A 230,686-nucleotide genomic window follows, 5' to 3' on the forward strand; every position below is an offset into this window, starting at 1 on the left:
CCACTTTCCATTTTATCTGTTTAACCGTATAAATCAATTAACATAAAAAGGATGAACAGTACGTTAAATAAGTTAATCAACGTAACAATCCTATAAACATTATCACATAACTTTAAGTAGACTTTAAACTCTATATTAAAGCGCTTTAAGTAACTTCGCAAGATTGCAAAAAACTATGGCGAGACCTCAAGAATTTATTGAAGTAAAAGGTGCAAGAGCACACAATCTTAAGAATATCGATATTGATATACCACGTGAGCAATTAGTGGTGATCACTGGTTTATCTGGTTCAGGTAAATCATCGCTAGCATTTGATACTATATATGCTGAAGGTCAGCGTCGTTATATAGAAACATTCAGTGCTTATGCACGCCAGTTTTTAGGTGGATTAGAACGTCCAGATGTAGATAAAATAGATGGCCTTTCTCCAGTAATCGCTATCGAACAAAAAACGACCAGTAAAAGTCCGCGTAGTACAGTAGGAACGATTACAGAGATTTATGACTTTTTGAGACTTCTTTTTGCAAGAGCCAGTGATGCTTATTCTTATAACACAGGTAAGAAGATGGTAAGCTATAGCGACGAGCAAATAAGGGACCTTATTATTGATGAATATAAAGGAGACCGCATCAACATTCTTGCGCCAGTCATTAACTCAAGAAAAGGACATTATCGCGAGCTGTTTGAATCTATTGCAAAACAAGGTTTTGTAAAAGTACGTGTAGATGGTGTCATTCTAGACATTCAAAAAGGGATGAAACTAGACCGTTATAAAACACACGATATTGAAATAGTTATAGATCGTATTGTACCTGGCGATAGTGAAGAAGATATTAAAAGATTAGATGCTTCCATAAATACAGCAATGTATCACGGGAACGATATTCTTATGCTGGTTAAAGCTGGCGATAAAGAAGGACGTTATTTCTCTAGAACATTAATGTGTCCAGAAACAGGCATCTCTTATCCAGAACCTGAACCTAATAACTTCTCATTTAACTCACCTAAAGGTGCCTGTCCAAAGTGTAATGGTATCGGGAAATTATACCAGGTAAATCCAGATAAAATATTACCAGACCACAGCATTTCAATCTCTAAAGGTGGTCTCGCGCCTTATCCTACCATGAAGAAGGATTGGATTTTTAAGCAGCTGGATCTAATCGCTCAAAAGTTTAATTTTAAACTTACTGATCCCATAAATAAAATTCCAGAAGAGGCTATTCAAATGATTCTTTATGGTGGTAATGAGTCTTTGGAAGTTAATTCTAAAGACCTAGGTGTAAAACGTAAGTACAAAATAGATTTTGAAGGTATTGCAAACTTTATAGATCAGACTTTTACAAATAATGATAGTACCTCTCTACAACGTTGGGCAAAAGAGTTTATGGATCATATAGACTGTCCATCTTGTGAAGGAGCACGATTGCGCAAAGAATCGCTCTATTTCAAGGTTAATGAAATGAACATCGCGCAGTTAGCAAATATGGACATCGCAGAACTGGTAGAATGGTTCGATGGTTTGGGAAGCACGCTTTCGCGAAAGCAAGAACAGATAGCCACAGAGCTCTTAAAAGAAATACGTGTTAGATTGCAGTTTCTGCTAGATGTAGGACTGGACTATCTATCGCTAAATCGTAGTGCCAAATCACTTTCAGGTGGCGAGGCACAAAGAATAAGACTTGCTACTCAAATAGGTTCACAATTAGTAGGTGTTTTATATATACTTGATGAACCTAGTATTGGACTACATCAACGAGATAATGAGAAATTAATTAATTCTCTAGAGTCTTTAAGGAACACTGGTAACAGTGTGGTAGTTGTAGAACATGATAAAGATATGATTGAGCGTGCAGACTATGTTATAGACATAGGTCCACGGGCAGGAAAATATGGTGGAGAAATCATTTCAAAAGGTACACCGGCAGAAATACTTAATCATGATACACTTACCGCTCAGTATATGAATGGTAAGCTAGAAATTGAAGTCCCTAAAACAAGACGTAAAGGAAACGGTGAGAAAATATCGCTTAAAGGTTGCACCGGTAATAACCTTAAGAATGTTTCCATCGATTTGCCACTAGGTAAAATGATTGTCGTGACTGGAGTATCTGGTAGCGGTAAATCAACCATGATTAATGAGACGCTCTACCCTATCATGAATGCTCATTTTTTTAATGGAGTAAAAATACCTAAACCTTATAAAAGCATTAAAAATCTAGATGCAGTAGATAAAGTAATTGACATTAACCAAAGTCCTATAGGAAGAACACCACGTTCCAATCCAGCAACCTATACTAAAACCTTTGACGAGATAAGAAGTCTATTTGCTAAAACTCCAGAAGCATTGATACGTGGTTATAAGCCAGGTAGATTTAGCTTTAATGTAGTGGGTGGACGTTGTGAGACCTGTAAAGGTGGTGGATTGCGTGTGATAGAAATGAATTTTTTACCGGATGTTTATGTCACTTGTGAGACCTGTCAGGGAAAACGATTCAATAGGGAAACACTAGAAATACGTTATAAAGGAAAATCAATAAGTGATGTTCTTAATATGACTATTAATGAAGCAACAGACTTCTTTGAACCTATTCCTAAAATTTATCGCAAATTAAAAACGATAAAAGATGTAGGTCTAGGATATGTCACGCTAGGACAGCAATCCACTACTCTATCTGGTGGAGAAGCGCAACGTATTAAACTTGCCAGTGAATTATCTAAAAGAGATACTGGTAATACTTTTTATATACTAGATGAACCTACTACAGGATTGCATTTTGAAGATATTAGAGTATTATTGCTAGTTCTTAATAAACTAGTCGAGAAAGGTAATACGGTACTAATTATTGAGCATAACATGGATGTGATTAAAATTGCAGATCATATTATAGATGTAGGTCCAGAAGGTGGACGTGGTGGTGGAGAAATTCTCGCTACCGGAACACCAGAAAAGGTCGCAAAACACAAAACAAGTCATACTGCACGATTCTTAAAGAAAGAGTTAGGGATGTAATGAGTTTTAAAAATTTAAAATATATGTCTGTGCTAGTTAGAGACATGATGTAATAACGTAACAATTGTCATGCTGCAAAAGCTAGTATGATATAAGAAATTAAAAATATTATGAGAAAAGAAGCTAGAGAAAAAGGATGGAATGAAAAGAAGACTAACGACAGTTGGGCTACTTTTAAAATATTATCTGAATTTGTAATGGGATTTGAGCGCATGAGTCGTATCGGTCCATGTGTATCTATTTTTGGTAGCGCACGATTAAAACCAGATAATAAATACTATCAACTAGCGACAGAAATTGCTGGTAAAATTGTAGATAATGGCTATGGTGTTATCACCGGTGGTGGACCTGGTATTATGGAAGCAGGTAATAAAGGTGCGCACCTTAATGGTGGTACATCTGTAGGTTTAAATATAGCATTGCCATTTGAACAGCATGATAACCCATATATCGATCACGATAAGAGTTTAGATTTTGACTACTTTTTTGCAAGAAAAGTAATGTTTGTAAAATATTCTCAAGGTTTTGTAGTAATGCCTGGTGGATTCGGCACCTTGGATGAATTGTTTGAAGCAATTACCTTAATTCAAACTAATAAGATTGGTAAGTTCCCTATCATTCTAGTAGGAACTGAATTCTGGAGTGGATTACTAGATTGGATTAAAGGCACACTAGATAAGAAGTTCTTTACTATTAGTCCTGAAGACATCGATTTACTACATGTTGTGGACACATCAGATGAGGCTGTTGCTATTATCAATGAGTTTTATCAGAAGTATGATTTAAGTCCTAACTTCTAAAACTTAAAACTAATCTCGTATTTTATTCGTTAATATTCTGTACACTGCTAACCTACCAAAGCAAATACCATAACGATTTGAGAAAACTTACGTTTGTTTTGCTTTTGATGTTGTCTTGTATTTCACAAGCACAGCACTCACACCATATGATCGCTACCTTAGAATCAGAGTCTGATGTTTTGCATATCAAAGACTCTATGATTGTAAAAAACGACAGTGATGTGAGTTGGGATAAAATAGTAATGCTGGATTGGGCACATGCTTTCAGTTCTAAAGATACACCGCTAGCCAATCGATTTGCTGAGGATTTTAAAAATAAATTTCAATTTGCTCCAGAAGATGATCGTGGTAAAACGGTCTTTAAATCTTCCACAGCAAATTTAGACTTTACAATAAAAAGGCTACCTCATCAAGTTGATATTATCGAGTTAATACTTAATGAGCCTTTATTACCAGGCGCATCTAAAATAATTGTTTGGCAATATGATATAGTAATACCAGAAGATGACTTTACAGGCTATGGTAAAAGTAGTACAGGCAATTATGCATTGCGTTATTGGTACATCACGCCAGCAGTATTTGATCAAGGTGAATGGCAATATTTCTCGCATAAAGGAATTAACGACTACTATCCAGCTTTAGCAAATTACTCTATATCCTTGCACCTGCCTACTTCTCATCAAATAGTGACTAATGCACCTATTATAACTTCTGGATTAACAGATTACAAAAACAGTTACTTATTAAAAGGCAACCACCTAGCCCATGTAGAGCTTTACCTTGAACAAAATCTTCAACGTTATAAAAACTTTGGAGTTCCTGATTTAAATGTTACCACAGATATTGAAGATGGTGATGTACCACCAGAATTAAAAGCTTTATTCATTGATCGTATTTCTGGATTTTTGAATGAAAAATTAGGGTCATATGCATATCCTAATATGCTCATTACAGATCGATATTATAGAGAAGATCCTGTTTATGGTTTAAGTTCACTACCTAGCTTTATCAATCCTTTTCCTGCTGGCTTTACTTATGAAATAAAAGTCATTAAAGCCATGACCAGAAAATGGTTAGAAAGTGGTGCCAGATTACATCCCAGAGATGAAAACTGGCTACAAGATGGTATGATGGTCTATTTATTACAACAATATAACCAGACCTATTATCCAAATTTAAAAATAGCAGGTAAGCTTAGTAATATTTGGGGAATAAGAGGATTCAATATCACACAATTAGATTTTAATGATCAGTATAACTTTTTATACTTAAACACCGCTCGATTGAATCTAGATCAAAGTATCACAACTAGATCAGACTCACTGGTAAAGTACAATCAACAATTAGGAATCATCAATAAAGCTGCTATAGGCTTAAAATATCTTCAAGATTATTCTGGCAATAATTCTGTAGACCAGACGATTAAAGAGTTTTATCAAAAAAATAAGTTGAAATTATCTCACGTCAGTGATTTTAAAACTATTCTAGAAAGTAAGAACACTAAAGACATCGACTGGTTCTTTAAAGATTATATTACAAAATACACTCGCATGGATTGGAAAATCAAGCGAGTAAAAAACATAGGTGATTCCGTAAAAGTATTTCTTAAAAACAAATCAGATCGAGATCTTCCTATAGCTCTCTACAGTCTCGATAAAGATAGTATCGTTGAAAAAATATGGATTGATCATGTTGTAGAAGATACTGTGATTACGCTTTCGCGAAAGCGTGCCAACAGAATTTCTCTCAATTATGAAAAACTCATACCAGAGTTTACCATGCATGATAACTATAAAACTTTAAAAGGATTTGCTCAAAATAGACCTATTGAATTCAGACTTTTTAAAGACATTGAAGATCCAGAAAGAGCACAAGTTTTCTTAATGCCTGACTTAGGTTTTAATGTGTATGATGGAGTCACTGTAGGAGCACGATTTTCAAATGGGACATTATTACCTAAGCCATTCAGATATACTTTAAAACCTATTTATGGTCTGAACTCTAACAAAGTAATTGGATCTGTCGGTTTATCTTATACACATAATTTAGAAAAACATGATGAGAGCATTTATTTTGTGCGCTATGGCGTGTCTGCAAATCGTTTTTCTTATGCAGATGATTTACTGTACCGTCGTGCGAGTGCCTGGCTTAATTTAGGTTTCAGACCTAAAGATTTGCGTAGCAATAAAAGATCATTTCTTACCTTCAGAAACGTATTAGTAGATAGGGATAGAGATCCTGCAAATCCAGTTAATGAGCCCGATTATAACGTTTTCTCAATCAACTATAATAATCAAGATCGTAACTTTAAGAGGTACTTTAGCTATAACGCAGGCGTTGAAGTCTCTAGCAGATTTAGTAAGGCGACTTTCAGAACACAGTGGAGAAAACTGTTTAAAGACAATAGACAATTAAACATCAGATTTTTTAGCGGTGCATTTTTACATAACGAGACTCAAAATGATGGAAACTTTTTCTCATTTGCACTAGACCGACCTACAGATTACCTATTTGATTATAATTATTATGGTCGCTCAGATGAAAGTGGTTTCTTCTCACAACAACTTATCATTGCCGAAGGTGGTTTTAAATCACAACTAGAAACACCATACGCAAACCAATTTATAAGCACGGTTAATACATCATACAGTATCTGGAAATATGTATTTGCATATGCAGATGTAGGTGTGGTTAAAAACCGTAACACTCCACTTGCTGGCGTTTATGATTCTGGTTTAAGGTTAAATTTATTACAAGATTATTTTGAAGTCTACTTACCTATTTATAGTAGTAATGGCTGGGAAGTAGGTCAAGGCGATTATGACCAGCGAGTAAGATTTATACTCACACTCGATTTAAATACTCTTACTGGTTTGTTTACGAGGCGTTGGTATTAGAAAGGCTATTGCATCTCGACTGCTTAATCATTACCTTTGCAATTATAGAAAAAGCGCTATGCAAACAGAAGAAATCCAAGAACAAAAACTAGTAAAATCTGACTTCAAACAAGAAGTGATTAAAGATTACAAGATTGCGGTAACTAGCCGTGAATGTAGCCTTTTAGGACGTCGTGAAGTACTTACCGGTAAAGCAAAATTTGGAATTTTTGGTGACGGAAAAGAAATTCCTCAATTAGCATGGGCACGTGCTTTTGAAAATGGTGATTTCCGTAGTGGATATTATCGTGATCAAACTTTTATGATGGCAATAGGCGAATTAACTATAGAACAGTTTTTTGCCGGTCTTTATGCAAATACAGATATTGAAGAAGAACCTATGAGCGCTGGTCGTCAAATGGGTGGACACTTTGCAACACATAGTTTAAATGAAGATGGAAGCTGGAAAAGGTTGATCGATCAGAAAAACTCAAGTGCAGATATCTCTCCTACTGCTGGACAGATGCCTAGGCTTCTGGGGCTTGCTCAAGCATCTAAGGTTTACAGACATAATGACTTTATTCCTGAGGATAACGGCTTTTCAAATAAAGGTAATGAAGTAGCTTGGGGAACGATAGGTAACGCAAGTACGAGTGAAGGACATTTCTGGGAAAGCTTTAATGCCGCAGGTGTCTTACAAGTACCTATGGTTATAAGTGTATGGGATGATGAATATGGTATCTCTGTACATGCTAGACATCAGACAACAAAAGAAAGCATTTCTAAAATACAAGCTGGTTTCCAGCGTGATCATGAGGATGCTGGTTTTGAAATCATGACCGTTAAAGGTTGGGATTATGTAGAACTGGTAGAAACCTATGAAAAGGCAAGCAAAATTGCTCGCGAAGAACATGTACCAGTACTGATCCATGTTCAAGAATTAACTCAGCCACAAGGGCATAGTACCAGTGGTTCTCACGAACGTTATAAGAACGAAGAACGTCTGGAATGGGAACGTACTTTTGATTGTAATGCACAGTTCCGTAAATGGTTATTAGATAATGAATTTGCGACTGATGACGAGTTATCAGCAATTGAAAAGGATATTAAAAAACAAGTACGCGATGGAAAGAAAGCTGCATGGTCTGCTTTTATCAATCCTATTGTACAAGAGCGTGATGCCGTACTTCCTTTATTAGAAAATGTAGCTAACCAGTCTGCAGATGGTGTTTTTATCAAACCAATGATAGAAAACCTTAAATCTACTAAAGAGCCCATCCGTAAAGAAATTCTTGAAACAGTGCGTAAAACATTGCGCTATACGTTAAAAGAAAATAGTGAAGCTATCACTGCTCTTAACCAATGGTTGAATAGTTATAGTCAAGAAATTCAAAATAAATACAGCAGTCATTTATATAGTGAATCTGCCCAGGCAGCTACTAAAATTGAAGCTGTTGTACCAAAATATAATGATGACTCTGAAGAAGTAGATGCTCGCTTAATCATGAGAGATAACTTTGATGCTATTTTTGCCTCTCGTCCAGATACTATGATTTTTGGTGAAGATGCTGGAGAGATAGGTGATGTAAATCAAGGGCTGGAAGGCATGCAAGAAAAATATGGTGAGCTGCGCGTGTCTGACACAGGCATACGTGAAGCGACGATATTAGGTCAAGGAATAGGTCTCGCAATGCGTGGCTTACGACCTATTGCAGAGATTCAATATTTAGACTACCTACTCTATTGTTTACAAATAATGAGTGATGATCTTGCTACTGTTCAATATAGAACGGCAGGAAGACAAAAAGCTCCACTTATCATAAGAACACGTGGTCACCGACTAGAAGGAATATGGCACAGTGGTTCACCTATGGGAGGAATCATCAACTCTGTAAGAGGTATTCACGTCTTAGTGCCACGTAACATGACGCAAGCCGCTGGTTTTTACAATACTATGTTAGAGAGTGATGAGCCTGCGCTAATTGTAGAGTGTCTTAACGGTTATAGACTTAAAGAAAAACTACCTGTCAATTTAGGTGAGTTTAAAACACCTATTGGGCAAATAGAAATTCTTAAGGAAGGGAAAGATATTACCGTAGTATCTTATGGGTCAACCTTAAGACTTATAGAAGAAGCTGCAGTTGAATTAGAAAGAGCTGGAATTGACATAGAGATTATCGATGTACAATCTTTACTACCTTTTGATATAAATCAAGAAATTAAGGATAGCGTTGCAAAAACAAATCGCCTATTAGTCATCGATGAGGATGTACCTGGCGGCGCTAGTGCATTTATTTTACAAAAAATTGTTGATGAACAAAATGCATGGAGATACCTAGACAGTAAACCTCAAGCTCTAGCTGCAAAAGCACACAGACCAGCATATAGTACAGATGGCGATTATTTCTCCAAACCTAGTGTAGATGATATATTTGATAAAGTATATGCTATCATGAATGAAGCTCAACCTGCAAAATATCCTAAAAATTATTAATGCATAATACGACATCTGCACCTGCCTGGAAACGTAAGATTCATGAAATAATTTATGAAGCAGACACGCCTGCTGGAAAGTGGTTTGATGTTATATTGTTAGTTCTTATTGTCATAAGTCTAATACTGGTAATGCTAGAGAGCATACCTGGATTAGGTGAAAAATATGCTATTACATTTATCACTGCAGAGTGGATAGTAACCATCTTTTTCACTATCGAGTATATTTTGAGAGTCATCTCAATTAATAAACCGACTAAGTATATTTTTAGCTTTTACGGGATTATCGATTTCTTATCGACCATACCTTTGTATCTTACTTTTTTCTTTGGCGGTTTCAGTGCGCTACTGGCTGTAAGATCTTTGAGACTTTTAAGAGTTTTTAGAATTTTAAAAGTAACTAGATATATAGGTGAAGCAGATAAATTAAGTAAAGCCATAAAATCTAGTGGCCCCAAGATTGCGGTCTTTCTATTTGCAGTCATGGTAGTTTCAATCATCTTTGGAACCTTAATGTACCTTGTTGAAGGACCAGAACATGGTTTTGACAGTATCCCTAAATCAATTTATTGGTGTATCGTTACATTGACTACCGTAGGCTTTGGTGATATCGCTCCAGAGACGCCTTTAGGTCAATTTCTAGCTACCTTGATTATGATTATGGGTTACGGAATTATTGCAGTACCCACGGGAATTGTAAGTGCTGAATATGCTCAAGATTTAAAAAGCAAAAGCGACAACCTTGGATCTGAAAGCCCTAATTATAGACATGTGAATACTCAAGTCTGTCAAAATTGTCTAGCCAAAAAGCATCAAGATGCTGCTCAATTCTGTCACAAATGTGGCTATCCACTACATGACTAAAAAAAATCTTATCGTTATTGTAGGGCCTACCGCAGTTGGAAAGACTGCTTTAAGTATTGCTTTCGCGAAAGCGTATAAAACAGAAATTATTTCCTGCGACTCTAGGCAATTTTTTAAAGAAATGACGATAGGTACCGCTGTTCCATCTAAGGAAGAACTCGCAGAAGCTAATCATCATTTTATTCAAAACTTAAGTATTCATGATTCCTATTCAGTTGGAGATTTTGAAAGAGATGCTGTTAAATTGCTAGAAAACTTATTCAAATCACGTGAAACAGTAATCATGGTAGGCGGCAGTGCATTATATGAAAAAGCGGTGACACACGGTCTAGATCAATTACCAGAAGTTCCTGATACAATAAATGATGCGATCGAATCACTTTATAAGGAAGATGGCATTGAAGCTTTACAAGAAGAACTAAAAATGAAAGATCCTGAATACTATAATCAGGTTGATTTACAAAACCCGAGAAGATTAATACGCGCCTTAGGAATTTGTAGAGCTACAGGAAATACATTTACTCAATATCGATCCGGTGTTAAGCAGCAACGAGATTTTAATATCATTAAAATCGGTCTAGAAGCTCCAAGAGATGAATTGTATGATCGTATCAATGCTAGAGTTGATATCATGATCAACAATGGTCTTGTTAGTGAGGCTAAATCACTATTACCCTTTAAAGATCTTACCTCTTTAAAAACTGTTGGTTATCAAGAATTGATGGGTGTTTTTGAAAACAGTTACAATTTAGAAGAAGGAATACGGTTAATTAAAAGAAATTCACGCCGGTTTGCAAAGAGACAAATGACCTGGTATCGTAAGGACCAAGACGTGATGTGGTTTCACTACAAAACTCGCCACACAGATATTGTGCAGCGAGTAAGTGAAAAACTTATGGACTTTAATAATTAAAAATCTACTTGATCTTTTACTAGTAAACGGAATCCTTCACCGTGAATATTCACGATTTCTACGTTCTCGTCAGATCTTAAATACTTACGTAGTTTTGCAATATATACATCCATACTACGAGAGGTAAAGTAATTATCATCTCTCCATATTTTAGTAAGTGCAAGTTCACGAGGCATTAGATCATTAAGATGTAATGCGAGTAAACGCAATAACTCATTCTCTTTAGGAGATAATTTAATAGGCTCTTTATCATTAAGAGTTAAGAATCTAAGTTTTGAATTTAAATGGAAGTTACCAATCTGAAATTCAAATTCTTTAGAATCTGCTAGACTATCTGCTCCTTTACGTTGAATAATTGCTTTGATTTTCATAAGCAATACTTCACTGTCAAATGGCTTATTTAAATAGTCGTCTGCTCCTACCTTATAACCTCTAAGAACATCTTCTTTCATTGCTTTTGCAGTTAAGAAAATGATAGGAACTTCTTCATTTTTTTCTCTTATTTCTTTGGCTAGTGTAAAACCATCTTTATATGGCATCATTACATCTAGGATACAAAGATCATAGTTATCTTTTTTAAATTTTTCAAACCCTTCCATTCCATTCTTTGCGTGCACCACGTCAAAGTCGTTCATCATTAGGTAATCTTTTAATACTGTCCCAAAGTTGGGATCGTCTTCAACAAGAAGAATCTTTTTGTTTACAGTTTCCATAAGTTTAAGTTATTAAAGGTAAATTAATTATAAATGTGCTTCCTTGGCCTTTTTCACTCTCCACATAAATATCGCCATGATGGTCATCAACAATGCGTTGAGCATATGCTAGACCTAAACCATGTCCTTTTACGTTGTGAATATTACCAGTATGTTCTCTAAAGAATTTTTGGAATACTTTGCGTTGAGCTGTCTTACTCATCCCTATTCCTTGATCTCTTACTTTAATGACAATCTTATCTCTGACATTTTCTGTATAAATATCTATGACAGGAGCTTCAGATTCATCAGTATATTTAATTGCGTTTTCTAAAACATTAACAAATACGTTACTCAAATGACTTTCATTTGCAAGCACAGTCGTGCGCAATGCACCAAAGTGACGGTGTAGAGAGCCACCTCTTTGCTCTAGAATTAAGGCTATGTGTGAAATACTATCTTCTAAGACATCGTTGAGATCTAAATTCTCTTTTTGAATATCTAAATCGTTCTTTTCTAATTTAGAAATACGCAAAACATTCTCTACTTGTGAATGCATTCTTTTATTTTCTTCTCTAATCATTCTAAGATAATTAGCAACCTTTTCAGGATCTGAACTTATCTTGGGATGTTTTAAGGAGTCTAATGCCAGGTTAATGGTCGCAATAGGTGTTTTAAACTCATGCGTCATATTATTTATAAAATCCGTTTTAATCTGTGATATCTGACGTTGTTGAAACAATTGGGATATAGCACTAGAGTAAGCAATTACAATAATAAGAGTAAATACTAATGAAAGACCAGCCATACCTAAAACAGATGACAAAATAAACTTTTGTCTTCCTGGTAGATTGATTAATAGTTTATAAGATTGGTTATTTGCGCTATCAGAATTAAAAACCGGAATTCCCCATGTAAAATAATCATCGACATCAAAATTAGCAGATTGAATTCTGGTAGGAAAATTATCCTGATGTATAGCAAATTCAAAACTAGAATTAAGCTGACGTTCTTTCAATTCTTTACTTAGTAATTCCTGGACCTGTTTATTAGTTACACGCTGAGTTATAGGAAGACTAGCAGATTGATCTGCTATGGATTCCATGAACATTTTTTTACTCAACATGTCCCATTGATTTAATTTCTCATAGGACTCTTCAGAATTAACAGGTGCACCGTCTAATGAAGTATTGCGCTTAATAGTTTTTACACGACGATTTAACAACTTAGTAAACATCACGCTATCCATTTCTATATCTAATATAGGAGCATTAAGCTTGTAGCTCTCACCTTGAATACTATTAGAATATGTAATTGCCTCATCAACATTTGCATCCCTTATACGCATCAAAAGAGAACTCATGTTCATTGAGTTGGGAGCTATATCTAAACTATCTATAGCTCGATTTACAGCCCTGTAATAATATTCAACTTCTTGGTCTTCTATTTCTTTAGCTACATTTACTAATGATTGTCTTACCGCAAAGGAGAATTGTTCATTTCTTCCATTGATACTATCGACAATCCAGTAAATCTGGACCGCAATAATACCTGCTAATGAAAGGCTCATCAGAGCAATTAATGTATAAAGTAATTTCTGTTGCACGCACAAATTTAACACTATCGTAAAGTGTTAAAAAGCGTTTAACCAAATGTTAACATCTATAATAAAAATAACAATCCTTAATTATTTAACATAAAATGATGAATTAAATACACTTTACTAGTTAATAAATCGATATTATCATTAATTATTACAAAATCAGCTAATTCTAGTTTTTCTTTTTGGGACCATTGATTTTTCATTCTAGCTAGAACCTCTTCTTTAGTCACAAAATCTCTATCCATCACTCTTTTCAATCGTTCTTGCAATGTTGCAGTTACTAAAATAGTTGCTTCACACCTTTTATCTCCATTAGTTTCAAATAGAATCGCAGCTTCATATAAGATATAAGAAGCATTATTATGTGTCACACAAAATTTATCAAAATCCAGATGTACTGCAGGATGTAATATTTCATTAAGCCCTTCCAACAAACTCTTATTATTGAACACCTTACTAGCAATAAAAGGTCTATTAGCCTCTAGTTTACCATTAAGTTCAACATAAGCATTTTCACCTAGTAAAGATTTAACTTTTTCAATAACCTCAGCATCATTAGATAAAATATACTTTGACCTCTCATCGGCTATATAGATAGGCACATTCAACTTTTCAAATTCTTTAGCAACGGTAGTTTTACCACTACCAATTCCTCCTGTAAGACCTATGACTATCATCGCATCACTAATATTTGAATTTGTTGAGGAGAAAACCTTATAGAAGAAACTTTATCACTAAGTATCTTTACTTCTGTCGTTATTAGATTATAATCTTCACTCAGGTCATTATAATCAACAACCGCTTTAAAATCAGATACATCAATCATTTCATACTCCTGTAACTTACAATTAAAAACAACCTCTACTTCTGAAGGTATAATCTTAACAGCAACATTATCCTTATTATTAATCACGTCTACTGGTACCATAAACGCACCTTCAGTCATTACTGCACTTTTAATTACATAGTCAACATTAGAAGGCTCAACTTTAATATCGGGATACAGTTCAACGAGATCAATATGTTTAATCACCAAAGTATCTTTAATTGCAATATCTGTATGACTCACTTCTAGTATATCTAAATCTTTAATCAACAAATCATTTCCAGTTATCACAACAGAATCTGGGATAAAGTATGGGCTCACAACTGGTAAATAATTATCCTCATAGACCGTTTTAATTTTTGATCTCAACCCCACTTTTTTGGAAATAAACTCATCGACCTTTATAGTTATAAGCTCTTCTGAGACGTACCCAATTTTATAATTATTGGCTAGTTGTGTTTTCAAACTACCCATGACTGATTTAGGATCAAAAAAATAATCTCCATTCTTATAGACATATTTCTGAAAATCAAGTTCAACAATTGGAGCGACATAACTAGCCTTAAGTAAATTAAAACCGTTACCCGTTAATTCAACATCTAACTGGTAAGATAAACCATCTTTAAGCTTCACATTACTAGGTACATTCACCCACAAAACATCCACAGCAACATGCTGTGTATAAACCTCTTTATACTTGAAAAAAAACCACAATAAACCTGCTATTAACACAAACGTAGAAAAAGTCAACCATTTTCTGTACTCAAGGCTCATAGGATGTTATTTAAAAAACAATTGCGGGAATTGATTTTTTTCTTCTTTTTTTAAAAAATTCAAGTAATAGTATGATTTTAAAAAACCAAGACCATAACCGGTGAATTGAACAATTACAGCAAAAACAGAATACAATCCGATTTTAGCACCATTTTTAATAGAACTATCTATAAAGATAAGCAGGAAGTAAAATAAAGCTAAAAATAAAAACCAGATATAACCTAATAAAAAAGAGATGAAAGAAAAAAGCAAACCTATTAAAAATAAACTAGGCAACCAGTAAATAAGCTTTGATGTATCTGGATACCATTTATTTAAAATAACCCTAACCATACCAAATTTATGAACCTGTTTATAAAATAACTTCCATGATATACGTCTTTCATGATACACATATGCCTCTTTAATTAACCTGGTGCGATAACCTGCTTTCCACAACCTTATACTCAGATCAGGATCTTCGCCGGGATGAATTTTCGCAAAACCATCGGTAGCTTGAAAAGCTACTTTACTTAAGCCCATATTAAAACTACGTGGTTGAAACTTATCAAGTTGCTCACCACCACCTCTAATTCCTCCAGTTGTAAAAAAAGAAGTCATACTATAATTGATAGCTTTCTGTAATGATGTAAAGCTATCATGTGCAGCATCTGGACCACCATAACAATCCACATAATCAGATATTAACGCATTTTCAGCGGCTAATAAATAATTTTTAGGAAGAATACAATCACTATCTAAGATAATAAAGTAATTACCTTTTGCTTTTTGCATTCCATAATTACGAGATTCTCCAGGTCCAGAATTAGTTTTAAAGTAATATGAAATGTTTACGCTTTCGCGGAAGCGAGAACACACTGTCTCACAGGTTACAGTAGAGCCATCCTCAACAATAACAACTTCAAAATCTTTGTTGTACTCTAATTGAGAAATACTAAACAGTAATTTCTCAACCTCATCTGGGCGATTATAAACAGGTATTACAAAGGAAAAATTAAGTTCTTTCACGTTGTAAAAATAGGGAATAAAAAAAGGCTGTTCAATTAAGAACAGCCTTTCTAAAAAAGTTATATAAAATTTACTCTTTCACTACTCGAATCGTAGAAGTACGACTGCCAGTAGTTACTTGAACTAGATAAACTCCAGCACTTAGAGTAGTCATATCAATTTGAGCATTAATTACACCAGGTGACACATTCATAACCTGTTGTCCTAACATATTCATAACAGATGCGCTATCTATATTTTGCAATCCACTAATACTCAATACATCTTTAATAGGATTAGGATAGAAAGTAAATCCTAATTCTTCAATGCTTGAAGAACTTGCAGTAGCATCAATAGTAAAGTTATCTACAAAGAACTCTGAATCACCAGCACTAGCAGCAACACCATTGGATCCCCAAAATGCTAATTGAACGATTCCGGTATATGAACTTAAATCTACAATTACGTTTTGTCCTGTATTAGAAACAGTCGTTGTAGAATCCCAAGTCTGTAAAGTCGACCATGTTATACCACCATCATCTGTAATTACTAATTGAACTTGCTGATCACCGGTAAAGACACCTGGAATGGTATCACTAAAGTCAGTGTGAGCAATATCAAAAATCGCTTCGAAATTACCAGTTGAACCTAAATCAAATTCTGGAGTCACTAACCAATCATTTATTGCTGCAGTGGTCCAAATATTAATCTTAGCTGCCTGACCATTAGCACTTGCCGTATCATTAGCAAAGTCATCTGTTGCCCAAGCACCATCTAGACCATTAGGTCCTGCTGCTACAGCGGTATCATCTCCTTCTGACCAGCAAACTCCTGGATATGTAGTAAAGTCATTACCTGGAGCACCAGTAGCTGTACCGTACGGCGCTACAAATGGCGCACAGCTTGTTTGATAAGTAATTGGACCTACCCAATCACTGTAATTACCCATTCCACAATCGGCTCTTACATAAACTTCAAAATTAGTTGAGGAAGCAAGTGCCGATAAAGATTCTGCTGTATTCATTGTCGATGTACCAGCTGCTGTTGGAACACCTGTACCGGCAGGCTGATTTACATATTCCCATACCGTTTCTCCACCACCTGCTGTCCATGCAACATCTGCAGAACTAGAGGTTATATTAGTAACCATTAGATTTGACGGCGGAAGACATCCTGTAAATGAATCTACAACGATATCATCTATTGACATATCACTTTCAAAGCCATTACCACGCTCACCTCTAAATCTTACTTGGATAGTTGCCCCTGCAAATGCTCCTAAACCGACATTAGTAGTTACCCATGGATCTGCCTGAACTGGTTGTTGTTGACCTACAAATGATGCTACATCATTTACCCAACCAGTTCCGTCATTGACATCAACATGTAAAGTACCCATATTAACACCATGCATATGATATGAAAAAGTTAATGCTGGATTTGTCAATGCCGACATATCAATTAATGGGGAAACTAATTCAGTTTCGGCCCCTAAAACACCTGAACTCGCCTCTGTAAAGAAGAAATTAGTTCCTGTTGCCGCAGCAAGAGGACCCGTTCCTGTAGAGCCAGTTCCTGCGCCACTAACATCCCAAGTATAGCCTGTAGTTTGCGGAGTGCTCCAACAGTTTTCTTCAACAAATGTCGTTGATACTGTAAATGTCTCAAAGCTTTCTGTATATGGTGCTACAAAAGCAGCACAAGCAGTTTCAAAAGAAAATGGCCCAACTATATTACTGAAGGCTCCACCTCCACAGTCTGAAGTTACATAAAATTCATAACAAGTTTGAGAACTTAATCCTACAATTGACAATGGATTCATAGTCGTACCTGTTACTTGAACTGCAGCAGGATCCATGGTTCCTGGAGTAAATCCACAAGGTCCATATTCTACATTCCAGATTGTAGACATTCCATTTTCTGTCCAGCCTAAATCTGCCGTAGAATCTGTAATATTAGAAGCAGACAAAATACTAGGGTTTGGACAAGCTGGAAGCTCATCTACTTTAAAGTCATCTAAACTAATATCACCTTCAAAACTACCATTACTAGTTGCTATAAATCTAAATTGAACAGTTGCACCAGCATAGGCAGATAAGTCACTTATTTGTGACAACCATGCATCAGCTTGAGTTGTTTGTATCTGACCAGGTCCTAAGGTTACAACATTAGTCCAACCAGTTCCATCATTTATTTCAAGATCTAAAGAACCTATCTGCCCTCCAAACATGTGATAGAAAAACTCTACTGACGGGTTTGTCAAAGGAGTTAAATCTATCAATGGACTAACTAAAGTAGCTACATCACCAGTTCCCGCTCCAGAGGCTTCTGTATAGAAATAATTAACTCCACTATTTGCCGCTAAAGGACCAGTTCCCGACGAAGGTGTACTACCTGCACCATCAACATTCCAATCAAAACCAGCAGTAGCTGATGCTGACCAACATTCATCTTCAACAAAAGTTGTGCTCGTTGCAAAAATTTCAAAATTCTCGAAATACGGTGCTGTAAATGCTGCACATGCTGTCGTAAATGTAAAAGGACCTATATAAATACTAGTGTCACCAGGTCCACAAACAGCTCTAACATAATACTCATAATCAGTATTAGGTAATAGTCCAGATACTATTGTGTCTGGTGTAGGAGTTACTCCTAATACCGTTACCTCAGCAGTCATAGTATCTGGTGTAAACCCAGGTAATCCTACTTCAACGTCCCATTCTGTTTCTGTTGCGCCGGCTGTCCAAGCTAAATCTGCCGTTGTATCAGTTACGGTAGGAGCAGTTAATGCAGATGGGGCTGCACATGTTGGAGGAGCTGCACATGTCACTGTCGCTGACCATCCTGGTCTTTGAACAGACCCATCAGATTCAAAAACAAATGTCAAACAACCTGAAGTAGACGTTGCTAAAAGCAATTGACCTACTAAATCTCCAGTACCACTATTATTAGCTGGATCCCAACACCATTCAGTACCTCCAGATGGAGTGTTTATAGTTGGGAAAGTGTTATCTGGACCATCATAAATAGTTAAACCGTCAAAACAACCTGTACCACTATCTTCCATATCGTTAAACGTGAAGTTCACATACACTACATCACCAGCATTATCAGGACAAATGTTGTAAGTGATGTTTTCACTATTCTGATAGTCACCAGAAGCCCCACCTGAATCTACAAATGCATCACCAGAACAATAATCAGGAGATGTAGAAGCATTAGTACATACTTGTTGAGATATATCTCCAGGTCCACATACTGCAGACACACATAATTCATAATCCGTTCCACTGCTTAGACCAGTGATTATAGTTGTAGGTGTAGTTGGGTTAGGACTCACAGCTGTAAATGCTGTAGTTCCTACTTCGCGATATTCAACAACCCATTCCACCTCTGTTCCACCAGCTATCCAGTTTAATTCTACACTACTAGAATTCACAACACCAGTAGCAAGCATAGAGATATTAGGACAAGTTGGAATATTATCAATTCTAAAATCATCGATAGAAATATCACCTGCAAATGTTCCATTTGCTTCAGCTCTTAATCTTACCTGTATAATATTACTTGTTAACGATACTGGAGCCAAATCAATAATAGCATCCAACCAATCGTCTGCTTGAGCAACCTGTTGCTGACCTACAATCATATCCACATCGTTGATCCAACCTGCCCCATCATTAACATCAACATGTAATGTTCCTATTTGAGCACCGAACATATGATACTTAAATTGAACCGATGGCGCGGTTAACGCAGTGATATCTACCAAAGGTGAAACTAACCTTGCCTCATCACCAGCCGTACCACTAGACGCTTCTGTATAGAAGTAATTACTTCCACTAAACGCGCCTAAGGGACCGGTTCCAGAAGAAGGAGTTGAACCATTATTATCAACATTCCAATCATAGGCTGAATCAGAATCAGCTGCCCAACAATTTTCTTCTACAAAAGTTGTCGTTGCTGTAAATGCTTCAAAAGTATCTAAGAAAGGTGCCGTAAATGCAGCACATTCAGTAGTAAAAGTACCAGGCCCAGACACAGCACTAAGAGCACCCATACCACAATCGGCAGTTATATAATAATCATAACATGTGAAAGAAGTTAATCCTGATATCGTAAATGGATTAGTGGTAGCAGCAACTGTTGTGGACGTTCCATCCCCAGGCACAAAGCCACATGGTCCATATTCTATACTCCATGCAGTTGCAGATCCGTTTTCGTTCCATAAGATTTCTGAGGTAATATCGGTAATTACGCCTGTAGATAAAGCTGACGGTTGAGGACAAGCAGGGATCTCGTCAAATACAACATCGTCTATAGCAATATCTGAAGTTCCTGTGAATGCGGTTTCTGTTCTTTCTGCTCTAAATCGAACTTGAACCGTTCCAGTACTATTATAAGGTAATAAATCTACCACCTGGATATCCCATGCAGAAGCTTCACTCGTTTGCTGCTGTCCTGTAAGAGTTAATACATCATTAACGAATCCAGAACCGTCATTAACATCAACGTGTAAAACACCAGTTGCAGCACCAAACATATGGGATGCAAATTGCATTGAAGGAGCTGTTAATCCAGAAATATCAACAATAGGAGCTAATAAAACTGCTTCATTACCTGCTACTCCACCATTTCCTTCTATATAAAAATAGTTACTACCACTATTTGCACCAACAGGTCCTGTATTGGTAGTAGGTGTGCTACCAGCTCCATCTATATTCCAATTCCATTCTGTAAATGAAGTGGAATTCCAAGACCCTTCCCAACAATTAGCAGCAACAAAATCTACACCTGCAGTGAACGTTTCAAAATCTTCTATATAAGCAGCTATAATTGGAGAACATTTTGTAGTAAAAGTAAAAGGTCCTACCCAAGCACTAAATCCATCTGTACCACAATTTGATCGTACATAATAGTCATATGTTGTTTCTGCCGTTAATCCAGTGACTGTTTCAGGATTAATAGCATTAAGATTTTCATAAACAGCACCTGCAGTTCCTTGAGCTACTCCAGTAGGCTGCACTTCCACTTCCCATGAAGTTGCTAAACCATTTTCTGACCAAGAAAGAACAGCACTTGTATCAAGAACTCCATTAGTTGATAATAAATTAGGATCAGGACAAGGAGGTAATTCACCTACAAGAATATCGTCTAAAGATATATCTCCTTCAAAAGTTCCTGCAGATATCGCTCTAAATCTAATTTGTATTGTCTGACCAGAATAAGCGCCCAAATTTACGATTTGCAATAACCATGCATCTCCTTGAGCGGTCTGTTGAGCACTAGAAATAGTATTAACAGCTGTCCATCCAGATCCTGTTAAATCATCTACCTCAAGAACCAAATCTCCTATCTGACCACCAAACATATGATAATAAAATTGAACAGATGGATTAGTTAATCCTGAAAGATCAAATTGAGGACCATTAAGTATAGCCTCACTAGTACCTGCGGATCCAGAACTTGCCTCAGTATAAAAGTAATTAACACCTGAAAAAGCTGCTAATGGACCTGTATTAGATGAAGGTGTTGAACCTGCACCATCTACATTCCAATCATATGCATCAACGGAAGTTGCTGACCAACATAACTCTTCTACAAATGCAGTGGTTGTAGCAAATGATTCAAAATCTTGAAGATATGGTGCTGCAGATGTAGGTGTAAACGGTAAGCATAATGTTGTTGCATTCAATAGAGTTGCTGAGCTATAATCAGGAGCTACAGGATCACAAACTGCTCTAACATAAATATCATAAGCAGTTGCATCTGACAATCCCATTAAACTAGTTGCAGGAGTGGTCATAACATTAACCACAGTTCCTTGTGCAGGATTAGAAAAAGGTGCTGATATTATTCCTACTGGAGCGTATTCAACTTCCCATTCTGTTTCTGTAGAACCAGCTGCCCAATCAATATCCATACTATTAAATGATATATTAGTTGCTTGAATCGCCGTAACTATTGGACAAGATATTGATGTTTGTGCAGTATAAGGACCGGCCCATAAACTCAAATCTCCCATTCCACAATCGATTCGCACATAAAAATCATATGACGTATCAGAGGAAAGACCTGTAACATCTGCAAATGGAGCTGTAAACTGTTGAACTACGGTACCGCCGCTACCTTGTGTGTAAGGTGATGGGCCATACTCGACATCAAAAATAGAACTAGGATTTCCGTTAGCATCCCAAACAAAAGAAACACTATTTGCCGTCTGTGTTACTGGTGCAAAATTTGAAGGACTAGGACAAGACTCTGTTGTCGTTAACTGAATTGGGCCTTGACAGGCGCTTTGATCGCCAGGTCCACAAACCGCAATAACATAGACATCGTAAGTAGTCACAGAGCTTAGTCCTGAAATCACAAATGGATTTGACGTAGCTGTAATTTGAGTCCCTCCTGAACCACAAGAATATGGAGCAACACCATATTCTATTATCCATTCCATTTCGGAACCTCCAACGGTCCAAGCAATCTCTGCAGAGTCTGCCACAACATTATTGGATGTAATATTAGAAACAGCGGGACATGTAGGACAGGTTGCAGTCCCGTTAAAAAAGTTTCCAGTTGCAGGTGAAAACCCAGAATTAACTACTACAATTCCTTCAGAATCGAACAAAGTAAATTCATTATCACCAGGCGTTACAGCATCAGCTATATAGTCTAATGATATGGCATCTCCATCATTAACAGTTATCGAGACTGTGTTAATATTCCCGGGAGGATTAGGTACCGTATACACTTGTGGTGTACCACCATTTATGGTGACAGATATCTGCGCACCATTATTCCATCCATCTCCAAAATTATCCAGCAATTCTAACGAATAGTTGCACTGAGCAACCATCATAGAAACAGTGAATAAAGCTAAAAGCGTAGCGTAAAAATGTTTCATAATAATATTTTAGTATTAAATAATAAGAAGATGAATGTAAGCATTAAGATTAAATTAACAACCTAAGACAGGTTGATTATCGTTAAAATCCCTAAAAAAAAGGTTAAATAAATAAGATGAAATACATTTAAAACTATAAATAAAGAAGTATACTACCTTAATAAATGTTAAAACACAGAGTTAAATACAAATAATTAAAATAATATAATTACAACAGCAAAATCATAAGTTATCAATATTCTTACCAAAAACATGGTCTAGATAAATAAGTAACTTCCGCGAAAGCGAGATTCCAAAAATTCCATATAACTATGAATGTAGTAAATATCATGAATAAAAAAAGGCTGTTCTTAGTAAGAACAGCCTTTCTAAAAAAGTTATATAAAATTTACTCTTTCACCACTCGAATCGTAGAAGTACGACTGTCAGTAGTTACTTGTACTAGATAAACACCAGCACTAAGAGTAGACATATCAATTTGAGCATTAGTAACACCAGGTGAAACATTCATAACCTGTTGTCCTAACATATTCATAACAGATGCGCTATCGATAGTTTGCAATCCATTAATATTCAATACATCTTTAACAGGGTTAGGATAAAAAGTAAATCCTAATTCTTCAACACTTGAAGAACTTGCAGTAGCATCAATAGTGAAGTTATCTACAAAGAATTCAGTATCACTAGCACCAGCACCTACACCATTAGATCCCCAGAATGCTAACTGAACAACTCCTGTAAAAGAACTTAAGTCTACAACTACATTTTGTCCAGTATTAGATATAGTAGTGGTAGAATCCCATGTCTGTAACGTTGTCCATGTCATACCACCGTCATCAGTAATTACTAATTGAACTTGCTGATCAGCAGTAAATACTGCAGCTGTAGAGTTAGCAAAGTCAGTATGAGCTATATCAAATATAGCTTCAAAATTACCAGCTGTTCCTAAATCAAATTCCGGTGTTACTAACCAGTCATTGATAGCAGCAGTGGTCCAAATATTAATCTTAGCTGCCTGGCCATTAGCACTTGCCGTATCATTAGCAAAGTCATCTGTTGCCCAAGCTCCATCTAGACCATTAGGTCCTGCTACCGTAGCAGTATCATCACCTTCTGACCAGCAAACTCCTGGATATGTAGTAAAGTCATTACCTGGAGCACCAGTAGCTGTACCGTACGGAGCTACTATAGGAGCACAATCAGTTGCAAAGTTAATAGGACCAACCCATGAACTAAAGTTACCCATACCACAATCTGCTCTTACATAAACTTCAAAGCTAGAAGAAGAAGCTAAACCTGAAACAGATTCCATAGTGTTCATAGTTGAAGTTCCAGCTCCAGTTGGAGCTCCAGAACCACTAGGCAATACGGCATATTCCCATACCGTTTCAGAACCACCAGCAGACCAAGAAATATCAACAGAAGTTGCAGTGATGTTAGCTGCTGCAACATTAGTTGGAGTTAAACAACCATTAAAGTCATCAACAATAACATCATCTAGAGATATATCACCTCCAAAAGAAGTACCACGAGTTCCTCTAAATCTAATCTGAACGGTTGCACCAGTGTAAGCACCTAAACCTACAATTGTAGTTTGCCATGCATCTGCTTGATTGGTTTGTTGTTGACCTACTAGAGTAAACACATCTGGTGTCCATCCCGTACCATCATTAATATCGACATGTAACGTATCAAAGTCTGGACCCCACATATGATAAGAGAATGAAAGTGCTGGATTAGTCAATGCAGACATATCAATTAACGGAGATAAAAGCTCTGCCTCATCACCAACAGCACCTGAAGAAGCTTCAGTAAAGAAATAATTAGAACCTGTTGCTGCTGCTAGAGGCCCAGTATTAGTAGAACCTGTTCCACCAGTACTCACATCCCATGTATAACCAGAAGTTTGAGGTGTACTCCAACAATTCTCATCAGCGAAAGTTGTTGAAACTGTAAATGTTTCAAACCCTTCAGTATAAGGAGCTAAAAGTGCACCACACTCTGTTGTGAATGTTGCTGGACCAGCTGTTCCACTTAATGTACCCATTCCACAATCTGCAGTAACATAAAACTCATAACAAGTCTCTGAAGTTAAACCAGATATCGCAAACCCTATATTAGAAGTAGCCACTACACTAGTACCAGTTCCAGGTGTAAAGCCACAAGGACCATATTCAACATTCCATGAAGTAGCTGAACCATTCTCATTCCAAGAAATTTCTGCGTCCACATCAGAAACATTAGCAGATGTAAGAATTGATGGTTGTGCACAAGCAGGTAATTCATCAAAAACAACATTATCTAGAGCAATATCACTGGTTCCAGTAAAACCGGAATCTGTACGTTCAGCTCTAAACCTAACTTGTACAACAGAACCTGTAAACGTACTTAAGTCAATTACACCTAATTCCCATGGCGCATTACCATCAGCTTGCTGCTGACCTGAAATTAACACCACATCATTAACAAAACCAGAACCATCATTTACATCAACATGTAATATACCAGTAACAGCACCAAACATGTGATAGTTAAACTGCACTGATGGAGCTGTTAATGCAGACACATCTACTAAAGGAGATAATATTGTCGCTTCATTACCAACAGCACCTCCGTTACCTTCTATATAGAAGTAAGATGAGCCATTAAATGCTAAGTTAGGACCTGTATTAGTTGTAGGTGTACCTCCAGCGTCATCAAGATTCCAATCCCAAGCTGTAAAACTAGTAGAATCGAAACTTCCTTTCCAACAATTCTCTTCAGTGAAGTCAAGATTAGCAGTAAAGGTTTCAAAATCCTCAATATAAGGAGCTGTTAATGGCGCACATTCTGTTTTAAATGATAATGGGCCTACAGTATTACTAAACGCACCAGCGCCACAATCTGAAGTTACATAGAAATCATAAAGTGTATCTGGCATAAGACCAGATGCAGTTTCCGAATTTGTAGCTGCAGCATTTAAATACGCCGCTGGCATAGTTCCTTGAGCCACACCTTGAGGCTGTACTTCAACTGTCCAAACGGTTGAACCACCATTCTCAGTCCAAGATAAATCAGCAGTAGTATCAGTCAAGTTAGAAGCACTTAAGAAACTAGGGTTAGGACAAGCTGGCAGCTCATCTACTCTAAAGTCATCTAAACTTATATCTCCTTCAAAAGTACCTGCACTTGTAGCCACAAATCTAAATTGAACTGTTGAACCTGCATAAGCAGATAAGTCACTGATTTGAGATACCCACGGATCAGCCTGCGCTGTTTGTATTTGTCCAGGACCTATTGTAATAACATTAACCCAACCTGTACCATCATTTATTTCAAGATCTAAAGTTCCTATTTGACCACCAAACATATGGTAGAAGAACTCTACAGATGGAGTTGTCAATGGACTAAGATCCACTAATGGAGAGACTAGCGTAGCAACACTAGTACCTGATGTACCAGAACTTGCTTCAGTATAAAAATAATTCACACCACTATTTGCATTTAAAGGACCAGTCCCTGTTGAAGGCGTACTACCTACTCCGTCAACGTTCCAGTCATAAGCATCAACAGAAGTTGCTGTCCAGCAAAGCTCCTCTACGAAATTAACATTAGGGGCAAATGTTTCAAAGTCTTCAAAATATGGAGCTGGTAAAGCATCACATAAAGTTTGGAAAGTAGATGGTCCAACCCATACTGATGTATCAGTTGCACCACAAATTGCTCTCACATAATAATCATATTGTGTACTGCCTTGTAATCCAGTTATAGTATATGGATTAGTAACACCAGTTGCAGATCCACCAAGTGGCGCTGCTGGAGGCATACCTTGCGTATAACCTATTGGTCCCCATTCTACATCATAAGTTGTAGCAGTTCCATTTTCAGTCCAACTAACAGTTGCATCAGTTACCGTGATTGAAGCATCATCCACTAATAGAGCAGATGGTGCTGGACAAGTTGGTATTTCATCAACTCTAAAATCATCAATAGAAATATCACCCGCAAACGTACCATTCGATTCTGCTCTTAATCTTACAGATAGTTCTGTTCCTGTTAAACCAGTTATAGCACTAATATCAACGATTCTCTGAATCCAATCATCAGCTTGAGCTGTTTGTTGTGCACCAACAATCATATCTACATCATTAATCCATCCTGTACCATCATTAACATCAACATGAAGAGTACCTATTTGTGCACCAAACATGTGATAATAAAACTGAATAGAAGGAGCCGTTAAAGCAGAGTAGTCAATAATTGGAGAAACTAATCGAGCCTCTGCACCAGTAGATGAAGCCTCTGTATAGAAATAAGTCGTTCCACTAAAGGCCATTAAAGGACCTGTACCTGTACTTGGTGTTGAACCATTATCATCAACATTCCAATCATATGTTCCATCTGCATCAGCTGACCAGCAATTCTCTTCTAAGAAATTTGTCGAAGCAGTAAACGCCTCAAAGTTATCGGAATAAGGTGCTGTAAAAACAGCACAAGCCGTTTGGAAAGAAATTGGCCCAGACCACACAGAGAATCCTGCAGCACCCATACAATCAGTTCTAACATAAACATCATAATTAGTGAAAGCTGTTAAACCTGTCCAGTTATAAGGATTAGCTGTTGCAGTTTGTTGAATCCCAGTTGTAGTAGCATCTGGAGCAGGATCGCCTGCCGGTTGTACTAAAACCTCATAACTAGTTGCAGCCGTAGCATTCGTATCTGCAAAATCTACATCAACCGTTGTATCTGTAATATTCAAAGCAGCTAGCATACTAGGTGGTGAACAAAAAGAACCACAAGTTTCAATTCTTAATAAATCTATAGCCATATCACCGGCAAACCCATTATTAGCAGCTTCATCACCTGTAATTTGCAGATAAATCACTTGACCTAAATAAGCATCTAGATTAACTCCTACGGGAGCCCATGGATCATTTCCAGCAGTTTGAAGTTGACCTACAGCAGAAAATTCATTAGTCCAAGGTCCAGTAGGTGATGTTCCCACATTCACACGGATTTCCCCTATATCAGTTCCAAAGGCAAAGTAATAAAAACTTAATTCTGCTCCATCCGTCGCAAAACTTAAATCAATAGCAGGAGAAACAATAGCTGCAGGAGTAGTTACTGTTCCTGAAGTTTCAATATAAGCAAATCCACCACCACTAAATGGTGCATCTGGACCTGTATTAGTTGAAGTTGGTGACACAGCTCTATTAAAGTTCCATAAGGCAGCAGTTGTAGTACCTACTCCTATATCTCCAGTCCAACCATTATCATTAGTTTCAAATTCTTCTTGGAATACGAAGACATTATCCATACCTGGACAACTTACACCTGACGGTGGTAAGAATGCTGTAGTAAAAGTATCGGGTCCTGTTTGAGCACTTAATGTACTCATACCACAATCTGCTGTTACATAAAAATCATATGTCGTTGTATCATCTAATCCTGTAATTGTGTATGGATTTGTTGTTACAGAAACCTCAAATACATCAGGATCAGTAGCCGAAGTACCAGGAACAAAACCTGTTGGACCGTATTCAACAATCCAAGTTGTTTCAGAACCTTGACTTTGCCATGTAATTTCGGCATCATTTGCGTTAAGAACACCTGTATTCAACAAAGAAACAGGAGCACAAGCTGGTGCTTCTTCAACACTAAAATCATCAATAGCCATATCACCAGAAGTAAAACTTGCTCTAGTGGAAACAAAACGTACTTGAATATCACCTGTATAACCAGCTAAATTGATAATTGCTTGTTCAAAAGGATCACTACCTGCCGTCTGAACTTGACCAGAACTTGTAAACAAGCCCGTTTGCCATGTTGTACCATCATACACATCAACACTTAAGTCTCCCATGTTAGGACCAAATAAGTGGTAATAGAATTGTACCGAAGGCTCTGTTAAACCATCAACATTAATAATTGGAGAAAACAAAGTTGCTGTATCACCATCATTACCTAATGTCTCTATATACATGTATGCTGTACCAGAATTTGCAGCATCAGGACCTGTACCTCCAGATGGAGTTACACCGGTTGTAGTTACATTCCAGTCATACTCACTGAAGTTATTAGTCCCCATAAATGTTGCAGACCAACAGTTTTCTCTTTCAAAGTCTGTATTTGCAGTAAAAGTCTCAAAATCCTCAGAATAAGGCAAAGCTGTCGTTGCAGCTAGTGGCAGACATTGTGTCGCAATCGAAATATTTTGAACAGAGCTATAATCTGGAGCTACAGGATCACAAACTGCTCTTACATAAATATCATAAGCAGTATCATCTGTTAAACCTGTAAGTTGTGTAGATGGATTAGTCATCACATTTACAACTGTACCTTGAGAAGGCGTGGAGAATGGTGTCGTAATTGTTCCTGCTAACGCCCACTCAAGTTCCCATTCTGTTTCCGTTTGACCTGCTAACCAAGAAATATCAGCTAAATCAGAACCTACAAAATCAGCTTGTAAAGCACTAACTGGAAAACAAGATATAAGAGTTTGAGCCGTATAAGGACCTACCCATAGACTAAAGTCACCCATTCCACAATCTATGCGGATATAAAAATCATAACTAGTATCTGAAGCTAACCCAGTAACATCTGCAAAAGGTGCCGTAAACTGTTGAACTGGAGTCCCACCAGAGCCTTGAGTATAAGGAGAAGGCCCATAGTCTACTTCAAAAGTAGGATTTGGATTTCCATTTGCATCCCATACAAATGAAATACTATTAGCAGTCTGTGTTACTGGCGCAAAATTAGATGGGCTTGGACAAGATTCAGTCGTCGTTAACTGAATTGGACCTTGACAAGCACTTTGATCCATTGCTCCACAAACAGCTATAACATATACATCATATGTAGTTATAGAACTTAAACCTGTAATTGTGAATGGATTTGAACTTGCTGTAACCTGAGTACCACCAGAGCCACAAGTATATGGTGCAACACCATATTCAATGATCCATTGTGTTTCAGTACCACCATTCACCCAAGCAATCTCAGCAGAATCTGCAACGACATTGTTTGAGGTTATATTAGTAACTGCTGGACATGAAGGACATGATGCAGCACCACTAAAAAAGTTACCAGTTGCTGGTGAAAAGCCTGAAGTTACCACAACAATTCCTTCAGAATCATAAAGTGTAAATTCATTATCACCAGGTGTCACTGAGTCAGCAACATAATCTAATGATATCGTATCACCATCGTTTACAGTAATAGATACTGTGTTAATGTTTCCTGGAGGATTAGGAACGGTATACACCTGAGGTGTACCACCATTAATAGTCACAGAAATCTGTGAACCATTACCCCAACCATCACCGAAGTTATCCAGCATTTCTAATGAATAGTTACACTGGGCAACCATCATAGAAACAGTGAATAGAGCTAAAAGAGTAGCATAAAAATGTTTCATAGTAAATTTTAAAGGTTATTTAACGCTCAAAATAACACTTAATAATATCATAAAACAATAGAAAAGCTTTTAATCGATAAACTGATAAATATCTAGACAAAAAAAGAGCTGCCTTTCGGCAGCTCTTTAACATAAATGAATTTATTAATTTACTTTTTAACTACTCTTCTAGTAGCACTAGTCGAACCTGATTGAATTTCAAATAGATACAATCCAGTCGCTAGATCAGAAATATCAATTACAGCATTCTCATTATTAACAAGAATTATTTTCAATTGTTGCCCTAATAAGTTTGTTACTGTGACATTATCGATAATTACAGTTCCATTAATATTCACAATACCTGTTGAAGGGTTAGGGAATAATTTAAGACCTGCTTTCGCGAAAGCGTCTCCATTACTAGCCGTTGCATCAATAGTAAAATTGTCTACAAAGAAATCATTATCCTCTGAATCAGGTGTAACACCGTTAGTTCCCCAGAAAGCTAACCTTACTACACCAGAATATGCCGAAAGATCAATTTCTATATTTTGACCTGTAGGCGATATTACAGAAGAACTGTTCCATACTTGAAGTGCTGTCCAAGTAAGTCCAGCATCATCAGAAATTAAGAACTGTACTTCATCATCAGTTCCTAAACTAGCCTGAATCCCTGTATCGTCACCAAATTCTGTTAAAGCGATATCAAACAACGCACTCATATTATGACCTGTAGCTCCTAAATCAAAATCAGGAGTTACTAACCAATCGTTAATTGCGCCAGTAGCCCATATGTTAATTTTTGCAGAAGCACCATTAGGACCGCCAAAAACATTTGCATAATCATCTGTTTGCCATGCCCCATCACTTCCATTTGGTCCTACAGCTACAGCAGTATCATCACCTTCTTCCCAACATGTTCCTGGGAAAGTAGTAAAGTCATTTCCTGCAGCACCTGATATTGCACCATACGGAGTTGGTAAAACATCACAAGGAGTAGTAAAGTTTAGTGGTCCAACCCAATCACTTAGGTTACCCATTCCACAATCAGCTCTTACATAAACTTCAAACGAAGTTATTGCTGTTAAACCTGCTTCTACTGCACTAGTAACAGTTACAGGCGTTCCTGCTACTGTTGGCACACCAGTACCTGCAGCTTGAACTATATATTCCCACGCTGTTTCTGTGCCACCAGCATTCCATCCAAAATCAACTCCAGTTGCTGTAACTGAATTTAAAACTAATGAATTAGGTGCTAAACATCCATTAAACTCTTCAATAACAAAATTATCAATAGCAATGTCTGATTCAAAACCAGCTCCACGTTCACCTCTAAATCTAATCTGCACTGTTCCTCCACCATAAGGCGTTAATCCTAATGTTGAAGTTAAGTAAGCATCACCTTCTGCTGTTTGCTGTTGTCCATTTATAACAAGCACATCATTAATGAAACCTGTACCATCATTTACATCTACATGTAAATTACCCATATTAATACCAAACATATGATAAGAGAATGTCAATGCCGGATTTGTTAATGCAGAAACATCCACAATAGGTGCGTATAATTCTGCAATATCACCAAGATTACCACTTGATGTTTCTACATACATATAATTACCAGTATTTATTGCTGGAGCAGGACCTGTTCCACCAGAGGCTGTTAAAGTTGATGGCGCAGCAACCCAACCTAAACTAGCTGTATTTACAGCAGACCAGCAGTTCTCTATATTAAAGAAATCTGCAGCACCAGGGAAACCACTGGTAGTCGTTGTAAAAGTTTCAAAGTCTTCTGTATATGGAGCCGTTAAAGGATTACATACCGTCGTAAATGTTCTAACATTAGAGGCTACACTAGCAGCACCAGAACAATCAAAAGTTACATAAACATCATAACAAGTATTATCTGTTAATCCTGTAATAGTATAAGGATTACCAGTTGCTACCACTGTAGTTCCAGATCCTGGTGTAAATCCACAAGGTCCATATTCAATATTTACTGCCGTTGCTAGTGGCTCTGTAGTCCAAGATACAGTAGCAGAATCATTATTAAATGAATCAATAGCAACCATCAAAGGATCTGGACATGTAGGTTGATCTTCAACAATAACATCATCAATATACATTCTCCATCCATCAGTTGTTGATGGCGGAATTCTAAATGCAATATACACCGGTCCAGTATAAGCAGATAGGTCAATAATCTCTTCTACATAAGTCACGTTACTAAATAATGTAACTGGAAGTAAAGTGTTTGTAAAATCTACAGCACTTGAACCTGTTGTAGAAAGTAACACTTCCATATTATTCGGTTCAGTAGCACTTTGTACTCTATACTGATATTTTAAGCGCTGCGCACCTGTTAAGTTTAATTGTGGAGAAATTAAATAATCATCGTCTGCTCCACCATTAAAGTCTGTTGTTATTGCAGCTACTTGATCACCTTCAAATGGATTAAAGCTGTAATCAATATCCCATTGATCACCATCACCATTTGCATCTAATACAGTCCAGCATTGCTCTGTTGTACTCGCTGTATTAAACCCTTCTTGGAATGGCACATTAAACGCGACACATGCTGTACAAAACGTTCCTGTCGTAGACCAAGGACTAAATCCACCCGTTCCACAATCAGATCTTACATAGTAATCATAACATTGATTCGGAACTAAACCTGTCAATGTATATGGATTCGAATTAACAATTACTGCAGTTCCAGCTCCAGTTCCAGGCAAGAAACCTACTGGACCATATTCTAATTCCCAAGTTACAGACGCACCTTGCTCTGTCCAAGTAATATCTGCCGTAGTCGTTGTAATGCTTGTAGCATCTAACATTACTGGCTCATCACAATCTGGTATCGACTCAAAACGTACATTATCTATATACATCCTCCATCCATCAGTTGTTCCTGGCGGTATTCTCCAAGCAATATATACATCACCAGTATAAGCTGATAAGTCGATAGACTCTGTCATGTAGGTAACATTTGCAAAGTTAGTTACTGGTAACAATTGAGTAGTAAAATCTGCTGGGGCATTTGTAGCTGTTGATATTAGAACTTCCATATCATTAGGTTCACCTGCACTTTGAACTCTGTAATCATAACGCACTCTTTCATTACCCGTTAATGTAATCGCTGGAGAGATCAAATAATCATCGTCAGCTCCACCATTAAAGTCAGTAGATATAGCTGCTACTTCATCACCTTCACTAGGGTTTGATGCATAATCCATATCCCACGCATCTCCATCACCATTAGCATCAACTACAGTCCAGCAATCTTGAGTTGAACTTGAAGAGTTGAACCCTTCAGAGAATGGTACCGTAAATGCAAGACAAGTGGTACGACCTGCTAATGGACCAACCTGCGCACTTACATTAGTCGCACTACAATTACCTGTGATATAGAAATCATATTCTGTATTTTCTGTAAGACCAGAAACTGCATATGGATTAGTTGTTACTGTGACCACAGTTCCAGTACCAGGAACGAAACCTACAGGACCATATTCTATATCCCATTCGGTCTCTGTCGATCCTACCGTCCATGATAAGTTAATAGTATCGCTAGTTGAAGAATCAACTGCAAAGGCACTAGGCACTGGACAAGCTGGCGGAGCCGCACAAGTAACAGCTGCTTCCCATCCAGATTCTTGAACAGAACCATCAGATGTAAATACAAACGTAATACATCCAGAAGGAAGAGCACCAATTAACATAACTTGCGTTAAATCACCAGTACCTTGGAACGCCGCTGTACTAGCAGGATCCCAACACCATACATCTCCAACTCCATTAGGAGGGCTGATTACTGGGAAGGTGTCATCCGGACCTGCGTAAATAGTCAATCCATCATAACAATCATTAGAAAACTCACGTTCCTCAGTATCAAATGCTGTAAAATCTACATAAACTACATCTCCAGCGTTATCTGGACAAATTGTATATGTTGTATTCTCGCTAGCATTATAGCCAGCAGTTGTTCCACCAGCATCAGTAAAAGCATCTCCTGCACAATAATCCTTTGTAGTAGAACCAGTTAATGAAACCGGGATAGATTCATCACCAGGCCCGCATAAAGCCGTTATATAAAATTCGTAAGCAGTATCACTCGTTAAACCTGTTATCGACGTACTAGCCATTGTTGGGTTAGGTGTTACTAGTGTTCCAGACCCAATTGCGAATCCAGGCGCACCATATTCAACTCTCCACTCAGTTTCTGTACCACCAGCAGTCCAAGAAAGATCTAAAGACGATGCAGAAGAAAGATCAATCATTTGACCAAACACTACTGGACATGTAGGCGGAGCCGCACAAGTAACTGCAGCTTCAAATCCAGCTCGTTGTCCACCACCATCAGATTCAAAAACAAATGTCAAACAACCAGAAGGTAATTTACCTATTAATAATTCCTGAACTAAATCTCCAGTTCCAGAACCTGCGTCCCAACACCATTCTGTTCCACCACCAGGAGGATTAATGGTAGGAGACAATGTATCTGGTCCGTCGTATACTGTTAAACTATCCCAACAACCAGCAAAGGAAGTTTCCAATTCAAAAGCAGTAAAATCTACATAAACAACATCGCCAGCGTTATCTGGACAAACAGTGTATGTAAAGTTCTCACTTGCGCCATAGTCGCCTGCTACTCCACCAGAATCTACTAGTAAATCACCTGCACAATAATCTGCCGGCGTTAAAACACTTGCGCAAACAGGTGTAGATAAATCCATAGGACCACAAACAGCAGTTACACAAACGTCATAATTCACACCAGATGACAACCCAGTAAGAGTAAATGGATTATTAGTCATTGAAGTAACGGTAGTACCAGTTCCAGCAACAAATCCTGCAGGACCATATTCTATACTCCATTCTGTCTCAGTTCCACCTGTCGTCCAGGCAACATCAACAGATGTTTGACTAACGTTAGAAAATGTAATACCAGAAATATCTGGACATGATTGTGCTGTAGTAGCTGTATAAGGACCAGCCCAAAGACTTAAATCACCCATCCCGCAATCAATACGCACATAAAAATCATAAGTAGTATTTGCCGCAAGACCTGTTACATCTGCAAAAGGCGCTGTGAATTGCTGCACCATTGTACCTGAACCTTGAGTAAAACCAGTAGGCCCGTATTCAATATCTGCAATAGTACTAGGGTTTCCATTTGCGTCCCATATAAATGATACACTCGTAGCTGTTTGAGTTACAGGAGCAAAATTAGAAGGCGTAGGACAAGACTCTGTAGTAGTAAAACTTGCAGGTCCTTGAGAATTACTTAAATCTGTAGCAGAACATTTTGCTCTTACATAAACATCATAATTCGTAATGGCACTTAAACCGTTAACGGTTGCAGGATTCGTAGTTGCTGTAGTAACTACACCTGAACCTACTGTAAAACCAGTTGGCCCTACTTCAATTTCCCATTCAACCTCGGTTCCTACTTGGGTCCAACCGATTTCAGCTGCATCAGCAACCACATTATTTACAGTTATAGTAGTTACCGCAGGACATGTAGGACATGAGGCTGATCCATTGAAATAATTACCTGTTGCCGGTGAAAATCCAGAATCAATTACAATTATTCCTTCAGAATCAAAAAGGGTAAATTCATTATCTCCAGGTGTTACCGCATCTGCGATATAGTCTAGAACTAATGTATCTCCATCATTAACAGTTAGGGAAACAGTATTTTGATTACCAGGAGGATTAGGGACCGTATACACAGCAGGAGTACCATTAATGGTAACTGTAATTTGTGCACCATTTCCCCATCCGTCACCGAATGCGTCTCTCATTTCAAGAGAGTAATTACATTGTGCTGAAGCTAATGCGGCAGCAAAAAACAATGCAATTGAAAGTAGTTTTTTTAACATGAGTTAGTAGTTTGATTTAATAATGTCGAATATAATATTTTACAATCAATTAACACTGTTAAATTTTTAATGTTGTAGGAAAGTGTATCTATATGTATTTAATTGTTTTTACGCTTTCGCGAAAGCATAATAAAAAAGCCTCTGTAAAAACAGAGGCTTATATCAATGATAAATATAAATTTCTAGAACTTCTCGATAACTTCTTGACTTACTCCTGTATTAGAGAAACCACCATCATGGAAGAGGTTTTGCATTGTCACCTTTTTAGTATAGTCTGAAAACAAGGTAATAGAATACTCTGCACATTCTTGTGCTGTAGCATTACCAAGAGGACTCATTTTTTCGGCATAGCTTATAAAACCATCAAACCCTTTAACTCCTTGTCCAGCCGTGGTAGGTGTAGGAGATTGTGAAATGGTGTTAACACGTACCTTTTTATCTTTACCAAAGAAATAACCAAAGCTTCTAGCAATAGATTCTAGATAAGCTTTATTATCTGCCATGTCATTATAATCTGGAAATGTTCTTTGTGCAGCCATATAAGTTAAAGCTAGGATACTACCCCATTCACTCATAGCATCTTGCTTATACAAGGTTTGCATTACCTTATGAAAAGATACAGCACTAACGTCCCAACCTTTTTGAGTCCAATCATAATTTTGATCTGTGTAGGCTTTTCCTTTTCTCACGTTTACAGACATTCCTATAGAGTGTAAAACAAAGTCAAGCTTCCCACCTAGAATCTCTACTGATTGAGATACTAAGTTTTGAAGATCTTCGAGACTAGTAGCATCGGCCGGTATAATTTGACTACCTGTTTTCTCTGCTAGCTCATTAATGGTCCCCATACGCATTGCGATTGGTGCATTGGTAAGCACAAAGGTTGCACCTTCGGCATGAGCAAGCTCAGCTGTTTTCCAGGCAATAGAGTTCTCATCTAGTGCACCAAATATAATTCCTCTTTTTCCTTTTAGTAAGTTGTATGACATATCTTAAATATAAGTGACAAATATAAAATTCTTATTGAAGTAATACACGTGCATTTTCCCTTGCGGCATCAGATATTTTTCCACCGCTTAACATTTGCGCTATTTCTTCTACTCTTTCTTCTATATTTAATCTGTAAATGTTTGAAATTGTTTGTTCGTCTTTAACTGCTTTTTTAACAACTAGATGATCATTACCTGCACTTGCAATTTGAGGTAAATGTGTGATAGTAATCACCTGTAAGCTAGTACTCATTTGTTGCATTATAATCGCCATTTTCTCTGCAATAGCACCACTTACACCTGTGTCTATCTCGTCAAAAATGATCGTTGGTAAATTCTTATAATTAGATAGCAATGCCTTTATAGCCAGCATCAATCTAGACAATTCACCACCAGAGGCTGCTTTATTTAATGGTAACAGCGCAGTTCCCTTGTTTGCGGTAAACCTGAATTCTACTTCATCCATACCGTAAGAATTAAAACTGTCTTTTTTTTCGATGTTGACTTTAAAAGACGCTTCCGGCATCCCTAGCTGCTTGATAATAACAAGAACTTCTTCTTCTAATAAGGTTGATTGTTGATCACGTTGCTGATGTATCTTATCTCCTAGTTGCTCTAAAGATTTATGAGCTGTATCTAGTTGAACTCTTGCCTGTTTAATCTTTTTAGAGATGTTTTGAGTGGTAAAAACCTTATCTGCTAACTCATCTCTCAATACGATAAGTCCATTAACATCCTTTTGATGATGCTTCTTCAGCAGTTGCTCAATTAAGACTAGGCGTTGATTAATGATTTCTAATCTAGCTGGATCAGCCTCGACACTATCCGCTTTACGGGACATTTCTTCACTGAGGTCTTCTAATTCTAAAAAAGTGGTATGAAGCCGTTGATTAGCATTCTCAAAATCAGAATCATATTTTGAAATCTGGGTAAATCTGTTTTTAAGTAATCTTAATTGATCTAACAAACCATTATCATCCTGATCCATCATAGATTGAAATTCCTGTAATACAAGTTGAATCTCCTCTACATTACTTAACTGTTCATTTTCTTGCTCTAGCGCTGTAATATCAAGCTGATCTAGTTGAGCATTATCTAATTCTTCTAATAAAAAATTATTATAATCTGCTTCTTTAGATAACAATTGTTCTTCTTCTACCCATTTATTGAGTTGTGTTTTAAGCGCCTTGTACTGACTCCATTCTATTCTAAAAGAGTCTAATAGAAATGAGGCTGGTTCTTTAGCCTTCTCAGTTAGTTTATTGACAAATGATTGTAAAACATCTATTTGAAAATCATCAGAAGCTAGTTGTAAAGTTTGATGTTGAGAATGAATATCAATTAAACGATTACCAACTTCACTCATTGTAGCAAGTGTAACTGGTGTATCATTAATAAAAGCACGGCTTTTACCTGATGGTAAAATTTCGCGTCTTAAAAAACAAACCGGCTCAACATCTAGGTCATATGATTCTAATAATTCATCTAACGATAAACTAGACATCTCCACCTGAGCCTCCACAACACATTTACGTGTTGTATCTCTCACAGCGCTTAAATCCGCCCTTTTACCTTGAACTAACCCAAGCGCTCCTAATAAAATAGATTTACCAGCACCAGTCTCACCAGTAATCATGGTAAGCCCATTCTTTAAGTCCAAATCGAGGCTATCGATCAGAGCAAAATTCTCAATGTGAATATGTTTAAGCAATTGATTTTAAGACATTAAGCAGTACAAAAGCTGTACTACGTTACAATGTTTAAATCTAGATAATTTAAAACATCTTACCAAAGCTCTAGACCTTAATATTACGCCATTTTGAGGACTGATTAGGCGCTAATTGTTGTAAAGCAGTCTTGAGTTCTCTAATATCGACAGCTGGTCCTCCAGAAAATATACTTAAAATCTCATCTGCCTTAGCATCAAAGAATAACCTCTGTATTAAACTATTGGGCCTTCGGCTGTTAAGAGCTTTTAATTTTAAAATCTCAGCACTGATGAGTAACTTAGCCTTCTTTTGATCATCAGCAAATGAATCCATTCCTTTACTGTGATATCCATACAAAACTTCTCTATATTCTTTAAAAGTTTGAGAAAGCATATCATCATTTAATTGAAAACGCGTTCCCTGACCATCAGTAGCCTTCCATCCTACAGAATTACTTTGTTGTGCTAAACTAACAATACGTTGTGCCTCGATGTGATGCTCTTGACCACCATTAAGAGAAAACGTATCTCCATCTATACCTAACATGGTATAAATATAGAATGAAATCAATGAGGTTAAATTATTTTCATACTGATTTGCATTGTAAAAAAACGGTGCATACTCTAGATATTCAAATTCAATATTTGAATCTTTAAAATTAAATATAGGAGATGAATAAGAAGAGTTAAAAACAGGTCTAGAAAGGGATATTTGAACATTCCCTTTGAACCGATCATTGTCATAATCAGTAATTACAAAAACAATAGAACAATTAATCTTTTCTTCATCTCTATAATCTTGATCAGTCCACTCAGTATTATTAATAAACTCCTGCATAGAAGTCTCTAAGGTTCTAAAAATAGTCTGATTAGGTTGCGCAACATTCTGCGCATTAACCTGTACCACTGCGTTGAACTCTTGCGCATGAGAAGTCCCCATAACTAGCAAGAAGAATAAGGGCAATACTTTAAAGAGTTCTTTTAATAATTTCATTAACGATGTCTTTTGCCACTTCTGTTTTAGGTTTCGTATCAAAAACAGATGTTTTTTGATTCCTATCAATCAGTGTAATTTTATTTGTGTCTTTTCCAAATCCTGCACCTTTATCACGAGTCGAGTTTAATACAAGTAAATCTGTATTTTTCTTTTCCGCTTTCGCGAAAGCGTGCTCCAGCTCATTTTCCGTCTCTAGAGCAAAACCGACTAGATAAGGGCGATTTTTCATAGCACCAACACTAGCTAATATGTCAGGATTTTTAACCAACTGAATTGTTAACGTTTCGGACTTCTTTTTTATTTTCTGATCAGCAGGATTTATAGGTTTATAATCAGCCACTGCAGCACTAAATATAGCATAATCTGCTTTATTGATATTTTCATGCACATGATCGTACATTTCTTGAGCAGTCTTAACGTTAATTCTATGAATTAAATGGTGGTCAGTTAATACGTGGCTAGGTCCCATGATTAGAATGACCTGAGCACCTTTAGAAGCCATCTCCATAGCCAGTGCAGCTCCCATCTTACCACTACTATGATTCCCTATAAATCTTACAGGATCAATTGCTTCATAGGTAGGGCCAGCCGTAATAAGACATATTTTTCCCACTAACGGCAATTGTGATTCGATATCTTTTTCAATAAAAGCTACGATATCTTCTGGTTCAGCCATACGACCTTCACCAGTCAGACCACTAGCAAGCTCTCCAGTGCCCGCAGGCACCATTTTATTGCCATAACTAGATAGCTGCTCAAAATTATATTGTGTAGAAGCATGCTTATACATATCAAGGTCCATCGCCGGAGCGAAGTAAACCGGACATTTTGCACTACAATAAACAGCTAACAGAAAATTATCAATATTTCCCGAAACCATTTTACTCATGGTATTTGCAGTTGCTGGTGCGATGATCATATAATCTGCCCATAAACCTAACTCAACATGATTATTCCATGTATCATTTTCATCATCTTCATTAGTAAAAGATGATAAAACAGGATTTTTAGATAATGTAGAAAGTGTTAATGGCGTGACAAATTCTCTAGAAGATGGAGTCATCACCACCTTAACAGTGGCGCCCGCTTTTATAAGCAGGCGCACAAGGTAAGTTGTTTTATAAGCAGCAATACCACCGGTTATACCTAGCAATATATTTTTACCACTTAGAACCGAAATCATTAGATTACTCTTCTGATTTAGAAGTATCTCTAAAATATATTTTACCGTCTAACCATTCTTGAACAGCAATCTGGTGAGGCTTAGGTAGACGCTCATAAAATTTAGAAACTTCAATTTGCTCTTTGTTCTCAAAAACTTCTTCAAGAGAATCATTATAGGTAGCAAATTCTTCTAACTTTTCAATAAGCTCTTCCTTTACATCGGTATTAATTTGTTCAGCACGCTTTGCTATGATCGAAATAGCCTCATACATATTACCTGTAGGATTAGTTAAATTATCCCTATTATAAGTAATAGTACTTGCTGGCGCTTTTATGTTTTTAGTATCCATAACTGAAATTAGATGTTATTCTTTATTTTATAATCGTTGATGTTTTCCATGATCTCATCTGCATCCTCACGATACTCACTGGTTGGAAAACGAGAGACAAAGGTATTATAATATTTTGTAGCAAGCTCTAATCTTTCTGGAACTAGCTCATTTCTACTCTTTAAAGCATATAAATATTGTGAATCTATCAGATAAAATTGCGCATCATCCATAAATTCAGAACCAGGATGTTGTACAATGAAGTTTTCAAAACTCTTGATCGCTGGTATATATCTATTACGGTGATGATAATTCTTTGCAATCTCATAAGCCTTTCGATCTAATTTAAATCTCAATTCAGATACTAAACCGTTTGCCTGTTCTGCATACTCTCCATCTGGATATAAATTGATATAGTCTTGCAATTTTGCCAAAGCCCGATCCGTATTCACCTGACTTTTTGAATAAACAGCAGACATATGATAATGACTTTTTGCTCCCATAAAAGCGGCGTATTCCCTATTATCACTCGCAGGATGTGATTGCACAAATCGCTCATATTGATATGCACTATTAGGGTAATCTCTAGTTTCATAGAGTGCCTTTGCATATTTAATAGACAACGCTTCAGCTTTATCTGTTCCTCGATACTGCGGTATGATTTGATCAAAAAGATTAACAGCCTTGCTATACTTCTCTCTTTTAAGAAGTGTATCAATCATAGCTAGCTTCACCTCATTATCGGTAGACTTTAAAGCAGTCTGATAAGGTCCACAGCTTACTGCCATAATCGCTAAAAGAAGTAAAACAATATAGTTTTTCATACTCAATTTTAAATGGTTTGCAAAAGTACAATTTTTATACATATTTTCTTAGTTGTCTATGCAACTAACGCATATAATTGAAATGAAGTATAATGCTTAAGATTAATTAATCTACCTTAAGCCTCATACTGCTTTAAGAATGCATCTATTCTAGACTTTAAGTTTTCATTTACAGGCACCAATGGCAACCTAAGATACTCTTCGATCAACCCTAGAGAAGCTAGCAAAGATTTAATTCCACCAGGATTACCTTGCTCAAAAATCATATCGATACTTGCAGCAATTTTATAATGCAATTCAAACGCCTCTTCAACATCACCATTAAGACCATAACGCACCATATCACTAAAACCTTGAGGCAATCCTTGACCTATCACTGATATAACTCCAGCTCCACCTGCAAGCACCATGGACAATGTAATCATATCATCACCAGATATCACTAGAAAATCTTTAGGAGTATATTGAATTAATTTCATGGCTTGTACAATATCTCCAGCTGCTTCCTTGATTCCCACTATATTATCAAAATCATGTGCAAGTCGCACAACTGTTTCAACCGCCATGTTAGACGCCGTTCTACCAGGCACGTTATACAAAATAATTGCTTTTTCTGTAGCTGTTGCCACAGCCTTAAAATGCTGGTAAATACCTTCTTGCGTAGGCTTATTGTAAGCTGGCGAAACAGACAAGATGGCTATATAATCGTTTAAATCTGTGTTTTTAACTTCTTCAACTACAGCAGCCGTATTACTACCACCTATACCCAATACCATAGGCAATCTTCCAGCATTTGCTTTAGTTATCGTTGATTTTACAGCCTCTTTTTCTTCAAGAGTTAAAGTTGCACTCTCTCCGGTAGTACCTAATACTACTAAATAATCAATTCCATTATCAATTTGATAATTCACCACTTGCTCTAATGCGCTGTGATCTACCTCACCAGCGGCAGTAAAAGGTGTAATCAATGCTACACCAGTTCCTATTAAATCTTGCATTTTATTGAGTTAATATTTTTAAATACTTTTTTAATTCTATTATTAATCCTTTATAATCCTTAAGATCAACACTTATGGAAAGATCAAAAAGAGATTCATTATCACTACCATAAGCCACCTTTAAACCAGACGGCAACGCCAGACTCACATAGTCTATCAAATCATTTTCAGTATTAAAATGATTGATCTGTAAATCAAAATTTTTACTTAGTAATTCCTTTGTTTCAGAATCAGTAATACCACCAGACCATTTGATTAATTTTCGATCAATTAAATGAGCGTCGGTTATAGTAGATTTCTTTTTATCATTTACGTAAGCTATACATGTTACCGCATCTTCTTTTATCCCTAACTCTTCTGCCCATTTTAAAAAAGGACTTATGTCAGAAACCTGCTGACCGTCATATATCACCACAAGCGATTGAGGCCATTTAATAGACGGCCTAACTTGCTCCTTTTGCAATTTCTGCAGTTCTTTGCGCAACCAGCGGCGCTTAATTCCGTTAAAAATCATGTACTTTTACTAACTGTACAAATGTAGCACAATAGGACATGAAAACATCTATTTATAAGCGACTGGGAAAGGCTTTTTTCTATCTCGCTTTCGCGAAAGCGTTATTAATCACAACCTCTTGCAAATCAGATCATTTACAACTTACTAAAATATCGAGCTCGCAGACTCATATCGACAGCACGCTACAAAGCGTCGTACAAATAGATGCGTACATCGCTCCGTTCAAAAAATCGTTAGACGCTCAAATGGATGAACAATTAAGCTTCAATCCTGCTTCCATGAATAAAAACGATTATAAGTACAACACTCCTATCGGTAACATGCTCGCAGCAATGGTACGTGAACAAGGAGCTCCTATTTATAAATCTCGTACTGGAAAAGACATAGATGTAGTTTTACTAAATCATGGTGGTATTAGAGCGGGAATGCCTGCCGGACCAGTAACAATGAGAAGGGCTTATGAAATCATGCCATTTGACAATGAAATAACCATCGTTGAACTTACTGGCGAAAAGATGAATGAATTAATCAATTACATCATCGATCGTAAAAAAGCTCATCCATTTGACGGAATGCAAATTATTTTAAACGCAGACAACAGCGTTAATATGGTTACTATACAAAACAAGCCGCTAGATAAAGATAAAATATATACCGTAGCAACTAGCGATTACTTGTATAGCGGTGGTGATGATATGAGCTTTTTTAAAGATGCGCCTATGGTGAAAATAGATTACAAAATACGTAATGCAACTATAGATTACTTCAAGAAAGTGGACACAATTAAATTTGAACGTGACAACCGATTTGAGGTTATCGATTAATAAGCAAGAAAATGGAAAGAAGAAAATTTATACGCAATACAAGTGCTGGAATGGTAGCTGGTGCGGCTTTATGGTCTAACTATGCTCTTGCAAATGGTATTCTTACAGGACCAGAATTAGAACCTGGAACTAAGAAAATCACCATCTTACATACTAATGATACACACTCTCACATTGAACCTATTTCTGGCGGTCGTAACGACGGTCGTGGTGGTGTTGCTCGCAGGGCTGCTGTGATTAATAAAGTACGGACAGAAAACCCCAATACTTTATTGCTGGACTGCGGTGACATATTTCAAGGTACTCCATATTTCAATTTCTATGGCGGTGAGCTTGAGATTAAATTGATGACTATGATGGGATATGATGCTGCCACCATAGGAAATCATGATTTTGATAACAGTATAGAAGGCCTGTATAAGCAATTACCTAATGCAGATTTTGACTTTGTGATCTCGAATTACGACTTCTCAAACACCATCATGGATGGACACACTAAACCCTATAAAGTAATGGTCAAAGATGGTGTGCGCATCGGGCTATTCGGTGTAGGAATAAAACTAGACGGATTAGTAGACCCAAAAATGTATAAGGAAACCGTTTACAATGACCCTATAGAAGTCGCAAAAGACCAAATTAAAACACTGCGTGAAATAGAAAAATGCGATCTAGTAATTTGCATGTCGCATTTAGGTTATTCATATAGAGGTGACAGAGTATCTGACTTATCACTTGCAGCAGCCACATCAGGTATAGATCTTATCATAGGTGGGCACACACATACTTTTCTGGACGCACCAGAAATCGTTAAAAATGCCGCTGGTAAAGATGTTATGGTGAATCAAGTAGGCTGTTATGGGATCAATCTCGGTCGTATTGACTTTTACTTTAAAGAAGGAAAGATCGATAAAGGAGCCGACGTGGTTTATAAGATTTAAAAGCTATTGATCGTGATTAAAACTATTAATGATATAGATTCTTCAGAATTCAAAAAAGTAATTGAACTTGGAGACAATAACTCAAAAACTTTAGGTTTTTTACCTTATTCTGCGTTTAAAAAACATGCAACTGAGAATCAAATAATTGGCTTATTTGACAATAAGACAGATGAGCTGATGGGTTATTTACTGTGGAGAAATTCTTTTAACCGCGTAACAATAGTACATTGTTGTGTCGCTTCTTCTCACAGAAAAAAGAAGGTAGCTAATAAACTTGTTCAACATCTTAAAAGCATTTCTAAAGAATACGAAGGAATAAAATTAAGTTGTAGAAATGATTATGGAATAAATTCAGTTTGGGAAAGTTTTGACTTTATACCTATTAAGGAGAAAAAAGGCCGAAGTAAATTAGGTTTACCTCTAACTATATGGTGGTTTTCTAACAACCATAAAAATCTTTTTTCCATCACCTCAGAATATCAGCAAAACAACAAGGCGATTTCTGTGATTGACATGAATATATTTTTAGATATTAAAGATGAACGAGAAGAAGAAAGCTTATCTCTACAAAGTGATTGGCTATCTAGTGAAGTTGATCTATATGTCACTAATGAAATTTATATCGAAATTAATAGAGGCCAAACTGAAGAGATAAGAAAATCAAGTAGAGCTTTAATCAGTCACTTTAAAGTATTACCAAATTCCTCGCGTGAAATCTTTGAAGAGACTTTAAATCAATTACTTGAGGAATTTCCTACGAAGAAACAAAATGACATTTCAGATATCCGCCATTTAGCATTCGCTATTGCAGGAAATGCATCATATTTCATTACTAGAGACAAAGTTCTACTTTCAAATAAAAATTATTTTAATCAATTTGATCTAACCTTATATCTGCCCAGCGAATTTATAACTCATTTAGATGAGATAACACAATCAACGAAATACAAACCCAAAGATATAATAGGATCTAAGATAATATCCAAACGAGTCCAATCGGAAGATTTTTCAACATATACTAACTTATTTAAACAAGAACAGGAAAGGAAAAACAAATTTGAAAAAACGCTAAGTATTGCTTTATCTAGACCAAATGATTTTGAATTGATAACCATTCAAAAAAATCATTCAGAAATTGCATTAATTTTAATAGATCGCACTAATGAAAACGAATTAATAATTCCAGTCTTTAGGTTTTTAAAAAATAAGCTCAGATCCACCCTTTGTAAACACATGTTAAATCAATTAGTATTGAACGCATCACTGGAAAAAAGAGAGATTATAAGAATAACTGAAACACATTTAGATGAGGACTTAACTCAATCAATTGGTGATAGACGTTTTATTTTAAATAATACAGAATGGGTAAAGCTAAACCTTAAGAGAATAGTCCTGAAAACAGAAAAACTCAGCTTTCCTAAACAATTAATCGAATTAATTAATAATAAAGTTAATCAATTAAGTGAAAATACTGCAATACCGTCCAATTACTTAAAAGAAAGATTCTTATCTCCACTAAAAATTGAAGATTTAGAAATACCATGTTTTATCGTACCGATAAAACCATTCTGGTCGGAACAACTATTTAATGATAATTCAAAAAATAAGCTAGAATTATTTGAACCCAAATTTAATTTACTTTTAAACAGACAGAACGTCTATTACAGATCATCTAAACCAAAAATCATTTCCTCACCATCAAGAATCTTATGGTATAATAGCGAAAACAAAACCACCGGTGAGCCAGGTTATATTTGTGCCTCATCTTACATTGACGATGTTTTTATAGATTCTGGTAAAAATTTATTCAAACAGTTCGAATCTTTAGGCATATTTGAGTGGAGAGATATTTCAGAATTATCAAAAAAGAGATCTAAAATCATGGCTTTTATATTTTCTGATACGGAGTTATTTACTAATAAAATTTATTTAAATGATGTAAAAGAAATGTTTTTAGCAAATGAAGATAAAAACTTTATGGCGGTAACTCCAATTAACATAAAGTCATCCACATTTATTTCATTTTACAAAAAGGGTATGAATTTATGATCTCTCCAATAATTAATAGAGACACTGTATTAATATCTGTGCACCAAAAATATGCTGAAAAGATTATCAATGGAGAGAAAACCATAGAATTAAGAAAATCTCTTCCACAAAAAGTTAAGCCAGGAGATAATTTAATAATCTATGTAACATCTCCTGTAAAAAAATTATATGCGATTTGCACTATAAAACAATTTATCAAATCAACACCTGATAGACTAAAAGCTGATGAATTATCTAATACAGGTATTACCAGTAAAGAATTTGACCAATATTACAAATCTTCAAGTAAAGCGTATGCAATAGTACTTGAAAACATCATTGATATTAAACATAAAAATATAGAATTAAAAACACTGAAAACATTGGTCCCTAAATTCTTACCTCCTCAAACATATTATTATTTTAATGATTCAGTAGTAGGCTTTATTAATTTGAAGAAAATATTGTTTCATTAAATTTGACAGCAAAATAATATGACCAAATCAACCATCACTAAAGGATTTATACTTTCAGGGATCATAAACACCATAGGTATTCTTTTTTTCACAAAGGGTTTCACCAATGATGTTATTCCAGAAACAGATCCAGTAGTGATGTCCTATTTTGGACTACTTATGATTATGGTTTGGGGTCTTGCTTTTATAGCCGTGGCTAAAGTTTTTGATAAAGTGAAATGGCTAGTTGGTGTATTTGCTCTTGAAAAACTATGCTATGTCATTGCTTATGGATATTGGTTTTCAAATAACAGTGTTCAAGAGGTGTATGATAAAGATTTAATTGCTGGAATTTTTTACTCCATCTATGGTTTAAATGACTTTCTCTTCATGGTATTTTTTGGTTATGTTTTCATCAAACTCATGAAATCCAAATAAAACTACTCAAATACTCAAGTGTAATTTTTACCTAAACACCCCAAAAATATTGCCGAGACAACATCATTTATTACATTTTAAAAACCATCAGCCCCTAAATTTATAGGGCCAAACTATAAATTTTATATAATTTTAAAGCACATACCCTATATTTGAAAAATAATTCAAATTTTTTCAAATGGGCAAGAAGGTTAATTTTATAGTTTTAGCTGTTTTAGTACTTATCAGTTTAACGTTTAGTAATCCCTATACAGAAAATGGTGATATGAGCGCCATTGACAGTGGCGATACCGCATGGATGTTAATCGCTTCAGCATTTGTATTATTAATGACTCCAGGACTTGCCTTTTTCTATGGCGGTATGGTCAACAAAAAATCCATGATATCTACCATGTTGCAAAGTTTTGTAGCACTAGGCGTGGTAAGTATACTATGGGTAATTGTAGGTTTCTCACTTGCCTTTGGAGAAAGCTATTATGGCATCATAGGAAATCCGATGACTTATTTTAATTTTAAAGATGTAGGTCTTGCTCCTAACCCAGATTTTGCAGGAACCGTTCCCTTTTTAGTATTTGCTCTTTTCCAGCTGAAGTTTGCCATCATCACACCAGCATTAATCACAGGTAGTTTTGCAGAACGTGTTCGTTTTAGAAGCTATATCTTATTCATGGTATTGTTTACTATATTCATATACACGCCTTTAGCTCACATGACTTGGCATCCTGACGGATTGTTGCGCAATCTAGGAGTACTAGATTTTGCCGGCGGAACAGTAGTTCACATGAGTGCAGGATTTGCAGCTCTTGCAGGAGCAGTTTATTTAGGAAAACGTAAAAAAATCACACACGACCCAGCAAATGTGCCGTACATTATTTTAGGAACTGGACTGCTATGGTTTGGATGGTTCGGTTTTAACGCTGGTAGTGCGTTAGCCGCAAATGCAGATGCCGCCATAGCCTTTGCCAATACGAATATCGCTAGTGCCACCGCCATGATCACCTGGATGTTTTATGAACGTTTCTCAAATCGCAAAATGAGTGCTGTAGGCGCATGTATCGGTGCTATTGTCGGACTGGTTGCCATTACTCCAGCAGCTGGGTTTGTTACTATTTCACAAAGTATATTTATAGGATTTGCTACTGCGATTACTAGTAATATCGCTATTTCATTATTTTCTAAAACCGGTATTGACGATACACTAGACGTTTTCCCTAGTCATGGAGTTGGCGGAATAGTAGGTATGATTTTGACTGCTGTTTTTGCCAAAGATGTTGGACTTGTCCATGGCGAGACAGAAACCTTTATGTGGCATATCATAGCACTTATAGGTGTTTCTGTATTTACCTTCGGTGGTAGTTTGTTATTCTATAAACTGGTTGATATATTGATACCTATAAGAGTAAGAGACGATCAAGAAGAGCGCGGACTAGATGCTAGTCAACACGGTGAAGAAGTTAGTTAGATCTAGTGATACCTTTTTCGGGAAAAGCTGCGTCATAGATGAATGCAGATTCATCTATTTCTGTAAAGCAACTTATTACCTTGGCTTGATCACTATAAATCAACTTATCATTCTCATCAAGTCTGATGTATAAAATGTAAATTTCCTCGCCACCACCGCACATTCCTCGGCCATTACCACCAGATTTAGACGGTACCGAAATATCTATTAGTAGATGATTGACATCGTCTACTATTTTATGGCCTATAACATCAACAGCATAAGCATAGGAGAAATCTAACGCTCCTAGATCTAAAATAATTTGTTCATCTCTAATTAGATAAACTTCTTGACTACCTAGTTCCCAAAATTGTTCTTGTGGATTACCTTCAAACCAAGTTTTTAATATCGTATTAGAATTGCTTTTATGCCATTTTAAATCATTGAAAATACCATTCACTGCAGTAGTTTCAAAGACCTCATCATAATTTAATACTTGACAAGCATACTCTTCATCAACTTCAGTTTCAAAATCACCATCATATTTGGCATAAATTTTAAAGGAATCTTCTTCAGGATATGCTGAGTAATAAAAAAGGATAGGAATAGACTCTGTACTATTATCATATTTATACCAGCCTGAGAATTCTTGCTCATATTCACAATAACCGTTGCTTTCCACATACATAGTAATGGGATATTCATCGATGAATCCATGTAATAACATCGTATTGTTAGGGATGATTTTTGAAGAATAGGTTTGCGCTTTCGCGAAAGCGAAACTTAACAACACCACAAACACCAATACCTTTTTCATATTTTAAATCATTGCAAGAAACTCTTGCTCGCTAATCATCGTTATACCCAATTTCTCTGCTTTTTCAAGTTTAGACGGTCCCATTTTATCACCACGGATCAAATAGTCAGTCTTACTAGAAATAGAACTAGAGTTCTTACCACCGTTATCCTCTACCAGCTTCTTTAAATCATTTCTAGACATTTCGAAAACACCTGAAATCACAAAACTTTTACCAGATAACTTGTCAGTCTGGCCTTCTAATTGCTCTTCACTCAATGCAAATTGTAGACCAGCATTTTTTAAGCGTTCTACTATCGCCATTTGATCCTCATTCTGGATGAACTCCACTAGAGATTGAGCAATACTTTCTCCTATTTCTGGAACAGCGGTTAATTCTTCTATTTTCTTATCTGCGGCGCTCGAAACATCAGCAAACAAATCGATAGAAGTCTTTTCTGGTTCTGCTGGCATATTAAATAACGAGTCAATATTTTTATAATGTTTAGCTAGTTTTTTAGCTATTGTTTCGCCTACATATCTAATCCCTAGCCCGAACAGCACACGCTCAAAAGGCACTTGCTTACTAGCCTCTATTCCATTAATCATATTCTCGGCACTTTTTTGTGCCATGCGTTCTAGCGGTAAAACCTGCTCCACCGTTAGATCGTACAAATCTGCATAGTTGTTGATGAAACCTGCGTCGACTAACTGACCTACAGTCTCTGCTCCTATCCCATCAATATCCATCGCTTTGCGAGAAATAAAATGCTCAATCCTACCTTTCACTTGTGGTGGACAGGCCATGTCGTTAGGACAGTAATGCTTTGCATCTCCTTCGTTACGAACTAACTCTGTATTACATTCTGGGCAGTGCGTAGCATAAACCGTAGGAGTGGAATTTTCTGGTCGTTTAGCTAAATCTACAGCAACTATTTTAGGAATGATCTCACCACCTTTTTCTACATATACCTCATCGCCTACTCTTATATCTAGTTTTTCTATCTGATCTGCATTGTGAAGGCTTGCACGTCTTACCGTAGTTCCAGATATTTCTACAGCTTCTAGATTGGCTACTGGTGTGATAGAGCCAGTACGACCTACTTGATAGGTAATTTCCTCTAGTCTCGTCGATACTTGCTCAGCCGCAAACTTATAAGCCATCGCCCATTTAGGAGCTTTGGCAGTAAAGCCTAACTCATCTTGTTGATCAAGCGAATTCACTTTTATCACAACACCATCGGTTTCATATGGTAGCTCTTTGCGAGCTACATCCCAGTGATTGATGTACTCAAATACTTCTTCTATGGAGTTGACTAATCTACTTTCTTGAGGTGCTTTAAAACCCCATTTTCGCGCAAGCATTAAAGAATCAAACTGACTTTTTACTGGTAGATTTTCACCAGCAAGTTGATATAGCAAACAATCTAATGGTCTTTTTGCCACCTCAGCACTATCCTGTAGTTTCAAGCTACCACTAGCCGTATTACGTGGATTGCGATATAAATCCAGTCCTTGCTCTGCACGTTCTTCATTCATTTTATGAAATCCATCCCAAGGCAATACAATCTCACCACGTATTTCAAACTTCTCAGGAACATCGTTTCCTTTTAATTGTAGCGGCACAGACTTAATCGTACGCACATTTGCCGTGACCTCATCACCTTGATTTCCATCACCACGAGTTACAGCTTGAACAAACTTTCCGTATTCATAATGCAAACTTATGCTAGCACCATCATATTTAAGCTCGCAAGTATACTGAATTTCGCCATCTACTATTTTTTTGATACGCGTTTCCCAATCGCGCAAATCCTCTATGGAATAAGAATTATCTAGCGAGTACATGCGATTGATATGCTTAACGGTATTGAAATTTTTAGTGACCTCACCACCTACACGTACAGATGGACTGGTCGCGTCATAGAACTCTGGATGAGCAGCTTCTAGCGTTTTTAATTGCTCCAGTTTCTTATCAAACTCAAAGTCTGATATGGTAGGATTATCGTTAACGTAGTAATTATAATTGTGCTCGCGCAACTCATCACGCAAGGATTGTATTTGTTCTTTTGGACTCATAGAAAATGTGCTATCTTCTGCTCAAATTTTAAGATTCTAAAATACGATAATGAGCGCTAGATTTCTAATTCTTTGTAGTTTGATATTAACACTGTTTTCATGTGCTGAGCCTCAGGTAAAATTATTAAGTCCGTCCATTATTCCTGCACCTCAATCCTTACAAGTAAATGCTGGACACTTCACTATTAATGAAGAAACTACACTGAGTAATAATGATGACTTTACAGCTTCCTATAACTTCCTGAACAACTTTCTAGAACACGCATCAGGTCGCACTTGGAAAACAAAATACAGCGAGACTAACTCAATAATTCTGGAATACGATGACAGTATTTCATCAAAAGAAGGATATTCGATTGAAAGTAACGAGCATAATATAACTATAAAAGCCAGTACCGATGCAGGTGCATTCTATGCCGTTCAATCCCTCATACAATTAATGCCGGTAGATCTAAATAACACCACCGAAATTCATATTCCAGCAATCACGATAAAAGATGAACCACGTTTTAAATATCGTGGTATGCACCTCGATGTGTCACGACATATGTTTGATGTAGAATTCATCAAAAAATACATAGATGCGATGGCCATGCTCAAAATGAATAACTTTCACTGGCACCTTACAGATGATCAAGGCTGGCGCATTGAGATTAAGAAATATCCGCGATTACAAGAAGTAGCCGCTTATCGTGACAGCACTTTATTGGGTCATTACAACGACACACCACATCAATATGACGGTGCAACATACGGTGGTTTTTATACACAAGAAGAAGTTCGTGAGGTGATCGCTTTCGCGAAAGCGAGACACATCAACATTATCCCAGAAATAGAAATGCCAGGTCATGCACAAGCCGCCATCGCCGCCTATCCAGAATTGGGTTGCACAGGTGATAATATCCAAGTTGCTATGAAATGGGGCGTTTTTGAAGACATCTACTGCCCTAGCGAAGAAACTTTTACATTCCTAGAAAACGTACTGGACGAAGTGATGGAATTATTTCCATCCAAATACATTCACATAGGTGGCGATGAAGCACCGAAAACCCAATGGAAAACAAGCGATGTCGCTCAACAAGTGATTAAAGAAAATGGATTAAAAGACGAGCATGAATTGCAATCCTATTTTATCCAGCGCATGGAAAAATATTTGAACTCAAAAGGTCGACAAATCATAGGATGGGACGAGATTTTAGAAGGTGGACTCGCACCTAATGCTACAGTAATGAGCTGGCGTGGCACCAATGGAGCTGTCGAAGCTGCAAAAGCCAGGCATGACGTGATCATGACGCCGACATCGCACGCTTATTTTGACTATTATCAAAGTGAAAATGATGATGAACCACTAGCGATAGGCGGATTTTTACCGCTTGAGAAAGTGTATCATTTTAACCCAATTCCAGTAGAACTAAACGATGAAGAAGCTATTCATGTTTTAGGAGTTCAAGGAAATGTATGGACAGAATATATGACGACCAGTGAGCAAGTAGAATACATGGCTTTTCCACGCATGCTGGCGATGAGCGAAGTTGCATGGAGTGCAGACGAAAATAAAAACTATGACAGTTTTATAAATCGCGTGGAATATTTTCATAAACGATTAGATGAGATGGATATCAACTATGCCAACCATTTATATGAAATTGAAGGAACCTTAAATGAAAATCAAGCATATGAGTTAAGCACCAAAACTATCGGAAAAGAAATAAGATTTACAACTGATGGATCTGAACCTGACTCATCTTCTACGGTTTATGAATCTCCTATTCCTTTTACTGCAGATATGACTTTAAAAGCTCAAGTTTTTGATGATGATGAACCACTCGGTCATTTATTTACTCAAGAACTCCATTACCATAAAGGTGTAGACGCGACAATTAGTATCAATAAAGCGCCACATAAATCTTATCCCGGAAGTGGTGCTAATGGATTGATCAACGGAATTAAAGGAAGTGACTCTCGATATGGCGATAGTGAATGGTTAGGATTTTGGGGAGAAGACATTGAGATTGACCTTAGTCTTGATGCTGTATGTCATTGCAAAACAATTACTCTGAGATTTAATAATTCAAACGGACAATGGATATACTCGCCAAGAGAAGTGTTTTTAAAATTAAGTGAAACTGAAGAACCTATCAAACACGAAATTATTGAATTAAATAGTTCATTAATTGAATATACTTTCAATTTTCCAATTCATAGGAAATTTAGAGATTTTAAACTTATCATACCCAACTACGGCACCATTCCAGACGGCCATCAAGGCGCTGGAAATAAAGCTTGGACATTCATCGACGAAATCATCATCAAATAGTATGTTACTAGAAATCTGCGCATCCAATTATCAAAGTGCTCTCAACGCTCAAAAAGCTGGTGCACATCGCATAGAATTATGCAGTGAGTTAGGTACTGGTGGCATTACACCTAGTTATGGATTGCTTAAAAAAGTAATGGAAGAATTGAATATTCCAGTCATGGTATTGATACGTCCACGTTCTGGGAACTTTGTTTACAGCAATGCCGATTTTGATATCATGAAACGTGATATAGAGCTATGTAAAGAACTAGGTTGTGCTGGAATAGTTTGTGGTGTATTGACTGCAGATTTCAAAATAGACATCAGACGTACGAGTGAATTGATAGAACTCGCCAGACCATTACCTTTTACCTTTCATAGAGCTTTTGATCATATCACAAATCCAGAACAAGCTGTTGTGGATTTAGTGAATTTAGGTGCAAAACGTATCCTTACTTCTGGACAGCATTCTAAAGCTATTGACGGAATAGAAAACTTAAAGCGTTATCAAGAAATCTCAAGTAATGAGTTAATCATCATGCCTGGTGGTGGGATTAATGCTGGTAATTGTTCCGTTTTCGCGAAAGCAAATTTCAAAGAAATTCACGCTAGTGCAACAGAAATCATCCAACAAACTAACGAAGAAAAAGTTCCTATGAATTCGCCTAAATTTCTTCAAGAAAACATAGAAGTGATTTCTAATTCAGAGAATATAATGACCATCCTTAAAAACCTTGAAAATGAGGATTAGTTTATTATTAGTTTTAGTGATATTCATAAGCTCTTGTAAAGAAGAACGTCCTAATGTAGAACGCCAGTATTTAGAGAGCAACTGGTCGCTATTAAAAGAAGCCGACTATAGTTTGATATCAGATTCGGCTCAAATTCCATCTACAGTTCATAAAGAATTGTTGCCTTTTATAAAACATCCTTTTCGAGGAAATAATGAAGACCGTTTGCAATGGATTACAGAAGAAGACTGGATTTACGAAACGGTTTTCACAGTTGATAAAGCAACACTTGCCAAAGAACATATTACCTTAAATTTTGAAGGAATAGACACCTATTCCAGTATTGAACTTAATGGCCATGATATTCTAAAAACAGATAATGCTTTTCTTAATTGGTCAATAGATGTAAAACTATTTGTTGAAGAAGAAAATGAGCTTTATGTTACAATCAAGTCACCACTAGAAATAGAAGCACAAAAAGCAACATTAAATCCATACACCTTACCAGAAGGAAACCGAATTTATACACGTAAAGCTCAATATCAATATGGTTGGGATTGGGGACCTGAATTGAACACTATGGGAATTTGGAAACCAGTTTATCTTGAGGCTTATGATAATTTTAAAATCGATGATGTTTACATCAAACAGAATTTTGTACAAGATTCTACAGCAAATCTAACGGCACAAATCAAGCTCTCTGATAAGCGCACAGAATTACTACATTATAAAATCAAAGTCAACGATAGCCTTTACTGGGAACAAGATTATCAGCCCAAGGCTCAAGAAGATGAGTTTGAAATCCATTTTGAAATTCCGCAAGTGCAACTATGGTGGCCACACAACATCGGTGAACCTTATTTGTATGATATCGAAGTTTTGGTTTCTAAAGAAGGTAAGCTTATTGATTCTCAAAAGTTGAAAACCGGAATACGCACCATAGAGCTTGTCAACGAGCCAGACGAGCACGGTGAAAGCTTTTATTTTAAAGTCAACGATGTGCCCGTTTACATGAAAGGTGCTAATTACATTCCGCAAAACTCGATGCAGGATCTGGTTACTGATGATCATTATGAAAAATTGCTGAGTGATGTCAAGGAAGCTAACATGAACATGCTACGCGTTTGGGGCGGCGGCATTTATGAGAACGATATTTTTTATGAAAAATGTGACGAAAAAGGCATCCTTGTTTGGCAAGACTTTATGTTTGCTTGTGCGATGTATCCTGGTGATGCACGCTTTCGCGAAAGCGTAACCAATGAAATTACTCAACAAATCACTAGGTTGAGAAATCACAGTAGTATTGCGCTGTGGTGTGGTAATAATGAGACTAGTGAGGCGTGGCACAATTGGGGCTGGCAAGAAGGAAGATCTCAAGCCGAACGCGATAGTATCTGGGAAGATTATCGAGCCGTATTTCAAATTGCAATGCCTAAATATGTGAGCGAACTTACCAAAGAGCCTTACTGGGAAAGCTCGCCAGAATACGGTCGTGGGAATCCTAAATATGAATTTGAAGGCGATGCACATGACTGGCGCGTGTGGCATGACGCATACCCATTTGAGCATTTTGAAGAGCACGTGCCTCGATTTATGAGTGAGTTTGGTTTTCAGTCTCATCCATCTTATGAGGCGATACGATATATTAATAAAAATGGAACGGTTAATATCCAATCAGAGGACTATGCCTCGCATCAAAAACACGCTCGTGGAAATGAATTGATAAGAGAATATATGGAACGTGATTTCCCAGTTCCTACAAACGATAGAGATTATGTGTATGTAAGTCAGCTATTACAAGCTTATGGAATGTCCAAAGGTATCCAAGCGCACCGTCGAGCTAGACCTTATAACATGGGAACGCTATACTGGCAACTCAACGATTGCTGGCCTGCAGTAAGCTGGTCCAGTATCGATTATTTCAGTAATTGGAAAGCCTTACATTATCAAGTGAAGCGTGATTTTGAGAATGTGTTGATTAGTAATGTAGTGGAAAATGATACATTGAAAACTTATGTGGTAAATGATAATATGGAAACTGAGGTTGGAGACTTTGAAATACTCTTTAAAGACTTTTATGGGAAGGTCTTGTATAGAAAATTTGAAGATAGCAGCACCGCATTTGTTGATGCTGGTTCTAGTGAATTAGTAAACTCAGTAGATTTAAATAATGTCAATATAGATTTTAGTGAGGTTTATGTGGTTACTAAATATGGTAATAAGGAAGTGATTTCTTTTTTGGAAAAGCCGAAGGATTTGAAGTTATCACATGCTGAAATATCAATCGATTATAGAAAAGAAAAAGATAAATTCATAATCAACGTAGAGTCTAATGTCTTTGCAAAAGATGTTTTCCTTTACACTAAAACTAAAGGCCATTTCAGTGATAACTTTTTCAACTTAGAACCTAATAGCAAAAAGACCATCAGCTTTGAGACTGATAGTGATGAAGAGCCTGATTTTAGGTATAAGACTTTGAATGGGTTGATGAAGAATTAAGCCAATGCTAAGTTCCGTCTTGCGCAACTGACATTACCAAAAACTTGTCATTCTGAACTTGTTTCAGAATCTGACGGTAATGAAAACCTAAGACTTGTATGAACTAATAGCCTTATACCGCTGTAATTAGGAGACGCTGAAATAAATTCAGCGTGACAACTTTTAATTAAGGTCCATTTTCAAATTCAAGTTGAAGTTCATTCTCTCCAACACTTCATCATTCTATAATTCCCATTCAAATCTTTATAAACTTCAGATTCAAAACCTAGCTCTGTAGCTAGCGCTTTCATTTCTTTTGGTAAGTATTGATTAATTTCAAAGTATAGAATTCCGTTAGGTTGTAAAGCGTTTTTAGAAAGTTCCATAATTTTACGATAGAAAATTAATGCCTTATCATCTTCTACAAAAAGCGCTAGATGTGGTTCATTTTCTAATACGTTATCATGTATCTCCTTCTTCTCTAAATCCCTCACATACGGTGGATTGCTCACGATGACATCATATTTCTCAGGCAATTCATCTAAAGCCAAGACATCTTGCAGAATCGTTTTTACTGGAGTTTTTATATGATTTGCATTTAATTGAGCAATAACGAGTGCTTCTTCAGAAACATCCATCAATGTGATTATACAATCAGGCTTTGCTGCTTTAAGTGATAATCCTATACATCCAGTTCCTGTTCCTATGTCTATAATATTCAAATAAGTTTCTGCTTTATGATCCTTGATGATCATATCAACCAGTTCTTCTGTTTCCTGACGCGGAATCAACGTATGTTCATTAACCATAAACTCATGACCATAAAAATGAGCTTTTCCGGTGATGTATTGAACAGGTTTTGAAGTACGCAGTTCTCTTAAAGACTTTTGCAATATTTCTTCTTGAAGATGACTCAGTTCTTCTCGATCCTTGATCATAAAATCAGAGCGTGACCAGTTCAATAAGTCTTCACAAACGATTTGAAGAATGCTGTGGATCTCATTTTCTGGATATATTGGAGCCAGTTGTTCTTGATAAAGGGATTTTACTTGATTCAATGTCATTTTGTAAAGGTAAATATGATATCTGGTATTAAAACATTAATTCAATAATAACAGCTTTGTTCATTTTTGCCATTGCCGCAAAAACGAACCAAAAAAGTCTAGGCTGTGGAACACCTGTCTAAAAATTTCAATGTGCTCACTAAGGAAAACACCAAGATCTATGAATTACAAAATCTTGGACTAGAAAACATATCTGGCAATTAATTATTATTGAGAGATTCTTTTCCTTTTAACGTTTCACACATTATCATTTTTTACAACAGACTTTCCAATGCCTTTTTAAAAACTATCATTTTATTATTAAAAATCAGTTTTTACTTTTTTGGCTGTCCATCTTTCCCATGGGGAGCATTATTTTGATCGATTCCTTCTTTAACAGATCCACCTATATCAATGAGGCTCCAGATAAAGGAACCAATTTTTATGAGTGGCCAAAATAAAATTCGTAAAAGTATTTCTGCCATATCAGAATTTTAAAAGCATTTGCACCGGACAAGAGAAATGACCTGTATCACCTAATGGACCATCAAGTAATTTAAAACCAACGTGTTTGTACAATCCTTGAGCGTCATACATATTATCCATAGTCTCTAAGTAAACACTTTCAAATTGTAATTCTTTGGCGCGCTCTAGGCAAGTCATCATCATTTTCTTTCCGTATCCTTTACCACGTACTTCTGGTTTAAAATACATTTTTTGAAGTTCGCTCACATTACCATTATAATTATCTAATGGTGCAATTCCAGCGCCACCTACCACTACTCCATCAACTTCTATCACATAGTAAGTTCTGCGAGGTTTTTGATATTGTTCATACATCGTTTGTGTTGCCGCATCGCTGTAAGCGGTTCCTATTTTAGGAGCGCCATGTTCTAAAATAGAGGCTTGGATAATCTCTTTGATAGCTTGGTTATCTTCAGGAAGAATTTTGCGAATTTTCATAAAGCGAAGTTAGAAATATGAGCTTCAATTTTATTTAATAAATTCTAAAAGATTTCAGCCCTAGAAATTAATTAGACAAGTTTGCGCTGAATTTATGGAAGTGCTAGGTGTAATTAATCGTATTTATTTAAATTTTCAAAACTGAACTTTGATTACGATTGGACATGCTCAATGTGACAACACTCTACTCAATCTTAAAGTTTAATACTGAGCTTTAAATTTAAGTTTAAGTATAAGTTTAAATTTTTATTAGTCACTTACCTTTGCTATAGATGACTACAGAAGAAAAATACATGCAACGCTGCTTGCAACTGGCGCAAAATGGATTGGGAACGACGTATCCTAATCCGCTAGTAGGAAGCGTGATTGTTTCTGAAAATGATGAGATTATAGGTGAAGGATGGCATCTCAAATCTGGAGAACCGCATGCTGAGGTAAACGCTGTACGCGATGCAGAAAAAAAGGGTTATGATGAAGACGCTTTCGCGAAAGCGACAATATACGTCAATCTAGAACCATGCTCACATACTGGTAAAACACCACCATGTGCATCAATGATCGTCCAAAAAGGCTTTAAAAAAGTAGTCGTAGGAACGCTAGATCCGCACGATAAGGTAGCGGGAAAAGGTATTGCGACTATAGAAAAAGCTGGAATTGAAGTCGTAGTAGGCGTCTTAGAAAATGAATGTAACGAACTCAATAAGCGATTCTTCACGTTTCACAGAAAACAACGTCCCTACATCATCTTAAAATGGGCCGAAACCTCTGATGGATTTATTACACCAGAAACTAAGAACGAACAAAAACCAGTATGGATTACTAATCCATATTCTAGACAACTATCGCATCAACTGAGAGCCCAAGAAAATGCGATTTTAGTAGGCGCTAAAACAGTTATCGATGACAACCCATCGCTTACCTGTCGCGACTGGTCGGGCAATAACCCGACTAGAGTCATACCAGACTCAAGAAACAGCATCACATCTGACTATCAAGTTATGGATGATGCTGCGGTCACTTTAAAACTTGAACTCAGTTCTTCTGACACGCTAGAGATTCTCAATAGTCTTTATCAAAATGACATTCAATCTGTTATTATAGAAGGAGGAACTACTACCATTCAATCATTTATTGATGCTGGTTTATGGGATGAAGCTTATCAATTTATGGGAACTGATGTTCTTTTTCATCAAGGTTTACAAGCTCCTGTTTTAAGTGGTGATTACTCAATGCTTTCTAGAAAAATGATAGCAAACGATGTGCTTAAAATATATAGAAAAAAATGATTTGGCTCGTTTTAAGTATTACGGTTTCAAGCTTTTTATATGTGATTTTTAAATACTTTGAAGTATTTAAAATCAACACACTACATGCTATAATCATTAATTATATAGTGGCTTGTATTACTGGTTTTGTTGCTTATGGTAGTATACCAAATTTTGAGCAAATTATAAATGCAGACTGGTTGTATTATGCCCTATTTTTAGGAGCTCTGTTTATCTTCATCTTCAATATTATGGCACTTACCAGTCAAAAGAATGGACTGTCGGTAGCTGCCGTCGCAGGTAAAATGTCACTGGTTATACCGGTTATTGCAGGCATATGGCTCTATGACGAGTCCATAGGCTGGATGAAAATAATCGGAATCTTACTTGCTCTAATCTCTGTTTATTTGACCTCTGTTAAAACAAAAGATGGCATACAGCTAGATAAACGATTACTTATATTTCCAATCATATTATTCCTAGGTAGCGGTATAATAGACACCACACTTAAGTATGCCGAAAAGATGCATGTGCCAGATGGCGAAGAACCTCTTTTTAGTTCGATGTGTTTTGCAATGGCTTTTATAATAGGAATTATAGTTCTTATTTATGAAGCTTCTCAAAAACGTTTATTGACTATGCGCAGTATAATTGGCGGAATTGCTTTAGGAATACCTAACTATTTTTCTATTTATTTCATCATTAAAACTCTTAAAAACGGAATGGAAAGTAGTGTGGTTTATCCTATAAATCACGTGGGAACAGTACTCTTCACATCTTTGTTAGGTATTGTCATTTTTAAGGAAAAACTGATTCCTAAAAATTATATAGGAATAGTGGTAGCCATTGTAGCTATTGTGATGATTGCTTTCGCGAAAGCGTAAAAAAAAAGCTTCCCTGTTAAGAAAAGCTTTTAATATAATAAAGTTGGTATTGCTTATTGTCTTTCAAAATCTGCAAACCCATCAATTAAAATCTCTATGGATGCACCACCAGTAGTTTGCGTAGATAACCCATTGATATCAATTGATAAATCTGTGGTATTTAAAGTGGTAATAGTTAGTGTTGTAGTATCATCAAAAGGAGTCACATTACTAGGTGATGCGCTATTGAATCTTAATATGTCACCTGTAACGGTATAGGTCCCTAAGTCGTTAAAAGTATTAGTTTGATTACCTTGAGAAACACCTTGATTAATCACTTCAAACTCTAGATCACCCGTTATAGCGTATGTTCCGTCTGCATTAAAGGTCATTATAGCATTGGAACTTACATATTCAACAGAAGCTGTTATTGATACTGGTGTACCGGAAACAGTAGTTGTCGTTGTAGTATTAGTTTCTACATCTGTATATAACCAGTTACCGACGATTAATGTAGCATCTACACTACCGCCGCCTGTTCCACCTGCAACAGGATTTAACCCTGGATCAAGAGCCTCAGTATCACAACTTGTTAAGGCTATAATTGAAATTAAGATGGCAAATAACTTTTTCATTTTTTGATTTTTGGGTTACATTGCAAATGAAATAGATTATCACGTTAAAACTAACATTCAACTATTCTTTACCATAACTTTAACATTGGCAGATTCTTACAAAACCATTATCAAACCAACTGACGAAATCCTTTTTAAGGAAAGAGGCAGCAAATTTTACGGATATGCATTTCCTTTAAAAAGTGACGAAGAAGTGAATGATCTTATCGCGACATTGCGCAATAGACATCCTAAAGCTGGACATCATTGTTATGCATGGAAACTAGGAGCTGACCATCATAACTATAGAGCAAATGATGATGGTGAGCCCAGTCATAGTGCTGGCGACCCTATATTAGGTCAGATAAATTCTTTTGAGTTAAGTGACCTGTTAGTAGTCGTTTCAAGGATTTTTGGAGGTACTAAACTAGGTGTAGGTGGTTTAATAAGTGCATACCGAGAAACAGCAAAATTAGCTCTAGAATCTGCAGATGTAAGATTACGTACCATTACAGCGGCTATAGAAATTAGTTTTGAATATCCACAAATGAGTCAAGTCATGCGATTTATAGACGATGGTAAATACAGCATAATCTCTCAAGATCTAACGGCAAGTTGTATCATAACTATTGCGGCACCTATGTCACAACAAGAACATATAACTGCTGTAATCAATAAAATGTATCCTATTAAAGCAAAAGCAATGGATTAAGGCACCATCCATTGACCATCCCAATTATTTTCTCTTTTAAATAATGCTCTTAAATGATTAGGTCGTTTAAGTTGTAGCACTTCCCATTGATCGGGAACAAATTGTAAAGGAAGAAAATGATTTTCCTTGCGCACTGTGTAATCGACATTATCGAGATTAGATATAGAAGTTCCAGGTATGGAACAAGTCGTGTAATCTTTAATAGCTTTTTCACCTACCTTTTGAAATAATCTTTTAATTTCACTGGGATCGTCTATAGGATATAAATTACCATTAAGTTTAAGTTGCAACATTTTTTTAGGATGATAAGCAAGTAAGCAGGCTTGAGAGTTATTTGCTAATTGATGTACTTTACTAGTACGGGAATCTGTGAAAATGATACAATCGAGATTATCGTGAATTTCCCTAAGGACAATAGTGCGCGATTGAGGCATATCCTTTTCATCGACTGTTGATAAGGTTAAGTATTTAAATGGATGATTGCGTTTTATAAGCGCGTTTTTAAATTCGGCTTTCACTTCTTTAAAAAAATTATCTAACATATCAATAGCATATATTGTAACGATTAATGAATCTTCTTTTTTTAATACTAATCTAAATCATTAAACAATAAATTACACGCTTCAAGAAAATCTGAAAGAGGTTTCATAGGTCTAAAATTAGCGGCATTTGTGAATACTAAAGTTAAATCTGCGGTAGCACAAATCACACCGTGTTGATTAACAATTTCATACTCAAACTCCACTCTAGTTGTAGGAGGTTTCTTAAGGGTGGTTTTGACGGTAATTTCCTCTCCAAACTTCATCGGACTTTTATACTTAATATCGATTTGATACACCGGTAAAAGAACTTTATTTTCTTCCATTAGTTTATAAGAGAACCCTAGAGTATCTAGCCAATCAAGTCTTGCTTGCTCCATGTAAATCAAATAGTTAGAATGATGAATAATTCCCATTTGATCTGATTCTGCATATCTGGTAGTAATTTTTGTAAGTGTACTCTTCATTCTACTAATTAATTTTTTTGTATATTAAGTGAGTTGAAAAAATGAAGATTTACTTGCAACAATATTTTAGATAAATCAAACACTTTTCTAGTTTTTTTTAAGGTTTTTTATTCACATATTTGTCATCGATTAGAAAGAAGCATTTTGTCCTCATTTTCCACTTTTTTAATCCCACAATCTTAATCTTTAAAAGTAATTTATTTTATGGCATCGACGGCAGCATCGGTATGGGAAAATTGCCTACTATTTATAAAAGATAATATAAATCCTCAAGCCTACAAAACCTGGTTTGAACCTATTAAACCTGTAAAATTAACAGAGACTGCATTAAGTATACAGGTTCCTAGTCGTTTTTTTTATGAATGGTTAGAAGAACATTATATTAAGTTATTAAAAACAGCTCTTACACGTGAGCTAGGTGAAGGCGCTAAATTAATTTATGCGATTAAAATGGAAAATACCTTAAAAGGTATGGAACCATTTACTGAAAAGATACCAAGTAGTAATCGCTCTATACAGTCTTCCCAATCTGTAGATGCGCCAGTAAGAAGTAAAAGCCCTGAATTAAAGAATCCATTTATTATTCCTGGAATAAGAAATGTAAAAATAGAATCTCAATTAAATCCATCTTATAATTTCGATAGTTTCCTAGAAGGTGATTCTAACAGGCTTGCACGTAGTGCTGGTATGGCGGTTGCAAATAAACCTGGAGGAACCTCTTTTAACCCTTTACTTATTTTTGGTGGTGTAGGATTAGGTAAAACTCACCTTGCCCATGCAATAGGTGTAGGAATTAAAGAAAATTATCCGGACAAAACAGCGCTTTATATCAGTGCCGAAAAGTTCACACAACAATACATTGAATCCGTACGTAAGAATAATAGAAACGATTTCATACACTTCTATCAGATTGTAGATGTGCTTATCGTTGACGACATACAGTTCTTTGCTGGTAAAGCAAGTACACAAGATGTATTCTTCCATATTTTCAACCATTTACATCAAAATGGTAAACAGGTCATTCTTACTAGTGATAAGAAGCCTGTAGACATGCAGGATATTGAGCAACGTTTACTCTCTCGTTTTAAATGGGGACTTAGCGCAGAGCTTAATCATCCGGATTATGAAACTAGGGTTTCTATCATTAAGAATAAACTATATCGCGATGGTGTAGAAATGGATGATGATATTATACATTATCTAGCTGACAATATTAAAACTAACATACGTGAATTAGAAGGTGCTATTATTTCATTAATTGCTCATTCTTCTTTTAACCGTAAGGATATTACTATTGATCTTGCCCGTAAGATTGTAGAAAACTATGTTAAGAATACTAAACGTGAGATTTCTATAGATCAAATCCAGCAAGTTGTAAGTGATTATTTCCAGATGGATGTTGAAACTTTACAGTCTAAAACCCGTAAACGCCATATCGTTCAAGCTAGACAGTTGGCTATGTACTTCTCTAAGAAAATGACTAAAGCTTCACTAGCTAGCATAGGCTCTCAAATAGGGAAACGTGATCACGCTACAGTACTTCACGCTTGTAAAACCGTAGATAATCTTGCTTCAACAGATAAGCAATTCAACAAATATGTTGAAGATTTGAGTAAAAAACTAACTAATTAAAAACTAGTGATGAGTAAGACGTCCATTTTAATGGTCTGCTTAGGTAACATTTGCAGGTCTCCACTTGCCGAAGGTATCATGCGTTCAAAACTTAACTTTACTAAGTTTGATATTGATAGCGCTGGAACTAGTGGCAGTCATCGTGGACAAGCTCCAGATAAAAGATCCATAGCCGTTGCAAAAAAGAATGGACTAGACATTTCTAGCCAGGCCAGTCGTAAATTAGTGGTAGAAGATTTAGAAAATTTTGACTACATATTTGTAATGGATAATTCTAATTACAGAGATGTTATAGCACTTGCACAAAACGATGAGCAACGTGCTAAAGTTCACAAAATTCTAGATTGGGCCTTTCCTAATGAAGATCTTGATGTACCTGATCCATACTATGGTGGCGATAGTGGTTTTGAAAATGTATATCGCATGCTTGATCACGTAGGTGATGTAGTCGCTAAAAAGCTGCAATCCTAAAACATAAAAATTAAACCTATTTCCTAAACAAACGCTCTAATGTCGATCGCTTATCTACTTTCTTAGTATGCGTTTCTTCAAAAGAGTTGATGAAATAGACCTCTTTAGGTATTTCATATTTATCTAATACCGTAAAAGCCTTTTGTACATCAGACTCCTTACCTTCTACTATCAAGATGACTTTTTCACCTAGATCTTCATCATTCATTCCAGTGATAAAAAAGCGTTGAGCGATGTGCGCTGCCATCTTTTGCTCCACCATATCTGGATGAATTTTTATTCCGCCAGTATTGATGACATCATCAATACGGCCTAGTATTTTAAATCTATAATCGTCAATCAATTCAACAATATCGTTAGTACCCAAATTATTAGATCCTAACGACGGTGCATTAATTACTAAACAATCCCTTTTATCTTTTGAAAAACTAATATCACCTACTGCGGTATATTCGCTTTCAAACTTTGGATACAACTGTTTAATCGCTACATGAGAAGCTGTCTCTGTCATTCCATAAGAGTGAAATGCTTTAGTATGTTTGTGTTGTAAGTCATCAATAAGTTGAGACCTTATTGCAGCTCCACCTATTAATACCATTTTAGTTTTATGGATATTCTTTAATGATTTTTTCACCTGCATAGGTGTCATTGCTGTAAAATCATAACGTTTTTCTGCCTTTTTCAGTGGATTTGAATTAGGTTTCACTAAGTCTATTTCCCATCCCAACATTAACGCACGTACCATCATCATTTTACCAGCGATATAACTTAATGGTAGACAACATAAAGCCTCTGTTCCTGGACCTAGATAAAAATGTTCACCAGTCATTATTGCACTATTAATCATGTGCTGTTTGTTCAACTTATATTGTCTAGGTGAACCTGTAGAACCACTTGTAAAAACAGTCATCACATCAAAATCATCCAACCAGTTTAATAGAAAATCGCCTACTTCTTTCTCCCATTCTGTGCCTTCTTTTACATAAGAATAAGCGACAATCATAACTCCTTGATGATCAAGATGACGACCATTAAGCTTAAACGTTGGATGTATTTTAGGAATCATTTATGATGCGTTTAAATTATCAAATTCTTCTTTAGAAAGCACTTTGCCAAAAAGCTTTTCTTTCCAATTAGACCATTTATAAATCTTAGCTAAAATCCACAAAATTATTGGATAACCTATAACGATAGGTAACATATCTGCAAGACCAAAACTAGGTTGTGAAACATCTAAGAAAACAGAGTCTGTTTGTATAGCTGTCCAAGTTGATGTTACCATAAGTGCCGCAGTAATGTTATTTGCCGCATGAAAACCTAAAGCAAGCTCAAGACCTTCATCCATTAAGGTCATGGCACCTAGCAATAAACCTGTACCTATATAAAACACCATTACCTCCATACCTAGTTTTTCTACCTCTGGATTTGCAGCATGCATAACACCAAATAATACAGAAGTAAGTATAAATGGAACCCATCTCGTTTTAGTTAGTATCCCTAGGCCTTGTAAAAGCTGACCACGAAATAAATATTCTTCAAAACTAGTTTGAAATGGAAACAATAAAAACGACACTACAACTAGTGGTATAAACTTTGACCAATTTAAATTATATTCAAAATTTTCTGGCGCACTATAAACGCTCAATAACATGGTTGCGACAGAAATGGTTGCCCAAAAGAGAAACATAAAGCCAATACGCTTCCAATCTATTTTTTTTCTGCTCGTTGTTAACGATGTTATTGATTGTTGATGTATATACTTAACCCAAACAAATATGGAGACTAAACCAACTACAAAAGTCAATAGGTTCACAATAAGAAAAGGCATTTTCCCCATCATTTCAATCATTTGCGCCATAATCTCTTCTACAGATTGACCTTGCTCTTCCACAAGCATTTGAGTAGAAAAATAATTAAACACCATAAACAGCATGAAGCCTACCGGAATTAAAAAGAAATTCCACACTCCTAGATTACCTTTATATCCTTGTTCTATATACATTCTTATAAATTTAAACTCTTAGTATCCCATATTGAGATATCGTTACATTTTAAAGTGCCATTTTTTATTTCTAATGGCGCCTCAATATTATTAGTATATAAACCACCGGTCCCTAATCCTTGTGGCATCAAATTACCTAAAGTATAAGTAAATTGAGCGATGGCATTAAGCCCTACATTAGATTCTAGTGCACTGGTCATCCACCAGCCAGCATTATTATTTCCAGCTATGTTAATCCATTCTCTACAACTTTGAAATCCACCTACTAGCGCTGGTTTTAAAATGATATACTGTGGTTTTATGGTTTCTAAACAACGTTGTTTTTCTTCGGTATGATATAAACCTATAAGCTCTTCGTCTAGGGCAATATCTATAGGTGATTGTTGACAAAGTGACGCCATCTCTTGCCATTGACCTTGCTTTATAGGCTGTTCAATACTATGCACTTGATACTTAGCAAGTGCATCTAATTTCCCCATGGCATTTTCAGGTGTAAAAGCTCCATTTGCATCTACTCTTATAGTTATCTCGCTTTCGCGAAAGCGAGACCGCACAGCATCTAGCAATTCTAATTCTTTATTAAAATCTATGGCTCCTATCTTAAATTTTATACAGTTAAAACCACTAGCTAACTTTTCTTCAAGCTGTCGCATCATAAAATCTTGATCACCCATCCATACTAATCCATTAATATTAATGGTATCCATACCTTCCGTAAATAGCGATGGAAAAAGTGTAAATACATCTGATGATTGCAGGGATTTGAGCGCCATTTCATAGCCAAATAAAATAGATGGCCATTCCATTAAGCTATGATATAAATCTGCCGGCTTTAGATGAATGTTATCACACAACCATTGCAACTTACCTTCATAGCCAGGTCGATCATCTATAGATAATCCTTTAAATAAATTACATTCTCCGATGCCATATTTATCGCCATTTGATAGATACAAGAAATAGGTTTCTTTAATGCGTAAAACACCTCGAGAGGTACCAGCCGGACGCTTAAATTCTAAAGTATACTTTTTAAATTGAGCTTGCATTCCTGCAATATAAACATCATAATATGGAGTTACCTATTGCTTTAATAAAATTTAATACTGTGATTTAAAATTTTCATCACGCAACCTATCGAGTAGTTATGCATCTATTTGATAACCAATCAAAAAAGCCATGATCAAAAAAATACTCGTCATTTTAATAGGATGTATTGCTACCGTTGCGATGGCTCAATGTCCACCTGGCAATATCATATTAGAAACCCAAGCAGATGTAGATGCATTTCAATCTAACTATCCCAATTGCACTCAAATATTAGGTGATTTATACATAGGTAGTTATTCTACATCCTCATTTAGCAACATTAATAATTTAAATACTCTTAACGGGATTACCTCTATAGCAGGTAGACTACAAATTTCTCAAGTAGATCAACTTATTGATTTAAGTGATTTAATTAACTTAAACAGTTTAGATTCATTATGGATCTCACAGAGTTACTTATCGAGTTTAAATGGCTTACAAAACCTAACCGCATTAGAAAATTTAAGGCTTTTCAATAATCATACGAGTGATTTTAGTGCTTTAAATCATCTGACGTCTCTTAATCAATTAAGAATTGCATTTGATGAAGTATTAGTTGATCTCAGTGGTTTTGATCATTTTACAAACATCAATTTTATTGATATAAACAATAACCGTCAACTCACAAGTATTAACGCTTTTCAAAATTTAACAGGTGTCCCACCATTTACGACACCTAGTATACAAATAGATGATAATCTCGTATTAACCAGCTTAAATGCATTTCAAAATGTGCAAGTACTCTCAAATTTAGAAATCAATGGCAATCCCATGCTATCTTCTATAAATGACTTTAGTAATTTAATACAGGTCAATAGAATTAGAATATACGATAATGGCTTGATAAGCATGAATAATGCGTTCTCTAGTCTGACTACCATCAATAGCCTACTTACAATAGGTAATAATTTTAGCATGACTTCTTTTGATGATTTTAATGCACTAACGAGCATTCAAAGCATCACATTCACTAACAATAATAGTCTTCAAAATTTCACTGGGTTTAATAATCTAATCAACGTAAATTCAGTAAACGTTTCGTCAAACCTAGCTTTAACGCAATTCAATACATTTCAAAACATACTACCACTTCAATATGTAAACATCTCTAACCATCCCGTTTTAAGTAATATCAACGCTATAACAAATGCTGACTTTACATTACTAAATAGCTTGAGAGTCGCAGATAATGATCTTCTCTCAACTTGTAACGTAACTAGTATATGTCAATATCTCAATTCTAATAATGCAAATGCTGAGATAAGGGATAATGCTCCAGGTTGTAATTCTACTCTTGAAGTCGCTGCTGGATGTAATTTAAATGTAATAAGTGGTAGCGCATATTATGATTTAAATGGCAATAACATCTTTGACTCAAGCGATCTTCCTGTTCAGAACATTAAAATTACTAGCGATAATGGAACAGAAACTTTTACTACTTACACACGTCAAAATGGCTCTTATGATAATTTCACTGATGATGGCTCTATAAACACCACTATAGACGCTGTTTCCAACTTTACTTTTGCGCCAGCCAGTCACAGTTCAACATTTAGTGGTGTAGGAAATCAAGATATAAATAGAAATTTTGAAGGCTCTGTTATAAATGCTTTTAATGATGTGTCTGTTCAAATTATTCCTACTAATGCAGCAAGACCTGGATTTGAAGCTCGCTATAGATTAATTTTAAAAAATGAAGGAACACAAAGTTCATCTGGAGTAGTAACCGTTAACTATGACGCTACTAAATTAACTTTTAACAGCAGTAGTGTGACTGCGATTAATCAAACTACTGGGTTAATAACCTTTAACTATAACAACCTCAACTTATTTGAAACTAGAATCATACAGCTACAATATGATGTGGCTTTACCACCTACTTTAATAGGTGGCGAAATTCTAGATTTCAATGCTCAAATAACACCTTCAATTGCAGATATTGATACTACTGATAACAATAATGTCCTTTCTCAAACTGTAGTAAATTCTTATGATCCAAATGACAAAACAGTTTTTGAAGGCAATGAGATACTACCTAATCAGATAAATGAATACCTACATTACCTCATTCGATTTCAAAATACTGGAACAGCAAGTGCTATTCATGTAAAAGTTACCGATACACTTTCTAACAACTTGGACTGGGACACTTTTGAACCTATAAATATGAGTCACGATGTAGGTGAGGTTCATATTAGAAACAAAAGATTTATAGACTTTGACTTTCCTAATATCAACTTACCAGATAGTACTGCAAATGAAGCGTTAAGTCATGGATACATTTATTACCGCATTAAACCAAAGCAAAACATAGTGATAGGCGACCAAATGGAAAATACGGCTCACATATTTTTTGACTTTAATGAAGCTATTGTTACAAACACTACTGTTACCACATTAGTACAAACTCTTTCTGGAAATGATGAAGAACCTTTAGGAATAAGCATTTATCCTAATCCAGTTAAAGAAACCCTAGTTTTAAAAACTGATAAAGAGATTGATTCAATTTCAATTTATAATCTTCAAGGACAGGAATTGATAAAGACCAATTCCAAAAACATTAATGTTAACAATTTAAATTCCGGTATTTACCTTATAATCATTCATTCCAATAGTCAATCTCAGTCACTAAAGTTCATAAAAAACTAACCAAAGAAACTACTTAAGTCATGAAATACATTTACTCCATATTACTATTTTTTACCATTTCTTTATGCAGCCATGCACAATGTCCTACCAGTATTATCGTACTAGAAACACAAGCAGATGTGGATGCCTTTCAATCAACATATCCTAACTGTACTCAAATATTAAATGGGTTACAAATAGGTCCTGCTACTGGAAGTTCAGATATTAGTAATCTTAATAATTTACAAGGATTAGTGCAACTAGATGGTGGATTAAACATCCTTAACAATCCGCTACTGAATGATCTCACCGCTTTTTCAACACTTACACAATTAGAAGATATCTATCTATTTAATAATCCGGGCATCACCAATTTCAATGGATTTCAAGGGATAACTAGTATTAATGATATTAAACTAGAACAATCTTTTGTAACAGATTTTAGTGGTTTATCAAATATTGATGACGTTCATAAACTATGGATTGTAGATGATACAGTTCTCAATGATTTATCAGGATTAAATCAATTAGTCATTCTTAATTTTTTAGAATTAGACAATACTCGTTTAACAAGTATCAACTCCTTTGACCTTGTGGATCAAGTAGAATGGATGATTATTAAAGATAATGACTTCCTGACTTCTATAGACGGTTTTGGTACGATGACAATGATTGATAATCTATCTATTTTACGTAATTCGCAACTATCAACGATATCGCAATCTTTTCAATCATTGAGATTCATACAAAATAACCTTATTATAAAAGGAAACATCAACTTGAGTGACATTAGTGGCTTTAGTTCTATACAAACTGTTGACACAATTCAATTAGATCAAATGATAGGATCTCAAGATTTATCTTTTTTCAACACTATCTTACAGTTAAGAATATTGCGTGTAACACGAGTAGATTCTATAACTAGTTTAAATGGATTGCAAAATGCTCTCACTTTAACTTATATCAGTATTGAAAACAATCCATTATTAACAGATATTAATGCCATAGGTGGAAGTAATGCTAATTTTTTAACAGGCATGCGTATTGTAGGAAATCCATTGCTAGCCATTTGTGATGTGCCAGTTGTTTGTAATTACTTGAGTGGTACTACTTCTACAGCTACTATTAATGGAAATGCAACCGGATGTGCTTCAGAACAAGAAATAGCAAATGAATGTGAACTTAATGTAATAAGTGGTACTATCTACTATGACACTAATGGTAGTGGTGATTATTCACCAGCTACAGATGCAGTAGTTCCATACTATAAAGTATTTAGTACACACAGTACGGGAACTAGTACAACCTTTTCTAAAGCTTATGGCGATTATTCAAATTATGTAGGAACTGGTAATATCAATACAGATGTAGAAGACTTATCCATGTTTGCATTTACACCAGCAAATGGTTTTAATAACAACTTTACAGGATACGGTAATGTGGCTAGTGGTGATTTTGAAGCACAGACTACCAATACGGTTCAAGATGTCTCTATAGATCTTATAGCAACTATTGCTACCAGACCTGGATTTACAGCAGGCTATAAACTCATAGCCATTAACAAAGGATCTGTACCGGTATCTGGAACCATTGAATTACCATATAACAGTAATCTTTTCACTTATCAAACTAGTGTACCAGCAGCCAGTACAGTATCCACGGGTATGTTGAACTGGTCGTATAATTTAGGCCCGTTTGAAAGATTACGTATTGATGTAGAATTCCTAGTAGCTCAACCACCTGTTTTAATAGGTGGAGAAACAGAAGCATGGACAGCGACGATTAACCCAATACCTGGTGACGCAAATCCACAAGACAATGTTTTCTATTATAATAACAATATTGTTAACTCTTATGACCCTAATGATAAAACCGTTTTTGAAGGCGCAGAAATACTACCTACAGAGTTAGATGAATACTTACATTACAGAATACGGTTTCAAAACACAGGTAATGCTAGTGCGATAAATGTTACCGTTAAAGATACCTTGTCTGATAATCTAGACTGGGATACCTTTGAACCTATAGACATGAGTCATGATGTAGGAGAGATTCATATTGAGAACAAAAGATTCATCGACTTTGATTTTCCTAATATCAACTTACCAGATAGTACTACTAATGAGCCATTAAGTCATGGATATATTTATTACCGCATTAAACCTAAACAAAATTTAGTCATTGGTGATTTTATAGATAACACTGCTCATATATATTTTGATTTTAATGAAGCTATTATAACCAATACCGCTACAACTACTATTGTACAAACACTTTCTAATAGCGATCAAGAATTTCTAAATATAAGTCTCTACCCTAATCCTGTAGCAGACATAGTACAATTACAAACGTCAGAAAAAATTGATTTTGCTGTAATTATGAATCTTCAAGGACAGTTGTTAATAGAAACAACTGATAAAGATATTAACGTAAGCAACTTAGATACTGGAGTATATTTTATTAGAGTTACTTCTGGTAATAAATCTCAAGTTTTAAAATTCATTAAAAAGTAATTACTCTTTTAATTTAACTATTTTAAACCTGTCTTACCATTTAATAAGATTAGAATATCTAACTTAAATAATGTGAGACAGGTTTAATTATGCCTTCTTTTTAACCGTCCATTCAAATCTGAACTGGCTTACCTCTACTCCATCCTGGTTCACACCACGAGATTCCATCCATACGGTTTGACCTTCACCAGTGGCTACCGTTTTTTCTATGGCTTGTTGAATAGCTTTACCATCATTACAAGTAAATGTGATGATGCCCGTTGCTTTTTTAGTAAAAGTAGCCTCATTGCGGGCTACTAACATAGAAACTCTTGCATCGCTTTTTTGAATAAATGACATCACTAATGCTCCTGTAGAAAGTTCAGCAGCCATTGCTTGAGTAGCAAAATACATACTCTTGAATGGATTCTGGTTGAACCACTTGTGACGCACTTTTACCGTACAAGATTCCTCACTTATGGTCTTACATCGTACACCTGCCCACCATGCACTAGGTAGTTTTAAGAAGGTAAATGCATTTATTTTCTTAGGAGTTATCATTTTTAACATTTTGTACAAATGTAATCAAAAGGCGCGTTGTTGTTACGCTTTCGCGAAAGCGAAATAAAAAATATCTCACAAAAATAAAAATATATGGTACTTTGTATTGCATAATACTATCTTTTAGATATATATTTGCATAAGAAAATAATATGCCATGGAGAATACTTTACAAAATAATCATCGAAACTTAGCGACATGTTTGCACTTGTTGAGCTTTGGGAAATGGTTATTTCCTTTAGGGAATTTCATTTTACCCATTTTATTATGGATGGTGAATTCAAAAAAATCTGACTTTGTAGATCATCACGGAAAACAGGTCATCAACTTTCAATTAAGCATGACGCTTTACTCAATAGCTCTAGCTGTTATCGCAGCGATTATTCTGGTAGTTGCATTTGCATCTGGTGGAATTGAATTTTTAGAAGGGCTAGATAGAATGGATGGCGATGAATGGATGCATGGTGAACATATGGGAATTTTTGCTACCATGATAGGTGTAGGGATTCTTTTTGGCGGTGCGCTTTTACTCATCGGTATTGTAGATTTAGTCTATACTATTAGAGGAGCGATGCAAGCAAATGATGGGGTGCTTTTTAAATACCCTTTAACGATCCCGTTTTTAAGCACAAAAACAGAATCTAATAACACAACAACATGAAGATAGAAAACACAAAAGCGCAAATGCGTAAAGGAGTACTCGAGTACTGCATTCTATCCATCCTCAAAGAAGAAGATGCTTATGTAGCAGAGATTCTCGATACTCTTAAGGATGCAAAGTTACTAGTGGTAGAAGGAACAATCTATCCATTATTAACCCGATTAAAAAATGCAGGTTTACTTAATTATAGATGGGAAGAAAGCACCAGTGGTCCACCACGTAAATATTATGGACTGACAGAAACTGGAAAGATTTTCCTTAAAGAATTATCCAGTACCTGGGATGATCTTAAAAACGCCGTTAACCTGGTAACCACAACAAAAACTAAGAAATCATGAACAAGACCATAAATATAAACCTCGCAGGGCTGTTCTTCCACATCGATGAAGATGCCTATAATAAATTACAAAAATATCTAGCCGCTGTGCGCCGCTCATTTAGCGGTATGCAAGGATCTGAAGAGATCATGGCAGATATAGAATCTCGTGTTGCTGAACTTTTTCTAGAAAAAAGAGCTAATGAACAACAAGTCATTTCCATCACTCATGTCGAAGATGTGATTTCCATAATGGGACAGCCAGAAGACTATGAGGTAGATGAAGAAATCTTTGAAGGTGAGAGAAGATCAACTGCTCAAGAGATGAAATCACGTTTCAGCAGACCGTTGTTTAGAGATACCTTGAACGGTTATATAGGTGGTGTTTGTGCTGGTCTAGGTCATTTTCTAGGTATAGATGCCATATGGGTACGAATCTTTTTTGTAGTCATATCATTTATATCATTCCCGTTTAATGTACTGACTTACATCATCTTCTGGATCGTTGCTAAAGATGCTGTCACTACAAACCAGCGTCTAGCGATGATGGGTAAAGAAGTAAATATCTCAAACATAGGTGAAAACTTTAAGTCGGGTTTTGATGATGTAGTCGATGGGCAGACCGACGCCGACTACCGAATTGTAGGTCAAAAGGGAAAGCGTGGAACAGTACGTTTCTTTAGTTTTTTAGGACGTTTTATTAAAGGTATTTTTAAAGCTATAGCTAAGATCATAGGGCTGTTTATGTTCCTACTAGGTGCTACAGGTTTAATTGCATTATTCTTTAGCTTGATAGGTATAGGTACAGCACAATTACAAAGTGATGATTTTATGTTACTTATGAATATGAGCATACCTTCTAACCTATCAACATGGTGGATTTATTTAACAGCCTTTTTCTTAATAGGGATTCCATTCTTTATTATCGCTGTTTTAGGTTTGCGATTGTTAGTATCTAATCTAGCCTCCATAGGTCGTACGGCTAAAGTTATTATAGGATTACTTTGGGTAGCATCTGTAATTGGACTGTGTGTGATTATCGCAACTATAGGAACATCACAAGCTTTTGATGGGAACATAAACAGTTTAGAAAAATTCCCTGTGAATAAAGAGAAAGTGTTTCAACTTAACATGGAAGATAGCACTCTAGAAGGCTATGATAATATCTATGTAAATGGTTCTCATTTTAGTATAGGAGAATTTGATGGTGCTAAAGAAATACGATTAATGGGAATTAAAACAGCGATTGCTGCTACTACTGATAGCGTTGCATCTATAAACGTTAAGTTCAAGGCAAAAGGATCATCTATTCAAGAGGCTAAAGAAAAAGCTTCTCAAATAGAATATAATTATGTGATTACAGATTCTATCATTACATTAGATGATTTCTTTAAAATTAATAGTGGTAGTCTTAATAACCACAAAATTGAGATCATTGTAAATCTTCCCGAAGGAACTAAAGCTAGAATGAATGATGAGTTTGCAAACCATTATAGAGATTACATTAGTAATGATGCATTCTCTCTAGGTAGCAATGACTCTTATACTTATCAAGTAAAAGATGGCAAAGCAGTATGCCTAGACTGTCCTGTTGTAGAAGAAAGTAAAGATGACATTGAAAAAGATGAAATCAATTCACCTTCTAGATCAACAGATGATAATGAGTGGAAATATGAAGATGACGAAGACGAGGAAAATGAAACATCTGAAACTACTACTATTAAAACATCGATAGACTTAGGACCTATAGAAATAGAAACAGAAGAAAGTTTCTAGAATAAAGATTCATGTGATGTCAACTGTATTTTAAGAGATTCTTGTTGACTAGAAAACCGCTTCATTCATTTGGAGCGGTTTTTGTTTTACCTTTGTTAAACAAATTATCTCTCAAATGAAAAAATTATTACTAGCAATCTTGATTCTTACCGCTGCTGTTTCTCAAGCACAAGAAAAGGTAAAAGGAAATCGCGAACCTAGCACCGTTATTACAGATGTTGATCCATTTACGGTTATTGAAATAGGTGGTGATTATGAAGTAGCAATCGTAGAAGGTGCGGTTCCTCAAGTTGAAATCACCACAGATTCAAATCTACATCAGTTTTTAGAAGTTGCTGTAGTTGATGGCAATTTAAGTATTAGCTCTACCGCAAACATACGTTCTAAAAAAGAGATGACGATACGCTTAATTTATCCTGCTGGACTAACTAAAATCGTTGCTAAAGAAAAGGCAGAGATAAGCGCTATCACTGAACTAAAAATAGACAAGTTAGAAATTGAAGTACGTGATGATGCAAAATTATTTCTAACCGCAAACATTAGTAATTTAACTCTCAATCTAAAAGGAGACTCTAGATCTGAGTTGAATTTAAGAGGTAATGATGCTAAGATTAATTTTGACGATAAGGCTAATGTAAAGGCATTGCTAAAATTTCAAGATTTAAACCTAACGATGAAAGGTCGTACAGTTGCAAAATTAGAAGGTGATGTAAAATCAGGTACTTTATTACTTGAAAATAAAGCCAGCTTTCAAGGCGATAACCTAGTATTTAACAACTTAAATATGAAAGCGTCTCAAAATACCGATTGCGAGGTAAATGTAAAAGATGAATTAACTCTAGCTGCCAGCGATAGTTCTAAAGTAGAACTATTCAATTCACCTAAAGTCATCTTAGAAAAATTTACAGGAAAAACGCAATTGATAAAAAAATAAACGTTGATTGCATTTGTTGATCTGAATAGTCAACATCTCAATTCTAATTAAATAAAAAAAGCCTCGCGATGCGAGGCTTTTTTTATAAACTTAAAAGTAGGTATACTTAATAACTACCATCTATTACTTCTTCTACAATACCTACCTCAGCTAGATAGCGCTCAGCATCAAGAGCCGCCATACAACCTGTTCCTGCAGCGGTAATTGCCTGTCTATATATTTTATCTTGTACATCTCCACTAGCATACACACCTGGCATGTTAGTATAAGTAGATCCAGCTTTAGTTATTAAATAACCAGCATCATCCATATCAAGTTGCCCTTTAAAGATATCAGTATTTGGCTTATGTCCTATCGCAATAAACAATCCAGTGATGGCAATCTCATGCTTTTCATTAGTTTGATTATTTACAATACGTAAACCTTCCACTACCTGATCACCTAGTACTTCATCAACCTCTGAGTTAAATAAAACTTCTATATTTTCTGTTTGCGCTACACGATGTTGCATCGCTTTAGAAGCACGCATTTCTCCTTTACGTACTAACATGGTCACCTTAGAACAAATATTTGCTAGATAAGTAGCCTCTTCAGCAGCTGTATCTCCAGCACCTACAATAGCGACATCTTGACCTCTATAAAAGAATCCATCACAAACGGCGCAGGCACTAACTCCACCACCGCGTAGTCGTTGTTCACTAGGCAAACCTAAATACTTTGCCGTGGCACCAGTAGAAATGATAACGGTATGCGCCTCAATTTTAGTTTTCCCGTCTACAATTGCTGTGTGAATACCGCCTTTTTCACTGGCAAAATTTACTTCAGTAACCATTCCTATACGTACCTCAGTGCCGAAACGCTCTGCTTGTTTCTGCAAATCAACCATCATTGATGGTCCATCAATACCTTCTGGATATCCTGGGAAGTTATCAACCTCAGTAGTGGTCGTTAACTGTCCACCTGGTTCCATACCTGTATAAAGTAATGGTTTCATATCTGCACGTGCAGCATATATCGCTGCAGTATATCCTGCTGGTCCTGATCCTATGATCAAACACTTAACTCTTTCAATTTGTTCTGACATTGTATAAACTTTGGAATGTAAAAATAATCAAACTATAAGCTTTTTTTCAAAAGCATCTATCACTATTTATTATCACTTTATTAAGGAAAACCATATCAACCTGTTCTATTTTTACTCCATGGGCCATACCTATATCAATCCTATTACAAAAGAACGCGCTACTATACTTAAGACTAGCGCACAAACTGATGGAGCATTTACCTATATAGAGGTAGAGTTACAGCCTGGTGGTGGTAATCCTATCCACTATCATCAATATTTCACAGAACAGTTTGAACCTATTGAAGGTACTTTAGGTGTTCATCATTTAGGTAAAGAAATACGCTTAAAACCTGGTCAAATATTTAAAGTACCCGTAATAGATAATCATCGTTTTTATAATCCAGGTGATCGACCTATCGTTTTTAGAGCAAAATTAGAACCCGGCCAGCCTGGATTTGAAAATTTCATGGCTGCACTTTTTGGACTGGTTAGTGATGGTAAAACTTTTGGAAAGAACCAGATTCCGTTCAATCCATTCTATGCTATTATTTTACTTAAATGGGGCGATACTCAGGTAGATAGCTTATTCTTTAAGTTATTTAAATCCGTTTTGATGATGTTATATACGCTTTCGCGAAAGCTGGGATACGAAAAGAAATTGCTACACAAATATATCATAGGTTAAGGCAGTACTTGCAAACGCGTTTTCAAAATCGTAACATTACACTCAATAATCCCGATACATGGAAAGTCAAAATATCAACCACGAGGACGAAAAAATCATCATTAATCAAGAATTAAACATTTGGGAAGCGCTAATTCCAGTAATAGCATTAGTTGGACTACTAGCATATAATGTATTCGTTTTTGGTGATAGCGCTTTAGGTGGTTCTAACCAATTTATATTAATTATAGGTGCAGCTATTGCAGCTATCGTAGGCTTTAAAAACAAAGTTTCTTATAAATCCATGGTTGAGGAAGTTGCTCAAAATTTAAAATCTACTACTGGCGCTATTCTTATCCTTTTAATGGTAGGTGCGCTTGCTGGGACCTGGCTGGTCAGTGGCATTATACCTACCATGATTTATTATGGACTAGATATCTTAAACCCAACTATTTTTCTGGCTGCATGTGTTATTATTTGTGCTGTTATTTCTGTTGCAACAGGTAGTAGCTGGACTACTAGTGCAACAGTAGGTATCGCACTTATAGGTATTGCAGGCGCATTAGGGATAAGTCCTGGAATGACTGCTGGTGCCGTATTGAGTGGTGCCTATTTTGGTGATAAATTAAGTCCTCTAAGTGACACCACTAACCTTGCTCCTGCTATGGCTGGTACTGATTTATTTACTCATATCAGATATATGACTTACACGACAGTGCCTACTATCATTGTAACTCTATTATTCTTTATTATACTAGGATTTACTAACGATACAACCGGTGCTGCCGATGTTTCTCAATATCAAGGTGCGATAGATGCTACCTTCAATACCACACCATGGCTATTTATAGTACCTATTGCTGTAATTGCCATGATAGTTAAAAAGATATCGCCTTTAATCGCTTTACTGGCTGGTACGTTACTAGCAGCGGTTTTTGCATTGATTTTTCAACCCGATCTTGTACTAGCTGTTTCTGGAATGAAAGAATGGAGTTTTGAAGCTGGTTATAAAGGAATCATGAATGCCATCACTGTAAAGACCACTGTTAACCCGATATCTGACAATCCTAAAATTGTTGAAGAACTAGCAGGACTATTTGAAGGAAAAGGAATGGAATCGATGCTAGGTACTATATGGTTGATTATTTGCGCTATGGTCTTTGGTGGTGTCATGGATGCTATAGGTGCATTGAGCAGGATTTCAAAAAGTCTACTGAATCTATTTAGTAGTGTTTTTGGATTATTCTTTAGTACGGTAGCTAGTTGTATAGCGATTAATTTCACTGCAAGTGATCAATATCTAGCACTGGTTGTACCTGGTAAAATGTATGAGAAAGCTTATCGTGAAAAAGGACTCGCACCAGAGAATTTATCGAGAACACTAGAAGACTCAGGAACAGTTACATCTGTTTTAATACCTTGGAATACCTGTGGTGCTTACCACAGTGGTACTTTAGGTGTAAGTGTATTGGATTATGCTATCTATGCTATGTTTAGCTGGTTATCTCCTATCATGACGCTTATTTTTGCAGCGTTTAGTATTAAGATTAAACAATTAGTTACTAAAACACCTACCCTAGATACTATAGGTGAAGAATAATATCAACACATTAACAATGAAAAATTTATTATCTGTATTTGCACTTTTAAGTATTCTTAATGCTGGTGCACAAGACCGATTTGCAAAAGTTCAAATTACATCTACTGAGGTAAGCGAAAACACTTTTATGCTTACTGGAGCTGGCGGTAATATCATGATTGCGATAGACAAAGAGAAAGTGGTAATGATAGATGATCAATTTGCACCACTTAGTGATAAAATTAAAGATGCAATTGAAGGCATTACAGAATATCCAATCACTTACTTAATTAACACTCATCATCATGGAGATCATACAGGTGGCAATGGAAATTTTAATTCTAAAGAAACCACAATCGTTGCTCACGTGAACGTAAAAGAACGCTTAATTGCTGAAGGTAAAGAAGAGAACTTCATACCAGAAATGACTTTAGAGGAAGAGTTAGAATTACAATTACCTACTCAAACCTGTTTATTAATTCATGTGCACAACGCCCATACTGACGGTGATACATTTATCTTTTTTGTTCAGGAAAATGTGGTACATATGGGTGATGTATTTTTTAATGCAAAATATCCATATATCGATCTAAAATCCGGCGGCTCTATCGATGGTTATATCGCTGCTCAAGAAAGAGTCCTGTCTACTATTAATGAGGAGACTAAGATCATACCAGGACATGGCACATTAGCTAGTTATGACGATTTAAGAAATAACATTGAAATGTTAGTGGATATCAAAGAAAACATTGCTTCAAAAATTAAGAAAGGTGTTTCTAAAGAAGATATTATCGCAGACACGACTATAACAGCAGCATATGATGCAAAAGGTTATGGAGATGGCTTTATTAATGCAGAGCGTTTTAGAACTACCGTTTACGAGAGCATCACAGGTCTATAATTAGTTTTATAATTTAAATAATGAGAGCATTAGTCATATCTGGCGGTGGTAGTAAAGGTGCATTTGCCGGTGGCGTTGCTCAATACCTCATTGAAGAAAAAAAACTAGACTATGATATTTATATAGGGACATCTACAGGCAGTCTTCTTATTTCTCATCTAGCACTTCATAAAATAGAAAAGATTAAAGAGGTCTATACTAATGTAAATCAAAAGTCAATATTCAGCAATTGCCCATTCATAATTAAGAGAAGTAAATATGGTGTTGAGGAAATAAAAATCAATCACTGGAATGTTCTGCGCAATTTTTTAAATGGTAATAAAACCTTTGGCGAAAGCAAAAACCTTAGAAAACTAATCAAAAAGATTTTTACCATTGATGAATTTAACGAGTTAAAGGCGACGCAAAAAGAAGTCATCGTTACCGTATCTAATCTTTCACTCAATGAAACCGAATATAAATCGATTCAAGAAGTGAGCTATGAGGACTTTTGTGATTGGATATGGATTTCTTGTAACTATATCCCTTTTATGAGCATGGTTAAGAAAGATAACTGCGAGTATGCAGATGGTGGCTATGGTAGTATGGTACCTATTAAAGAAGCTATAGAACGTGGCGCTACAACAGTCGATGTTATTGTACTAGAAACAGAAGCTACTTACTATAATAGCTTGCCATCGACTAATGTCTTTTCACTACTTACGAGCCTTCATGGTTTTATGATGGATCGTATTGAAAAACAGAATATAGCGATAGGAAAGTTTACAGCAAACCATCACGATGCTATTCTTAATTTCTATTACACACCTACGGTATTAACGACTAATTCGCTCATTTTTAATAAATCAAAAATGACTAACTGGTGGAATAGCGGATTTAAATATGCCGCAAGCACTACAGAAAAAACGAGCGAAATCAAGCCTCAAGAAGAATAAAGCAAATTACTTCCTTACTCTACTACTCCATCTTTTATAAAAGAAAAACGCTGCAATAAAAAGCAATAGTAATGGCCAGATATTTACTAGAATTAAGAGTAAAGTTGTTACTATAGACCATCCATTTTTAAAACCGCTCAAAGCTTTGTCTTTAAAGGTAACCTCATAAACTACAGGATCCTCTCTAAACTGTACTGTTTGATATAATTGTAATTCAATATTACTATAACCTACTTTATGGTTTAGTAATTTTAATCTTCCTTCGGCGCTCTCTATTTCTTCTTGTAGAATCCTTAATTTCTCTTCCGTTTTAAGTACCTCTTCTACTGTTTTTGCTTTACCTCTTAAGATTTCGTCATATCTTAATTTGACTTCTTTTTTAGTTTTAAGCCTGGTTTGTAAATCGACATATTCATCACTCACGTCAGTAGTAGACATATTTTTGAAGTCGATAAAATCGGCTAGCGCAGTAAGTTGTGTGATGGTAGATTCAAAATGTGTTGCAGGAACTTTAAAGATGATACGATTTTCTAATTTGTAATCATTTTGAGTGTATTTCATATCTGCTACATATCCTTTTTGAGCAGTAATTATATTTTGTGCTGCAGTACTTGCACTATCTAAATTAATCACTTTAAAACGACAATTAGCATTTTTAATAATCTTGAGATTTTCTAAAGTTTCGGTATTACTTTCTACTGTTTGGGAAGGAGACTCGATATTTAATTCTTGAGAAGATGCTATAACATCTTCTTTATAACCAGCTCGATTTTCATAAGCCTCTGCACATGATGATAGATTAAGAATTACCGCTATTGCAGTTACATAAATTACATTTTTCATAAGATGATTTTTTAATTCCTAACAAACCTATTGAGCCATGTAAAAATCTATTTGTAATACTCTTGTAAAACTTTTGTAAACTATATTACAAGAGCTATTTTAGTGCTGTATAACCTATGAATAGTATAACAGACCTCTTATTATTTAATCTGCTTTTAGAACAGGTTTCTCTTAAATTCAGAGAGACTTATTCCCCTCAACAGTCTATTATGAAAGATTGGAAAGGTCAAGATATCATCAATTTTCAAGATGATTTGAGGTCTAAAACAGGAAGCAGCGTCAGCGAAAAATGGTTCTACACTTATATAAAAAACGAGCCGAAAAAGTTACCTAGAATAGATATTCTCAATATGCTATCTGTATATGCAGGATGTGATCATTGGTCCGCTTTCGCGAAAGCGAATGAAGACTACCTCATGCCCGATTATAGTACAGCATTAAAGAATGACACAAGCAGCTCCATTGAAAATGTTTTAAAGATTCTATTGAAAGTAATAATCACAATCGCAGGAATGGCTATCACTTATATAGTCCTAAGTAATAAAGAATATGATTACAACTTTTGCTTAAAGGATTTTTATAGAAAAGAAGCTATAAAAAATGTCCCATTTGCGATTTACAGAATTAACACGAATCAAAAAGAACGAATTGAGGTTAATGAGGATGGTTGTTTTTCTGGGAAAAGTGATTCTAAAAACAACACATTTATTATTGAATCTCCATATTATAAAAATGATACATTAAGCCTTAATCTAGAACGTCTGGTAAGTAGAGATATTTATTTAAAACCCGATGATTATGCTTTAATGCTTGATTATTATTCTAATGGCGACATCAGAAGTTTAAAAAACCGAAGAAGACAACTTAACCAACTATTACATAATGATGTTATTGTTATGGAATTATTACCTTATGAAATAGGTGTAACTATTTATGACAAACAACAATTTATTGATAAACTCACCACTCCTACACAAAGCTTGAAAAAGCTATTAATAGTCGATACTGAATATGCTGGGGAACAAATCAAGAAAATAAAATACCGCATTAAGTCATGAGAAATTGGACCTTAATATTTATTTTAATATTATTTTCTTCCTGTAAGAATAACAATAATTCATCAGAAGGTGAAATTGATGATTCTGATTTTATTAATGAAGTAAAAACAAACGCTCCTATAACCGAAGCAGATTTAACAATGCGAAAAGTATTATTTTATGAGGAAATGATACGTACCGAATTTAAAGATGTTATTGAGGCTCATAAAATCAGGTCTAAAGCCAATAGCATTAATATGATTTTCAAGGAAAATGCTCCTTTTAAAATCCCTCATGGTTCAGTGTTCAAATACATAGAACTACACTCCATTGAAAAACCTGATCAAGAATATCCAGCAGATCAAATGAATTATGAATTTTATTACCATTATACTAAAGTTTTTAGGGATACAGTAAATCTGAAAGATATTAAAACTAATGGGTTTATCGCTATTGATGAACAACCACAAGTAATTGATAATGACACGATCAACTCTGTAAAAATCATTTGGTAAAATAACCTTAGACTATTACAAGTTCTACCTACTATAACCATAACCTATAACACTATTATGTTATAAGATTGTAAAACACATTAAAAAACCGTCGCTCTGAACTACTTTTGCAGCCTGAAAAACAACACAATTTAAAACTAACAACAATGGCAATAGTAGGAAGACAGTTTCCAAGTATCGATGTAGATGCAATGAACGAAATGGGAGATACGTTTAAATTAAACGTTCTTGAAGAAGCAAAAAATAAGAATAAGAAAGTATTACTTTTTTGGTATCCTAAAGATTTCACTTTCGTATGCCCTACTGAATTACATGCTTTTCAAACTGCATTAGGTGAATTTGAAAAAAGAAACACTATCGTAATTGGTGCTTCATGTGATACTCCAGAAGTACACTTTGCATGGTTGAATACTGCAAAAGATGATGGTGGAATTGAAGGTGTAACTTACCCAATTCTTGCAGACTCTAACCGTAACCTTGCAAACATGCTAGATATCCTAGATGTAGAAGAAGAGTACAATGATGACTTAGAAGGTTATATCCTTAAAGGAGATAACGTAACTTTCCGTGCGACATACCTTATTGATGAAGAAGGTACCGTATTTCATGAAGGTGTTAACCACATGCCAGTAGGTCGTAACGTAAATGAATTCTTAAGAATGATTGATGCTTACACTCACGTTCAAAAGAATGGTGAAGTATGTCCTGCAAATTGGGAAGAAGGAAAAGACGCAATGAGCGCAGATCGTAAAGGAACTGCCGCTTACCTTTCTCAAAACTAATTATTAAATTAATTAAGAAACACAACAGGTCGTTTCTTTAAAAGAGATCTGTTGTGTTTTTATAATATAGTATCATATGCAAACTTTAGATCAAGATAACCTACAGGAAATCGTTGCAAACAACGATACTGTAGTTGTACAATATATGGCTAGCTGGTGTGGTAACTGCCGCTTAATGAAGCCTAAATTTAAAAAACTAGCTGCCGAAAATGAGAATACTACATTCTTATTAGTAGATGCAGAAAAATTCCCAGAATCACGTAAAATGGCAACTGTAGATAACCTACCTACGTTTGCAACTTTCAAAGGCGGTTCTTTTGTAAATCAAGTACAAACTAACAAATTTGAAAATCTTAAAGACTTAGTACATGAAGTTACCAATAATTAGACATATACAAAAAGGTACTACTCCAGAACAATTAGAAGCAACTCTAGAGGTTCTAGAACATTTTTCAGAACACAGGTCTGTAACTGAAGAGGAAATGGATGTAGTAGGTGAATTAATTACCAATATATGTGGTGCTCTAGAAGTACACGCTAATGTTGCACAAGGTATGAGCGGAATAGAAGCCGCAAATGCTTTCGCACAAAAAGTTATGGGATCTATAGATCAATAACGTTTAATATTATTATTAAAAAACCTCAAAACCCTTAACGTTTTGAGGTTTTTTTATTTATAAAATTATTAATTAAGCAAAAAATTGATAATAAAAATGAGTTTTTCGTTATTTCTAGTTACTGTTTTAATATTTTTGATTTTAACATATCCCTATTTATATGAAAAATCAATTAACTATTATTATTGCTCTTCTAGGATTAAGCATTGCAACGGCACAGAACTATTTGGACATTGCACGTATTAATATCTCTAATACTACCCTAGAAGATTTAGAACAAACTCACGAGACTAACATTACTAATGTCAATCTTGAATTTCTTCTTCCGACTCCGATTAATGATAAGACTATTTTAATTACAGGTCTTACAGCCGAGAATTCGAGCCTTGTTTTAAGCAATGGACTATCAAGAGAAAATTTAATAATGACTCGAATTAATTTAGGAGCAAAAGTTTATCATTCTAAAAAATGGACTGGAACCTATTTGTTATTACCTAAAATAGCTTCTAATCTTAATGAAGTTGCAAGTCAAGATTTTCAAATAGGCGCTATCGCATTACTGGAATACAGGCATAAAAATAGATTCAGAACAAAGTATGGTTTGTATAGCTCTTCAGAAGAGTTTGGTACAATCATTACTCCATTACTTGGAGTGTATTATAGAACGCCTAATAATAAATTTTACATAGATGCTGCCTTCCCTATACGTATGGAGGCAAACTATAACGTGACTAAAAAATTCAGCTTAGGAGCTGATTTACGTACATCTGTTAAATCATACAATCTAGGATTAACTGATCGCTATGTACAAGAAGAATCCATACGCGGTGGTTTATATGCCTCTTACTCTTTAATGGATGATAAACTCATATTAAGAGCCAAGGCAGGTCTAGATACTACAGATTATGGTCTTTATAATTCTGGTGACAGGATAGGTGCACAAATCTTAACGATTCAAGTTAATGGAGATGATCGAGCACGACTAAATAATGAATTTGATAGCAGTGTATATTTTGGTTTTGATGCGATATATAGACTTAATCTATAAATTGACATATACCATATGATTTAAACACCATAAACTTAAAAATTTAAGGTGTTTTTATTTTAATACCTTTCTATCAGGTCTTTGATCACTTCTTCTTAAGTAAACTGCTGTGACAATCTCTGCGTCATCTATGGCTTCATCTTCCATCAGCATGGTTTTGTGTGAATAACCTTGCGCTACTAATAAATCTGCATTTGCATCATTACCTAAAATCGTTTTTTTACTTTGAATTGAAGTCAAAAAAATCAAAGAAAAGAAATGGCTTCCTTTTCTTATAGTAAAAAATTTATCCTTGGGCTTACCTGGTAATGTCATGGTGTCTATTAAAAATTCCCCTTGGTACAGCTCGGCTGTGATTTCATTTCCTTTAGTATAAGATAGAAAGACTTGATTTCCTTCAGCTATATTTTGCTTTTTATCTTTATTATGAAGACATAAGTCATTCCATAGACTATTCTCATCATCTCCTTCAATTCTATTCTCATACAATCCAGTTAGTGTAGTAGGTGTAAGCACCATTGGATTTTCATTAATTCTTTTAGCTAGACTATTTGAGGTATAACAACTAGATATAAAAAAAGTCATTAATAAAAGTGTGAAAAATTGTTTCATAACATTAATTTTTGGTTGTTCATCTGTTATCAAAAAGCATGCTAAACTAATAACGATTAAAAAACATGATACTGAACATATATTTTATCTTTGTAAAAAATATTATAAATGAAAAAGATCATAATCCTTTTAACCATCGCTATTAGTTTTAACAGTTGCGGTAGTCTCAATGAAATTGTTAATAGTATACCATCAGGTAGTGGCGGTGTTTTATCTCAAGCAGATATAGGTAATGGACTTAGACAAGCTCTTGATCAAGGAATTGACAAGGAAGTTTCTAAACTTATGGCTACAGATGGTTTCTATAGAAATGAACTGGTTAAAATTCTATTACCAGAAGAATTACAAAAAGTAGATGATGGTTTACGTAAAATAGGTTTATCTAGTGTTGCAGATGATGGTCTCAAACTTCTTAATCGTGCTGCCGAGGATGCTACAAAAGAAGCTCTTCCTATATTTGTTGATGCTGTAAAGGGAATATCTTTTAATGATGCAAAACAGATTTTATTAGGTGATCAGCGTGCTGCGACCTCTTATCTTGAAAATGCAACGCAACAGGCCTTGTATGCAAAATTCAGCCCTATTATTAATAATAAACTGGGTGAAGTAGGCGCTACAGAACTATGGTCTGGTGCTATTAATAAATACAACGCTTTGCCATTAACTAGTGATGTAAATCCAGACTTAACTGATTATGTTACTCAAAAGGCACTTGAAGGTGTTTATAAAATGATTGCTCAAGAAGAAATTCAAATACGTAGTCAAGTATCTTCTAGAGGTACAGATTTATTACAACGTGTATTTGCATTACAAGACTAAATGTAACAGACTTTTTACAATCAGATAACCTGTGTAGAAAGAATATTATAGAATTTTGCCCTGCTGTTGAAGCGTTATAATGGGTTAGTTAATAAAGGAAACCGTTTATATTAATGGTTTCCTTTTTTTTATTTAAAATCTCACGCAACCTTTTAAGAAGAATAACGTCTAGTAAATGTATGTTTCGACATCATTAAGGGGATTTTAAGAAGGCTGTTTCTACTGAAGCAGCCTTTTTTTTTATGAAATATTATTTGTGAACAAACTCACAATTGATATTTTGTTAACCGTTATTAACTTTAAATGGGGAAATAAATAGACAGACTACATTTAATTTTGCTTTCTAAATTAAAAAATAAAATGAGTGACCGCACTTTAGATTTGTACAAGAAAGAGCGTTTGTATTGTTCTATGATAAGAAAATCGTTTCAAGTAGCCTTAAAAGATAGAGATCGCAGCCAGGCTATTCTTAAAAAAGCAGAACAGCTTAAAGCAGAAATTATTCAGCTCAAACAAACACTATTTAATTAGAATTCAATTGTTTGAAATAGTTAGGTGTGTCTTTTAAACGGCTGCCATACCATGAGAAATACGTCCCATCTACGGTTAACAATCTGGGACTTTTTAATTCCGCTTTCGCGAAAGCGTCTTCAATTTCCTTCTTATCTAAATCATTAAAAGCATAAGGTTCTGATGAGAACAGAATCACTTCAGGATTTAAATTAATTATGTTTTGTAACGTCAATTCTGGATAACGACTAGCTCCATCCATGATGTTTTTATAACCACCACGCTCCATGATATCATGAATAAAGGTATCGCTACCAACTGTCATGTAAGGATTTTTCCATATTAAATATAGTGCGTTGACTGCACTGTGTGATTCTTTATCAAAATGATTGAAGTTGATTTTGATTCTATTCACTAACGATTTAGCTTTAAAACTAGTCCCAGTCATTTTTCCTATGTCTGCAATCATTTCAATAGCATCATCTAGATGAGCTATATCTGACACGTATGTAGGTGCGATTTCTTGACAAGCTAGAACAATCTCTTGTGTGTTCTCTTCTTTATTACAAATGATAAGATCTGGTTGCACTTCCCAAATACGTGAAGCAATCACCTTTTTTGTACCACCTACCACTTTTATTTTATCAATTAATCCAGCTGGATATTCACAAAATCTAGTAATACCTACTAGGTATTCTTCAAGTCCTAATTCTACAAGAAGCTCTGTTTGTGAAGGTACTAAGGAAACAATACGCAAAGGGCGCTGTGGTAAATCAACAGTACGGTAACATTGGTCAGTGATTGATATAAACATTAGTCAAGTGCGTTTTTAGTTACCCATAATTTATAACCGAAGATCATCATTTGCCATTTACTGGCCTTGCTTAAATCTAATCGACGTTTTGTAAAGCTGGGTAAAACGGCTTTATTAACTCGGGCTAATATTTTAAAGAGCTTTTTTCTCATGATGCAAAGGTATCTTATTATCGATAAGTTCAATTCTCTAAATATAAAAAAGCCTGTCTTAATTAAAGACAGGCTTTTTAGGGCTAATTAATTTTTAAATCTAGTTAGTTACTTACGGATGTCATTTTAGGACTTAACCCATCCTTGAAATAGTCAAAAGTGAGTTTATTTATTCCTTTATTAGTAGCAATGGCATAATCAGTGCCTGCAAATTCTATTTTTAATTTTACAACTTTACCATTGCGTTCTTTAAAGGTTTTGATATTGAAAGAGTATCCTTTGGCTCTTACTTTTTCTCCATACTTTTCCAGCATCCCTTCACTAAAGTTCATAAGTGTATCTGAGGTTATAATTTCACTAAGTGTAGATTCACCATTACGAGAATTAGCAATAATATGTTCTCTCCTTTTATTTATTTCATCCTTTTTCCTTTCTCTTTCTTGTAGTATAGCTGTATGTCTTTCTTCTATCCTCATGTTTCTATCTATTCTTATAGAATCTATAGAAACTCTTCTTTTTAAGCTATCTCTTTCAATGAGAGCTTGTTGTCTCTTTTCATCTCTGCGTTGTATTAGTTCTTGCCTTCTAGATTCCATTTGATCTCTTCTAATCGCTCTTAAAGAATCCATTTCAAATCGTCTTTGATCCATCAGTGCTCTTCTATCAACACTACTTGGCAATTCTTTAAGTCCTTCACCATCTTTAGTAACAATAATCACAACTCCATCTTTTCCTTTCTCACCATATAAATCAGTTGCATCTTCACCTTTTAAGATATTCATTGAAGCAACATTACTCATGTCCATATTCCCGCTAAAAACAGAGTCATTAGATTCTTTACCATCCACTATAACTAACTGTTTCTCACTATCAGAGTTATTCATAACGATGTAGTTACCAGAGCTTAAATTACTATTAGGCATTTCAAACCGCGAGTAATCAATATCATCTAAGTCATTTAAATCTGGTAACTCTTGATAATAATTACCTATTGAATCTGAATTGATATAAATTAAGGATTTTTGAATGTGTGATTCAATAGAGTCAAAATTGATATTCATAAGCTGCAAATCAATTTGATTCTGTAATGAGTCCATATTTATAGTACTCAATTTTATTGTTTGCATAATACTATCTACATTCATTTGCGTCAGTTGATGATATTCATCAGGTGATAAGTTCATATACTTAACATCACCTAATTGATAGGTAGTTTGAGGTGCATCCTCGCAATTGTTGAGCTTCCAGTTTTTGTGATCTCCTTTTATAGAACCGTTAATACATATATTAGGTATTGCGGTGTCATTCTTATAGGTCTGTGCTATTTTTGCTCCATCATTATCATCCAGTTCTATTTTAATAGACACCAGCTTTCCTTCTTTATATCTAAGCTTACTGTATTTGAAATCAACGTTATAAGATTCTTTTAAAAACTTTTTATGTTCTTCTAAAGACTCTTTAGTAGATGTAGGTGTGATTTTAATGTAAATCTTCACATCTTTAGAGTTTACCTCACTCCATTGAAAATTTTCATCTTGCTCTATATTTAAATCTCCATAGGTCCAATCGTCTCCCATTTCTACATGAACTCCATCTTTAGTGATGTATAATGTCTCACTTGAATTATCATCATTCACCCATAGCTTTTCTTTACTAGCTTTAATAAGTAATAACTTAAAAGGCTCAGTCCCAATAGTCATGTTCTTGTCCCATTTTGATTCAGGAAACTTTGTAGAGATACTAAGACGTTTTAATCTATTTCTTTCATCACGTTCTTGATCACTAAATTTCACTTGATAATTTGCATGGTCATTGATTTGTGATGCATACCTATCTAAATCTTCATCAGTTGTCTGTGCTGTGATATCATAGATAAGCTCTTCAGAGGTTTTAAGAATAGAATCTGCTTTAGAAACCTTAACAGCATTGATCATATTTAGATCATTGCTCTCTTTTAATGAATTTTGAATCTCTAGAGTTGGATCATTTTCTAATTCTAGATACTCAACTTCAGTAACAACATTAAAACTGTAGAGAAAAACAACAATTACTGGTAATATCAATGCATACTTATATGCGTTCCAGCGTGCACTGGCTTCTTTTTGTAACATCATAATACGTTTTTTAATAAATGGCGTGAAAAAATTATTAGCTAGTGAAGGTTGTAGATGAAATGCAGCGCTACTCAATAAAGTACGCTCGTAACTTACACCAGATTTAGTTTGCGTTTTTGCTTCGGCATCTGCGATAAACTCTAGGTTCTCTCCTATTTGCTTTTTTAACCACCACGTCAGCGGATTGATCCAGAAGATGGCTCTATATAAATGACTCAGCAATACATCAATGCTATGCCATTGTCTGGCGTGTACCTTCTCATGATCTAATATGACATCTAGCGCAGCACTGGGCTCTTCTGATTCACTAATACATATATAATTAAAGAAACTGAAAGGAGTCAGCTTTCGCGAAAGCGTAACCGTAACAAAATTCCCGCTCTTAACGGTCTTACCTGAACGTATTAAACGATACAGTGAGCTAAGCTCTACTATCATTTTACCTATAAAGAAAACCATAACAGTTACATATAAAAAGCCGAAAAGCTGCCAGTAATCAAAAGGTGTATCTACTGGAATTGCAGGCTGTTCTAGCATTATTGCCATGGGCGTTGCTACTTGCTGTGGTAAATACGTATATTGTTGAATGGGTTGTTCTACATAAACAGTCTGTGTAATTTCTATCAGTGGGAAGGCAATGGATGCAATAATACCTAAAAATAGAAACCACCGATTTGCTTGAAAAAAAGTCAACCGTCGCAATAAAAAATGATATGTAAAGACAAAGATGCTTAGTACACCAGCACTTTTAAGTAAATATTCTATAACTGCTTCCATCTTATTTTTCTTTAGATTCTATCATTTCTAAAATTTCTCTCAAATCTGCTGCGCTTATTTTTTCTTCTTTTGCAAAAAACGAAACCATATTTTTATAACTATCGTTAAAATATCTGGTCATCGCATTATTAACAAAGGTGTTGCGGTAAACTTCTTTATCTACTATAGGATAATAGCGGTGTGTTTTACCAAAAGCCTCATAAGCCACATATCCTTTCTCTTCTAACTTGCGTACAATAGTAGAAACGGTATTGTAATGATTAGTACCTGATAATTGTGGTACAATCTCTTTTACAAATGCTTTCTCTAATTGCCAAAGCACTTGCATGATTTCTTCTTCCTTTTGTGTGAGCTTCTCCATACTTAATATTTTTTACTACCATCACTAATCGATGTTCAAACATATAACTATTTTTATAGTTATCAAACTAAAAACGTAGTTGATTAACTATTATTATAGTTTTTGTATAAAAAAAATCCCGTACTTGTAATAAGTACGGGATTTATAAGAGATTAATTTTAAGACTAATAAGCGGTTTGAACTCTTGCCCTATGATGAATTTCATCTAATTGAATTAATAAAACAGGTATTCCATCTTCACCTTCAAAGCTGTAAATCTTATCATCAATTTTAAAAGATATATTAGTAATGACATTCTTAGTATTACTTATGTTTTCAAGAATACTACAATTGAATTTCTTTTTCTCTATCTCAGAAACAAGTTTTTGAACATCCAGAGATTTTGAGTTTTTTGTAATCACAAACTCTTCAGTCAATTGAAAGGTCATTATGGCAACTTCATTATCAAATGATGCCGATGGGTTGAGTAGATTTCCTTCTTTATTAATGAGCATTCCATTACTATTTTTCAAAACCAGTGATAAGCCATCAAATTCAAAACTATAAGTGTCACCTTTAAGCATTGTGGTTCCATTCTCAGGTTCATTTGCTAACGATTTATCTAAGATCATAATGGTCTTATCTGACGAATCATAGATGAAAGTCTTATCAGAATAAACCTTGTAAGTACACTGTTCGCCTGCAAAGAATACTGTATTAGACTCTATTGCAGCATCTACACCTGCCGCATTTTGCTTCATTGCATTTAGTACATCAGCAGTGTTTTGTTCATCTTCAATTCTATTCCTTTCTTGAATAGTTGAGATAGACTGAACTTCTGATCCGGCATTATCAACTTGATTCTCTACAGATTCTGATACAATGATGACATCAGGCTTTTTAACACTATCTCTAGGCATAAATCGATTCTGACGACTGGCACGAGCCTTTTTGAGAGAATCTTTTCTGAGTTTGGTTTGCAGGACTATTTCTTCTGCTTTTAATCTTTCTAATTCAAGTTTTGCTACTTTAACTTTCTTTAAGGAGTCTTTGCGTGCATTGTAATCTTTATTGACCGCTTGTGAAAGTGTTGAATAGCCACCTGATGATTGATTGTGCCTTGAATTTTCACGAGCCTTCTGGGCTGCTTGTTTTTGATCATCAGCTATTTCATCATACTCTACTGTTATATCTTCCTTTACAAAAATATCTTTTATACGTTGCTTATATTGCTTGAGCTTTTCTACTCTAGCATTATATATTTTTCTTTCTTTTGCTTCTTGTACAGGATCACGATGCAGTATGGACGGACCATCTTCATCACAAGAACCTGCATAACTTACAATGTTTGTCACATTATTAATTACAATACACAAGTCATCTATTTCAGAGTTAGACTTAATAATGAATTTTGTGGAACGTTGTGTCTTTTCTTGAAAAGCAATTCCTAGAACCATCACCTTTCCATTGCGTGCCTTATAGGAAATCAGTTGTGCATTAATTTCAAAAGACTCTTTTAACGTATCAAAAAACAAAAAGAGATCATCTTTACTGCTATTGCTGTCTAACTTAAATATAGTCTGATTCACACCTTCAATATCTTTGGTAGATAAAGAACTTGCTTGCGTGTAATTACTTAAAAATAAAACAACTGTAAAGACAGTCATTAATAATCTAGAGAACATTTTTATCTTTGTTTATTCAGTTTGCAAAAATACACCGTTATAAATTTTAATAATCATTAGAACAATATAGTTATGGTTGAATCCACTAAATACATAACTTATAAGGTAAACAACATCTAGTTCTTCTTCTCACTTACATTTACTCGATTATTTCTCTCATCTATATCTATTAATATAAATGAATTTGAGTCTAATACATTGAAAACAAATGACTCCTCATCTATTCTAAATACCAAATTAGTCAGACCACCAGTTTGATTAAATGTGGATTCTAGCAACTCTGTATCAAACTGATATTGCTCGATTTGATTAAGAACATTTTTTATTTCATCATCAGAAAAATGAATTTGTATTTTAAAACTATGTGTTGTTTTAAAATCTTGAATTTGTGAATTGGTATTATTAACTCCTGCACCTACCACTTTACCTTCTTCATCAATAAGTTGACCTTGTGAATTTTTAATTATGAGTAGATTCTCAGTAAATTCATAATTAGCCTCTACTTGATTAACGATAACTTTACCACTTTGTGGTGCATCTATCAATTCATCGTCGATAGTTAATATTTTAGCACCAAAGGCGTCATAAATAAAAGTACGCCCCATGTATACTTTAAAGCTACACTGCTCTGCATTGAACATTAAATAGCCTTGCTCTATAATTCGATCCTCTATAGCAATATAGCCTTGTTCATTTGCATTAACCATCAATTGCTTACGAGAGTCTGTCTGGTCCAGATCTTCTCTATACCTTTCACGTTCATCGATTAGCTCCTGTTCTGCTTTTAGCAGCGCCGCTCTTTTCTTTTCCTCTTCAATAAGACGTTCTTTCTCTAATTGTGCATTAAGTTCATCTTGTAAAGCTTGTCGCTCTAGAGCGAGTCTATCTAATTCCAGCTGTCTTTCTAACCGTTTTAATTCTAGAGCCTCTTTTTCTTTCTTTACTCGTTCATTTTCTGCCTTAACTTGCTCCAATCGTTCAGCTTCTAGTCTTTTACGCACGCGTATTACTTCTCGAGCACGTTCTTTTTCTTCCTCTTTTAATCGCAGCACTTCTTTTTTATCTAGCTCTTCCTGTAATCGTCGTTGTTCTTGTCGTTGTTGAGCAGCAAGCCGTTCCTTTTCTAGCGCTTCTAACTGAAAACGTTCTTCTTGCGCAAGAGTTTCTAATCTAGCCGTTTCAATAGCTATTTGCCTCTTTTCTTGTTCTAACTTTGCTCTACGTGCCGCTTCTGCTTCTTGCCTTCTCGCAAGTTGTCGTTCACTTACCTCTCTTAATTGCTGTTCTCGTTTCAAAGTTCGATCTGCAATTAATTGCTCATTTTGAATACGCTTTTCCGCTTGTTGTGCCTTTAGTTTTGCTTTTCTAGCAAGCACATCTATACGTCGTTGCTCTTGTTGCTGTTTCACTCTCAATCTGGCCGCTTCTATTTCCGATTCTGTCTTTGCCTTGCGTGCAGCTATCACATCTTGAGCTGTCTGTCGAGAATCTACCTTTTCTTTCTCAATTTCTTCTGCTTTCTGAACCGTTTCTTTTTCATCAACTTCTGTAGAGTCCACAAAAGTTGCCTCATAAAACTGACCATATTGAGAGGCACTTATTGGCGTAACAGCCTTTAAGGCAAAATCACATGGTGCAAATTCAACAATATTATTGAGTGCAGGATTAAGCGTTAAGCAAACAGTATCGATACCCTTATCATTTTGCAGATTTAAGGGGAAAATGGTTCCATTTTGATCAGTTAACGTCAGGTCTAATAAGGTTATGACGCCACCATGACGTTTATATCTATTTAATTTGGCTTTGACGCTATGATTGATAAAAAGCTCTTTGAAAAGTTCAAAAATCTCGGTTCGTGTAGAACTTTTATCTATACTAAAGGTTGCAATTTCTGTATTGGAGTAGATAGTATGTGCAATGGTTGCTGGTGTTTCCGCTTTCGCGAAAGCATAATACCCAACAAAGAACACGATCACTAACAACTTCCATTTCCCTACAAATGAAGTCATCGTCGTTTAATTTATGACTCCTAAAGTAAACAAATAATCAAAAGCAGCCTTAATACTGTTTTTAAATTAGAAGAATCTACAAAAATAGGCGCTAAATGGCATCAAAATAATATTGTCATTCCTATAAAGCGATTAACTTTGCAAGTTCATATTTTGTAGTTATGATTAAAATTACTTTACCAGACGGTAGTATAAAAGAAATGGAAAACGGCACCACACCTATGGATGTCGCGATGAGCATATCACAAGGACTTGCTCGCAATGTAATAAGCGCTAGCTTTAACGGAATTAAAGTAGAGACTAAAACACCACTTACAGAAGATGGTAGTTTAGTGCTCTTTACCTTCAATAATCCAGAAGGAAAAGAAGCTTTCTGGCACTCAACATCTCATATCATGGCTCAAGCTATTGAAGAGTTGTTTCCAGGTGTAAGTTTAACAATAGGACCTGCGATAGATAATGGGTTTTATTATGACATAGACTTTAAAGAGCATTCCATATCTGAAAGTGATATCCCAAAGATAGAAGCGCGAATGCTTGAAATAGCACGTGGCAAACATGAGTTTACCATGCGCAGTGTTAGTAAGGCAGATGCTCTTCAATTTTATAAGGATCAAAACAATCCTTATAAGGTAGAGCTTATTGAAAACTTAACAGATGGTGAGATTACCTTCTGTGATCATGACACTTTCACGGATTTATGTCGTGGTGGTCATATTCCTAATACAGGGATTATAAAAGCTGTGAAAATTATGAGTATTGCTGGTGCATACTGGCGTGGTGATGAAAAAAACCCACAACTTACTCGTATGTATGGTACCTCTTTCCCTAAGCAGAAAGACCTTAAGGAATACCTAGAATTACTAGAAGAGGCTAAAAAAAGAGACCATAGAAAATTAGGTAAAGAGTTACAACTTTTTACTTTTTCTCAACGTGTAGGTCAAGGGTTGCCATTGTGGTTACCAAAAGGTGCTGCATTACGTGAGCGATTAGAAGACTTCTTAAAGAAAGCTCAGAAAAAAGCTGGTTATGAAATGGTAATCAGTCCTCACATAGGTTCTAAAGAACTATATGTCACTTCTGGTCACTATGAAAAGTATGGTGCAGACTCTTTTCAACCTATAAAAACTCCTAATGATGATGAAGAGTTTTTATTAAAACCTATGAACTGTCCACATCACTGTGAGATCTATAAAAGTTCACAATGGTCTTATAGAGATTTACCAAAACGTTTTGCAGAATTCGGTACCGTATATCGTTATGAGCAAAGTGGTGAACTACACGGACTAACACGCGTGAGAGGTTTTACACAAGATGACGCACATATTTTTTGTATGCCAGAACAGCTAGATAAGGAGTTTAAAGCCGTTATCGATTTAGTTCTCTATGTATTTGGTTCACTAGGATTTGAAAATTTTACCGCACAAGTAAGTGTTCGTGATCCTAAAAAACCAGAAAAATATATAGGCGATACTAAAAATTGGGAAATTGCAGAAAATGCAATTATCAGTGCTGCAAAAGATAAAGGTCTAAACTATGTGATAGAAGAAGGCGAAGCTGCCTTTTACGGTCCTAAACTAGACTTTATGGTTAAGGATGCTCTAGGTCGCAGCTGGCAATTAGGAACTATTCAAGTAGATTATAATTTACCAGAACGCTTTGACCTATGGTACAAAGGTGCTGATAATGAATCACATAGACCTGTAATGATCCATAGAGCTCCATTTGGTAGTATGGAACGTTTTATAGCAATTTTATTAGAACATACTGGCGGTAACTTCCCATTGTGGCTGATGCCAGAGCAGTGTACTATTCTGTCTCTCAGCGAGAAATATGAAAATTATGCTAAACAGGTGGCTAATTTGCTAGAAATTAACGAAATTCGCACAACGATTGATAATCGTGCCGAGACCATGGGTAAAAAAATACGTGAGGCAGAGATGAATAAATTGCCTTATATGCTCATAGTAGGAGAACAAGAAGAAAAAGACGGCACAATTTCTGTACGTAAACATGGAGGAGATGATTTAGGAAGTATGACGGTTGAAGCGTTTAGCCAGTATATTAAAGATGAAATCGCCTCGACAATAAAAACATTTGAAGTTTAATTAAAATTATATAGCCATAGCAATAAGAAGACGCAGAAGCCGCGGACCGGCTCGTATTATCAAAGAAGACAAGCACGCGATTAATGAAAAAATACGCGCTAGAAAAGTACGCCTTGTAGGTGAAGGAGTTGAACCACAAGTTTTGGACACTAGAGACGCGCTTGCAAAAGCTCGTGAAATGGAGTTAGATCTTGTAGAAATTTCACCTAAAGCAGATCCGCCGGTAGCAAAAATCATGGACTACAAAAAGTTTGTCTATGAGCAGAAGAAACGTGAAAAAGTGATGAAGGCAAATGCCTCTAAAGTAGTCATCAAAGAAATCCGTTTTGGACCTAATACGGATGATCACGATTACGAGTTTAAAAGAAAACACGCTGAAAAATTCCTTAAAGAAGGAGCAAAATTAAAAGCATATGTATTCTTTAAAGGTCGTTCTATTATCTACAAAGATCAAGGAGAAATTCTATTATTAAGACTTGCTCGTGACCTAGAAGAACTAGGTAAAGTTGAGCAAATGCCGAAACTAGAAGGAAAACGCATGAATATGTTTCTTGCGCCTAAGAAAAAGTAGGTAGATATCAATAAAAATACTATTTTTGCATTCCTCAAAATGAGGGCTGTTTTATTTAAACAGCTTTCGGGCTGAGAATGCGAGAATTAAAAAAGGAAATTATGCCTAAAATGAAAACTAAATCTAGTGCTAAGAAGCGTTTCAAGCTTACTGGTACTGGTAAGATCAAAAGAAAACACGCTTTTAAGAGTCACATCCTTACTAAGAAAAGTAAGAAGCGTAAACTAGCTTTAACGCACGATGGACTTGTGCACAAAGCAGATGAAAACAATATCAAGTTACAATTACGTCTTAAGTAAGACCTTATTGTAAACCTTGATGGTTTATTAATTAATAACAAACCCAGTAGAAAGGCTTATCAAGAATTCTTTATGAATCGCCTCCTACTAAAAAATTAAAATTATGCCTAGAGCTAAAAACAGAGTAGCGAGCAGAGCTCGCAGAAAAAGAGTGCTTAAACAAGCAAAAGGTTACTTCGGACGTCGTAAAAACGTATGGACAGTAGCAAAAAACGCAGTAGAGAAGGCAATGTCTTACTCTTACCGTGATAGAAGAAATAAGAAAAGAACTTTCCGTGCCTTATGGATCACGCGTATCAACGCCGGTGCACGTATGCATGGAATGAGCTACTCACAGTTTATGGGAGCTGTTAAGAAGAATGATATCGAGTTAAATCGTAAAGTTCTTGCTGACTTAGCAATGAATCACCCAGAAGCTTTTGAAGCTGTTGTAAACAAAGTAAAATAAATTAGGTTTAACAACCTCTCGCAAATAAAAAATCCCATCAGTAATGATGGGATTTTTTTTATTTAAAACTCTAGTATCTATATCTCTATTTATTTTCAGAAATATTATTTAATTCCTGAATTTCTTTCTGATATTCTTCTAAGAGATACATATGATTAGATAAGGTATTGAAACTTGACCAACTTCCTACTCCTACAATACCTTCATTTTTCAAATCATCTGCGATACCGTTAACATTAGTAATTGTTCCTTTATTAACGCCCGGCAATGGCTCGTAGGTTTGAGCATTTACCGCGTTTAATGATAATAATCCTGCTACAGCTATTGTACTTAAAACTCTCTTCTTCATTGGTCTAAATCTTTATATTAGTTATACTTAATTTTTATAACACAAAGATAAATTTGACTATGAAACCAATGAAAACTATTAAATTAAGATTTATACAAAAAATACGTTTATTTTAACAAAAAAGGCTACAATATTAACGCAATCAACTTCTTTTACTACAAAAATCTTAAAACAAGCTGCTCTTTTTAAAAAATTCGTTTATTGAATATGATAAACACCACCTATATTTAAATTGATGAAATTACCAGCACTTAATTGAGAACTCAAATCCCAATTATTAAAATGATAGGTAGCACCTAAATCCACTTTATAGCTATGCTGCGTTTCACTTAGTACACTGAGAACATCGTTCAAGGTCTGTAGAAAAAAACCGTCATCTCCACTTAACTCATAATCTATCCAGCTACGATTATAAGCAACACCAGAACTAAAGGTCCAATCGTTATAATCTTTACTAGCTATTAATTGAAACAATATAGCATGAGCATCAACTAAAGATCCATCAATTACTGCTAACGGTGGAGAATTATCATCAGATCGTAATTCATATGGATTGAATGATAGATTTAAATCAAATAAAGAATAACTGGTTAAAAACGCCAGCTCAACAGGACGATCACCCTTGAATAAATATTGTGATAAATTATGTTTTACTCCAATTCCATAAATTGCATAATCAGATTTATCTATTTTTATATTAGGTGAATATCTTAACAGCAGCTCTGTTTCTTGCCACAACCCTACTCCTACCTGTAAGAATGGATATGCTAGAAATCCCGTATCGATACCTTCAAAAGCCTGAAATTCGTACTCTTCACCATCTATAGTAAAATCAAAGAATGTGCGTTGTTCACCACCTAATGTAGTAGGTATAGTCGTGGACTCGTCACCTCGTATCGTTAAATTCAATAATTCATCATTGTTGATATCAAAACTTTTCTTACTTGATGGAAAAACTAATGCATTGGCATGTAACGCAACAGTAATCTTATATTTATTTAAAGTATTAGCGCTATAATACCAACCAGCACTAGATTGCATCACAGATGCCTCTGCTGCTGGTTGCACATATCTATCAGATATGAGTAACATATCGGTAAGCACTTCTCCCAGTTCGTTATTTTGAGAATTGGAAAATTCCGCTTTCGCGAAAGCGAAAACACAACAAAGAATAGTAACTTTAAATTTCATAAGGCTGATAATAAGCCCGTGAAAATAAATAAAAACAAATTATGATAGTTTCAACAACTGATTTTATACCTGGAAAAGAAATAGAAGCGATACTAGGAGTCGCTAGAGGCAGCACTGTTAGAGCCAGAAATGTAGGAAGTGATATTTTTGCAGGTCTAAAAAATCTAGTAGGCGGAGAAATTGATGAGTACACAAAATTACAAGCACATAGTAGAGATCAGGCCATGCAGCGAATGGTAGATGACGCTAGAAGACTGGGCGCAGATGCAATTATCAACGTGCGACTCACATCATCGATGGTGATGCAAGGTGCGAGTGAAATTCTTGCTTATGGCACTGCAGTTAAACTAAAATAAGATGGCGGCTCTATTTATAATTTTACTTTATTTAATAGGAATCGCAGCCTGTATTGGGATTATAATCTACTTAATCGTTAAAAGAATTGAAAAGAAGGGAAATGAAGGTTTTGAAGAACGTGACTGGTAATATTAATTAGTATAGAGAGCAATCACTTAATAAACCTATTTTTGCATTTTAAAACTTGCTACTGTGCGCATAGATATTATTACCGTTTTACCAGAATTAATTAAAAGTCCATTTGAAGCTTCTATTCTCAAGAGAGCCATTGAAAAAGGTCTTGTAGAAGTGCATATGCACGATTTAAGAAAATATGGCCTCAACAAATATAATCAGGTTGATGACTATCAATATGGTGGTGGCGCTGGTATGGTGATGATGATTGAGCCATTAGATAAAATAATTACAGATCTTAAAAGTGAACGTGACTATGATGAAGTCATATATATGACACCTGATGGTGAGACTTTAAATCAAGGAATTGCAAATCACATTTCTCTCAAAGAAAATCTAATGATTATTTGTGGGCACTATAAAGGTATAGACCAGAGAGTGCGGGATATGTTTATTACAAAAGAGGTTTCAATAGGTGATTATGTATTAAGCGGCGGTGAATTAGGAGCTGCTGTTTTATGTGATTCTATCATAAGATTAATTCCTGGCGTGATTAGTGATGAGACTAGTGCATTGACTGATAGTTTTCAAGATGGCCTTCTTGCTCCACCGGTTTATACTAGACCTGCAGAATATAAAGGCCACAAAGTTCCTGAAATTCTATTGAGTGGTAATTTACCAGCAATAGATCAATGGAGAGAAGACCAAGCCATACAACGAACTAAGGATAGACGACCGGATCTTTTAAGCGATATTTAACGTTTAATATTTGATAAAATGTCGTAGATTTACTCTAATATGTAGACAAACATGAAACAATTTTTACTTTTTTTATTCTTAATAGCTTTTACTAGTCCTGTATTTACAGCAGCGACTCCTGTAAACGATATTAATGTTTCCAATTCATCTCGTATAGATATAGAGGATGAGTTTACACTTTTAACTAATCCTGTAAAAAATGGAGTACTCAAGTTAAGAGTAAACCAAACAGATACTAAAAGTATAGGCATTACAATTATTAATTCCTTAGGAGAGCAAGTTTATAATGCAAAAAGTGGTTTAAATAAACAGGTTATCGATTTTGATGTGTCTAAATTAGCAGCTGGAATCTACTTCCTACGTATACAAAGTGACACACAGAGTACCGTAAAAAAACTGATCATACAGTAACCAGAAGTATTCGATAATTTTCTTCAATTTTTTTTGTAACAGTAAAAGAAGTTTGTATTTTTGCAGCTCGTAAAAATTAACCTCTGACGATCTTCGTGAATGTTACTCTTTACTTAAACAAATTAATTCCCATTCAACATGGAACATTTAGTAAAATTCGTACAAGACGAATTCATTGAAAAGAAAGATTTCCCTAAATTTAGTGCTGGTGATACAATCACGGTGTACTATGAAATTAAAGAAGGTGAAAAAAGCCGTACACAGTTTTTCCGTGGAGTTGTAATCCAAGTAAGAGGAACAGGTGCTACAAAAACTTTTACAATTAGAAAAATGAGTGGTAACATAGGTGTAGAACGTATCTTCCCTATCAACCTTCCAGCGATTCAGAAAATTGAATTAAACAAAGCCGGAGCTGTACGTAGAAAACGTATCTATTACTTCCGTGAGCTTACTGGTAAAAAAGCACGTATCAAAGAAGCTCGTAGAAAATAATCTACTAGATCTTAATTATATTAGAGAAAAGCTGTCCTATGGACAGCTTTTTTTATATCATATTTTTAAATCTCACAATAAGCTTTCAACCCTTTTCATCTACAATTGCAAAATCAATCATTCAATACATCCATAAGCTCTATTTAAACTACTAAGCTTATGATAATTTAGGTTTTAAATAAGCCTGTTAAATATTATATTTGCTAGACTACTCAAATAAGATAATTTGAGATTATAATACTAATTAAAATTCATAATAAATGTCCAAGACTCCTACTATAATTTACACTAAAACTGATGAGGCACCAGCACTTGCTACAGCTTCTTTTTTACCTATTGTAAAAAAATTCATTGCGCCAGCAGGAATTAACATAGAGACTAAGGACATTTCTCTAGCTGCGCGTATCCTTGCTGTTTTTGCAGATCGTTTAGAAACAAGTCAGCAAGAAGAAAATGCACTTTCAGAACTGGGAGAACTGGTAAAACAACCAGAAGCAAATGTTATTAAACTTCCTAACATTAGTGCATCCGTACCTCAGCTCAACGATGCCATTGCAGAATTACAAGCAAAAGGATACAATCTTCCAGATTACCCAGAAGATCCACAAACAGATGAAGAAAAAGATTTTAAGCAACGTTACGATAAAATAAAAGGTAGTGCTGTTAATCCAGTATTAAGAGAAGGAAACTCTGATCGTAGAGCTCCTAAACCTGTAAAGATGTATGCTCGTAACAATCCACATAGCATGGGTGCATGGAGTAAAGATTCAAAATCTCATGTATCAACGATGCAACATGGTGACTTTGCCCATAATGAGAAAAGTTTTACAGCAAGTAAAGATACTTCTGTAACTATTCAACTTATTGATAAAGCTGACAGAACTCACATACTTAAAAAAGACCTTGCCTTATTGAAAGGTGAAATTCTAGATGCAACTTACATGAGTAAGGCTGGATTATTAGAATTTTTAGAAGAACAAATTGATGACGCTTTAGAGAAAGATGTACTTTTCTCCTTGCACATGAAGGCCACTATGATGAAGGTTTCTGACCCAATCATTTTTGGTCATGCAGTAGAAGTGTTCTTTAAACCATTATTTGATAAGTACTCAACTGTTTTCAATAAACTAGGTGTGGATGTAAATAATGGTTTTGGGGATTTATTAAGCAAACTGCATGAATTGCCAGAACTAGAAAGAGAAGAAATTCAAGATGAAATCCGTAAAGTATTAGAATACAGACCATCTCTAGCTATGGTGAATAGTGATCATGGTATTACTAACCTTCATGTACCTAGTGATGTTATTATTGATGCTTCTATGCCTGCGATGATTAGAAATTCTGGTCAGATGTGGAATAAAGACGGAGAATCTCAAGACACAAAAGCAGTTATCCCAGACAGTTCTTATGCTGGAATATATGCAGCTACCATAGATTTCTGTAAGGAAAATGGAGCCTTTGACCCTAAAACTATGGGAACTGTACCTAATGTAGGTCTTATGGCTCAAAAGGCAGAGGAATATGGTTCACATGATAAAACTTTTGAAATTGGATTTGGTGGAACAGTACAAGTTGTAGATGCAGACGGAACTGTTTATCTAGAACATGAAGTAGAGGCTGGAGATATTTGGAGAGCATGTCAGACTAAAGATGCTCCTATCCAAGATTGGGTAAAACTAGCGGTAACTCGTGCTCGTGCAAGCCAAACGCCAGCAATATTCTGGTTAGATGAAAATCGTGCCCATGACGCACAGATTATAGAAAAGGTGCATCAGTACTTAAAAGATCATGATACTACAGGACTAGACATTTCTATAGCATCACCTATTGAAGCAACAGAGCGCACATTGCGTCGTATGAAAGATGGTGAAGACACTATCTCAGTAACTGGTAATGTTTTACGTGATTATAATACCGACCTCTTCCCTATCCTAGAAGTAGGAACAAGTGCAAAAATGTTATCTATAGTGCCGTTAATGAATGGTGGAGGATTATTTGAAACTGGTGCTGGTGGAAGTGCTCCAAAGCACGTTCAACAATTTGAACAAGAAAACCACTTAAGATGGGATTCTTTAGGTGAGTTTCTTGCTCTTGCCGTATCCTTAGAGCATTTTGCTGTAAAATACGACAATCAAAAGGCTCAAATTATTGCAGATGCTTTAGACGCTGCCACTGAGAAATTCTTATTAAACCGTAAGTCTCCATCTCGTAAGGTAAATGAATTAGATAATCGTGGTTCTCACTATTACCTAGCCTTGTACTGGGCACAGGAACTTGCAGGACAATCTAAAGATGCAGAGTTAGCAACTGAATTTGCAACACTTGCAAAATCACTTTCTGACAATGAGACTAAGATAAATGAAGAATTGATTGCCGTTCAAGGTAAACCTATGGACATAGGAGGATATTACAAAGCAGATCCGGTAAAAGAAGAAAAAGCAATGCGCCCTAGTGCTACACTTAATTCGATTATTGGATAATTTATACTTATCTAAAAAAATAAAAGTCCTGATTGTTACAATCAGGACTTTTTTATTTTCTATAAATACACATTTGAGAGTTAAAAACTAACAGTTGAGTATATTGAAATGTCAGATTTTGATGTTGCTGTTTATCTTTATTAAAATTAATCTCATGTTATTATATAGTAATTCTTATAATTTATTGATGTACCTACATTTGGGTACCGTTGTACCTTGTATATTTTTAGGAGCATACTTACTTTTTTTTAGAAAAGGTAATTCACTTCATAAAGTATTAGGTAAAATTTACATGACCTTAATGATGATTACTGCGATTGCTTCTCTGTTCTTACCAGCATTGGTAGGACCACAGGTTTTGAATCATTTTGGATGGATTCATCTTTTCAGTTTCTTAACGCTTTACTCTATTCCTACAGCTCTTATAGCTATAAAAAAGGGTAACGTACGTAAACACAAAATTAAAATGATCATGCTCTATGTAGGCGCTATAATGATTGCAGGTGGTTTTACATTAGTGCCTGGCAGATACCTACATGGTGTATTTTTTGGATGATTTTTTATCTCGCTTTCGCGAAAGCGTCATTAAAAATACTGACCTATTCCAAAAACGAATCCTTGAGTTGATCCTGGTGTAATGCCTACTCCGTAATCAATACGTAGTATCGCATTAAAAATACGCTTATGCATAAAACGCACTCCTAATCCCGGATAGACACGTACATTATTAGAATTAGTAAAATCTCTAAAAGAACCTCCTGGATTGCGCCATGTCCCGGCATCTATAAAGGCGTTTCCTTGCAATACAAACCATTCCTTATCAATTATACTATGTCTGTATTCTGTATTCATGACTACAGATCCTGTACCACGATCGATTAAATTTCCAACACCACGCACATTTAAATTATTATCCACCGCAAATGGTGCAAATGGTGACTCATCATTTGTAGCCAGACCTAGTGTTAATCTAGTAGCCCAATTTCCTCGTTTCTTTATTCTTTTAAAATAAGTTAAATCATTTCTAACGATTAAAAAACTAGGTAGTGTTCTATTGGTACTTTCTACATATTGTGCGTTGAACACATTTCTAAAACCTTCACTGTACTGATAATAAAAATCAACACCATTATATTCGTAGATAAATTTTAATAAATGCTTATCAACATCGAGGTTTAATGGTGCTTGATTACTGATAGTACCAGATTTATAATCATATTTCTCTGTAAATAAACTAAAACCTAATTCTACTCTATTTTTTAGGTTGAATTGGTAAAGACCAGAAAGCTCAATAGAATTATTATTATACCTATATAAAGCAGTTCCTTCATTAAAAAACACAGGCTCTTCAGTTGTCAAGTTTTGATAATTAACAGCTAGACCTATATGCTTATTAAATAGATACGGTGCTCGTATTCCTGCTCCATAAGAATCATAGATATCTCTTAAATAATGACCACCTATAGAGATACCGCGCCCTAAAGCATTAAATTCTGCAATACCGATACGATAAGCCACTTCATCATCATTTGTGGTATAAAAATTAAAAGATGGTATGATGGTGAAATTTTCTTCTACGCCATACACTATTTTATATCCTTGATCAGTTAGATGAACTTGATAATATGCATGGGCAATTCCTGCTTCTCGTTTAAGGCGCAAGACATCACTCTTAAGGGTAAGGCTATCTAACGATTGCCCTACTTTAAGATCAATTAATGATGTAATATAGCCTGTTTTAGTCCTTTTATTATCCTGAATAACAATCTCGCTGATCACTTGTGATAAAGCATAGGGCGCGATAATAAAAAATAAAAAAATGGTGGTTAATTGTGTCCTCATATTTACTTTACAAATCGCAGACCTATATTAAAGGTTTGCCCTAGTCCTGTATCATTACCTCTTATAAAATTGGTGTATAAGGATTCTATATTAAGTTCATCTGTCAGTTGATACTTAACACCAGTCCCTATGGCGGTAAAATCTTGAGTAAAGTTATTCCCTAAATCAATACGCTGTGAATGTTGCGCCAGCGCTAATACGGTAAACTTAGAAGATGGAAAATAACTTAAAAACACACCAGGAGTAAGATTTAAACTATTATTGGCAAAGCTCTTATCTTCATCACCAAAGTTGAGTTCAGAATTAAGTTCACCGAAGATTTGCCATTTGTTACCGTCAAAAGTGTAATCATAGAAAAATCTATTTTGCCAGGTAAAACCATTTTGATCTAGAAAGACACCGTTATTATTATTAATAGCATCAAAATCTTCTGACTCATTATCAACTAAAGGGATAAAAAGTGAACTTTGTATCGAGAAATTATTAATCTTTGAAAAAGGTACAAATTTCACTGAAGGTGCGATAGATGTAAGACCAGAACGAGCGGTAGCATATTCACCATCAAATGAAAAAACATCTAGAGCAGACCTGTCTGCAACCACGTTACTACGTGCTTCTAGAATCAACCCTATATTCCATCTTTTATTTTCACCAATACCGGTATAAGCTTCTAAGGTTGATGTAAAGAAAGTTTGTCTATCTTCTCTTCCATTAGAAAATGTACTTCTAGTTTGAGTATATAAATTATTGAACCACTTAATATCGTATTGCCCTTTACCTATTAATTTTGAAGGTGTTAATGTTTGAATAACCGAACCTTTAGGCTCATCATTCATATTCTCTTGTGCCGAAGTTGATAATCCTAATATTAAGGCTATTAGAACAAAAATTTGATGGATTGATTTCATGGATATAGATACTTTAATGTTTGATTAATTATTGTTTATTTACTTTCCAGTTATAGGTATAAAAAGAAAGTTTGGCGTTTTCTGGAAGAGCTTGCTTCCTGTATTTCGAAATAAATTCTAGTATGCTTTTTCCTGAAGCAGTAAAGTCTTCTTGATACCATTCAAAGATTTGTGATACTGCTACTCTATTTTTCTTAATTTGTATAAAATGATCGTCATTTAAAGCTTTAATAGTTTGTTGTTCTAGTTGCTTTTCTAATGTAGCTGGACGATATGACTGATTGATTAAAGGTGGACAACCTAGGGCACCGCATACTAATACAAAGTGAAAACGTGCATCATGGAATGCGGCTCTAAGCTTTTTATTTTCTATATCATTCAATGTCAAAGACTCTCCTGCTACCTTGTGTTTTATAGAATCGAAAAAACCTTTCTTGTCTAGTGGTGACGATAATTTATCATCTACAATACCTTTTATAACATATAGGTTATAAGCATTAATATAAAAGGCTTGATAATCTAAAGAATTTGATTGCTCAACTTGTGCGTCTTCAATCATACCTATCAATTTATTTAGTTGAGATGGCTCTTTTGATATTGATTCATAATCAACTAAACCATTTTTTACATGAGTGTGCAAAAACATGTTAGCCTCATTATAAAAATTATCATTCCCTTTACTTGTGGCAGATATTGTTAGACTAATGAAGAATAGTATGGTGAGTATTTTTTTCATAACAGATTTATTATTAAATATTTATATGACAAATGTAAATCGCGGTTTAGGCTTGTAATTTTATGATAGTGCCTAATAGGTGTTATATTATTCCCGATAGCAATGTGACATTTATCCCGATTTGAGATGACAAACTTATACGTCTAAGATTTCAATAAAGTTTCAAACTGTTAACTAAAGTATCACGGTATGATTTTTATAGTTGAAGAGCAAAAAAAAAGCGACCCGATTGGGTCGCTCATATCAATTAATGTGAATTTTTATTCTATATCCTTCTCTAAGTGATGATCTTGATAACCATCTTTAAAAGTTAGAGTTGTAGAATAATCATCTCTAAGCACCAAATAAACAGATATTATTAAACATGCCTGACCTAATACAACTAGCGAATCCACTTGAAAGTTACATTATAAGATGATAAAATCGTTACTAGGACTAAAAATGCAGTGGTAAAAATCACCCAACGTATTGCTTTGTTTTTCATGCTATTTAATTTGTTTAAAATTAAATAGTTACCTATAAAACACTTATTAATGTTTAACTAATTTATTAATAAATTAAACAAAATTAGTTTGAATACCACTCCAATTGATTCACTTGTATATCGCTATTTCCTGTATTCACTAATTCTTTAAACTTAATCACATCAGACTTACCTTCAGTTCCTCTATAATGATAAGGATAAACCTCAACTGGGGCAAAGTCAAGTACAGCATCAGCTGCACTTTCTACCGTCATAGTATATGGTAAATTCATACAAACAAAGGCTTTATCAATTCCTTGAAGCGCTCTCATCTCAGGAATATCTTCTGTATCACCAGATATGTACACTTTATAATCATTTTTTTCAATCACATATCCGTTACCTCTTCCTTTTTCATGAAACTTAAGACGTTCTTCTGTGAGGTTATACATAGGTATTGCGGTCACTTTAAAACCGTCGAAACTTGTAGATTGATCATTATGTATCACCTCAGAATCACTTTGATCTTCTTTTATTTTTTCATTAACGGCTTCAGGCACGATTAATAAAGACCCTTCACTTCTTATTCCATTTAATGTTTCTAAATTGAGATGATCACCATGTATATCTGTTATTAGAATGACATCTTCTTCTGGCATGTTTTGAAAAGCTTCTATTCCTCCAACTGGATCAATATAAAATACTTTATCGTCCCATTTCATCGCAAAGGTCGCATGAGAAATCGGCATTATTTCTATTTTAGGTTGATAACTATCAATAGAAGCAACCTCATTTTGCACTGTTGATTTTACTTCTTTGGTGGTTTCGTTTTTACAGCCTGCTAGTAAAGCAATAAGACTGATTGATAGTATAATATTCTTCATAAATACAATTGTTTTAAGATTCAAATTTCGCGAAAGCGATATCTATTACCAACCAATTAAGATGGATTTATCACAATCAATTTAAGACAGATTAAATAAAGCTAGCAAAATTTTAACCTTTAGTTAAAATATAAACACATCTTTTAGCTCATTGGTTATGAATTAATTAAACAGTATAATAAACATTTAATTAAAACTCTTAACCTTTGAGTAACGAGCAGGTCCATATTGATTACAAATGCTTAAAGATTCATTGATTTTGATTTTTAAAAATTGCTGGATGGGACTTTTACTTTTGCCGCAACTAAAAAATCATAACTAATGAAAACAAAATATTTACTCTTATCTGCCTCGTTATTAACCTTACTAGTAAGCTGTAATAATGATGATGACAACGCAACAAATGGTGCTCAAGGAAAGGATATTGTGTTACAATCTCACTCCACAACACCTAACTTTCTTAAGACAACATCTTCTTTTAGTAATGTAGATGTCTATCCTATTCTCTCTAGTGCAGATCAATTACCAGACACTCCTAATTTTATTTATGGATCAATGGCAGACGGAGCTGGATTAATGTACAATCAACAAGATGATAATTTTATGTTGATTAATAACATTGAAGCAGATTATTCAATCGCTCGTATCACTTTAGATAATACGTTTAAGCCTGTTGCAGGAGAATATATTCTTAATTCAGATGCCACTGCTGCTACAGCACAATGTTCAGGTTCTTTAATTACACCAGAAGAGCATGGTTTTGGCCCGTTATATTTATCTGGTGGTGAATGGGGTGGCGCATCAAAAGGTGTTTTTGTGACTGAACCTTTCAAGCCTAGTTCTTCTCGTACTACTCCAGAGATTCTTACAGCAATGGGACAATGGAGTACAGAAAATGCTGTCGCTATAGGAAAGGATGCTTATGATGATAAAACAGTAGTTTTTATAGGTGATGATCACTCAGATAACAGCACTCCATCAGGCCAACTTGGTATGTATGTAGGTGATCGTGGTGATTTATATAGTGGTAAACTTTATGGATTAAAAGTAAATACCGCTGGAATCAACTTTGAAGTAGACATGGTAGAAGGGCAAACTTATGATGCAGAGTTTGTAGAACTGAATCAAAGAAATATCGATTTACTTGACGCTGAAGCTAAACAGAAAGGCGTTATGGGATTCTCTAGATTGGAAGACATCGACTGGAGAAGAGGTAGCGACGACAATCAAAGAGAAATATATTTTGCAGTTACAGGACGCCTTAAAGCTGATCTAGTAGGTAAAGGATCTCTTTATGGTAGAATTTATAAAGTAGAACTTAATGAAAATGACCCTACAGGTCCTGCAAAAATCACTTGTGTATTAGATGGTGATAAGCAAGGCGGAAAAGCATGGGGTTTCCATAGTCCAGACAACATTTTAGTAACAGAAAACTATGCTTATATCCAAGAGGATCCTAATGGATACTTTGATGATGCTGCAAGAACACACTATGCTAGATTATATCAATACAATTTAAATACTGGCGAATTAAAAACAGTGTTAGAATGTGATCAAGTAGCCGCAGCTGCAGCTGGAATAGGTACTGAAAACAGCATTTGGGAAATCACCGGTATGATTGACATATCAGAAACGATAGGTGTAGACAATACTTTTTTAGTGATGACTCAAAATCACGGATGGGAACCTGCAGACGGTAGTGCTTTCACAGATCCAACTGCTGTATCTGATGTAGCTTCTAGTCGTAAAGAAGGTAGTATGATGTATGTAATTTCGGGATTAGAAAGATAATATGAAAGGAATTAAAATGTTTTTAAATAAGGCCTGTATCATAGCAGGTCTTATTTTTTTATTGATCTCTTGTAATCAGAATAAGGATTATAGTATTAGTGAGCCTATTAATCAAAATCAAGCCTTACAGGATCTTTATATCAATGACATTAATGAATGTAAATTCTTTACTGCACAACTGTCCGTATCAAAAAACAGAGATTCGCTAGAATTTTATTTCTTAAAAGCTAGAAACTCCTTTAAAAAAGTTGAGCCCATATTGTCGTTTCATGATATCAACAACTATAATTTTTTAAACGCTCCTAATATTCTTAAAGTAGAAGAAGAAGACCTAACAGATATTAAAATTAATAACCCGCAAAGTTTTCAAACACTTGAAGAGTTAATATTTACAGATCAATTAGATGTAGAATCCATTCACAAAACATCTAATATCATTGCATCCCGATTAGAATTACTGAGTAAAAACTCAGATTTAAGTTATTATCAACCCTACCATATTTTATGGATGGTTCGTAAACAAATTCTACGTACCGCTACAACCGGTGTCACTGGCTTTGACTCTCCAGTCTTAGAAAATAGTTTAGACGATGCTGTTACCGCTTTTGCGAAAACCGAACAAATACTATCGCTATACTCCTCAAAATTTAAGGAGTCACCACTAGAAAATCGTTGGCATACTCATTTTCAAAAGGCCAAAACCTTTCTACAGTCAACAGATTTTAATCATTTTAATAGGTATGTATTCATTACTAATCATATCGATCCATTCTTGAAATTATGGACTGCTACGGCAAAAGATTGGAAAGTGGATTTCCCTATGGAACTTGCCATTAAAAATGAGGCTGCTAGTCTATTTTCTAATGAAACTTTATCTTTAGAGTATTTTGCTAAAACAACTCAATTATCCTCAAGCGATAGTCAAGTTGCACTAGGTAAACAATTATTTAATGATTCAAACCTATCTACTAGTAAATCGATAAGCTGTGCTACCTGTCATATAGAACAATTAGCTTTTACAGATGGCATATCAAAACCGAAAGGACTAACTCGCAATAGCCCTACATTAACATACAGTGCTTATCAGCAAGGCTTTTTTTACGATAAAAGAGCTGGTAGTTTAGAAGGGCAAATTGTATCTGTTATCAATAACAGCAATGAATTTCATTCTGATTTAAAAAGTTTCACAAAAGCCATTGAAACAGACTCTAGCTACGTAAATCAATTTAAGACCGCTTACAATGTAACTATCAATCAACAAACCGTCAGAAAGGCCATTGCAGACTATGTAAGATCACTGAATGAATGGGATTCTAAATGGGATAAAAACATAAGAGGTGAACAAAATGATTTAACAGTGTCAGAGATCAATGGATTCAATCTTTTCAATGGTAAAGCAAAATGTGCTACATGTCATTTTGCACCGGTTTTTAATGGTACCGTGCCACCAGATTATATGGATACAGAAATGGAACATTTAGGTGTCCCAGAGTCTCCTGTGATTTCTAATGGTCGTATCGATCCAGACTTGGGAAGGTATGACGTTTTTAAAACAGAAAATAGAAAACACTTTTTTAAAACTCCTACCATACGTAATATTGAACTAACAGCTCCATATATGCATAATGGTGTGTATCAAACTTTAGAAGAAGTTGTTGATTTTTATAACCGTGGTGGTGGTTATGGAATTGGTATTATTGATCAAGAATATCAAACACTACCTACTGAACCATTAAACTTATCACAAGAAGAGATGGATAACATCATTAATTTTATGAAGACGCTTACTGATGCTCGATTTATCGATTAGTTTATAATTATTTAAGGTAAATCATTGACAAAGTTAGCAAGTGCTTTACCTACTTGATTAGGGTAACCGTAAATAGGAGCTGCCTCGCAAACATGGATATATCGAGGCATCTCATCGCTTACTTCTAGTATTTCTTTAACCGTTTTGCGCAATCTTTCTATTGAAAACCCAATAGGAGATTGTGCACTAGACGGAAAATTAGCAACCACATCCATATCTATTTCAAGACCATAATTAGTAGAATCTATATGATCTATGGCTAGCTGTACATCTTCGGCTATATTAGTGTAATCATACTGGTATGCTGTGTAAGACAGTCTCAAATCATCGTGTAAAATTTCTCGCATCGATTTACTCAAGTAATTCTCTTGTAAACCGATCATAAAATAATTTCGCAAATAACCGTGTTCTAATGCATGAGAAAAGCCATTACCGCTGTGTCTTCCATTAGCAACTCTTAAATCGGTATGTGCATCGATGTTAATGACATCTATACCATTAAAAGCTTTTAATATAGGGTAACAGTTATTGTGTCCACCACCTATTACGATAGGTAATTTCCCTAAGTCTTTTATCTCTTTTACAATAGTTGAGACGCGTTGATCTATGATTTGAACTGCCTCACTTAGTTGAATTCTTTCTGTGTGATTATTTGCATTGAGTGATTGACACTCATCCATTAAATCATTTAAGATCACATGACCTAAAACACAGAAACGATTAGCATCATTATCTGAATGATGTTGCAAATTGAGGAAAGTAGATAAAAAGGCATCCCAAGCCTGTGCGGCTCCTGCCCTACCTAAGTTAGCTCGTACACCTATATCTTCTGGGATTCCTATAATGACATAATCTGATGGAGATTGTTTTAATTCAGCTAGACTAGTACAACAATCTACAGCTTGCGCAAATGTGGTTGAATTATCTTCTAGCTCGACACCCGTAAAATCATTGATAGAAGCTCTTTTACTGTTATAAGATAGAAGTTCTTCTCTGGTTGAAAAATGAAAGTGAGTCATCATAAGTGTTACTATTAATTAATCTTCCATGGTGGATTGAGTCTATTATCGCCAGCGTAATAAAGAATGATTAAATTACCATCCACATCTTTTAATCTAGCTTCTCGCCATAACCATGGTTGGTTTTTAGGTTTCATGTAAAACTCTATTCCTAATTTAATTAGATCTTCAACTTTCTGATCAAGGTCTTCACATTCAAAATAAACATAAATACCTTCACCTTTAGGCAATTCATCTGTTAGATGAATAGAAAAAGTTGACTTACCATCTGGACATTCAAATCTTGCATAATGTGGTAAAGACTTAACAATAAGTTTTAATCCTAACTTTTCATAAAAAGGAATAGATCTTTCTAAATCTAACGACGGAACAGTGACCTGATTTAAATTCATCTTTAATCCTGTATGTGATGTCCATTTACTAATACCCTATCAATAATTGAGTGACCAAAATGATATGGAACCGCTGCAATCGAATCTATATCTTTAAAAAATAATAAATGAGCTTTTTTACCTCTAGAGATACTACCTACCTCATCTTGTAATCCCATTGCGTGTGCTGCATTAACAGTCATTGCATTAAATGCACGTTGAGGCGTCATTTTCATTTTTATACAAGCAAGAGAAAATACAAAATTCATGTTACCAGATGGTGTACTACCTGGGTTATAATCTGTTGCTAATGCTACAGCTATATTTTTTTCAATCATCTCATTAACCGGTGCATAATCCAGTCCTAAGAAAAAAGAACAGCTAGGTAATGCTGTCGCGATTGTATTTGAATCAGCAAGGGATTCATAATCTGCAGTCGTCATTACTTCTAGATGGTCTACACTTACCGCACCAGCTTTAACAGCAGCGTCTATCGCTCCTATCGCATTAAATTGATTCACATGTACCTTGGCCTTCAATCCATATGCACTACCAGCTTCAATGACTCGCAACATTTCATCGACTGTAAAGTAGTTTTTTTCACAAAAGACATCGATATAATCAGCTAGATTTTCTTCACCTATTACAGGCAACATTTCATTAACGATCAAATCTAGATATGCTTTTCTATCATCCTTAAATGCCAGAGGTATGGCGTGAGCTCCTAAAAACGTTGCTTTTATAGGAATATAATTTTCATTTTTCAACCTTTTTACTACACGCAATATTTTAATCTCACTTTCCACACTTAAGCCATATCCACTTTTAATTTCTATGGCTGTTGTTCCCATAGCTATCAATTGCTTGAGACGATCCTGAGCTTGTAAATAAAGTTCATCCTCACTCATATCAGCCAGTTTTGCAGCGCTGTTAAGTATGCCACCACCACGTGCAGCAATTTCCTCATAAGATAGTCCATGAATACGATCTTCAAACTCTTTTTCACGAGTCGCAGCAAATACTAGATGTGTATGAGAATCCACATAACCAGGCGCGATAATTTGATTTTCACAATTGTATACTTCTTCTGCAGGATGAGGATGCAAATCATCCATCGATCCATAGTCTACAATACGACCATCTTCAACATATAAATATGCATTTTTTATAGACGGCAGCTCATCCATGGCAGTACCTCTTAAAGGCTCATTAGTATGCTCTCGCACTTGAACCAATTCTTTGATGTAAGTAAATAATATAGACATAGTGTGAAGATAGTATTTTTAATAAGCTCTTTAAAACCTATGTACAAAGGTGGTAAAACTTGAGAAAATCTTAACACAATTATTCGGTAACTTGGACTGCTTAAAAAAACAGATATGAGCTCAAAAAAAAGACCCGTTAATACTATTTGTGTTCACGCAGGAAATTTAGAAGATGAAAAATATGGTGGCGCTACATCACCTATTTATACTTCAACTGCTTACGATTACCGTAGCGAAGGCACTAATCTATATCCACGATACTTCAACACACCTAATCAAGTTGCCTTAGGTCAGAAGATAGCTGAACTAGAAAACTGTGAGGCTGGACTCATTTTCGGTAGTGGTATGGCAGCCATCAGCGCTGTGTTTATGGCGTTCTTAAAAACGGGCGATCATATTATTTTACAACGTGCGATCTATGGTGGCACCTCTCATTTTGTAGATGCTGAATTTTCAAATTTAGGTATTGAATATTCGTTTGTAGAACAAATTAATAGTGAATCACTTAAAGCTCATCTCAAAGAAAATACTAAGATGATTTACATAGAAACTCCTAGCAATCCACTATTAGAAGTAGTAGATATGACTGTGGTTTCCGCTTTCGCGAAAGCGAACTCTCTAATAAGCGTTATCGATAATACATTTGCCTCTCCTATTAATCAGAATCCTGCAGATTTTGGTATCGATATCATTGTTCATAGTGCGACAAAATATCTAGGTGGTCACAGCGATATTTGTGCTGGTACCGTAAGTAGTTCACAAAAACACATGGATCAAATATGGAAAACTGCAAAAAATTATGGTGGTAGTTTAAGTGATCAAACCGTGTGGCTATTAGAACGCAGTATAAAAACACTAGGTCTAAGAGTTAAGAGACAAACTCGCAACGCAAAAAAACTAGCTCGCTTTCTAGAGAAACATCCATCCATTAAAAAAGTGAATTATCCAGGTCTAAAATCGCATCCGGATTATAAAATTGCCAAAGCGCAAATGCATGGATATGGTGGTATGATGTCATTTGAATTTAAAGAATCGATTAATCACAATCGTTTTCTAGAAGAATTACAAATCGTTAAAGTAGCTTTAAGTCTGGCTGGTGTAGAAAGTACTATTCTCGCTCCTACCGAGACATCACATTCTTTATTAACACCACAACAACGCAAGGATCAAGGAATCACAGATCAGTTATTACGCTTTTCTGTAGGTATTGAAGAAGTAAGTAGTCTTATAGAGGATATTGAGCGCGCCATGGAGAAAAGCCGTAAAATTGCAAAATGATGAATAACTTAAAACTTGACATACTCGCTATAGGCGCACATCCAGATGATGTAGAATTGAGCTGTGCAGGCGTTCTAGCAAAAGAAGCTGCTAATGGTAAGATTACAGGAATACTGGATCTTACACGTGGTGAATTAGGCACGCGTGGAACTGCGGACATACGTGATCAAGAAGCAGCAGCAGCAGCAAAAATATTAGGTGTATCGGTGAGAGAAAACCTAGGTTTCCGAGATGGCTTTTTTATAAATGATGAACAGCACCAGTTAGAGATTATTAAAATCATAAGAAAGTACAAACCCGAAATTGTGTTGTGTAACGCCATTTATGATCGTCATCCAGATCATGGAATGGGATCTGAACTGACAAGTAAGAGCTGTTTTTTATCGGGACTACGTAAAATCGAAACAAAACTAGAAGGACAAATTCAAGAAGCCTGGAGACCTAAACACGTGTATCATTATATACAATGGCAAGATATGGAACCAGATATCCTGATCGATATAACGGGTCATCTAGACACAAAAATAAAATCTGTAGCAGCTTATAGATCACAGTTTTACGACCCTAATTCTAAAGAACCTGAAACACCTATAAGTAATAAAAATTTCTTTGATTCTATAAAATATAGAGCTGCAAATTTAGGTCGTTATCTAGGTACAGAACACGCCGAAGGATTTAAGTCAGAACGCTATCCAGGAGTAAATAGCATATTTGATCTAAAATAATTTTTATAAAGTGTTTTGAATATTCAGAAATGTATTAAATTTGCATCCGCTTAACGGCGCAGTGGTTGAATTCTTGAGATCCACTTTAATAAAACTCACATTGATATGGTGGTTGTAGCTCAGTTGGTTAGAGCGCTGGTTTGTGGTGCCGGAAGTCGCGGGTTCGAATCCCGTCTTCCACCCTTAAAAGGTCTTAGTTATACTAAGACCTTTTTTTATGCCTTAATTTTTAATAGTGAAGTACTGAGGCGATCTTATAATCTTTAATTTTTTCGCGTCCATTAATAAAGTCTAGTTCTATAACAAAGTTAAAACCTTCTACTTTCCCACCAGCTTTTTGAATGATTTGAGCTGCGGCTATTGCGGTTCCTCCTGTTGCTAGCACATCATCGTGTATCAAAACACAATCACCAGGTGAAATTGCATTTTCCTGTAGCTCTAGTGTATCTGTACCATATTCTAGCTCATACTCTTGTGAAATAATTGCACCAGGTAATTTACCAGGTTTACGCAACATCACAAATTTTGCATTTAACGCATCTGCTAGTAGCATTCCAAAAAGAAAACCTCTTGATTCAATACCTACTACCACATCAATAGTTTGACCTCTAAAGTCTCTAACGAGTAATTCTGTGGTGATTGATCTCGCTTTCGCGGAAGCGAGTAATGGAGAAATATCCTTAAAAATGATTCCTTCTTTAGGAAAATCTGGGATGTCGTGTATGTGGGATTCTATAAATTCATTATTCATTTTCTAAAAGTAAGAAGTTCCTTTTATTTTATCTTTAAATTTGAGTCAAACATTTCACTATGAGAATTCTTTTTATCACCATACTGCTTTCCTCATTATTTGTCGATAGTCAAGATTTAAAAACAGCCTCTACTATTAATGAAGTCACCTTATACCTACAAGGTGCTCGTATAGAACGCACTGCTAGTATAGAATTGAAAAAAGGCACCCATGAGATTAAATTAAGTGATTTATCACCTGATATTGATGAGGCCAGTATCAATATTACAGATCTAGATGGAATGAGACTTAACGGACTTTCTTACAGTGCTACTGCATTAGAAAAGAAAGAAACCAGCAATAACATTAAAGCACTAGACGCTCAAATTGCAGAGGTAAAAGATGAGATAGGTAAGTTAAACGCACTTAATAGCGGTCTGGACCAAGAGAGATTATTATTAGAGAGCAATCGCAGTCTTAACAGTAAAGATACCGGATTGAGCCTTGCACAGATTAAAGAATTTGGTACTTATTACCGTACCAGATTTGCTGCTATTATTAATGAGCGCAATGCAAATAATGAGGCTATTACTAAAGCCAGCGAGCAACTGAATAAGTTGAATATCGAAAAGCAGAAGCTTAATCCTGAGGCTAATGAACGTCGAGGAACGATAACGTTAAAAGTCATCACACCATCAACACGTCGCTACTCGATTAACTTTAGTTATAATGTATATAGCGCTGGATGGGTACCTATTTATGATATCACGGCACAAGGTACTGATGACAAAATAAATCTCGCTTTTAAAGCCCAAGCTTATCAAGCTACTGGCACAGACTGGAATAATATAAAATTAAAGATATCAACTGGTGATCCTCAAATGGATAACCAGATGCCACAACTAGAAACAAAACGTCTAGGTTTTGTAAGTAGGAACTACAACGCAAGAGCAACGGGTAGAAGTAACAAAAGATATAATCCATTAGTTAAAACTATCAATGGTAAAGTGACGGATGGTTCTGGCGAACCTGTGTTGGGAGCAACGGTATTAATAAAAGGAACCTCTATAGTAACGACTACCGATTTTGATGGTAATTATAGTATCAATGCAGAGGATGGCGAAGTACTAGTGATTAATTTTGCCGGTTATTCACCTCAAGAAACACCTATATATGCTTCAAACATTAATGTAACTATGGAAGAATCATTAGATGCGGTTGTAGTTACAGGCTATAGTACTGTAAAGAAAAGTAGATTTGATTATGATGCTGAAGAAGTTGAAGTAGATGATTATGTACCAGCTGTAGTTGAAGATATCGAAGAGAATATAGCATCGCGCACCTTTAATTTATCACAGCTTTACTCAATACCTAGTACGGGAGAATCTACAGATATAGAAATATCAAATAATAATGTTGATGCTGCATATGCTTATTATGCTGCTCCTGTAATTAATGAAAATGTATTTCTGACCGCTACTCTTTCTAATTGGGAATCATTGAATTTAATACCTGGAGAGGCAAATGTTTATTTTGAAGAAGCATTTATAGGTAAAATATATTTTGACACCGATACCACAAAAGAAGAATTGGTAGTAGGATTAGGTGTTGATCCACAGATAAGTGTTAAACGAGAAGATAAACGAGATTTCAAAGCAAAATCTTTCTTTGGTAACAATCGCATCGTTTCTAAGAATTATGAAATTACTTTAAAAAATAATCGTAATAAAACAGTGATGGTTAAACTTCAAGATCGTGTACCAATAAGTGGCAATAGTGAGATTAAAGTAGATGAAGTAGAAACGGGAACAGCACAAGTCGATAAAGAAACTCAAATTTTAACTTGGGAAATCAACCTCGGTAGTGGTAGTCAGGTTCAAGAGCGTTTTTCTTATCGAGTTAAGTATCCTAAAAGGAGACGAATAAATCTAGAGTAAAATTTAATTGAATTATTATTGATTCTGCTTTGCTGCAATTGAACAAAAAGTATATATTTGCAGCCGCTAAAGCGTTAAGCTGGACGTGAAACTAGGCCTCGTGGCGCAACTGAATAGCGCACTTGATTACGGCTCAAGAGGTTACAGGTTTGAATCCTGTCGAGGTCACTAGATATAACAAGGGTTTCAAGAAATTGAAACCCTTTTTTATGTTATAAACTTAAATTTTAATGATAAAAAATGGGATTATTACAAATTGTAATAATCCCATTTTTAAAGCTTTTACTGTTATTACTTTAAAAGCATATTTCTATCAAGTTACCTCCATCCACCTCCTAAGGCTTCATATAGATTAACGACTGCTACTAATTGCTGTAATTTACTATCAATAATATTTAACTCTGCTGTTAATGCACTTTCTCTGGCGGTAAGTAAATCAAGATAGTTTGCAAAGCCGTTTTTTAATAATTCTTCAGAATTACTTTCGGCTTTACGCAGCGCCTCTACTTCATTAACTCTAAATTCATATTTTTTAGTTTCTGATTCATAGCTGAACAATGCATTTGACACTTCATTACCAGCAATCAACAATGTTTTTTTAAACTCTAAAAGTGATTGTTCTTGTTGCGCAAGAGCAACTTCTTTTTGCGTCTTAAGCTTTCGCTTATTTAAAATTGGCTGGGTTAATCCACCTACTATATTTGCGAATAGAGAGTTAACACTCAATAATTCATCTAATTGTAAGCTCTGTAAACCTCCAGAAGCCGTAAGCGTTAACGATGGATAGAAACTACTATTAGCAACATTTGTCAACTCAAACGAATTTATTAAACCATATTCTGCTGCCATTACATCTGGTCTATTACGTAATAAAGTAGAAGGAAAACCTAATTTAATATTTTCTTCAATCACCTGGCTTTCTAATGTTGATCTATCAAAATTTTGCGGTCCCTTACCTAACAAAATACTCAAGGTATTTTCAGTTTTAAAAATAGCTGTCTCAATATCCACCTGTAAAGCTCTAGCATTATTAAACTGAGCCACATTTTGATCAACGGCTACTTGAGTTACCTGCCCTGCATCTTTTAACGCCTTTATGGTTTCTACACCACTTTCCCTTGTCTTTATAGTTTGTTTTGTAATTTCTAGTTGCGCATCTAAGGCTAATAAATTATAATATGCACTGGCTATACTAGAAATAAGCTGAGTTTTCACTGCTTGATGACCTGCAACACTTTGCAAATATGCTGCCTGTGTAGCTCGATTATTACTGCTTATTTTACCCCAAATATCTGCTTCCCATGATAAATTTGCTGTAATGTCATAGGTGTTTAGTCCACCACTAAAAATAGAACCAAACTGGCTATTTTCTGAAAATTCCTGACGAGTATAATTGGGTCCTACATTTAAAGTAGGTTGAAATCCTGCTTTTCCTTGTTTTGCATAAGCTTGTACCGCATTCATTTGTTGAATTGCTATTCGAACGTCCATGTTATTTTCTAAACCTTCTTCAATATAACTTTGAAGAACGGAATCTTTAAACATTGTTTTCCAAGATAAGTCTGCCATGGACAAACTATCTACAGGCAAGTTATCTGTTCTATAAAGCTCTTGCGTCACTTCAGGTAAATCTGGTCTCACATAATCTTGAGCTACAAAACAACTTTGTAGTGTTAATGTAACAACTAATATTAATGCGCCTTTACTAAAGTTTCTATGTTTTATTATTGACTTCATTGTTTTAATCTTCAATAGTTTGTACTGCTGGTTTACCCGAAACTTTTTCTTGTAACCATTGGAATAATATAAATAGGATAGGAATAACAAATACTCCTAGAATAGTACCAATAAGCATTCCGCCTGCTGCTCCAGAACCAATAGAGTTGTTTCCTTCTGACCCAACACCTGAAGCTAATGCTAAAGGCATTAATCCCAAGATAAAGGCAAACGATGTCATTAAAATTGGACGTAAACGTGACTTAGCACCATCTATCGCTGCATCTACAATGCTCTCACCATTTTTTCTTCGCTGTAAAGCAAACTCAACAATAAGTATGGCATTTTTAGCCAACAAACCAATAAGCATGATTAAGGCAATCTGGAAGTATATATTGTTTTCTAACCCTAAGAATTTAGTACTTATATAGGCACCAAATACACCAAATGGTAATGATAATACTACAGCAAATGGTAGCAAGTAACTTTCGTATTGTGCACTTAATAAAAAGTATACAAATAAGATACTTAATATAAATATGAACGTCGTTTGGTTTCCTGCGTTTACCTCTTCACGTGTTAAACCTGAGTAAGCCACAGTATAATTACTTGGTAGTTTTGCTACCTCTTCCTCAATAACTCTAATAGCATCACCTGTACTATAACCATCGTTAGTAGCACCAGAAATCATGGTAGAATTAAAAAGGTTAAAACGTGTTACCGATTGTGGACCATACACACGCTCTAAGGTTACAAACTGTGTAACAGGCGTCATCTCGCCAGAATCTGTACGCACAAACATACTGTTTAAGGCATTCTCGTCTGCTCTATCTTCTGGTAATGCTTGAATATATACCCTATATTGTTTTCCAAATCTAGAAAAATCAGATGCATAAATTCCACCTATATAACCTTGTAATGTTGAAAATATACTACTTACAGATACGCCTTTTTCTTTTGCTAACGGTACATTAACTTCCATTTCATATTGTGGATAGTTTGTACTAAAAGAAGATTGTGCATATTTAATTTCTGGGTGACTCATTAAAGCCATAGAAAAGTCTTTATTGGCTTGATCTAAATCTGTAAACTCACCACCAAATTTATCTAATAAATTGATTTCGAAACCTGATGAGTTACCAAAACCACGTATACTTGGAGGTGAAAAGAATATAATATTGGCATCAGGTATTCCTGCTGCTATACCAAATAATTTTCCTGTAATAGCTTGTGCAGATAATGACTCGTCTTCACGTTCATCCCAATTTTTAAGTTTTATAATACCAAAACTATAATTACTACCAGCACCACTTATTAAACTTCTACCTTTAATAAAGTTTACAGCTTCAATACCTTCTACACCTTCAATTTGAGCATATAATTTTCTTGAAACAGCATCTGTTCTATCCAATGATGCTCCTGGAGGTAATTCGATGTTTGCAAAAACAATTCCTCTATCTTCATTAGGTACAAAACCTGTTGGAGTTGTCATTGAAGCCCAATAAATACCAACACCTGCAATAATTAATAGTAATACTGAAACAAATTTTCTTTTATATAAAAACTGTAATGATTTGCCGTATCTATTAATGGTTGCATTAAATCCACGATTGAATAAGGTATAAAAACGTTTTAATGGTCCTTTTCCTTTTAGCTCTTCGTCTTCTTTATGTTCTTTTAATAGTAAAGCACATAATGCAGGGCTTAAGGTTAATGCATTTACTGCCGAAATTAAAATGGCAATAATTAACGTAACACCAAATTGCTCATAAAAAACACCTGTTGGTCCAGTAATAAAGGTAACTGGAATAAATACCGCTGCCATTACCAAAGTAATTGAAATTATGGCTCCAGAAATTTCATTCATTGCAGTTAATGTTGCCTTTTTCGGGTTGTGTTCTCCTTCGTCCATTTTAGCATGAACAGCTTCTACAACAACAATTGCATCATCTACTACAATACCAATAGCAAGTACTAAGGCAAATAATGTAAGTAAGTTAATAGAATAACCGAAAACATTTAAGAAGAAGAAGGTACCTATAATAGAAACCGGTACTGCAATTGCTGGAATTAAAGTGGAACGGAAATCTTGTAAAAAGATAAATACTACTAAGAATACCAGTAAAAAAGCTTCTAATAATGTGCTAATTACTTTTTCTATTGAAGCGTTTAAGAATAAACTGGTATCGTATGGTACAAAAATGTCTAGACCTTCAGGAAGATCTGCTTTTACATCTTCTAAAGTCACTTTAATGTTTTCAATAATTTCTTGTGCATTGGATCCTTTAGTTTGGAAAATTCCCATAAAAACTGCTGGATTCCCCATACTCATGGCATTAGATGAGTATGATTGAGCATCTAACTCTATAGTTGCCACATCTTTTAAGCGTAAAAACTCTCCGTTTCCTAAAGCTTTAATTACAATATCGCTGTATTGCGCTTCGTCTTTAAAACGACCACTATAGGTTAATGTATACGAAAATGATTCACCATTATTTTCACCTAAAGAACCTGCTGCTGCTTCTAAATTTTGCTCTGCCAAAGCTGCAGTAATATCTGAAGGTATTAAATTATAAGACGCTAATTTTTCTGGATTTAACCAAACACGCATAGCGTAATCCTGTTGTGAAAATACACTAACATCACCAACACCACTAATACGTTGCATTGCTGGAATTACATTAATTTTTAAGTAATTCTGAATAAATGTAGCATCGTAGTTATCGTTCTCAGAATACATAGAAATAAACATCAAAGCACTGGTTTCCTGCTTTTGTGTTACAACTCCTGTTTGTGTTACCTCTGATGGTAATAATGGTGTGGCTCTAGCTACACGGTTTTGGACGTTTACAGCTGCAATATCTGCATCTGTTTCTTGATCAAAATATACCGTAATTTCGGCAGTACCATTGTTTGAAGCTGTAGAGGTAATGTAGGTCATACCTTCTACTCCATTAATTTGCTCCTCGATAGGTACAATAACGCTCTCTAAAACGGTCTCTGCATTTGCACCTGTATAATTTGCAGTTACTTTAATAGTTGGTGGTGCAATATCTGGATATTCCTCTATTGGTAAGGTAGTTATACTAATAACACCTAGCATAACTATTATAATAGAGATTACTGTTGAAAGTACTGGTCTTTCAATAAATGTTTTTAACATGATAAATATGTTTGGTGGTTATCTAATTTCTAAATAATGTTGCTACAGGTATTATAGCCTCTTCAAAAGAAGTTTCTTGAGGCGCAATTGCCATACCGCTTCTTAGTTTTCCTATACCAGATACTACAATCTTGTCGTTTGCTGTTGCACCAGACTCTACAACATATAAGTTATCTACAGTACCTTTTATTTTTAAAATAGAAGTCTCTACTTTATTATTTTCTCCTAATTTGAAAATCATAATATTACCTTGTTGCTCAAAAGTTGCCGTTTGTGGTACAACAATAGCGTCTTTATACTCTATTGGGAATTTGATTTTTCCGCTATTTCCGTTAGTCAAAATTTCGTTTGGATTATAAAAAGCTGCTCTAATTTGAATAGTACCTGTACTTTGGTTAATCTGTCCTGTACTGGTTTGAATACGCCCTTTTTCAGAATACTCCTTACCATTTGCTAACACTAAAGTTAGGTCTGGTGAATTTTTAATACGCTCTGCTTTGTGTTGACCTTCTGAGCGTTGTAAGTGATCAATGTATTGCGCTTCGTTAAAACTAAAAAAAGCATAGACTTCGTCTATCTGACTTACTGTTGTGAGTGGTGTTGCATCACTTGGACTAATTAATGCGCCTTCTCTAAAATTAATAGCTCCAACAAAACCATCAATTGGACTTTTAATGGTAGCATAACTAATATTTGCAGTCACACCACTATAATTAGCTTTTGCTTGCGCTAAATTTGCTTTTGCTGTTTCTAACTGTACTGGACTAATAATGTTTTTTGCTACTAAAGGAATTAGTTTATCAACCTCTACCTGTGCGACATTGACGCGTGCTTTTGCTGCTCCTGCATCTTGACTTAACGATTGTGTTTCTAATTTAAAAAGCACTTGTCCTTTACGCACTTTTTGACCTTCGTCTACGTATACTTTTTCTATGTATCCAGATGTTTTTGCTCTTACATCACTATTCACTTTGCCTTCAATAGTTGTTGGATACTCTGTATAACCCGTAACGGTTTTGGTTTGTAATTGAGTAACAGGAAATGGTAAAGCTTGTTGCTCTTTTGCAGCAGCTGCTTGTTCCTTGTTATCTCCACAACTAGTGATAACGAACAATAAAGCCATCATTACTAATTTATAAACTATACTATTATTCATCACTTTTTACCTTTAGATATTGATTTGATTATTTGATATTTTACTTTTTAATTCTAAAATAGACGCTGTAGCATCGTCTATGTATTTTATATAATCTGTGTGAAAATTGAGATCAAATTTTTCTTCTTCATTCTCAATTTTGCTATTATTAATAACCTCTTTATAGTCCTTAATTTCTACATGTATGGCTCTTTCATCATCCCAATGACTCACCATTTTATCCATATGCTGAATTATGATATCTTTTTTTATGATAAAATACTTTTTACGATCTCCAACTTTAGTGAAGTATTGAATCTTATTTAAATCTTGTAAATGATTAAGATGTGTAGATATAGTGCTTTTACTTGCACATAGAATTGTCACTAGATCTTCAAACGTGCTTCCTTTTTTTCCAGTAAGTATGATATATGATAATATCCTAGCTGCAACAGGTGCAAGCTGTTCCCTATTTTCTAAATGAACACCTAACTTTTCAACAAGCGCCATTTTTTCCTTGCAAATCGAATCTTTCATTTCTATTTAAATTAGCCTATTATCATTATTTAATCATGCAAATATATAACTAGTTCGGAACCAACCGAACTAAACGAAGTTAAATATTGTTAAAGAAATTTCTTTTCAATTCACAGATATACAATCTTCAAAATTGAAGATTATAATTATCAAATTAATACTGTTCATATAGCAATACTGACAATATGATATCTTCTTAAGTCAGTAAAACCAGTGAATTGGGATGTTTTTTCCCCTAATACTGTACTATCTATGATTAATTTGAAAATAAAAAATCAACTATTTAAGGTAATTTCATATTCTAAATCACTCATATGAAAAAGCTACTTCTTATTCTACTATTAATTTTAAACTTCAGCTGCAGTGAAGAACAAAATAACCCTTCGGATACAGTTGTAAAGAATATAGAAGATTTACAAAACGCGATTGATAATGCTCAACCTGGTGATGAGATCATTCTATCAAATGGCGTTTGGGAAAATTCTCAAATAAAATTTCATGCTACAGGAACTGAAAAACAACCTATAACCTTGAGAGCAGAAACGCCAGGAGAAGTAACGCTAGAAGGTGAATCTGTTTTAAAAATAAGTGGAGAACACTTAATTGTCAAAGATTTATATTTTAAGAATGGTTACACACCAGATGAAGCTGTTATCATATTCCGCAATAGTCCAGATTCTATAGCATACAACTGCCGCGTTACAGGTACCGTAATAGAGGATTACACTCAACTAGATAGACACAGAAAAGATCATTGGGTAGAGTTTTATGGACAGTATAACGAGCTAGACCATTCTTATATCGCTGGAAAATCAAATGAAGGTCCAACCGTAAAAGTTTATTTAAATGATAATAGACATATTAACAATTATCATAAAATTCATGATAATCATTTCGGACCACGCCCTAGGAAAGGTGGACCTAAGGCAGAGACTATGCAGTTAGGAGCTAGTATGACTTCTATGACTCCATCTTACACTCAGGTAACTAACAACCTTTTTGAAAAATGTAATGGTGAGGTTGAAATCATATCTAGTAAGTCTAATTTCAACAACTTCAGCAACAATGTATTTTTAGAAAGTGAAGGATCTGTAGTCACGCGTCATGGTAATTACGCTACTATCAGTGGTAATTTATTTATTGCAAATGATAATCCATACGTAGGCGGAATTAGAGTCATTAACACTGGTCACTGGATTACTAACAATTATTTTTACGGCTTGAAAGGTCAGGAATTTCGTGCGGCACTTGCAGTGATGAATGGTATCCCTAAATCACCACTAAATAGATACAATCAAGTTACCGATGCTGTAATTGCACACAACAGCTGGATCAACTGCGAGCAACCTATTCACTTTTCTGTAGGTGTAAATCTAGATCAAGCCGAAGTACTACCACCATCAGAAATTAGATCTGCTAGACCTGAAAGAGTCATTTTTGCAAATAATTTTGTTTACAACCAGTCAGCTACCTCTTATCCTATTAAGGCTTACGATAAGATTGACGGTGTTAAGTTTAAAAGTAATCTATGGACCACTGCATATGATAATAATACGACAGATTTGGATTATTTCACTTTCGCGAAAGCGGACTTAAAACCAGCATATGATATCTACTACACTCCTACAACCTATGAAAAGGAATTATACAATGGATTTAACTTTAATGCTATAGAAACAGATGCATTAGGTAAAAACAGAAATCAAGATCAAAATTACATAGGTGCAATTATCCCACCAATTCAAGAAGAACCTGTACAATTAATGACTGATAATTACGGTCCAGAATGGTTTACAGCTGCATCAGGAAATCAAGATGTTAAAACACATAAGGTTTCTAACATTAACGAATTAATAGCCGCGATTGAAAATGCAAATTCTGAGGATGTTATCGTTTTAAGTGAAGGTAATTACTTAATCGATAAAACCATACCTCTATCAAAGGAACTTACTATACGTGGAGCAAATGATAAAGCAACAATTCAATTTGATGCCTTAAAAACTGGTTTCTTAATGCAACCTAAAGGAATATTAAGTTTAGAAAATTTAAATATTTTAGGAACGCCAGAACAAGACCTTTTCAATACGCTAGATGAGAATATGTCCATGGCTTATGGAATCCATTTAAAAAATGTTAGTGTCTCTAATTTTAAATCAGTTATAGATGCCTCAAAAAGTTCCTTTGCAGATCAGATTATAGTTAATAATTCTCAGTTTAAAAATTGTGGAAACGGTTTCTTGCTGGATAAAGAAACTGATGATAAAGGAGATTATAACGTAGAATTCTTAACAGTTACTAATTCTACCTTTGAAAATATATCCAATGAAGTGATTGACTTTTATCGTGGTGGATATGATGAATCAACTATAGGTGGTGTTTTAAATCTGTCTGGTAATACTTTTATGAATTGTGGAAAAACAGATAGCGATGAAATATTAGTGAATACTAGAGGTATCGTTAATGTAACTTTTAAGGACAATACATTTAAAGATAATCACACCAAACTGACAGCGGTCTTATGGGGTGCAAAAGGTCAACAACCTATCAACAACACGATTACCAACTCTGGAGAAATTAAGGTAGTTGAAAACATCGCTCTAAAATTAGTGTACTAACCAGCATATTTTATAAGTAAAAAAAAACCTGATAGATAATCTATCAGGTTTTTTTGTTTTGAATATTTGGCTAATTCAATGACTAACTAAACGCTAGTCCACCATTTATATCAATATTAGTACCAGTAATATAAGCACTCTTATCTGTGGCTAGATAAACAACTAAATCTGCAACATCATCTGCAGAACCTTCACGACGTAATGGTGTCATTCCTGCAACATTAGTACGTACCTCATCTGTTGTGAAATCATCATGAAACTTAGTCGCGATCATTCCTGGCGCTACTGCGTTCACTCTTATTCCTTGAGGACCAAACTCTTTTGCCCAGCCTCTTGTTAGTGTTGTGATCGCGCCTTTAGATGCCGCATAAAGAGCCGCACCGCCACCGCCACCATTACGAGCCGCTAAAGATGATAAGTTAATGATAGAAGCTCCTTTATTCATTAAAGGAACTATGGACTGAGTTACAAAGAATGTAGATTTATAATTCAAATCTATTAAAAGGTCAAAGAATTCCTCATCTACCTCATCTGTATTTTTTCGAGCCACTATTCCACCGGTGTTGTTCACTAATACATGCACTTCATCACCATAAGCCGCTACAGTAGCCTCTTTAAGTTTTTGAACGCCTGCCATTTTAGTTAAATCAGCTTGTACAATGGTACAGGATCCACCAGCGTCGTCAATCATTTTCTTAGTTTCCTCTGCCTGACTAGCACTACTGTTATAGTTGATAACAACATTAGCACCTTCGGCAGCTAGTTGTAAAGAGATAGAACGTCCTATATCGCGCGCGCCACCCGTTACAACAGCAACTTTACCTTTAAGCTTACTCATTTTATTAAGAATATTATATTAAATACCTAAAGCTTGTCCACCACCAATTTGGATAGTCTCTGCAGTGATAAATGAAGCATCTTTACTCGCAAGGAAAGAAACAACTCCAGACACATCTTCTGGTTGACCTAGACGACCTAGTAAGATATTATTTGCCCATGAAGCAAACACCTCTGGCTTAGTAGATTTAATTTGTGCATGAAAAGGTGTATCAATTGTACCAGGAGATACTGCATTTACACGTATTCCATATTCTGCAAGATCCTTTGCAAGAGCTCTAGTAATAGCGTGCACACCAGCTTTAGAAGTACCATAAATTCCAGCACCTGGTCCACCAGCATTCCATGCTGCGTTAGATGTATAGTTTATGATCGATGGGTGCTCACCATTTTTTAAATAAGGAATAGCTGCTCTAGACGCAAAAAACACAGAGTCTAAATTCAATGCCATTACTTTTCTATAAAAGTCAGTAGTCATCTCTTCAAAACGAGATCTTCCACCTAATCCACCTGCATTATTTACAAGTGTATCGATTCTACCATATTTTTCACCTATAGCTTTTATACTTGCATTTACTGCTTCTTCATTAGTAACGTCAAAACCGCTATACTCACAAGTGATTCCTTGTGCAGTTAATTCTTTTACACATGCAGCTCCTTGATCATCTTGTAAACCGTTTAACACTACCGTATAACCGTCAGTTCCTAATCGTTTTGCTACTTCAAACCCTATTCCGCTAGTTGCGCCAGTTACTATGGCTACTTTACCTTTATTACTCATATTATTTATTGTTTATTTATTGTTGTTGTTATTTAAGCTTCTTTATCTCCAAAGTAAGATACACCGCTACCATCGAGAAAATCTTCTCTCACTGGTGCAAACACATCTATTAACATTCCTTCTTCTAGACATACCGCACTGTGCATCAAGTTAGGCTCCATATAAACGCCATCACCAGCACTCACGATTTGTTTTACTCCATCAATCTCAAATTCAAATTTTCCAGCAGCAACATAAGTTGTTTGTGTATGGAAATGTTGATGAGGCGCTCCTTCTGCACCTTTCTCAAATTTCACTTGAACCATCATGATTTGATTGTCATAGCCTAAAAATTTACGAGAGACTCCACCTCCTAAATTCTCCCATTCCATTTGGTCTGTCAAAATGTATTTTTCACTAAATCTTTTCATCATTTATAATTTAATTAATTGATGTGGTCCATCCCAACTATAAGATTTCCCGTTAAATGTTATTGTATGATTGTTTTTGCCATCACGCTTTCGCGAAAGCATGTATAAATAATTTTCTTCTCCAATTTTAAAAGTTACCACATCATAATCGCCTTGTTGCTCATGCGTTAATTCTGAAAAGGCAGATTTAGGGTAAGTCACCGTTTCTTGAATAGGATTAAAGAAGCCATGCGGTTCTATAATATTTACAAAAGTGTGGTTTTTACTTCCTGATGGTTGTCTAATTAAATACTGACGTTGTAGATTAAGATTGAACTCTGGATCGTTTGCACCAGTTTGAGTGATGAATAATTCTGTCGACGGATCTGTAACGCTAGTGATACTATAAAATCGCTGAGCTTGTAAGAAGGTAAATTGAGAGTTTGTGCTGTTAGGTTTAGGTGAACCTTTTGCAAGAACTTCCAGGTGATTGTATCCATTATCAGTTCCTAAAACAGTTTTGTTAACTGGTCTATTATAATCAAATTGCGTGTCGATGATATCACCGAAGAATGGATAATTTAGATCCATTTGATGGCCTGTATTAGAATCCACATGATACAAATCAATTATAAATGGTCTATTTGTGATATCTGCATCATTAACCATGGTGATTGATCTGGACAATTTTGAACCATCATATGCCATGGTATCTGCTGCTATGGTTACTTGTAATCGATCGTTACTCATATCGTTTTTGACAAGTTGAGAAACATGCTCTTCAGAATATTTTACATTTCCTTTATATTGTGATTTTTGGTCCAGCACTACAGCACCATGTGCTATGGTGTGTTGAGCATAGGTTTTATTTTCTGGTAAATATCTTCCACCTCTTTTAGTTTCTATATTCAAAAACCTTGCTGCTCCATAATCTGGTATAATTTCATTGCCATGATCATAAACAGATAAAGTTAATCTATCAAAATGTCCATGTCCCATACCTTGGGTAGAGAATTTAAGAACTGTTTGTAATTGACCTGCTGTATTTTGTGGACTGCGCATTAATGATAGTCCACCGCTGTTACCGTCTACTCCATCTGCAATGAACATACTAGGTCTTTCATAAAAATCCTCAGTGGTATCTGTTATAGCATTTGCAGCTATAGCACCAGCATCTGTTAATGATATTTTATTCATCATCTTAATTACTGGTAATAAAGATGCATCCTTATATTGTTTATAGGCAATATTTGTTGCAAACACAACCTCATCACTTTCCCATGTCTTACTTTTAATGGCATCATTGATAGGATAAAAACGACCTTGTTCATCCGTAAGTTGCAATAAGGTAGTCACAGCTTTTCTTAAAATACCATCACGATGCTCAAATATTTTCACATCTGGACGATTATTCTCAATCGCCTCTGCAAAAGCTATAAATGGTAAAATAGCATAACGATGGTAATAAGGTCCTTCACTATAAAACCCATCACTAGAAAACAAATGATCTAATTGAGCTATAAAACCTGTTTTACTATCTTTATTACTTCCGTAAATAGAACGGTCTATCATATCGTCATCACCCAAAACCATCCCAGTCATTCCTACAGCAGCAACAGACCATGTCCCGTGATTGTGAATCTTATTAAAGACATCATAACTATCGACGCTTAAAAACTTTGCCATAGGGCGTAATAAATCACTTTCAATTTTTGCACGTTCTTCTTCTGTCATAAAATCACGAGTCATATCGTAAGCCTGGATCATGTAAAAAAGCGTTACCGCTTCATTGAGGCCTTGCCAGTATAATTTACCACCTGGATGATTCTCTTTATCTTTAGGATGCATTCCTAACGTAGGATACATATTAGCATATCCATCAAACATTTCTTTCACATAAGTTAGTTTTTCATCACTAGGATTTAGGTTATATGAAATGGCAACTTGATACAACTCTGCATAATTTCTTTTGTGCTTCTCGTGAGAATAACCACCACCAGCATCAACGGGCTGTGGAATAATTACTGGCTCAATTAATATTTCCTGCACTTTATCCTCTAAATTTTCTGTGGCTTGATTAATTATTAAATTATCAGAATTTTTCAAAGTATTTATTCCTGAAGCAGATAAAAGAAGTTGACTACTTGAACTAGAAGATTCTATCGCGGTTTGCTTTTGCTCGCATGCAGTGGCAGTCATTATTAAAAAGGCAAGAATTATAATTCTTTGAAGCATAAATCAGTCAAGTTTAAAAGATAAGGTAATAGAAATCAATCTTATCAAAATTGGTTTACCAATCTGGTTGCCCAAAATAAAGGTATTCATAGTGGAATTGCAAATCCAAGAGGTCTTTTGTTTAAACAATCTGATTAAAAAGGTAGGATTATTGAGAATTTGCTTAAGTGAAAGGTTAACAGAAGTTTTTTATAAGCTTCGTTTAGACTTATAAAGTATATTAAGAACTAACCCAATTATTACCAAAGCAATACCTAATACAGACCATATTGTATAAATTTCCATAAACCAAGTAGCACCTATCAATACCGTAAAAATGACCTCTAAATACTTTAATGGTGCAACTAATGAAGTTGAGGCTATTTGAAAAGAACGCGTCATAAACAACTGTCCTATAAACCCAACAACACCTAAGCTAGCTAATAATAACCATTCAACTCCTACTGGTTGAATCCAGTTATTAATACTAAGTAGACCACCAATTATAACACCTATCGCCATAAAGTAATTAATGATAACCATAGGATGATCTTGTTTACCTATTTTAGAGATAACAACAAATACTAATCCCATACCTAGTGCTGATAATAGTACTAAACCAATACCGATTAGTGAAATATTTTCATCATATCCTTTTAAGATAAATACACCAGAAAAAGCTATCAAAAAAAACAACCACTGTATAGGTTTAATTCTTTCTTTAAGCCATATCACCGCAAAAACGGCTGCAAATATGGGTGATAAATATCTCAAAGTTACCGCTGTACCTACCGGTAAATATTTGAGTGATAAAAAGAACAGTAAGAGCGAAATCGAACCGAAGACGCCACGAGCAATTAACAACCATCTTTTATTACCTAAAATCGAAATTTTCTTGAAATTAAGGTAAATCATGGTGATGATTAAAGATCCAATAGATCTAAAAAACACTAATTGAAATGCGCTAAAATCAGATAGATATTTTACAACACCGTTCATTATCGCAAACGCAAGTGTACTGAAAAGCATGAAAAGTATCGCCTTTTGTAAATCCTTCATCATCAACTATTAATTATGACTGTGCAAGTTTAAGAGTTTATATTGATTAAGTACTACTGTTTTAAGAGGACTTTAAAGACAACAATGGAGATACTAGATTAAGTCTTTACTATCCCTATCAAGGAGCTTTATTCAATAACTAGATAGGTACCTTTAAAACTTTGATTTATCACCATTACTTCTAATTGCTCACTTCCATCGTTGCGTATTAATTCTATCGTTGCTTTACCGTTTGCCATTTTTATAGATTCACTTCCAGTCGGTGTTCCATGACTTTTTATTGTCGTACCGCCAGACAAGGCCTGGAAATAAACACGCTCTTCATAATCTAGACATCTTAGTCCATCTGCATCTACAGCTTGAGCGATTAGTAAAATATTACCATTATCCAACTGCTTTGAATCTAATGTAAGTGCCTTAGGCTTTCCATTTTTAGTAAATCTATAATTCACTAATAACTCGTCATTCACAACGTCACCATCCTTCATTGTGCCTACCGCACGCATCTCGTTATCACCTTCCTTAAAATCTACTAACCAAGTAAGACCGGATGCAGGAAACTTATTAACGTCTTTAATCTTTTTACCTAAAGATTTACCGTTCATAAAGAACTCCACCTCTTCTGCATTAGAATAAACACTTATTTCTCTTTCTAATCCTTTAGGACCTTGACGTTCTGTCCAAGTGTGTGATTCTATCCATACAAATGGTTCATCACTCCAGTAGCTTTTGAACACATAATAGGAATCTTTAGGGTTATTATCTCTATCCACTAATCCCTTTTGATTAATATATGGAATATCATTTTCTGGTCTTAACGGCGTCCCAAAATCTTTAAACGCCCATTGCGCATTACCTATAAAGGTAGAATCCGTTTCTGATATACGTAAATGCCAGTCAAATAAATCGACCATATAGTTTTCACTCCAGTCACCTATTTGAGCAATATTTGCCACATCTGTTTGTACGATTGCCTCTTCCCATCCATCAGCTTGAATAGCTCCTTCACCAGTAATCGGATTTTCTGTATGTCGACCTACATGGCTACTACCTCCGTATTCGGTATGGATAAAATGTTTGTATTGAGCTTTATATTGATTAATTGCTTTTTGATAACTTTTATAACTACCAGAGTACCATCCAGACCATATGGACGGTGAGAAGACGTCTACGATATCTGCTCCTTCATAGTATTTTCTTATGGCCGTAACTCGTGACGGATCCATTTTATGAGCTAGATCATTGAGTGATTGTAAGTACTGGTTCATCTTTTCTGTATTATCACCATCCTCAAAATCTGGTAACCAATACACCTCATTTCCTAGTGACCAGAATACAATACTGGGATGATTGTAATTCTGATTAATAATTCCCTTCAACATGTCGGTAGTATTTTCTTGCCATACATCATTACCCAATCCGCCACGACACCATGGTAGTTCATCCCAAACAATTAATCCTAACTCATCACAAGCCTTGTAAACTTCAGGATCTTGTGGATAATGAGCGAGTCTCACAAAATTAGTCCCCATGCTTTTTATAAGTTCCATATCTGCACGATGTTGCTCGTTGCTCATAGCTGCTCCTACTCCAGCGTGTTCTTCATGTCTGTGAGTTCCCCTTAATAATAATCGTTCTCCATTTAAATAAAAGGCGCCATGATCTTCAAATTCAAACCAGCGTAATCCCACTTTTTTCTCGGTTTGATCAATGATTTTATCGCCGTTTTTAATAATTGTGGTTAAGGTATAAAGGTTAGGAGTTTTGGTACTCCAAAGTTCTGGAGATTCGATGTTTTCAAATGACAGACTCGTGAATTTATCAGTTCCAACGGCTTCAGTCATTTTAAACGATTTACCTGTCGGTGATGTTAGTTCACAATCTACTATAAACTCTTTTGGAAGCGTTGAAGTTTCCACATTAATAAGTACGCTAGCATTTACTGCAGAAACTGTTGGTGTAACTTTTACTCTATCAATATGTGTTTCAGGTAAAGTTACTAGCCATACATCTCTAGTAATACCTCCATAAATAAAGAAATCACTTTTTTGAGAAGGAATCACTTCTGGATCATAGCTGTTATCTGCTCTAACTAATACTTCATTACTTCCTGCTTTTACTACATCTGTAATATCTACTGTAAAACCTATGTAACCACCTATGTGACCACCTACCTTTGTTCCGTTCACATATACTTTAGAAACAATGTTTACTCCTTCAAAATACAATTCGTAAACTGCATTATCAACAATAGTTTCTATCTCCAAATCTTTCTTATACCAGCTAGAACTACGTCTATAACCTGGATTCAAATCAGTTGCATCCAGCGCATTCCATGTATGTGGTAGATTTACAGATTCCCAATCTTGCTTTTCTAGAGCTTCATTTATATCTAATGTTGGATGCTCTAAATATTGCCAGTCTTGGTTAATATTAGTCTTAGACCTTTCAACAGTAGTAGTTGATATCCCTGACATATCTGAGTCACAGCTGGCTGTAATCACAAAAACGAGTACCCAAAGTTTCAAAAAGTGATTCATAAAGTAGTTTTAAAGTGAAAATTATTGATCCAGTTCTTGTAAGCGTAGCATCAATTCAAGGAAATAATAATCTCCATAAATGATAGGTTCATCCATTTCTGATCGTTTGGACCAGTCACCAGAGCTGTGTTGAAGAATAAAAGGAATCTCTAGGTCAGCAGGAAGGATATATTCCTCAGACTTTAAATTATTTAATACTTTCCTGCTATAATTAATGTAATCTTGCTTATCCGTGTAACCATAAAGCTCTACCAAAGCTGATGCTACTATAGCAGCTGCAGACACATCTCTGGGCTCATCTGGAATGTTAGGAGCATCAAAATCCCAATATGGTATACCGTCTGCAGGTAAATTTTTGTGATTAATAAAAAAGTTTGCAGTCGCCTGCGCTTGTTTTAAATAATCTTCGTTTTTAGTATATCTATAAGCCATCGTATATCCATAAATGGCCCAACCTTGTCCACGAGCCCATGCAGACTCATTGCTATAACCTTGATGAGTTACACGTTCTTTTACATTACCATTAATCGTGTCATATACCACCACATGGACAGTACTGTCGTCTGGTCTAAAATGATTTCTTAATGTAGTATTTGCATGTTTTACCGCTAATTTGTGAAAAGTAGAATCTCCGGAAAGTTTAGTCGCTTCAAAAAATAATTCCAGATTCATCATATTATCTATAATCACAGGGAATTCCCACTGATCACTATTAAAATCCCACGATCGTATAGATTGAACATTAGGATTAAAACGAGACGCTAGCGTATGTGCACTTGATATTAATACATCTTTATAATGTTCATTTCCTGTACGATGGTAACCTAATCCAAAACTGTTGTAAACCTTAAAACCCATATCATGAGTTCTATAATTATATTTTTCCTTTTCTATAAAAGCCGTCCATTTGATTGCGCTTTCGCGAAAGCGAGACTCTTTAGTAACATCACTCAACATCCATAAGTTTCCTGCATAGAAGCCACTCGTCCAATCTTTTGATGGTCGCTTGAGTATTTGTTTTGTCTCAGGATTATAACTACGTGGAAAGGCTGTCGAATCTAATGTGTAGTTGAGTACTTTGTTATAACGAGCGATCAAAAGCTGATCAATATCAGCAGTCATTATTTCTTTAGGTTCATGAGGCTTGCAGGAGGCTATAAAAATAATACAGGTCAAGAGCCAACTAATGTTGTAAAAGGTTTTCATGATTTAAATAAAATTAAGATCGAAGCGTTTTACCTCGTTCATTTTAAAAGTAAAACAAAGAGTAGAACCATCAATTCAAAATTGGGTAAACAAAAATCCCAGCAACTTAAAGTTACTGGGATTAAAGCAGTTGGCTATTTCAACTTCTTAATATCCTGGATTCTGAGGCAATAAATTTGGATTTCTATCTAACTCATCTGCCGGTAAGGGCATTAAATAATCAGTAGCAGAAAAGTCTGATTTAGCACCTTCCAATCCCGTAGCTCCAAATGCAGTTGCTCCTAATTGTCTTCTAGCTATATCATACCATCTTTTACCTTCAAAAGCTAGTTCTAATCTACGCTCTTCTAATACATCATTTGCAGTAACCATATAATTCATAGGCAACTCTGCTGGTTCAGCGCTTGGAGCAACTGTAGTGCTTACACCTGCTACTAGTGTTGTTCCACCCATTCTTGCTCTAGCTCTAACACGATTCATGTATGTTAAGGCAGATTCGTTATCGCTTATCTCTACTGCCGCTTCTGCAGCGATTAAAAGTAACTCTGCATATCGTAGCATAGAGTAGTTATGACTTGTCGCTCTGGCGTTACCACGAGCAAATGCTCCTGGAAAACGAGTATATTTTGCGATGTAAGGTCTATTCTTTGCAAACTGATGTCCACTTGTTGTGAAATTAGTATAGAATTCAAGGTTACCATTAATACTAGCACCATCATCCATGCTTACTGCACGTCTATAGTCTAGAGGACCCCATGTATCATATACAGCAAAAGAAGGTACTGCAACAGACCAGCCACCACCAGAATTTCTATCATCTCCTCTAATTCCTGTCATAGGTGCAATTTGATCATACGCGTTATTAGGAGCTTCAAAATTATTATAGTCTAATGCAAATATTGGTTCAACCGACGCATCAATTTCATCTGCATTAAATAAGTTTTGAAAATCTAAATCTAAATCATAACCATAAAGGCCTTCATTCATAATTACTTCTGAAGCCTCATCAAAAGCTTTTTGAAACATAGCAGTATCATTAGTACCAGCCATTGTTAAATAAACTAAAGCGAGGTAAGAACTTGCTGCTCCTTTAGATGGTATAGCACGAGATACTTGTGTATCTGGCAACCATTCTTTTGCATATTCTAAATCAGCAATTATATTTTCGTACACTTGTGCTGCAGGTGTTTTGCTAATTGAAGCAGCAGCATCAGCATCTGTTATAGGTGCATCAATATATGGAACATCACCAAACTGTCTTACTAAATGAAAATAGTAAAATGCTCTTATGAAATAGGCTTGAGCAATAACTGGATTCTTAATTGTCTCATCTGCAGCTACAGACTCTGCTCCTGCAATAGCTTGGTTAGCCGCTGCAATACCTTGGTAGGTTTTAGGCCAGAATTCACTAATCATACCGTTGTTCCCTAGGGTAGTCAAATCATTCATCTCCATTCTTCTTGTTTCATTTGAAGCAAGGTCTACCATATCAGAACGTAACATTAATGCTACCGATAGTTTTCTTCCCCAGAACTTTTCATTTATGGCATGGGTATAAGCACCGTTTACTGCTGTTTGAATATCTTGTGGTGTTTGAAAGAATCCGTCAGGCGATAATCTACCTACAGGATCTTCTTCTAAATCTGAACATCCTATTATTGATACACCTATCAATAACAGTAATAATTTATATGTTTTCATAATTATATATTTACGATTATTATTTGTGATTAAAAAGTTGCGTTAAGACTGAATGTTACTGTTCTAGACGTCGGGTAATTACCAAAATCAAAACCTCTAATAGTATTTTGTTTTGCATTACTAGAACCACCTCCACCAAAATAACTTGCTTCAGGATCTAAACCAGAGTAATCTGTAATAGTCAATAAGTTTTGAGCACTTACTGAGAACCTTAGTCGTTCTAAACGGATTTTACTTAAAAATTCTGATGGTACATTATAACCCAATGCAATATTTTTAAGTCTAATATAGCTTCCATCTTCTACAAAACGAGAAGAAATCTCTCTATTACTGTTGTTTCCAACACGTGGCACATTAGTATTAGTATTAGTTGGAGTCCAAGCATTATTAAAGTTATCTACAGTAGTGTTAGCGTCACCATTAACAAGCTGAACATTAGTCAAGTTAAATATTTCACCACCTTGAGAGCCTTGGAAGAAAATGCTTAGGTCAAAGTCTTTGTAACTGAAATTATTTGTAAATCCGAAAGTGTAATCTGGATTAGGGTTACCAATTGTTGTACGGTCATCTTCTGTAATATCACCACTATTATCAATATCTCTAAATAACGGATCTCCTGCAACACCACCTGCTAAGGTAGCTGTACCAGCAGGCAAAGCACCACCTTGATAAACACCTGCATAATCATAACCCCAGAAAAGACCTACTTCTTCTCCTACTCTTAAGATTGTACTTTGATCATGACTAAAGTAACTAGGTGTACCATCGTCAAATACATCTGCATCATTAATTAATGCTACAACTTTGTTCTTATTGAAGGAAATATTGAAATTAGTAGTCCAAGAGAAATTCTCGTTACTTATATTTCTAGAGGTTAATGCTAATTCAAAACCTTTATTGTTTACTTCTCCTAAATTTGTTAAAATGTCAGAACTTAAATAACCAAAGTATTCCGGAATACCATTATTACTAAGAATGATATCTTTAGTATCGATATTATAATAATCTAATGATAAGGTAAATCTATTTTTAAGTAATCCTAAATCTAGTCCAATATTAGTTTGATATGATGACTCCCATTTCAGATTAGGATTAGCCGGTTGGTCTGAGGTAACTGCACCTACCGTTTCACCGTTACTAGAAGCATACAAAGAAGCAAATCTAGCTAGTGATTGATATGGTCTGATGGCTGGATTACCAGTCACACCATAACTAGCTCTAAGTTTTAAGTTTGATATAGCGTTGATATCCTTAATAAAATCTTCATTAGATATTTTCCATCCTATCGCAGCCGATGGGAATATAGCGTACTTTTCATTTTTTGCAAAATTCGAGGCTCCATCTCTTCTTACCGTTGCGGTAAACAGATATTTATCATCCCAATCAAAGTTTACTCTACCAAATTGAGATTGAATTTCAACAACACTTAACGCAGAAGTTGCCGGCAGTAAAGTTTGTGCACTTCCTAAGTTGTAAAATGAAAATGAATCAGAAAGAAAACCATTTGCAGCTGCTCCAAATACCTCAGTAGTCGTTTTTTGATAAGATAAACCTCCTAATAAAGTTAATTTCCCCTTACCTATATCTCTTTTATAAGTTAAGTAGTTTTCATTTAAGACGTCTCTTTGTCTCGTATTTACTATGGCTGCTCTACCTCCTACAGCACCTGCCGTAACTTCCAAAGATGAAGGACTATAAGTACCTTGCTTACTTGTCTCACTACTTAAACCTAAAGTTGTTTTAAACTCTAACCCTTTAATAATCTCGTAATTAGCATAAAAATTTGATCTAAAATCAGTTTCTCTTGTCTCATCTACACGTTCTGTTGCTATAGCAAATGGATTATCAACTAAATCTCCTACAGTGTTACCAGAATTATAAGATCCATCATCATTAAAAACTGGCTGATCTGGGGCATAACGCATTGCTAGAGAGATAACATCATCTCCACCACCACCAATACCACCTAAACCTGTGGATTGAGTTGACACACCATTCTTTGTACCTAAACTACCGAATAGATTCAGACCTAATTTCAATTTATCATTTACTTGAGCATCAATATTTGATAAAAATGTAATTCTCTCAAAATCAGAGTTAATTATGATCCCTTCTTGATCAAAATAATTAGCAGATGCATAAAAATTAATTTTATCAGAACCACCAGAAAAAGAAAACTGATGTGTTTTAGTACTTCCTGTAGTATAAATTAAATCTTGCCAATCCGTATTAGCAGGACCTTGAGGATAAGCAATAGTGTTTCCGTTATTTGCTCTAATTTGTGTTTGATATGCAGCAAATTGATCAGCATTTAAAAGGTCTAATTCATTTGTGGTATTTTGAATAGAATAGTTTGTATTGTATTCAACAACCATTTTTCCATTTCTACCTTTTTTAGTAGTTACTAACACAACACCATTTGCACCTCTTGAACCATATATAGCAGTTGCAGAAGCATCTTTTAAGATTTCCATTGATTCTATATCATTTGCTTGAGGCATAGAAGCTCCAATAAAACCATCAACTACTATTAACGGAGAGCTACTCGCTCCTATAGAAGTATTTCCTCTAATTTGAATATTGATTGGAGCACCTGGCTCTCCACCATTATTAGATTGTACAACAACACCAGCTGCTCTACCTTGTAAAGCCTGTGCTGCATCTAATACAGGGAATGCATTTAATTCCTTACCTGTTACTGAAGAAACCGAACCAGTGATATCACTTTTCTTTACTCCACCATAACCTACGACTACGATCTGATCAAGTAATGCTAGATCTTCCTTTAAAGTCACATTAATAACAGACTGATTATTTACTGGTACTTCCGTTGTAGCATAACCGACATAACTATATATGATAGTCGCAGTTGCTGCATCTGCAACACTAATCGAATAATTACCATCTATATCGGTAGTGGTGGCACTAGAACTTCCTTTAATAAGTACGGTCACTCCTAAAAGTGGCTCAGTTTGTTCATCAATAACCTTACCTGTAACTGTCGTTTGCGCATATGAAAACATGGCAAATAACATACAGCCTAAAAAGGTGCTGATATTTAAAAACTTGTTGGGGTTAGTTTTTTGCATAAGAGTAAAAAATTAGATAATTAGTTTAAAGTTATTAATCTGAAAAAACAGCTAAATCGTTTTCGAAAAACCAATCACGATTATATCATAAAATTCAGATTGTTAAAATTAGCTTAACGAGCATAACTAAAAATTCAAAAAAGGGTACAAAAAAATCCCGATTTCATTAAAATCGGGAGTTTCTAAGGGTTATTTGTTAAAATCAAATTCTAGACAGAGAATTTTTTAGAATAAACTGATGGAGTCTCACCATACACTTTTTGGAAGCATTTACTAAAGTATTTGGGGTTTCTAAAACCTACTTTATAACTTACTTCAGAAATATTAAGGGTACCCAATTCTAATAATTGAGCAGCCCTTTTCATTCTAAAATGTTGTATAAATTCGTTAGGAGTAAAATTAGTCCAGGCCTTAACCTTAATAAATAACATCGTTCTACTTACTCCTAAATCTGAGCAAAATGTAGGTATATCAAAGTGATCATTAGGTATATTATCTTCTACTATTTGGATTGCCTTTTTCATAAGCTCATCATCTACTGAAGACACACTTACTTCATCGGGCGTGAACAAGTCCCCATTTCCAAATTTCTTTTTCAAACTAGACTTATAAGAAAGTAGATTCTTTACACGCAATTGTAGCTCATTAATATCAAAAGGCTTACTTAGATAATCATCAGCACCACTTTCTAGGCCTTCTAATTTATAAATTAATGATGATCTTGATGTTAATAGAACCACCGGTATGTGACTGGTGCGTACGTCTTCTTTTATTTTAGAACATAATTCAGTACCTGCCATAACAGGCATTACCACATCACTCACAATAATATCTGGGTTGCTATTTACTGCTATTTTGAAAGCTTCTTCTCCATTACCAGCCTCTAGCACATTGTATTTTTGTTTTAACAATTGAGCCATAAACGATCTTAAAGAAACATTATCCTCTACTACGAGAACGGTAGATTTCTCCTCGTCATTAATAAAATCTATACTAGACGGCTCAGTGATTAAATTAGGGTTCTCTAGTTGATTGGTATACTGTGTAACATCGTCACTAAACTTAAAGTCTGAAATTATCTGATCTTCAGTAAAGTGTTCTTTTCCTAGCTTAAGGGATATTAAAAATGTCGAACCTTGATTAACCTTACTCTGCAATTTAATTTGTCCTTTATGTAGTTGGACTATATTTTTTGCGATGTTTAACCCGATACCGGTTCCTTGATTATATATGCTGGCATTTTCTTTATGAGACTCTACCTCATAAAAGCGTTCAAAGACTTTTTCTTGCTTCTCTTGTTCTATTCCTATCCCATTATCTTTGACCTTAATGTGAATATGTTCTTTATCTCTAGATATCTTTATTTTAATTTTCCCTCCTTTAGGTGTAAATTTAAATGCGTTAGAGATGAGATTAAAAAATACACGTTCTAACTTTTGTCTATCATAGTAAACTAGAATCTCTTCATCAATGGTTTTAAAGTCATAATCGTATTCTCCTAATTTTGCATGTTCCTTAAAACTAAAATATATCTCTTTTAAAAACTTGACGATGTTCCCTTCGGCTGCATGAATTTCAAATTGATTTTTTTCCAATTTTCTAAAATCCATTAGAGTATTAATAAGCTGTAGCAATTGTTTACCATTGCTTTCTATCACTAATAATTTTTTATACATTTTATTAGTCCCTTTATAATCAGCCAGCAATTGCTGCAATGGTCCTAATATCAAGGTAAGTGGCGTTCTAAACTCATGAGAAATATTAGTGAAAAACTGAAGTTTAGCCTCATTAATATCTCTATTTCGTTGCAATTGAATCTGTTCAAATTTTAATTCTTCTTGCAATCTAGTTCTAGATTTAAGTATCCTTAATAAAACATAAGCAACTGCTATAAACACTGCTGTATACAAGACAAATGCCCACCAGCTATACCACGGCGCAGGTTTTGCCTTTATGATTAAAGTTGTAATCTCACTTTTGATCCCATCGCCATTAACGCCACGCACTTCAAAATTATAATCACCTGCATTTTGAATTGCATAGGTGGCTTTATTCTCTACCGTTGTATTCCATTCTTTTTCTAATCCACTTAACCTATACTCATAGGTTTTACTGGTTAAATTATGATAACTAGGCATTGTAAACTCAATGGTAAAATTACGTTGATTATGATCTATTTTTAACGCTTTCGCGAAAGCGATATTTTCAACCTCAACATTGTTATCATTAAATTTCAATAAATCATCTCCTGTAGTTCTAAAGTTGGTAATGAGTACATCTGGCGCATAGTTATCTATACGTATTTTAGTAGTATTAAAAGAAGATATCCCTGATACACTACCAAAAACGAGTTGATCTTGTGGCAATCGTAACACCGCATTATCACTAAATTCATTACCTACTAATCCATCTTTTTGCTGGTTAAGAGATAAAATTTGTTCACTATCCTTATTTAATTTTAAAATACCCTGATTACTACTCATCCAAAGCATACCATTACCGTCTTCGATAATAGAATGTATAGTTGTAATTTCTTTATCAGCCCATTGTAATGGAACTTTTAAAAACTGATTATTTACTCTTTTAAAGAGACCTTGGGACTTAGTTCCAGCCCATATTACCTTATTACTATCTTCATAGAGGTGCAACACATCAAAGCCTGCATCCTGATCTTTATCAAATAAATAATTTAAGACTTTATTGTTCTTATCAACACTATTCAGACCATTTTGAGTTCCCACCCATAGTGTCCCATTGTTATCAAATAATAAGGATCTTACCAAATCACTTGTAAGACCATCTTCACGACTTAAAGTGGTAATATTCTTAGTAGCATCTTGCGAGATTACACCTTTTCCAAAAGTTCCATAATAAAAGTGATTTCCAGATTTCAAAATAGAGTATACTCCTACATCTTTAAGTGTGTCATTTAATGGACTTTTTGTAAATTGTTTATTATCTGTATCATATACATCAACACCGTTACTAAATGTCCCTATGTATAACTTATTTTGATCGAGGTAAAGTGCTTTAATATTATTCTCTACTAGGTCACTATTCTCACTAGTTAGATATTTAAAATCTTTGGTGTCGAGATCTAGAATATTTACACCACCTTGTTCCGTACCTATAAACAGCTGATTTATTGAAGATTGCAGAGAGCTAACTACGGGATAGTTAAGACCCTTTTTAGTCCCGTTTTGAACATAATTCTGAAAGTTACTATTTGCTTCATTCCAGATATTTGCTCCACCATAATAAGTACCTACCCATATCGAGCCACTTGCATCCTCATAAAGAGCTTTAACAGAGTTTTTTTCAAGACTATAAGGATCATTTAGATTATTAGTAAGATGACTTACTTGTCCTTTATTATAAATGTAAACACCATTATAACTTCCTATCCATAGCCTATCATCTTTATCTAATCGTAACTTACGTATATCATCAATGTGTAAATCCTCATTGATAACAAAAGACTTAAGCTCTTTAGAAAGACTATCATAGACTAATACACCTGAAGATTTTGTACCTATAAAATATCTATTTTTTCCAGCAGGTACGATGTCTGTAATGTCATCATTTTGATAGGAGTTAAATCTAGAAACAGCATAAGTACCATTTTGATCATCTTTTTCAACTGACCATAAACCTAGATTAGTTCCGATTAAATATGAAATAGGCGAAAGCTCTATAACGCTATAAACGACAACCTCCTGTTGTACTTCCTCAAATATCGCATTATAATAGGAATCTTCACTAGGGTTATATATAGAAAGACCTTTTGAGGTACCTATCCACATGTTACCATCACTGGTAGCATAAACCTCTTGAATGATATTACTAGCTAACGAGTTAGTGTCACTGGTTTTTAAAAAACGAGTAAAAGTATCTGTTTTAGGATTATATCTATTAAGACCATTATAAGTACCTATCCATATCTGACCATTCTGATCTTTTTCAAGTGATAATATATCACTACTACTTAGGGAATTGATATTCTCTCCATCAGATTTAAAAACGGTGATTTTATGACCATCATATACATTAAGGCCATCACGGGTACCAATCCACATCTGACCTAATTCATCTTGCTCAATAGCTATAGCACTACTTTGAGAAAGACCATGAGCTGTGGACAGATGCTGAAATTGAAAACTACTGACTTGCGCAGCTGCAGCATTCAATAATAAGAGAAATATGACCGTTATTCTATACATATATCAAAAACAAAATTTGGGCTTAAATGTAGTTAATATGATTGATTATAGCCACTTTATGAGTTACTAGAAAGAACTCATACCATTATTAATCATAATTTAACCTGCTATTCAACTGATAGTCATATAGTGACGGTACATCGTGTAAAGATTGATTTGTCATTTTAATATAAGCCAGTGATTCATATCAAACTATGTTATTAGTCATTAATAAGATATTATACCTATAAAAATCGTCCATTTAATTGAGCTTTTAAAAAACAGACATCTCTATAAATTATACACTTTTAACTAGTCAAGTAGTTTAATACATGACACCTAAAAGTCACGTTAATCATAAAAACACATCTATACAAAAGAGAACGCTAGTACAGCATATGGGTTGCTATTATTCAGTTTAACCTAATAAATCTACATAAAATCTCACGAGACAACATCACTCTTTAAGATCTTTTCACACTGCTATCACAAGCCCTAATCACGATTAAAACATTGCATCACAATGCTTTGTACACAATTCTCCCTATTCTGAATAATTCCCATTGTATAATTACAAAGTAATAGAAGATAATTTCTCATATTTGGTCAACCAATTTTGAGAAATTCTAAAAAATCAAACCTAATTATGGCAAAAACTATAGTTTTAACAGGAGCCGGCGGTGTTTTATGCAGTACCATGGCAATTGCACTTGCAAAACAAGGACATCAAATTGCTGTATTAGATTTAAGAAAAGAAGCAGCAGATGCGGTAGCTCTTGAAATTAGTGATAATGGTGGTAAAGCCATAGGTGTAGCAGCAAATGTCCTAGAGAAAGATTCTCTAGAAACGGCAAAAAAAGAAATCAATTCCAAATACGGAAAAGTTGACATATTAATTAATGGTGCTGGAGGAAATCACCCATTGGGAACGACGAGCAATCCGTTTTTTCAATTGGAAGATTTAGATAATCAGACAGAAGGTTTTAAAACCTTTTTTGACCTAGATCCTAAAGGAATCGAGTTTACCTTCAACCTTAACTTTTTAGGCACCTTGTTACCTACCCAAGTATTTGCAACAGATATGGTAGGTCGTGATGGCTGTAGTGTGTTGAATATTTCGTCCATGAACGCTTTTACGCCATTGACTAAAATACCTGCTTATAGCGGTGCAAAAGCTGCTGTGTCTAATTTCACACAATGGCTGGCGGTTCATTTTTCAAAAGTCGGCATACGTGTCAATGCGATCGCACCAGGATTTTTCTTGACCGATCAGAATAGAGCGCTTTTGACTAACAGTGATGGTTCTGCGACGCCGCGTGGCGAGCAAATCATCGGCCAGACGCCTATGGGACGTTACGGTACACCAGACGATTTGGTGAGCACCGTGAACTGGTTATGTGATGACGGCGCTGCTTTTATTACAGGAATTGTAGTTCCTATAGATGGCGGATTTAGCGCATATAGTGGCGTGTAAACAACAACTTTTTAGTAAGATTTTTAAGATCTCGCTTTCGCGAAAGCGTGACAATAACAACAAATGAGTTTAGAACAAACATGGAGATGGTACGGTCCTAATGATCCAGTCTCTCTTAACGATATCAAACAAGCTGGTGCCACTGGCATTGTGAATGCATTACACCATATACCTAATGGCGTAGAGTGGCCTGTTGAAGAAATTACCAAACGCAAAAAGGAAATCGAAGCCACTGGACTGACTTGGTCTGTTGTAGAAAGTGTGCCGATTCACGAAAACATCAAAACTAAATCTGGAGATTATCAAACCTATATCCAGAATTATAAAAACACGATCACTAATCTTGGTGAATGTGGAGTCGACATCGTGTGTTATAATTTCATGCCGGTGCTGGATTGGACACGTACTAACCTAGATTATGAAGTAGCTGACGGTTCTACAGCGTTAAGATTTGAAGCAGCAGCATTTGCCGCTTTTGAATTGTACTTATTAAAAAGACCAGGTGCTGAGAATGATTATACCGCAGCTCAACAAGAAGCCGCAGCAAACTACTTAAAAAATTCTAGCACAGCCCAACAAGAAAAACTGGTCCGTAACATCATCGCAGGATTACCAGGTGCTGAGGAAGGTTACACGCTAGAAGAATTTAATAAGATACTCGCTACTTATGATGACATAGGTCCAGCAGAATTAAAAGCAAATCTTTTTCATTTCCTATCTGAGATTATTCCAGCAGCAGAAAAAGCTGGAGTACTCATGTGCATCCATCCAGATGATCCACCTTTTCCTATTCTAGGATTACCACGTGTGGTAAGTACTGAGCAGGATATCGTAGATTTATATACGGCTGTGGATAGTCCTAATAATGGATTAACCTTTTGTACAGGATCCTTTGGCGTGAGAGCAGATAATGATCTTGCGGGAATGGTAGAGCGATTAGGTGATCGTATTCACTTTATCCATTTACGAGCTACTAAAAGAGATGAAGCAGGAAACTTCCATGAAGCAGATCATTTAGAAGGTGATGTAGATATGTATGCCGTAATGAAAGCACTCGTTCTAGAACAAGAAAAACGTAGAAATGCCGGTCGTGTAGATTTGCGCATGCCGTTCCGTCCAGATCATGGACATAAAATGCTGGATGATTTAAAGAAAAAAACGAATCCTGGTTACTCAGGTATAGGTAGACTGCGTGGACTTGCCGAACTGAGAGGTCTAGAACTAGGAATCAAAAAATCACTGGCTTAATAACTAAAAAAATAATAGCTTGATCATTGAGTCAGGTTCAAAAATAATATCATGTCTACAAATTTTGAAACACGTTATGCAAACAGCCCAGAAACGGTAAAGAAATATAATACGACTCAACTTAGAGATGAATTTCTAATCGATAAGCCGATGGTAGCAGGTGAGATCAATCTAGTATACACGCACTATGATCGATATATCGCTGGTGGTGCAGTTCCTACTAAACCATTAAAACTAGAGTCTATTGATCCATTAAAAGCGGAGAACTTTCTAGATCGTCGTGAAATGGGAATTATTAATGTAGGTGCTACTGGAACAGTAGAAGTAGATGAAACTAAGTACGAACTAGCTCATAAAGATGCCTTATACATAGGAATGGGCGGAAAAGACGTCGTTTTCCATAGTGCAAATGCTAGTGATCCTGCAAAGTTTTATATCAATTCAGCTCCAGCACATCAATCGTATCCTACTAAAAAAATAAGCCTTGCCGAAGCTCATAAAATCGAATTAGGTAGTCTAGAAACGGCAAATCACAGAACCGTTTCTCAAATGATTATAGGCGGAATTATTACTACCTGCCAGCTACAAATGGGAATGACTGAATTAAAAGTAGGAAATGTATGGAATACCATGCCAGCTCATGTTCACGATCGTAGAATGGAAGTGTACTTTTATCTAGATGTACCACAAGACCAAGCTGTATGTCACTTCATGGGACAACCACAAGAAACACGTCACATATGGATGCATAATCACCAAGCGGTAATATCGCCGCCATGGTCTATTCATTCTGGTTCAGGAACTTCTAACTATACCTTTATATGGGGAATGGCTGGAGAGAATCTAGATTATAATGATATGGACGTTGCAAAAATCACAGACCTTAAATAAATCTAGATGAATCTTTTTGATATTAAAGGTAAAATTGCTCTAGTGACTGGTAGTACGCACGGACTAGGAATGTCCATGGCTCATGGATTAGGACTTGCAGGTGCCACTATAGTTGTCAATGGAAATTCATCTCAGCAAAAAATAGACGATGCCGTTGCTCAATATAAAGAAGCTGGAATAGATGCTGTAGGATACAAATTTGATGTTTCAGATGAATCAGCTGTTGAAACTAACATTCAACAAATAGAAAGGGAAGTTGGTCCTATAGACGTCCTGATCAACAATGCTGGTATCATAAAAAGAGTTCCGCTAGCAGACATGGATGTGGAAGAGTTCAAACAAGTCGTGAACATCGATTTAGTAAGTCCTTTTATAGTTTCTAAACATGTAGTAAAAGGCATGATGAAACGTAAGGCCGGTAAGATCATTAATATATGTTCTATGATGAGTCAGTTAGGTAGAAATACGGTAGGTGCTTATGCCGCTGCAAAAGGTGGACTGGTCATGCTTACTAAAAATATGGCAACAGAATGGGCAAAGCATAACATACAAGTGAATGGTATAGGTCCTGGATATTTTGCTACTTCACAAACTGCTCCTATACGTGTAGACGGTCATCCATTTAATGATTTTATCGTGAACCGCACACCAGCAGCAAAATGGGGCGATCCAGATGACCTTGCAGGAGCAGCGATATTCTTATCTTCACAAGCTAGCAATTTTGTAAATGGTCATATATTGTATGTTGATGGCGGTATACTAGCGACTATAGGTAAACCTTCAAATGAAGACTAAATGAGATATTGGAACCTCTTACTATTAGCATTTTCTATTCTTTTCATCAATTGTGATCAAAAGAATAAAGATGTTTTTTTTATGCTTCATAATGAAATCGATATCGCTAGAACTGAAGTTATTGTGATTTCAAAGAAGCAAATTAAAGAGAAAATGCCAGCTTTTGATGAAAGTCAAATTTTAATATTTAAAGATTCTTTGGGAACTGAATTCCCTTATCAATTGGATGACATGGATCAGGATGGAATCTGGGATGAAGCAGCTCTAGTTGTGAATTTCGAAGCTCTAGAAACTAAAAGGCTTATGATTTACGCTTTCGCGAAAGCGGAATCACCACAATATGAAAAGATAACAGACGTACATTTTGGTGTAGGAAAAGCTAAGCCAGAAGCAAGTGAAGAGCAACTCTACACTAGAAGTTATGATCCAAGAGATAAAGACTCGTTGTTCTTTCAAATGGAAGGACCAGCTTGGGAAAATGATAAAGTGGGATTCCGTATGTATTTTGATCCTCGAAATGGGATTGATATTTTCGGAAAAACTACTGAAGAACCTACGTTACACAAACAAGGATTGACTACAAATTATCATGAGAAGGCAGATTGGGGAATGGATATTCTCAAAGTTGGCAATTCATTAGGTGCTGGCGCCATAGCTTTCAAACATCAAGACTCCTTGTACAGACTTACTGGCTGGAATGGCACTCGATTTGAAACCATTACTGAAGGTCCTGCAAGAGCTATTTTTAGAATGACTTACTTAGATGAGTTTATTGGAGATAAATCTTACCATATCGTTCATACCATAACTATAGAAAAAAGCGACTGGTTTTACAAAAGCGATGTTGAATTGCACGGCACCAATGATGGAATAAAACTCTATACCGGAATAGTAAATTTAAAAGAGAATAAATTAAAATTTTATAACTCTGATGAAGGCGTTGATGTCTTGTATTCATTTGGTAAACAGTCAGAAAATGATGACCACCTAGGAATGGCTATCATCACGGCACAGTCACTAACTGCATATGTAGATGCGCCATCAGAAGGTACTGGCATTACCAATACTTATCTATTAAACCTTCAAGAAGGAAAAAATCACAGCTTCTATTTTATGAGCGGTTGGGAAGCAAGTGATGCACAATTCAAGACTATTGAAGGTTTTGAAAAACTATTAGAACAATCTACAAAAATGATCAATTCACCTATTACAATTCAATAAACAACTTATATGAAAATTAAACATATCATTTTTTTATTTCTAGCAGCTATCCTTATTAATAGCTGTGCTGAAATACAATCAACAAAAACCCTAAGACTTGCTCATAGCGTAGACACACAACATCCCGTACATAACGGTATGGTGGTATTAGGTGAAAGCTTAGAAAGAATATCTGAAGGAAAATTAAAGGTTCAAATTTACCCTAATGGTCAGCTAGGTGGCGAGCGAGAGAGTATCGAGTTATTACAAATAGGCAGTCTGGATATTGCCAAAGTAAGTGCTGGAGTTCTGGAGAATTTTATTCCAGAATATAAAGTATTCAGTATTCCATATCTATTTAGAGATAAAGATCATATGCATGATATCTATGATGGTAAAGTAGGTAAAGGTATTTTATCACAAGGTAATAAGTTTAACCTAGAAGGATTAACTTTTTATGATGCTGGTAGCCGTAGTTTCTATACAAAATCAACACCCATCAACTCACCAGATGATATTAAAGATATGAAGATACGTGTAATGAAAAGTAACATGGCTATTGCAATGATTAATGATTTGGGTGGTGCTCCTACTCCTATTTCTTATGGAGAACTTTACACAGCACTACAACAAGGTGTGGTAAGCGGTGCCGAAAATAATATCCCTAGTTATTTTACGTCTAAACATTATGAAGTTTGTAAATTCTTAAGCCTCGATGAGCATACCTCTGTACCTGACGTGCTAGTTATAGGAACAGAAACATTAAAACGATTGAGTGATCAAGAAAAAAAATGGTTGAATCAGGCTGTTGAAGAATCTAAAATTGCACAACGTAAATTATGGGAAGAATCCGAAAAGGAATGTCTTGAAAAAGCAGTTGAAAGTGGTGTTCAAGTCTTTTATCCGGATAAAAAACCATTTCAAGAAGCTACAGTAGAACTGGTAAATGAATTTAAAAAAGATCCTTTACTAGGTGCATTAATCCAATCCATCCAAAATAATTAATCATGAGAAAAACGATAGATTCTATTTTAGGTAAATTATGCCTATTACTGCTCAGTATAATGCTATTTGCCGTGGTATGGCAGGTAATTGCTAGGTTCATACTACAATCTCCTAGTACAATAACTGATGAAATTTCTAGCTACTCACTCATTTGGGTAGGTTTATTAGGTGCTGCATATGCCACTGGACAGCATTTACACTTAGCCATTGACCTTATACCTGAAAAGTTAGTTGAAAAAAACTCTAGACTGTTTGATGGTTTTGTTCACTTATGTGTTTTTTCATTTGGCTTTTTTGTGATGATTATAGGTGGTTGGAGATTATGTCAACTTAGTTTTCAATTTGAACAAAAGTCTGCTTCACTAGGTATTCCTCTTGGTTTCGTTTATCTAGTAGTTCCACTAGCTGGTATATTAATTTGTTATTTCAGTATCGATACATTCTTCAAAAAAGTAATCTCTTCTAAAGCCTAAACTATGAACTATACAGAAATTTTAATATTAGTATTGAGCTTTTTAGTGTTTTTATCATTACGAGTTCCTATTGCTTATGCTATAGGTCTTGCCGGTTTTATTACACTGGTTTATTCCATGCCATTTCTTCCATCGGTGACCACTATGGCGCAACGTATGGCGACATCATTAGACAGTTTTACCTTAAGTGCTATACCTTTCTTTATCCTCGCAGGTCAAATTATGAATCGCGGTGGTATTGCTGTGCGACTGATCAACTTTGCCAAAGCCATTGTAGGTCCATTACCGGGCGGACTGGCCTTTGTAAATATTATTTCTTGTATGCTTTTTGGGGCAATCTCAGGAAGTGCCGTTGCAGCAGCTAGCGCCATAGGTGGATTTATGAATCCTATGATGGAAAAAGATGGTTACAGTAAACCTTTTAGCGCCGCTGTAAACATTACTAGCGCAACTACAGGTCTGATTATTCCACCTAGTAATGTATTGATTGTTTATTCTCTTGCAAGTGGTGGAGTTTCTATTGCTGCTTTATTTATCGCAGGCTATGTACCTGGATTACTATTAGGGCTCGCTTTAATGATTGTGGCTGCTGTGTATTCTATTATCAAAAAATACCCAACAGATAAGTTAGTAAGCGTAAAGGTGTTTATTAAAAGATTTTTTGATGCATTACCTAGTTTAATGTTGCTTGTAGTGGTGATAGGTGGTATTGTAGGCGGAATATTCACTGCTACAGAAGCTAGTGGAGTCGCGGTTATTTATACGCTTGTGCTAGGTTTTGTCTATAAAGAGATTAAGTTAAAGGACCTGTCTCCAATCCTATTAGAAACCATTAAAACTAGCTCAATTGTACTACTATTAATTGCTACTTCTATCGCGATGAGTTGGGTAATGTCTTATGAAAATATTCCACAAGAAATTAGTGATGCACTTTTAGGAATCAGTGATAATCCAATTATCATCTTGATCTTAATCAATCTTATTTTATTATTTGTAGGGATCTTTATGGACATGACGCCGGCGGTACTCATCTTCACTCCTATTTTCTTACCTATCGTAACCGCTATGGGAATGGATCCTATCCACTTCGGAGTCATAATGATTATGAACCTGTGTATAGGATTATGTACGCCACCAGTAGGATCTGTACTCTTTGTAGGTTGTAGTGTTGCAGATCTCAAAATACAGAAAGTCATACGTCCTATGCTACCATTATTTGTAGCCATGATAGCTGTTCTTGTAATGGTGACTTATTTTGAAGATATTACCTTATGGTTACCTAGAGCATTTGATTTAATGGACTAATAAATCATCTTTAAAATGAATATAAAAAAAGCTGCTATAAAATATTAGCAGCTTTTTTTATGATGTTATGCTTTCGCGAAAGCGTATTATTTATCAAACTCAAAATAATTCACGGCGTTGTGGTAACATATATCACTAACTATTTCCCCTAGCCACTGTTCATCTGCAGGAAGTTCTCCATTGACAACATCATTGCCTAATAGATTGCACAGGATGCGACGAAAATACTCATGACGTGGAAAGCTTAAGAAGCTGCGTGAGTCTGTCAACATACCTACAAAAGTGCTTAAAACACCGAGACTAGATAGTGTGTTGAGCTGTTTTTCCATGCCATCTTTTTGATCTAAAAACCACCATGCTGCACCATATTGCACCTTACCTCGTATCGTACCATCATTAAAATTGCCGACCATGGTTGCAATCATTTCATTGTCTGCAGGATTGAGATTGTAGATTATGGTTTTAGCCAGTTGATCAGTACTGTCCAGTTCGTTTAAATAACCACTTATAGACACCGCATGAGAAAAATCACCTATGGAATCAAATCCAGTATCTGGACCTAATTGTGATAACAATCTTTTATTGTTGTTTCTAATCGCGCCTACATGAAATTGTTGCGCCCAGCCGAGTTTGTGATACATTTTACTCAACTCCAGCATCACCTTACCTGCAAAGTATTGTACTTGTGCAACTGATAATTGCTTGCCGTTTCTTACTTCTTGAAACAACGTATCAAGATTAAAATCTGCAGTTGTGCTGTGGTAGATTTGTTCCAGACCATAATCTGCAAGACGGCAACCATTCTGGTGGAAATAGTCTACTCGGTTTTCTAGTGCTACTAATAGTGTATCGTAATCATTAACACTGTTACCAGTTACTTCTTCGAGTTGACTTAGATAAGCATTATAACTCACGGCATCTCCTACCCCAAAAGCCTTATCTGGTCTAAATGTAGGCAGGACTTTAGGTGATAATGCTTGAGATTTAATACTGTTATGATATTCTAGACTATCGATAGGATCATCAGTAGTACATAATAACTCTACGTTTTGTTGTTGTAACAAACCTAAAGTGCTGTGAGAAGATTGCTGGAGTAAGTCATTTGTTTTCTCGTAAGTCGATGCAGCATTATTTTCTGTGAGAAGCTCTTTAACACCAAAGTAACGCTCTAATTCTAAATGCGTCCAGTGATATAGTGGATTCCTAAGCGTGTAAGGAACTGCACTTGCCCATTTATGGAATTTCTCTTCGTCAGTTGCATTTCCTGTAATGTACTTTTCATTAATTCCCAGCGCACGCATCGCACGCCATTTATAATGATCACCGGCTAGCCACACTTGAGAACAATTGTCAAATTGTCGATTAGTGGCAATATCTTCTGGAGACAGGTGATTATGATAATCTATAATAGGTAATTCTTTTGCAAAGTTGTGATAGAGACGTTTTGCAAAATCTGTTTGAAGTAGAAAATCATCATGAATAAAGGAGCTCATAGATCTGTAAATTATAGAAACAAATATGACTTTTATAAACACCAATTCCAACCTGTAAGAGGTTGGAATTGTGTTTAAAGATTCCTTTTATGTACGATAATCATGTGCTAATGGGATACTTCTATACTGTACAATTTCACCTTTGAATATCCAGTTGGATCAGTAGTCTGTATATAGTTACCTGCTTTGAAATAATTATCAAAAGGCCATTTTGCTAAACTGATGTCTTGAAAAACATGGGACTGACCATCTACAATGACCTCTAGACGACCTGTCGAGGCTCTTATTTCTAAATCAAACGGTTCAAAACCTACCTGACCAAAATTATACGATATATCACCCCATACTGCATCATCTTTATTAATAATAGCGTCACCAGACATGGACTCGTTTTCAAGAGTTTTTTTATAAGCATATAAGTCACCATCTCTCCATTGCATTTTTAATAATGGTGGGGCTGAATCACTAGAAAGATTAAGTCTAGCCACGTCAGATGGTGTAATGATACCATGAATTTGAGCCATTATAAAACGATCTTTATTAAGACTACCAGTACCTGTATTATCAGATACGTCCAACGCTTGCATGCGTACCTTTAAAACACCTCCATCTTGTAAACTCCAGTTATCTCTTGAGTTAGATGGATTGATAAGCTCTCTGAGTTCAGTTCTAGGATAAGAACTGTTTGCCGTTGTCGCACCATTAGGGTCAAATTGTGTGTAAAAAATAATACCTTCTCCTACTGGATCATCGTACATGTAACCATCTAGGGCACTCAAAGTACGGTAACCGCCATTATCTAATTGCGATGGTGCATATTCATCTGGACTACCATCACTATTTACATCAACTGGTAGGGTCACCTTCCAGTCCGAGAAATCAAAATTAGATGCAACGGGATCTGGCTCGTTAGGTACAACTATTTCAATGCGCTCTGGTGATTCTTCCTCGCTATCACATGATGTAATAAGAATCATAGCGAGTAATAGTAATGCTATATTTTTCATGTTTTTTTCTTTAATATAATTCCTAAATAACTCAAGTTATAAGTATTGTCTACAGTTGTGTCATTTCAAAATCTGCAAAAAGCACCTGCTCATCTCTTAATTCATCTGCGTGTTTTAAGCTGCGATAAATTCCCCATTTAGGTCTTAAAAATTGTGCTTTCGTCTTCCATATTCTTAAATTCCCTTTATACGATAAGAGTTCTTTTTGATCTCGCTTTCGCGAAAGCGTAACCTCTAAGTTCCCTTCTTCTCCATAAGTGATTATTTCTTTTACCATAATCCATTCACCTAAGAATGGTTCTAAATCAGTACTCGCGATTGATTCTTGAGTTAGAAATTTAGAGAACCTTATATCAAAACTCTTTTTATCGTTCTTATCTCTCAAAGTGTAAGTCAATGTAGGCATCTTATCTTCTGGTCCACCAACAGCTTTAATTTGATGAATATGAGTAAATCCCGATGAAGCTTTAAAATTTTTATCTAATTTAAATAACCAAGTATAAACATGAGTTTCTCCTGGCGTTCCCAAAACCTCTTCTGGGGACTTTCCGTAGGTCTTAATTTCAGTACGCGACCGATCAAATTTCTTACATCTATCTGTATCCTTTTCAACATGAGCGTGAAAAACAAACACATCTTTCTCTAGTATATCGTCATATTGTTGAGTAATGTGGTCTCCAAAACTAGGATGACTACAATCACTTACCTCAACTACATTATAACCAGGAGATAGCACACTATTAATAAGTTCATAAGTCTTTTTTGAACTATCAGCTTGTAATTGTGTCACTATATCAACAGCCCTATCTTGCTTAAAAAGCATGGATAGGGCTGCGATTAAAAGAAATATTTGTTTCATATTACTTCACTAGGAACTGGATTGTTTCAGAACCTTGATTTGCATTAACTTTTACAAAATATGTACCAGTATTAAGATTACTTACATCTACTCTAGATGTATATTCTTTAACGGATATCAATTGTTGGCCTGTTAAGCTATAAATCGTTAGTGAGGTCCAGTTTTCGTCTTCTAACTCTATCGATAAGAAATTAGTTGCTGGATTAGGATATAATTTAACCGTACCAAGCTCATTACTAGAAACTGAAAGTGTGTTTTGTGTTCCAGGTGTACCTAATTGACTAGCTGTACCAAAAGTTGCTGTAGCTGCGGTCCATGCGGCTGCAAGATCATTTGCATTTACATCAAAAGTATTAGACTCAATACTACCACCACCAGAAAACATCATCATAGGAAATCCAATAGGTGCTGTACCATAACCATAGTCATATTCTACACGGTCAATTTCAGTACCACTAGCACTTAATAAAGCAATACCATCAATTTCATTATCATTAGGTGCACCATCATCAAAAGAAGATTCATTATTGAATCTAGGGAAGTTAGAACCTACTCCAGGTGTTGCTGTACCACCAGGAGGAGAATCAAATCCATATTCATAAGCAACGGCTGGAATTCCTCCATTAAGTGTAGCATCACCACTAGCAGCAAGAATTGCATAACTATTTGCTAGAACTACAGTGCTAGTTGTAATCTCATGTGCTCTACCACTTGAAGAAGCATCAACAATTGTCCATCCCATTAAATCAATGGCTGCTGCAGTTGTATTGTAAACTTCAAAATATTCTCTTTCATCTTCAGAACCGTTAGGATCTATCATTAATTCAGTTATCACTATATCTCCTGCTCCTAATGCTGGTGTACCACCAGAATTACTATTTGCAGTTCCTGGTGTACCTACCATCATGTCTGTTCCGTAAATTGCAGTACTAGGCAACCAATTTGTGGCAACATCGTTTGATGCACTATCTAATGTGGCAGCATCTAGTTGATAAGAAACATCACTAGCTGCTCCCATCGCTGGCCATGCATTCAATCCGGCATAACCGAACCCATAAAGAATTTGATCAATTACAGTTCCTGTTGCTGTTTCTAAACGGATACCATCATCGTTAGTAGAACCATTTGCATAAGTACTTTCATTATTCCAAGTAGGAAAGTTAGTTCCTGCTCCTGGAGTGGCAGGACCACCTATAGGACTATCATAACCGTACTCATAAATAGAGTTTGTTATTCCGCCGTTTAATAAAGGATCATCATTTGCTACAAGTACAGCATATCCATTTGCTGGAACCATAACTGGCACTGCAGACGTGATTACGTGAGCACGTCCACTACTAGATTCGTCATTAATAATCCACCCATTCATATCTATAGCGGTACTAGTTGTATTATAAACTTCAAACCATTCTTGTTCTCTTTCTGTACCATTAGGGTCTATCATAATCTCAGAAACGATAAGGTCTCCTGGATTTTGAGCAAAAGCAACCATTCCTAGAAACATTGCTATTAAAGGTAATTTTGTTTTCATAATTGTTATTTATACGGTTAAGTTGATTATTATTAGAAATGATTTTAATATGATTATAATCACTTCTGATGATGATATGATTCAATCTTCAAATTGTAAAGATTGAATCATATTATGTTTTCAATATTTTTATCCTGCTGGATTAAAATCATCTGTCACGTCTACTGCACCAAATTCAGTTAGCACACGATCTGTAACTATAAACCAGTCAAAATTGAAATATGCAGGTACTGTAGCACTACTACTTCCTGGTGTAATTCTTAATTCTAGAACATTATTAACACTTGTTTGTCCCGGAATAAAACCATTAAGCCTTACAGCGTGTAATTTCCAATTCCCACCAGTGTTTGCATTTGATCCCTGTAGGCTTCTTCTATTAGAAGAGCTCGTACCACCCATATAGATTTTAAAAGCCATATCTGTATTTTCAGTGTTCATCCAGAAATGTAAAACAGGATTATCACCATAATTACCAGAGTCTAAAATGTTATTTACGGTAGGGCTTGTGGAGGTTTGATGAACTTTTGCTCTAGCAACGGTTGAGCTAGTAGATGTATTCATCTGTAATGCATAATAATCATTACCTGGAAATGGTGGTGGAGATACATTACCATTAATAGAAGCTACTGCATTTGGATCTTTACTAAAATCGATAACAAATACTGAACTAGGATCAGAATCAAATTCATATAACTGCTCAAACTGTCCATTAATATATGGTAAGCCCGATTCAGTTATTGTTCCTCCACCTTGAAAATTAAGGTTAACATCTACATAGCCAGTTACCACTGAAGCTGGCACATCAAATCTAATTTCTGTAGGTGATTGACTATTGATAGTGATCGGTGTTCCTTCTACATCACCGTCAGTTATTAAGTTCATATCTTGTCCAGTAACAATAACTTCATTATCACGAGTCAATACCGCTGGAAAACCACCGATGGTAGGCTGTGGTAAAATTACTTCAAAATTAGTTGCAGCAACTAAAGACGCTTCTCCTGAGGCTGTAAGGTAAGTTAAAACAACATCTACAAATCCAACGTTATTTGGGACTCTTACGACTAAGGCCTGTTCTTCTTGAAATTCAATAGTTCCTGCTGTTCCGCCAAAAGTTATACCTGTAACACCTACAAGATCTGTCCCTATAATATTAATAATAGAATTAACATCTGCAGTTGCTGGTAATGCGGTAGTTACTGTAGGCACAGGATAAGTTACCGTAAGAGATTGAGCACTTACTGCTTCTTTACCTTGCTCAGTCACCACTTTTATAACTCCGGATACTGCATTATTAGGAACCTGAATTTGTAAACGTTGACCTGTAATTCGTGAGGTAATTGTTGCTTCTACATCACCTATGTAAGCCTCTGTAGCAAAGTTTAAAAATGTACCATCGATATCCACTAAAGCATTTACCGCCGCAGTGCCTGGAGAAAAACCAGTTATGGTAGGCTGTTCAGCTTTAATTTCTGCAACAGTTTGATCTATTTCTACATCTGCATCACAGGCTATGAGTACTACAGCCATAACAGATAAAACTGTCAATATTTTATACAAATTTTTCATTATTGAACTTTTTAATCGTTATTAATTAATCCTATATTCTTTTGATCAGTACCTGCATTTATAAGACCTGATCCATCTCTAACTTTAAAGTTTTCTGTGTTTTCCCATTTGGGATTAAAACGCTCTAAATTTATTTCTTGAGCACTATCACTTAATTTTACCTTTCCACTATTATAAACCACACAATTTTCTATGATATGATGATTTCCCTTAAGTTGAACGATACTATTGGTCTCTCTTGAGTTATCTAGAACTGAATTTTTGATGTGGACATTCTTTATTCCATTTACCTTAATAATTCTACCTTTCTCTGAATCATCTACTCTATAAAAAACACAGTGATCAATTAAAAGATTACCACCGCTAGTTCTAGCTTCTATACCTGATCTCGTATAATTCACTGCAAATTGCTCAATGTCTACGAATAGACTATTCTGAATTATGATATGCTCTGCATTATATTTACCAGTTTCATCTTTTTCATACGAAAGATTAAGTCCTCGATAAGAATCTTTAAACGTTGAATTCTTAATTGAAATGGTATCTGCCTTTGTACCTGCATATGCTTTAAAAATGGCACCGCCAGCGGAGTTTTTAAAATTTACAAAAGTGACATCATCTAAATAAAGATTGTATAAGTCACTTGAAGGGCTATTAGAAGAAGTAATACCATATTTAACCGTTTCAGACGAAGCGTATCCGTCAATATGAATTCCTTTAATCTTTACCTCTTTAGCACCATTCAATCTAAAAATATATTGAGGCGTCTTATCTGCCTCTTTACTAATTTTTAAAAAAGTTTTATCATTTCCATGCCCCACGATTGAAAGGTCTTGAGAAACTTTAATTGCTTTAGTAATAAAGTAATCTCCAGCTGTCAATTTAAGTATGGTAGGCCCAGACATATTCTTTATTGCTTTTTCAAGAGTTTTCTCGCCTGGAGCGACATCTACAACTGTAACAGCAATATCTTTTGATAAGTTTCGTAGTTCATCTATTTTAATAAAGCTAACACCTGCTTGTGAGGTTAATGCGATAGCTGGCTTAAAATTACCTGGTACAATGGCGCCAGCTCTAAGTTGAGATCTTAATGCACCTGTCGCATCTACTCTCACCTTGGGATTAGTTTTCACAGCAGTCAGTAACGCATCACTGTCTGCAGAAGGAATATAAATTCCATTTGCAGCTTCTAACTTAAAGTCAACCACATCTACACCATCAAAATCTTCAATTAATGTTGAGCTTACTTTGTTTCCACCTAAAGTAATCCCACTAATATCATCTCCAGCAAAAATGGCTAAACCACGATTTGAATTGTAAATCAAGTTATTTTCAAATTTAGTATTTACGGGTGCGATGGTAGCATTACTTCTAGAGCCTATACTTAATGTGACGGGAGAACAATTAATGATTGTATTGTTTTGAATAATACCATCTACCACAGGATCATATTCATTCAATTTAGAATTTGGAATTCCATTCATGACACAAATAGGAGCACGTAAATCTTTTCCTGTAGTTCCAATAATAATATTATTGCGCACAATATTTCCCTTATTAATCATGCGTATACCACCCGTTTTAGGTAAATTATTACCTATAATGACATTACCTTCTATAATATTATAATCACCATGTCTTAAGGTAATTGTACCTTCACTTTCAAGAATCAAATTATTTCGCACGACATTATGAGCAGATTTGATAGAGATTATTTCGATCTCACCACTACATCTTTCAAAAAAATTGTTTTCCACAATCGTTCTAGAAGATTGCTTTGAATAGGTAGAGGTACCTATTCTAATTGTTTCTCCACCATTAAAACCTAGTGGTAATCGTTCTCCAAAATAATTATGATCGATTCTATGATTGTTATCAATGCTATTCTTTAATCGTACCGCTATGGCTGGTCCTTTATTAAGTTTACCTAAAAGACTACAATGATCTACTCTATTATTTTTACCATGTAAAGCAATGTAATAATTGGTAATTTCTCTAGAATCTGGATTTACATTAATAATAGCACAGTTAGTTAATCTAGAATTAGTTGCTGGGGTATCTCTATCTGCCTCAAAACGTACAACATTATTTTTACCTACGTTACCATTTTCAAACCATAATCCATGTACTTCTAGATAATCACCACCTATTCTTAATGTTGAAGTTCCTGTAAGTTTTACACTTCCAGCTGTTTGAGATTTTAATACAATAGGTCTTTCTGAAGTCCCTATTGCTTTAAACTTAATATCAACATCTTTCCATTCCTTATTTACCATAACGATTGTATCGCCTGGCTGAGCTTTTTTAATTGCTTCAGATAGTTGACTAGCATCATTTACTGGTATAGTCTGCGCTTTCGCGAAAGCAAAGCACAATACAAACCAAATGACTATGTTGACTTTAATTTTCATTAATAACCTACATTTTGTGCTACTGACGGATTCAAATCTATCTCATATTGAGGTATAGGTAACAGTGTTTGAAACTGCTGTATAGGCTGCGTGTTAAATGCAGTCTCATTAGGGTCATTATACTGAAAATCTGTTACAAAGTGATTGTTCATAACAGTAACTGCACGATCTGTACGCAAAAGATCAAACCATCTGTGATTTTCAAAAGCAAATTCTTTACGTCTTTCTTCTTCTAATGCTAGTTTAAAGTCAAAATAAGTACTCGTCTGACTAGAAGTAAGTACTGGTTGTCCCGCTCTTAATTTCACATCATCGACATAGCCTATAGCCTCAGTATTAGGACCACCGTTGTTTTCGTTAATAGCTTCAGCTAATAATAAAATAACATCTGCATATCTAGAAATCACCCAATCATTAGGTGCATCATCAACATTAGAAAACGTACTGTTATACTTGCTTACAAATCTTTCTACGTTTGTATTACCACTGTTATCTACCCATGAAACGGCAAAATTTGTTCTTGCCCTAGGATCGTTTGCCGCATATAAGGCTTCCATACCTTCAGTAGGTACATTTAACTCATCACCACCACCAAAGATGACAGCATTTTCACTTTGTAAGGGTGAAAATAGATTTGCAAAAGGTGAACCTAAGCCTAGTAATCCAGATTGATAACGTACAGCAAATAAAATTTCATCATTGTATTCATTATTAAAATCAAATACATCTTCATAATTATCCAGTAACATTTTACCACTTAAGGTAGCAACATCTCTCAATACAGTTTCTGCTCTTGCAACGCTAGTTGCAGATCCTTCAGTTAGAAGTGCTTTACCTAGTTCAGCACCGGCAGCCCATTTTGTAGCTCGGCCTACTTCACTACTTCCATATGCTTCTGGCAGGTTGTTGTAAGCAAATTCTAAATCTTCAATAATCACTTCATATGCTTCTTCTATACTCTTACGTTCTAAATTTCTCGCATCTGATGCATCAATGGTTTCTGTAATTACAAATACACCACCATATAACCTTACTAAATTGAACAAAGAATGTGCTCTTAAGAAACGTGCTTCTCCTTCATATTGGGCTGCCAGGTCTATATCATCAACAACCGCTAGATTCTCTAGAACATGGTTGCTTAGACCTATAGTCTTATAACTAGCTCTCCAATAACTAGCTGTAAATTCATTCAAAGGATTAGAAACAAAACGATCTAACTGTCTATAAGGGACATTTGCATTTACTGAGTTATCAAAGCTAAGCTGCGTATTATCACTACGTAATTCTGTAACTATCCATTCATCTAATTGTTTAAGATGTAAAGAGTTGTAGATTCCTATCACTCCTAGGTTTACTTCATTAGAATTGGAATAAAAACCATCTGCACCTATATCTGATATGGGCTGTAAATCAATAGGATCATCACAAGATTGAAAACCTACAATAATGGCTAGTACTGCTGTTATTTTAATTATATAATTCTTCATCATTGTTTTTTTTAGAAAGTAATATCGATTCCTGCTGCAAATTGTCTTGTTAATGGGTCAGCACCTCTTTGGTAACCTGAAACTAATGGAGATGCGTATTGACTAGAAGTACGTAATGCTTCTGGATTATTTCCATAGTAATCATCTGCAAAGAAGTAAAGTAAATTTTGAGCTGATGCAAAGATTCTTACTGAATCTAAACCTAAAGTTTCTGTTACCTTATCATTAAAAGTGTAACCAAAAACAGCTTCCCTTAATGCTATATAACTAGCATCCTGGATTAAGTAATCTGTTGCGGTCCATTCACGACCATTTCTACCAGTAGGTAAAGAAGCAGGAATATCTTCATGCACCCATCTATTTTGTAAAAAGTCGCTTTGAAGAGTCCTTGTTTCTAAATAAAAACCATCTCCATAGTACACCTCAGCACCATGGCTACCTTGCCATAAGAAGTAAAGGTCAAAACCTTTATATTTGAATGTATTACTTATTCCCCAAGTAAAGTCTGGAAAAGGACTTCCTAACGTAGTTCTATCTGCAGTAGTAATCACACCATCACCATTAATATCTGCTACTCTTATGCCTCCTGGCGCATCTTCTGCAGAGCTCGCATTTAATGGATCATCAATCTCTGCTTGACTTTGCCATACACCTATAGAACGATATCCATAAAATTGTATCGCTTCTTCTCCAACTCGAGAAATATATTGATCTTCTCTTTCTCCATTATTAATAAATTGCTCTTCACCTCCTAGAGAAATCAATTTATTTTGATTTGTGCTTATGTTAGCAGATGCTACCCAATTCAATTCACCAAAGTCAAAGTTTGTACTTACCACAAACTCAAATCCTTGATTCTGAATCTTACCTACATTATTAATAAAGCTGTCGTGTCCTGTAGCATAAGACACATTTTGGTTAAGTAATAAGTCTTGAGTTAACGCATAATAATAATCTGCGGTAAATGAGATTCTTTTATCTAGTATTGATGCATCTATACCTAGATCATAGGAATCTGTTTGTTCCCAACTGATACTTCTATTTGCTAAAACGTCACCGTTTTCTGCAAGACCAGATATGATAGATCCTGGCCCTTCACCTAATGAATAATTAGTAGGAAATAAAAGATTTGTAAAAGAATAATTATCAATATTGTTGTTACCTACAACACCATAACTAGCTCTAAGCTTAAGCTGATTTAAAAATGAGATGTTTTCATTAAAGAATTTCTCGTTGTGAACGTTCCATCCAGCACTTGCTGATGGAAAAAATCCGTATTTATTATTTGGGCCAAAAAGCGAACTACCGTCTACCCTTGCCGCGAATGATAAAAGATACTTATTATCATATCCATAGTTAACACGCGCTAGTCCAGACAATAGTCCTATCTCTTCCTTAAGAGTAAAGGTATTATCTGCATCTATGATTGTTGCAGCATTAATAGTAGATATATAATCGGTTGGGAAATTAGAACCTAAAATAGAGGATGTTTTTAAGAAAGTATATTCGTAAGTCCCACCCACTAAAGCATTAAAATCATGTTTCCCTCTAGAATAATTATAATCCAAAGTATGTTCTGTGATAACTCTATTACGAATAGAGTTCACATCTTCAGAGAAAGACTGACCATCTCTTCTAGCGATTGAGTTTCTAAACTCCTCATCATTTCTCATTCTTAAGTAGGCTCCTATTCTACCTTTGTAATTTAAGTTTTTTGCTACTTTCCAGTCTAACTTACCATCTGCTACAAATCGATACTCGTATCGCACTCTTTTCTCATTTTCTAAACGTGCGAGTGGATTATTATTATTAGTTCCCCAAATACTAGATTGAGTAAAGTCTTGTTGATCACCATTTTCATCAATATAACTGAAATCAATATTTCTAAAATGTCTAGCATGTGCGTAGCTACCAACTGGCTCTCCAGTTAAATCACTAGAAAATTGATTATGACGTGGAGCAAAGAATCCATAATTACGTGCAAAATCAGAAAACTGTTGAGCGCTACGACGTTGTCTTGAATAAGAAGGTCTAAAATTCAAACCTAGCTTTACTTTATCACTCAATTTAGTATTGAATCTAGCTTGAAGATTTAAAGCTCGATACTCATTATCTTTTACTAATCCTTCATCCTGTACAAACTGACCTGAGAAATAATATTTGGTAAGTCTACTACCACCACCGACATCAAATTGATAATTCTGTATAGTAACATCTTCTCTTTTTGCCTCTTCTAACCAGTCCGTACCATTTCCACTGGCACTTGTATTTTGAGCTAATATACGTCTAGCTATTTCTAAGTTAGAATAACCTATTACCGCTGGATCACGATTCTCGTTAATCGCATTTGCATTTTCTGCCAGTTGACGTTCATTACGTGTAAAGTCTGTAAATTCAGTGGTATTTAATAAATCCGGTAAACGCAATACAGATTTTACACCTGTAAACGCTTTAAAGCTAAAGCTAGGTTCACCATCACCATCCTTTGTAGTTACTAGAATAACTCCATTAGCTCCACGAGACCCATATAGAGCAGCAGAACTAGCGTCTTTAAGAACCTCTATAGATTTAATAGAACTAGGGTTAATAAACTCTAACGCATCTTCAATCGGGAAACCATCTACCACTATTAAAGGACTACTACTAGCTGTAATTGAAGAAAGCCCACGTATACTAATTTGTGGTGCCTCACCTACTTGACCAGATGTATTTGTTATTTGAACACCTGCAAGCTTACCTTTTAAGGCATCTGCAACACCAGAGTATGAGAGATCATCTAAGTTTTCATTTTTAAGTTGAGCAACAGAATTTGTTAAGTTACTCTTTGAAGATTTTCCATAAGCCACAACAATTACTTGATCTAACGTCTCTTGATCTTCTTGCATAATGACTTCAAAAAAGTTCTTATCACCTACAAGAACATTAACTGTTTTAAAACCTAAAGAACTTACAACTAGAACATCATCTGGTTTTGCCTGAATGGTAAACTTACCGTCCAAGTCTGTAACAGATGCTCTATTGGTATTCAAAATTTGAATGGTAGCACCCAGAATAGGTTCTAAGTCTGCACCTGAAGTCACTGTCCCAGTAACCTCTTTTAAGTCTTGAGCTATAGAAATAGCTGGTAAAATAAATAGACAGATGATGAAAAGAATTTTTCTCATAAAAACATTTTGTTTCACAGAAATCCTCACCCATGCAAATAGTGTCAAATTTGACAGATACTTAAGAGCTAAATCCCCTAAGACTATCTATTTTTACAAAGTGAAAGAGTTCTACTCTTTTATTAATTATTATTACTTTATGTAAATAGCACGAGTGGCAGCTCGTGCTATTTTTTTATTACTTTTTTGTGTATTTGCGCAATGCAGCAAAGTGAATATTTAAAGCTTCAAGAGCATCATCACTTTTTTTGTTTTTAATAGCTTCTACGATATCGGTGTGCTCGCTTACTAGTTTAATAGCTTGCGTACGGTCACAGATATCTTCTTTATTAAAGTGTCCTATAATATCTGGCACAATGATTTTCATTAAACCATATAAAACTGTGTTTTCACTTGCTTTTACTATAGCTAAGTGAAACTTCATATCTTCGATTAATGACGGTAATCCATTTGTAATACAGTCGACAAAGTTTTGATGAACCTTTTCTAATTCTCTTAATGATTCATCAGAACACCTAGCAGCTGCTAGTTGAACTGCTTGAGATTCTATAATAACTCGAGTCTCAACTAGTGCACTAAAATCTGGAGTTTCTAAATCTAGAACATCTGTCATCATTGTATTCATGGAAGGAACTCCTATCCCTGTGATCATAGAACCACTTTGTGGAAGTGTTTCTATAATTCCATAAAATTCTAATTTTTGAATTCCAGCTCTAATCTGGTTACGACTTACACCTAGTTTTTCTGATAATTTTCTCTCAGATGGTAATTTATCACCAGCACCTAAATTATGCTTTTTTATCAGTGCACGTATTTCACTAACCACATCGCTTTCAGGAGCTACATCGATTTCGTATTCCTGCTCTGGAATTACTAATTTGAGACCATGTTCTATCATAAAACTATCCTTAAACGAATTGGTTCACCAATCTGGTTGCCCAAATTAAAGTGATATCATAGATATTTCCAAATAATATGATTGTTAAATTTTCATAATGATCAATTTTAACAACTTAAAATGCTAATTTGTTAATAAAGTGGTTAAGATTGAAGCTTTAATGCTGTTTCCACTGCTTTCTCTATATCTAGTTCCAATCCTTTAAAATCACCATTATTGATTTTGAGTTTATCAAATAACTGACTTCCCATTCCCACACAATTAACTCCAGCATTGAACCATTCACTTAAACCATTTTCTGTAGGGTTAATTCCACCTGTAGGCATAATAGCTAGTTGAGGAAGGACTGATTTAACCGCTTTCGCGAAAGCGGAACCTATAACATTTGCAGGGAATATTTTAATCATCTCACAACCTAAATGCATTGCGGTTGTAGCCTCTGTGATCGTAGCAATTCCAGGTATATAAGCTATATTATTTTGAACACAATAGTTGGCTAACTCAGGTACTAAACCTGGTGAAACGATAAATTGAGCACCAGCCTCGACAAATTGAGCAGCTGTTTTTGAGTCATAAATAGTACCTACACCTACAACCAAATCTTCATATTTATTAAAATAAGGTATTATGGTCTTGAAAGTTTCAAGACCATTAAGACCGCGATTGACAAATTCAAATATGCGAACGCCACCTTTATATGAGGCTTCAATTGTATTTATAACTACGGCTGCGTCTTGATGAAAGAAAACCGGTACAATTTTGTGCGATTTTGTTAATTGTATAAATTGAGTAATATCCATTATCTTAATAATCTACCAACGTTATTGCCTTTTACTAGTTCTTCTACTTCTTCTTTACTACTTAAATTGACATCTCCTATTGTACTGTGTTTTAAAACAGATGCCGCTACACCAAATTCTACCGTTTCTTGTGGATCTAAATTTAAAAAACCATAGATTAATCCTGCCATAAAAGCATCTCCACCACCTATGCGATCCACGATGTTTTTCATGTCATAATTCTTAGACGTGTATAACTTACCATCTGTATATAACAATCCAGATAGCTCATTACGAGATGCAGTCATAGCATTACGTACGGTTTTTGAGAAAGCTTTAATATGAGGATATTTTTTGAGCACCTTATCACAGTTAGCTTGCCAGTCTTCATCTTGTATACCTAGACAGTTTTCTAGATCCACTCTTCCACCTATTACCACATCTGTTAACTCTACTAATCCTGGCATGATATCTAGTGGTTGTTTACCATATTGCCATAAATTACGCCTATAGTTAATATCTCCACTTGTAGTAACACCTCTTTTCTTAGCCTCTTTTAATGCTCTAAGTGTAATGTCTGCAGCATTTTGAGAAATTGCTGGTGTGATACCGCTATAATGAAACCATGATGCGTCTTTAAAAACGACTTCCCAATTAACCTCATCTTCTTTAAGATGTACAAAGGTGCTATCAAATCGATCATAGACAATACGCGATGGACGCTGCATCGCTCCTGTTTCTAGATAGTATACACCTAGACGGCCTTCTTTGCGCACGATGCCTTCACCGCTCACGCCATTAAGTTTTAAAAAACGCTCTACACGTTCTCCTAAATTATGATCTGGTAAGGCCGTTATATGTGTACTATTCAAACCAAAATGGGCTAAAGAAACTCCAACATTTGCCTCTGAACCACCAAAAGTGACATCAAAATTAACTGTTTGAAATAATCTTTTATAATCTGGAACGGTAAGTCTCATCAAGACTTCTCCTATAGTAACTACCTTTTGCTTCATAATAATATAATGATAAACTTAATAAGGACAAACTTAAGTCTATACTAGTTATAATCTATACAATAAAACTATCGTTTACCCTTTTCAGAATGATATTGCCACCATAAACATACACAAACAGTGGCATTTTTGAAATTTTCAATAAAATAATACTAATGAATTATATTAGTAAGGTGAATGAAGAACATCCTACTTAATTTATATACTAAGTAAACTATGAGTATTAAAAACAGACTTGAAAGCAGCATCACTAAATTATATAAAGCTTTTCATGATGGAACCTTGCATCCAGAATGTGCATGTCATTGTGCAGTAGGTAATATTTGCGACAATAAGGATTTCTGGAAACATCTATCTGATGATCACGGTTCTGTAAAGCTTAATTATGTAGGCTTAGTCAATGAGAAACTAGGAAAACGTTTTAATGGTTACTTACCTTCGGAACTATTGCGTATTGAACACGCTTTTTTACAAGGTTGCGGCTATCAATTACCATTAAGACATCATCATTTTAAACCTAAGGACCCAAAAAGCCAGGTGATTCAGTTTGAAGGGTTGTGTGCCACCATTACCATATTATGTAAATTAGAAGGTATCGACGATATATCAGATTACTCTAAACTTTTTGAGACTGATAATCATCAACCTGTACACTCAATAGACCTAGTGTTTTAAAAACAAATCAAATAAGTAAAGAGATTAAAAAATCTCAATCTCTTTACTCATTTTGCTAGGTTAAAAATGACTGTATTACATTAAGGTATAATGGCATTCCAAAAGTAATGTTGAAAGGAAACGTTATAGCAAGTGCCATCGGTATATAAAGACTAGGATTAGCTTTAGGTGCAGCTAATTTCATAGCGGCTGGTACCGCAATGTACGATGCGCTAGCCGCTAGAATAGAAAACAATAAACGGTCTCCTGTTTCTGTCACAAAAAGCCCACTTACTACCGCCACGATAATCCCATTAACAATAGGTATAATAATTGCAAAAGCAACCGCAAACCATCCTTTCTTTAAAAAGGTTGACAATTTTCTTCCACTGGTGATTCCCACATCTAATAAGAATACAGCAAGAAATCCTTTAAACAAATCGGTCGTAAAAGGTTTAATTCCTTCGGCTTGAGCCTCACTTGCACAGGCCTATTACTAAACTACCTATTATTAGGATTACACTACCATTAGTGAGTGCATGATGCAACACCGTTTTTGTAGAGACCTTATCTGATTTATCTTTATTAAATAGAGAAATTAATAAAAGGCCTACCATAATGGAAGGAGCTTCCATAAGTGCCATTACAGCAACCATATGCCCACTGAAATCCATTTGTTCCATCTCTAAAAAAGAGATAGCCGTAACAAAAGTAACTGCACTTACAGATCCATATGCTGCTGCAATTGCTCCAGAATTATAGACATTCATCTTACGACGCAAAATGAAATAAGCATAAATAGGAACAACAATAGCAAGTAAAACACCGAATAATAAAGACCAGACAATTTCCATATCAAATTCGCTATGTGACAATTCTTGTCCACCTTTAAATCCTATCGCTAACAGTAGATAAAGAGAAATAAATTTTGAGGAATTCTCAGGAATTTTAAGATCACTCTTAAGTTGAACCGCTATAATCCCTAAAAAGAAAAATAATAAAGCTGGGTTACTTAGGTTATCAAATAATAGATGTAAATCCATAATTATATTCTTAGAGAATTAATTAGTTTTTATTGATTTTAATCTCACTTTTGATTGATAAAGTTTCACTTCCTTTAATCATAGGTCCAAGAAAAGATATCGCCTTATCCTTTTCTGATTGTAAAGCTGCAATACGCTCGTTTTCAAATGTGCATGGATCTGCGTGATCTCTTTCTGTTTTTGCCAGTCGTTGTAATTTGTGAAAATTCATCTTCTTGTCTAGAACTGAAGTAATAATTTCCATAGCGTCTGATGCCTTAAAATTTCCGTCGATTAAGTCAATTTGTAATTCTTGCATTATAAAATATTTAAAGGTTAAATCACTTTTAATAAAAGCTGCTGCAAAGTTGAATTATCTTTTATATAAATTTATATTTATAATTTTTATCATATACATAAGTAATATTTATGCATTATACACTTCACCAACTAGAGATATTCTTTAAAATTTCCCAATTAAAAAGTATTACTAAAGCTGCCGAAGAATTAAACCTTACTCAACCTGCAGTTTCTATACAACTCAAAAAATTTCAAGATCAATTCCCATTACCGCTTACAGAATATTTAGGTCGTAAAATCCACATTACCGAATTTGGAAAAGAAATTGCTGATACCGCAGAGAATATCCTTGAGCAAGTAGCTACGATTACATATAAATCTGCAGCTTATGAAGGTAAAGTCGCTGGCAAACTTAACATATCAGTAGTGTCTACAGGTAAATATGTGACGCCCTATTTTCTCTCAGATTTTTTGAAAAAATATCCAGGAATTGACCTAACAATGAATGTTACTAATAAAAGTGAAGTAATCAAAAGTATTGAGGAAAATACAGTTGATTTTGCCATGGTATCTGTACTTCCTGATCATTTAAAGATTAGCCGTATTGAGCTTATGCGTAATGAACTTTTTTTATTAGGAAAAGACAACCCTAGTAAGTCCGGCATGCAGATGAGTACTCAAGAATTTAAAAAGTTGAAACTTATCTATAGAGAAAAAGGATCTGCCACCAGACAGGCTATGGAAAGCTTCTTAGACCAACAAAAATTCACAAATCATAAAAAAATTGAACTAGTTTCTAACGAAGCTGTAAAACAAGCTGTTATAGCAGGACTAGGTTATTCTATAATGCCTATTATAGGAATTAAAAACGAACTCAAAAACAAAGAAGTACAAATTATACCTATTAAAAACTTACCAATAATAACTAACTGGAATTTGATCTGGTTATCATCAAAAAAACAGTCTCCGGCAGCACTTGCCTTAGCTCAATATGTTAAAGAAAACAAAATAGAAATTATTAAAAAACACTTTAGTTGGATGGAAAGTAAATCATTCCTCCCATAATTATTAGTTGTATTTTTCAATGATACGATCCATACAGTTAATTCCATCGATCGCCGCACTTATAATACCGCCGGCATATCCAGCACCTTCTGCACATGGATATATACCTTTAATTTCAATATGCTCAAGGGAAAAATCATCCCTTGGTATTTTAACTGGTGATGATGTCCTACTTTCAGGCGCATGCAATACAGCTTCGGTAGTTAAATATCCTTTCATCTTATGACCGAAAGCTACAAAAGCTTTTCTTAATCTACTTGCCAGCATATCTGGCAAGACTTCATTTAAATCGACAGCCGTTAAACCTGGTTGATAAGATGTTTTAGGAAAATCAGTAGAAACCTTACCAGCTATAAAATCGGTCATGCGTTGTGCTGGAACCTTTTGTGTTTTACCAGCAGCGACCCAGCAATCATATTCTACCTTCTTTTGAAATTCCAGACAGACAAAAGGATCGTTCTCTTTATAATTAGGTAAATCTTGAGGTGATACACTTACAACAATTCCACTATTAGAATATGGATTATTGCGTTTACTAGGACTCCAACCATTAGTAACAACCTCTTCAATATCAGTAGCACATGGCGCAATAATACCACCAGGACACATACAAAAAGAATACACACCTAATCCATCGACCTGTTCTACTAAACTATAACTGGCTGGCGGCAAATATGGATTTTGATCATCGCCATGATATTGGATCTGATCTATTAAAGATTGTGAGTGCTCAATACGCACACCTATTGCAAACGGCTTTGCTTCTACTTTAATACCACGATTATGTAATAAGTAAAAAATATCTCTAGCACTATGTCCAGTTGCTAATATCACCTGATTATAATCATACCAGACACTATTATTTATCTGAATTGAGGTAACCTGTCCGTTCTCATGTTTTAAATCTGTGAGTTTCTCATTAAACCTCACTTCGCCACCTGCCTCTATAATAGCCTCACGCATTGCGGTAATTATTTGTGGCAACTTATTAGTTCCTATATGTGGATGAGCATCAACTAAAATATCTGGTGTTGCACCAAAATCAACAAACCACTCCATCGCTTTCAATACATTACCACGTTTTTTAGATCGGGTATAAAGCTTTCCATCACTGTAAGTTCCTGCGCCGCCTTCACCAAAACAATAATTAGACTCTGGATTAACGATATGCTCTTTATTTATAGCTGCTAGATCTCGACGTCTAGAACGCACATCTTTACCTCTTTCATAAATAACAGGCTTTAAACCACCTTCTATTGCTCGCAATGCGGCATATAATCCAGCAGGTCCAGCCCCTATGATGGCTACCGAAGGCTTATTACTTATATCACTTATTTTATATGGCTCGCGTACAGGTTTCTCGTCTCCATTCAACCATAATTCAATCTGTAGATTATAAAGGACACGGCGTTGTCTAGCATCAATACTGCGCTTTCTAATGGACCATTGAGAGACATCATTCATAGAAAAATCAACCTTTTGGAAAACCTTTTCCAGTATGTGATCTTCATCCTCTAGATGATGTGGTAAAACTTGAATCTGAACCAGTGTACTCATAGGTGGCAAAGGTAATAGGTCTTTGAATAATATGCTTTAATTATACGTTCTTGTAGGATGATGTGGTTGACGCTTTCGCGAAAGCGAAATTTTAAACATCCTTATGATGTAAAAAGCCTCTTATCTTAACAATAAAAGGCTTTTTAAAAAAATTATAATCTCTATTAAGAGTATCGTTCTAGATTTTTCTTTTGCATCTCTATGGCATCTTTGAATTCAGTCTTCATACGATTAATCAAATCTGTTGCAGGTACGGTATCGTTAATTGTAGCAGACCCTTGTCCGGCACTCCATATAGTTTTCCAGGCTTTTGCCTCTGTATCCATTTCTTTACCAAAATCTATTTTACCAGTGGCTTTAAGTTGCTCTTCAGTAATACCTGCTGCATTTAAACTAGCTCCTAAAAAATTAGCACTTACACCAGATATAGCAGCTGTATAAACAATATCACTTGATCCAGCATCTATGATCATATCTCGATACTCATCTGTTGCTTTAGACTCATCTGTATTAATAAAACGGGTACCCATGTAAGCATAATCTGCACCCATTTGTAAGGCACTAGCCACATCTTGTCCACTACTCATCGCACCAGACAGTAAGATGGTTCCTTTAAAGAAACTGCGCACTTCTCTAATAAATGGCATAGGATTTAAAGTTCCTGCATGACCACCTGCACCAGCACAAACCAATATCAGTCCGTCCACACCAGCCTCTGCAGCTTTTTCTGCATGACGCTTTTTAATAACATCGTGAAACACTAAACCACCATAAGAGTGCACCGCATCTACTAGATCCTTTACAGCACCTAAAGAGGTAATTATTAAAGGTACCTTATGCTTCATGCACACCATTAAATCTGCCTGCACACGAGGATTACTACCATGAACAATGAGGTTAACTCCAAAAGGAGCCGCTTTCTTACCTGTTTCTTTCTCCCATTGATCGAGTTCAGTTTTAATTTGTACTACCCATTCTTCAAAACCTTCTGTCGTACGCTGATTTAGTGCGGGAAAAGTTCCTACGATACCATTTTTACAACAGGCTATTACTAGTTCAGGACCAGAGATTAAGAACATAGGTGCTGCTACTACCGGCAGCTTTATATTTTGAGAAAAGTCAGTGTTATTCATTACTTGGGTTTACCACAAATTTACGATTATAGCACAAAATCACCGCATACGAACTTAAATTAATATTGCAGTTAAGATGTCGTTAATTAAAGTCTTACAAGATGGTTTCCATTTAAATTTGTAACAAATTAATCTATTGTCCGTTACTTAGACAGACTAGAATATTTCTTATGATTAAACGATTATTAAGTGCAATAATTTTATTGAATTTCGCTTTCGCGAAAGCGCAATCAGAAAAATTCACCCTATCAGGTACCATCAGTGAGGTAAGCAACGGCGAGACCATGATAGGTGTCAATATATTAATCCCAGAATTGAGCGCAGGAACCTCGAGTAATGAATATGGGTTTTATTCTATCACGCTACCGGCAGGAACTTATCAAGTCGTTTACAGTTTTATAGGTTATAAAAATATTTTAAAGGAAGTCGTTTTAAATAGTGATACACAAATCAATATTGAGATGGCAGACTCTGACGAGCAGCTAGACGCTATAGTTATTAAGGCTGATGTAGAAAGATTGAGTACTAAATCGCCACAAATGAGTACGAATGCACTTTCTATAGAAACTATTAAAAAAATACCTGTTGTACTGGGCGAGACAGATATTGTAAAGTCATTAGTTCTTTTACCTGGAGTGACTAATGCTGGCGAAGGTGCCTCTGGATTTAATGTACGTGGTGGTGCCGCAGATCAAAATTTAGTTTTACTAGATGAGGCAACATTATATGGTAGTGATCACTTGTTTGGCTTCTTTTCTGTTTTCAATCCAGATGCTATAAAAGACTTAAAATTATATAAAGGAGGAATACCTGCACGCTATGGTGGACGTGTATCTAGTGTACTAGACATCTATCAACGTGATGGTAATAAGAATAAACTGAGTGCTACTGGTGGTGTAGGTCTAGTGGCTAGTAGATTATTGCTTGAAGGTCCTATTGAGAAAGGCAAATCATCGTTTCTTATCGGTGGTCGCAGTAGTTATGCCCATCTATTCTTACCTTTATTTGACATAGATAACGTGGCTTACTTTTATGATTTAAATGCAAAATTAAGCTTTACATTAAACGACAATAATAGACTTTATGTGTCCTCTTACTTTGGTAGAGATGTATTTAAGGTGAACAATCTGTTCGGTAACACCTTTGGAAACTCTTTTGTAAACGCGAGATGGAATCATACCTTTAATAATAAATGGTTTGCAAATACCTCTTTGATTTATTCAGATTATAATTATGGCCTTGAATTAGATTTTGTAGAATTTGAATTCAGTAGTGGAATTACCAATCTTAATGCAAAATATGATTTGACACATTATGTCAATGATAAAACTAAAATGAGGTATGGGATTAATTCTATCTATTATGAATTTGATCCAGGACTTATCACACCTACAACAGCCACAAGCCCTATAAATGAGAGACAACTTACAAAAAAGTATGCTTGGGAAAATGGAGTTTATGTTGATGGAGAGTTTGAAATAACAGACAATATCAATATTAATGCTGGTTTAAGATTAAGCACCTTTAATCGTCTAGGTCAGAACAATATTAATATATATGAAAACAATCAACCTATAGTCTTTAATGAAGAATTACAAATCTATGAATCTGTAGACCCTATAGAAACTACAAACGCTAGTAGAGGCACGACTTTAAAAACATTTGCAAATCTTGAACCTCGATTCTCTATTGCCTACTCTTTAGACAACAATACTAGCTTTAAAGCGAGCTACCAGCGCATTAATCAATATATACATCTTATTTCTAATACTAATGCTCCTACTCCATTTGATCTCTATGCTCCTAGCGGCACTTTTATTGAACCGCAAAAAGGAGATCAAATTGCTGCTGGATTTTTTAAGAACATAGGTAACTATTCTTTAGAGACAGAAGTTTTTTATAAAACAGTTGATAATCGACTGGATTATATAGATGGTGCAAATCTTATAGCTAATGATGCCGTAGAACAAATATTATTAAAAGGTGAGGCTAGAGCTTACGGTCTAGAGCTTCTCTTTAGAAAAAACAAAGGTAAATTACAAGGTTGGATTGCTTATACTTTATCACGTAGTGAACAACGCACACCAGGCCGCACACCTGAAGAAACTGGAATTAATAATGGTGAATGGTACAACGCTGCCTGGGATAAAACACATGATTTAACCATAACGGGTAACTATGAATTAAATAACAAGTGGAGCTTTGGCGCTAATTTTACTCTACAAACAGGACAACCTATCACTTATCCTAACGGGCAATATGAGTTCGATGGCTTATTTATACCTACTTATGAGGCACGTAACAGCAGTCGACTGCCTATCGTGCATCGACTAGATTTAAGTGCTACATACATTCCTAAACCAGACAAAACAAAAGGATGGCAAGGCAGCTGGGTTTTCAGTATTTATAATGCTTATAATAGAAGAAATGCAGCCAGCATAAGCTTTGCACAAAATGAAGATACTAATCGTAATGAAGCAACGAGACTATCAATTTTTGGATTAGTACCTGCTGTTACTTACAATTTCAAATTTTAAGATGATGAAAAAGATATTTACCTTATTAGTAGTTTCCATTTGCATAATTTCTTGTGAAGATGTTATTGAACTAGATCTCAATAATGCTGCGCCTAGATTAGTGATAGATGCAGCTCTTGAATTGCAAGAAGATGGATTTACTGAAGCTACTGTTCTACTAACTCGTAGTAGCGCATTTTATCAAGAAGAAATTCTTTTTGTAGACGATGCTAGTGTGATTGTTACTGATCCTTCTGGAACTGATCATACTTTCATATTGACTAATCCAGGATTATATAAAAATGTAACTTTAAATATACAAGATGGTGAATCTTACGTTTTAACCGTTATTGATGGAGATGACATCTACACGGCAACACAAGAGTTTATTAGCACCGTTCCATATTCTAGAGTAGAGCAGTCAGAAATTACAGGTTTTGGTGATTTTACTGAGATCACAGGCTATTTTAACGATCCACCAGGTGAAGAAAACTATTATTTATTTGAATATATTGATGCGTATAATACTGAAGTTGACATATCAGATGATGAATTCTCTGATGGAAATGAAGCTCTGACGGCGTTTTTCATGGAAGATTTACCAACCGGCACTATAATTACCTTAACCATAAAAGGTATTGACCGCAGAGGTTTTACATTTTACGACACGCTTATTCAACAAACTGCAGATGGTGGCGGTGGCCCATTTGATACACAACCAGCAACCGTAAGAGGAAATATTATTAATACAGTAAACCCTGAAAATTTTCCTTACGGATATTTCAGGGTTTCAGAAAAATTTGAGATAGAATACACTGTTGTTGAGAATCCTTAAATAGATATCTCTTAAAGGCCGAAAAGCCTCTCATTATTATTCATAAATTCCCAATAATATTGTGGATCTGGGAAGCTATAACGTTCCATTCTATTGCGTTCACGTCCGTTATGATCTAAAGCGAGTAATGTTGGGAATTTACTAACTCTCAACTTTTTTTGCATTTCCTTATTTATTTTCTTTTGCTCTAACGAGATTATATCATCACGATAAGGAATATCAAGCATTACAACGATATAATCCTCTGAAGCTTCAGCAAATTGGGGTGTATTAAAAAAATCCTTTTTAAGCTTTACACAAGGTTTGCACCAGTCGCTACCAGTAAAATAAACGAGCATAGGCTTTTTTTGCTTTTTTGCAGCAGCTTTAGCTGTTTTAAAATCTGTAAACCAGTTAATCTCTACTTCTTCAATAGATTCGACATCTTGAACATTTTCTTCAAAAGACTCTTGAGCATTCACTAATCCAGTAAAAAGAAGAATCAATAAAAGGGAATACATTTTCATAGTAACTAGGTTTATAGTATCAAAAATAATAAGATTATTTACACTAGGTCAACAATCTTGCCATAATCTAAACGTATTGTACCATTTCTTGTTGTGGGCGTCTTACTTTTTCCATTTTAGAAAACACGTCATCCTTTGCACGGTAACCTACTGGCAGCAGTAATACAGATTTAAGACCTTGTTTTTGAAGATCTAGTAATTCATCGATTTGCTCTGGTAAAAAACCTTCCATAGGACATGAGTCTATACGTTCTTGCGCACAAACAGTCATTAAATTACCTAATGCTATATAAGCTTGGTTTTTAGACCACTGTTCTACTTCAACCTTTTGTTTTTCTGAAAAAGATTGGGTAAGTTGATTCTTAAACGGTTTTAAAACTTCATCTGGTGTACTGCGTATCTTTTTTACAAGTTCAAAATATTCATTTACATATTCAACATCAACATGTTTAGTACATAAAACTAACACAGCGCTACAATCAGCAACTTGTTTCTGGCCAAAAGCTTTTTCAACCATCGCGTTTTTTATTTTTTGATTCTGTACTACAATCATTCTACAAGGCTGTAAACCATAAGAAGTTGCAGTTAAGTTAAATGCTTGAACTAGTGTATCTATCTGATCAGTAGTTAATGTCTTTTGACAATCAAACTTCTTTGTGGCATAGCGCCATTGTAAATTATCTATACTTTTCATAGGTTGGAAACGTTATCTTTGTAAGGTAGTCGAGTTATTATATATTCGCTTTCGCGAAAGCGAAAAATCAAAGTTCAAAATAACTATAAACAAAGGTAAGACCTTCAATCTCTTAGCTCGTTAATTATTCAATAAAGGAAATTTATGACCGACACAGAAAAACGTATTAATGACTCTGAAACGAGAATTTTCAAAGCCGTTTTTCCAAATACTACAAATCACTACGACACTCTTTTTGGTGGAACTGCTTTACACATGATGGATGAAGCATCATTTATATGTGCTACTCGTTTTTCTAGAAAGAAAGTTGTTACCATAAGTACCGATCAAATTGACTTTAAAAAACCTATTCCTCAAGGCTCCATTGTTGAACTTGTAGCGCGTATAAGCCGCGTGGGTAATACTAGTTGTAATGTTGAGGTAAGCATGTTTATGGAGGATATGTATAGTTATAAACGTGAAAAAGTGGTTACAGGGAACTTTACCTTTGTCGCCATAGATGATGATAAGAATCCAACTCCTATTTGTTAAATGCGTAAATTTCTAAATCTTACCGTTTTTACAATTTTAGGGCTAGTCCTACTTGTAATTATCTTACAGTTTCATGTAAACAGATCTAGTCGTGATTTGATTTTTGAAAACGCAAATGATTTAGAGCCTACTTATGTAGGCTTAGTACTAGGCGCTAGTGTACGACCAGATAAAAGTCTCTCTCCTATTCTACAAGACCGCGTTGACAAGGCATTTGAATTATATCACAATGGTACAATCAAAAAGTTTTTATTAAGCGGTGATCATGGGCAAAAAGAGTACGATGAGGTGAATGCTATGCGACGTTATTTAAACGATAAAGGTGTACCTAATGAGGATATATTTTTGGATCATGCTGGTTTTGACACTTACGACAGCATGTTTAGAGCACGAGAGGTATTTCAAGTAGAAAAAGCAATTGTGATAACTCAAAAATTTCATTTACCACGCGCCATATATGTAGGTAAAAAAATGGGATTAGAACTACAAGGATATATTGCCGACAATCGAGAGTATCCAGGAAACGCGCATTTCACTCGTAGAGAATGGCTAGCAAATATTAAAGCTTGGATTGAATTAAACATTGAAAAAAGCCCTACTTATAGTGGGAAATCTATTCCTATAACAGGAAGTAGCAGCCCTAGTCATGACAAACAATTAAACTAACGGACCATTTTTCTTAAAAATTAAATAAAAGGAAAATGATTCAGTTAAAGCTTGTTAAGTTATTTGTCAACGATTAGAATATTTTTTATCTTAAAATAAAAAATAAAAAATGAAAACATCGAAGACAGCAAAAACAAGCAAAAGAGAACAAGCCATTAATTTAGAAGAAACACATGGCAAGAAAATTAATCATCAAGTAAAAGATAAAAAAGAACATCATCAACCTAGAGATGAGTTAAAAACACAATCTTAACGCACTTATAAAATCTACTTAAAAAAAGTAGATTTTTTTTGTGTCAAATTTTCATTAAACAAAGAATAATTATATATTTGCAACCGCTTAAGCAAAAACATTTTTGTTTATCGACTGGAGAAGTGGCAGAGTGGTCGAATGCACTGGTCTTGAAAACCAGCGAGGGTCACACCTCCAGGGGTTCGAATCCCTTCTTCTCCGCAAAAACCCCAATAATCTTTGATTATTGGGGTTTTATTTTTTAATCAAAGTTCTTATTGTGTTCAACAAAAAACAATTGAGTTCTCGATTAAGATTTTGAATTAGTGATCAACAATTCTTGATTTTCAAGAGACCACATCAACATTTTACAATAATCTTTAATGGCTTTCTTTTTGGAATCAAGTTTTGTAACGTCAATAGATGTTCGCCATATCACTTGTCGCTCTTTTTCTGGACAGATACAATATAGTACACTTTCAGCATGATAAACTACATAACTTTCTAATTGCTCGTTTTGATCAAATAAGCCTTGGTTTGAATAATAATCTTCATTAAAAGTCTCAAACGTTTTATTAAAATTCTGATAAGATTTAATCAACGTAACCTTATCCTCTGCTCCTATAACTTTAGAAACTAATATTGCATCATAACCATCATGTAACAATAAATCTTCCAGAGCCTTTACTTCATTCTCCGTTTGAGGTCTTTGGGTAAAATTATTGTCAAAAAAATTATCGCTATTTATAGCGTTTACTCCTTTATTTATGAGCTGTTGAACCACACGGTTTTCAAAATACTGTCTGTTTTCAACATCATTGGATATGGCAAGTACAAGTACTTTTTGCGCTTGAAAAGTTTCAACTTCAGGATTTTTCCAGTTTTCTACTAATTCAGAGTCAGAACAACTCACAAGTCCAAAGACTAAAATCGCTATAGCATATATTGAATTTCTCATGATAAGTTTTTAAATAAATACAAAAATGCTCTCGCAAATACATTTTATTCCACGATTTAATACTTTGAATCATGCATTACCAATAAAGGCACTTTACTAAACATCCCTAATTCTTCTACCATTGGTGTAGAAAATATAGAATCTAAAAACGAATGTTTTCTATTGATAAAAGACACCATATCACTTCCACGACTTTCTACAAATCGTTTAACACTACTATTAACATCTGAACCGCCGATGTGATGTAGACTAAAAGAAGCATCCTCAAAACAATCTTCTAGCAATTGTTTATTCTCTTGTTGTTCAACGGTTAGTTCTGGATGATCATTAACGTGTAAAACGCAAATATTTGCATCTTGCAACTGTGCTATCTCGACAAGATGAACTAGTTCTCTTCTTTTGTAATGCGTTTTAAAACTAGTCGGAATCACAATTTCTTTAATATGTACTAACCTGGCGTTTAATGGAATTCCAAGAATAGGTGAACTACGCAAATTTTCCATCACATTTATAGTATTACTACCAAAGAGTTTATTCTCATAATTACTAGCACCTTTTGTCCCCATAACAACCAACTCAATATCTTTCTTTTCAATGGTTGATTGAATAGCACTTAATGGATCATCTTTTACAGATACTATATGATATTCATGCATTTCATTAAGACCTCTAAAATCTAACATCTCTAATATATTTGCTAAACCACTAGCTGACTTATTTTTTTCTGTCTCAAAAGAAAGCATTTCTGCTTTATCCTTCATTAAATGTCCTCTACTATGCATTGTAGCATTGTAGGCATTGAGCAAGAAAAAACTGCATTCTTTATTTTTAAACAGGTCTGCAGCATAGGTAATGGCATTCCATGCGTTCTTTGAAAAATCGGTAGGTATTAAGATTTTCTTTTTCATAGCTTATTACTTTATATTACTTCATAAATCTAGATATTTGAGAGAAGAATAACTATGATAATTATCAGACCTCTTCCGGCAGAATAAGTAATGGAAGATCAGTATGGAAACTTATTTTTTCTACCGTTGAGGTTTTTAAAACACTCTTTAAAAAACTATACTTATGAAATAGTAATGTCAATAAATTAATATTTTGTGTTTTACAAAACTGATTGAGATCACTCTCAACAGATTGTTTACTAGAGACCCAGTGCGTTGTAAACTCAACATCATTTAATTGCTCTTTTAAAATATTGAATTGTGGCTCAACTTCTCTTTGTACATCTGACTCATTATGAAAATGAACTAATTGTAATTTTGAGTTATTTGCTTTTATTATCTTTTTTAAAAAATCAATGTTATTTTGTAGAGTATTCTTCTTAAAATCAGTAGCATAGGCTATATTTTTAGGATGAATATAGTTCGAATTTTCAGGAATTAAAAAAAGCGGAATAGGGCTGATATTCTTAATGGTATCTACCGCTTGACTTCCTATAAAAATTTCTTTTAATCCTGATGCTCCTTTAGTGCCCATAACTACTAATTGAACATCTAGATTTTCAATTAAATCATTAATAATCTCATTAAGAGGTAATGCAGCGTACATCAATTCAACCTTTAAGTCGTATCCCGCACAGTCTAGTTGAACTCGATGAGACAATTGCTCTAGTTGACTTTGGACCGTTGATCTTAATTTTGCAGTAATTGCTTCATTTGCCACAGGATCCATTTTACTAATGCTATCATTTAAGGTCGCCTCATAAGAATGTACTAGATATATGGTACAATTTTCATCAGGAAATAATTGTGTCGCATAAAATAACGCATTATACGCATTTTCAGAAAAGTCAGTCGGTACGATAATAGATGCCATGGTCCTTATTTTAGTGGATAAAACTATCCCTTACTTATATATATACCTATGATAAAAATCAGCTCTAGTTAGGTAAAATAAAGAAAGGCACATCTGAATGATGAACTACTTTTTTAACAACAGGTTTGAACAATAAATTCTCAAAAAAGTTGTGTTTATTGTGAACTAGAACTAATAGATCGATACCATGCTTAGATTGAAAATCTTCCATAGCCTCTAATACATCCATATCTTTTGCTATTTGAGTAAGGTGTGCATCACGTTTAAAAAAAACGTCTAACGACTCCATATTTGCAACTTGTTGCTGTGTCAAACTACTACCTTCATAGGCATTTAAAAATATTAATCTGGAGATATTTTTATTGCAAATATCTTCAAGCAATTCGATACCTATGTGGTTTTCATTTGTGTGATAATCCGTGGTAAACAATATCTCCTTGGGCTGTTTAAAACGATAACCTTGCGGTACACCTATTACGGGAACTTTGGCATTTTTTATAACATGCATGGTTTGCGAGCCTATAAATACTTCCTTAAGACCAGTAGCTCCATTTGTCCCCATAATAATGAGTTTGATATCATAATCTTTAATTAGTTGATTAACTTCAATACTCAACATATTAAATGTTGAAATCCCTTTGTAGTGGTGATGTTCATCCTCATATTTTGAACTCACCTCATCGATGACCTTTTGCACCTGTTTTTTAGACTTCTTTTTAAATAGCTCTCCTATTTCTAAATCTAAACCAGGATCATTTCCATAAGTAGTAGAAGTATAAAGCGCTACCGGCTCATAAGTGTTAAGAACATAAAAAGTGCACTTTTCATTTTTAAATAACTGCACAGCATACTCCATGGCGTTGATGGATGCCTTGGAAAAATCTGTGGGTAAAAGAATCTTTTTCATAATTAGTTATATTATCGTGATAGATTTTGAAGAATTAAAAAAGGAATTTTAAGATTTAATCCTAACGCATCGATAGTTGGTGTTTTTAAAAAGGACTCTAGGAAAGAATGTTTAGAATTTACAAGTACTAATAAATCAATCTCATGTTTGCTGATAAAATTATTAATCACTGTGGTTCCATCTCCTAAATCATGACGGGTATATTCTATCTCGCTTTCGCGAAAGCGTGATTCCCATATTTTTTTAATTTCAATCTGCCTTTGAGATAATTGATCAAACTGTGCTATATGTAAAAGATGCACTTTAGAACGATGACATAGTGCCAGCATGCTGATTAAGTCTAGTTCTCTATCTTTAAAAGGTACCTGCAGTCCAGATGGGAAAAGAATACTATCTGGACTCTTAAACTCTAACTCGAGTGGTATGGCTAGAACAGGACAGCTAACATTTTTAATGATCTGTAAGGTATTACTACCGAAATTTCTTTTGCGATCTGCAGTTTTACCTTGCGTTCCCATAACAACTAAGTCTGCATTCAGTAAGTCTACCAGATTATTGAGTTGTGTCATAAAACTACCTGCAATTGCGCGAGTCTCAAAACTGTGATGCGGATTATAGGTTAAATACTCTACTCGCTCTAATAAGTGATCCAGCTTTTCTTCACACGCCAGCTGTACGTCTTGCATAGGCAGATCATAGGTATGTACAATTACAAACTTAGCTTCTTCCTTATCAAAATACTGTATAGCACACTGCAACGCGTTAAAAGCATTTTCTGAAAAATCTGTAGGAACGATTATAACTTTCATAGTATCATAGTGTTTATTTACGTAAACCTATGATTTACAACACTTAAAAACTATGATATTAATCAGTTAACCGTTATTCATGAATGATTAAAAAAGGAACTTTTTTACGATAATTGAGTTCATGGTAATGCTCGGACGAGAAAAGTATATTTTCAAGAAAATTGATGTTTTTAGCAAATAGTATAACTAATTCCACCTGATGTATACTTACAAAAAGTTGTAATGCATCATCCATTGTTTTATTTATCACAGAATGGAAACTACAAGAAAACTGCTCTAAAGCAGTTTTGAGAAATGACTTATTTTCTACCTGACTTTGTGTTAAAATAGCATTACTGGTCTGTAATTGTAATATATTGAGATGAGTCTGTGAACGATCTACAAAATCTGTAATGGTGTTGGTTGCCTTGGACCGATGAGTAAAATTAAAATCGGACAGTAAGACAACTTGTTCTAGAGGTTTACATTTAAAATCATGCGGCACAATCAACACAGGACATTTTATGCGTGTGATAATAGCTTTAGTATGAATGGCATCTATCTGTCCATTGTGAGTTGCATGAAATACATCTGTACACACTATAAGGTCTATATCATTGTCATGCACAGCTTCTTTAACTTGAGTTATGAAACTACCTTCTAATGATAAACCAATAATTTTTTGATGTGGTGCTATTAATAATTCTAAAGCCTCTACTCTTTCTTTAAAATTACAATTGGTAGCTATTAGAGCCTTAGACGCATCATCATCAATAGGCTTTAAAGAGCTAGCTGGCAACAAATAAAAGCAAATTCCAGCATCACGATACATAGATATAGTGCAATGTGCAGCGGTCCATGATGGATCTGTATTATCTACCGGTATAAGAATGTGCTTCATTGCAAACTACTTTGAGCTCACAAATGTATCGGGCTAGAAACTATGAAATAATGATAAAAATCAGTTTTCGGATATTTATTCTACTTTTTCAAGTCCATTAATATCGATAATTCTAATACTGCGTCCTTCTATTTCAATAAGCCCATCTTTTTTAAATCCAGATAAAGTGCGTATTAAACTTTCTGTAGCTATACCTGCAACACTTGCTAGATCGTTACGAGTGATACAAATATCTTCTTGAGCTTGTTTATTGAAAGCACTAGCAAATTGTAGTATCGTCTGAGCTGTTTTTTTACGTACTGAACTATAAGCCATTTGTAAAAGTTGTGTTTTTACATGAGCTACATTATCAGATAACAATTGTAACAACTCCATTGATAAATTATTACTGTGATCTAGTATTTCCTTAAGGACAGATTTAGAGACACCAACTAGAGTCACGTCTTCAAGAGCCTCTGCAGATTCTTCATAAGCAACATTATCTAATATAGAGGTAAACCCTAAAAACTCATCTTCCTTAAATAAGGAAGTAATTAACTCCTTACCACTTTTATCGATTTGATATGTTTTAACCACTCCTTTTGTAATCAAGTAAATTCTAAATGAACGTGAACCTTCTTGATAGATTACATCACCTTTTTTAAAACTAAGCTCTTCTCCATGATCATCAAAAAAATTTTTCAATTCATTTAGATTACGCAATTGATCTTCATCATTTGAAGGTTGTGGTAAATTATTTAATAAAGATTTAAAAACTTCAGCTTTGGCTAATCGAGTTTCTATAGCGTTTAATAATTCTTCTTCTTCAAATGGTTTTGTTAGATAATCATCTGCTCCTAGATCCATTCCTTTACGTACCTCTTTATGGTCTGTGCGAGCTGATAAGAATATAAAAGGGATTTGATTGGTACTCACGTCTAGTGATAAAGCCTCTAAAACACCATAACCATCTACTTCTGGCATCATGATATCACAAACGATAACATCGGGTTTGTTTTTTTGAGCTTGTTCTATTCCTAAACGACCATTTGCCGCAGTAATAACATCAAAGTCTGACAGCTCAAGCAATTCGGCTGTATTCTCCCTTAATGCGGCATCATCTTCTATAATTAAGATCTTTTTCATTATTATGTTATTTACTTGTAGGAATAGTTATAGCAAAGGTAGAACCTTCATTTTCTTTACTTTGAAAAGTGATGTTGCCACCTAAGTTTTTCAAATGATTTTTCACAATATTAAGACCTATACCAGTACCTGGATTAAGCAATACATTTTCTGCTCTGAAATATCTATCAAAAACAAAACGTTGTTCATGTTCTGGTATTCCTATTCCTTGATCTATGATTAATATTTCTATAAAATTTATTTTTTCTACAACTTTTATATCTACTATAGTTCCTTCACCAGAATACTTTACGGCATTATGAATAAGATTACTTAATGATAGTTCTAGTATTTTCTCATCAAATTTTATTGTTATAGCATCTGCATTTTTGGGATAATTGATACTTTGTTCATCTTTTAAATGGACGTTTGCATCATAGATCACCTCATTAAGCACCTTGCTTAAAGGAAATGATGTTATTTTATAATTAGTCTTACCAGTATCTAATCTTTCAATAGATAAAAAGTCATCTATAATTGTATTAAGATATTTCACCTTACTCTTAATAGTATTAAGGTGTTTAACTCTTTTTTCTTGATGTTCTTCTTTAGTATATTTTGATGCAAGTGTTGCCGAAGTTAAAATACCACTAATAGGTGTTTTAAACTCATGAGAAACCAGAGATAAAAATTTAGTTTTCAGTTCATTCAGCTCTTTTTCTTTTTGTAGGGCTTCATTTGCGCTTCTCTCTGCTTCTTTTCTTAAAACAATTTCATCTTGTAACGATTTAACAGCTTGATTTAAAGAATCGGTACGCTCTTCTATCTTCTCTTCTAAATGGTTATTAAGATCTTCAATATGTTTTTCTTGAGCTTTACGTACAGTAATATCAGTGACTAAAGCCATTACGTAGTGATGATCATGTAAAGAAAAAGGATTTAAACCAGCTTCTACTGGGAACTGAGAACCGTCTTTACGCATACCGTAGAGTACACGACCTTTACCCATTTCTCGCTTCTGACTGTGTTTCATAAAACCATTGAAGTGAGAATGATGTTCTTTATGGTATGAAGAAGGAATTAATTTATGAAGATGCTGTCCTTCTAGTTCATTCTTATCATATCCAAAAATTGCTCTTGCAGAAGAATTAGTTGCCACTATAAACTGTTCTGAATTTACTACAACAATACCTTCTGACGCACCTTCAAATAAGATACGAAAAGCCTCTTCTACACTCTCTTCAAAAAACTTCATATCTCAAAAATACAATTAAAAGAAATGTTTTATTTAATAAATTAATAAAGCTTTTACAGCACTAATAAATTGAATGAACTCATCATTATTAACGATATAAAAATCCATCAACTCTCATGATATAAATCATAGTTATCATCCTGAACAACTTTTAAATTTGAGAAAACAATTGATTATGAAACCAAATATTAAAACTACAGAATCATTTTATCATAATCTAGGTAAGCTATTTTATGCCGTGGCATTTTGTGATAAAAAAATAGCCCCAGAAGAATTTAAAACGTTAAAAGTTTATATCGAAAAATTCTGGTTACAATATGATGAATTGACAGATATTTTGGGTGGTGATGCAGCACATCTTATAGAGATTGTTTTTGAAGGTGTTCAATTCTTTAATGAAAGTACAGACGATATGTATCAATCGTTTGTCAGCTATAAAAATGAACAGCCACAATTGTATAATGAGCAAGTGAGTCGTTTAATTCTAGAAACTGCAAAAGCAATTGCATACTCTTATTCAAAACTCAATAAATCTGAACTCATTATACTTCATAAATTAGAAATAGAATTAAACCAGCTATAGACTACCACACATGAAATTTATAGATTACTACAAAATATTAGGTGTAGAAAAAAATGCTAGTGAAAATGATATTAAAAAGGCATACCGTAAAATGGCTCGTAAATATCATCCTGATCTTAACCCAAATGATAAAGAAGCCGAGACTAAATTTAAGCAATTAAATGAGGCTAATGAGGTTTTAAGCAATCCTGAGAATCGTAAAAAATATGATCAATATGGTGAAAACTGGGAAAACGCAGAAGCTTATGAACAAGCAAAAAAACAGCAAAGTAAACATCAACAAGACGCATACTACAGACAACAAAGCTACAACCAAGAGGATTTCTCAGATTACTTTGAATCTATGTTCGACAGTGGCAGACAACAACGACAGTCTTATAGAGGTCAGGACTTAAGAGCAGAGCTTCAACTCAATCTTATGGATATTTACAAAACCCATAAGAGAACGCTGACCATTAATGGTAAAAATATTAGAATCACTATTCCTGCAGGTGTAACAAATGGACAAAGTATTAAGATTAAAAATCATGGTGGCATAAGCCCTAGTAATGGCCCTAATGGAGATTTAATCATTACTTTTTCAATTGTTAACGACACACCATTTAAAAGAGAAAAAGGCGATTTATTTATAACCCAAGACATCCCTTTACTAACCGCGATTTTAGGAGGTTCTCAACTTATTAACACCTTAGATGGCAAGGTGAAATTAACCATAAAAGAAGGTGCTCAAAACGGTACTAAAGTAAAGCTTAAAGGAAAAGGTTTCCCAATCTATAAAAAAGAAGGCTCTTATGGTGATTTGTATGTTACATACTCAGTTGTAATACCTGAAAAACTGTCGCCTAAACAAAAAGAACTATATCAAGAACTTTTAAAATTAGAAGACTAATGGAAGATTATGAACTCATACCTGCGATAGACTTTTGTATTGGTCATCACATTGAACTAGAGATGGTTCAAATATTAGGTAAAGAAGGTCTCATTGAAATTATAGAACTCGAAGAAGCATATTTCATACCCGAGCATCAAATAAAAAAACTTGAAAAAATAATCGTTTTCCACAAAGATTTAAATATCAATCTAGAAGGTGTAGATACGATTATAGACTTACTAGAACGTATGGAGTCTATGCAACAACAGATTATTCAATTAGAAAACAAACTACAAAGATTCTTATAATGGCTACACAAACTGAACACCTTATTTCTTTATGGAAAGAATCTCGCACGAGATTAGAGAATCAATTAAGTTCTATAACCACTTTTGACCTCAAGAAAAAACTAGCGCCATCACCTAATAGTTTAGGTTTTTTGTTGCGCCACATTGTTGAAGTTGAATTATTATTTGCAAAGAATGTTTTTGGCGCAAAAGACACAAAAATAATTGCAAAAACCATTATTGCACAACACGACACTGGTGAATGGACTGATTTAGAAAAATTGATATTAATGCTTGATAACTCTAGAGATGTATTGATGGATATTATTCAAAAACAAGATGCCACCGACTGGGATGTAGAAATAAAAACTAAAGAATTTGGTGTCAAGACTAAAGCACAAGCTCTAGGCCGTATCATCTCACACACAGCCTATCATGCAGGTCAGATAGGTATTATACTTAAATATGGAACCGTATTTAATTAAATGATGGAACTAATCAATCAATTACAATCATGGATCTTGCAAGATCCAATCTCAGCTAGTTAAGATTAAAATACATTCTCAACATGACTTCCATCAATACTTATATAGACCATACACAACTTAAAGCGACGTCTACCTTAGACGATATAGCCATATTATGTAAAGAAGCTATGGAGCACCATTTTTATGCCGTATGCGTTAATGGCTGTTATACCGCTTTCGCGAAAGCGGAATTGAAAAACACCTCAATAAAAATAGCAACCGTTGTGGGATTTCCTTTAGGCGCTGTCAGTACTCAAACTAAAGTTTTTGAAACTAAAGAAGCTATAGCGCACGGTGCTGATGAAATCGACATGGTGCTTCAAATAGGAGCCTTAATAAATAATGATCTTGAAACAGTGAAAAAAGATATTCTTGCGGTACGAGAAGCTTCAAAAGGAAAAGTCCTTAAAGTCATCTTTGAGAACTGTTACCTTAATGATAGTCAAATTAAAAATGCCTGTGACATATGCCTAGAGGCAAATGTAGATTTTATTAAAACATCAACTGGTTTTGGGACTGGAGGCGCAACCATTGAAAATGTAAGATTGATGAAAGAAACAGTAGGAAATCAAATTAAAATTAAAGCTTCTGGAGGCATTAAAGATAAAGAAACTGCTGTAAAGTATATAGCGCTAGGTGTTGATAGAATCGGAACTTCATCTGGTATTAAAATAGTAGAAGCATAATTAAATAAGACCCATATTATGAGTACACATATAGAAGCCAAAAAAGGAGAAATTGCAGACACCGTTCTACTTCCTGGAGATCCTATGCGAGCAAAATGGATAGCTGAAACTTTTCTGGATAACGCAATTTGTTATAATGATGTACGAGGCATGCTGGGCTATACTGGAAACTATAAAGGTAAACCTGTATCTGTACAAGGAACTGGCATGGGAATACCATCTGCACTTATTTACTGTCATGAATTAATTAATGATTATGGAGTAAAGAATTTGATACGTGTAGGATCTGCTGGTTCTTATCAAAAAGATGTAGCGATAAGAGATATTGTGATTGCAATGGCGGCCAGTACGACATCTGGAATTAATAATTCAAGATTTAAGAATGCCGACTACTCGCCTACTGCAAATTTTGATTTGTTTCTAAAAGCGTGTCTTTATGCAAGAGAAAATAACATTGACATTAAAGCTGGTAACATTCTATCTGCAGATGAGTTCTATGAAGATGATTTTGAGAACTATAAACAATGGGCAGACTATGGTGTATTATGTGTAGAAATGGAAACTGCTGGACTATATACTATCGCTGCAAAACACAATGTTAAGGCACTTTCTATACTGACTATATCAGATTCACTAGTTACTGGAGAACACACCACGTCTGAAGAAAGAGAGACCACATTTCAAAAAATGATTGAGATAGCACTAGCCACGTTATAGTAATTTACATTTTAATGTAATCAGAAAAAACACTAGCTATACCTATAATCAATATTAATACGAGTACTAAAGTTCTAAATTGTTCCTGAGAAAAATAAGCCAGTATTCGCTTGCCAATCCATGTACCTACAATAGCAACTATTAACAATAGCCCAGCTATATATAAATGCTCTTGATGCATGTAACCATTGTAATAATAAATAACAGCTCTACTGGCATCTACGCCAAAATCAATAGCTGCAGATGTCGCGATAAAGGTTGCTTTATCCATCTTAAATGCAGCCATAGTAATACCTCTTATCGCACCACCAGTTCCTAATAATCCAGCACTAAGGCCAGACAAAACGCCACCAGCAATAGCATTTTTATTGCTGTCCTTAACCACTAGCTTTTTAAAAATTAAAAAAACAAGACTGAGAACAATCAAAAAAACACCTAATATCAAACCCAGCATACCTGGATTAACGTATTTACTTAAAAAAGCACCAATAGAAACAAATATTATAGCCGGTATACCTAGATATAACAACAGTCTTTTATCTAAACCTTTTCTGAAGAAGGCAATTTTAGTCACATTACTGGATAAATGGAATAATGCTGTAATTCCTAAAACAGATTGAAAGTCAAAATAAAAATTTGCAACTGGCACAAAGAATACAGAAGAACCAAAACCACCGATAGTTCCCAGCACTTCTGCTAATAAAGCTAGTATTAAAAAGACAGGTAGGTATCTGCTAAGCATCTAGGAATTACAATCTCTTAATACTAGAAGCGGTAAAGTAGCTGCATTCACTATCTCAGAAAGATGTGATTCTGATATCATGCGCTCTAGGAAAGATTGAGACTTTACAGATATTGCTTGTAGTTGATAATTTCTAGAGTTCAAAGATTTTTTGATAATCATTAATGGCTCTTGATCTTTATGAAGCTCATAAATCACCGGACTAGGCAAACAAAACTTAATAAAAGCTTCTCGTTCTTCTCTATAATTTATAGGATCTATTTGAAATCCATGATTAAAACGAATGACATTAATAGTAGATCTAAATTTTGAAACTAATTCTAAAAAAACATCTTTGCCGCACTCGTCAAATATATCATCATAATCTAAAATATACTGAACAGCAGTTGGCTTTTCATAGCTATATTCTGTAGGTACAGCTAGAACGGGACAGTCTGTATTTCTTATAATCCTTAAGGTATGTGAGCTAAAGATGTATTCAATGATACCACTTTTACCATCTGTACCACAGATAATTAAATCTATATGATATTTCTTTACGGCATCATTTACAGCACTCGTAAAGACATCATAATCCACCATGGTGTGAAAATTGTAATCTTCATTTTTAGATTTAATTTTTAAAGCTTCACTTACTTTTTTTAAATCACTTTTATTATCATTTAATAACGCAGCTGCGATGTCGTCTTTAGGATTTGCAACCATAAGATCATCCATAGTGTATTCCCAAAACTTTTGCACGCTCAATAGATGGAAACTGCAAGATTGACCTGTAAAAAGCTGAAGTGCATAATCGTGTGCATTTTCAGATTTATCAGTAAAATCCGTAAGTAATAGAATATTTTTCATGACGATTGCTTTTAGTCTAATCAAATGTAATTGTTAGATCAAGAGCAAACTATGATATATGTCAATGCTATCAAACTGTATATACTCTCATATTTTAATAGGCTTTTATTATTGCATTAATTTAATAATCCTTAAAATTGAGAATGGAAAATAAAGACTACGACCTTATATGTGTTGGCGCTGGTATCATGACCGCTACTCTAGCCCTTATTACTAAAATACTTCAACCAGAAATGCGCATTCTAATTTTAGAACGATTAGATAAAGTTGCTCAAGAAAGTAGTGCTGCATGGAATAATGCTGGTACTGGTCATAGTGCTTTATGTGAACTTAATTATTGCCCTCAAAAAAATGATCAAGTTGATATTAGTAAGGCAATAGATATTTGTACACAATTTGAAATGTCTAAACAATTCTGGAGTTACCTGATAGCTCAAAATCTGATCAAAGAACCTAACTCTTTTATAAATCCGGTACCGCATAATAGCTGGGTTTATGGAGCAGATAATGTTGATTATCTAGAGCGACGCTTTCACGCTATGAAAGAACATTTCATGTTTGATTCTATAGAATTCACAAGATCTATAGAGAAAATGAAAGAATGGTTTCCATTAATCATGGAAAACCGTGATGAGAGCGATCATATGGCTGGCTCTAGAATCAATCGTGGTGCCGAAATGAACTTCGGATCTCTAACAGAACAGCTATTTCATATACTAGAAAAAGAATATAACGTCACCGTTTCATTTAATGAAGAGGTTCAAGATGTAGATCCAGATAAAGATATAGAATGGGACGTCATTACAAAAAATAGGATCAGTGGTGATACTAGAACTTTAAGTGCACACCATGTTTTTATAGGTGCCGGTGGCGGTAGTTTGTTACTATTACAAAAGGTAGAAATAGACGAAAAAGAAGGTTATGGCGGATTTCCAGTAAGTGGCGCATGGCTGGTTTGTAAAAACCAAGAGATTATTAACCAGCATTACGGCAAGGTTTATTCTAAAGCTGGACCTAATGATCCACCTATGAGCACGCCACATCTAGACACGAGATTTATTAATGGGAAACGCGAATTACTATTTGGTCCTTTTGCCGGTTTTAGTCCTAAGTTTTTAAAAGAAGGTTCTTATCTGGATCTTTTTAAATCAATTAAGACCGATAATATTAAACCGATGCTGGAGACCTTTTGGGATAATCTACCACTAACTCAATACTTAGTAAACCAAGTCACCATGTCCTTTGATGACCGCATGGATGATTTGCGCAAGTTCTATAAAAATGCCAAAAATGAAGATTGGGAATACCTAGTTGCTGGACAGCGCGTTCAAATCATTAAAAAAGATGAATTTAAAGGCGGACAGTTACAGTTTGGCACTGAAGTCATAGCTAGTAAAGATGGAAGTATTACTTGCCTTTTAGGCGCCTCTCCTGGAGCTTCTACAGCGGTAAAGATTATGCTAGACGTGATAGAAAAAGCTTTTCCTGAACTCATAGAAAATCCTGAAACCTTAAGTAAACTACAAAAAATGATTCCATTTTATAAAACTGAGGTTACTAAAGAGTTATTTGATAAAGAGTTGATGAAGTCTAAGGTATTGTTAGAGTTGTAAAAATTAGGGCATGTGCGCATTTTAAATCTTAGATTAAAACACACGCATTACAGATGTGTACGACGTGCAGCTCGACACGCAGACACTGCAGGTTTTTATTTTCAATTTATTGATGGTATGTAACTATATCGAAGATTAAGTAATCTTTACAAACAAACATGATACAAAAATTAAATATAATATCGTGTTTAATTATTTAAAAGAATTTAATTCGATTAACATTTGTGATATTTTTTTCTCCCATTTTACTTGTACAATTTTATCAATACTAAAATAAGTTTCATTATCATATTTATTATTTAATGAATCACATTCACTCAATTTTTTTTCAAATACACTTTTATATACGTCAAAATCAGTGATTTTATTATTGTTTAAGCTATCAAATTCTTTTCTAATCTTACGAGTATAAACTTCATGAATATTAAAGTGTGACTGTTCATGTTTTAAATGTTGTATATCTTTAGTTATAGTCCAAGATTCATTTTTTAAAAAATAACAGTTAATTTCGAAAATGGGTATTCCATCTCTATAAAATGAGTTTTCAGTTACAATTTCAACAGCAGTTTCAGCAACAGCAACTCGTTTTTTACCAACCTCTTTTTTTCCTTTAAAATCAGACCATTTCAAAGGTCGCGAAGAATGCCATTTAATTTTATCATTTACCGGAAAAGTAGATTTACCAAATGACAGAAAGATTATCAAAATAACTAGAAATGTTTGTTTTATCAATTCTTGAATATTTAATTCGCGCTTATTTAATAAGTTTACTTATCCGATTGATACCCATCAAGTCTTCTGCTTCTTCTTTCTAGCTGCTGGGAATAATACGTTGTTTAATATCAAACGATATCCTGGCGAGTTGGGATGCAGGCTCAACTCTGTAGGTGGATCTCCTACTCTATGCTGGTAATCTTCTGGATCGTGACCACCGTAAAAGGTGAAGAATCCTTTACCACGTATACCATGAATGTATTTTGCTTCTTTGTTAGATCTATTTTCCCCTAGTACCAATACGTTTTTCTTCACTTCATCACGATCGTAACTGGTCGTTTGTCCCATAAATCCTTTTACGAGACTGGTGTGATTTTGATTCAACATCGTTGGGATAGGATCCCATTTTGCGCTGAAATCCATTAAAGAAAAGTAATCCAATTCTTTTTTAATACCACGCTTCTGCGTCATGTCTATAGAGCTGAATTCATACACATTAGGTGATCGTTCTAAGGTAAAATCTGTAAAGGCAAAGGTCTTAGTGTAATCAATTTTAGTTTGATAGGCAGCTTCACTAGCATCACCGTCAAACATAGGCTCAGCGATATCAACACCTTCGGCGGCAAGGGCAATGTCAAAGCTGTCTGTAGCGCTACACATCGCAAACATAAAGCCACCACCGACTACATAATCACGTATTTTAAGTGCTACGTCACGTTTTGCCTCACTTACTTTATCGTATCCTAGTTTAGCAGCACGTTCTTCGGCTTCCTTTTTTTCTTGAATGTACCAGGCTGCTGTTTTAAAGCTTCTGTAAAATTTACCATATTGACCTGTAAAATCTTCATGGTGCAAGTGCAGCCAGTCATAGAGTAATAACTCGTCTGCAAGAACTTCTTCATCATAGACCTTAGTATAAGGAATCTCTGCATAGGTAAGTACCATCGTTACCGCATCATCCCATGGCAACTTTCCTGTAGGAGTATACACGGCTATTTTAGGTGCTTTTTCTAGCAATACTTCTTGCATGTTTTGAGATGGACTAGCAATAAGAGCAAGTATATCGCTCACTTCACTTTCTGTCATTTCCTCATAACTCACGCCACGTACGATTAATTCCTTCTTTATTTCATCGACATCGGGCATTAAAAAAGAGCCACCACGATAGTTCAATAACCATTTTACTTTGGTCCCTTTACTGAGTACCCAATAGGAAACTCCATAGGCTTTTAAGTGATCGTTTTGAGTGTCGGCATCCATAGGAACAAATAAATATTGTCCCATTGCCATAGGTGCCCATAGTGCTAGAAAGGCGTATAATAGAAATTTCTTAAACATAAACATGTGTACTTTTGAGCTGTGAGATGGTTCATTACGCTTTCGCGAAAGCGTAAACCCAATCATCTACATCATAAAAAATGCCATACTATGGCTCGATGGCTAAGATAGCAAAGAACGCAGTAGTTATAGAAAAAAGTATATGCTTTTTAAAGATGACCTAGAAAGGTACCTCATCATCTGGACTCGCAGGGAAATCACCAAATGCGTCTTGAGCGCTAGGTAAACTTCTAGGATCAAGTCCATCTGGCCTGTTAGTATCATCGTTTGCCGCATTCATTTTTGAACCAAATTCATATGGCGTCGAGAAATCATCAAGGTTATCAAACTTACCAAACTGCCCAAGGAACTTAAGACGTATCGCATCTGTCGCACCATTACGGTGTTTGGCAACGATAAATTCGGCTTGATTTGCAGTTGGGCTGCGATCATCATCATCCCATTCTTCAAGGTTATAATACTCTGGTCTATAGATAAAGGATACAATATCTGCATCTTGCTCGATTGCTCCAGATTCACGCAGGTCAGATAGTAATGGTCTTTTACTACCACCTCGAGTCTCTACCGCACGCGATAGCTGTGATAGTGCTATTACAGGAACACTAAGTTCTTTTGCCAGTGCTTTAAGATTACGAGAAATGGTTGATATTTCTTGTTCACGGTTACCACCTTTTGCACCTGTTTGTGCGGTCATTAACTGTAAGTAATCAATCATGATTAACTTAATACCATGTTGTGAAGCTAGACGTCTACACTTTGCACGCAAGTCAAAAATGGATAATGATGGTGTATCATCAATGAAAATAGGTGCTCGCTCTAGATCTTTTACTTTAACGTTAAGCTGCTCCCATTCAAATGGCTCAAGCTTACCGGTTCTTAACTTTTCACTGCTCAATCCAGTTTCTGAGGATATCAAACGAGTGATCAATTGTACAGAACTCATCTCTAGTGAGAAGAATGCTACTGGTATATTAGATCCTACCGCCACGTTACGTGCCATAGAAAGTGTAAAGGCCGTTTTCCCCATACCAGGACGTGCCGCGATAATAATTAAATCACTAGGCTGCCATCCAGATGTTAATCGATCTAGATCTGTAAATCCAGTAGGGATACCACTTAATCCATCACGGTTTGCGATATCTTCAATACGCTGCTTTGCCTGTTTTACCAGATCCATTGCAGACTCTGTACTTTTTCTAATATTACCTTGAGTTACCTCATACAGTTTAGATTCTGCCTTATCTAGTAGGTCAAAAACGTCTGTAGACTCTTCATAAGAGTCTGAAATAATCTCTGTAGATAATTTAATCAAACTACGCTGAATAAACTTTTGCTGTATAATTCTAGCGTGAAATTCAATGTGTGCCGTTGAACTTACTAGCTGTGACAATTGCACAAGATAATGGTCACCACCAGCGGCTTCACTTTTCTCATCTTTACGCAATTGAGCACTAACGGTTAATAAGTCGACCGGACTACCGCTTTTAAACAGTTTATCAATAGCATCAAAGATGTATTGATGGGATTTTTGATAGAAAACCTCAGGTGTTAACAGGTCAATAACCTCATCCACACCTTTACCATCAATCATCAACGCTCCTAGAACAACTTTCTCTAAATCAATAGCTTGCGGTGGTATCTTTCCTCTCTCAAGAGGAACGACCATACTATTGTCTGTTTTAGATACGGCTAATGATTGAATTTTTTCCATAGGTTCAAAAGTAGTGCTTTAAAGGTGTTTATTAAGTATAGGGATGTCACACGGTAGTTAACAAATTAACTATTTATTATGATGACAACCTGTTGATAACTGCAGTTTTTTTTTGATTGTATTGTAAATCAATAGGCGACAAAAATCGCGCCTAAATTCGAAACAAAAATAAGGTCGTTGATAAGTTTTACAACACGATTTCTCCTACTTTTTAAAGAAAATACTTTGTTGCTTGAGGATAAACAAGATGCAAAATGATCGCTAGGTATTTTATCGACGATAAAAAAATCCCTAGACCTATCGGTCTAGGGATTTTATATATAAGATGGTAATAGGCTTACTCTTTGTAAACACCCATATTACAATATTTATCCATACGTTGTTCAACAAGCTCTGGAGCTTTTAGAACTTTCAATTCTTCATAATGGCGTAATATACATGCACTTACTGCTTTAAAAGTATCAGGTCTATTAGTATGCGCGCCACCTACTGGTTCTTTGAGGATCTCATCAACCAGTTTCATTTTTTTCATATCAGTTGCAGTTAGCTTTAACGCATCTGCAGCTTGCTCTTTAAATTCCCAGCTGCGCCACAAAATAGAAGAACAAGACTCTGGTGAGATGACAGAATACCAAGTGTTTTCAAGCATTATTACTCGATCACCTACTCCTATACCTAGCGCTCCACCACTTGCTCCTTCACCTATAATCATTACAATGATAGGTACTTTTAAACGAGTCATTTCAAGAATATTGCGAGCAATTGCTTCACCTTGTCCACGTTCCTCAGCTTCTAGTCCTGGATATGCACCTGGTGTGTCAATAAGACATACTACAGGAACACCAAATTTCTCGGCACTTTTCATAAGACGTAAGGCCTTACGATATCCCTCAGGATTTGCCATACCGAAATTGCGATACTGACGTGTCTTGGTATTAAAACCTTTTTGCTGACCGATGAACATAAAGCTCTGATCGCCTATCTTACCTAGCCCACCTATCATTGCTTTATCATCCTTTACTCCACGATCACCGTGCAGCTCTAGCCATGTGTCACCACAAATTGCTTTGATATAATCTAGTGTATAAGGACGAGCAGGATGACGTGACATTTGCACACGTTGCCATGGCGTTAAATTGCCATAAATCTCTTTGCGAGTAGCTTTTAATTTTTTCTCTATTTGTTTACAGGTTGCGGTAACGTCTACTTCGCTATCACTTCCTATAGCCAGCGTTTGCTGGTATTTTTCTTCAAGTTCCTTGATAGGTAATTCAAAATCAAGATATTCCATAAACTTAGGGTTGTTCTTGTTAGGAAGACAAATATAATAGATTCTTTTAAGCGATAGCACCTCAATAGTATAAGATATTAAGAGGTTTTATTTTATTCGCTTTCGCGAAAGCGACATGAAACAGCTCTGTAACTTTTAAAATAATTATAGAGCTATTAATGCTTCTACTATTTGCGTTGTAAACGTGTTTTTATAAAACCGTTGAGGACAATAACCACTAGAATAACAATGGCACCAATGTAGAACTGTGGTGTCATTTGCTCTGCATCGCCCAATATGAAAAACGCTAGTAAAATCCCATAAACTGGCTCGAGGTTTGTGGTAAGCATGACCGTATAAGCACTTAAATACTTCATTACTTTTACACTAGCGATAAACGCATAAGCAGTACATACAGATGCTAATATTCCCATCCACAACCAGTCATCACTAGTCAATTGTTGTGGTCCAACAAAGTCAAATTGTGGGAGCGCAAAAAATAAGGATAGCAATAACACACCACTTAATAATTCATAAAACGATATCATTGATGGAGGATGCTCTTTTGCAAAAGTCACATTCATAATCGAGAATGTAGCGCTCAAAAAAGCACTTATTAATCCCAGCACCATTCCCATAATATACTCTGTCTCTACTTGAAAAATATAATACAAAGCACCTATAATCACCATCCCAAATACTAGTTCATACCATACCAATTTTTTAGGCGTAAACAGCGGTTCTAGCAAGGCTGTAAAAAAAGCTCCTGTACTCATCATCGCAAGAGTAACAGATACATTAGACGCTTTAATGGCACCAAAAAATGTAATCCAGTGCAAGGCGATGACCATACCTGCTAGACAAATGGATAGTAAACGCTTGCGCGGTAATTTATGAACTCCCGTAAATTGAAACGGAATCTTTTTCACCTTCATGTAGATCACAATCATAATGACGGCTAGCACCATGCGCCACCAGACTAGAGGCACAGATTCTATCGAAATAAGTGCACCTAATACTGCGGTAAAACCCCAAATAAAAACTATAAAATGAAGATGGAGATAATTAAATAATCTATCGTCGCGCATTTCTTATCAGGAATAAAGCTACTATACCAAAGAATATATTAGGAGCCCAAACGGCGATCCATGGTTCAAACGATGTGCTTTTCTCTGCAATAGTTCCGAATACTTTATCCAAGAACATATAACTCATTGCTATGGCTAGACCTATCGCAAGATTCACACCCATTCCACCTCGCTTTTTAACAGACGATACTGCAACAGCTATAATGGTAAATATTAAAGCACTTACAGGTATGGATGTACGCTTATGTTTCTCAACATAATATACGTTCATATTTCCATTACCACGACTTTCTTCTGTCTCTATAAAATCAAGAAGCTTTTGATAAGATAAAGTCTCTGCCACATAAGATGATGGAGTTAACTCATCTATATCAAAATTAAGAATGGTGTCTAATTTTGCCTTAGTAGTTAATATTTCTCCATTTTCCTGCAGTACACGTTTTTTATAACGACTGAGTGTGTAAATGCTGTCTTTAAAAGCAATACGTTCTGCGTATAATTTATACTCTAGTTCATTGCCGTTAAAATGCTCTAAGGTAAAATCGTATCCTGTTTTTCTTCCAGAATTGTAATTACTTACATACACATAATCGTCATCTGATATACGCCGGAAAACATTATTGGTCTGCCGTTCTTTTTCTGACTTAAAGTATTTGAATTGAAACTCATTAAATCCTGCTGCTGCATCTGGAACAAACACCGTACTAAATACTAAAGCGGTAACACAAACTAATACCGCACCTATTATGTAAGGACGCAAAAATCTATTGTAAGACACTCCAGAACTTAGAAAGGCGACAATCTCTGTATTATTAGCCAGTTTAGAAGTGAAAAACATGGTAGAAATAAAGAGAAAAATAGGAAATAAGAAATTTGAAAAATAGATGGTAAAGTCTAGAAGGTACATCATCACCTCGGCAAAAGGGATGTTTTTACTTAAGATCTTCCCTATCTTTTCTGCAATATGCACGGTAATCATAATAGGTATGAAAAGGCACAAGAGCAGTAGAAAAGCTCCTAAGTATTGTTTTAATATGTATCTATCTAGAATTTTAAGCACTAAAGTCTATTATCCATTTGTTTAACCATCTTATCCTTCCATGTTCTAAAGTCACCTGCTATTATATGCTTGCGAGCTTCTCTCATTAACCATAAATAGAAGGATAAATTGTGTATGGTACAAATTTGTCTACCCAACATCTCGTTTACAGTAAATAAGTGTCGTACATAAGCCTTAGAATAAGCAGTATCTACCCAAGCATAATCTCCTGGATCTAATGGTGAGAAATCTGTTTCCCATTTCTTATTCTTCATGTTCATGGTACCATGAGCTGTAAAAATCATCCCATTACGCCCATTACGTGTAGGCATCACACAGTCAAACATGTCGACACCTAACGCTACATTTTCTAATAGATTAATAGGCGTTCCCACACCCATAAGATATCGAGGTTTATCCTTAGGCAATACAGCTGTAACGACATCTGTCATAGCATACATTTCCTCAGCCGGCTCACCTACTGACAGTCCACCTATCGCATTTGCAGGCATATCACAATTTGCGATAAACTCAGCACTTTGTTCTCTTAAATCCTTGTATGTACTTCCTTGAATGATCGGAAATAAAGTTTGATTAAAACCGTATTTATTAGGAGTATTGTTAAAGTGCTCAATACACCTTTTTAACCATCGGTGAGTCATGTGCATACTGCGACGCGCATAATTATATTCACATGGATATGGAGTACACTCATCAAACGCCATAATAATATCTGCACCTATACTGCGCTGTATATCCATAGCACGTTCTGGAGTAAAAAAGTGGTATGAACCATCTATATGTGATTTGAATTTCACACCTTCTTCTTTAATCTTACGATTTGCACTAAGAGAATACACTTGATATCCACCTGAGTCCGTAAGAATAGGACGATCCCAGTTCATAAATTTATGTAATCCACCAGCTTTTTCTAGCACATCTATACCAGGTCGTAAGTATAGGTGATAGGTGTTTGCTAGTATAATGTCAGGATTGACATCATTTTCTAGCTCGCGTTGGTGAACGCCTTTAACAGTACCTACAGTACCTACAGGCATAAATATAGGAGTCTCAATCGCTCCATGGTCCGTGTGCACAACTCCAGCTCTCGCTTGGCTTTGTGAATCAGTTTGTAATAAATCAAATTTCATGCGGCGCAAAGATACTTTAATGAACTTGAATTTGTACTTCATTTTAATATCTCAAAATGAATTTAGGAACTAATTGAAATAGATAATTATAAATATAGACATTGTTATTACGCTTTCGCGAAAGCGTAATTATGACAACTCTAACGGCACTTATAAATAAACTAGTTCTCCACTATTTTTTAATTTGTTTACAAAACATGGTTTTTAGTTAATAAGTGGTAGGTATTTGACCCTTTAAAAAAATGAGAATCGTTCTAACTTTGAACCATCATCAAAAAAAACCAAAATGGCTGATACACAGCACTTAAAAGATTTAGTAACGCAAGTACGTCGCGATATAGTAAGACAAGTACACGCGGTTAGTAGTGGACATCCTGGAGGCTCTCTAGGTTGCACAGAATTTCTTGTTACCTTATATAATGAAGTAATGGATCATGATCCTAGCTTTAACATGGACGGAATAAATGAAGATTTATTCTTTTTATCTAATGGTCACATCTCACCTGTTTTTTATAGTGTTCTTGCTCGTGCTGGATATTTCCCGGTATCTGAGTTAAGTACTTTTAGAAAACTAAACACCAGACTACAAGGTCACCCAACAACTCATGAAGGCTTACCAGGTGTGCGTATTGCAAGTGGTTCATTAGGTCAAGGAATGAGTGTTGCTATAGGTGCTGCACAAGTTAAAAAGTTAAACGGAGATGATAAAACGGTTTTCACACTTCATGGAGATGGTGAATTACAAGAAGGACAGATCTGGGAAGCTGCTATGTATGCGTCTGCAAATAAGGTTGATAATTTAATATCAACAATTGATGTGAATGGGCAACAGATTGACGGTAGTACAGAACAGGTACTTGCATTAGGTGATTTACGTAATAAATTTGAAGCTTTTGGCTGGGATGTTATTACGGTTCAGAAAGGAAATGATGTAGATGCAATTATCACTGGAATGAAAGAAGCAATGAATCTTACTAGAAAAGGTAAGCCAGTTTGTATCCTGCTTCATACTGAAATGGGTAATGGTATCGACTTTATGATGGGATCTCATGCATGGCATGGTATTGCTCCTAATGATGAGCAACTTGCCGAAGCATTAAGACAGAATCCAGAAACCTTAGGTGATTATTAATTAAAACACGCTGTATTAACAGCATGAGTATATGAAAATTTACGAAAATACAGGAAGTAAGGATACGAGATCAGGTTTTGGTGACGGACTTACGGAACTAGGAAAAAAGAATGAGAACGTTGTAGCGCTATGTGCTGATTTAACGGGTTCTCTAAAAATGAATGCTTTTGCAGATAATCATCCAGAGCGTTTCTTTCAAGTTGGTATTGCAGAGGCAAACATGATGGGAATTGCGGCAGGTATGACTATAGGTGGTAAAATTCCATTTACGGGAACTTTTGCTAACTTTTCTACAGGTCGTGTTTATGACCAGATCAGACAAAGCATCGCATATTCTGATAAGAATGTAAAGATTTGTGCTTCTCACTCAGGTCTTACTCTAGGAGAAGATGGTGCAACACACCAAATTTTAGAAGACATAGGATTAATGAAAATGTTGCCTGGTATGACTGTAATCAACACGTGTGATTACAATCAAACTAAAGCAGCTACACTAGCTATAGCGGAGCATCACGGACCTGTTTATTTAAGATTCGGTCGTCCTAAAGTAGCTAACTTCACTCCAGAAAATGGAACGTTTGAAATAGGAAAAGCAGTGATGCTACAGGAAGGTACTGACGTTACTATCATAGCTACTGGTCATTTAGTTTGGGAAGCTTTAGAAGCGGCTAAAACTCTTAATGAAAAAGGAATCAGCGCAGAGGTCATTAATATTCACACTATTAAGCCTCTTGATGAAGCTGCTATCATCGCATCAGCTAAAAAAACTGGTTGTGTCGTTACTGCCGAAGAGCACAATTATCTAGGCGGATTAGGAGAAAGTGTTGCTCGCACATTAGCGATGCACCATCCTACGGCACAAGAATTTGTTGCTACCCAGGATACCTTTGGTGAAAGTGGAACACCAGCTCAATTATTAGAAAAATATGGCTTAAACGCAGAGAATATTGCATTAAAAGCTGAAAAAGTAATAAGCAGAAAGTAATCTTTCATCTTATTCAATTTAAAAAATCCTTTAAGCTTAGCTTAAAGGATTTTTTTTTTCTAATTGTCCAGCAACCGTCTAAAAGCGATAAGCTATCTTAGGAAGCATGGAAAAAGAGTTCAAATCTTTAGTCGTGCCTCGCTCCATTTTAAATGGTGTATACTGCATGTCAAATGATATTTGAACTATCGATTTATCCTTAAAACTAAAGATATATGATAACCCAGGTGCTACTAGAAAAGAGTTTATATTATCATAATCCAGAACAGCATCTCCTGCCCTAGTTACCGGATCAAGAAATATTGATGACATCCCTAATCCAAAAGTTAGTTCTAAGCGATTTCTATCTTTTTCCCATATGTATTTATTAAGCTTTAAATAAGCATTTAATATAGTAGTCGCCTCAATTTCATAATCCTCATTATTATCTCTTAATAGAAAGAAATTTTCTTGTTGAGGAATAACAAGTTGAACTCCTAACTCAAAACTCCTACTATAAGAATCATCTGGTATTACAATTCCTAATTCAAAAAAAGGTGCATTATTTAAAAAATGCGATAGTTTGCTGGTAGGAATCCAATAACCTGCACCTATTTTTACATATGGTATATTTTGGTTAATGTCTAATTCTGCAGATGATGTAGCCCCATTACTTTGTGCTACACAATTTAGTGATAAGACTAAAGTGATGATACAAATTACAATTGATTTCATGATCTTGTTTTTTAAATTCAAGACAATAATATTGTGAACACTACAATTTTATTTGCGTAATCATCTAATACTCATTCAATCATTTGCAATAATCGCAAAGAGATCTTAATAATAAAAGCCTCGATTGAGGCTCATATTATTATCTATATATGGAGTAAATATCCTAGGTTGTTACTGCAATAGCCGTATCAGCATCTAAGTAATCTGGTACACCATCACCATCTGTATCTAAAGCATCACTTGGATTTCCATCTCCATTAGGATCTGCATTTTCATCGATGGTATCAACACCATCATTATCATCATCAACATCTATATAGTTAAAAGCACCTATCGTATCTTCATCGGTATTATCAGCATTATCAGATGACCTTAAATTACGATCTCCATCCAAATCTTCAAATTTAGAAAACACTCCATCACCATCGTGATCAGTAATTTTCACCGCTCTAAGCTGAAAAGTAAAAACTAAAGGCGAATATGCTGGAATACCAGATACCGAACTAGAAAAATAGCCTAAACCAGATGGCATGAATACAGCACCAATTCCACCATCATCATATGATAATGTACCATCGGGTTGCGGTGTAATGGTCGTAGCTTCATTAAATTGAGTCACACCTTCCATAAAACCACTCACAACTTGAGGCAAATCAAACCAAATTGCGTTTGTCGAAGAATCAAAAACAATCTGTTGATAAGAACCATCATCATTCATTTCCTTATTTAATTGATAACCTTTATAACTCACTAAAGTACTATCTGCAAATGATGGAGACTTTGCACCACCACCTTGTCTAACATTTAGTGTGTAAACCGTATAATCAATATCCTCTCTTCTTAAAATAGAAGTAGTCACCTGTTGAGATAATGGGATTTTATTTGCATTCACACCTACTAAAGAATCAAATTTTATCTCAAAATCACTATCTGCAGGATTTGTTGCAAAATCTTCATAGTTCCAAAAATGGGTATCTAAGTAATTCTGTAGCTCTAATTGATCTTCAAGATCAACTTCTTTTCGATCTCTAATTGCAACCGTTGTTGAATCATCATCTGGACTACAGGCGATTGCTATAATTATAAACAGACAACTAGTCACAATGTATTTAAGGTTTCTCATCTTCATTTTTTTAAGCGCTCAAAGATAGTATTTTCTAGTACTTTTGTTGAGATAACGCTTAATTAAAGCTTCTGTTATGCGAGTGGATAAATATTTATGGGCTACTAGATACTTCAAAACTAGAAGCAAGGCTACCGATGCCGCAAAAAAAGGACGAATCAGAGTTGGCGATTCAATTATCAAACCATCTAGAGATGTATATCCTGGAGATATAATAAAATTACGTAAAGACCAAATCGACTATGTAATTGAAGTAATAGACCTGCCAGATAGTCGAGTAGGTAATAAACTAGTCAATTTATATAGGTTAGATCGTACTCCACAGGAAAATTTTGAAGCTCGAAAAATGATAGAACTGAATCAAGACTATTATAGACGCAAAGGTGAAGGAAGACCCACTAAAAAAGATCGTAGAGACTTAAACGATTTACTAGGCCAACAAGATGAGGAAGAATGATTAAATTAGATCAACAATACTGGCAAGAGAGATATACCAACAACTCAATTGGATGGGATTTAGGAAAAGTATCTACACCTTTAAAGAATTACATTGATCAATTAACAGATAAAGACATATCTATTTTGATCCCAGGTGCTGGTAACGCATATGAAGCAGAATATCTCTTTAACAGCGGTTTTAAGAACATTACTATTTTAGATATTGCATCATCACCTATTAAATATGCCAAAGAAAAGATAGCCCTACCCTGCAGTAATTTTGTACAACAGGATTTTTTTGATCATAATGGCAAGTATGATTTAATATTAGAACAAACATTTTTTTGTGCTTTAGAACCACGTTTTCGCGAAAGCTACATTAAAAAGACACATCAACTATTAAAAGACAACGGTAAATTAGTTGGTGTTTTATTTAACTTTGAAAACAAATTGAACGGACCTCCATTTGGAGGCATTATTACAGAATATATTAAACTTTTCGAGTCACACTTCAAAATTATTATAATGGAGTCATGTTACAATTCTGTAAAGGAAAGACAGGATAAAGAGATATTTATTAAACTAATGAAAAAGAAATAATGGAAACTCGAATTTTAGATCATGATCAAGTAAAAAATAAAATTAGACGTATCGCTTATCAAATAGCTGAAGTTTATCTAAACCACGATGAGATAATTTTAGCTGGCATAAGTGACGGTGGTTATGTATTTGCTAAAAAACTTAAATCTTCTCTATCTAAAATTGTTTCTAGTGACATAATTCTTTGTAAAGTAGAAATTGACAAAACAAACCCATTAAACAATATCAAGACATCTTTAAAAGCCGAAGAATATACCAATAAAGGTGTGGTTCTATGCGATGACGTGCTTAATAGCGGCACCACTCTTATATATGGAGTAAAACATTTTTTAGATGTACCATTAGATCGCCTTAAAACCGCTGTTTTAGTTAATCGTAATCATAAAAAATATCCAGTAAAGGCGGATTTTAAAGGAATTTCTCTATCTACAACCATGCAAGAACACATAGAGGTTCATATTAAAGCCGAACCATACAGTGTTATCTTAAAATAGTGTACTTATTATTTCTTTTGAAATTTGACTAAGACTTTTATCATCAACAGTAATTTGATGATGTGCACGTTGATAATATGGACGACGTTCAAAAAGATGCTTGCCAATAAATTCTAATAACTCATCTTCATCTGTAATTCCTGAAATTATGGGACGATTTATTTTATCATCATTTAATCTATTCAATAGTGTTTTCATTCCCGCGCTTAGATAAAATGTATGGATATAGCTCTTATTTAATAATAATTCCATGTTATTGTAATAGCATGGAGTACCACCTCCTAGACTTAAAATAACTTTACGATCCTCTTTTATTAACTCTTTCAGATATTTATTTTCTATTTTTCTAAAATAAATAGCACCATTTCTCTCAAATATTTCAGAAATTTTTTTTCCTTCTTTAAATTCAATATAATGATCCAAATCGATGAACTCGAACCCTATCAAACCACTAATCACCTGTCCTACAACAGTTTTACCACTACCCATATAACCTAATAAAACAATCATTTAATTACATTTTTTAGCCTTCAAAAAGCACAGATTAAAAAAAACGAAATTAATTTAAAAAAACTTGTTGAGATTTAAAAAGAGGTTATATATTTGCACCCGCAATTAAGCAATACCGATCTGGTAGCTCAGTTGGCAGAGCATCTCCCTTTTAAGGAGAGGGTCCTGGGTTCGAGCCCCAGCCAGATCACAAGATTATAGTAATCTCTAAAAAGTCCTTAAATTTTAAGGACTTTTTTTATACCCGAGTGCTGGAATTGGTAGACAGGCACGGTTGAGGGCCGTGTGTGCTAGTCACGTGTGGGTTCAAGTCCCATCTCGGGTACTATAAAAATCAGGTTTTACCTGATTTTTTTTTTATCCTATATCGAAATTCTCACAAATAACATCGCAATTGTTAAATAAAATCCAAATTGTAGAACTTTTATTATAAAAACTCAAACACTTTCCAATTTTGTTTAACTTTACCCATGTAAAAGTAAAACAGAGATATTTTGATTAAAAGCAAGTTTAGTATTAAGGATTTAGAAAACCTTAGTGGCATTAAAGCACATACCATAAGAATTTGGGAAAAGAGGTATGGCTTACTAACGCCAGATAGAACAGATACCAATATCAGAACGTATGACTTAGAAGCTCTACAGAAGATATTGAACATCTCCTATTTACGTAATGCTGGTATAAAGATATCAGCTATTGCTGAACTGAGTTCAGAAGATATTGAAATTCAGGTTAGAAATTTTGCTGAACGTAATAATAAGAATGATCACGCCATACAGGAATTAAAACTAGCTATGGTCAACTTTGACCAGCAAATGTTTCAAAGAATATATCAAAGCTCTTTAGACGAGTTCGGTTTTTCAGGCGTATTCTATAATCTATTCGTACCGTTTTTAGAGGAATTAGGTTATTTGTGGCAATCAAAAACAATCAATCTAGCACATGAGCATTTTATTAGTCACTTGATTAAACAAAAGGTTTTAATAAACCTAGAAAAATTACAGTATAAACAGCCTCATAATCAAGAACAAGTTTACATATTGTTTCTTCCAGAAAATGAAATGCATGACTTAGGATTACTTTTTCTAAACTATGAGTTATTAAAAAAAGGATGTAACACTATATATCTAGGAGCGAGTATGATGTTAGAATCTCTACCATTCTTTAAAAGCAAAGAGGCTAAGCCAACTTTTATAACCTACATAACCGTTCAACCAACCGAAAAACAGCTTCCCTCCTTCTTAAAACAGTTTGACAAGAAAGTTTCCAACGGCGACGACGTTGAGTTATGGGTTTTAGGACATTTAGCTCAGAAAATAAAAGACAAAGACCTTAAACCTAATCAACTTGTATTTAGAGGTATATCTGATGTGATAGGTAAAATTCCTGATTTAGTAATAAAAGCATGAGCAAAAAAATAGCAATAATAGGTTCTGGTTTCGCTTCTCTTTCTGCTGCTAGCTATTTAGCTCAAGCAGGTAATGATGTCACGATATACGAAAAAAACAATACCGTTGGTGGACGAGCTAGAAGATTAGTTAAAAATGGTTTTACATTTGACATAGGACCTTCTTGGTACTGGATGCCTGATATATTTGAACGTTTTTTTGCCGATTTTGGTAAAATGCCTTCTGATTATTATGAATTAGATAAATTAAGCCCTGCATATACAGTCCTATTTAAAGATGAATCAATTGTTATAGGAGATAACTTAAGTACCATTAAAGGTACATTTGAACGCATCGAGAAAGGAAGTTCTGTTTACCTTCAAGACTTTATAGATAATGCAAAAGAAAACTATGATATAGCCATTAAAAAACTTGTCTACAGGCCAGGAGAATCTCCACTAGAATTAGTAACACCTCAGACTGTGAAAAAACTAGGAGCATTTGTAAGTAATGTATCAAGAGATGTTCGTAAAAAATTTACCAATCCTAAACTAATATCTATTCTAGAATTCCCTGTATTATTTTTAGGTGCTACTCCAGGTAACACACCTAGTTTTTATAATTTCATGAATTATGCAGATTTTGGACTAGGCACATGGCATCCCAAAGGAGGAATGTATGAAGTTATACTAGCGATGGAACAACTGGCAAAAGAACAAGGAGTAACCATTCACACAAACTCAGCTGTTACTAAAATATTAGTGGATGATAAGAATCAAGCTATGGGTATTGAAGTAAATGATGAGAAGTTAACATTTGATATCATTCTTTCTGGCGCAGATTATCATCATTCAGAAACCTTATTACCTCAAAAAAACAGGCAATACTCTGAAGCTTATTGGGAAAAGAAGACTTTTGCACCCAGCTCATTAATCTTCTATGTTGGTTTTGACAAAAAACTTAAAAATATTGAACATCACAATTTATTCTTTGATACTGATTTTGAAAAACACGCGCACGAAATCTACGAAGATGCCCAATGGCCTGAAGACCCATTGTTTTATGCAAACTTTACATCAATAACAGACAGTAGCACCGCACCAGATGGCTGTGAAAATGGTTTTTTTCTAATACCGTTAGCACCTGATTTAGAGGACACACCTGAGCTTAGGGAAAAATACTTCAATATCATAATGAAACGTTTTGAAGAAAGAACTCAGCAAAACGTCACAAATCATATTTTATTTAAAGAATCGTTTTGTGTAAATGATTTTAAATCAGAGTACAATAGCTACAAAGGAAATGCCTATGGTATGGCAAACACTTTATTACAAACTGCTTTCTTACGACCTAATCTTAAAAGTAAAAAAGTAAAAAACCTATATTTCACTGGTCAACTTACCGTTCCAGGACCTGGAGTACCACCATCTATTATTTCTGGAAAATTAGCAGCAGACCTTATTAAAAAATATTCATAATCATGAAAAGCTTATTCGATAAAGTATCTCGTCAGTGTAGTAAGGCCGTAACTAACAATTATAGTACTTCTTTCTCTTTAGCTAGTAAAATGTTAGGCCCCACGATTAGACAAGACATACATAATATATATGGATTTGTAAGATTTGCAGATGAGATTGTAGATTCATTTCATGACTATGATAAAAGAACCTTACTGGATCGATTTGAACTAGATCTTAAGTACGCGATTGATGAAAGAATAAGCCTCAATCCAATATTAAATTCATTTCAAGAAACCGTAAACAAATACAATATCACCCCAGATATGTATGGGGCCTTTATCAATAGCATGAGACTAGACCTTGACAAGTCTGTTTATCTAACTGATGAGGAATACAAAAATTACATTTATGGCAGCGCAGATGTGGTAGGCCTTATGTCTTTAAAAGTATTTGTAAAAGGTGATAAAGCAAAATATGATGAACTTAGAGATGACGCTATGAGGCTAGGTAGCGCTTTCCAAAAAGTTAATTTCCTGCGTGATTTAAAAGCTGATCTTGATGTTCTAGAAAGAAGTTATTTTCCTAATACAGATCTTCATGATTTATCTGAAGATGATAAAGCCCGTCTTATACAAGAAATTAAAGAGGACTTTGATGCAGGACTTAAGGGTATTCAACGTTTACCAGTTGAGGCTAAACTAGGTGTATATACCGCATATGTTTATTACCGTAGACTTCTTACCAGATTAGAACGCACACCATCTAAAGAAATAAGAAATGCACGTATTAGGGTTCCCAATTATGAAAAATTAGGCTTACTTGCAAAAGGATATGTTAGCTATCGCTTAAATTTGATTTAATGGATATACTTTTTTGGATTCTTATCCTTCTGACCACTTTCTGCGTTATGGAGTTTAATGCTTGGTGGATGCATAAATATGTGATGCACGGTTTTTTATGGAATTTACATGAAGACCATCATCATAAACAACACGACAGCTGGTTTGAGAAAAATGATTTCTTCTTTGTTTTTTATGCAGTTATAAGCATTGGGCTTAAAATTGCACATAGCGAATTAGATCTTTGGTGGGCACTACCTATGAGTGCAGGAATATTTGCATACGGAGTAGCGTATTTTATAGTACATGATATATTTATTCATCAACGTTTTAAATGGTTGCGTAAAGCTAATAATGTCTATGCACGTGGAGTTAGAAGAGCACATAAAATACACCACAAACACATCGGTAAAGAAAAAGGTGAAAACTTTGGAATGCTTGTCGTTCCTCTCAAATATTTCAAATAAATGGCTACTGCCATAATAATAGGATCTGGATTAGGAGGAATCGCAACTGCTCTTAGACTGCGCCATAAGGGATATCAAGTTACCATATTTGAACAAAACGACTATGCTGGTGGTAAACTGCACTATATAGAAAAAGACGGGTATAGATTTGACCTAGGTCCTTCCCTATTTACTCTACCTCATTTAGTAGATCAACTGCATGATTTATTTCCTGATCATTGCAATTCATTTTCCTACATAAAAAAGAGTGTTGGTTGTCATTATTTCTGGGAAGATGGAACTTCATTTAAGGCATACAGCGATCAAGCAGATTTTGTTTCTCATGCTAGTGACACATTTGCAGAATCCAAAGCCGTTATCAACAACTACCTTAATAAAAGTAAATCACGTTATAACCTTACCAAATCTCTTTTTTTAGAAAAGTCGCTCCATAAATGGAGCACGTATTTTTCAATAAATACCATAAAAGCGATCATTAACGCACCTTTTCTGGGACTATTCAATACACTACACAAAGAAAATGAAGTGTTTGAAAACCCTAAATTAACCCAACTGTTTAATCGTTATGCTACATATAACGGTTCTTCACCTTATCAAACTCCAGGAATCATGTCCATGATACCTCATTTAGAGATGGGAATAGGAACGTATTATCCTCAAAACGGGATGCACCGTATATCTCAATCTCTTTATGAACTCGCTGTTAAGGTCGGGATAGAATTCCGCTTCCGCGAAAGCGTGACCAAAATTAATTATAAGGACAATAAAGCTACTGGTATAAAAACGCCAATTAGTAATTATAAGGCAGATATCATTGTTTCAAACATGGATATTTATCCTACTTATAAAAAATTGCTTACTGACTATCCTGCACCTCAAAAAACACTTAATCAAGAACGTAGTAGTAGCGCCTTAATCTTTTATTGGGGTATTAATCGTAACTTCCCAAACCTAGATCTTCACAATATCTTATTTAGCGAGAACTATCCAGAAGAGTTTGATCACATTTTCAATAAAAAATCTCTATTCAACGACCCTACAGTATATATTAATATTACCAGTAAGGAAACTAAAACAGATGCACCAGCAGGTTGTGAAAATTGGTTTGTTATGATTAATGCACCTGGTGATTATGGACAGGAGTGGGAAGCAATGATTGTAGAAGCCAGAAAAAATATAATAGCAAAAATTAATAATTGTCTCCATACAGATATTTCTAATTACATCAGTACAGAACATGTGTTAGATCCTCGCGGTATTGAGAAAAATACCAGTAGCTATCGAGGCGCATTGTATGGTGCTGCCAGTAATGATAAATTTGCGGCCTTTTTAAGGCACCCTAATTTTAATAAAGGACTTAAAAACCTATATCACGTCGGTGGATCTGTTCATCCAGGTGGTGGAATTCCACTCTGTTTATTAAGTGCACAGATAACAGCAGACTTAATACCTGATGTATCATGATTAAAAAATCGCTTATACTTTTTACTTGGGTGCTTCATGTTACAGCACTTATAGGTATAGCATTGGGGTACCAAGACTTTTTTGTGTCTAAATCTCCTTTTACACTTCTATATCTTGCTTTAGTTTTATGGATTTGTTATCCTATCCGATCTATAAAAAAAGTAAGCCTATTTGCATTATGCTTTATCGTAGGAATGACAGTAGAATGGTTAGGTGTACATACGGGCAGCCTTTTTGGTGATTATTTTTATGGTGATAATTTAGGTCCTAAATTAGATGGCATACCCTATTTAATAGGTGTCAACTGGGCCATACTGGCTTTTATAAGTCATTCTATATCCCAATCGTATATAAAAAATATTACAGCCCAAATATTTAGTGCAGCAGGATTAATGGTCATTCTCGATTTTTTCCTAGAACATATTTGTGACTATGCAGGTTATTGGCACTTTAATGGTGGTGCAGGCTGGTGGAATTATATATGCTGGTTTATCGTTGCTTCTATACTCCATGCCGTATTAGCTCATTATAAGTTGAAAGGTGATCGCAACACTTCCTTACATTTGTATACTGCACAACTCATTTTTGCATTAGGATTATGGATCATCATTTCGATATAGCAATTATAGGTTTGGGCTGCGCTGGCAGTCATATAGCCTTAGAGCTATTACAACAATGTCCAGATATAAAATTGGTGGTTATAGACAATGCTCCTACCGTCTTACATAAAAAATGGTCCTATTGGGAAAAAGATTCTGGAAAATGGGACCATATGACTCTTAAAAAATGGAATTATGGTCTTTTTAAATCGGCACAAGGTATTATTGAACTAGATATGAATCCATATGTTTATAAGACCATCAACAGTGTAGATTTTATCGCTTTCGCGAAAGCGAAACTACAACAAAGTAATAACAGCTCCTTTATCAATTCAACAGTAACCAGCATTGATAAAAAAAATGAAGAATTACAAATTATAAACCACACCAATGGTATAATCCATGCTAAGGTCATATTAGATAGTCGTATAGACAATCAGTTTTTTAAAGATCAAAAAGCGATCACTTTACAACAGCATTTTAAAGGGTGGACCATCGAGACTACCGATGATCACTTCAACCCAGAATGTTTTACCATGATGGACTATAGCTTAAGGGATCGTGGTACAACAAGCTTTACATATATATTGCCCTATAGTACTAAGAAAGCACTTATAGAATTTACATATTTTTCGCCTGATCTGGTAATGGATACTACCTATGAAGAGTATCTCAAGCGTTATATTAATGAGCAATTAAACATAAAAGAGTATAAAATTGTAGAAATAGAAAAAGGTATTATCCCTATGACTACTTATAATTTTGACCGTCACCATTCTCAAAATATCTATAAGATAGGAACCGCAGGTGGCTGGGTAAAACCATCAACTGGTTATTCTTTTAAAATGACAGAGAAAAAAGCAGCCACTTTGGTACGTAATTATTTGAACGGTTTACCATTACTGACAGATTTATTTACAAAACGGTTTAGTATATATGATAGCAGCATGCTGTCGGTCTTACATGATTTCAATGATGATGGACCAGCATTTTTTCATCGTTTATATGATAACAATAACATACAAAGACTATTTAAATTTCTAGATGAGGAGACCAACCTTGCGGAAGAGATTTCTATAATGCAAAGCATGACTTCAAAGCGCATGATTAAGGCTTTTTTTAAAAGCTTATTATAGACCTTCCGGTATTTCAAAATTAGACCAAGAACCAATAATGCGATAAGGTTGGAATCTGGTAAACATCTCTTCCTTATACCATTGCAAGGCTTGAGTTTGTTGCACAGCATGTCTATGACTTTGACTACGATAGGCAAACTTCTTTAAAGCACGAGCATCGTTCCAAAGGCTGAAAGTCGCCATTTGAGTTACTGGTCTCTCTCCTACTCCTGCAGTAAATAATAAATTAGGATTATCAACTAAGTCTAATTGAGAGGTAGGTACATAATCCCAAAATTTTTTCAACATGCTTATTTTAATAGTAGCTCTTGTTATTACAGAGATATAGGCGTTATTATCATCTAAGTTTTCACTCACCATAAATGGGTTTTTCTTAGACCACTGTCCATGCGCTTTTATACATTTCATATAGAAAGTAAGCTGGTTGGAACTGTGCTTTTGATATCGATTATATAAATTTGAATTTGCAAAAAAGCTTTTTGCAGATTCTTCATTTTCCCAAACTTGCAATAATCCATAAACACTCCAGTCTGGTTTAGGATCAAAGTTTTTCTTTCCTGAACCCAACAATTTATAAAATTGTAAGCCATTCACTTTCTTTAACGGACTGTGTGCAAATTGCATCATTCCGAATGCCCAAAACTTTTGTTTAAATTCAGGATATTTAAAAAAAGTAAGTGTTGTGATTTGTTGTGACATGTTTTACAAAGATAGCTGCTTCTGTATTTTAAAAATCATAAAAACAAGACCATATCATTTGGATAGTTGTTTTAAGTCATATAAAAATGCCTCTTGAAATCTCAAGAGGCATTTTAAATATAATTCAAAAAACGCTTTTAATTATGCCGCGTTATCTTCTTTAATTTTGTTCAAAGCACTTCCCTTATGGAACCACTCGATTTGAGCAGCGTTATAAGTGTGATTTGCTTTAATTGTATCCTTAGAACCATCTGCGTGAGTGATCTCAATAGTCAATGGCACATCCGGTGTAAAGTTAGCAAGATCAACAAAGTTGAACGTATCATCTTCTTGAATTAGATCATAGTCAGCTTCATTTGCAAACGTAAGTCCTAACATACCTTGTTTTTTAAGGTTTGTTTCATGGATACGAGCAAATGATTTTACAATTACTGCTACAACACCTAAGTGACGTGGCTCCATTGCTGCATGTTCACGTGAAGAACCTTCACCATAGTTATGATCTCCAACCACTACAGAAGGTACTCCAGCAGCTTTATAAGCTCTAGCTGTTGCAGGAACTGCTCCATATTCACCATCTAACTGGTTTTTAACAAGATTAGTTTGCTTATTATAAGCATTAACCGCTCCTATTAAACAGTTATTTGAGATGTTATCTAAGTGACCTCTATAACGCAACCATGGTCCAGCCATAGAAATGTGATCTGTTGTACATTTACCAAAAGCCTTTATTAATAATTTTGCATTATTTACATTAGTACCTATAGGAGTAAATGGTTCTAATAATTGCAATCTTTCAGAGTCTTCTGCAACATTTACAACTACACCGCTTCCATCTTCTTGTGGAGCTAAGTAACCATCATCTTTTACTTCAAAACCTTTAGGTGGTAATTCCCATCCTGTAGGCTCATCTAACATTACTTCTTCTCCATCTTCATTGATTAATTTATCAGTGATAGGATTAAAGTCTAGTCTACCAGCAATAGCAATAGCAGCAACCATTTCTGGAGAAGCTACAAATGCATGTGTATTAGGGTTACCATCGGCACGTTTAGCAAAGTTCCTATTAAACGAATGAATGATGGAGTTTTTAGGTGCATTTTTAGGATCCTCATAACGTGCCCACTGACCAATACATGGTCCACAAGCATTTGTAAAGATTTTTGCATCTAACTTTTCAAAGATCCCTAGGATACCATCGCGCTCTGTTGTATAGCGTACTTTTTCAGATCCTGGATTAATTCCAAATTCCGCCTTAGTCTTAAGACCTTTATCAATAGCTTGTTGAGCGATAGAACTTGCACGAGATAAATCTTCATAAGAAGAGTTAGTACAAGAACCTATAAGTCCCCATTCTACCTTAAGAGGCCATTCATTTTTAGTTGCCTTTTCATTCATTGAACCTACTTCAGTTGCTAGATCTGGAGTAAAAGGTCCATTTATGTGAGGCATTAATGTATCTAAATTAATTTCTATTACTTGATCAAAATACTGTTCTGGGTTAGCATATACCTCATCATCACCAGTAAGATAATCTTTCACTTCGTTTGCAGCATCTGCTATATCAGAACGATCTGTCGCACGCAGGTAACGCTCCATTGAAGCATCGTATCCAAAGGTAGATGTTGTTGCACCTATCTCTGCACCCATGTTACAAATAGTTCCTTTACCAGTACAAGAAAGGTTTGCGGCACCTTCACCAAAGTATTCTACTATTGCACCTGTACCACCTTTTACAGTAAGAATCTCAGCTACTTTAAGAATTACATCTTTAGGAGCTGTCCAACCAGATAATTTACCTGTTAATTTAACACCTATAAGTTTAGGGAATTTCAATTCCCAAGCCATTCCTGCCATTACGTCAACGGCATCTGCTCCACCTACACCTATTGCAACCATTCCTAGTCCACCAGCGTTTACTGTGTGGGAATCAGTTCCAATCATCATACCACCTGGGAACGCATAATTTTCAAGCACTACTTGATGAATAATACCAGCTCCTGGCTTCCAAAATCCAATACCGTATTTATCTGATACTGACTCTAAAAAATTAAAAACCTCGTTAGAAGTATTCAAAGCATTTTGAAGATCTGCATTAGCACCGTTCTTTGCCTGGATTAAGTGATCACAGTGAACGGTTGTAGGTACTGCTACTTCGGTTTTACCAGCTTGCATAAATTGTAGCAAAGCCATTTGAGCCGTAGCATCTTGACATGCGATACGATCTGGTGCAAAATTTACATAGTCTTTACCTCTAGTAAAAGGTTTACCAGGTGTTCCATCCCAAAGGTGAGAATATAATATCTTCTCAGCTAGTGTAAGAGGTTTACCAGTAATTTCACGTGCTTTATTTACACGAGACGGTATCTCACTATACACTTTCTTAATCATATCAATATCAAATGCCATAAGGTATATTATTAGTTTTATTAGTGTTTTAAATATACAAAATTATAGAAGCACTATTTATAATATAAATATAAAATTGACCACTGCACTGATAGTTAATATTAATAACAAGTAGAAATAATAGTAATCAAAAAAGCCTGAATCATTAGATTCAGGCTTTTTTTGATTATATTAAATAGTTTGTTGTTTTAAGCAACAACTAAGTTCTTAGTAGAAGGCTTGAATTTAGTTAAAACTATACCTTCAACTGCTGCTTCATATTCTTCCATTGTAGGTGTTCTTCCTAAAATTGTAGATAATACAACTACTGGAGTAGAAGATAATAAAGACTCACCTTTTTTACCGTCTGTATCTCTTACCACTCTACCTTGGAATAAACGAGTAGAAGTAGCCATTACCGTATCACCTGGCTCTGCCTTTTCTTGGTTACCCATACAAAGGTTACAACCTGGACGCTCTAAGTATAACATATTTTCATACTTAGTACGTGCTAGTCCTTTAGGCGCGTTATCATCAAATTCAAAACCTGAATATTTAACTAAAACATCCCAGTCTCCTTCTGCTTTTAATTCATCTACGATATTATATGTAGGAGGAGCCACAACTAGAGGCGCATTAAACACTACTTTTCCTTGTTGTCTCTCGATATTCTTTAACATCTGAGCTAAGATTTGCATATCTCCTTTATGAATCATACATGATCCTACAAAACCTAAGTCTACTTTCTTCGTTCCTCCATAATAAGATAACGGGCGGATGTTATCGTGAGTATAACGCTTAGAAACATCTTCATTATTCACATCTGGATCTGCTATCATAGGTTCTACGATCTTATCTAGATCGATAACAACTTCAGCATAATACTTTGCGTCTCCATCTGGCTTTAAAGCAGACTTCACACCTGTTTTAATCTCAGTAATACGATTATTTGCTTTATCAACTAGTCCTTTAAGATCTTGTTTTGGGTTATCCATACCCTTATCAATCATAATCTGAATACGATCTCTAGATATTTCTAACGACTCAATTAAGGTATCATCTTCAGAAATACAGATAGAAGCTTTTGCTTTCATCTCTGCTGTCCAGTCTGTAAACGTAAATGCTTGATCAGAAGTTAAAGTACCAATATGTACTTCAATAATCTTTCCTTGGAAAACGTTTTCTCCTTCAAATTGATCTAACATTTGCTCTTGAGTAGCATGCACTACATCACGGAAGTCCATGTAAGATTTCATTTCTCCTTTAAAGGTAACTTTCACTGATTCTGGAATAGGCATAGTAGCCTCTCCTGTAGCAAGAGCTAGGGCAACGGTTCCTGAATCTGCTCCAAAGGCAACACCTTTTGCCATACGAGTGTGTGAATCTCCACCTATAATTACATCCCAGTCATCAACTGCGATATCATTTAATACTTTGTGTATAACATCTGTCATTGCATGATACTTCCCTTCTGGGTGACGTGCTGTTACTAATCCAAAGTCGTTCATAAACTTCATTAATCTAGGGATATTAGCCTTAGACTTATCATCCCATACAGAAGCTGTATGACAACCAGATTGATAACCACAATCAACGATAGGAGAAATAACAGTCGCTGCCATCATTTCTAATTCTTGAGAAGTCATTAAACCAGTAGTATCTTGAGAACCTACAATGTTTACTTCTACTCTTACATTAGAACCAGCGTGTAACGTTTTTCCTGGTGTTGAACCTACTGCATTTTTATTGAATATTTTTTCAACTGCAGTTAAACCTTGCCCTTCTATAGATACTTCTTTTGCAGTAGCATATACTTGAGGAACGTCTATATTTAAAACCTTACAAGCAAAGGTTTGTAATTTTTTACCAAAAACAACTGCATAAGATCCACCAGCTTTGATAAACTCCATTTTAGGCGGAGTTAAAGCTGTAGAGATATCTTTTAACTCTTTGTCTCCGTTATATAATTTCTTGGTTTTTGTATTGATAGTAAGAACCGTACCAGTAGCTACAGAATATTCTTCTTTAAGAATAGCCTCACCATCTTCATCGACTATCGTATTACCGTCTGCATCTTTTTGCTTAACCCAGTTTTTTAAATCAATACCGATACCACCGGTTACTCCTACGGTAGTTAAGAAAATAGGTGCAATACCGTTAGTACCTGCGATTACTGGAGCGTAATTAATAAACGGTACATATGGACTAAAAGGAACACCAGTCCATAGCGCTACATTATTCACACCAGACATTCTTGAAGAACCTACTCCCATAGTTCCTTTGTCAGCGATTAACATCACTCTTTTATCAGTATGTTGCTCTTTTAAAGCTAACAAATCATTCTGCATGTCCTTATTATGCTCAAACATACACTGACCATGTAATTCACGGTCTGATCTTGAATGCGCGTCTGCACCAGGAGATAATAAATCTGTAGAGATATCACCTACACCTGCAACAAAAGTTACGATCTCTATTTCTTCTTCTACATCTGGTAACTTAGTAAAAAACTCTGCCTGTGCATAGCTCTCTATAAGTTCCTTAGCAATAGCATTACCATCGTTAAAAGCTTTTTCTAACTTTTCAGTATCTGCTTCATATAAGAATACTTGAGTTTTTAAAACTTTGGCAGCATCTTGAGCAATTTGAGCATCATTACCTAAAGCAAGATCTAATAAAACCTCTACAGAAGGTCCACCCTTCATATGAGATAATTGTTCAAAAGCAAAAGCTGGTGTAATTTCTTTTACCGCTTCCTGACCTAAAATAATTTCTTTTAAAAACTTAGCTTTAACAACAGCAGCACTAGTCGTACCTGGTAAAACATTATAGATAAAAAAGTTAAGAGACTGCTCTCTAAACTCGTTTTTTACGTCTTTAATTTGCGATATAATTTCGCTTAATAATTCAGCTCCATCTATAGGTTGTGGGTGAAGTCCTTGTTCTTTTCGGTCTTCAATTTGCTGAAGGTAGTCCTTATAAGTATTCATATATTTTATAATAGTATTCGGTTCAATGTAAATTAAGATATGTCTTTATGATACAAACTTTTTCTTACTCTAAGTCTTACATCAGAGGCCATAATCACAGAATAATTTATCCTTTTTAAAGGATTGCGAAGTTACAAAAATGACACGTGAAATGAAAGTCTAACCGCGCTACCACAGTAGTTTAGACGTTCTCAAAATAATGATGTTTAAGAAGATGAGAATTATGAATTTAATAATTTAAACCGTTTAAATTGTCAAATTCATAATTCTAACGATAATGATTATCAAACTAGTAATAATTTATTTCAGCAGGTTGACTGTAGACAAGATGAAATCTACTTCCTGTTCACTGCTTTAAAAATAAAATAAACAGCAGCTAGGTCAGCAGCATATCCTAAAACCATAAAACTATTGCTAAAAATAGGATAGATATCCCTATATAATGCACCAGCACCAACTAAAATACCTCCTATTAAAAAGAGATATAAACTAGCAGCGTATTTGCGCATCTTAAAGAATTTTTGCGATAATACTATCTTCAGTATATCCTTCGGCTTCTGCCTTGTAGTTTTTAATAATACGATGTCTTAGAATTCCAGTAGCAACTGCTTTCACGTCTTCTATGTCTGGACTAT

General features: G+C 35.1%; 191 protein-coding genes, 5 tRNA genes and 1 pseudogene (1 of these 197 only partly in view). 94 read left to right on the forward strand and 103 right to left on the reverse strand.

Annotation, left to right across the window (positions count from 1 at the left end):
- Positions 1-175: 175 nt before the first annotated feature.
- The 6 genes from uvrA to miaA all read left to right on the forward strand — a co-directional run bounded on the left by uvrA (position 176) and on the right by miaA (position 10,956).
- On the forward strand, positions 176-3,010 hold the full coding sequence (gene uvrA / locus R1T42_RS06645; RefSeq protein ID WP_317291767.1) for an excinuclease ABC subunit UvrA: 2,835 nt from the start codon (positions 176-178) through the stop codon (positions 3,008-3,010).
- Between the two features lie 110 nt (positions 3,011-3,120).
- Complete coding sequence (locus R1T42_RS06650; protein ID WP_042270141.1) at positions 3,121-3,810, forward strand: LOG family protein; 690 nt, start codon at positions 3,121-3,123, stop codon at positions 3,808-3,810.
- Positions 3,811-3,956: 146 nt separating this feature from the next.
- A complete protein-coding gene (locus R1T42_RS06655) occupies positions 3,957-6,707 on the forward strand; it encodes a gluzincin family metallopeptidase (RefSeq protein ID WP_317291768.1) in 2,751 nt (916 codons plus the stop codon).
- A gap of 58 nt (positions 6,708-6,765) precedes the next feature.
- Positions 6,766-9,180 (forward strand): alpha-ketoacid dehydrogenase subunit alpha/beta, encoded by a 2,415-nt coding sequence (locus R1T42_RS06660; RefSeq protein WP_317291769.1) that lies wholly within the window; start codon positions 6,766-6,768, stop codon positions 9,178-9,180.
- On the forward strand, positions 9,180-10,043 hold the full coding sequence (locus tag R1T42_RS06665) for an ion transporter (RefSeq protein ID WP_317291770.1): 864 nt from the start codon (positions 9,180-9,182) through the stop codon (positions 10,041-10,043). The genes R1T42_RS06660 and R1T42_RS06665 overlap by 1 nt, the downstream gene beginning before the upstream one ends.
- Positions 9,997-10,956 carry a tRNA (adenosine(37)-N6)-dimethylallyltransferase MiaA gene (gene miaA, locus R1T42_RS06670; RefSeq protein ID WP_317291771.1) on the forward strand — a complete coding sequence of 320 codons (960 nt, stop codon included), beginning with the start codon at positions 9,997-9,999 and terminating at the stop codon, positions 10,954-10,956. Before R1T42_RS06665 ends, miaA begins: the two co-directional genes overlap by 47 nt.
- On the opposite strand, the gene R1T42_RS06675 is transcribed toward miaA, so the two are convergent.
- The 16 genes from R1T42_RS06675 to R1T42_RS06750 all read right to left on the reverse strand — a co-directional run bounded on the left by R1T42_RS06675 (position 10,953) and on the right by R1T42_RS06750 (position 43,522).
- Positions 10,953-11,669, reverse strand: a complete 717-nt coding sequence (locus tag R1T42_RS06675; protein ID WP_317291772.1) for a response regulator transcription factor — start codon at positions 11,667-11,669, stop codon at positions 10,953-10,955. The genes miaA and R1T42_RS06675 overlap by 4 nt on opposite strands.
- Positions 11,670-11,673: 4 nt before the next feature.
- Positions 11,674-13,218 carry a sensor histidine kinase gene (locus tag R1T42_RS06680; RefSeq protein WP_317291773.1) on the reverse strand — a complete coding sequence of 515 codons (1,545 nt, stop codon included), beginning with the start codon at positions 13,216-13,218 and terminating at the stop codon, positions 11,674-11,676.
- A gap of 113 nt (positions 13,219-13,331) precedes the next feature.
- Positions 13,332-13,928, reverse strand: a complete 597-nt coding sequence (gene coaE, locus R1T42_RS06685; RefSeq protein ID WP_317291774.1) for a dephospho-CoA kinase — start codon at positions 13,926-13,928, stop codon at positions 13,332-13,334.
- A complete protein-coding gene (locus R1T42_RS06690) occupies positions 13,925-14,851 on the reverse strand; it encodes a YbbR-like domain-containing protein (RefSeq protein ID WP_317291775.1) in 927 nt (308 codons plus the stop codon). The genes coaE and R1T42_RS06690 overlap by 4 nt, the downstream gene beginning before the upstream one ends.
- A 6-nt stretch (positions 14,852-14,857) precedes the next feature.
- Positions 14,858-15,859, reverse strand: coding sequence for a glycosyltransferase (locus R1T42_RS06695; RefSeq protein WP_317291776.1), 1,002 nt, complete (start codon positions 15,857-15,859; stop codon positions 14,858-14,860).
- A gap of 70 nt (positions 15,860-15,929) precedes the next feature.
- Positions 15,930-22,739, reverse strand: coding sequence for a fibronectin type III domain-containing protein (locus R1T42_RS06700; RefSeq protein ID WP_317291777.1), 6,810 nt, complete (start codon positions 22,737-22,739; stop codon positions 15,930-15,932).
- Positions 22,740-23,127: 388 nt separating this feature from the next.
- Entirely contained in the window at positions 23,128-30,135 is a 7,008-nt protein-coding gene (locus R1T42_RS06705; protein WP_317291778.1) for a fibronectin type III domain-containing protein, read from the reverse strand.
- A gap of 149 nt (positions 30,136-30,284) precedes the next feature.
- On the reverse strand, positions 30,285-35,999 hold the full coding sequence (locus tag R1T42_RS06710; RefSeq protein ID WP_317291779.1) for a T9SS-dependent choice-of-anchor J family protein: 5,715 nt from the start codon (positions 35,997-35,999) through the stop codon (positions 30,285-30,287).
- A gap of 182 nt (positions 36,000-36,181) precedes the next feature.
- Complete coding sequence (locus R1T42_RS06715) at positions 36,182-36,988, reverse strand: enoyl-ACP reductase FabI (RefSeq protein ID WP_036584523.1); 807 nt, start codon at positions 36,986-36,988, stop codon at positions 36,182-36,184.
- 31 nt (positions 36,989-37,019) lie between these two features.
- Positions 37,020-38,699: a DNA repair protein RecN gene (recN, locus tag R1T42_RS06720; RefSeq protein WP_317291780.1), complete on the reverse strand. Its 1,680-nt coding sequence runs from the start codon at positions 38,697-38,699 to the stop codon at positions 37,020-37,022.
- A gap of 85 nt (positions 38,700-38,784) precedes the next feature.
- Positions 38,785-39,690, reverse strand: coding sequence for a type IX secretion system protein PorD (porD, locus tag R1T42_RS06725; protein WP_317291781.1), 906 nt, complete (start codon positions 39,688-39,690; stop codon positions 38,785-38,787).
- Entirely contained in the window at positions 39,665-40,873 is a 1,209-nt protein-coding gene (gene coaBC / locus R1T42_RS06730; protein ID WP_042270223.1) for a bifunctional phosphopantothenoylcysteine decarboxylase/phosphopantothenate--cysteine ligase CoaBC, read from the reverse strand. Before coaBC ends, porD begins: the two co-directional genes overlap by 26 nt.
- A 7-nt stretch (positions 40,874-40,880) precedes the next feature.
- The gene (locus tag R1T42_RS06735; protein WP_006795545.1) at positions 40,881-41,207 is read right to left on the reverse strand and encodes a DNA-directed RNA polymerase subunit omega; all 327 of its coding nucleotides are present in this window, start codon (positions 41,205-41,207) and stop codon (positions 40,881-40,883) included.
- An 8-nt stretch (positions 41,208-41,215) separates the two neighbouring features.
- A complete protein-coding gene (locus tag R1T42_RS06740) occupies positions 41,216-42,010 on the reverse strand; it encodes an outer membrane protein assembly factor BamD (RefSeq protein WP_036584515.1) in 795 nt (264 codons plus the stop codon).
- A gap of 116 nt (positions 42,011-42,126) precedes the next feature.
- The gene (gene dapA / locus R1T42_RS06745; RefSeq protein WP_317291782.1) at positions 42,127-43,008 is read right to left on the reverse strand and encodes a 4-hydroxy-tetrahydrodipicolinate synthase; all 882 of its coding nucleotides are present in this window, start codon (positions 43,006-43,008) and stop codon (positions 42,127-42,129) included.
- A gap of 1 nt (position 43,009) precedes the next feature.
- Positions 43,010-43,522, reverse strand: coding sequence for a DUF6913 domain-containing protein (locus R1T42_RS06750; RefSeq protein ID WP_317291783.1), 513 nt, complete (start codon positions 43,520-43,522; stop codon positions 43,010-43,012).
- Positions 43,523-43,560: 38 nt separating this feature from the next.
- On the opposite strand from R1T42_RS06750, the gene R1T42_RS06755 reads away from it, so the two are divergent.
- From R1T42_RS06755 to R1T42_RS06780, 6 genes are all read left to right on the forward strand, one after another.
- The gene (locus R1T42_RS06755; RefSeq protein WP_317291784.1) at positions 43,561-44,346 is read left to right on the forward strand and encodes a 5'-nucleotidase; all 786 of its coding nucleotides are present in this window, start codon (positions 43,561-43,563) and stop codon (positions 44,344-44,346) included.
- Positions 44,347-44,357: 11 nt separating this feature from the next.
- A complete protein-coding gene (locus tag R1T42_RS06760) occupies positions 44,358-45,284 on the forward strand; it encodes a bifunctional metallophosphatase/5'-nucleotidase (RefSeq protein ID WP_317291785.1) in 927 nt (308 codons plus the stop codon).
- A gap of 12 nt (positions 45,285-45,296) precedes the next feature.
- Entirely contained in the window at positions 45,297-47,333 is a 2,037-nt protein-coding gene (locus R1T42_RS06765; protein ID WP_042270118.1) for a GNAT family N-acetyltransferase, read from the forward strand.
- Complete coding sequence (locus R1T42_RS06770; protein WP_042270116.1) at positions 47,330-47,788, forward strand: ASCH domain-containing protein; 459 nt, start codon at positions 47,330-47,332, stop codon at positions 47,786-47,788. The genes R1T42_RS06765 and R1T42_RS06770 overlap by 4 nt, the downstream gene beginning before the upstream one ends.
- Positions 47,789-47,806: 18 nt before the next feature.
- Positions 47,807-48,205 (forward strand): hypothetical protein, encoded by a 399-nt coding sequence (locus R1T42_RS06775; protein WP_317291786.1) that lies wholly within the window; start codon positions 47,807-47,809, stop codon positions 48,203-48,205.
- A gap of 178 nt (positions 48,206-48,383) precedes the next feature.
- Positions 48,384-49,667 carry an ammonium transporter gene (locus R1T42_RS06780; protein ID WP_042270113.1) on the forward strand — a complete coding sequence of 428 codons (1,284 nt, stop codon included), beginning with the start codon at positions 48,384-48,386 and terminating at the stop codon, positions 49,665-49,667.
- Here the strand turns inward: R1T42_RS06780 and R1T42_RS06785 are convergent.
- Both R1T42_RS06785 and ligA read right to left on the reverse strand, forming a co-directional pair.
- The gene (locus R1T42_RS06785) at positions 49,660-50,463 is read right to left on the reverse strand and encodes a hypothetical protein (RefSeq protein ID WP_317291787.1); all 804 of its coding nucleotides are present in this window, start codon (positions 50,461-50,463) and stop codon (positions 49,660-49,662) included. The two genes, R1T42_RS06780 and R1T42_RS06785, sit on opposite strands and share 8 nt — an antisense overlap.
- Positions 50,464-50,466: 3 nt before the next feature.
- Complete coding sequence (gene ligA / locus R1T42_RS06790; protein ID WP_317291788.1) at positions 50,467-52,521, reverse strand: NAD-dependent DNA ligase LigA; 2,055 nt, start codon at positions 52,519-52,521, stop codon at positions 50,467-50,469.
- A 49-nt stretch (positions 52,522-52,570) separates the two neighbouring features.
- Between ligA and R1T42_RS06795 the strand changes: the two genes are divergently transcribed.
- From R1T42_RS06795 to R1T42_RS06805, 3 genes are read left to right on the forward strand one after another with little or no spacing between them, the layout of a single operon-like run.
- Complete coding sequence (locus tag R1T42_RS06795) at positions 52,571-54,838, forward strand: beta-N-acetylhexosaminidase (RefSeq protein WP_317291789.1); 2,268 nt, start codon at positions 52,571-52,573, stop codon at positions 54,836-54,838.
- Between the two features lies 1 nt (position 54,839).
- Complete coding sequence (locus tag R1T42_RS06800; RefSeq protein ID WP_317291790.1) at positions 54,840-55,571, forward strand: copper homeostasis protein CutC; 732 nt, start codon at positions 54,840-54,842, stop codon at positions 55,569-55,571.
- Positions 55,561-58,050, forward strand: a complete 2,490-nt coding sequence (locus R1T42_RS06805) for a beta-mannosidase (protein ID WP_317291791.1) — start codon at positions 55,561-55,563, stop codon at positions 58,048-58,050. The genes R1T42_RS06800 and R1T42_RS06805 overlap by 11 nt, the downstream gene beginning before the upstream one ends.
- A 197-nt stretch (positions 58,051-58,247) precedes the next feature.
- Here R1T42_RS06805 and prmC read toward each other — a convergent pair whose 3' ends face one another.
- The 3 genes from prmC to R1T42_RS06820 all read right to left on the reverse strand — a co-directional run bounded on the left by prmC (position 58,248) and on the right by R1T42_RS06820 (position 60,035).
- Entirely contained in the window at positions 58,248-59,093 is an 846-nt protein-coding gene (gene prmC / locus R1T42_RS06810; RefSeq protein ID WP_317291792.1) for a peptide chain release factor N(5)-glutamine methyltransferase, read from the reverse strand.
- Positions 59,094-59,407: 314 nt separating this feature from the next.
- Positions 59,408-59,557 (reverse strand): hypothetical protein, encoded by a 150-nt coding sequence (locus R1T42_RS06815; RefSeq protein ID WP_317291793.1) that lies wholly within the window; start codon positions 59,555-59,557, stop codon positions 59,408-59,410.
- A gap of 1 nt (position 59,558) precedes the next feature.
- Positions 59,559-60,035, reverse strand: a complete 477-nt coding sequence (locus R1T42_RS06820; protein ID WP_317291794.1) for a GNAT family N-acetyltransferase — start codon at positions 60,033-60,035, stop codon at positions 59,559-59,561.
- Between the two features lie 272 nt (positions 60,036-60,307).
- On the opposite strand from R1T42_RS06820, the gene ribD reads away from it, so the two are divergent.
- Positions 60,308-61,321, forward strand: a complete 1,014-nt coding sequence (gene ribD / locus R1T42_RS06825) for a bifunctional diaminohydroxyphosphoribosylaminopyrimidine deaminase/5-amino-6-(5-phosphoribosylamino)uracil reductase RibD (RefSeq protein ID WP_317291795.1) — start codon at positions 60,308-60,310, stop codon at positions 61,319-61,321.
- Positions 61,318-62,184 (forward strand): EamA family transporter, encoded by an 867-nt coding sequence (locus R1T42_RS06830; RefSeq protein WP_317291796.1) that lies wholly within the window; start codon positions 61,318-61,320, stop codon positions 62,182-62,184. Before ribD ends, R1T42_RS06830 begins: the two co-directional genes overlap by 4 nt.
- Positions 62,185-62,237: 53 nt before the next feature.
- On the opposite strand, the gene R1T42_RS06835 is transcribed toward R1T42_RS06830, so the two are convergent.
- Positions 62,238-62,798, reverse strand: coding sequence for a hypothetical protein (locus R1T42_RS06835; protein WP_317291797.1), 561 nt, complete (start codon positions 62,796-62,798; stop codon positions 62,238-62,240).
- A gap of 85 nt (positions 62,799-62,883) precedes the next feature.
- Here R1T42_RS06835 and R1T42_RS06840 point away from each other — a divergent pair, with 85 nt between their 5' ends.
- A complete protein-coding gene (locus R1T42_RS06840; protein WP_317291798.1) occupies positions 62,884-63,489 on the forward strand; it encodes an IMPACT family protein in 606 nt (201 codons plus the stop codon).
- On the opposite strand, the gene R1T42_RS06845 is transcribed toward R1T42_RS06840, so the two are convergent.
- Together R1T42_RS06845 and R1T42_RS06850 are read right to left on the reverse strand one after the other, a co-directional pair.
- Positions 63,486-64,031 (reverse strand): pyridoxamine 5'-phosphate oxidase family protein, encoded by a 546-nt coding sequence (locus R1T42_RS06845; protein WP_317291799.1) that lies wholly within the window; start codon positions 64,029-64,031, stop codon positions 63,486-63,488. The two genes, R1T42_RS06840 and R1T42_RS06845, sit on opposite strands and share 4 nt — an antisense overlap.
- Positions 64,032-64,078: 47 nt before the next feature.
- On the reverse strand, positions 64,079-64,495 hold the full coding sequence (locus tag R1T42_RS06850) for an acyl-CoA thioesterase (RefSeq protein WP_317291800.1): 417 nt from the start codon (positions 64,493-64,495) through the stop codon (positions 64,079-64,081).
- 204 nt (positions 64,496-64,699) lie between these two features.
- Here R1T42_RS06850 and dnaA point away from each other — a divergent pair, with 204 nt between their 5' ends.
- Complete coding sequence (dnaA, locus tag R1T42_RS06855) at positions 64,700-66,127, forward strand: chromosomal replication initiator protein DnaA (protein ID WP_006795565.1); 1,428 nt, start codon at positions 64,700-64,702, stop codon at positions 66,125-66,127.
- 9 nt (positions 66,128-66,136) lie between these two features.
- Complete coding sequence (locus R1T42_RS06860) at positions 66,137-66,598, forward strand: low molecular weight protein-tyrosine-phosphatase (protein WP_317291801.1); 462 nt, start codon at positions 66,137-66,139, stop codon at positions 66,596-66,598.
- A 16-nt stretch (positions 66,599-66,614) separates the two neighbouring features.
- Here the strand turns inward: R1T42_RS06860 and R1T42_RS06865 are convergent, their stop codons facing one another.
- Genes R1T42_RS06865 through R1T42_RS06875 form a run of 3 tightly spaced genes read right to left on the reverse strand, consistent with a single transcriptional unit; the run spans position 66,615 to position 69,646 of the window.
- Positions 66,615-67,664 (reverse strand): AMP-binding protein, encoded by a 1,050-nt coding sequence (locus R1T42_RS06865; protein ID WP_317291802.1) that lies wholly within the window; start codon positions 67,662-67,664, stop codon positions 66,615-66,617.
- Positions 67,665-68,600: a CPBP family intramembrane glutamic endopeptidase gene (locus R1T42_RS06870; RefSeq protein ID WP_317291803.1), complete on the reverse strand. Its 936-nt coding sequence runs from the start codon at positions 68,598-68,600 to the stop codon at positions 67,665-67,667.
- Positions 68,601-68,602: 2 nt separating this feature from the next.
- A complete protein-coding gene (locus tag R1T42_RS06875) occupies positions 68,603-69,646 on the reverse strand; it encodes an o-succinylbenzoate synthase (protein ID WP_317291804.1) in 1,044 nt (347 codons plus the stop codon).
- A 130-nt stretch (positions 69,647-69,776) separates the two neighbouring features.
- Here R1T42_RS06875 and R1T42_RS06880 point away from each other — a divergent pair, with 130 nt between their 5' ends.
- Both R1T42_RS06880 and R1T42_RS06885 read left to right on the forward strand, forming a co-directional pair.
- Positions 69,777-72,335, forward strand: coding sequence for a DUF7619 domain-containing protein (locus R1T42_RS06880; protein WP_317291805.1), 2,559 nt, complete (start codon positions 69,777-69,779; stop codon positions 72,333-72,335).
- A gap of 20 nt (positions 72,336-72,355) precedes the next feature.
- Positions 72,356-74,827, forward strand: a complete 2,472-nt coding sequence (locus R1T42_RS06885; protein ID WP_317291806.1) for a T9SS type A sorting domain-containing protein — start codon at positions 72,356-72,358, stop codon at positions 74,825-74,827.
- 87 nt (positions 74,828-74,914) lie between these two features.
- On the opposite strand, the gene R1T42_RS06890 is transcribed toward R1T42_RS06885, so the two are convergent.
- Positions 74,915-75,367, reverse strand: a complete 453-nt coding sequence (locus R1T42_RS06890) for a DUF4442 domain-containing protein (RefSeq protein WP_036585362.1) — start codon at positions 75,365-75,367, stop codon at positions 74,915-74,917.
- Between the two features lie 157 nt (positions 75,368-75,524).
- On the opposite strand from R1T42_RS06890, the gene R1T42_RS06895 reads away from it, so the two are divergent.
- The 4 genes from R1T42_RS06895 (at position 75,525) to R1T42_RS06910 (ending at position 79,054) form a co-directional block, all read left to right on the forward strand.
- Positions 75,525-76,028: a DUF4870 domain-containing protein gene (locus R1T42_RS06895; RefSeq protein ID WP_036584445.1), complete on the forward strand. Its 504-nt coding sequence runs from the start codon at positions 75,525-75,527 to the stop codon at positions 76,026-76,028.
- Positions 76,025-76,366 (forward strand): PadR family transcriptional regulator, encoded by a 342-nt coding sequence (locus R1T42_RS06900; RefSeq protein ID WP_006795574.1) that lies wholly within the window; start codon positions 76,025-76,027, stop codon positions 76,364-76,366. The genes R1T42_RS06895 and R1T42_RS06900 overlap by 4 nt, the downstream gene beginning before the upstream one ends.
- Positions 76,363-78,120, forward strand: coding sequence for a PspC domain-containing protein (locus R1T42_RS06905; protein ID WP_317291807.1), 1,758 nt, complete (start codon positions 76,363-76,365; stop codon positions 78,118-78,120). The genes R1T42_RS06900 and R1T42_RS06905 overlap by 4 nt, the downstream gene beginning before the upstream one ends.
- A 115-nt stretch (positions 78,121-78,235) precedes the next feature.
- On the forward strand, positions 78,236-79,054 hold the full coding sequence (locus tag R1T42_RS06910; RefSeq protein WP_317291808.1) for a GIN domain-containing protein: 819 nt from the start codon (positions 78,236-78,238) through the stop codon (positions 79,052-79,054).
- A gap of 106 nt (positions 79,055-79,160) precedes the next feature.
- Here the strand turns inward: R1T42_RS06910 and trxB are convergent, their stop codons facing one another.
- Positions 79,161-80,138, reverse strand: coding sequence for a thioredoxin-disulfide reductase (gene trxB / locus R1T42_RS06915; RefSeq protein WP_317291809.1), 978 nt, complete (start codon positions 80,136-80,138; stop codon positions 79,161-79,163).
- 10 nt (positions 80,139-80,148) lie between these two features.
- On the opposite strand from trxB, the gene R1T42_RS06920 reads away from it, so the two are divergent.
- Genes R1T42_RS06920 through R1T42_RS06935 form a run of 4 tightly spaced genes read left to right on the forward strand, consistent with a single transcriptional unit; the run spans position 80,149 to position 84,199 of the window.
- The gene (locus R1T42_RS06920) at positions 80,149-80,805 is read left to right on the forward strand and encodes a cupin domain-containing protein (protein WP_317291810.1); all 657 of its coding nucleotides are present in this window, start codon (positions 80,149-80,151) and stop codon (positions 80,803-80,805) included.
- Positions 80,806-80,863: 58 nt separating this feature from the next.
- Entirely contained in the window at positions 80,864-82,384 is a 1,521-nt protein-coding gene (gene nhaC / locus R1T42_RS06925) for a Na+/H+ antiporter NhaC (RefSeq protein WP_036584433.1), read from the forward strand.
- 16 nt (positions 82,385-82,400) lie between these two features.
- Entirely contained in the window at positions 82,401-83,264 is an 864-nt protein-coding gene (locus R1T42_RS06930) for an MBL fold metallo-hydrolase (RefSeq protein ID WP_317291811.1), read from the forward strand.
- 20 nt (positions 83,265-83,284) lie between these two features.
- Positions 83,285-84,199 carry a patatin-like phospholipase family protein gene (locus R1T42_RS06935; RefSeq protein WP_042247592.1) on the forward strand — a complete coding sequence of 305 codons (915 nt, stop codon included), beginning with the start codon at positions 83,285-83,287 and terminating at the stop codon, positions 84,197-84,199.
- Between the two features lie 6 nt (positions 84,200-84,205).
- Here the strand turns inward: R1T42_RS06935 and R1T42_RS06940 are convergent, their stop codons facing one another.
- A complete protein-coding gene (locus R1T42_RS06940) occupies positions 84,206-85,042 on the reverse strand; it encodes a DUF4349 domain-containing protein (RefSeq protein ID WP_317291812.1) in 837 nt (278 codons plus the stop codon).
- 209 nt (positions 85,043-85,251) lie between these two features.
- Between R1T42_RS06940 and R1T42_RS06945 the strand changes: the two genes are divergently transcribed.
- From R1T42_RS06945 to R1T42_RS06970, 6 genes are all read left to right on the forward strand, one after another.
- Positions 85,252-86,100 carry a hypothetical protein gene (locus R1T42_RS06945; protein WP_152565616.1) on the forward strand — a complete coding sequence of 283 codons (849 nt, stop codon included), beginning with the start codon at positions 85,252-85,254 and terminating at the stop codon, positions 86,098-86,100.
- Positions 86,097-86,594 (forward strand): hypothetical protein, encoded by a 498-nt coding sequence (locus tag R1T42_RS06950; protein WP_317291813.1) that lies wholly within the window; start codon positions 86,097-86,099, stop codon positions 86,592-86,594. Before R1T42_RS06945 ends, R1T42_RS06950 begins: the two co-directional genes overlap by 4 nt.
- Positions 86,595-86,740: 146 nt before the next feature.
- A complete protein-coding gene (locus R1T42_RS06955) occupies positions 86,741-87,376 on the forward strand; it encodes a peroxiredoxin (RefSeq protein WP_036584418.1) in 636 nt (211 codons plus the stop codon).
- Positions 87,377-87,452: 76 nt separating this feature from the next.
- Positions 87,453-87,764, forward strand: a complete 312-nt coding sequence (locus R1T42_RS06960; protein ID WP_042247596.1) for a thioredoxin family protein — start codon at positions 87,453-87,455, stop codon at positions 87,762-87,764.
- Complete coding sequence (locus tag R1T42_RS06965) at positions 87,745-87,993, forward strand: DUF6952 family protein (protein ID WP_042247598.1); 249 nt, start codon at positions 87,745-87,747, stop codon at positions 87,991-87,993. Before R1T42_RS06960 ends, R1T42_RS06965 begins: the two co-directional genes overlap by 20 nt.
- 160 nt (positions 87,994-88,153) lie before the next feature.
- The gene (locus R1T42_RS06970; RefSeq protein ID WP_042270069.1) at positions 88,154-89,041 is read left to right on the forward strand and encodes a DUF6268 family outer membrane beta-barrel protein; all 888 of its coding nucleotides are present in this window, start codon (positions 88,154-88,156) and stop codon (positions 89,039-89,041) included.
- A 54-nt stretch (positions 89,042-89,095) separates the two neighbouring features.
- Here the strand turns inward: R1T42_RS06970 and R1T42_RS06975 are convergent, their stop codons facing one another.
- Positions 89,096-89,653: a hypothetical protein gene (locus R1T42_RS06975; RefSeq protein ID WP_317291814.1), complete on the reverse strand. Its 558-nt coding sequence runs from the start codon at positions 89,651-89,653 to the stop codon at positions 89,096-89,098.
- A 108-nt stretch (positions 89,654-89,761) separates the two neighbouring features.
- Between R1T42_RS06975 and R1T42_RS06980 the strand changes: the two genes are divergently transcribed.
- Entirely contained in the window at positions 89,762-90,472 is a 711-nt protein-coding gene (locus R1T42_RS06980) for a DUF4197 domain-containing protein (RefSeq protein WP_317291815.1), read from the forward strand.
- 360 nt (positions 90,473-90,832) lie between these two features.
- The gene (locus tag R1T42_RS06985) at positions 90,833-91,003 is read left to right on the forward strand and encodes a hypothetical protein (RefSeq protein WP_193741942.1); all 171 of its coding nucleotides are present in this window, start codon (positions 90,833-90,835) and stop codon (positions 91,001-91,003) included.
- On the opposite strand, the gene R1T42_RS06990 is transcribed toward R1T42_RS06985, so the two are convergent.
- The 6 genes from R1T42_RS06990 to R1T42_RS07015 form a co-directional block, all read right to left on the reverse strand.
- Entirely contained in the window at positions 90,996-91,796 is an 801-nt protein-coding gene (locus R1T42_RS06990) for an ABC transporter substrate-binding protein (RefSeq protein ID WP_317291816.1), read from the reverse strand. The genes R1T42_RS06985 and R1T42_RS06990 overlap by 8 nt on opposite strands.
- On the reverse strand, positions 91,796-91,948 hold the full coding sequence (locus R1T42_RS06995; RefSeq protein ID WP_036584403.1) for a hypothetical protein: 153 nt from the start codon (positions 91,946-91,948) through the stop codon (positions 91,796-91,798). The genes R1T42_RS06990 and R1T42_RS06995 overlap by 1 nt, the downstream gene beginning before the upstream one ends.
- 104 nt (positions 91,949-92,052) lie before the next feature.
- Complete coding sequence (locus R1T42_RS07000; protein WP_317291817.1) at positions 92,053-94,839, reverse strand: M56 family metallopeptidase; 2,787 nt, start codon at positions 94,837-94,839, stop codon at positions 92,053-92,055.
- Between the two features lies 1 nt (position 94,840).
- Entirely contained in the window at positions 94,841-95,200 is a 360-nt protein-coding gene (locus tag R1T42_RS07005; RefSeq protein WP_036584397.1) for a BlaI/MecI/CopY family transcriptional regulator, read from the reverse strand.
- Between the two features lie 164 nt (positions 95,201-95,364).
- Positions 95,365-96,864: a hypothetical protein gene (locus tag R1T42_RS07010; RefSeq protein ID WP_317291818.1), complete on the reverse strand. Its 1,500-nt coding sequence runs from the start codon at positions 96,862-96,864 to the stop codon at positions 95,365-95,367.
- 116 nt (positions 96,865-96,980) lie between these two features.
- A complete protein-coding gene (locus R1T42_RS07015) occupies positions 96,981-98,873 on the reverse strand; it encodes a coiled-coil domain-containing protein (RefSeq protein ID WP_317291819.1) in 1,893 nt (630 codons plus the stop codon).
- A gap of 161 nt (positions 98,874-99,034) precedes the next feature.
- Here R1T42_RS07015 and thrS point away from each other — a divergent pair, with 161 nt between their 5' ends.
- From thrS to rplT, 4 genes are all read left to right on the forward strand, one after another.
- On the forward strand, positions 99,035-100,981 hold the full coding sequence (gene thrS, locus R1T42_RS07020) for a threonine--tRNA ligase (RefSeq protein ID WP_036584389.1): 1,947 nt from the start codon (positions 99,035-99,037) through the stop codon (positions 100,979-100,981).
- Positions 100,982-101,036: 55 nt separating this feature from the next.
- Positions 101,037-101,552 carry a translation initiation factor IF-3 gene (gene infC / locus R1T42_RS07025; protein ID WP_262496364.1) on the forward strand — a complete coding sequence of 172 codons (516 nt, stop codon included), beginning with the start codon at positions 101,037-101,039 and terminating at the stop codon, positions 101,550-101,552.
- 101 nt (positions 101,553-101,653) lie between these two features.
- Positions 101,654-101,851, forward strand: a complete 198-nt coding sequence (rpmI, locus tag R1T42_RS07030; protein ID WP_036585360.1) for a 50S ribosomal protein L35 — start codon at positions 101,654-101,656, stop codon at positions 101,849-101,851.
- 103 nt (positions 101,852-101,954) lie between these two features.
- Entirely contained in the window at positions 101,955-102,299 is a 345-nt protein-coding gene (gene rplT / locus R1T42_RS07035; RefSeq protein WP_006795594.1) for a 50S ribosomal protein L20, read from the forward strand.
- Positions 102,300-102,384: 85 nt separating this feature from the next.
- On the opposite strand, the gene R1T42_RS07040 is transcribed toward rplT, so the two are convergent.
- Both R1T42_RS07040 and R1T42_RS07045 read right to left on the reverse strand, forming a co-directional pair.
- Positions 102,385-102,648, reverse strand: a complete 264-nt coding sequence (locus R1T42_RS07040; protein ID WP_317291820.1) for a hypothetical protein — start codon at positions 102,646-102,648, stop codon at positions 102,385-102,387.
- 198 nt (positions 102,649-102,846) lie between these two features.
- The gene (locus R1T42_RS07045; RefSeq protein WP_317291821.1) at positions 102,847-103,839 is read right to left on the reverse strand and encodes a DUF6588 family protein; all 993 of its coding nucleotides are present in this window, start codon (positions 103,837-103,839) and stop codon (positions 102,847-102,849) included.
- Positions 103,840-103,880: 41 nt separating this feature from the next.
- Here R1T42_RS07045 and R1T42_RS07050 point away from each other — a divergent pair, with 41 nt between their 5' ends.
- The 7 genes from R1T42_RS07050 to R1T42_RS07080 all read left to right on the forward strand — a co-directional run bounded on the left by R1T42_RS07050 (position 103,881) and on the right by R1T42_RS07080 (position 109,008).
- Positions 103,881-104,195: a YbjQ family protein gene (locus R1T42_RS07050; protein ID WP_036584379.1), complete on the forward strand. Its 315-nt coding sequence runs from the start codon at positions 103,881-103,883 to the stop codon at positions 104,193-104,195.
- 1 nt (position 104,196) lies between these two features.
- Positions 104,197-104,325, forward strand: coding sequence for a hypothetical protein (locus R1T42_RS07055; protein WP_317291822.1), 129 nt, complete (start codon positions 104,197-104,199; stop codon positions 104,323-104,325).
- Positions 104,326-104,388: 63 nt separating this feature from the next.
- Positions 104,389-105,069 carry a tRNA (guanosine(37)-N1)-methyltransferase TrmD gene (gene trmD / locus R1T42_RS07060; protein ID WP_317291823.1) on the forward strand — a complete coding sequence of 227 codons (681 nt, stop codon included), beginning with the start codon at positions 104,389-104,391 and terminating at the stop codon, positions 105,067-105,069.
- A gap of 51 nt (positions 105,070-105,120) precedes the next feature.
- Entirely contained in the window at positions 105,121-105,480 is a 360-nt protein-coding gene (locus R1T42_RS07065) for a T9SS type A sorting domain-containing protein (RefSeq protein ID WP_317291824.1), read from the forward strand.
- Positions 105,481-105,618: 138 nt separating this feature from the next.
- Positions 105,619-105,972, forward strand: a complete 354-nt coding sequence (gene rplS, locus R1T42_RS07070; RefSeq protein ID WP_036584372.1) for a 50S ribosomal protein L19 — start codon at positions 105,619-105,621, stop codon at positions 105,970-105,972.
- Positions 105,973-106,232: 260 nt separating this feature from the next.
- Positions 106,233-108,452 (forward strand): NADP-dependent isocitrate dehydrogenase, encoded by a 2,220-nt coding sequence (locus R1T42_RS07075; RefSeq protein WP_317291825.1) that lies wholly within the window; start codon positions 106,233-106,235, stop codon positions 108,450-108,452.
- Between the two features lie 154 nt (positions 108,453-108,606).
- The gene (locus tag R1T42_RS07080) at positions 108,607-109,008 is read left to right on the forward strand and encodes a DUF2306 domain-containing protein (protein WP_317291826.1); all 402 of its coding nucleotides are present in this window, start codon (positions 108,607-108,609) and stop codon (positions 109,006-109,008) included.
- A 29-nt stretch (positions 109,009-109,037) separates the two neighbouring features.
- Here the strand turns inward: R1T42_RS07080 and R1T42_RS07085 are convergent, their stop codons facing one another.
- From R1T42_RS07085 to R1T42_RS07100, 4 genes are all read right to left on the reverse strand, one after another.
- Entirely contained in the window at positions 109,038-110,294 is a 1,257-nt protein-coding gene (locus R1T42_RS07085; RefSeq protein WP_317291827.1) for a BamA/TamA family outer membrane protein, read from the reverse strand.
- Between the two features lie 2 nt (positions 110,295-110,296).
- Positions 110,297-111,202: a hypothetical protein gene (locus R1T42_RS07090; RefSeq protein ID WP_317291828.1), complete on the reverse strand. Its 906-nt coding sequence runs from the start codon at positions 111,200-111,202 to the stop codon at positions 110,297-110,299.
- Positions 111,203-111,230: 28 nt separating this feature from the next.
- Positions 111,231-111,938, reverse strand: a complete 708-nt coding sequence (locus R1T42_RS07095; RefSeq protein WP_317291829.1) for a DUF547 domain-containing protein — start codon at positions 111,936-111,938, stop codon at positions 111,231-111,233.
- Positions 111,939-112,505: 567 nt separating this feature from the next.
- On the reverse strand, positions 112,506-113,285 hold the full coding sequence (locus R1T42_RS07100) for an MBL fold metallo-hydrolase (protein WP_317291830.1): 780 nt from the start codon (positions 113,283-113,285) through the stop codon (positions 112,506-112,508).
- A 321-nt stretch (positions 113,286-113,606) separates the two neighbouring features.
- On the opposite strand from R1T42_RS07100, the gene R1T42_RS07105 reads away from it, so the two are divergent.
- Both R1T42_RS07105 and R1T42_RS07110 read left to right on the forward strand, forming a co-directional pair.
- Positions 113,607-115,076, forward strand: a complete 1,470-nt coding sequence (locus R1T42_RS07105) for an alkaline phosphatase PhoX (protein ID WP_317291831.1) — start codon at positions 113,607-113,609, stop codon at positions 115,074-115,076.
- Between the two features lies 1 nt (position 115,077).
- Complete coding sequence (locus tag R1T42_RS07110) at positions 115,078-116,886, forward strand: cytochrome-c peroxidase (protein WP_317291832.1); 1,809 nt, start codon at positions 115,078-115,080, stop codon at positions 116,884-116,886.
- 11 nt (positions 116,887-116,897) lie between these two features.
- Here R1T42_RS07110 and R1T42_RS07115 read toward each other — a convergent pair whose 3' ends face one another.
- Genes R1T42_RS07115 through hutI form a run of 3 tightly spaced genes read right to left on the reverse strand, consistent with a single transcriptional unit; the run spans position 116,898 to position 119,541 of the window.
- Complete coding sequence (locus tag R1T42_RS07115; RefSeq protein WP_317291833.1) at positions 116,898-117,908, reverse strand: formimidoylglutamase; 1,011 nt, start codon at positions 117,906-117,908, stop codon at positions 116,898-116,900.
- An 11-nt stretch (positions 117,909-117,919) separates the two neighbouring features.
- Complete coding sequence (locus tag R1T42_RS07120) at positions 117,920-118,297, reverse strand: VOC family protein (protein ID WP_317291834.1); 378 nt, start codon at positions 118,295-118,297, stop codon at positions 117,920-117,922.
- 2 nt (positions 118,298-118,299) lie between these two features.
- Positions 118,300-119,541, reverse strand: coding sequence for an imidazolonepropionase (gene hutI, locus R1T42_RS07125; RefSeq protein ID WP_317291835.1), 1,242 nt, complete (start codon positions 119,539-119,541; stop codon positions 118,300-118,302).
- Positions 119,542-119,655: 114 nt separating this feature from the next.
- On the opposite strand from hutI, the gene R1T42_RS07130 reads away from it, so the two are divergent.
- The 3 genes from R1T42_RS07130 to R1T42_RS07140 all read left to right on the forward strand — a co-directional run bounded on the left by R1T42_RS07130 (position 119,656) and on the right by R1T42_RS07140 (position 121,727).
- The gene (locus tag R1T42_RS07130; RefSeq protein WP_042247664.1) at positions 119,656-120,819 is read left to right on the forward strand and encodes a trans-sulfuration enzyme family protein; all 1,164 of its coding nucleotides are present in this window, start codon (positions 119,656-119,658) and stop codon (positions 120,817-120,819) included.
- The gene (gene bshB1, locus R1T42_RS07135) at positions 120,819-121,544 is read left to right on the forward strand and encodes a bacillithiol biosynthesis deacetylase BshB1 (protein WP_317291836.1); all 726 of its coding nucleotides are present in this window, start codon (positions 120,819-120,821) and stop codon (positions 121,542-121,544) included. The genes R1T42_RS07130 and bshB1 overlap by 1 nt, the downstream gene beginning before the upstream one ends.
- A 107-nt stretch (positions 121,545-121,651) precedes the next feature.
- Positions 121,652-121,727: transfer RNA gene (locus R1T42_RS07140), tRNA-His, on the forward strand.
- A 46-nt stretch (positions 121,728-121,773) separates the two neighbouring features.
- On the opposite strand, the gene R1T42_RS07145 is transcribed toward R1T42_RS07140, so the two are convergent.
- Positions 121,774-122,295 carry an adenine phosphoribosyltransferase gene (locus R1T42_RS07145; RefSeq protein WP_036584339.1) on the reverse strand — a complete coding sequence of 174 codons (522 nt, stop codon included), beginning with the start codon at positions 122,293-122,295 and terminating at the stop codon, positions 121,774-121,776.
- Positions 122,296-122,354: 59 nt separating this feature from the next.
- Here R1T42_RS07145 and R1T42_RS07150 point away from each other — a divergent pair, with 59 nt between their 5' ends.
- On the forward strand, positions 122,355-124,211 hold the full coding sequence (locus R1T42_RS07150) for a DUF4139 domain-containing protein (protein ID WP_317291837.1): 1,857 nt from the start codon (positions 122,355-122,357) through the stop codon (positions 124,209-124,211).
- A gap of 94 nt (positions 124,212-124,305) precedes the next feature.
- Positions 124,306-124,379: transfer RNA gene (locus R1T42_RS07155), tRNA-Arg, on the forward strand.
- Positions 124,380-124,529: 150 nt separating this feature from the next.
- Here the strand turns inward: R1T42_RS07155 and R1T42_RS07160 are convergent.
- From R1T42_RS07160 to R1T42_RS07175, 4 genes are read right to left on the reverse strand one after another with little or no spacing between them, the layout of a single operon-like run.
- Positions 124,530-125,948, reverse strand: a complete 1,419-nt coding sequence (locus tag R1T42_RS07160; protein ID WP_317291838.1) for an efflux transporter outer membrane subunit — start codon at positions 125,946-125,948, stop codon at positions 124,530-124,532.
- A 4-nt stretch (positions 125,949-125,952) separates the two neighbouring features.
- Positions 125,953-129,090 carry an efflux RND transporter permease subunit gene (locus R1T42_RS07165; protein ID WP_317291839.1) on the reverse strand — a complete coding sequence of 1,046 codons (3,138 nt, stop codon included), beginning with the start codon at positions 129,088-129,090 and terminating at the stop codon, positions 125,953-125,955.
- Between the two features lie 22 nt (positions 129,091-129,112).
- Complete coding sequence (locus tag R1T42_RS07170) at positions 129,113-130,246, reverse strand: efflux RND transporter periplasmic adaptor subunit (protein ID WP_317291840.1); 1,134 nt, start codon at positions 130,244-130,246, stop codon at positions 129,113-129,115.
- A 12-nt stretch (positions 130,247-130,258) separates the two neighbouring features.
- Complete coding sequence (locus tag R1T42_RS07175; protein ID WP_317291841.1) at positions 130,259-130,762, reverse strand: GbsR/MarR family transcriptional regulator; 504 nt, start codon at positions 130,760-130,762, stop codon at positions 130,259-130,261.
- Positions 130,763-131,076: 314 nt separating this feature from the next.
- On the opposite strand from R1T42_RS07175, the gene R1T42_RS07180 reads away from it, so the two are divergent.
- The gene (locus R1T42_RS07180) at positions 131,077-133,377 is read left to right on the forward strand and encodes a chondroitinase-B domain-containing protein (RefSeq protein ID WP_317291842.1); all 2,301 of its coding nucleotides are present in this window, start codon (positions 131,077-131,079) and stop codon (positions 133,375-133,377) included.
- Between the two features lie 82 nt (positions 133,378-133,459).
- On the opposite strand, the gene R1T42_RS07185 is transcribed toward R1T42_RS07180, so the two are convergent.
- The 10 genes from R1T42_RS07185 to R1T42_RS07230 all read right to left on the reverse strand — a co-directional run bounded on the left by R1T42_RS07185 (position 133,460) and on the right by R1T42_RS07230 (position 151,413).
- The gene (locus tag R1T42_RS07185; RefSeq protein ID WP_317291843.1) at positions 133,460-134,215 is read right to left on the reverse strand and encodes an SDR family NAD(P)-dependent oxidoreductase; all 756 of its coding nucleotides are present in this window, start codon (positions 134,213-134,215) and stop codon (positions 133,460-133,462) included.
- 18 nt (positions 134,216-134,233) lie between these two features.
- Positions 134,234-134,995: an SDR family NAD(P)-dependent oxidoreductase gene (locus R1T42_RS07190; protein ID WP_042293783.1), complete on the reverse strand. Its 762-nt coding sequence runs from the start codon at positions 134,993-134,995 to the stop codon at positions 134,234-134,236.
- Positions 134,996-135,027: 32 nt separating this feature from the next.
- Positions 135,028-135,405, reverse strand: coding sequence for a cupin domain-containing protein (locus R1T42_RS07195; RefSeq protein WP_036585354.1), 378 nt, complete (start codon positions 135,403-135,405; stop codon positions 135,028-135,030).
- Between the two features lie 3 nt (positions 135,406-135,408).
- A complete protein-coding gene (locus R1T42_RS07200) occupies positions 135,409-137,619 on the reverse strand; it encodes a heparinase II/III domain-containing protein (RefSeq protein WP_317291844.1) in 2,211 nt (736 codons plus the stop codon).
- Between the two features lie 189 nt (positions 137,620-137,808).
- Positions 137,809-138,657: a DMT family transporter gene (locus R1T42_RS07205; protein WP_317291845.1), complete on the reverse strand. Its 849-nt coding sequence runs from the start codon at positions 138,655-138,657 to the stop codon at positions 137,809-137,811.
- 128 nt (positions 138,658-138,785) lie between these two features.
- Positions 138,786-141,197 carry a glycoside hydrolase family 2 protein gene (locus tag R1T42_RS07210; RefSeq protein WP_317291846.1) on the reverse strand — a complete coding sequence of 804 codons (2,412 nt, stop codon included), beginning with the start codon at positions 141,195-141,197 and terminating at the stop codon, positions 138,786-138,788.
- A gap of 21 nt (positions 141,198-141,218) precedes the next feature.
- Positions 141,219-142,403 (reverse strand): glycoside hydrolase family 88 protein, encoded by a 1,185-nt coding sequence (locus R1T42_RS07215; RefSeq protein ID WP_317291847.1) that lies wholly within the window; start codon positions 142,401-142,403, stop codon positions 141,219-141,221.
- Positions 142,404-142,550: 147 nt separating this feature from the next.
- Complete coding sequence (locus R1T42_RS07220; protein WP_317291848.1) at positions 142,551-144,104, reverse strand: RagB/SusD family nutrient uptake outer membrane protein; 1,554 nt, start codon at positions 144,102-144,104, stop codon at positions 142,551-142,553.
- Positions 144,105-144,133: 29 nt separating this feature from the next.
- Complete coding sequence (locus R1T42_RS07225) at positions 144,134-147,193, reverse strand: SusC/RagA family TonB-linked outer membrane protein (RefSeq protein ID WP_317289844.1); 3,060 nt, start codon at positions 147,191-147,193, stop codon at positions 144,134-144,136.
- A 209-nt stretch (positions 147,194-147,402) separates the two neighbouring features.
- Positions 147,403-151,413, reverse strand: coding sequence for a hybrid sensor histidine kinase/response regulator transcription factor (locus R1T42_RS07230; RefSeq protein ID WP_317289845.1), 4,011 nt, complete (start codon positions 151,411-151,413; stop codon positions 147,403-147,405).
- Positions 151,414-152,038: 625 nt separating this feature from the next.
- On the opposite strand from R1T42_RS07230, the gene R1T42_RS07235 reads away from it, so the two are divergent.
- The 8 genes from R1T42_RS07235 to R1T42_RS07270 all read left to right on the forward strand — a co-directional run bounded on the left by R1T42_RS07235 (position 152,039) and on the right by R1T42_RS07270 (position 159,783).
- The gene (locus R1T42_RS07235; protein WP_317289846.1) at positions 152,039-152,866 is read left to right on the forward strand and encodes an SDR family oxidoreductase; all 828 of its coding nucleotides are present in this window, start codon (positions 152,039-152,041) and stop codon (positions 152,864-152,866) included.
- A 63-nt stretch (positions 152,867-152,929) separates the two neighbouring features.
- Positions 152,930-154,114: a mannonate dehydratase gene (uxuA, locus tag R1T42_RS07240; RefSeq protein WP_317289847.1), complete on the forward strand. Its 1,185-nt coding sequence runs from the start codon at positions 152,930-152,932 to the stop codon at positions 154,112-154,114.
- A gap of 51 nt (positions 154,115-154,165) precedes the next feature.
- Positions 154,166-155,005, forward strand: a complete 840-nt coding sequence (gene kduI, locus R1T42_RS07245; RefSeq protein WP_317289848.1) for a 5-dehydro-4-deoxy-D-glucuronate isomerase — start codon at positions 154,166-154,168, stop codon at positions 155,003-155,005.
- A gap of 6 nt (positions 155,006-155,011) precedes the next feature.
- Positions 155,012-155,800: a gluconate 5-dehydrogenase gene (locus tag R1T42_RS07250; protein ID WP_317289849.1), complete on the forward strand. Its 789-nt coding sequence runs from the start codon at positions 155,012-155,014 to the stop codon at positions 155,798-155,800.
- Complete coding sequence (locus tag R1T42_RS07255) at positions 155,801-157,021, forward strand: DUF4861 domain-containing protein (RefSeq protein WP_317289850.1); 1,221 nt, start codon at positions 155,801-155,803, stop codon at positions 157,019-157,021.
- A 9-nt stretch (positions 157,022-157,030) separates the two neighbouring features.
- On the forward strand, positions 157,031-158,005 hold the full coding sequence (locus R1T42_RS07260) for a TRAP transporter substrate-binding protein (protein WP_317289851.1): 975 nt from the start codon (positions 157,031-157,033) through the stop codon (positions 158,003-158,005).
- Positions 158,006-158,007: 2 nt separating this feature from the next.
- The gene (locus R1T42_RS07265) at positions 158,008-158,478 is read left to right on the forward strand and encodes a TRAP transporter small permease (protein WP_036579809.1); all 471 of its coding nucleotides are present in this window, start codon (positions 158,008-158,010) and stop codon (positions 158,476-158,478) included.
- A 3-nt stretch (positions 158,479-158,481) separates the two neighbouring features.
- Entirely contained in the window at positions 158,482-159,783 is a 1,302-nt protein-coding gene (locus R1T42_RS07270; RefSeq protein ID WP_036579812.1) for a TRAP transporter large permease, read from the forward strand.
- A gap of 86 nt (positions 159,784-159,869) precedes the next feature.
- Here the strand turns inward: R1T42_RS07270 and uxaC are convergent, their stop codons facing one another.
- From uxaC to R1T42_RS07325, 11 genes are all read right to left on the reverse strand, one after another.
- Entirely contained in the window at positions 159,870-161,276 is a 1,407-nt protein-coding gene (gene uxaC / locus R1T42_RS07275; protein ID WP_317289852.1) for a glucuronate isomerase, read from the reverse strand.
- Positions 161,277-161,383: 107 nt separating this feature from the next.
- A complete protein-coding gene (locus tag R1T42_RS07280) occupies positions 161,384-162,283 on the reverse strand; it encodes a polysaccharide lyase family 7 protein (protein ID WP_317289853.1) in 900 nt (299 codons plus the stop codon).
- 49 nt (positions 162,284-162,332) lie between these two features.
- Positions 162,333-163,142 (reverse strand): fibronectin type III, encoded by an 810-nt coding sequence (locus R1T42_RS07285; protein WP_317289854.1) that lies wholly within the window; start codon positions 163,140-163,142, stop codon positions 162,333-162,335.
- Position 163,143: 1 nt separating this feature from the next.
- Positions 163,144-164,673, reverse strand: coding sequence for a lamin tail domain-containing protein (locus R1T42_RS07290; protein WP_317289855.1), 1,530 nt, complete (start codon positions 164,671-164,673; stop codon positions 163,144-163,146).
- Positions 164,674-164,802: 129 nt separating this feature from the next.
- A complete protein-coding gene (locus tag R1T42_RS07295) occupies positions 164,803-166,239 on the reverse strand; it encodes an IPT/TIG domain-containing protein (RefSeq protein ID WP_152556724.1) in 1,437 nt (478 codons plus the stop codon).
- An 11-nt stretch (positions 166,240-166,250) separates the two neighbouring features.
- The gene (locus R1T42_RS07300) at positions 166,251-168,650 is read right to left on the reverse strand and encodes a polysaccharide lyase 6 family protein (protein WP_317289856.1); all 2,400 of its coding nucleotides are present in this window, start codon (positions 168,648-168,650) and stop codon (positions 166,251-166,253) included.
- Entirely contained in the window at positions 168,650-170,137 is a 1,488-nt protein-coding gene (locus R1T42_RS07305) for a RagB/SusD family nutrient uptake outer membrane protein (protein WP_317289857.1), read from the reverse strand. Before R1T42_RS07305 ends, R1T42_RS07300 begins: the two co-directional genes overlap by 1 nt.
- Before the next feature lie 11 nt (positions 170,138-170,148).
- Entirely contained in the window at positions 170,149-173,301 is a 3,153-nt protein-coding gene (locus R1T42_RS07310) for a SusC/RagA family TonB-linked outer membrane protein (protein WP_317289858.1), read from the reverse strand.
- Between the two features lie 178 nt (positions 173,302-173,479).
- Positions 173,480-174,199: a FadR/GntR family transcriptional regulator gene (locus R1T42_RS07315; protein WP_317289859.1), complete on the reverse strand. Its 720-nt coding sequence runs from the start codon at positions 174,197-174,199 to the stop codon at positions 173,480-173,482.
- Between the two features lie 143 nt (positions 174,200-174,342).
- Complete coding sequence (eda, locus tag R1T42_RS07320; RefSeq protein WP_317289860.1) at positions 174,343-174,999, reverse strand: bifunctional 4-hydroxy-2-oxoglutarate aldolase/2-dehydro-3-deoxy-phosphogluconate aldolase; 657 nt, start codon at positions 174,997-174,999, stop codon at positions 174,343-174,345.
- On the reverse strand, positions 174,999-175,994 hold the full coding sequence (locus R1T42_RS07325) for a sugar kinase (RefSeq protein WP_317289861.1): 996 nt from the start codon (positions 175,992-175,994) through the stop codon (positions 174,999-175,001). The genes eda and R1T42_RS07325 overlap by 1 nt, the downstream gene beginning before the upstream one ends.
- Before the next feature lie 216 nt (positions 175,995-176,210).
- On the opposite strand from R1T42_RS07325, the gene R1T42_RS07330 reads away from it, so the two are divergent.
- Positions 176,211-176,669 carry a Na(+)-translocating NADH-quinone reductase subunit F gene (locus R1T42_RS07330; protein ID WP_317289862.1) on the forward strand — a complete coding sequence of 153 codons (459 nt, stop codon included), beginning with the start codon at positions 176,211-176,213 and terminating at the stop codon, positions 176,667-176,669.
- Between the two features lie 55 nt (positions 176,670-176,724).
- On the opposite strand, the pseudogene R1T42_RS07335 reads toward R1T42_RS07330, so the two are convergent.
- Both R1T42_RS07335 and R1T42_RS07340 read right to left on the reverse strand, forming a co-directional pair.
- Positions 176,725-177,691 (reverse strand): annotated as a pseudogene (locus R1T42_RS07335) (sodium-dependent bicarbonate transport family permease).
- Positions 177,692-177,713: 22 nt separating this feature from the next.
- Positions 177,714-177,989: a hypothetical protein gene (locus tag R1T42_RS07340; protein WP_317289863.1), complete on the reverse strand. Its 276-nt coding sequence runs from the start codon at positions 177,987-177,989 to the stop codon at positions 177,714-177,716.
- A gap of 110 nt (positions 177,990-178,099) precedes the next feature.
- Here R1T42_RS07340 and R1T42_RS07345 point away from each other — a divergent pair, with 110 nt between their 5' ends.
- The gene (locus tag R1T42_RS07345; RefSeq protein ID WP_317289864.1) at positions 178,100-179,035 is read left to right on the forward strand and encodes a LysR substrate-binding domain-containing protein; all 936 of its coding nucleotides are present in this window, start codon (positions 178,100-178,102) and stop codon (positions 179,033-179,035) included.
- A gap of 3 nt (positions 179,036-179,038) precedes the next feature.
- On the opposite strand, the gene R1T42_RS07350 is transcribed toward R1T42_RS07345, so the two are convergent.
- Both R1T42_RS07350 and R1T42_RS07355 read right to left on the reverse strand, forming a co-directional pair.
- Positions 179,039-180,592: an NAD(P)/FAD-dependent oxidoreductase gene (locus R1T42_RS07350; RefSeq protein ID WP_317289865.1), complete on the reverse strand. Its 1,554-nt coding sequence runs from the start codon at positions 180,590-180,592 to the stop codon at positions 179,039-179,041.
- Positions 180,593-180,756: 164 nt separating this feature from the next.
- Positions 180,757-181,725, reverse strand: coding sequence for an NAD(P)H-dependent flavin oxidoreductase (locus R1T42_RS07355; RefSeq protein WP_042249341.1), 969 nt, complete (start codon positions 181,723-181,725; stop codon positions 180,757-180,759).
- Between the two features lie 170 nt (positions 181,726-181,895).
- On the opposite strand from R1T42_RS07355, the gene R1T42_RS07360 reads away from it, so the two are divergent.
- Both R1T42_RS07360 and R1T42_RS07365 read left to right on the forward strand, forming a co-directional pair.
- Positions 181,896-184,262, forward strand: a complete 2,367-nt coding sequence (locus R1T42_RS07360; protein WP_317289866.1) for a TonB-dependent receptor — start codon at positions 181,896-181,898, stop codon at positions 184,260-184,262.
- A 4-nt stretch (positions 184,263-184,266) separates the two neighbouring features.
- The gene (locus R1T42_RS07365; RefSeq protein ID WP_317289867.1) at positions 184,267-185,076 is read left to right on the forward strand and encodes a DUF4249 domain-containing protein; all 810 of its coding nucleotides are present in this window, start codon (positions 184,267-184,269) and stop codon (positions 185,074-185,076) included.
- An 11-nt stretch (positions 185,077-185,087) separates the two neighbouring features.
- Here R1T42_RS07365 and R1T42_RS07370 read toward each other — a convergent pair whose 3' ends face one another.
- Positions 185,088-185,582, reverse strand: a complete 495-nt coding sequence (locus tag R1T42_RS07370) for a thioredoxin family protein (protein ID WP_052403587.1) — start codon at positions 185,580-185,582, stop codon at positions 185,088-185,090.
- 67 nt (positions 185,583-185,649) lie between these two features.
- A complete protein-coding gene (locus R1T42_RS07375) occupies positions 185,650-186,276 on the reverse strand; it encodes an NAD(P)H-dependent oxidoreductase (protein ID WP_317289868.1) in 627 nt (208 codons plus the stop codon).
- Between the two features lie 144 nt (positions 186,277-186,420).
- Here R1T42_RS07375 and R1T42_RS07380 point away from each other — a divergent pair, with 144 nt between their 5' ends.
- From R1T42_RS07380 to R1T42_RS07395, 4 genes are all read left to right on the forward strand, one after another.
- Positions 186,421-186,807, forward strand: a complete 387-nt coding sequence (locus R1T42_RS07380; RefSeq protein ID WP_317289869.1) for an acyl-CoA thioesterase — start codon at positions 186,421-186,423, stop codon at positions 186,805-186,807.
- A complete protein-coding gene (locus R1T42_RS07385; protein WP_317289870.1) occupies positions 186,808-187,473 on the forward strand; it encodes a SanA/YdcF family protein in 666 nt (221 codons plus the stop codon). It abuts the gene before it with no gap.
- Between the two features lie 109 nt (positions 187,474-187,582).
- On the forward strand, positions 187,583-187,726 hold the full coding sequence (locus tag R1T42_RS07390; protein WP_317289871.1) for a hypothetical protein: 144 nt from the start codon (positions 187,583-187,585) through the stop codon (positions 187,724-187,726).
- A gap of 116 nt (positions 187,727-187,842) precedes the next feature.
- Positions 187,843-187,927, forward strand: a tRNA-Ser gene (locus tag R1T42_RS07395).
- An 88-nt stretch (positions 187,928-188,015) separates the two neighbouring features.
- On the opposite strand, the gene R1T42_RS07400 is transcribed toward R1T42_RS07395, so the two are convergent.
- The 8 genes from R1T42_RS07400 to R1T42_RS07435 all read right to left on the reverse strand — a co-directional run bounded on the left by R1T42_RS07400 (position 188,016) and on the right by R1T42_RS07435 (position 195,439).
- Positions 188,016-188,663 (reverse strand): hypothetical protein, encoded by a 648-nt coding sequence (locus R1T42_RS07400; RefSeq protein ID WP_317289872.1) that lies wholly within the window; start codon positions 188,661-188,663, stop codon positions 188,016-188,018.
- A 56-nt stretch (positions 188,664-188,719) separates the two neighbouring features.
- Positions 188,720-189,571 (reverse strand): universal stress protein, encoded by an 852-nt coding sequence (locus tag R1T42_RS07405; protein ID WP_317289873.1) that lies wholly within the window; start codon positions 189,569-189,571, stop codon positions 188,720-188,722.
- 64 nt (positions 189,572-189,635) lie between these two features.
- Positions 189,636-190,484, reverse strand: a complete 849-nt coding sequence (locus R1T42_RS07410; protein WP_317289874.1) for a universal stress protein — start codon at positions 190,482-190,484, stop codon at positions 189,636-189,638.
- 64 nt (positions 190,485-190,548) lie between these two features.
- Positions 190,549-191,391: a universal stress protein gene (locus tag R1T42_RS07415; protein ID WP_317289875.1), complete on the reverse strand. Its 843-nt coding sequence runs from the start codon at positions 191,389-191,391 to the stop codon at positions 190,549-190,551.
- Between the two features lie 11 nt (positions 191,392-191,402).
- On the reverse strand, positions 191,403-192,200 hold the full coding sequence (locus R1T42_RS07420; RefSeq protein WP_317289876.1) for a universal stress protein: 798 nt from the start codon (positions 192,198-192,200) through the stop codon (positions 191,403-191,405).
- Positions 192,201-192,273: 73 nt separating this feature from the next.
- A complete protein-coding gene (locus R1T42_RS07425; protein WP_317289877.1) occupies positions 192,274-193,080 on the reverse strand; it encodes a universal stress protein in 807 nt (268 codons plus the stop codon).
- Positions 193,081-193,155: 75 nt separating this feature from the next.
- A complete protein-coding gene (locus R1T42_RS07430; protein WP_317289878.1) occupies positions 193,156-194,205 on the reverse strand; it encodes a response regulator in 1,050 nt (349 codons plus the stop codon).
- A gap of 7 nt (positions 194,206-194,212) precedes the next feature.
- Positions 194,213-195,439, reverse strand: coding sequence for a PAS domain-containing sensor histidine kinase (locus R1T42_RS07435; RefSeq protein WP_317289879.1), 1,227 nt, complete (start codon positions 195,437-195,439; stop codon positions 194,213-194,215).
- A 175-nt stretch (positions 195,440-195,614) separates the two neighbouring features.
- Between R1T42_RS07435 and R1T42_RS07440 the strand changes: the two genes are divergently transcribed.
- The 6 genes from R1T42_RS07440 to deoD all read left to right on the forward strand — a co-directional run bounded on the left by R1T42_RS07440 (position 195,615) and on the right by deoD (position 199,110).
- Complete coding sequence (locus tag R1T42_RS07440; protein ID WP_317289880.1) at positions 195,615-196,022, forward strand: P-loop NTPase family protein; 408 nt, start codon at positions 195,615-195,617, stop codon at positions 196,020-196,022.
- Positions 196,023-196,032: 10 nt separating this feature from the next.
- The gene (locus R1T42_RS07445) at positions 196,033-196,911 is read left to right on the forward strand and encodes a J domain-containing protein (protein ID WP_317289881.1); all 879 of its coding nucleotides are present in this window, start codon (positions 196,033-196,035) and stop codon (positions 196,909-196,911) included.
- The gene (locus R1T42_RS07450) at positions 196,911-197,201 is read left to right on the forward strand and encodes a chaperone modulator CbpM (RefSeq protein ID WP_036579645.1); all 291 of its coding nucleotides are present in this window, start codon (positions 196,911-196,913) and stop codon (positions 197,199-197,201) included. The genes R1T42_RS07445 and R1T42_RS07450 overlap by 1 nt, the downstream gene beginning before the upstream one ends.
- Positions 197,201-197,665, forward strand: a complete 465-nt coding sequence (locus R1T42_RS07455; RefSeq protein ID WP_317289882.1) for a DinB family protein — start codon at positions 197,201-197,203, stop codon at positions 197,663-197,665. Before R1T42_RS07450 ends, R1T42_RS07455 begins: the two co-directional genes overlap by 1 nt.
- A gap of 83 nt (positions 197,666-197,748) precedes the next feature.
- Positions 197,749-198,393 carry a deoxyribose-phosphate aldolase gene (deoC, locus tag R1T42_RS07460; RefSeq protein WP_317289883.1) on the forward strand — a complete coding sequence of 215 codons (645 nt, stop codon included), beginning with the start codon at positions 197,749-197,751 and terminating at the stop codon, positions 198,391-198,393.
- A gap of 18 nt (positions 198,394-198,411) precedes the next feature.
- Positions 198,412-199,110 (forward strand): purine-nucleoside phosphorylase, encoded by a 699-nt coding sequence (deoD, locus tag R1T42_RS07465; RefSeq protein ID WP_317289884.1) that lies wholly within the window; start codon positions 198,412-198,414, stop codon positions 199,108-199,110.
- 4 nt (positions 199,111-199,114) lie between these two features.
- Here the strand turns inward: deoD and R1T42_RS07470 are convergent, their stop codons facing one another.
- Both R1T42_RS07470 and R1T42_RS07475 read right to left on the reverse strand, forming a co-directional pair.
- A complete protein-coding gene (locus tag R1T42_RS07470; protein ID WP_317289885.1) occupies positions 199,115-199,852 on the reverse strand; it encodes a sulfite exporter TauE/SafE family protein in 738 nt (245 codons plus the stop codon).
- Positions 199,853-200,701: a universal stress protein gene (locus R1T42_RS07475; protein ID WP_317289886.1), complete on the reverse strand. Its 849-nt coding sequence runs from the start codon at positions 200,699-200,701 to the stop codon at positions 199,853-199,855.
- Between the two features lie 143 nt (positions 200,702-200,844).
- On the opposite strand from R1T42_RS07475, the gene mqo reads away from it, so the two are divergent.
- Positions 200,845-202,314 (forward strand): malate dehydrogenase (quinone), encoded by a 1,470-nt coding sequence (gene mqo / locus R1T42_RS07480; protein ID WP_317289887.1) that lies wholly within the window; start codon positions 200,845-200,847, stop codon positions 202,312-202,314.
- A 192-nt stretch (positions 202,315-202,506) separates the two neighbouring features.
- Here mqo and R1T42_RS07485 read toward each other — a convergent pair whose 3' ends face one another.
- From R1T42_RS07485 to tgt, 7 genes are all read right to left on the reverse strand, one after another.
- Positions 202,507-203,046: a hypothetical protein gene (locus R1T42_RS07485; RefSeq protein WP_317289888.1), complete on the reverse strand. Its 540-nt coding sequence runs from the start codon at positions 203,044-203,046 to the stop codon at positions 202,507-202,509.
- Between the two features lie 57 nt (positions 203,047-203,103).
- Positions 203,104-204,318, reverse strand: a complete 1,215-nt coding sequence (locus R1T42_RS07490) for an asparagine synthetase B (protein ID WP_193742966.1) — start codon at positions 204,316-204,318, stop codon at positions 203,104-203,106.
- 208 nt (positions 204,319-204,526) lie between these two features.
- Entirely contained in the window at positions 204,527-206,077 is a 1,551-nt protein-coding gene (gene dnaB, locus R1T42_RS07495) for a replicative DNA helicase (RefSeq protein WP_042269816.1), read from the reverse strand.
- Between the two features lie 337 nt (positions 206,078-206,414).
- A complete protein-coding gene (locus tag R1T42_RS07500) occupies positions 206,415-207,368 on the reverse strand; it encodes an acetyl-CoA carboxylase carboxyltransferase subunit alpha (protein WP_036579613.1) in 954 nt (317 codons plus the stop codon).
- A 167-nt stretch (positions 207,369-207,535) separates the two neighbouring features.
- Positions 207,536-208,435, reverse strand: a complete 900-nt coding sequence (locus R1T42_RS07505; protein WP_317289889.1) for a DMT family transporter — start codon at positions 208,433-208,435, stop codon at positions 207,536-207,538.
- A complete protein-coding gene (locus R1T42_RS07510; protein ID WP_036579610.1) occupies positions 208,422-209,495 on the reverse strand; it encodes an LptF/LptG family permease in 1,074 nt (357 codons plus the stop codon). Before R1T42_RS07510 ends, R1T42_RS07505 begins: the two co-directional genes overlap by 14 nt.
- Positions 209,495-210,625 (reverse strand): tRNA guanosine(34) transglycosylase Tgt, encoded by a 1,131-nt coding sequence (gene tgt / locus R1T42_RS07515; protein ID WP_036579607.1) that lies wholly within the window; start codon positions 210,623-210,625, stop codon positions 209,495-209,497. Before tgt ends, R1T42_RS07510 begins: the two co-directional genes overlap by 1 nt.
- Positions 210,626-210,911: 286 nt before the next feature.
- Between tgt and R1T42_RS07520 the strand changes: the two genes are divergently transcribed.
- Together R1T42_RS07520 and R1T42_RS07525 are read left to right on the forward strand one after the other, a co-directional pair.
- The gene (locus R1T42_RS07520; RefSeq protein WP_036579605.1) at positions 210,912-211,757 is read left to right on the forward strand and encodes a transketolase; all 846 of its coding nucleotides are present in this window, start codon (positions 210,912-210,914) and stop codon (positions 211,755-211,757) included.
- Positions 211,758-211,788: 31 nt separating this feature from the next.
- Positions 211,789-212,742 (forward strand): transketolase family protein, encoded by a 954-nt coding sequence (locus tag R1T42_RS07525; protein WP_036579602.1) that lies wholly within the window; start codon positions 211,789-211,791, stop codon positions 212,740-212,742.
- 78 nt (positions 212,743-212,820) lie between these two features.
- On the opposite strand, the gene R1T42_RS07530 is transcribed toward R1T42_RS07525, so the two are convergent.
- Entirely contained in the window at positions 212,821-213,456 is a 636-nt protein-coding gene (locus R1T42_RS07530; protein WP_317289890.1) for a hypothetical protein, read from the reverse strand.
- 163 nt (positions 213,457-213,619) lie between these two features.
- Entirely contained in the window at positions 213,620-214,579 is a 960-nt protein-coding gene (locus R1T42_RS07535; RefSeq protein WP_317289891.1) for an FKBP-type peptidyl-prolyl cis-trans isomerase, read from the reverse strand.
- A 76-nt stretch (positions 214,580-214,655) separates the two neighbouring features.
- Between R1T42_RS07535 and R1T42_RS07540 the strand changes: the two genes are divergently transcribed.
- Genes R1T42_RS07540 through R1T42_RS07550 form a run of 3 tightly spaced genes read left to right on the forward strand, consistent with a single transcriptional unit; the run spans position 214,656 to position 216,111 of the window.
- Positions 214,656-215,036, forward strand: a complete 381-nt coding sequence (locus R1T42_RS07540) for an RNA-binding S4 domain-containing protein (RefSeq protein WP_317289892.1) — start codon at positions 214,656-214,658, stop codon at positions 215,034-215,036.
- Positions 215,033-215,617: a methyltransferase domain-containing protein gene (locus R1T42_RS07545; protein ID WP_317289893.1), complete on the forward strand. Its 585-nt coding sequence runs from the start codon at positions 215,033-215,035 to the stop codon at positions 215,615-215,617. The genes R1T42_RS07540 and R1T42_RS07545 overlap by 4 nt, the downstream gene beginning before the upstream one ends.
- Entirely contained in the window at positions 215,617-216,111 is a 495-nt protein-coding gene (locus R1T42_RS07550) for a phosphoribosyltransferase family protein (RefSeq protein ID WP_036579590.1), read from the forward strand. The genes R1T42_RS07545 and R1T42_RS07550 overlap by 1 nt, the downstream gene beginning before the upstream one ends.
- On the opposite strand, the gene R1T42_RS07555 is transcribed toward R1T42_RS07550, so the two are convergent.
- Positions 216,103-216,621 carry a shikimate kinase gene (locus R1T42_RS07555; RefSeq protein WP_317289894.1) on the reverse strand — a complete coding sequence of 173 codons (519 nt, stop codon included), beginning with the start codon at positions 216,619-216,621 and terminating at the stop codon, positions 216,103-216,105. The two genes, R1T42_RS07550 and R1T42_RS07555, sit on opposite strands and share 9 nt — an antisense overlap.
- A gap of 117 nt (positions 216,622-216,738) precedes the next feature.
- Here R1T42_RS07555 and R1T42_RS07560 point away from each other — a divergent pair.
- The 9 genes from R1T42_RS07560 to R1T42_RS07600 all read left to right on the forward strand — a co-directional run bounded on the left by R1T42_RS07560 (position 216,739) and on the right by R1T42_RS07600 (position 223,974).
- Positions 216,739-216,811: transfer RNA gene (locus tag R1T42_RS07560), tRNA-Lys, on the forward strand.
- A 52-nt stretch (positions 216,812-216,863) separates the two neighbouring features.
- Positions 216,864-216,946: transfer RNA gene (locus R1T42_RS07565), tRNA-Leu, on the forward strand.
- Positions 216,947-217,115: 169 nt separating this feature from the next.
- Positions 217,116-218,030, forward strand: coding sequence for a MerR family transcriptional regulator (locus R1T42_RS07570; protein ID WP_317289895.1), 915 nt, complete (start codon positions 217,116-217,118; stop codon positions 218,028-218,030).
- Entirely contained in the window at positions 218,027-219,487 is a 1,461-nt protein-coding gene (locus R1T42_RS07575) for a phytoene desaturase family protein (RefSeq protein ID WP_317289896.1), read from the forward strand. The genes R1T42_RS07570 and R1T42_RS07575 overlap by 4 nt, the downstream gene beginning before the upstream one ends.
- Positions 219,488-219,489: 2 nt before the next feature.
- Positions 219,490-220,329 (forward strand): phytoene/squalene synthase family protein, encoded by an 840-nt coding sequence (locus tag R1T42_RS07580; protein WP_317289897.1) that lies wholly within the window; start codon positions 219,490-219,492, stop codon positions 220,327-220,329.
- Positions 220,329-220,775, forward strand: a complete 447-nt coding sequence (locus tag R1T42_RS07585; protein ID WP_317289898.1) for a sterol desaturase family protein — start codon at positions 220,329-220,331, stop codon at positions 220,773-220,775. Before R1T42_RS07580 ends, R1T42_RS07585 begins: the two co-directional genes overlap by 1 nt.
- Entirely contained in the window at positions 220,776-222,239 is a 1,464-nt protein-coding gene (gene crtD / locus R1T42_RS07590) for a 1-hydroxycarotenoid 3,4-desaturase CrtD (protein ID WP_317289899.1), read from the forward strand. It abuts the gene before it with no gap.
- Entirely contained in the window at positions 222,236-222,859 is a 624-nt protein-coding gene (locus R1T42_RS07595; RefSeq protein ID WP_317289900.1) for a carotenoid biosynthesis protein, read from the forward strand. Before crtD ends, R1T42_RS07595 begins: the two co-directional genes overlap by 4 nt.
- Positions 222,838-223,974, forward strand: coding sequence for a lycopene cyclase family protein (locus tag R1T42_RS07600; protein WP_317289901.1), 1,137 nt, complete (start codon positions 222,838-222,840; stop codon positions 223,972-223,974). The genes R1T42_RS07595 and R1T42_RS07600 overlap by 22 nt, the downstream gene beginning before the upstream one ends.
- Here R1T42_RS07600 and R1T42_RS07605 read toward each other — a convergent pair.
- The 5 genes from R1T42_RS07605 to R1T42_RS07625 all read right to left on the reverse strand — a co-directional run.
- Positions 223,969-224,673, reverse strand: a complete 705-nt coding sequence (locus R1T42_RS07605) for a DUF3291 domain-containing protein (RefSeq protein ID WP_317289902.1) — start codon at positions 224,671-224,673, stop codon at positions 223,969-223,971. The two genes, R1T42_RS07600 and R1T42_RS07605, sit on opposite strands and share 6 nt — an antisense overlap.
- Positions 224,674-224,814: 141 nt before the next feature.
- Positions 224,815-227,082 (reverse strand): aconitate hydratase, encoded by a 2,268-nt coding sequence (locus R1T42_RS07610; RefSeq protein WP_317289903.1) that lies wholly within the window; start codon positions 227,080-227,082, stop codon positions 224,815-224,817.
- A 188-nt stretch (positions 227,083-227,270) separates the two neighbouring features.
- On the reverse strand, positions 227,271-230,051 hold the full coding sequence (locus R1T42_RS07615) for a bifunctional aconitate hydratase 2/2-methylisocitrate dehydratase (RefSeq protein WP_317289904.1): 2,781 nt from the start codon (positions 230,049-230,051) through the stop codon (positions 227,271-227,273).
- Positions 230,052-230,386: 335 nt separating this feature from the next.
- On the reverse strand, positions 230,387-230,560 hold the full coding sequence (locus tag R1T42_RS07620) for a hypothetical protein (protein WP_160165379.1): 174 nt from the start codon (positions 230,558-230,560) through the stop codon (positions 230,387-230,389).
- Position 230,561: 1 nt separating this feature from the next.
- A protein-coding gene (locus R1T42_RS07625) for an AAA family ATPase (protein WP_036579568.1) crosses the window boundary here: on the reverse strand, positions 230,562-230,686 show its end. The gene runs 829 nt beyond the window's last position; only the last 125 of its 954 coding nucleotides appear in the window; its start codon lies off the right edge, out of view — the gene reads right to left on this strand; it ends in the stop codon at positions 230,562-230,564.

This window comes from Nonlabens ulvanivorans (assembly GCF_032922765.1).
Classification (GTDB): Bacteria; Bacteroidota; Bacteroidia; order Flavobacteriales; family Flavobacteriaceae; genus Nonlabens; species Nonlabens ulvanivorans.

Excerpts from the sequence above, each read along its gene's own strand:
- uvrA (WP_317291767.1), top strand. The coding sequence starts at position 176 with ATGGCGAGACCTCAAGAATTTATTGAAGTAAAAGGTGCAAGAGCACAC.
- R1T42_RS06650 (WP_042270141.1), top strand. The coding sequence starts at position 3,121 with ATGAGAAAAGAAGCTAGAGAAAAAGGATGGAATGAAAAGAAGACTAAC.
- R1T42_RS06655 (WP_317291768.1), top strand. The coding sequence starts at position 3,957 with ATGATCGCTACCTTAGAATCAGAGTCTGATGTTTTGCATATCAAAGAC.
- R1T42_RS06660 (WP_317291769.1), top strand. The coding sequence starts at position 6,766 with ATGCAAACAGAAGAAATCCAAGAACAAAAACTAGTAAAATCTGACTTC.
- R1T42_RS06665 (WP_317291770.1), top strand. The coding sequence starts at position 9,180 with ATGCATAATACGACATCTGCACCTGCCTGGAAACGTAAGATTCATGAA.
- miaA (WP_317291771.1), top strand. The coding sequence starts at position 9,997 with ATGCTGCTCAATTCTGTCACAAATGTGGCTATCCACTACATGACTAAA.
- R1T42_RS06675 (WP_317291772.1), bottom strand. The coding sequence starts at position 11,669 with ATGGAAACTGTAAACAAAAAGATTCTTCTTGTTGAAGACGATCCCAAC.
- R1T42_RS06680 (WP_317291773.1), bottom strand. The coding sequence starts at position 13,218 with ATGAGCCTTTCATTAGCAGGTATTATTGCGGTCCAGATTTACTGGATT.
- coaE (WP_317291774.1), bottom strand. The coding sequence starts at position 13,928 with ATGATAGTCATAGGTCTTACAGGAGGAATTGGTAGTGGTAAAACTACC.
- R1T42_RS06690 (WP_317291775.1), bottom strand. The coding sequence starts at position 14,851 with ATGAGCCTTGAGTACAGAAAATGGTTGACTTTTTCTACGTTTGTGTTA.
- R1T42_RS06700 (WP_317291777.1), bottom strand. The coding sequence starts at position 22,739 with ATGAAACATTTTTACGCTACGCTTTTAGCTTTATTCACTGTTTCTATG.
- R1T42_RS06705 (WP_317291778.1), bottom strand. The coding sequence starts at position 30,135 with ATGAAACATTTTTATGCTACTCTTTTAGCTCTATTCACTGTTTCTATG.
- R1T42_RS06710 (WP_317291779.1), bottom strand. The coding sequence starts at position 35,999 with ATGTTAAAAAAACTACTTTCAATTGCATTGTTTTTTGCTGCCGCATTA.
- R1T42_RS06715 (WP_036584523.1), bottom strand. The coding sequence starts at position 36,988 with ATGTCATACAACTTACTAAAAGGAAAAAGAGGAATTATATTTGGTGCA.
- porD (WP_317291781.1), bottom strand. The coding sequence starts at position 39,690 with ATGAAATTATTAAAAGAACTCTTTAAAGTATTGCCCTTATTCTTCTTG.
- R1T42_RS06735 (WP_006795545.1), bottom strand. The coding sequence starts at position 41,207 with ATGGATACTAAAAACATAAAAGCGCCAGCAAGTACTATTACTTATAAT.
- R1T42_RS06740 (WP_036584515.1), bottom strand. The coding sequence starts at position 42,010 with ATGAAAAACTATATTGTTTTACTTCTTTTAGCGATTATGGCAGTAAGC.
- dapA (WP_317291782.1), bottom strand. The coding sequence starts at position 43,008 with ATGCAAGATTTAATAGGAACTGGTGTAGCATTGATTACACCTTTTACT.
- R1T42_RS06750 (WP_317291783.1), bottom strand. The coding sequence starts at position 43,522 with ATGATTTTTAACGGAATTAAGCGCCGCTGGTTGCGCAAAGAACTGCAG.
- R1T42_RS06755 (WP_317291784.1), top strand. The coding sequence starts at position 43,561 with ATGAAAACATCTATTTATAAGCGACTGGGAAAGGCTTTTTTCTATCTC.
- R1T42_RS06760 (WP_317291785.1), top strand. The coding sequence starts at position 44,358 with ATGGAAAGAAGAAAATTTATACGCAATACAAGTGCTGGAATGGTAGCT.
- R1T42_RS06770 (WP_042270116.1), top strand. The coding sequence starts at position 47,330 with ATGATCTCTCCAATAATTAATAGAGACACTGTATTAATATCTGTGCAC.
- R1T42_RS06775 (WP_317291786.1), top strand. The coding sequence starts at position 47,807 with ATGACCAAATCAACCATCACTAAAGGATTTATACTTTCAGGGATCATA.
- R1T42_RS06780 (WP_042270113.1), top strand. The coding sequence starts at position 48,384 with ATGGGCAAGAAGGTTAATTTTATAGTTTTAGCTGTTTTAGTACTTATC.
- R1T42_RS06785 (WP_317291787.1), bottom strand. The coding sequence starts at position 50,463 with ATGAAAAAGGTATTGGTGTTTGTGGTGTTGTTAAGTTTCGCTTTCGCG.
- ligA (WP_317291788.1), bottom strand. The coding sequence starts at position 52,521 with ATGAGTCCAAAAGAACAAATACAATCCTTGCGTGATGAGTTGCGCGAG.
- R1T42_RS06795 (WP_317291789.1), top strand. The coding sequence starts at position 52,571 with ATGAGCGCTAGATTTCTAATTCTTTGTAGTTTGATATTAACACTGTTT.
- R1T42_RS06800 (WP_317291790.1), top strand. The coding sequence starts at position 54,840 with ATGTTACTAGAAATCTGCGCATCCAATTATCAAAGTGCTCTCAACGCT.
- R1T42_RS06805 (WP_317291791.1), top strand. The coding sequence starts at position 55,561 with ATGAGGATTAGTTTATTATTAGTTTTAGTGATATTCATAAGCTCTTGT.
- prmC (WP_317291792.1), bottom strand. The coding sequence starts at position 59,093 with ATGACATTGAATCAAGTAAAATCCCTTTATCAAGAACAACTGGCTCCA.
- R1T42_RS06815 (WP_317291793.1), bottom strand. The coding sequence starts at position 59,557 with ATGGCAGAAATACTTTTACGAATTTTATTTTGGCCACTCATAAAAATT.
- R1T42_RS06820 (WP_317291794.1), bottom strand. The coding sequence starts at position 60,035 with ATGAAAATTCGCAAAATTCTTCCTGAAGATAACCAAGCTATCAAAGAG.
- ribD (WP_317291795.1), top strand. The coding sequence starts at position 60,308 with ATGACTACAGAAGAAAAATACATGCAACGCTGCTTGCAACTGGCGCAA.
- R1T42_RS06830 (WP_317291796.1), top strand. The coding sequence starts at position 61,318 with ATGATTTGGCTCGTTTTAAGTATTACGGTTTCAAGCTTTTTATATGTG.
- R1T42_RS06835 (WP_317291797.1), bottom strand. The coding sequence starts at position 62,798 with ATGAAAAAGTTATTTGCCATCTTAATTTCAATTATAGCCTTAACAAGT.
- R1T42_RS06845 (WP_317291799.1), bottom strand. The coding sequence starts at position 64,031 with ATGTTAGATAATTTTTTTAAAGAAGTGAAAGCCGAATTTAAAAACGCG.
- R1T42_RS06850 (WP_317291800.1), bottom strand. The coding sequence starts at position 64,495 with ATGAAGAGTACACTTACAAAAATTACTACCAGATATGCAGAATCAGAT.
- dnaA (WP_006795565.1), top strand. The coding sequence starts at position 64,700 with ATGGCATCGACGGCAGCATCGGTATGGGAAAATTGCCTACTATTTATA.
- R1T42_RS06860 (WP_317291801.1), top strand. The coding sequence starts at position 66,137 with ATGAGTAAGACGTCCATTTTAATGGTCTGCTTAGGTAACATTTGCAGG.
- R1T42_RS06865 (WP_317291802.1), bottom strand. The coding sequence starts at position 67,664 with ATGATTCCTAAAATACATCCAACGTTTAAGCTTAATGGTCGTCATCTT.
- R1T42_RS06870 (WP_317291803.1), bottom strand. The coding sequence starts at position 68,600 with ATGTATATAGAACAAGGATATAAAGGTAATCTAGGAGTGTGGAATTTC.
- R1T42_RS06875 (WP_317291804.1), bottom strand. The coding sequence starts at position 69,646 with ATGCAAGCTCAATTTAAAAAGTATACTTTAGAATTTAAGCGTCCGGCT.
- R1T42_RS06880 (WP_317291805.1), top strand. The coding sequence starts at position 69,777 with ATGATCAAAAAAATACTCGTCATTTTAATAGGATGTATTGCTACCGTT.
- R1T42_RS06885 (WP_317291806.1), top strand. The coding sequence starts at position 72,356 with ATGAAATACATTTACTCCATATTACTATTTTTTACCATTTCTTTATGC.
- R1T42_RS06890 (WP_036585362.1), bottom strand. The coding sequence starts at position 75,367 with ATGATAACTCCTAAGAAAATAAATGCATTTACCTTCTTAAAACTACCT.
- R1T42_RS06895 (WP_036584445.1), top strand. The coding sequence starts at position 75,525 with ATGGAGAATACTTTACAAAATAATCATCGAAACTTAGCGACATGTTTG.
- R1T42_RS06900 (WP_006795574.1), top strand. The coding sequence starts at position 76,025 with ATGAAGATAGAAAACACAAAAGCGCAAATGCGTAAAGGAGTACTCGAG.
- R1T42_RS06905 (WP_317291807.1), top strand. The coding sequence starts at position 76,363 with ATGAACAAGACCATAAATATAAACCTCGCAGGGCTGTTCTTCCACATC.
- R1T42_RS06910 (WP_317291808.1), top strand. The coding sequence starts at position 78,236 with ATGAAAAAATTATTACTAGCAATCTTGATTCTTACCGCTGCTGTTTCT.
- trxB (WP_317291809.1), bottom strand. The coding sequence starts at position 80,138 with ATGTCAGAACAAATTGAAAGAGTTAAGTGTTTGATCATAGGATCAGGA.
- nhaC (WP_036584433.1), top strand. The coding sequence starts at position 80,864 with ATGGAAAGTCAAAATATCAACCACGAGGACGAAAAAATCATCATTAAT.
- R1T42_RS06930 (WP_317291811.1), top strand. The coding sequence starts at position 82,401 with ATGAAAAATTTATTATCTGTATTTGCACTTTTAAGTATTCTTAATGCT.
- R1T42_RS06935 (WP_042247592.1), top strand. The coding sequence starts at position 83,285 with ATGAGAGCATTAGTCATATCTGGCGGTGGTAGTAAAGGTGCATTTGCC.
- R1T42_RS06940 (WP_317291812.1), bottom strand. The coding sequence starts at position 85,042 with ATGAAAAATGTAATTTATGTAACTGCAATAGCGGTAATTCTTAATCTA.
- R1T42_RS06945 (WP_152565616.1), top strand. The coding sequence starts at position 85,252 with ATGAAAGATTGGAAAGGTCAAGATATCATCAATTTTCAAGATGATTTG.
- R1T42_RS06950 (WP_317291813.1), top strand. The coding sequence starts at position 86,097 with ATGAGAAATTGGACCTTAATATTTATTTTAATATTATTTTCTTCCTGT.
- R1T42_RS06955 (WP_036584418.1), top strand. The coding sequence starts at position 86,741 with ATGGCAATAGTAGGAAGACAGTTTCCAAGTATCGATGTAGATGCAATG.
- R1T42_RS06960 (WP_042247596.1), top strand. The coding sequence starts at position 87,453 with ATGCAAACTTTAGATCAAGATAACCTACAGGAAATCGTTGCAAACAAC.
- R1T42_RS06965 (WP_042247598.1), top strand. The coding sequence starts at position 87,745 with ATGAAGTTACCAATAATTAGACATATACAAAAAGGTACTACTCCAGAA.
- R1T42_RS06970 (WP_042270069.1), top strand. The coding sequence starts at position 88,154 with ATGAAAAATCAATTAACTATTATTATTGCTCTTCTAGGATTAAGCATT.
- R1T42_RS06975 (WP_317291814.1), bottom strand. The coding sequence starts at position 89,653 with ATGAAACAATTTTTCACACTTTTATTAATGACTTTTTTTATATCTAGT.
- R1T42_RS06980 (WP_317291815.1), top strand. The coding sequence starts at position 89,762 with ATGAAAAAGATCATAATCCTTTTAACCATCGCTATTAGTTTTAACAGT.
- R1T42_RS06985 (WP_193741942.1), top strand. The coding sequence starts at position 90,833 with ATGAGTGACCGCACTTTAGATTTGTACAAGAAAGAGCGTTTGTATTGT.
- R1T42_RS06990 (WP_317291816.1), bottom strand. The coding sequence starts at position 91,796 with ATGTTTATATCAATCACTGACCAATGTTACCGTACTGTTGATTTACCA.
- R1T42_RS06995 (WP_036584403.1), bottom strand. The coding sequence starts at position 91,948 with ATGAGAAAAAAGCTCTTTAAAATATTAGCCCGAGTTAATAAAGCCGTT.
- R1T42_RS07000 (WP_317291817.1), bottom strand. The coding sequence starts at position 94,839 with ATGGAAGCAGTTATAGAATATTTACTTAAAAGTGCTGGTGTACTAAGC.
- R1T42_RS07005 (WP_036584397.1), bottom strand. The coding sequence starts at position 95,200 with ATGGAGAAGCTCACACAAAAGGAAGAAGAAATCATGCAAGTGCTTTGG.
- R1T42_RS07010 (WP_317291818.1), bottom strand. The coding sequence starts at position 96,864 with ATGTTCTCTAGATTATTAATGACTGTCTTTACAGTTGTTTTATTTTTA.
- R1T42_RS07015 (WP_317291819.1), bottom strand. The coding sequence starts at position 98,873 with ATGACTTCATTTGTAGGGAAATGGAAGTTGTTAGTGATCGTGTTCTTT.
- thrS (WP_036584389.1), top strand. The coding sequence starts at position 99,035 with ATGATTAAAATTACTTTACCAGACGGTAGTATAAAAGAAATGGAAAAC.
- rpmI (WP_036585360.1), top strand. The coding sequence starts at position 101,654 with ATGCCTAAAATGAAAACTAAATCTAGTGCTAAGAAGCGTTTCAAGCTT.
- rplT (WP_006795594.1), top strand. The coding sequence starts at position 101,955 with ATGCCTAGAGCTAAAAACAGAGTAGCGAGCAGAGCTCGCAGAAAAAGA.
- R1T42_RS07040 (WP_317291820.1), bottom strand. The coding sequence starts at position 102,648 with ATGAAGAAGAGAGTTTTAAGTACAATAGCTGTAGCAGGATTATTATCA.
- R1T42_RS07045 (WP_317291821.1), bottom strand. The coding sequence starts at position 103,839 with ATGAAATTTAAAGTTACTATTCTTTGTTGTGTTTTCGCTTTCGCGAAA.
- R1T42_RS07050 (WP_036584379.1), top strand. The coding sequence starts at position 103,881 with ATGATAGTTTCAACAACTGATTTTATACCTGGAAAAGAAATAGAAGCG.
- R1T42_RS07055 (WP_317291822.1), top strand. The coding sequence starts at position 104,197 with ATGGCGGCTCTATTTATAATTTTACTTTATTTAATAGGAATCGCAGCC.
- R1T42_RS07065 (WP_317291824.1), top strand. The coding sequence starts at position 105,121 with ATGAAACAATTTTTACTTTTTTTATTCTTAATAGCTTTTACTAGTCCT.
- rplS (WP_036584372.1), top strand. The coding sequence starts at position 105,619 with ATGGAACATTTAGTAAAATTCGTACAAGACGAATTCATTGAAAAGAAA.
- R1T42_RS07075 (WP_317291825.1), top strand. The coding sequence starts at position 106,233 with ATGTCCAAGACTCCTACTATAATTTACACTAAAACTGATGAGGCACCA.
- R1T42_RS07080 (WP_317291826.1), top strand. The coding sequence starts at position 108,607 with ATGTTATTATATAGTAATTCTTATAATTTATTGATGTACCTACATTTG.
- R1T42_RS07085 (WP_317291827.1), bottom strand. The coding sequence starts at position 110,294 with ATGAGGACACAATTAACCACCATTTTTTTATTTTTTATTATCGCGCCC.
- R1T42_RS07090 (WP_317291828.1), bottom strand. The coding sequence starts at position 111,202 with ATGAAATCAATCCATCAAATTTTTGTTCTAATAGCCTTAATATTAGGA.
- R1T42_RS07095 (WP_317291829.1), bottom strand. The coding sequence starts at position 111,938 with ATGAAAAAAATACTCACCATACTATTCTTCATTAGTCTAACAATATCT.
- R1T42_RS07100 (WP_317291830.1), bottom strand. The coding sequence starts at position 113,285 with ATGAAGAATATTATACTATCAATCAGTCTTATTGCTTTACTAGCAGGC.
- R1T42_RS07105 (WP_317291831.1), top strand. The coding sequence starts at position 113,607 with ATGAAAACAAAATATTTACTCTTATCTGCCTCGTTATTAACCTTACTA.
- R1T42_RS07110 (WP_317291832.1), top strand. The coding sequence starts at position 115,078 with ATGAAAGGAATTAAAATGTTTTTAAATAAGGCCTGTATCATAGCAGGT.
- R1T42_RS07115 (WP_317291833.1), bottom strand. The coding sequence starts at position 117,908 with ATGATGACTCACTTTCATTTTTCAACCAGAGAAGAACTTCTATCTTAT.
- R1T42_RS07120 (WP_317291834.1), bottom strand. The coding sequence starts at position 118,297 with ATGAATTTAAATCAGGTCACTGTTCCGTCGTTAGATTTAGAAAGATCT.
- hutI (WP_317291835.1), bottom strand. The coding sequence starts at position 119,541 with ATGTCTATATTATTTACTTACATCAAAGAATTGGTTCAAGTGCGAGAG.
- R1T42_RS07130 (WP_042247664.1), top strand. The coding sequence starts at position 119,656 with ATGAGCTCAAAAAAAAGACCCGTTAATACTATTTGTGTTCACGCAGGA.
- bshB1 (WP_317291836.1), top strand. The coding sequence starts at position 120,819 with ATGAATAACTTAAAACTTGACATACTCGCTATAGGCGCACATCCAGAT.
- R1T42_RS07145 (WP_036584339.1), bottom strand. The coding sequence starts at position 122,295 with ATGAATAATGAATTTATAGAATCCCACATACACGACATCCCAGATTTT.
- R1T42_RS07150 (WP_317291837.1), top strand. The coding sequence starts at position 122,355 with ATGAGAATTCTTTTTATCACCATACTGCTTTCCTCATTATTTGTCGAT.
- R1T42_RS07160 (WP_317291838.1), bottom strand. The coding sequence starts at position 125,948 with ATGAAGTCAATAATAAAACATAGAAACTTTAGTAAAGGCGCATTAATA.
- R1T42_RS07165 (WP_317291839.1), bottom strand. The coding sequence starts at position 129,090 with ATGTTAAAAACATTTATTGAAAGACCAGTACTTTCAACAGTAATCTCT.
- R1T42_RS07170 (WP_317291840.1), bottom strand. The coding sequence starts at position 130,246 with ATGAATAATAGTATAGTTTATAAATTAGTAATGATGGCTTTATTGTTC.
- R1T42_RS07175 (WP_317291841.1), bottom strand. The coding sequence starts at position 130,762 with ATGAAAGATTCGATTTGCAAGGAAAAAATGGCGCTTGTTGAAAAGTTA.
- R1T42_RS07180 (WP_317291842.1), top strand. The coding sequence starts at position 131,077 with ATGAAAAAGCTACTTCTTATTCTACTATTAATTTTAAACTTCAGCTGC.
- R1T42_RS07185 (WP_317291843.1), bottom strand. The coding sequence starts at position 134,215 with ATGAGTAAGCTTAAAGGTAAAGTTGCTGTTGTAACGGGTGGCGCGCGC.
- R1T42_RS07190 (WP_042293783.1), bottom strand. The coding sequence starts at position 134,995 with ATGAGTAATAAAGGTAAAGTAGCCATAGTAACTGGCGCAACTAGCGGA.
- R1T42_RS07195 (WP_036585354.1), bottom strand. The coding sequence starts at position 135,405 with ATGAAAAGATTTAGTGAAAAATACATTTTGACAGACCAAATGGAATGG.
- R1T42_RS07200 (WP_317291844.1), bottom strand. The coding sequence starts at position 137,619 with ATGCTTCAAAGAATTATAATTCTTGCCTTTTTAATAATGACTGCCACT.
- R1T42_RS07205 (WP_317291845.1), bottom strand. The coding sequence starts at position 138,657 with ATGAAGGATTTACAAAAGGCGATACTTTTCATGCTTTTCAGTACACTT.
- R1T42_RS07210 (WP_317291846.1), bottom strand. The coding sequence starts at position 141,197 with ATGAATCACTTTTTGAAACTTTGGGTACTCGTTTTTGTGATTACAGCC.
- R1T42_RS07215 (WP_317291847.1), bottom strand. The coding sequence starts at position 142,403 with ATGAAAACCTTTTACAACATTAGTTGGCTCTTGACCTGTATTATTTTT.
- R1T42_RS07220 (WP_317291848.1), bottom strand. The coding sequence starts at position 144,104 with ATGAAAACATATAAATTATTACTGTTATTGATAGGTGTATCAATAATA.
- R1T42_RS07225 (WP_317289844.1), bottom strand. The coding sequence starts at position 147,193 with ATGCAAAAAACTAACCCCAACAAGTTTTTAAATATCAGCACCTTTTTA.
- R1T42_RS07230 (WP_317289845.1), bottom strand. The coding sequence starts at position 151,413 with ATGTATAGAATAACGGTCATATTTCTCTTATTATTGAATGCTGCAGCT.
- R1T42_RS07235 (WP_317289846.1), top strand. The coding sequence starts at position 152,039 with ATGGCAAAAACTATAGTTTTAACAGGAGCCGGCGGTGTTTTATGCAGT.
- uxuA (WP_317289847.1), top strand. The coding sequence starts at position 152,930 with ATGAGTTTAGAACAAACATGGAGATGGTACGGTCCTAATGATCCAGTC.
- kduI (WP_317289848.1), top strand. The coding sequence starts at position 154,166 with ATGTCTACAAATTTTGAAACACGTTATGCAAACAGCCCAGAAACGGTA.
- R1T42_RS07250 (WP_317289849.1), top strand. The coding sequence starts at position 155,012 with ATGAATCTTTTTGATATTAAAGGTAAAATTGCTCTAGTGACTGGTAGT.
- R1T42_RS07255 (WP_317289850.1), top strand. The coding sequence starts at position 155,801 with ATGAGATATTGGAACCTCTTACTATTAGCATTTTCTATTCTTTTCATC.
- R1T42_RS07260 (WP_317289851.1), top strand. The coding sequence starts at position 157,031 with ATGAAAATTAAACATATCATTTTTTTATTTCTAGCAGCTATCCTTATT.
- R1T42_RS07265 (WP_036579809.1), top strand. The coding sequence starts at position 158,008 with ATGAGAAAAACGATAGATTCTATTTTAGGTAAATTATGCCTATTACTG.
- R1T42_RS07270 (WP_036579812.1), top strand. The coding sequence starts at position 158,482 with ATGAACTATACAGAAATTTTAATATTAGTATTGAGCTTTTTAGTGTTT.
- uxaC (WP_317289852.1), bottom strand. The coding sequence starts at position 161,276 with ATGAGCTCCTTTATTCATGATGATTTTCTACTTCAAACAGATTTTGCA.
- R1T42_RS07280 (WP_317289853.1), bottom strand. The coding sequence starts at position 162,283 with ATGAAAAATATAGCATTACTATTACTCGCTATGATTCTTATTACATCA.
- R1T42_RS07285 (WP_317289854.1), bottom strand. The coding sequence starts at position 163,142 with ATGAAACAAATATTTCTTTTAATCGCAGCCCTATCCATGCTTTTTAAG.
- R1T42_RS07290 (WP_317289855.1), bottom strand. The coding sequence starts at position 164,673 with ATGAAAACAAAATTACCTTTAATAGCAATGTTTCTAGGAATGGTTGCT.
- R1T42_RS07295 (WP_152556724.1), bottom strand. The coding sequence starts at position 166,239 with ATGAAAAATTTGTATAAAATATTGACAGTTTTATCTGTTATGGCTGTA.
- R1T42_RS07300 (WP_317289856.1), bottom strand. The coding sequence starts at position 168,650 with ATGAAAATTAAAGTCAACATAGTCATTTGGTTTGTATTGTGCTTTGCT.
- R1T42_RS07305 (WP_317289857.1), bottom strand. The coding sequence starts at position 170,137 with ATGAAGAATTATATAATTAAAATAACAGCAGTACTAGCCATTATTGTA.
- R1T42_RS07310 (WP_317289858.1), bottom strand. The coding sequence starts at position 173,301 with ATGAGAAAAATTCTTTTCATCATCTGTCTATTTATTTTACCAGCTATT.
- R1T42_RS07315 (WP_317289859.1), bottom strand. The coding sequence starts at position 174,199 with ATGATAGAACATGGTCTCAAATTAGTAATTCCAGAGCAGGAATACGAA.
- eda (WP_317289860.1), bottom strand. The coding sequence starts at position 174,999 with ATGGATATTACTCAATTTATACAATTAACAAAATCGCACAAAATTGTA.
- R1T42_RS07325 (WP_317289861.1), bottom strand. The coding sequence starts at position 175,994 with ATGAAGCAAAAGGTAGTTACTATAGGAGAAGTCTTGATGAGACTTACC.
- R1T42_RS07330 (WP_317289862.1), top strand. The coding sequence starts at position 176,211 with ATGAGTATTAAAAACAGACTTGAAAGCAGCATCACTAAATTATATAAA.
- R1T42_RS07340 (WP_317289863.1), bottom strand. The coding sequence starts at position 177,989 with ATGCAAGAATTACAAATTGACTTAATCGACGGAAATTTTAAGGCATCA.
- R1T42_RS07345 (WP_317289864.1), top strand. The coding sequence starts at position 178,100 with ATGCATTATACACTTCACCAACTAGAGATATTCTTTAAAATTTCCCAA.
- R1T42_RS07350 (WP_317289865.1), bottom strand. The coding sequence starts at position 180,592 with ATGAGTACACTGGTTCAGATTCAAGTTTTACCACATCATCTAGAGGAT.
- R1T42_RS07355 (WP_042249341.1), bottom strand. The coding sequence starts at position 181,725 with ATGAATAACACTGACTTTTCTCAAAATATAAAGCTGCCGGTAGTAGCA.
- R1T42_RS07360 (WP_317289866.1), top strand. The coding sequence starts at position 181,896 with ATGATTAAACGATTATTAAGTGCAATAATTTTATTGAATTTCGCTTTC.
- R1T42_RS07365 (WP_317289867.1), top strand. The coding sequence starts at position 184,267 with ATGAAAAAGATATTTACCTTATTAGTAGTTTCCATTTGCATAATTTCT.
- R1T42_RS07370 (WP_052403587.1), bottom strand. The coding sequence starts at position 185,582 with ATGAAAATGTATTCCCTTTTATTGATTCTTCTTTTTACTGGATTAGTG.
- R1T42_RS07375 (WP_317289868.1), bottom strand. The coding sequence starts at position 186,276 with ATGAAAAGTATAGATAATTTACAATGGCGCTATGCCACAAAGAAGTTT.
- R1T42_RS07380 (WP_317289869.1), top strand. The coding sequence starts at position 186,421 with ATGACCGACACAGAAAAACGTATTAATGACTCTGAAACGAGAATTTTC.
- R1T42_RS07385 (WP_317289870.1), top strand. The coding sequence starts at position 186,808 with ATGCGTAAATTTCTAAATCTTACCGTTTTTACAATTTTAGGGCTAGTC.
- R1T42_RS07390 (WP_317289871.1), top strand. The coding sequence starts at position 187,583 with ATGAAAACATCGAAGACAGCAAAAACAAGCAAAAGAGAACAAGCCATT.
- R1T42_RS07400 (WP_317289872.1), bottom strand. The coding sequence starts at position 188,663 with ATGAGAAATTCAATATATGCTATAGCGATTTTAGTCTTTGGACTTGTG.
- R1T42_RS07405 (WP_317289873.1), bottom strand. The coding sequence starts at position 189,571 with ATGAAAAAGAAAATCTTAATACCTACCGATTTTTCAAAGAACGCATGG.
- R1T42_RS07410 (WP_317289874.1), bottom strand. The coding sequence starts at position 190,484 with ATGGCATCTATTATCGTACCGACTGACTTTTCTGAAAATGCGTATAAT.
- R1T42_RS07415 (WP_317289875.1), bottom strand. The coding sequence starts at position 191,391 with ATGAAAAAGATTCTTTTACCCACAGATTTTTCCAAGGCATCCATCAAC.
- R1T42_RS07420 (WP_317289876.1), bottom strand. The coding sequence starts at position 192,200 with ATGAAAGTTATAATCGTTCCTACAGATTTTTCAGAAAATGCTTTTAAC.
- R1T42_RS07425 (WP_317289877.1), bottom strand. The coding sequence starts at position 193,080 with ATGAAGCACATTCTTATACCGGTAGATAATACAGATCCATCATGGACC.
- R1T42_RS07430 (WP_317289878.1), bottom strand. The coding sequence starts at position 194,205 with ATGAAAAAGATCTTAATTATAGAAGATGATGCCGCATTAAGGGAGAAT.
- R1T42_RS07435 (WP_317289879.1), bottom strand. The coding sequence starts at position 195,439 with ATGAAGTTTTTTGAAGAGAGTGTAGAAGAGGCTTTTCGTATCTTATTT.
- R1T42_RS07440 (WP_317289880.1), top strand. The coding sequence starts at position 195,615 with ATGAAACCAAATATTAAAACTACAGAATCATTTTATCATAATCTAGGT.
- R1T42_RS07445 (WP_317289881.1), top strand. The coding sequence starts at position 196,033 with ATGAAATTTATAGATTACTACAAAATATTAGGTGTAGAAAAAAATGCT.
- R1T42_RS07450 (WP_036579645.1), top strand. The coding sequence starts at position 196,911 with ATGGAAGATTATGAACTCATACCTGCGATAGACTTTTGTATTGGTCAT.
- R1T42_RS07455 (WP_317289882.1), top strand. The coding sequence starts at position 197,201 with ATGGCTACACAAACTGAACACCTTATTTCTTTATGGAAAGAATCTCGC.
- deoC (WP_317289883.1), top strand. The coding sequence starts at position 197,749 with ATGACTTCCATCAATACTTATATAGACCATACACAACTTAAAGCGACG.
- deoD (WP_317289884.1), top strand. The coding sequence starts at position 198,412 with ATGAGTACACATATAGAAGCCAAAAAAGGAGAAATTGCAGACACCGTT.
- R1T42_RS07470 (WP_317289885.1), bottom strand. The coding sequence starts at position 199,852 with ATGCTTAGCAGATACCTACCTGTCTTTTTAATACTAGCTTTATTAGCA.
- R1T42_RS07475 (WP_317289886.1), bottom strand. The coding sequence starts at position 200,701 with ATGAAAAATATTCTATTACTTACGGATTTTACTGATAAATCTGAAAAT.
- mqo (WP_317289887.1), top strand. The coding sequence starts at position 200,845 with ATGGAAAATAAAGACTACGACCTTATATGTGTTGGCGCTGGTATCATG.
- R1T42_RS07490 (WP_193742966.1), bottom strand. The coding sequence starts at position 204,318 with ATGGCAATGGGACAATATTTATTTGTTCCTATGGATGCCGACACTCAA.
- dnaB (WP_042269816.1), bottom strand. The coding sequence starts at position 206,077 with ATGGAAAAAATTCAATCATTAGCCGTATCTAAAACAGACAATAGTATG.
- R1T42_RS07500 (WP_036579613.1), bottom strand. The coding sequence starts at position 207,368 with ATGGAATATCTTGATTTTGAATTACCTATCAAGGAACTTGAAGAAAAA.
- R1T42_RS07505 (WP_317289889.1), bottom strand. The coding sequence starts at position 208,435 with ATGCGCGACGATAGATTATTTAATTATCTCCATCTTCATTTTATAGTT.
- tgt (WP_036579607.1), bottom strand. The coding sequence starts at position 210,625 with ATGAAATTTGATTTATTACAAACTGATTCACAAAGCCAAGCGAGAGCT.
- R1T42_RS07520 (WP_036579605.1), top strand. The coding sequence starts at position 210,912 with ATGGCTGATACACAGCACTTAAAAGATTTAGTAACGCAAGTACGTCGC.
- R1T42_RS07525 (WP_036579602.1), top strand. The coding sequence starts at position 211,789 with ATGAAAATTTACGAAAATACAGGAAGTAAGGATACGAGATCAGGTTTT.
- R1T42_RS07530 (WP_317289890.1), bottom strand. The coding sequence starts at position 213,456 with ATGAAATCAATTGTAATTTGTATCATCACTTTAGTCTTATCACTAAAT.
- R1T42_RS07535 (WP_317289891.1), bottom strand. The coding sequence starts at position 214,579 with ATGAGAAACCTTAAATACATTGTGACTAGTTGTCTGTTTATAATTATA.
- R1T42_RS07540 (WP_317289892.1), top strand. The coding sequence starts at position 214,656 with ATGCGAGTGGATAAATATTTATGGGCTACTAGATACTTCAAAACTAGA.
- R1T42_RS07545 (WP_317289893.1), top strand. The coding sequence starts at position 215,033 with ATGATTAAATTAGATCAACAATACTGGCAAGAGAGATATACCAACAAC.
- R1T42_RS07550 (WP_036579590.1), top strand. The coding sequence starts at position 215,617 with ATGGAAACTCGAATTTTAGATCATGATCAAGTAAAAAATAAAATTAGA.
- R1T42_RS07555 (WP_317289894.1), bottom strand. The coding sequence starts at position 216,621 with ATGATTGTTTTATTAGGTTATATGGGTAGTGGTAAAACTGTTGTAGGA.
- R1T42_RS07575 (WP_317289896.1), top strand. The coding sequence starts at position 218,027 with ATGAGCAAAAAAATAGCAATAATAGGTTCTGGTTTCGCTTCTCTTTCT.
- R1T42_RS07580 (WP_317289897.1), top strand. The coding sequence starts at position 219,490 with ATGAAAAGCTTATTCGATAAAGTATCTCGTCAGTGTAGTAAGGCCGTA.
- R1T42_RS07585 (WP_317289898.1), top strand. The coding sequence starts at position 220,329 with ATGGATATACTTTTTTGGATTCTTATCCTTCTGACCACTTTCTGCGTT.
- crtD (WP_317289899.1), top strand. The coding sequence starts at position 220,776 with ATGGCTACTGCCATAATAATAGGATCTGGATTAGGAGGAATCGCAACT.
- R1T42_RS07595 (WP_317289900.1), top strand. The coding sequence starts at position 222,236 with ATGATTAAAAAATCGCTTATACTTTTTACTTGGGTGCTTCATGTTACA.
- R1T42_RS07600 (WP_317289901.1), top strand. The coding sequence starts at position 222,838 with ATGGATCATCATTTCGATATAGCAATTATAGGTTTGGGCTGCGCTGGC.
- R1T42_RS07605 (WP_317289902.1), bottom strand. The coding sequence starts at position 224,673 with ATGTCACAACAAATCACAACACTTACTTTTTTTAAATATCCTGAATTT.
- R1T42_RS07610 (WP_317289903.1), bottom strand. The coding sequence starts at position 227,082 with ATGGCATTTGATATTGATATGATTAAGAAAGTGTATAGTGAGATACCG.
- R1T42_RS07615 (WP_317289904.1), bottom strand. The coding sequence starts at position 230,051 with ATGAATACTTATAAGGACTACCTTCAGCAAATTGAAGACCGAAAAGAA.
- R1T42_RS07620 (WP_160165379.1), bottom strand. The coding sequence starts at position 230,560 with ATGCGCAAATACGCTGCTAGTTTATATCTCTTTTTAATAGGAGGTATT.